This is a genomic window from Streptomyces sp. KMM 9044 (assembly GCF_024701375.2).
In the GTDB taxonomy this organism is placed as follows: domain Bacteria; phylum Actinomycetota; class Actinomycetes; order Streptomycetales; family Streptomycetaceae; genus Streptomyces.
On sequence record NZ_CP113910.1, the window covers coordinates 5,455,652 to 5,685,543 of the forward strand.

General features: G+C 71.7%; 194 protein-coding genes, 7 pseudogenes and 2 riboswitches (1 of these 203 cut by a window edge). Of the genes and pseudogenes, 113 read left to right on the forward strand and 88 right to left on the reverse strand.

Going from position 1 to position 229,892, the window contains the following annotated elements:
• Positions 1 to 326 precede the first annotated feature (326 nt).
• Positions 327 to 983, forward strand: a complete 657-nt coding sequence (locus HUV60_RS24625) for a TetR/AcrR family transcriptional regulator (protein ID WP_257849376.1) — start codon at positions 327 to 329, stop codon at positions 981 to 983.
• Positions 984 to 1,166: 183 nt separating this feature from the next.
• Entirely contained in the window at positions 1,167 to 1,904 is a 738-nt protein-coding gene (locus HUV60_RS24630) for a bifunctional DNA primase/polymerase (RefSeq protein ID WP_257849378.1), read from the forward strand.
• 59 nt (positions 1,905 to 1,963) lie between these two features.
• Here HUV60_RS24630 and HUV60_RS24635 read toward each other — a convergent pair whose 3' ends face one another.
• Positions 1,964 to 2,986, reverse strand: a complete 1,023-nt coding sequence (locus tag HUV60_RS24635; protein WP_257849379.1) for a hypothetical protein — start codon at positions 2,984 to 2,986, stop codon at positions 1,964 to 1,966.
• A 195-nt stretch (positions 2,987 to 3,181) separates the two neighbouring features.
• Positions 3,182 to 4,351: a serine hydrolase domain-containing protein gene (locus HUV60_RS24640; protein WP_257849380.1), complete on the reverse strand. Its 1,170-nt coding sequence runs from the start codon at positions 4,349 to 4,351 to the stop codon at positions 3,182 to 3,184.
• 238 nt (positions 4,352 to 4,589) lie between these two features.
• Here HUV60_RS24640 and HUV60_RS24645 point away from each other — a divergent pair.
• Positions 4,590 to 5,014: pseudogene (locus HUV60_RS24645) on the forward strand (DNA-binding protein); the annotation flags it as partial.
• Positions 5,015 to 5,078: 64 nt separating this feature from the next.
• Here HUV60_RS24645 and HUV60_RS24650 read toward each other — a convergent pair.
• On the reverse strand, positions 5,079 to 5,405 hold the full coding sequence (locus tag HUV60_RS24650) for a hypothetical protein (RefSeq protein ID WP_257849382.1): 327 nt from the start codon (positions 5,403 to 5,405) through the stop codon (positions 5,079 to 5,081).
• A 436-nt stretch (positions 5,406 to 5,841) separates the two neighbouring features.
• Between HUV60_RS24650 and HUV60_RS24655 the strand changes: the two genes are divergently transcribed.
• Both HUV60_RS24655 and HUV60_RS24660 read left to right on the forward strand, forming a co-directional pair.
• Positions 5,842 to 6,486, forward strand: a complete 645-nt coding sequence (locus HUV60_RS24655; RefSeq protein WP_257849383.1) for a PhzF family phenazine biosynthesis protein — start codon at positions 5,842 to 5,844, stop codon at positions 6,484 to 6,486.
• Positions 6,487 to 6,513: 27 nt separating this feature from the next.
• On the forward strand, positions 6,514 to 6,669 hold the full coding sequence (locus tag HUV60_RS24660) for a hypothetical protein (protein WP_257849384.1): 156 nt from the start codon (positions 6,514 to 6,516) through the stop codon (positions 6,667 to 6,669).
• A 15-nt stretch (positions 6,670 to 6,684) separates the two neighbouring features.
• Here the strand turns inward: HUV60_RS24660 and HUV60_RS24665 are convergent, their stop codons facing one another.
• The gene (locus tag HUV60_RS24665; protein ID WP_257849385.1) at positions 6,685 to 7,332 is read right to left on the reverse strand and encodes a biliverdin-producing heme oxygenase; all 648 of its coding nucleotides are present in this window, start codon (positions 7,330 to 7,332) and stop codon (positions 6,685 to 6,687) included.
• Between the two features lie 160 nt (positions 7,333 to 7,492).
• Positions 7,493 to 8,350: a type I methionyl aminopeptidase gene (gene map, locus HUV60_RS24670; protein WP_257849386.1), complete on the reverse strand. Its 858-nt coding sequence runs from the start codon at positions 8,348 to 8,350 to the stop codon at positions 7,493 to 7,495.
• Positions 8,351 to 8,410: 60 nt separating this feature from the next.
• Here map and HUV60_RS24675 point away from each other — a divergent pair, with 60 nt between their 5' ends.
• On the forward strand, positions 8,411 to 8,647 hold the full coding sequence (locus tag HUV60_RS24675; protein ID WP_257849387.1) for a hypothetical protein: 237 nt from the start codon (positions 8,411 to 8,413) through the stop codon (positions 8,645 to 8,647).
• A 30-nt stretch (positions 8,648 to 8,677) separates the two neighbouring features.
• Here HUV60_RS24675 and HUV60_RS24680 read toward each other — a convergent pair whose 3' ends face one another.
• On the reverse strand, positions 8,678 to 9,277 hold the full coding sequence (locus tag HUV60_RS24680) for a hypothetical protein (protein WP_257849388.1): 600 nt from the start codon (positions 9,275 to 9,277) through the stop codon (positions 8,678 to 8,680).
• A 147-nt stretch (positions 9,278 to 9,424) separates the two neighbouring features.
• On the opposite strand from HUV60_RS24680, the gene npdG reads away from it, so the two are divergent.
• Both npdG and HUV60_RS24690 read left to right on the forward strand, forming a co-directional pair.
• On the forward strand, positions 9,425 to 10,159 hold the full coding sequence (gene npdG / locus HUV60_RS24685) for an NADPH-dependent F420 reductase (RefSeq protein WP_257849389.1): 735 nt from the start codon (positions 9,425 to 9,427) through the stop codon (positions 10,157 to 10,159).
• 56 nt (positions 10,160 to 10,215) lie between these two features.
• A complete protein-coding gene (locus tag HUV60_RS24690; protein WP_257849390.1) occupies positions 10,216 to 10,434 on the forward strand; it encodes a hypothetical protein in 219 nt (72 codons plus the stop codon).
• Between the two features lie 24 nt (positions 10,435 to 10,458).
• Here HUV60_RS24690 and HUV60_RS24695 read toward each other — a convergent pair whose 3' ends face one another.
• Positions 10,459 to 11,259 carry a site-2 protease family protein gene (locus tag HUV60_RS24695; RefSeq protein WP_257849391.1) on the reverse strand — a complete coding sequence of 267 codons (801 nt, stop codon included), beginning with the start codon at positions 11,257 to 11,259 and terminating at the stop codon, positions 10,459 to 10,461.
• Positions 11,260 to 11,511: 252 nt separating this feature from the next.
• On the opposite strand from HUV60_RS24695, the pseudogene HUV60_RS24700 reads away from it, so the two are divergent.
• Positions 11,512 to 11,868 (forward strand): annotated as a pseudogene (locus tag HUV60_RS24700) (AfsR/SARP family transcriptional regulator); the annotation flags it as partial.
• Between the two features lie 83 nt (positions 11,869 to 11,951).
• Here the strand turns inward: HUV60_RS24700 and HUV60_RS24705 are convergent.
• The 3 genes from HUV60_RS24705 to panB form a co-directional block, all read right to left on the reverse strand.
• Complete coding sequence (locus HUV60_RS24705) at positions 11,952 to 12,854, reverse strand: ABC transporter permease (protein ID WP_257849392.1); 903 nt, start codon at positions 12,852 to 12,854, stop codon at positions 11,952 to 11,954.
• Positions 12,851 to 13,876: an ATP-binding cassette domain-containing protein gene (locus tag HUV60_RS24710; RefSeq protein WP_257849393.1), complete on the reverse strand. Its 1,026-nt coding sequence runs from the start codon at positions 13,874 to 13,876 to the stop codon at positions 12,851 to 12,853. Before HUV60_RS24710 ends, HUV60_RS24705 begins: the two co-directional genes overlap by 4 nt.
• Before the next feature lie 258 nt (positions 13,877 to 14,134).
• Positions 14,135 to 15,010 (reverse strand): 3-methyl-2-oxobutanoate hydroxymethyltransferase, encoded by an 876-nt coding sequence (gene panB / locus HUV60_RS24715; RefSeq protein WP_257849394.1) that lies wholly within the window; start codon positions 15,008 to 15,010, stop codon positions 14,135 to 14,137.
• 356 nt (positions 15,011 to 15,366) lie between these two features.
• Between panB and HUV60_RS24720 the strand changes: the two genes are divergently transcribed.
• Positions 15,367 to 16,422: an endonuclease/exonuclease/phosphatase family protein gene (locus HUV60_RS24720; RefSeq protein WP_257849395.1), complete on the forward strand. Its 1,056-nt coding sequence runs from the start codon at positions 15,367 to 15,369 to the stop codon at positions 16,420 to 16,422.
• 56 nt (positions 16,423 to 16,478) lie between these two features.
• Here HUV60_RS24720 and HUV60_RS24725 read toward each other — a convergent pair whose 3' ends face one another.
• Positions 16,479 to 18,233, reverse strand: coding sequence for an NAD+ synthase (locus tag HUV60_RS24725; RefSeq protein ID WP_257849396.1), 1,755 nt, complete (start codon positions 18,231 to 18,233; stop codon positions 16,479 to 16,481).
• A gap of 159 nt (positions 18,234 to 18,392) precedes the next feature.
• On the opposite strand from HUV60_RS24725, the gene HUV60_RS24730 reads away from it, so the two are divergent.
• Entirely contained in the window at positions 18,393 to 18,848 is a 456-nt protein-coding gene (locus tag HUV60_RS24730) for an RrF2 family transcriptional regulator (RefSeq protein WP_257849397.1), read from the forward strand.
• 164 nt (positions 18,849 to 19,012) lie between these two features.
• Here HUV60_RS24730 and HUV60_RS24735 read toward each other — a convergent pair whose 3' ends face one another.
• Entirely contained in the window at positions 19,013 to 20,200 is a 1,188-nt protein-coding gene (locus HUV60_RS24735; RefSeq protein WP_257849398.1) for a globin domain-containing protein, read from the reverse strand.
• Between the two features lie 460 nt (positions 20,201 to 20,660).
• On the opposite strand from HUV60_RS24735, the gene HUV60_RS24740 reads away from it, so the two are divergent.
• Entirely contained in the window at positions 20,661 to 22,022 is a 1,362-nt protein-coding gene (locus HUV60_RS24740) for a glutamine synthetase family protein (protein WP_257849399.1), read from the forward strand.
• Between the two features lie 427 nt (positions 22,023 to 22,449).
• Positions 22,450 to 22,674, forward strand: a complete 225-nt coding sequence (locus HUV60_RS24745) for a hypothetical protein (protein WP_443047406.1) — start codon at positions 22,450 to 22,452, stop codon at positions 22,672 to 22,674.
• Between the two features lie 272 nt (positions 22,675 to 22,946).
• Here HUV60_RS24745 and HUV60_RS24750 read toward each other — a convergent pair whose 3' ends face one another.
• Both HUV60_RS24750 and HUV60_RS24755 read right to left on the reverse strand, forming a co-directional pair.
• Positions 22,947 to 23,393: a VOC family protein gene (locus HUV60_RS24750; protein WP_257850240.1), complete on the reverse strand. Its 447-nt coding sequence runs from the start codon at positions 23,391 to 23,393 to the stop codon at positions 22,947 to 22,949.
• Between the two features lie 53 nt (positions 23,394 to 23,446).
• Positions 23,447 to 23,995, reverse strand: a complete 549-nt coding sequence (locus HUV60_RS24755; RefSeq protein WP_257849400.1) for a pyridoxamine 5'-phosphate oxidase family protein — start codon at positions 23,993 to 23,995, stop codon at positions 23,447 to 23,449.
• A 202-nt stretch (positions 23,996 to 24,197) separates the two neighbouring features.
• On the opposite strand from HUV60_RS24755, the gene HUV60_RS24760 reads away from it, so the two are divergent.
• The gene (locus tag HUV60_RS24760) at positions 24,198 to 27,200 is read left to right on the forward strand and encodes a bifunctional [glutamine synthetase] adenylyltransferase/[glutamine synthetase]-adenylyl-L-tyrosine phosphorylase (RefSeq protein ID WP_257849401.1); all 3,003 of its coding nucleotides are present in this window, start codon (positions 24,198 to 24,200) and stop codon (positions 27,198 to 27,200) included.
• An 18-nt stretch (positions 27,201 to 27,218) separates the two neighbouring features.
• Here HUV60_RS24760 and HUV60_RS24765 read toward each other — a convergent pair whose 3' ends face one another.
• Together HUV60_RS24765 and HUV60_RS24770 are read right to left on the reverse strand one after the other, a co-directional pair.
• Positions 27,219 to 28,280 (reverse strand): phosphatase PAP2 family protein, encoded by a 1,062-nt coding sequence (locus HUV60_RS24765; protein WP_443047407.1) that lies wholly within the window; start codon positions 28,278 to 28,280, stop codon positions 27,219 to 27,221.
• Positions 28,281 to 28,515: 235 nt separating this feature from the next.
• Positions 28,516 to 29,286 carry a response regulator gene (locus tag HUV60_RS24770; RefSeq protein WP_257849402.1) on the reverse strand — a complete coding sequence of 257 codons (771 nt, stop codon included), beginning with the start codon at positions 29,284 to 29,286 and terminating at the stop codon, positions 28,516 to 28,518.
• Between the two features lie 107 nt (positions 29,287 to 29,393).
• Between HUV60_RS24770 and HUV60_RS24775 the strand changes: the two genes are divergently transcribed.
• Both HUV60_RS24775 and HUV60_RS24780 read left to right on the forward strand, forming a co-directional pair.
• Positions 29,394 to 31,001: a sensor histidine kinase gene (locus HUV60_RS24775; protein ID WP_257849404.1), complete on the forward strand. Its 1,608-nt coding sequence runs from the start codon at positions 29,394 to 29,396 to the stop codon at positions 30,999 to 31,001.
• Positions 30,998 to 32,203, forward strand: coding sequence for a PP2C family protein-serine/threonine phosphatase (locus tag HUV60_RS24780; protein ID WP_257849405.1), 1,206 nt, complete (start codon positions 30,998 to 31,000; stop codon positions 32,201 to 32,203). The genes HUV60_RS24775 and HUV60_RS24780 overlap by 4 nt, the downstream gene beginning before the upstream one ends.
• Before the next feature lie 506 nt (positions 32,204 to 32,709).
• On the opposite strand, the gene HUV60_RS24785 is transcribed toward HUV60_RS24780, so the two are convergent.
• Complete coding sequence (locus HUV60_RS24785; protein WP_257849406.1) at positions 32,710 to 33,744, reverse strand: LacI family DNA-binding transcriptional regulator; 1,035 nt, start codon at positions 33,742 to 33,744, stop codon at positions 32,710 to 32,712.
• Positions 33,745 to 34,217: 473 nt separating this feature from the next.
• On the opposite strand from HUV60_RS24785, the gene HUV60_RS24790 reads away from it, so the two are divergent.
• From HUV60_RS24790 to HUV60_RS24820, 7 genes are all read left to right on the forward strand, one after another.
• Positions 34,218 to 35,489 carry an extracellular solute-binding protein gene (locus HUV60_RS24790; protein ID WP_257849407.1) on the forward strand — a complete coding sequence of 424 codons (1,272 nt, stop codon included), beginning with the start codon at positions 34,218 to 34,220 and terminating at the stop codon, positions 35,487 to 35,489.
• Between the two features lie 97 nt (positions 35,490 to 35,586).
• Positions 35,587 to 36,591 (forward strand): carbohydrate ABC transporter permease, encoded by a 1,005-nt coding sequence (locus tag HUV60_RS24795; RefSeq protein ID WP_257849408.1) that lies wholly within the window; start codon positions 35,587 to 35,589, stop codon positions 36,589 to 36,591.
• 13 nt (positions 36,592 to 36,604) lie between these two features.
• Positions 36,605 to 37,522 carry a sugar ABC transporter permease gene (locus HUV60_RS24800; protein WP_257849409.1) on the forward strand — a complete coding sequence of 306 codons (918 nt, stop codon included), beginning with the start codon at positions 36,605 to 36,607 and terminating at the stop codon, positions 37,520 to 37,522.
• A gap of 160 nt (positions 37,523 to 37,682) precedes the next feature.
• Complete coding sequence (locus tag HUV60_RS24805; RefSeq protein ID WP_257849410.1) at positions 37,683 to 39,368, forward strand: glycoside hydrolase family 13 protein; 1,686 nt, start codon at positions 37,683 to 37,685, stop codon at positions 39,366 to 39,368.
• Between the two features lie 813 nt (positions 39,369 to 40,181).
• Complete coding sequence (locus HUV60_RS24810) at positions 40,182 to 41,555, forward strand: alpha-amylase (RefSeq protein WP_257849411.1); 1,374 nt, start codon at positions 40,182 to 40,184, stop codon at positions 41,553 to 41,555.
• A 205-nt stretch (positions 41,556 to 41,760) separates the two neighbouring features.
• Complete coding sequence (gene pulA / locus HUV60_RS24815; RefSeq protein WP_257849412.1) at positions 41,761 to 47,199, forward strand: pullulanase-type alpha-1,6-glucosidase; 5,439 nt, start codon at positions 41,761 to 41,763, stop codon at positions 47,197 to 47,199.
• Between the two features lie 65 nt (positions 47,200 to 47,264).
• Complete coding sequence (locus HUV60_RS24820) at positions 47,265 to 47,639, forward strand: 5-carboxymethyl-2-hydroxymuconate Delta-isomerase (protein ID WP_257849413.1); 375 nt, start codon at positions 47,265 to 47,267, stop codon at positions 47,637 to 47,639.
• Positions 47,640 to 47,670: 31 nt separating this feature from the next.
• Here the strand turns inward: HUV60_RS24820 and HUV60_RS24825 are convergent, their stop codons facing one another.
• Positions 47,671 to 48,360 (reverse strand): TetR/AcrR family transcriptional regulator, encoded by a 690-nt coding sequence (locus HUV60_RS24825; protein WP_257849414.1) that lies wholly within the window; start codon positions 48,358 to 48,360, stop codon positions 47,671 to 47,673.
• A gap of 87 nt (positions 48,361 to 48,447) precedes the next feature.
• Positions 48,448 to 50,415, reverse strand: a complete 1,968-nt coding sequence (locus HUV60_RS24830; protein ID WP_257849415.1) for a hypothetical protein — start codon at positions 50,413 to 50,415, stop codon at positions 48,448 to 48,450.
• A 129-nt stretch (positions 50,416 to 50,544) separates the two neighbouring features.
• On the opposite strand from HUV60_RS24830, the gene HUV60_RS24835 reads away from it, so the two are divergent.
• On the forward strand, positions 50,545 to 51,030 hold the full coding sequence (locus HUV60_RS24835; protein ID WP_257849416.1) for a hypothetical protein: 486 nt from the start codon (positions 50,545 to 50,547) through the stop codon (positions 51,028 to 51,030).
• Between the two features lie 94 nt (positions 51,031 to 51,124).
• Here the strand turns inward: HUV60_RS24835 and HUV60_RS24840 are convergent, their stop codons facing one another.
• The 6 genes and pseudogenes from HUV60_RS24840 to HUV60_RS24865 all read right to left on the reverse strand — a co-directional run bounded on the left by HUV60_RS24840 (position 51,125) and on the right by HUV60_RS24865 (position 57,006).
• On the reverse strand, positions 51,125 to 52,663 hold the full coding sequence (locus HUV60_RS24840; RefSeq protein ID WP_257849417.1) for a DUF1996 domain-containing protein: 1,539 nt from the start codon (positions 52,661 to 52,663) through the stop codon (positions 51,125 to 51,127).
• A 337-nt stretch (positions 52,664 to 53,000) separates the two neighbouring features.
• A pseudogene (locus tag HUV60_RS24845) lies at positions 53,001 to 53,336 on the reverse strand (LuxR C-terminal-related transcriptional regulator); the annotation flags it as partial.
• Complete coding sequence (locus tag HUV60_RS24850) at positions 53,306 to 54,316, reverse strand: SDR family oxidoreductase (protein ID WP_257849418.1); 1,011 nt, start codon at positions 54,314 to 54,316, stop codon at positions 53,306 to 53,308. The gene HUV60_RS24850 and the pseudogene HUV60_RS24845, both read right to left, overlap by 31 nt.
• A gap of 142 nt (positions 54,317 to 54,458) precedes the next feature.
• Positions 54,459 to 55,496 (reverse strand): glutamine synthetase, encoded by a 1,038-nt coding sequence (gene glnII / locus HUV60_RS24855; protein WP_257849419.1) that lies wholly within the window; start codon positions 55,494 to 55,496, stop codon positions 54,459 to 54,461.
• A gap of 402 nt (positions 55,497 to 55,898) precedes the next feature.
• Positions 55,899 to 56,534: a septal ring lytic transglycosylase RlpA family protein gene (locus HUV60_RS24860; protein ID WP_257849420.1), complete on the reverse strand. Its 636-nt coding sequence runs from the start codon at positions 56,532 to 56,534 to the stop codon at positions 55,899 to 55,901.
• Between the two features lie 114 nt (positions 56,535 to 56,648).
• Positions 56,649 to 57,006, reverse strand: a pseudogene (locus tag HUV60_RS24865) (ArsC/Spx/MgsR family protein).
• Between the two features lie 231 nt (positions 57,007 to 57,237).
• Here HUV60_RS24865 and HUV60_RS24870 point away from each other — a divergent pair.
• Positions 57,238 to 57,546, forward strand: a complete 309-nt coding sequence (locus HUV60_RS24870) for a hypothetical protein (protein WP_257849422.1) — start codon at positions 57,238 to 57,240, stop codon at positions 57,544 to 57,546.
• A gap of 59 nt (positions 57,547 to 57,605) precedes the next feature.
• On the opposite strand, the gene HUV60_RS24875 is transcribed toward HUV60_RS24870, so the two are convergent.
• Together HUV60_RS24875 and glnA are read right to left on the reverse strand one after the other, a co-directional pair.
• Positions 57,606 to 57,866, reverse strand: a complete 261-nt coding sequence (locus tag HUV60_RS24875; RefSeq protein WP_257849423.1) for an SCO2583/SCO2584 N-terminal domain-containing protein — start codon at positions 57,864 to 57,866, stop codon at positions 57,606 to 57,608.
• Between the two features lie 278 nt (positions 57,867 to 58,144).
• Positions 58,145 to 59,554, reverse strand: a complete 1,410-nt coding sequence (gene glnA / locus HUV60_RS24880) for a type I glutamate--ammonia ligase (RefSeq protein ID WP_257849425.1) — start codon at positions 59,552 to 59,554, stop codon at positions 58,145 to 58,147.
• Positions 59,555 to 59,818: 264 nt separating this feature from the next.
• Between glnA and HUV60_RS24885 the strand changes: the two genes are divergently transcribed.
• Complete coding sequence (locus HUV60_RS24885) at positions 59,819 to 60,289, forward strand: RDD family protein (RefSeq protein ID WP_257849426.1); 471 nt, start codon at positions 59,819 to 59,821, stop codon at positions 60,287 to 60,289.
• A gap of 112 nt (positions 60,290 to 60,401) precedes the next feature.
• On the opposite strand, the gene HUV60_RS24890 is transcribed toward HUV60_RS24885, so the two are convergent.
• The 4 genes from HUV60_RS24890 to lipB all read right to left on the reverse strand — a co-directional run bounded on the left by HUV60_RS24890 (position 60,402) and on the right by lipB (position 63,614).
• Complete coding sequence (locus HUV60_RS24890) at positions 60,402 to 61,103, reverse strand: DUF4191 domain-containing protein (protein WP_257849427.1); 702 nt, start codon at positions 61,101 to 61,103, stop codon at positions 60,402 to 60,404.
• Between the two features lie 118 nt (positions 61,104 to 61,221).
• Positions 61,222 to 61,425: an SCO2195 family GlnR-regulated protein gene (locus HUV60_RS24895; protein WP_257849428.1), complete on the reverse strand. Its 204-nt coding sequence runs from the start codon at positions 61,423 to 61,425 to the stop codon at positions 61,222 to 61,224.
• A gap of 285 nt (positions 61,426 to 61,710) precedes the next feature.
• Positions 61,711 to 62,676, reverse strand: a complete 966-nt coding sequence (lipA, locus tag HUV60_RS24900; protein ID WP_257849430.1) for a lipoyl synthase — start codon at positions 62,674 to 62,676, stop codon at positions 61,711 to 61,713.
• A 140-nt stretch (positions 62,677 to 62,816) separates the two neighbouring features.
• Positions 62,817 to 63,614 (reverse strand): lipoyl(octanoyl) transferase LipB, encoded by a 798-nt coding sequence (lipB, locus tag HUV60_RS24905; RefSeq protein WP_257849431.1) that lies wholly within the window; start codon positions 63,612 to 63,614, stop codon positions 62,817 to 62,819.
• A gap of 370 nt (positions 63,615 to 63,984) precedes the next feature.
• Between lipB and HUV60_RS24910 the strand changes: the two genes are divergently transcribed.
• Positions 63,985 to 65,451 (forward strand): regulator, encoded by a 1,467-nt coding sequence (locus tag HUV60_RS24910; protein ID WP_257850241.1) that lies wholly within the window; start codon positions 63,985 to 63,987, stop codon positions 65,449 to 65,451.
• 41 nt (positions 65,452 to 65,492) lie between these two features.
• On the opposite strand, the gene HUV60_RS24915 is transcribed toward HUV60_RS24910, so the two are convergent.
• The 3 genes from HUV60_RS24915 to HUV60_RS24925 all read right to left on the reverse strand — a co-directional run bounded on the left by HUV60_RS24915 (position 65,493) and on the right by HUV60_RS24925 (position 69,760).
• Positions 65,493 to 66,887 carry an NAD(P)/FAD-dependent oxidoreductase gene (locus HUV60_RS24915; RefSeq protein WP_257849432.1) on the reverse strand — a complete coding sequence of 465 codons (1,395 nt, stop codon included), beginning with the start codon at positions 66,885 to 66,887 and terminating at the stop codon, positions 65,493 to 65,495.
• A 738-nt stretch (positions 66,888 to 67,625) separates the two neighbouring features.
• Positions 67,626 to 68,528, reverse strand: coding sequence for a TIGR01777 family oxidoreductase (locus HUV60_RS24920; RefSeq protein ID WP_257849433.1), 903 nt, complete (start codon positions 68,526 to 68,528; stop codon positions 67,626 to 67,628).
• Between the two features lie 47 nt (positions 68,529 to 68,575).
• Positions 68,576 to 69,760, reverse strand: a complete 1,185-nt coding sequence (locus HUV60_RS24925; RefSeq protein ID WP_257849434.1) for a MarP family serine protease — start codon at positions 69,758 to 69,760, stop codon at positions 68,576 to 68,578.
• A 284-nt stretch (positions 69,761 to 70,044) separates the two neighbouring features.
• Here HUV60_RS24925 and HUV60_RS24930 point away from each other — a divergent pair, with 284 nt between their 5' ends.
• Positions 70,045 to 70,878 carry a peptidoglycan recognition protein family protein gene (locus HUV60_RS24930; RefSeq protein ID WP_257849435.1) on the forward strand — a complete coding sequence of 278 codons (834 nt, stop codon included), beginning with the start codon at positions 70,045 to 70,047 and terminating at the stop codon, positions 70,876 to 70,878.
• Here the strand turns inward: HUV60_RS24930 and HUV60_RS24935 are convergent.
• The 7 genes from HUV60_RS24935 to HUV60_RS24965 all read right to left on the reverse strand — a co-directional run bounded on the left by HUV60_RS24935 (position 70,845) and on the right by HUV60_RS24965 (position 81,682).
• Positions 70,845 to 71,366, reverse strand: coding sequence for a DUF4240 domain-containing protein (locus HUV60_RS24935; RefSeq protein WP_257849437.1), 522 nt, complete (start codon positions 71,364 to 71,366; stop codon positions 70,845 to 70,847). The genes HUV60_RS24930 and HUV60_RS24935 overlap by 34 nt on opposite strands.
• Positions 71,367 to 71,416: 50 nt before the next feature.
• Entirely contained in the window at positions 71,417 to 72,478 is a 1,062-nt protein-coding gene (locus HUV60_RS24940; protein ID WP_257849438.1) for a helix-turn-helix transcriptional regulator, read from the reverse strand.
• A gap of 73 nt (positions 72,479 to 72,551) precedes the next feature.
• Complete coding sequence (gene aceE, locus HUV60_RS24945; RefSeq protein WP_257849439.1) at positions 72,552 to 75,254, reverse strand: pyruvate dehydrogenase (acetyl-transferring), homodimeric type; 2,703 nt, start codon at positions 75,252 to 75,254, stop codon at positions 72,552 to 72,554.
• A gap of 268 nt (positions 75,255 to 75,522) precedes the next feature.
• A complete protein-coding gene (locus HUV60_RS24950; protein ID WP_257849440.1) occupies positions 75,523 to 76,146 on the reverse strand; it encodes a GntR family transcriptional regulator in 624 nt (207 codons plus the stop codon).
• A 359-nt stretch (positions 76,147 to 76,505) separates the two neighbouring features.
• A complete protein-coding gene (gene sucB / locus HUV60_RS24955; RefSeq protein WP_257849441.1) occupies positions 76,506 to 78,335 on the reverse strand; it encodes a 2-oxoglutarate dehydrogenase, E2 component, dihydrolipoamide succinyltransferase in 1,830 nt (609 codons plus the stop codon).
• Between the two features lie 60 nt (positions 78,336 to 78,395).
• Positions 78,396 to 79,784: a dihydrolipoyl dehydrogenase gene (lpdA, locus tag HUV60_RS24960; protein ID WP_257849443.1), complete on the reverse strand. Its 1,389-nt coding sequence runs from the start codon at positions 79,782 to 79,784 to the stop codon at positions 78,396 to 78,398.
• Positions 79,785 to 80,134: 350 nt separating this feature from the next.
• Positions 80,135 to 81,682 (reverse strand): leucyl aminopeptidase, encoded by a 1,548-nt coding sequence (locus HUV60_RS24965; RefSeq protein WP_257849444.1) that lies wholly within the window; start codon positions 81,680 to 81,682, stop codon positions 80,135 to 80,137.
• 249 nt (positions 81,683 to 81,931) lie between these two features.
• Here HUV60_RS24965 and HUV60_RS24970 point away from each other — a divergent pair, with 249 nt between their 5' ends.
• The gene (locus HUV60_RS24970) at positions 81,932 to 82,780 is read left to right on the forward strand and encodes an endo alpha-1,4 polygalactosaminidase (RefSeq protein ID WP_257849445.1); all 849 of its coding nucleotides are present in this window, start codon (positions 81,932 to 81,934) and stop codon (positions 82,778 to 82,780) included.
• A gap of 39 nt (positions 82,781 to 82,819) precedes the next feature.
• On the opposite strand, the gene HUV60_RS24975 is transcribed toward HUV60_RS24970, so the two are convergent.
• Positions 82,820 to 83,611 (reverse strand): adenosylcobinamide-GDP ribazoletransferase, encoded by a 792-nt coding sequence (locus tag HUV60_RS24975; protein WP_257849446.1) that lies wholly within the window; start codon positions 83,609 to 83,611, stop codon positions 82,820 to 82,822.
• A 60-nt stretch (positions 83,612 to 83,671) separates the two neighbouring features.
• Here HUV60_RS24975 and HUV60_RS24980 point away from each other — a divergent pair, with 60 nt between their 5' ends.
• The gene (locus tag HUV60_RS24980) at positions 83,672 to 84,436 is read left to right on the forward strand and encodes a hypothetical protein (RefSeq protein ID WP_257849447.1); all 765 of its coding nucleotides are present in this window, start codon (positions 83,672 to 83,674) and stop codon (positions 84,434 to 84,436) included.
• A 403-nt stretch (positions 84,437 to 84,839) separates the two neighbouring features.
• Here HUV60_RS24980 and cobT read toward each other — a convergent pair whose 3' ends face one another.
• Entirely contained in the window at positions 84,840 to 85,976 is a 1,137-nt protein-coding gene (gene cobT / locus HUV60_RS24985; RefSeq protein ID WP_257849448.1) for a nicotinate-nucleotide--dimethylbenzimidazole phosphoribosyltransferase, read from the reverse strand.
• Positions 85,977 to 86,250: 274 nt separating this feature from the next.
• Between cobT and HUV60_RS24990 the strand changes: the two genes are divergently transcribed.
• Complete coding sequence (locus HUV60_RS24990) at positions 86,251 to 87,387, forward strand: class I SAM-dependent methyltransferase (RefSeq protein WP_257849449.1); 1,137 nt, start codon at positions 86,251 to 86,253, stop codon at positions 87,385 to 87,387.
• A gap of 39 nt (positions 87,388 to 87,426) precedes the next feature.
• On the opposite strand, the gene HUV60_RS24995 is transcribed toward HUV60_RS24990, so the two are convergent.
• Complete coding sequence (locus HUV60_RS24995; protein ID WP_257849450.1) at positions 87,427 to 88,626, reverse strand: bifunctional adenosylcobinamide kinase/adenosylcobinamide-phosphate guanylyltransferase; 1,200 nt, start codon at positions 88,624 to 88,626, stop codon at positions 87,427 to 87,429.
• Between the two features lie 389 nt (positions 88,627 to 89,015).
• Here HUV60_RS24995 and HUV60_RS25000 point away from each other — a divergent pair, with 389 nt between their 5' ends.
• Positions 89,016 to 89,228: a hypothetical protein gene (locus HUV60_RS25000; RefSeq protein ID WP_257849451.1), complete on the forward strand. Its 213-nt coding sequence runs from the start codon at positions 89,016 to 89,018 to the stop codon at positions 89,226 to 89,228.
• Between the two features lie 43 nt (positions 89,229 to 89,271).
• Here HUV60_RS25000 and HUV60_RS25005 read toward each other — a convergent pair whose 3' ends face one another.
• Positions 89,272 to 89,991, reverse strand: coding sequence for a class I SAM-dependent methyltransferase (locus tag HUV60_RS25005; RefSeq protein WP_257850242.1), 720 nt, complete (start codon positions 89,989 to 89,991; stop codon positions 89,272 to 89,274).
• Positions 89,992 to 90,119: 128 nt separating this feature from the next.
• A pseudogene (locus tag HUV60_RS25010) lies at positions 90,120 to 90,801 on the reverse strand (DUF3043 domain-containing protein).
• Positions 90,802 to 91,012: 211 nt separating this feature from the next.
• Between HUV60_RS25010 and HUV60_RS25015 the strand changes: the two are divergent.
• From HUV60_RS25015 to HUV60_RS25035, 5 genes are all read left to right on the forward strand, one after another.
• Positions 91,013 to 91,810, forward strand: coding sequence for a PspA/IM30 family protein (locus tag HUV60_RS25015; RefSeq protein WP_269441234.1), 798 nt, complete (start codon positions 91,013 to 91,015; stop codon positions 91,808 to 91,810).
• A gap of 69 nt (positions 91,811 to 91,879) precedes the next feature.
• The gene (gene pspAA / locus HUV60_RS25020) at positions 91,880 to 92,167 is read left to right on the forward strand and encodes a PspA-associated protein PspAA (protein WP_257849452.1); all 288 of its coding nucleotides are present in this window, start codon (positions 91,880 to 91,882) and stop codon (positions 92,165 to 92,167) included.
• A 73-nt stretch (positions 92,168 to 92,240) separates the two neighbouring features.
• Complete coding sequence (locus HUV60_RS25025) at positions 92,241 to 93,488, forward strand: sensor histidine kinase (protein ID WP_257849453.1); 1,248 nt, start codon at positions 92,241 to 92,243, stop codon at positions 93,486 to 93,488.
• Between the two features lie 52 nt (positions 93,489 to 93,540).
• Positions 93,541 to 94,227, forward strand: coding sequence for a response regulator (locus tag HUV60_RS25030; RefSeq protein WP_257849454.1), 687 nt, complete (start codon positions 93,541 to 93,543; stop codon positions 94,225 to 94,227).
• 207 nt (positions 94,228 to 94,434) lie between these two features.
• Positions 94,435 to 97,551 carry an efflux RND transporter permease subunit gene (locus tag HUV60_RS25035; RefSeq protein ID WP_257849455.1) on the forward strand — a complete coding sequence of 1,039 codons (3,117 nt, stop codon included), beginning with the start codon at positions 94,435 to 94,437 and terminating at the stop codon, positions 97,549 to 97,551.
• A gap of 284 nt (positions 97,552 to 97,835) precedes the next feature.
• On the opposite strand, the gene HUV60_RS33640 is transcribed toward HUV60_RS25035, so the two are convergent.
• The 3 genes from HUV60_RS33640 to nadA all read right to left on the reverse strand — a co-directional run bounded on the left by HUV60_RS33640 (position 97,836) and on the right by nadA (position 100,758).
• Positions 97,836 to 98,624: a group II intron maturase-specific domain-containing protein gene (locus tag HUV60_RS33640; RefSeq protein ID WP_331462054.1), complete on the reverse strand. Its 789-nt coding sequence runs from the start codon at positions 98,622 to 98,624 to the stop codon at positions 97,836 to 97,838.
• Positions 98,524 to 99,279, reverse strand: a complete 756-nt coding sequence (locus tag HUV60_RS33645; protein ID WP_331462019.1) for a reverse transcriptase domain-containing protein — start codon at positions 99,277 to 99,279, stop codon at positions 98,524 to 98,526. The genes HUV60_RS33640 and HUV60_RS33645 overlap by 101 nt, the downstream gene beginning before the upstream one ends.
• A gap of 294 nt (positions 99,280 to 99,573) precedes the next feature.
• The gene (gene nadA / locus HUV60_RS25045) at positions 99,574 to 100,758 is read right to left on the reverse strand and encodes a quinolinate synthase NadA (protein WP_257849456.1); all 1,185 of its coding nucleotides are present in this window, start codon (positions 100,756 to 100,758) and stop codon (positions 99,574 to 99,576) included.
• Between the two features lie 327 nt (positions 100,759 to 101,085).
• Between nadA and HUV60_RS25050 the strand changes: the two genes are divergently transcribed.
• Complete coding sequence (locus HUV60_RS25050) at positions 101,086 to 101,442, forward strand: HesB/IscA family protein (RefSeq protein ID WP_042173429.1); 357 nt, start codon at positions 101,086 to 101,088, stop codon at positions 101,440 to 101,442.
• Positions 101,443 to 101,555: 113 nt separating this feature from the next.
• On the opposite strand, the gene HUV60_RS25055 is transcribed toward HUV60_RS25050, so the two are convergent.
• Both HUV60_RS25055 and HUV60_RS25060 read right to left on the reverse strand, forming a co-directional pair.
• Complete coding sequence (locus HUV60_RS25055) at positions 101,556 to 103,139, reverse strand: hypothetical protein (RefSeq protein ID WP_257850244.1); 1,584 nt, start codon at positions 103,137 to 103,139, stop codon at positions 101,556 to 101,558.
• A gap of 1,182 nt (positions 103,140 to 104,321) precedes the next feature.
• A complete protein-coding gene (locus tag HUV60_RS25060) occupies positions 104,322 to 104,531 on the reverse strand; it encodes a hypothetical protein (protein WP_257849457.1) in 210 nt (69 codons plus the stop codon).
• A gap of 130 nt (positions 104,532 to 104,661) precedes the next feature.
• Here HUV60_RS25060 and HUV60_RS25065 point away from each other — a divergent pair, with 130 nt between their 5' ends.
• Positions 104,662 to 105,651, forward strand: coding sequence for a carbohydrate kinase family protein (locus HUV60_RS25065; protein ID WP_257849458.1), 990 nt, complete (start codon positions 104,662 to 104,664; stop codon positions 105,649 to 105,651).
• Positions 105,652 to 105,676: 25 nt separating this feature from the next.
• Here the strand turns inward: HUV60_RS25065 and HUV60_RS33650 are convergent, their stop codons facing one another.
• Together HUV60_RS33650 and HUV60_RS25075 are read right to left on the reverse strand one after the other, a co-directional pair.
• On the reverse strand, positions 105,677 to 106,354 hold the full coding sequence (locus HUV60_RS33650) for a zinc ribbon domain-containing protein (protein ID WP_331462020.1): 678 nt from the start codon (positions 106,352 to 106,354) through the stop codon (positions 105,677 to 105,679).
• A gap of 30 nt (positions 106,355 to 106,384) precedes the next feature.
• Complete coding sequence (locus HUV60_RS25075; protein WP_257849460.1) at positions 106,385 to 107,830, reverse strand: cysteine desulfurase/sulfurtransferase TusA family protein; 1,446 nt, start codon at positions 107,828 to 107,830, stop codon at positions 106,385 to 106,387.
• 344 nt (positions 107,831 to 108,174) lie between these two features.
• On the opposite strand from HUV60_RS25075, the gene ctaC reads away from it, so the two are divergent.
• From ctaC to HUV60_RS25095, 4 genes are all read left to right on the forward strand, one after another.
• Complete coding sequence (gene ctaC / locus HUV60_RS25080; protein WP_443047410.1) at positions 108,175 to 109,167, forward strand: aa3-type cytochrome oxidase subunit II; 993 nt, start codon at positions 108,175 to 108,177, stop codon at positions 109,165 to 109,167.
• Positions 109,164 to 110,900 carry an aa3-type cytochrome oxidase subunit I gene (ctaD, locus tag HUV60_RS25085; protein ID WP_257849461.1) on the forward strand — a complete coding sequence of 579 codons (1,737 nt, stop codon included), beginning with the start codon at positions 109,164 to 109,166 and terminating at the stop codon, positions 110,898 to 110,900. The genes ctaC and ctaD overlap by 4 nt, the downstream gene beginning before the upstream one ends.
• The gene (locus HUV60_RS25090) at positions 110,897 to 111,295 is read left to right on the forward strand and encodes a cytochrome c oxidase subunit 4 (RefSeq protein WP_257849462.1); all 399 of its coding nucleotides are present in this window, start codon (positions 110,897 to 110,899) and stop codon (positions 111,293 to 111,295) included. Before ctaD ends, HUV60_RS25090 begins: the two co-directional genes overlap by 4 nt.
• A gap of 160 nt (positions 111,296 to 111,455) precedes the next feature.
• Positions 111,456 to 112,715, forward strand: coding sequence for a L,D-transpeptidase (locus HUV60_RS25095; RefSeq protein WP_257849463.1), 1,260 nt, complete (start codon positions 111,456 to 111,458; stop codon positions 112,713 to 112,715).
• 29 nt (positions 112,716 to 112,744) lie between these two features.
• Here the strand turns inward: HUV60_RS25095 and HUV60_RS25100 are convergent, their stop codons facing one another.
• Positions 112,745 to 113,146, reverse strand: a complete 402-nt coding sequence (locus tag HUV60_RS25100) for a hypothetical protein (protein WP_257849464.1) — start codon at positions 113,144 to 113,146, stop codon at positions 112,745 to 112,747.
• Positions 113,147 to 113,347: 201 nt separating this feature from the next.
• Here HUV60_RS25100 and ctaE point away from each other — a divergent pair, with 201 nt between their 5' ends.
• The 6 genes from ctaE (at position 113,348) to HUV60_RS25130 (ending at position 120,737) form a co-directional block, all read left to right on the forward strand.
• The gene (gene ctaE, locus HUV60_RS25105) at positions 113,348 to 113,959 is read left to right on the forward strand and encodes an aa3-type cytochrome oxidase subunit III (RefSeq protein ID WP_257849465.1); all 612 of its coding nucleotides are present in this window, start codon (positions 113,348 to 113,350) and stop codon (positions 113,957 to 113,959) included.
• 79 nt (positions 113,960 to 114,038) lie between these two features.
• On the forward strand, positions 114,039 to 114,851 hold the full coding sequence (gene qcrC / locus HUV60_RS25110; RefSeq protein ID WP_257849466.1) for a cytochrome bc1 complex diheme cytochrome c subunit: 813 nt from the start codon (positions 114,039 to 114,041) through the stop codon (positions 114,849 to 114,851).
• The gene (gene qcrA, locus HUV60_RS25115) at positions 114,848 to 115,909 is read left to right on the forward strand and encodes a cytochrome bc1 complex Rieske iron-sulfur subunit (protein WP_257849467.1); all 1,062 of its coding nucleotides are present in this window, start codon (positions 114,848 to 114,850) and stop codon (positions 115,907 to 115,909) included. The genes qcrC and qcrA overlap by 4 nt, the downstream gene beginning before the upstream one ends.
• Positions 115,906 to 117,567: a cytochrome bc1 complex cytochrome b subunit gene (gene qcrB, locus HUV60_RS25120; RefSeq protein ID WP_257849468.1), complete on the forward strand. Its 1,662-nt coding sequence runs from the start codon at positions 115,906 to 115,908 to the stop codon at positions 117,565 to 117,567. Before qcrA ends, qcrB begins: the two co-directional genes overlap by 4 nt.
• Positions 117,568 to 117,758: 191 nt before the next feature.
• Positions 117,759 to 118,823 (forward strand): anthranilate phosphoribosyltransferase, encoded by a 1,065-nt coding sequence (gene trpD, locus HUV60_RS25125; protein WP_257849470.1) that lies wholly within the window; start codon positions 117,759 to 117,761, stop codon positions 118,821 to 118,823.
• A 106-nt stretch (positions 118,824 to 118,929) separates the two neighbouring features.
• Positions 118,930 to 119,046: riboswitch (SAM riboswitch) on the forward strand.
• Positions 119,047 to 119,324: 278 nt separating this feature from the next.
• On the forward strand, positions 119,325 to 120,737 hold the full coding sequence (locus tag HUV60_RS25130; RefSeq protein ID WP_443047411.1) for an aminotransferase class V-fold PLP-dependent enzyme: 1,413 nt from the start codon (positions 119,325 to 119,327) through the stop codon (positions 120,735 to 120,737).
• Positions 120,738 to 120,816: 79 nt separating this feature from the next.
• Here HUV60_RS25130 and HUV60_RS25135 read toward each other — a convergent pair whose 3' ends face one another.
• Both HUV60_RS25135 and HUV60_RS25140 read right to left on the reverse strand, forming a co-directional pair.
• Positions 120,817 to 121,098: an Lrp/AsnC family transcriptional regulator gene (locus HUV60_RS25135; protein WP_257849471.1), complete on the reverse strand. Its 282-nt coding sequence runs from the start codon at positions 121,096 to 121,098 to the stop codon at positions 120,817 to 120,819.
• Positions 121,095 to 121,829 carry a rhomboid family intramembrane serine protease gene (locus HUV60_RS25140; RefSeq protein WP_257849472.1) on the reverse strand — a complete coding sequence of 245 codons (735 nt, stop codon included), beginning with the start codon at positions 121,827 to 121,829 and terminating at the stop codon, positions 121,095 to 121,097. Before HUV60_RS25140 ends, HUV60_RS25135 begins: the two co-directional genes overlap by 4 nt.
• 156 nt (positions 121,830 to 121,985) lie before the next feature.
• Between HUV60_RS25140 and HUV60_RS25145 the strand changes: the two genes are divergently transcribed.
• From HUV60_RS25145 to HUV60_RS25165, 5 genes are all read left to right on the forward strand, one after another.
• Positions 121,986 to 122,225, forward strand: coding sequence for a hypothetical protein (locus HUV60_RS25145; protein ID WP_257849473.1), 240 nt, complete (start codon positions 121,986 to 121,988; stop codon positions 122,223 to 122,225).
• A gap of 65 nt (positions 122,226 to 122,290) precedes the next feature.
• Positions 122,291 to 123,640 carry an NYN domain-containing protein gene (locus tag HUV60_RS25150; protein ID WP_257849474.1) on the forward strand — a complete coding sequence of 450 codons (1,350 nt, stop codon included), beginning with the start codon at positions 122,291 to 122,293 and terminating at the stop codon, positions 123,638 to 123,640.
• Between the two features lie 306 nt (positions 123,641 to 123,946).
• The gene (locus tag HUV60_RS25155; protein WP_257849475.1) at positions 123,947 to 125,014 is read left to right on the forward strand and encodes a C40 family peptidase; all 1,068 of its coding nucleotides are present in this window, start codon (positions 123,947 to 123,949) and stop codon (positions 125,012 to 125,014) included.
• 186 nt (positions 125,015 to 125,200) lie between these two features.
• Complete coding sequence (locus tag HUV60_RS25160; protein WP_257849476.1) at positions 125,201 to 126,217, forward strand: C40 family peptidase; 1,017 nt, start codon at positions 125,201 to 125,203, stop codon at positions 126,215 to 126,217.
• Between the two features lie 63 nt (positions 126,218 to 126,280).
• Positions 126,281 to 127,483, forward strand: a complete 1,203-nt coding sequence (locus HUV60_RS25165; protein WP_257849477.1) for a hypothetical protein — start codon at positions 126,281 to 126,283, stop codon at positions 127,481 to 127,483.
• 44 nt (positions 127,484 to 127,527) lie between these two features.
• Here the strand turns inward: HUV60_RS25165 and HUV60_RS25170 are convergent, their stop codons facing one another.
• A complete protein-coding gene (locus HUV60_RS25170; protein ID WP_331462021.1) occupies positions 127,528 to 128,709 on the reverse strand; it encodes a glycosyltransferase family 87 protein in 1,182 nt (393 codons plus the stop codon).
• 216 nt (positions 128,710 to 128,925) lie between these two features.
• Here HUV60_RS25170 and HUV60_RS25175 point away from each other — a divergent pair, with 216 nt between their 5' ends.
• Positions 128,926 to 130,095, forward strand: a complete 1,170-nt coding sequence (locus HUV60_RS25175; protein ID WP_257849478.1) for a glycosyltransferase family 4 protein — start codon at positions 128,926 to 128,928, stop codon at positions 130,093 to 130,095.
• Positions 130,096 to 130,183: 88 nt separating this feature from the next.
• Here the strand turns inward: HUV60_RS25175 and HUV60_RS25180 are convergent, their stop codons facing one another.
• Positions 130,184 to 131,995, reverse strand: coding sequence for an AMP-dependent synthetase/ligase (locus tag HUV60_RS25180; RefSeq protein WP_257849479.1), 1,812 nt, complete (start codon positions 131,993 to 131,995; stop codon positions 130,184 to 130,186).
• A gap of 308 nt (positions 131,996 to 132,303) precedes the next feature.
• Between HUV60_RS25180 and HUV60_RS25185 the strand changes: the two genes are divergently transcribed.
• From HUV60_RS25185 to HUV60_RS25205, 5 genes are all read left to right on the forward strand, one after another.
• Positions 132,304 to 133,101, forward strand: coding sequence for a metallophosphoesterase family protein (locus HUV60_RS25185; RefSeq protein WP_257849481.1), 798 nt, complete (start codon positions 132,304 to 132,306; stop codon positions 133,099 to 133,101).
• Between the two features lie 121 nt (positions 133,102 to 133,222).
• A complete protein-coding gene (locus tag HUV60_RS25190) occupies positions 133,223 to 133,678 on the forward strand; it encodes an SRPBCC family protein (protein ID WP_257849482.1) in 456 nt (151 codons plus the stop codon).
• A 64-nt stretch (positions 133,679 to 133,742) separates the two neighbouring features.
• A complete protein-coding gene (locus HUV60_RS25195; protein WP_257849483.1) occupies positions 133,743 to 134,930 on the forward strand; it encodes an ArsA family ATPase in 1,188 nt (395 codons plus the stop codon).
• Between the two features lie 57 nt (positions 134,931 to 134,987).
• Positions 134,988 to 135,644, forward strand: a complete 657-nt coding sequence (locus HUV60_RS25200) for a DUF5304 domain-containing protein (protein WP_257849484.1) — start codon at positions 134,988 to 134,990, stop codon at positions 135,642 to 135,644.
• A gap of 81 nt (positions 135,645 to 135,725) precedes the next feature.
• On the forward strand, positions 135,726 to 136,679 hold the full coding sequence (locus tag HUV60_RS25205; RefSeq protein ID WP_257849485.1) for an ROK family glucokinase: 954 nt from the start codon (positions 135,726 to 135,728) through the stop codon (positions 136,677 to 136,679).
• 144 nt (positions 136,680 to 136,823) lie between these two features.
• Here HUV60_RS25205 and HUV60_RS25210 read toward each other — a convergent pair whose 3' ends face one another.
• Positions 136,824 to 137,357 (reverse strand): VOC family protein, encoded by a 534-nt coding sequence (locus HUV60_RS25210; protein ID WP_257849486.1) that lies wholly within the window; start codon positions 137,355 to 137,357, stop codon positions 136,824 to 136,826.
• A 325-nt stretch (positions 137,358 to 137,682) separates the two neighbouring features.
• Between HUV60_RS25210 and HUV60_RS25215 the strand changes: the two genes are divergently transcribed.
• The gene (locus HUV60_RS25215; RefSeq protein WP_257849487.1) at positions 137,683 to 138,438 is read left to right on the forward strand and encodes an endonuclease/exonuclease/phosphatase family protein; all 756 of its coding nucleotides are present in this window, start codon (positions 137,683 to 137,685) and stop codon (positions 138,436 to 138,438) included.
• 24 nt (positions 138,439 to 138,462) lie between these two features.
• On the opposite strand, the gene HUV60_RS25220 is transcribed toward HUV60_RS25215, so the two are convergent.
• From HUV60_RS25220 to HUV60_RS25230, 3 genes are read right to left on the reverse strand one after another with little or no spacing between them, the layout of a single operon-like run.
• Complete coding sequence (locus HUV60_RS25220) at positions 138,463 to 139,257, reverse strand: hypothetical protein (protein ID WP_257849488.1); 795 nt, start codon at positions 139,255 to 139,257, stop codon at positions 138,463 to 138,465.
• A complete protein-coding gene (locus HUV60_RS25225; protein WP_257849489.1) occupies positions 139,250 to 140,047 on the reverse strand; it encodes an alpha/beta hydrolase in 798 nt (265 codons plus the stop codon). Before HUV60_RS25225 ends, HUV60_RS25220 begins: the two co-directional genes overlap by 8 nt.
• Positions 140,010 to 140,204: a hypothetical protein gene (locus HUV60_RS25230; protein ID WP_257849490.1), complete on the reverse strand. Its 195-nt coding sequence runs from the start codon at positions 140,202 to 140,204 to the stop codon at positions 140,010 to 140,012. The genes HUV60_RS25225 and HUV60_RS25230 overlap by 38 nt, the downstream gene beginning before the upstream one ends.
• A gap of 66 nt (positions 140,205 to 140,270) precedes the next feature.
• Between HUV60_RS25230 and HUV60_RS25235 the strand changes: the two genes are divergently transcribed.
• The 4 genes from HUV60_RS25235 to HUV60_RS25250 all read left to right on the forward strand — a co-directional run bounded on the left by HUV60_RS25235 (position 140,271) and on the right by HUV60_RS25250 (position 144,245).
• Positions 140,271 to 141,056, forward strand: coding sequence for a lysophospholipid acyltransferase family protein (locus HUV60_RS25235; RefSeq protein ID WP_257850249.1), 786 nt, complete (start codon positions 140,271 to 140,273; stop codon positions 141,054 to 141,056).
• A 42-nt stretch (positions 141,057 to 141,098) separates the two neighbouring features.
• Positions 141,099 to 142,349: a MacS family sensor histidine kinase gene (macS, locus tag HUV60_RS25240; protein WP_257849491.1), complete on the forward strand. Its 1,251-nt coding sequence runs from the start codon at positions 141,099 to 141,101 to the stop codon at positions 142,347 to 142,349.
• On the forward strand, positions 142,346 to 143,065 hold the full coding sequence (locus HUV60_RS25245) for a response regulator (RefSeq protein WP_257849492.1): 720 nt from the start codon (positions 142,346 to 142,348) through the stop codon (positions 143,063 to 143,065). The genes macS and HUV60_RS25245 overlap by 4 nt, the downstream gene beginning before the upstream one ends.
• Before the next feature lie 184 nt (positions 143,066 to 143,249).
• Positions 143,250 to 144,245, forward strand: coding sequence for a 2-hydroxyacid dehydrogenase (locus HUV60_RS25250; protein ID WP_257849493.1), 996 nt, complete (start codon positions 143,250 to 143,252; stop codon positions 144,243 to 144,245).
• On the opposite strand, the gene HUV60_RS25255 is transcribed toward HUV60_RS25250, so the two are convergent.
• Positions 144,197 to 146,104: an anthranilate synthase family protein gene (locus HUV60_RS25255; RefSeq protein WP_257849494.1), complete on the reverse strand. Its 1,908-nt coding sequence runs from the start codon at positions 146,102 to 146,104 to the stop codon at positions 144,197 to 144,199. The genes HUV60_RS25250 and HUV60_RS25255 overlap by 49 nt on opposite strands.
• A gap of 113 nt (positions 146,105 to 146,217) precedes the next feature.
• Positions 146,218 to 146,274 carry a trp operon leader peptide gene (locus tag HUV60_RS34060; RefSeq protein ID WP_443047547.1) on the reverse strand — a complete coding sequence of 19 codons (57 nt, stop codon included), beginning with the start codon at positions 146,272 to 146,274 and terminating at the stop codon, positions 146,218 to 146,220.
• Between the two features lie 236 nt (positions 146,275 to 146,510).
• Here HUV60_RS34060 and HUV60_RS25260 point away from each other — a divergent pair, with 236 nt between their 5' ends.
• Entirely contained in the window at positions 146,511 to 147,866 is a 1,356-nt protein-coding gene (locus HUV60_RS25260) for a class II 3-deoxy-7-phosphoheptulonate synthase (RefSeq protein WP_257849495.1), read from the forward strand.
• Between the two features lie 152 nt (positions 147,867 to 148,018).
• Positions 148,019 to 148,255, forward strand: a complete 237-nt coding sequence (locus HUV60_RS25265; protein ID WP_257849496.1) for a (2Fe-2S)-binding protein — start codon at positions 148,019 to 148,021, stop codon at positions 148,253 to 148,255.
• Positions 148,256 to 148,273: 18 nt separating this feature from the next.
• Here the strand turns inward: HUV60_RS25265 and bfr are convergent, their stop codons facing one another.
• Positions 148,274 to 148,792, reverse strand: a complete 519-nt coding sequence (gene bfr / locus HUV60_RS25270; protein WP_257849497.1) for a bacterioferritin — start codon at positions 148,790 to 148,792, stop codon at positions 148,274 to 148,276.
• Between the two features lie 182 nt (positions 148,793 to 148,974).
• On the opposite strand from bfr, the gene HUV60_RS25275 reads away from it, so the two are divergent.
• Positions 148,975 to 149,622, forward strand: a complete 648-nt coding sequence (locus HUV60_RS25275; protein WP_257849498.1) for a sulfite oxidase-like oxidoreductase — start codon at positions 148,975 to 148,977, stop codon at positions 149,620 to 149,622.
• A 16-nt stretch (positions 149,623 to 149,638) separates the two neighbouring features.
• Here the strand turns inward: HUV60_RS25275 and HUV60_RS25280 are convergent, their stop codons facing one another.
• The 5 genes from HUV60_RS25280 to thiO all read right to left on the reverse strand — a co-directional run bounded on the left by HUV60_RS25280 (position 149,639) and on the right by thiO (position 154,975).
• Positions 149,639 to 150,517 carry a deoxyribonuclease IV gene (locus tag HUV60_RS25280; protein WP_257849499.1) on the reverse strand — a complete coding sequence of 293 codons (879 nt, stop codon included), beginning with the start codon at positions 150,515 to 150,517 and terminating at the stop codon, positions 149,639 to 149,641.
• Positions 150,518 to 150,559: 42 nt separating this feature from the next.
• The gene (pknB, locus tag HUV60_RS25285; RefSeq protein WP_257849500.1) at positions 150,560 to 152,488 is read right to left on the reverse strand and encodes a Stk1 family PASTA domain-containing Ser/Thr kinase; all 1,929 of its coding nucleotides are present in this window, start codon (positions 152,486 to 152,488) and stop codon (positions 150,560 to 150,562) included.
• Positions 152,489 to 152,724: 236 nt separating this feature from the next.
• Entirely contained in the window at positions 152,725 to 153,519 is a 795-nt protein-coding gene (locus HUV60_RS25290; protein ID WP_257849501.1) for a thiazole synthase, read from the reverse strand.
• A 2-nt stretch (positions 153,520 to 153,521) separates the two neighbouring features.
• A complete protein-coding gene (thiS, locus tag HUV60_RS25295) occupies positions 153,522 to 153,764 on the reverse strand; it encodes a sulfur carrier protein ThiS (RefSeq protein WP_257849502.1) in 243 nt (80 codons plus the stop codon).
• Entirely contained in the window at positions 153,761 to 154,975 is a 1,215-nt protein-coding gene (gene thiO / locus HUV60_RS25300) for a glycine oxidase ThiO (RefSeq protein WP_257849503.1), read from the reverse strand. Before thiO ends, thiS begins: the two co-directional genes overlap by 4 nt.
• Positions 154,973 to 155,084: riboswitch (TPP riboswitch) on the reverse strand. Its footprint overlaps the gene before it by 3 nt.
• Positions 155,085 to 155,143: 59 nt before the next feature.
• Between thiO and HUV60_RS25305 the strand changes: the two genes are divergently transcribed.
• From HUV60_RS25305 to HUV60_RS25330, 6 genes are all read left to right on the forward strand, one after another.
• On the forward strand, positions 155,144 to 155,530 hold the full coding sequence (locus HUV60_RS25305; protein WP_257849504.1) for a hypothetical protein: 387 nt from the start codon (positions 155,144 to 155,146) through the stop codon (positions 155,528 to 155,530).
• Positions 155,527 to 156,771, forward strand: coding sequence for an NAD(P)/FAD-dependent oxidoreductase (locus HUV60_RS25310; RefSeq protein WP_257849505.1), 1,245 nt, complete (start codon positions 155,527 to 155,529; stop codon positions 156,769 to 156,771). Before HUV60_RS25305 ends, HUV60_RS25310 begins: the two co-directional genes overlap by 4 nt.
• A 118-nt stretch (positions 156,772 to 156,889) precedes the next feature.
• Positions 156,890 to 157,255 carry an Rv2175c family DNA-binding protein gene (locus tag HUV60_RS25315; RefSeq protein ID WP_257849506.1) on the forward strand — a complete coding sequence of 122 codons (366 nt, stop codon included), beginning with the start codon at positions 156,890 to 156,892 and terminating at the stop codon, positions 157,253 to 157,255.
• A gap of 271 nt (positions 157,256 to 157,526) precedes the next feature.
• A complete protein-coding gene (gene thiE / locus HUV60_RS25320; RefSeq protein WP_257849507.1) occupies positions 157,527 to 158,207 on the forward strand; it encodes a thiamine phosphate synthase in 681 nt (226 codons plus the stop codon).
• A gap of 92 nt (positions 158,208 to 158,299) precedes the next feature.
• Positions 158,300 to 159,223 carry a methylenetetrahydrofolate reductase [NAD(P)H] gene (gene metF / locus HUV60_RS25325; protein WP_257849508.1) on the forward strand — a complete coding sequence of 308 codons (924 nt, stop codon included), beginning with the start codon at positions 158,300 to 158,302 and terminating at the stop codon, positions 159,221 to 159,223.
• A gap of 56 nt (positions 159,224 to 159,279) precedes the next feature.
• Positions 159,280 to 160,287, forward strand: coding sequence for an SCO2102 family sporulation regulator (locus HUV60_RS25330; protein WP_257849509.1), 1,008 nt, complete (start codon positions 159,280 to 159,282; stop codon positions 160,285 to 160,287).
• A 24-nt stretch (positions 160,288 to 160,311) separates the two neighbouring features.
• On the opposite strand, the gene HUV60_RS25335 is transcribed toward HUV60_RS25330, so the two are convergent.
• Positions 160,312 to 161,859 carry a phytoene desaturase family protein gene (locus HUV60_RS25335; protein ID WP_257849510.1) on the reverse strand — a complete coding sequence of 516 codons (1,548 nt, stop codon included), beginning with the start codon at positions 161,857 to 161,859 and terminating at the stop codon, positions 160,312 to 160,314.
• A 98-nt stretch (positions 161,860 to 161,957) separates the two neighbouring features.
• On the opposite strand from HUV60_RS25335, the gene HUV60_RS25340 reads away from it, so the two are divergent.
• Positions 161,958 to 162,155 carry a hypothetical protein gene (locus HUV60_RS25340; RefSeq protein ID WP_257849511.1) on the forward strand — a complete coding sequence of 66 codons (198 nt, stop codon included), beginning with the start codon at positions 161,958 to 161,960 and terminating at the stop codon, positions 162,153 to 162,155.
• Between the two features lie 478 nt (positions 162,156 to 162,633).
• Here the strand turns inward: HUV60_RS25340 and HUV60_RS25345 are convergent, their stop codons facing one another.
• A complete protein-coding gene (locus tag HUV60_RS25345; protein WP_257849512.1) occupies positions 162,634 to 163,263 on the reverse strand; it encodes a TetR/AcrR family transcriptional regulator in 630 nt (209 codons plus the stop codon).
• Positions 163,264 to 163,455: 192 nt separating this feature from the next.
• Here HUV60_RS25345 and HUV60_RS25350 point away from each other — a divergent pair, with 192 nt between their 5' ends.
• From HUV60_RS25350 to HUV60_RS25360, 3 genes are all read left to right on the forward strand, one after another.
• Complete coding sequence (locus HUV60_RS25350; RefSeq protein WP_257849513.1) at positions 163,456 to 164,067, forward strand: SAV_6107 family HEPN domain-containing protein; 612 nt, start codon at positions 163,456 to 163,458, stop codon at positions 164,065 to 164,067.
• A gap of 202 nt (positions 164,068 to 164,269) precedes the next feature.
• A complete protein-coding gene (locus HUV60_RS25355) occupies positions 164,270 to 165,040 on the forward strand; it encodes a methyltransferase (RefSeq protein ID WP_257849514.1) in 771 nt (256 codons plus the stop codon).
• Positions 165,041 to 165,329: 289 nt separating this feature from the next.
• Positions 165,330 to 165,755 carry a DUF3040 domain-containing protein gene (locus HUV60_RS25360; RefSeq protein WP_257849515.1) on the forward strand — a complete coding sequence of 142 codons (426 nt, stop codon included), beginning with the start codon at positions 165,330 to 165,332 and terminating at the stop codon, positions 165,753 to 165,755.
• A 292-nt stretch (positions 165,756 to 166,047) separates the two neighbouring features.
• Here HUV60_RS25360 and HUV60_RS25365 read toward each other — a convergent pair whose 3' ends face one another.
• The 4 genes from HUV60_RS25365 to HUV60_RS25380 form a co-directional block, all read right to left on the reverse strand.
• Complete coding sequence (locus HUV60_RS25365; protein ID WP_257849516.1) at positions 166,048 to 168,447, reverse strand: transglutaminase TgpA family protein; 2,400 nt, start codon at positions 168,445 to 168,447, stop codon at positions 166,048 to 166,050.
• Positions 168,444 to 169,808 carry a DUF58 domain-containing protein gene (locus tag HUV60_RS25370; RefSeq protein ID WP_257849517.1) on the reverse strand — a complete coding sequence of 455 codons (1,365 nt, stop codon included), beginning with the start codon at positions 169,806 to 169,808 and terminating at the stop codon, positions 168,444 to 168,446. Before HUV60_RS25370 ends, HUV60_RS25365 begins: the two co-directional genes overlap by 4 nt.
• Positions 169,805 to 170,845, reverse strand: coding sequence for an AAA family ATPase (locus tag HUV60_RS25375; RefSeq protein ID WP_257849518.1), 1,041 nt, complete (start codon positions 170,843 to 170,845; stop codon positions 169,805 to 169,807). The genes HUV60_RS25370 and HUV60_RS25375 overlap by 4 nt, the downstream gene beginning before the upstream one ends.
• A 325-nt stretch (positions 170,846 to 171,170) precedes the next feature.
• Entirely contained in the window at positions 171,171 to 171,719 is a 549-nt protein-coding gene (locus tag HUV60_RS25380; protein WP_257849519.1) for a beta-class carbonic anhydrase, read from the reverse strand.
• Positions 171,720 to 172,157: 438 nt separating this feature from the next.
• On the opposite strand from HUV60_RS25380, the gene rsmH reads away from it, so the two are divergent.
• The 16 genes from rsmH to HUV60_RS25460 all read left to right on the forward strand — a co-directional run bounded on the left by rsmH (position 172,158) and on the right by HUV60_RS25460 (position 190,150).
• Positions 172,158 to 173,141: a 16S rRNA (cytosine(1402)-N(4))-methyltransferase RsmH gene (gene rsmH / locus HUV60_RS25385; RefSeq protein ID WP_257849520.1), complete on the forward strand. Its 984-nt coding sequence runs from the start codon at positions 172,158 to 172,160 to the stop codon at positions 173,139 to 173,141.
• Between the two features lie 56 nt (positions 173,142 to 173,197).
• Positions 173,198 to 173,674 (forward strand): septum formation initiator family protein, encoded by a 477-nt coding sequence (locus tag HUV60_RS25390; protein WP_257849521.1) that lies wholly within the window; start codon positions 173,198 to 173,200, stop codon positions 173,672 to 173,674.
• A gap of 5 nt (positions 173,675 to 173,679) precedes the next feature.
• Positions 173,680 to 175,656: a peptidoglycan D,D-transpeptidase FtsI family protein gene (locus HUV60_RS25395; protein WP_269441235.1), complete on the forward strand. Its 1,977-nt coding sequence runs from the start codon at positions 173,680 to 173,682 to the stop codon at positions 175,654 to 175,656.
• Between the two features lie 253 nt (positions 175,657 to 175,909).
• Entirely contained in the window at positions 175,910 to 177,430 is a 1,521-nt protein-coding gene (locus HUV60_RS25400) for a UDP-N-acetylmuramoyl-L-alanyl-D-glutamate--2,6-diaminopimelate ligase (protein WP_257849523.1), read from the forward strand.
• A 4-nt stretch (positions 177,431 to 177,434) separates the two neighbouring features.
• On the forward strand, positions 177,435 to 178,841 hold the full coding sequence (locus HUV60_RS25405) for a UDP-N-acetylmuramoyl-tripeptide--D-alanyl-D-alanine ligase (protein ID WP_257849524.1): 1,407 nt from the start codon (positions 177,435 to 177,437) through the stop codon (positions 178,839 to 178,841).
• A complete protein-coding gene (mraY, locus tag HUV60_RS25410; protein WP_257850250.1) occupies positions 178,841 to 179,932 on the forward strand; it encodes a phospho-N-acetylmuramoyl-pentapeptide-transferase in 1,092 nt (363 codons plus the stop codon). Before HUV60_RS25405 ends, mraY begins: the two co-directional genes overlap by 1 nt.
• The gene (murD, locus tag HUV60_RS25415; protein ID WP_257849525.1) at positions 179,914 to 181,380 is read left to right on the forward strand and encodes a UDP-N-acetylmuramoyl-L-alanine--D-glutamate ligase; all 1,467 of its coding nucleotides are present in this window, start codon (positions 179,914 to 179,916) and stop codon (positions 181,378 to 181,380) included. The genes mraY and murD overlap by 19 nt, the downstream gene beginning before the upstream one ends.
• Positions 181,381 to 181,469: 89 nt before the next feature.
• On the forward strand, positions 181,470 to 182,822 hold the full coding sequence (gene ftsW / locus HUV60_RS25420) for a putative lipid II flippase FtsW (RefSeq protein WP_257849526.1): 1,353 nt from the start codon (positions 181,470 to 181,472) through the stop codon (positions 182,820 to 182,822).
• A gap of 6 nt (positions 182,823 to 182,828) precedes the next feature.
• Positions 182,829 to 183,923 (forward strand): undecaprenyldiphospho-muramoylpentapeptide beta-N-acetylglucosaminyltransferase, encoded by a 1,095-nt coding sequence (gene murG / locus HUV60_RS25425; RefSeq protein ID WP_257849527.1) that lies wholly within the window; start codon positions 182,829 to 182,831, stop codon positions 183,921 to 183,923.
• Positions 183,924 to 183,978: 55 nt separating this feature from the next.
• Positions 183,979 to 184,788, forward strand: a complete 810-nt coding sequence (locus tag HUV60_RS25430) for a cell division protein FtsQ/DivIB (RefSeq protein WP_257849528.1) — start codon at positions 183,979 to 183,981, stop codon at positions 184,786 to 184,788.
• Positions 184,789 to 185,067: 279 nt separating this feature from the next.
• Positions 185,068 to 186,261 (forward strand): cell division protein FtsZ, encoded by a 1,194-nt coding sequence (gene ftsZ / locus HUV60_RS25435; protein WP_257849529.1) that lies wholly within the window; start codon positions 185,068 to 185,070, stop codon positions 186,259 to 186,261.
• Positions 186,258 to 186,986: a peptidoglycan editing factor PgeF gene (gene pgeF / locus HUV60_RS25440; protein ID WP_257849530.1), complete on the forward strand. Its 729-nt coding sequence runs from the start codon at positions 186,258 to 186,260 to the stop codon at positions 186,984 to 186,986. The genes ftsZ and pgeF overlap by 4 nt, the downstream gene beginning before the upstream one ends.
• 6 nt (positions 186,987 to 186,992) lie before the next feature.
• Entirely contained in the window at positions 186,993 to 187,724 is a 732-nt protein-coding gene (locus HUV60_RS25445; protein ID WP_257849531.1) for a YggS family pyridoxal phosphate-dependent enzyme, read from the forward strand.
• Positions 187,725 to 187,852: 128 nt separating this feature from the next.
• Positions 187,853 to 188,503: a cell division protein SepF gene (locus tag HUV60_RS25450; RefSeq protein WP_257850251.1), complete on the forward strand. Its 651-nt coding sequence runs from the start codon at positions 187,853 to 187,855 to the stop codon at positions 188,501 to 188,503.
• 50 nt (positions 188,504 to 188,553) lie between these two features.
• Positions 188,554 to 188,844 (forward strand): YggT family protein, encoded by a 291-nt coding sequence (locus HUV60_RS25455; RefSeq protein ID WP_257849533.1) that lies wholly within the window; start codon positions 188,554 to 188,556, stop codon positions 188,842 to 188,844.
• Positions 188,845 to 188,896: 52 nt separating this feature from the next.
• A complete protein-coding gene (locus HUV60_RS25460) occupies positions 188,897 to 190,150 on the forward strand; it encodes a DivIVA domain-containing protein (RefSeq protein WP_257849535.1) in 1,254 nt (417 codons plus the stop codon).
• Between the two features lie 259 nt (positions 190,151 to 190,409).
• Here the strand turns inward: HUV60_RS25460 and ileS are convergent, their stop codons facing one another.
• Positions 190,410 to 193,568 carry an isoleucine--tRNA ligase gene (gene ileS / locus HUV60_RS25465; protein WP_257849536.1) on the reverse strand — a complete coding sequence of 1,053 codons (3,159 nt, stop codon included), beginning with the start codon at positions 193,566 to 193,568 and terminating at the stop codon, positions 190,410 to 190,412.
• A 647-nt stretch (positions 193,569 to 194,215) separates the two neighbouring features.
• Between ileS and HUV60_RS25470 the strand changes: the two genes are divergently transcribed.
• The 6 genes and pseudogenes from HUV60_RS25470 to HUV60_RS25495 all read left to right on the forward strand — a co-directional run bounded on the left by HUV60_RS25470 (position 194,216) and on the right by HUV60_RS25495 (position 198,423).
• On the forward strand, positions 194,216 to 195,133 hold the full coding sequence (locus HUV60_RS25470; protein ID WP_257849537.1) for a TraR/DksA family transcriptional regulator: 918 nt from the start codon (positions 194,216 to 194,218) through the stop codon (positions 195,131 to 195,133).
• Between the two features lie 88 nt (positions 195,134 to 195,221).
• Complete coding sequence (gene lspA / locus HUV60_RS25475) at positions 195,222 to 195,854, forward strand: signal peptidase II (RefSeq protein ID WP_257849538.1); 633 nt, start codon at positions 195,222 to 195,224, stop codon at positions 195,852 to 195,854.
• A gap of 55 nt (positions 195,855 to 195,909) precedes the next feature.
• Entirely contained in the window at positions 195,910 to 196,854 is a 945-nt protein-coding gene (locus HUV60_RS25480) for an RluA family pseudouridine synthase (RefSeq protein WP_257849539.1), read from the forward strand.
• Positions 196,851 to 197,318, forward strand: a complete 468-nt coding sequence (locus tag HUV60_RS25485) for a GNAT family N-acetyltransferase (protein ID WP_257849540.1) — start codon at positions 196,851 to 196,853, stop codon at positions 197,316 to 197,318. Before HUV60_RS25480 ends, HUV60_RS25485 begins: the two co-directional genes overlap by 4 nt.
• 30 nt (positions 197,319 to 197,348) lie before the next feature.
• Positions 197,349 to 197,629, forward strand: a pseudogene (locus HUV60_RS25490) (Na+/H+ antiporter); the annotation flags it as partial.
• A 47-nt stretch (positions 197,630 to 197,676) separates the two neighbouring features.
• The gene (locus HUV60_RS25495) at positions 197,677 to 198,423 is read left to right on the forward strand and encodes an SDR family NAD(P)-dependent oxidoreductase (RefSeq protein WP_257849541.1); all 747 of its coding nucleotides are present in this window, start codon (positions 197,677 to 197,679) and stop codon (positions 198,421 to 198,423) included.
• A gap of 7 nt (positions 198,424 to 198,430) precedes the next feature.
• Here HUV60_RS25495 and HUV60_RS25500 read toward each other — a convergent pair whose 3' ends face one another.
• Positions 198,431 to 199,606 (reverse strand): mechanosensitive ion channel family protein, encoded by a 1,176-nt coding sequence (locus HUV60_RS25500; protein WP_257849542.1) that lies wholly within the window; start codon positions 199,604 to 199,606, stop codon positions 198,431 to 198,433.
• 119 nt (positions 199,607 to 199,725) lie between these two features.
• Between HUV60_RS25500 and HUV60_RS25505 the strand changes: the two genes are divergently transcribed.
• From HUV60_RS25505 to HUV60_RS25520, 4 genes are all read left to right on the forward strand, one after another.
• Positions 199,726 to 200,292: a dienelactone hydrolase family protein gene (locus HUV60_RS25505; protein WP_257849543.1), complete on the forward strand. Its 567-nt coding sequence runs from the start codon at positions 199,726 to 199,728 to the stop codon at positions 200,290 to 200,292.
• Positions 200,293 to 200,393: 101 nt separating this feature from the next.
• Positions 200,394 to 201,956, forward strand: coding sequence for a DUF4158 domain-containing protein (locus HUV60_RS25510; protein ID WP_269441236.1), 1,563 nt, complete (start codon positions 200,394 to 200,396; stop codon positions 201,954 to 201,956).
• On the forward strand, positions 201,875 to 203,347 hold the full coding sequence (locus tag HUV60_RS25515; RefSeq protein ID WP_257849545.1) for a transposase: 1,473 nt from the start codon (positions 201,875 to 201,877) through the stop codon (positions 203,345 to 203,347). Before HUV60_RS25510 ends, HUV60_RS25515 begins: the two co-directional genes overlap by 82 nt.
• 301 nt (positions 203,348 to 203,648) lie before the next feature.
• Positions 203,649 to 204,566: an SMI1/KNR4 family protein gene (locus HUV60_RS25520; protein ID WP_257849546.1), complete on the forward strand. Its 918-nt coding sequence runs from the start codon at positions 203,649 to 203,651 to the stop codon at positions 204,564 to 204,566.
• Between the two features lie 67 nt (positions 204,567 to 204,633).
• Here HUV60_RS25520 and HUV60_RS25525 read toward each other — a convergent pair whose 3' ends face one another.
• Positions 204,634 to 206,595: a hypothetical protein gene (locus HUV60_RS25525; RefSeq protein ID WP_257849547.1), complete on the reverse strand. Its 1,962-nt coding sequence runs from the start codon at positions 206,593 to 206,595 to the stop codon at positions 204,634 to 204,636.
• A gap of 760 nt (positions 206,596 to 207,355) precedes the next feature.
• On the opposite strand from HUV60_RS25525, the gene HUV60_RS25530 reads away from it, so the two are divergent.
• Positions 207,356 to 208,363 (forward strand): recombinase family protein, encoded by a 1,008-nt coding sequence (locus HUV60_RS25530; protein ID WP_257849548.1) that lies wholly within the window; start codon positions 207,356 to 207,358, stop codon positions 208,361 to 208,363.
• Positions 208,364 to 208,488: 125 nt separating this feature from the next.
• Here the strand turns inward: HUV60_RS25530 and HUV60_RS25535 are convergent, their stop codons facing one another.
• The 4 genes from HUV60_RS25535 to HUV60_RS25550 all read right to left on the reverse strand — a co-directional run bounded on the left by HUV60_RS25535 (position 208,489) and on the right by HUV60_RS25550 (position 213,402).
• Positions 208,489 to 210,201 carry an alkaline phosphatase D family protein gene (locus HUV60_RS25535; RefSeq protein WP_443047413.1) on the reverse strand — a complete coding sequence of 571 codons (1,713 nt, stop codon included), beginning with the start codon at positions 210,199 to 210,201 and terminating at the stop codon, positions 208,489 to 208,491.
• Between the two features lie 123 nt (positions 210,202 to 210,324).
• Positions 210,325 to 211,137: a DsbA family protein gene (locus tag HUV60_RS25540; protein ID WP_257849550.1), complete on the reverse strand. Its 813-nt coding sequence runs from the start codon at positions 211,135 to 211,137 to the stop codon at positions 210,325 to 210,327.
• Positions 211,138 to 211,234: 97 nt separating this feature from the next.
• Positions 211,235 to 211,939, reverse strand: coding sequence for a hypothetical protein (locus tag HUV60_RS25545; RefSeq protein ID WP_257849551.1), 705 nt, complete (start codon positions 211,937 to 211,939; stop codon positions 211,235 to 211,237).
• A 113-nt stretch (positions 211,940 to 212,052) separates the two neighbouring features.
• Positions 212,053 to 213,402 (reverse strand): DUF2252 domain-containing protein, encoded by a 1,350-nt coding sequence (locus HUV60_RS25550; RefSeq protein ID WP_257849552.1) that lies wholly within the window; start codon positions 213,400 to 213,402, stop codon positions 212,053 to 212,055.
• A 215-nt stretch (positions 213,403 to 213,617) separates the two neighbouring features.
• On the opposite strand from HUV60_RS25550, the gene dnaE reads away from it, so the two are divergent.
• Positions 213,618 to 217,157, forward strand: coding sequence for a DNA polymerase III subunit alpha (gene dnaE / locus HUV60_RS25555; RefSeq protein ID WP_257849553.1), 3,540 nt, complete (start codon positions 213,618 to 213,620; stop codon positions 217,155 to 217,157).
• A gap of 154 nt (positions 217,158 to 217,311) precedes the next feature.
• Here dnaE and HUV60_RS25560 read toward each other — a convergent pair whose 3' ends face one another.
• Positions 217,312 to 217,476 (reverse strand): hypothetical protein, encoded by a 165-nt coding sequence (locus tag HUV60_RS25560; protein ID WP_257849554.1) that lies wholly within the window; start codon positions 217,474 to 217,476, stop codon positions 217,312 to 217,314.
• A gap of 278 nt (positions 217,477 to 217,754) precedes the next feature.
• Between HUV60_RS25560 and HUV60_RS25565 the strand changes: the two genes are divergently transcribed.
• The 4 genes from HUV60_RS25565 (at position 217,755) to HUV60_RS25580 (ending at position 221,851) form a co-directional block, all read left to right on the forward strand.
• Positions 217,755 to 218,969 carry an NYN domain-containing protein gene (locus tag HUV60_RS25565; protein WP_257849556.1) on the forward strand — a complete coding sequence of 405 codons (1,215 nt, stop codon included), beginning with the start codon at positions 217,755 to 217,757 and terminating at the stop codon, positions 218,967 to 218,969.
• A gap of 158 nt (positions 218,970 to 219,127) precedes the next feature.
• A complete protein-coding gene (locus tag HUV60_RS25570; protein WP_257850253.1) occupies positions 219,128 to 220,102 on the forward strand; it encodes an ABC transporter ATP-binding protein in 975 nt (324 codons plus the stop codon).
• 101 nt (positions 220,103 to 220,203) lie between these two features.
• Positions 220,204 to 221,025 carry an ABC transporter permease gene (locus HUV60_RS25575; RefSeq protein WP_257849557.1) on the forward strand — a complete coding sequence of 274 codons (822 nt, stop codon included), beginning with the start codon at positions 220,204 to 220,206 and terminating at the stop codon, positions 221,023 to 221,025.
• Positions 221,026 to 221,104: 79 nt separating this feature from the next.
• Positions 221,105 to 221,851 (forward strand): AAA family ATPase, encoded by a 747-nt coding sequence (locus tag HUV60_RS25580; RefSeq protein WP_257849558.1) that lies wholly within the window; start codon positions 221,105 to 221,107, stop codon positions 221,849 to 221,851.
• A gap of 660 nt (positions 221,852 to 222,511) precedes the next feature.
• Here the strand turns inward: HUV60_RS25580 and ybaK are convergent.
• The 4 genes from ybaK to HUV60_RS25600 all read right to left on the reverse strand — a co-directional run bounded on the left by ybaK (position 222,512) and on the right by HUV60_RS25600 (position 226,834).
• A complete protein-coding gene (gene ybaK, locus HUV60_RS25585) occupies positions 222,512 to 223,015 on the reverse strand; it encodes a Cys-tRNA(Pro) deacylase (protein ID WP_257849560.1) in 504 nt (167 codons plus the stop codon).
• Between the two features lie 81 nt (positions 223,016 to 223,096).
• Positions 223,097 to 223,837, reverse strand: coding sequence for an LON peptidase substrate-binding domain-containing protein (locus HUV60_RS25590; protein WP_257849561.1), 741 nt, complete (start codon positions 223,835 to 223,837; stop codon positions 223,097 to 223,099).
• 11 nt (positions 223,838 to 223,848) lie between these two features.
• Positions 223,849 to 224,763, reverse strand: coding sequence for a hypothetical protein (locus HUV60_RS25595; RefSeq protein ID WP_443047414.1), 915 nt, complete (start codon positions 224,761 to 224,763; stop codon positions 223,849 to 223,851).
• A 493-nt stretch (positions 224,764 to 225,256) separates the two neighbouring features.
• Positions 225,257 to 226,834: an oxidoreductase gene (locus tag HUV60_RS25600; RefSeq protein ID WP_257849562.1), complete on the reverse strand. Its 1,578-nt coding sequence runs from the start codon at positions 226,832 to 226,834 to the stop codon at positions 225,257 to 225,259.
• 208 nt (positions 226,835 to 227,042) lie between these two features.
• Between HUV60_RS25600 and hisD the strand changes: the two are divergent.
• From hisD to hisB, 3 genes and pseudogenes are all read left to right on the forward strand, one after another.
• Positions 227,043 to 228,341, forward strand: a pseudogene (hisD, locus tag HUV60_RS25605) (histidinol dehydrogenase); the annotation flags it as partial.
• Between the two features lie 194 nt (positions 228,342 to 228,535).
• Complete coding sequence (locus HUV60_RS25610) at positions 228,536 to 229,693, forward strand: histidinol-phosphate transaminase (protein ID WP_257850254.1); 1,158 nt, start codon at positions 228,536 to 228,538, stop codon at positions 229,691 to 229,693.
• Positions 229,690 to 229,892, forward strand: the start of a protein-coding gene (hisB, locus tag HUV60_RS25615) for an imidazoleglycerol-phosphate dehydratase HisB (protein ID WP_257849563.1). Its footprint extends 391 nt past the window's final position; 203 of the gene's 594 nt are visible here — the first part of the coding sequence; the start codon lies at positions 229,690 to 229,692; its stop codon lies off the right edge, out of view. The genes HUV60_RS25610 and hisB overlap by 4 nt, the downstream gene beginning before the upstream one ends.

A 229,892-nucleotide genomic window follows, 5' to 3' on the forward strand; every position in this document is an offset into this window, starting at 1 on the left:
CGGTGGACGCGTCGGGCGCCATCGGCCCGGGCGCTGGCCCTGTGCGCGCGGATCGTGCCCGCGTGTGCGGGCCCGCGTGTGCGGGTCCGGAGGCGTCGCCGGTCGTGGCGGTCGCCCGGGATCTGTCGAGCCCGCCGCCGATGCGGCCGCCGCGCAGGGCCTCGCGGCCGAAACGCTGCCGGGTGCCGCCGACGCCCAGCATGTTTCCGGATCCGCCTCGGGACATGGTCATCTCCCTCTTTCGGACGCGTGGCGATACGTGTCGTCTCGCTTACTCTCGCTCTCGGGCGAGACGCATCGTCTTGTCAACCTGGTAAATTCGAGACATGGCCTCGAACAGCTCCTCGTCCCCCGACTCCGCCCGCCGCAGCGAGCGCTCCCGCCGCTCCATCTACGACGCCGCCATCGCCCTGGTGGTCGAGATCGGCTACCCGAAGACCACGATCGAGGGCATCGCCGCCCGGGCCGGCGTCGGCAAGCAGACGATCTACCGGTGGTGGCCGTCGAAGGCGGACGTCCTGATGGAGGCCTTCCTCGACCTCGGCGAGCAGACCGCCCGCACCGCCGCGCAGGAGCGCGGGACCGCCGAGGACGGGCAAGGAGGGCCGCAGGGCCAGGGCATCCCCGACACCGGGGACCTCGCCGCCGACCTCAAGTCCGTCCTGCGCGCCACGGTCGACGAGCTGCACAACCCGGCGTTCGAGGCGCCCTCCCGCGCCCTGGCCGCTGAAGGGGTCGTCAACGAGGAGCTCGGCCGGAGGTTCGTCGCCAAGCTGCTGGAACCCTCGCTCCAGCTCTACGTCGACCGGCTGCGCTCCGCGCAGGAGGCGGGCGACGTCCGCCCCGGGATCGACCCGCGCATCGCCCTGGAACTGTTCGTCTCACCACTCGCCCAGCGCTGGCTGCAGTACACCGGGCCGATCTCCTACGAGTACACCGACACCCTCGTCGACTACGCCCTGGGCGGCATCGCACCCCGCTGACCGGGCCCGGAGCCGAAGGGCGAGTGCACCTGCGGGTATACCTTTCGCCCCGTGGGGCACCCCTCGTCACGTCCGGGCCCCGCTTGTCCCGGCTGCGCCGATGGTGGGCTCCGGCCCCCGGAGGCGCAGGATGGTGAGACCATGGGGCATGCTGTGGAGCACGACGGCGAGGCGAGGAGCTAGATGAGCGCGGAGTTCGGCGGCAGGGCCGGCAGGCGGGGCAAACTCTCCCGGTGGCTGCGCGGGCGCCGCCCGGAACCGGCCGTCGACGAAGGGGGCCGCGAGGCTCTGCTGCTCGCCGCCGCCGGTGCGGGACTCCCGCTCGCGCCCGCCGCCCACCCGGCCGGGTACGGCTGTTCCTGCGACCGCGTCGGCTGTCCCACTCCCGCCCGGCACCCCGTCTCGTTCGCCTGGCAGTCGCAGTCCACCACCGACCGCGCCCAGATCGAACGCTGGGCCCGCCACCAGCCGCAGGCCAACTTCATCACCGCGACCGGCATGGTGCACGACGTACTCGACGTGCCCCTCGACGCCGGTCACGAGGCGTGGGAGCGCCTGCTGGAGGCGGGGGTCGAGGTCGGTCCCGTCGCGCAGAGCGACGACGGCCGCATGCTGTTCTTCACCCTCACCCGGGGCACCCCCGAGGACGAGGACGAGTGGTGGCCGTGCGAGCTGGACTGCCACCCCGAGACGATGGACGAGCATCCGGGCCTGCGCTGGCACTGCCGCGGTTCGTACGTCCTGGTACCGCCCGCGCGGCTGCCCGGCGACGACAGCCGGTCGGTGCACTGGCTCCGCGGCCCCGAGCACCCGCTGCCCGACCCGCTGAGCCTGCTGGAGTACCTCACCGACGCCTGCGCCCGCCACGCCGGCGAGCACCCCGACCAGGCGGCCGCCGCGGCCTGGCCCTCGCGCCGCTGACCCGCCGCGACACCCCGGCCCCCGCGGTCCGGTCACGCCGCAGGGCGGCGGCGGACGCGCTACGCGCCCTTCGCCGACGTCAGTCCCTGGATCCGCCCCAGGATCTCCACCTCGCCGTCGTCACCGTCGCCCGGGGCCAGAGCCACCTCGTTGGACACGGACTCCATCGTCAGGGTCCGCCGTATCTCGCCTGTGGTCAGCGCCAGTACGTCCCTGTTCGGCGTCGGCACGGACGTCCCGGCTGCGGCCGTCTGCTTCTCGAAGTGGCGCGTGGTGAAGAAGACCAGCGCCCCGCCGTCCTCGGTACGCAGCGCCAGCGGCGCGTAGTCGCCGTTCGTCATCGGCTCGTCGATGTACTGCGTGGCCAGACCCGGCCGGGCCGACTGCTTCGTCCGCAGCGCCCGCCACGCGCTGGTGTGCGGCCCCTCGGCGAAGGCGGTGCTGCCGCCGTCCCCGCCGTTCTTCAGATAGGTCGCGTACGCCGCGCTCAACTCGCCGGGCGGTACGGCCACGTCGGTCGCGTTCGCAGGCACCGCCTCGGCCCAGCCGTCCTCGTCCACCGCGAACCCGGGTATCTCCTCCGGGGCGACCAGCGTCAGGTACGCCGCCTGCCAGGTCTCGTCCAGCCCGCTGCGGGTGAACACCAGCAGCCAGCGGGAGTCGCCGCCCTTGTTGCCGGCCGCGTCCGCGAGGAACCAGCGGGGCCAGCCGGCCTTCTTGGGGATGGTGAACGTCGCGTCGGTCAGCTTCAGCGGCGCGTGCCGTGGATTGCCGTCCGGGCTGTTGGCCTTCCCGGCCGTCAGCCGCGCCGTGTCGATGTCGGCCAGCGCGCCGGTGGTGTGGTCGGCGTCCAGGGAACTGTCGTACGCCTTGTCGGCCTTGTTGTAGGCGGCGGTGAACTCCTGGAGCGCCGTGGCCGCTTCGGCGCGGGTGATGGCCGGAAGTACCTCCCGCTCACCGTGCACCACCACGCAGCCGCTCGCCGTCAGCGACAGAGCGGTCGCCGAGGCGGCCGCGATCAGCACACTCCGGTCGAACCCGCGGAACCCGCGAAGCCTTCGAAGGCCGAGACACCTGCTCATCCGGATCCTTCACCTTCCCCTTCCCGGAACCGAACCCTACCGGGGCGGGGTGCGGCGCGAACGCCGGGACCGGGCACAGCGGCCACACCGTGACCCGGCACGGAACCCGCCCGGGCGGGGGGCGTGACGGCGCGGTCGGGAAGAGCACCCCCCGGCAGGGGAGGCGCCCTTCCCGGTCCCCACGTCCTGTACGTCCTACCGGTTGAAGGCAGGCAGGGCGAACCGGGCGACGAGTGGGAAGCCGTCCTCCCGGGCGCTCTTGGCGTTCACCGAGTACACCACCGTCCGGGACAGGTCCCGGGTCGCGGCCAGCACCGTGTGGTAGCCGGGACGGGACCCCGTCTTGCCCCAGATCTCCGTCCCGTCGTGGACGAAGCGCTGCAGCGCCATGCCGTAGGACGCGCCCTCGACGTCGGGGACGACGAACATCTGGTCCAGGAGCGGTTGCGGCACCACCCGGCCCCGGAACAGGGCCACCAGGAACCGCTCCAGGTCGGCGGTGGTGGAGATCATGTCGCCGACCGCCCAGCGGTCGGACATGTTCCACTCCGTGACGTCGGTGGTCCGGCCGCCGATGTCCGTGTAGGCCCGGTGGTGCGGGCCGTGGACACGCGGGTCCGGCCCGGCGGGGAAGCCGGTGTGCCGCATGCCCGATGGACGGAAGATCCGTACGTCGGCCCGGTGTTCGTAGCGGTCGCCCGTCACCTTCTCGACCAGCAGGCCGAGCACGGTGTAGTCGATGTTCTGGTACACCTGCCGCTCCCCGGGCGCGAAGGCCGGCCCCTTCGCGACCGCCGTGGCCGCCACCCGCTCGGCGCTGAGGGTCCGGAACCGGTGGAGGTACATCTCCTCGGTGGTCGAGCCGAGGTTCGCCCCGGGCCGCAGACCGCTGGTGTAGGTGAGCAGGTGCCGCACGGTCGGCGGCTCGGTGAAGGAGGCCGGCAGCAGACCGGGCAGATAGCGGGTGAGGGGCGCGTCGAGCTCGACCCGTCCCCCCGCGACGAGCTGGAGCACCAGCGCCGCGGTGACCACCTTGGTCGTCGACCCGGCCCGGAACCGGGCGTTCTCCAGAGCCGGCGCCCCGGTCCGCAGATCCCGCACCCCGCCGGCCCCCGCCCAGCTCCCCTCGCCCCCGACCCGGACGAGAGCGGCCGAGACGTCCCCGTCGGGGAGTCCGGTCAGGGCCTTCTCCAGAGCGCCGACGTCGGGACCGGCAGGGTCAGGGGCGACTCCGACGGACGAGACGGCCGCCGCGGACGCTGTCCCGGGGGGACGGGCGGCGGCCGGCCCGGCAAGAGGGCCGAGGGCCAGCCCGGCCAACAACACGGAGGAAACGGCGACACGGACAGGGCGACGGGCATTCATGTACGGGTTCTCCCGCTTCTCAGGAGCAGCGCTTCGGACGGACTCCATCCTGGTGATCAGGCGCGCCACCGGGATCCTGCGCGAAGAGGAGCCCGCCCCCGCCTGTCCGGGGCCCGCTTCTCGGGGTGATCCCTAGTGGCACAGGTCGCTTGAACGGATTGCTCAGAGCGGCTCGTTGACATGTGACTGTGTGGCACCTCGCCCTTGACCCACGCCGCCGACTTCCGAATGACGCCCCGACCCCTTCACGCCCCCGCAGCCGGAGCAGGCGCGGGCACAGCGCGTCCACGCGTCCCTCCTCCGCATCGCCGAGCGGCACGCGGCCACGGCCGAGCAGCGCCGCAGGCAGGTCCATCCCTCGGCCCTCGGCCCGCACGAAGCCGTCAGGCTGGTGTCGTTCCCGCTCAGCGGAGCCGCGCAGGGGGACGACGGGGAACCGGAGGTGGACCGGGCCGACGTCACGGCCGCGCTGAGCCTCGTGCCGCTGGTCCGGGGAGAGCTGGACGAACTGGAAACCGGCCTCCTCCAGATGGCCCGAGGCCGCGGGATGACCTGGCAGGAGATCGCCTTCGGCCTCGGCCTCGGTACCCCCAGGCAGCCAGACAGCGTTACGAACGCCTGGCCGGCCGGACGGCGGCCACCGAGGAAGGACCTGAGCAGGAGGGCCCGCCGTACGCCTCCGCGCACCTCGCGCCTCCAGGCATTCGGTCAGGCGGACATCGTGGACTCAGCACCATTCCGGCTCCGCGCGGTCCGCGACGATCTCCACGTGGAGAACGTCTTTCTCCGGGCTCTCCACACCCGGGTACGCGGTCGTCCCGTCCACCGACTTGGTGAAGCAGCCGGGCACGATCTCACCGCCGTCCGTGGTCCGAGGCCGCCAACTGCCGGCCTGGGCGGCCTCCCGGCAGTGCCGCACGGCCGTCTTCGGCGCACCGCCGTACCGGTATCGCGTCCCGACGACCACGAAACGGTCGTCGGCGTCGCACTCCTGGGAGCGGCTCGCCCGGTCCGCCGCGTCCGGTGCTGTGCCCAGGGCCGTCTCGTCGGCCAACGCCTCGGCGAGCCGGTCCTCTCCCTCGCCGCAGCCGCAGCCGCAGGCGGTCAGGAAGGACCCTCTGTTCGTCCACGACCACCGCGCACACGGCCATCACCGAAGAACTGTGCACCTGGATCATGGACCGGCTCCCCGGCTGATCCCCGTCACGCGCCGACCGGGGCTGCCGTCCACTCACCGCAGACGGACGCCAGCCCCTTCATCGATTTGCCCGGGGCCAGGAGGGCGTGACCCGTGCGTCCGGACAGGTCGTGCACCACGGAAACGACGCGGCGCAGCCCCGCCCCGCAGGGCTGAACGGGCTGTGCCCAGAGTCCGCGCAGCCCGTGGTGGCCGTCTCGAGGTCGCCTGCGGCCGGCCGGTCGGGCGGGCGCTGAACGGACCGCAGGTCAGCGCTTTTCCGGAGCGACTCAAGGGCTGCTTGAATGCCCCCGTGACTGACTACGACGTGGTGCGCGTCTTCTGCGGCCCCCGGGGCGGGTACGGCAACGAACTCGGTGTGGTCCGTGAGGGTTCCGTCATGCCCGGGCGGAGCGAGCGGCAGCTGTTCGCGGAGAAGCTCGGCTTCAGCGGGACCGTGTTCGTCGACGACCCCGAGCGCGGGGTGATCGACATCTACACCCCCACCCTGCGCCTGCCCTTCGCCGGCCACCCGTGCGTCGGCGCGGCCTGGCTGCTCGACGTCCCCGAGCTGGTCACGCACGCCGGGGTGGTGGGCGCCCGGCAGGACGGGGAGTTCTGCTGGATCGAGGCGCGCGCGGAGTGGGTGCCGCCGCGCGCCCTGCGCCAGTACGCCACCGCCGCCGAGGTCGACGACCTGGCCGTGCCGCCGAAGGGGGAGTGGGTCTACGCCTGGGCCTGGGAGGACGAGCCCGCCGGCCGGGTCCGCGCCCGCGCCTTCCCCGGCCGTGACGACGGCATCGACGAGGACGAGGCGACCGGCGCCGCCGCCCTCCTCCTCACCGACCGGCTGGGACGTGCCCTCAACATCACCCAGGGCACCGGCTCCCAGATCCTCACGGCACCACAGCCGTACGGATGGACCGAGATCGGGGGACGGGTGTTCCTGGAGCGTTGAACCTGGTCCGCTGGTCTCCCCAAGGCCGTGCTGAGGGCGGCACTCGGCCGGCGGCGCGACGCGGAGCGGGACTTCGGGCGGCTGGGGCGGACGGTCGCGCTCGATGCCCTGCGCGAGGTTCCCGCGTACCGGGCCTGGAGCGACGAGTTGCGCGGGGCGACGGAGCGGCTGCGGTTTCTGTGAGCCGCGGGGCGGGCGTCACGCCGACAGCGGGAACTCCTCGCCCAGGGCGCGGAAGACGTCGGTGTTCAGGGCGAAGGCCCGCTTGCACTCGGTGATGACGCGCTGCTTCTCCAGGTCGTCCGCCCGGACGCCGTCGAGCAGTTCGCGGTACTCGCGCTTGAAGGCGGCCGGGTTGGATATCTCCTCGAAGACGTAGAAGCGGACGCCGTCGCCCTTCTTCGGGAAGCCCCAGGTGCGCTCCGCCCTGTCGCGGATGATCTGGCCGCCGGAGAGGTCGCCGAGGTAGCGGGTGTAGTGGTGAGCGATGTAGCCCGCCGGCCATGCGCTCGCACAGTGCGCGACGCGCTCCGCGTACGCCCGTGTGGCGGGCAGCGCAGTGAGCGTCGTGTGCCACCCGGGGCCCCGCAGGTGGGCGAGGTCCCGCTCCAGGGAGGGCAGGCGCAGCAGCTCCGGGCGGATGAACGGGCCGGCCACCGGGTCCGACGCCAGCCGCTGTCCGCCGGACTCCAGCGCCTCGTAGACGAACCACAGCTGCTCGGTGTAGCGCGCGTACGCGTCCATGCCCAGCCGGCCGCCGAGCAGGTCGCTCATGAACGTCGAGGTCTCCGCCTCCACGTGCTGCTCGTGCGAGGCGGTGCGGATGAGGGTCGAGAAGGAGTCCATGAGTCCAGATCTTTTATGGTTAGGCTTGCCTAAGTCAATACCTTGCCGACGGTTCGTCGGTATCCCGTCGGTGACTTCCTACCCCGTTGCGGAACGGCGAAAGCCCGCCCTCCGAAGAGGGCGGGCTCGCGAGGGAAGGGGTTCGGGTCCGACTGTCCGGTTACGGCAGGGTCAGGATGTCCGCGCCCGTGTCCGTCACCACCAGGGTGTGCTCGAACTGGGCCGTCCGCCTGCGGTCCTTCGTCACGACCGTCCAGCCGTCGTCCCACATGTCGTACTCGTGCGTGCCCAGCGTCAGCATCGGCTCGATCGTGAACGTCATGCCGGACTGGATGACCGTCGTCGCGTGCGGACTGTCGTAGTGCGGGACGATCAGCCCGGAGTGGAACGCGGTGTTGATGCCGTGCCCGGTGAAGTCCCGGACCACGCCGTAGCCGAAGCGCTTGGCGTAGGACTCGATGACCCGGCCGATGATGTTGATCTGCCGGCCCGGCCTGACGGCCTTGATCGCCCGGTTCAGCGACTCCCGGGTGCGTTCCACCAGGAGCCGGCTCTCCTCGTCCACGTCGCCCACCAGGTACGTGGCGTTGTTGTCGCCGTGCACCCCGCCGATGTACGCCGTCACGTCCAGATTGACGATGTCGCCGTCGCGCAGCACCGTCGAGTCCGGGATGCCGTGGCAGATCACCTCGTTGACCGACGTGCACAGCGACTTGGGGAAACCGCGGTAGCCGAGCGTCGACGGGTACGCCCCGTGGTCGCACATGTACGCGTGCGCCACCCGGTCCAGCTCGTCGGTGGTCACGCCGGGCGCGATGAGCTTGGCGGCCTCCGCCATCGCCCGCGCCGCGATCCGCCCGGCGGTCCGCATCGCCTCCACGGTCTCGGGGGTCTGCACCTCCGGCCCGGTGTACGGCGTGGGAGCGGGCTTCCCGACGTACTCGGGTCGGCGGATGTTTCCGGGGACGGAACGGGTGGGAGACAGTTCCCCTGGGACGAGCAGCGACTGGCCAGACATGGCGGCGAGTCTAATTCAGTGCCCACGGGGCACCGTCTTCCGTGGCGAGAGGAGCCGTTCATGCCCCTGTTCAAGAAGCGGACGGTCGGAAAGCCGGGCGAGTGGTACTACTGCCTGGAACACCAGAAGGTCGAGGAGGGGCCGGACTGTCCCAACAAGGACCGCTTCGGGCCCTACACGAGCCGCACCGAGGCCGAGCACGCCATGGCGACGGCCCGCGAGCGCAACCTCCAGTGGGAGAACGACCCCAAGTGGCACGACGCCGCCGAGGGGGACGGCGGACGCGGCGACGCCTGACCGGGCGGCCCGCGGGCGGACCCGCTCCGGCTACCAGCGGGCCGGGGGCGGGGCCGTCAGGAGGTCGGCCAGGCGCGACAGACGGTCCCGGAAGGGGCGGCCCCGCGACGGCGGCAGCGCGTTCTCCCCGGCCGCCGCGCCGACCAGGTGCTGCACGGTGTCCAGGTCCAGCTCGGCTCCGTCCGGGACGGCCAGCGTCTCGTGGGCCAGTGCCGGCAGCTCGCCGGCGCCGGGGCCCAGGGACAGCAGTGTCGCGCCGGCCCGGCGGGCGTCCGACACCCGTTCCAGGAGCGGGGCCGCGGGCTCCCCGGGCGCCACCACCAGCAGCGTCTCGCCCCGCCGTGCCGCCTCCAGCCGTCCGAGCCCCACCGCCAGATGCGCGGGATCCGAAGGGCGCGCGTCGTGCCGTACGAGCGTCGGAGCCAGCTCCGGCGTGCCCGACCAGGTGGCCTCGTCCATCAGATGTGCCGCCAGGTGCCACGGCTCGTACTCCCGCGTGCCCACGAGCAGCAGCCCGCCCCCGTGCGACACCACCGATCCCCGCAGCGCCCCCGCGAACCGCCGGGTGGCCCCCAGCCACTCGGTCCCGGCGAGCACGTCCCGCAGCAGCGCTACCCGTACGGCATCCACGGGCCGCACCCTGCCCCGGCCTGGCCCCGGGGATCCGGTGTTCTCCTCCGATTCACCCGACCGAGGGGGTGACGGGCCGCGCAGTGACGGGGCTCACGTGGATGCGCCGAGCCGGAAACTGCTTCCCCGCGCCCGTAGAGTCGGGCCATGACCTCCAGTACCCCCAGCGACAGCGCACAGCAGCCCGGGAACGCCCCCGCGAAGGCACCCGCCAAGGACCCCTGGGACCTGCCCGACGTCTCCGGGCTCGTCGTCGGCGTGCTCGGCGGCACCGGACCGCAGGGCAAGGGCCTCGCCTTCCGGCTCGCCAGGGCCGGCCAGAAGGTGATCATCGGCTCGCGCGCAGCCGAACGCGCGCAGGCCGCCGCCGAGGAGCTCGGCCACGGCGTCGAGGGCGCCGACAACGCCGAGACCGCCCGCCGCAGCGACATCGTGATCGTCGCCGTGCCCTGGGACGGCCACGGCAAGACGCTCGAAAGCCTGCGCGAGGAACTCGCCGGCAAGCTCGTCGTCGACTGCGTCAACCCGCTCGGCTTCGACAAGCAGGGCGCCTACGCGCTCAGGCCCGAGGAGGGCAGCGCCGCCCAGCAGGCCGCCGCCCTCCTCCCGGACTCCCGGGTCACCGCCGCCTTCCACCACCTGTCCGCGGTCCTGCTCCAGGACCCGGAGACCGACATGATCGACACCGACGTGATGGTACTCGGCGAGGTCCGCGCCGACGTGGAGATCGTGCAGGCCCTCGCCGGACGCATTCCGGGCATGCGCGGCGTCTTCGCCGGGCGGCTGCGCAACGCCCACCAGGTGGAGTCCCTGGTCGCCAACCTGATCTCCGTCAACCGCCGCTACACGGCACACGCCGGGCTCCGCGTCACGGACGTATGACCCCATGGGGGACACTGGTCGGTGAAGCAGCGTCCCCCGACAGGAGCCCAGCCGTCATGCCCCGCCTCGCTCTCTACGCCCTCGCCGTCTGCCTCCTCGCCGTCGCCGCGGCCGTCATGTCCTTCGTCCAGGGCAGCTGGCTGGGCGTCGTCTGGATCCTGCTTGCGGGGCTGTCGTCCAACATGACCTGGTACTACGTGCGGCGCGGGAAGGCCGAACGGGAAGCCGAGAGGGCGGCGCGGGCAGCCCGGGCCGAAGGCCCCGTCACGGGTTGAGCCGCACATCGCCGGCCGGCCCCGTCACGCGGCGACCGCGCAGAACTCACTCTCCCCCTGCCAGAAGCGGAACAGCTCCAGGCCGCAGTACGTCTCCGCCTCGTGAACGCCCAGGGCCGACAGGACCGAGTCGATCACGTCGAAGAACACGCCGTTGACCGTCGGCACCCACAACAGGGCGAACACGAACAGCAGGCCGAACGGCGCGAACGGCTCCACCTGCCGTCGCAGGCCCGGCGACAGCCAGGGCTCGAGCACGCCGTAGCCGTCCAGGCCCGGCACCGGCAGGAAGTTCAGGATCGCCGCCGTCACCTGGAGCAGCGCCAGGAACGCCAGCGCGAACCGGAAGTGGACCGGCACGCCGTCCAGCGCGCCCAGCCAGAACGGTGCCGTGCACACGAGCGCGAACAGGACGTTCGTCAGCGGGCCCGCCGCCGAGATCAGGCTGTGCCGCCAGCGCCCCCGGATCCGGTGCCGCTCGATGAACACCGCGCCGCCCGGCAGACCGATCCCGCCCATGATCACGAACAGCACCGGAAGCACGATACTGAGCAGGGCGTGGGTGTACTTCGCGGGATTCAGCGTGAGATAGCCCTTCGCGCCGATCGAGATGTCGCCGCCGTGCAGTGCCGTGCGGGCGTGCGCGTACTCGTGCAGGCACAGTGAGACGATCCAGGCGGCCGTCACGAACAGGAACACGGCCACGCCCGGCCGGCCGGCGAACCCGGTCCAGGTGGCCCATCCCGTGACCGCCGTGACAGCCAGGATGCCCAGGAACACCGGGCTGATCCGCCGGTCGCCGGCGCGGGTGGTGGCGGTGGTCATGAGGCTCCCTGGACTGGCTGTCGGGCCACGGCCCGTCCGGCACACGGCAGCCGGGCACGAGGCGGGACGCGCGGCGCGCCCGGTACGGACTGCCCGACCGTACCGGGCGCACCCGGAAAACGTCTCGCGCCGGCCACCGGTTCCGGAGAGAGTGGGGGTCCACGGGCACGGGGGAGAGGACGGCGGGCGAACGGGGCAGCCGACCCGCCCGCCCGGCCCCGACCCGTGACCGCCCCCGGACCACCGGAGACAATGGACCCCGTGCGCTATCGCATCCTCGGCATCACCCGGGCACTCCGCCCCGACGGCACCGCCCTCCCCCTCGGCGGGGCGCGGCTGCGTGCGCTGCTCACCGTGCTCGCGCTGCGGGCCGGCCGTACGGTGCCGGCGCGTCATCTTGTCGACGAGGTGTGGGACGGCGAACCGCCGGCCGACGCGACGGGCGCGCTGCAGGCACTGGTGGGGCGGCTGCGCCGGGCGCTCGGCGCGGACGCGGTGGCCTTCGACGACGGCGGCTACCGCCTCACCGCCACGCCCGACGACGTCGACCTGCACCGGTTCGAGCGGCGGATCCGGGAGGCCCTCGGCGACACCGCGTACGCCGCCGCGTACGCGGAGGGTGGCCGCCTCTCCCCGGAGGAGGCCGCCGCCCTGGTGTGACCGCGCGCGGGGCCGGAGAACCGGTTTCCCGGTCAGCTCTTCGTACGGAACTTGTGGATCGCGACCGGTGCCATCACCGCCGTGATCCCCACCGACCAGGTCACCGTCAGCCACAGGTCGTGCGCGACCGGGCCGCCCACCATCAGGCCGCGCGCGGCGTCGGCCAGCGAGGACAGCGGGTTGACGTCGGTGAAGGTCTGCAGCCAGCCCGGCATCGACCGGGTCGGCGCGAAGATCGACGAACCGAACTGCAGCGGCATCAGCACCAGGAAGCCCATCGCCTGCACCGACTGCGCGCTCTTCATCGTCACACCCAGCGTGATGAAGATCCACATGAGGGCCGAGCCGAACAGCACGGACAGCCCCACGGCGGCGAACAGCCCCGGCCAGCGGGTGATGTCGAAGCCGACCAGGACACCGACGACCATGAGGATCGCGGTGGCGATCAGCATGCGCAGTATCTCGACCGTGATCTTGGCGAACAGCACTGAGCCCCGGCCGATGGGCAGCGACCGGAAACGGTCCATGACACCCGTGTTGAAGTCCTGGTTGAAGCCGGTACCCACCCCCATGGCCATGTTCATGCCCATCATGGCCATCAGGCCGGGCACGATGTACTGCACGTACGCCTCCTGCCCGCCGCCCAGAGACTGCCCGATCGAGCCGCCGAAGACGTACACGAACAGCAGGGTGAACACGATCGGGAACAGCACGGCGTCGAACATCGACTCCGGGTCCTGCCGGATCCACAGCAGATTGCGCCGGACCAGCGCGCTGGTGTGACGCAGATGGGAACGCAGCGGGATCCGCCCGTCCCCGGCGGCCCCACGGGCCTCACCAGCCCCACGGGCCGCACCGGCCCCGCCGGCCGGGGTGACGTCGGTCTTCGGAGTGGCCGTGGTCGTCGCGGTCTTCGGTGACGTCGCGGAGCTCATGCGGCGGCCTCCTCGTGGGTCTCGGCGGGCACGGTGTCCTGCGGGGCGCTGGCGCGGTGGCCGGTGAGCGAGAGGAACACCTCGTCCAGGCTGGGCAGTTCGGTGGTGATGGAGGAGAGGGTCAGACCCCGCGCGGTGACGGCGCCGACCACCGCGGTCAGCTGCTCGTCGCTGAGGACCGGTACCAGGACGGCACCCCGCTCGGAGTCCACGGTGGTGGTGGCGAGCCCGGTGATGCCCAGCTCGTCGAGCGCGGCGGCGAGCGGGCGCAGCTGGAGCGGATCGGCCGGGCGGATCCGCAGGGTACGGCCGCCGACCTTGGCCTTCAGCTCCTCGATGCCGCCGTTCGCGATGACCTTGCCGCGGTCCACGACGGTCAGCTCGGAGGCGAGCTGCTCGGCCTCCTCCATGTACTGGGTGGTCAGCAGCACGGTCACCCCGTCCCCGACCAGCCGCCTGACCTCCACCCACACCTCGTTGCGGGTACGCGGGTCCAGTCCCGTGGTCGGCTCGTCGAGGAACAACACCGCGGGCCGGCCGATCATCGACGCGGCCAGGTCCAGCCGGCGCCGCATGCCGCCGGAGTACGTGGCCGCCGGACGCCGGGCCGCCTCGGTGAGTGAGAACCGCTCCAGCAGCTCGTCGGCGCGGCCACGGGCCTCCTTGCGGGACAGGTCGAGCAGCCGGCCGATCAGATACAGGTTCTCCCAGCCGGCGAGTTTCTCGTCCACGGAGGCGTACTGCCCGGTCAGCCCGATCACCCTGCGCAGCTGCCGGGGCTGGCGGAGCACGTCGTACCCGGCGACGGTGGCCCCGCCGGCGGTCGGGGCGAGCAGGGTGGAAAGAACGCGGACGAGGGTGGTCTTGCCGGCGCCGTTCGGCCCGAGAACCCCCATCACGGTGCCCTCGCGCACATCCAGGTCGACACCGTCCAGTGCCCTGGTCTCGCCGTAGTGCTTGACCAGCCCCCGCACGGTGACGGCGTTGCCCGCGCCACCGGAGTCGTTGTCGTTTCGCGTCATGCCCCGACCCTGCCACCCCCCCACCGACAAACCCCCGACAGCCGTCCGGCAGAAGGCTGTCGGGCAACCGACACTCCCCCCACAACCCCGCGACGGCCACCGCAACCGTCGACTGAGCAACCACGACGGTGAGCGCCACTTCCGCGAAAGCGGCGCCGGTACAGGCGCACAAAGGGGACGGGCCCGCCGATTGGGGGAAGACCGGCGGGCCCGTCAGTGTGCGGCGATGGCTCAGCGGCGGCGCCACGGCAGCGTGGTTCAGTGAACGGAGTGCTCCTCCTGCGGGAACGTTCCGCCCACGACGTCCTCGGCGAACGCCTTCGCCGCGCCGCCCATGACCTCACGCAGGTTCGCGTACTGCTTCACGAACTTCGGCACCCGGCCCCCGGTCAGCCCGAGCATGTCGGTCCATACCAGCACCTGCGCGTCCGTCTCGGGCCCCGCGCCGATCCCGACCGTGGGGATGTGCAGCGTCCGGGTCACCTCGGCGGCCAGCTCGGCCGGCACCAGCTCCAGGACGACGGCGAAGGCGCCCGCGTCCTGCACGGCCTTGGCATCCCGCAGCAGCTGCTGCGCGGCCTCCTCGCCGCGCCCCTGGACGCGGTAGCCCATGGCGTTCACGGACTGGGGGGTGAGGCCGATGTGCGCCATGACCGGGATGCCGGACTCGACCAGCAGCTCGATCTGCCGGTGCGAGCGCTCACCGCCCTCCAGCTTCACGGCGCCGACCCCGGCCTCCTTGACCAGCCGGGTCGCCGAGCGCAGCGCCTGCACCGGACCCTCCTGGTACGAGCCGAAGGGCAGGTCGGCGACGATCAGGGCGCGGCTCGTGCCGCGCACCACGGCCGCGGACAGCATGGTCATCTCGTCGAGGGTGACGGGGACGGTCGTCTCGTACCCGAGGTGGCAGTTGCCCGCGGAGTCGCCGACGAGCATGACCGGGATACCGGCCGCGTCGAAGACGGACGCGGTCATCGCGTCGTAGGCGGTGAGCATGGGCCACCTCTCGCCGCGTTCCTTGGCGAGGGCGATGTCACGAACGGTGATACGGCGTGAGCCCTTCCCCCCGTACAGCGCCTTGCTGCCGTCAGAGGGGCGTGACCCTGAAGTCGGGGCAGCCGAAAGCTGCGTCATGGCAACGGCTCCTAACACGTCATCTCGAGGCGCCCTGACGGCGTCCCCGGATCCCCTCCATGGTGGCACTTCGCGAGAGCCGGTGCCAGGGGTGGTCCCCAGCGGAAGGACCGCCGCCGGAGCGCCGACGGGGAACTCCCCGTCGGCGGCCCCGCCCCGTACACCCCGCCCGCCCCGATGCGCGCGTTCCGTCACAGAGCGCGCTTTCCCCGATCCCGCCTGGAACTCCCGGGACGGTTCCGATCGTCCTCGCCTCCGTACGGCCGTCGACAGACGGCGGGAAGGACGCCGATCATCCCCTAGGGTCTACGCACACAGGGGGAGTCGGTGTGCACGGCAAGGTGTGAGGCGACGGTATGGCGCAGCAGGCGTACATGACGGAGACGGACGACGGCGGCTCGGGGCCAGGGCAACGCCGGACAACCGGGCTCCGGCGCCTGTGGGACCGCCTGGCCAGAGGCTGGCGCGGGGACCCGCGTATCTGGCGCCGGGGCGTGATCCTCGCCGTGTGCGCGATGCTGCTCGCCCTCGTCATGGCGGCCCACGCCCGGATCCCCAACGTGGTCGGCAACCTGGGCAGTCTGTTCGAGACGTTCCTGCCGTGGCTGGGGCTGGCCATCCCGGTGCTCCTGGTACTGGCCCTGGTCCGCAGGTCCGCCACCGCGCTGATCGCGGTGCTGCTGCCCGCCGTCGTCTGGCTGAACCTCTTCGGCGGCCTGATCGTCGACCGGACCGGCCCCGGCGGCGACCTCACGGTGGCCACGCACAACGTCAACGCCCAGAACCCCGACCCGTCCGGCACCGCCCACGACGTCGCCGCCTCGGGGGCGGACGTCCTGGCCCTGGAGGAACTGAAGGCGTCGGCGGTCCCGGCGTACGAGACGGCGCTGGCCTCGACGTACGAGTACCACGCGGTGGTCGGCACCGTCGGGCTGTGGAGCAAGTACCCGCTGAGCGACGTGGCGGCCGTCGACATCCGCCTCGGCTGGAAGCGCGCGATGCGGGCCACGGTGACGACGCCCGAGGCGCAGGTCGCCGTGTACGTCGCTCATCTCCCGTCCGTACGCGTGAAGATGGAAGCCGGCTTCACCGCCCGCCAGCGCGACAAGAGCGCCGACGCCCTGGGCGCGGCCATCGCGAGGGAGCCCCTGGAGAACGTCGTCCTGCTCGGCGACCTGAACGGCACGATGAACGACCGCGCCCTGAACGCCGTGACCTCGCAGATGCGTTCCACCCAGGGCGCGGCGGGCAGCGGCTTCGGCTTCAGCTGGCCGGCGGCGTTCCCGATGGCGCGGATCGACCAGATCATGGTCAAGGGGGCCGAACCGGAGAGCTCGTGGTCGCTCCCCGAAACGGCGAGCGACCACCTCCCCATCGCGGCCCGGGTGAAGATCGCGGTGCCGGACGGCTGAGACCGCGGGGCGGCCCCGGAGGCGAGTTCGTGGGGCCGCCCCGCGCAGGGGGCCGCCTACTCCCGCCAGCCGCTCGTGATCGGCAGCCGGCGGTCCTTGCCGAAGCCCTTCGGGGAGATCTTCGTCCCCGGCGGGTACTGCCGCCGCTTGTACTCGGCCCGGTCGACCATCCGCAGTGTCCTCCTCACGAGTTCCACGTCGAACCCGGCCGCGACGATCTCGTCCGCGCCCCGGTCCCGGTCCACGTAGAGGTCGAGGATCGCGTCGAGGACGGGATAGTCCGGCAGCGAGTCCGTGTCGACCTGGCCCGGCCGCAGTTCCGCACTCGGCGGCTTCGCGATCGAGTTCTCCGGGATGGGCGGGGTCTCGCCGCGCGCCGCCGCCGAGCGGTTGCGCCATTGGGCGAGCCGGAACACCGACGTCTTGTAGACGTCCTTGATGGGCCCGTACGCCCCCACCGAGTCCCCGTACAGCGTCGAGTACCCGACCGCCAGCTCCGACTTGTTGCCCGGCGCCAGGACGATGTGGCCCTCCTGGTTGGAGATCGCCATGAGCATCGTGCCGCGAAGCCGGGACTGCAGGTTCTCCTCCGCCAGTCCGGAAAGCCCCAACGCACCCATGTACGCGTCGAACATCGGCTCGATGGAGACGGTCCGGAGGTTCAGCCCGGTCCGACGCGCCAGCTCCGCCGCGTCGCCCCGGGAGTGGTCCGAGGAGTACTTCGACGGCATGGACACGCCGTAGACGTTCTCCGCGCCCACCGCGTCGCAGGCGATCGCGGCGACGAGCGCCGAGTCGATCCCGCCGGACAGACCGACCAGCACCGACTCGAAGCCGTTCTTCACGACGTACGCCCGGAGCCCCACGACCAGCGCCGAGTACACTTCCTCGTCGTCGTCGAGCGGCTGCGCGGACGACCCGTGCCGCTCGGGAGCGTACGCGGGCAGTGGTGCCTCGGACAGCACGACGCGGTCGATCCGCAGCCCGTCGTCGACGACCTCGCCGGCCGGCGGCGCGTCCGCGGCCGCCTGCGGGAGGTCGAGGTCGAGCACCATGCACGCCTCGGTGAACTGCGGCGCGCGCGCCACGACCTCGCCGTCACGGCCGACGACGATCGAGTCCCCGTCGAAGACCAGTTCGTCCTGCCCGCCGGTCATCGCGAGGTAGGCGGTCGTGCAGCCGGCCTCCTTGGCCCGCCTGCGGACCAGTTCGAGCCGGGTGTCGTCCTTCTCCCGCTCGTACGGTGAGGCGTTGACGGAGAGCAGCAGCCCGGCCTTGGCCGACCGTGCGGCCGGAACCCGGCCGCCGTCCTGCCACAGGTCCTCGCAGATGGCGAGGGCGACGTCCACGCCGTGCAGCCGCAGGACGGGCAGGGTCTCGCCCGGCACGAAGTACCGGAACTCGTCGAAGACCCCGTAGTTCGGCAGATGGTGCTTGGCGAAGCTCAGTACGGCCTCGCCGCCGTGCAGCACGGCCGCGGCATTGCGCGGCGCGCCGGCCGGCTGGCCGTACTTCGGCTGGGCCGCGGCGCTGCGGTCGAGGTAGCCGACGAGCACGGGCAGCTCCCCGAAGCCCTCCTCGGCGAGCCGCGCGGCGAGGGACCGCAGGGCCTCGCGGGAGGCCTCCACGAAGGACGATCTCAGCGCGAGGTCCTCGACGGGATACCCGGTCAGCGCCATCTCCGGGAACGCCACGAGGTGGGCTCCCTGCGCGGCACAGTGCCGGGTCCGGCGGACGATCGCGTCGGCGTTGCCGGCGAGGTCGCCGACACGCGAGTCGATCTGATTCAGGGCGAGACGAAGATGAGGCACGCGGCCCAGTGTAATCGTCAACTCGACGCTATGGGGTGGGGTGGGCGGGCGGTGAGCCGTGGATCACCCCGGGCCGGCCGCCGGGCCGTCGCACGTGACGGCTTACGGCTTGCGGCAGATAATTTGAACGCGGGATGCGCATTACCTACGCTCCCCGGTATGAGGCTGCTGCGCTCCACCGACCTGGCCCTGCGGGTCCTGATGCGCCTCGCCGTGGCCACGGAGGGCTCCCACCCGACGACGCGTGACGTCGCCGAAGCCATGGGCGTGCCGTACACCCATGCCGCGAAGGTCGTCGCCGAACTCCGGCACATGGACCTGCTCACCGCCCGGCGCGGCCGGGGCGGTGGCCTCACCCTCACCGAGCGGGGCCGGAAGGCCTCGGTCGGCGCCCTGGTGCGGGCCTTCGAGGGCGAGGGCGACGTCGTCGACTGCGAGGGCGCGGCCGGCATGGGCACACCCTGCCCGCTCCGGTCCGCCTGCCGGCTGCGCGGCGCACTGCGGCGGGCCCAGGAGGCGTTCTTCGCCTCACTGGACCCGCTCACCGTCTCGGACATCGCAGCGGGCCCGACGGGCCCGCTGCTGCTGGAGATCTCCCGCAGCCCCCGGCCTTAGGGCCTGTCCGGCGGATCCCGCCGAAGACGCGGAGGCCGACGCGCTCTCCTCCGCCATACGGCCGCACGCACCGGACCCCGCACATCCCGGCCGCGAGGATGCCGCCGGTCACCTCCGGCCCGATCCGGCGGACAGGACCTGGCCCGCGGCCGTGCGGGGTGTGCTCAGCCCTGCCTGGCCCGCCAGAGGTCCGGGCCGAACACCTCGTAGTGGATGTCGGCCGGCGCGACGCCCTTGCCGATCAGCTGCTCCCGCACCGTCCGCATGAACGGCAGCGGGCCGCACAGGTACGCCCGCGTACCCGCCGCGACCGGTACGCCGGTGAGGTCGACGTAGCCGGTGGAGGTGCCGGTCGGGGCGTCCTGCTCGTACCAGAGGTGCACCGTCGCGTCCGGCAGCTTCGCCGCGTGCGTCGCGTGGTCGGCGCGCAGGGCGTGGTCGGCGGGGGAGCGGTCGCCGTGCACGACGGTGACCGGGGCGTCGTGGCCGTGGTCGGCGAGGTGGGCCAGCATCGCGGTCATCGGGGTCACGCCGATGCCGGCGGAGGCGAGCAGCAAGGGGGTGCCGGATCGGGCGTCCAGGACGAGGTCGCCGTACGCCTCGGAGAGTTCCACGACGTCCCCGGGCCGCACGCGCGCGTGCAGATGGCCGGAGACCTCCCCCTCGGGCGCCGCGCCGTCCTGCACGCGTTTGACGCTGATCTGCCGCTCGCCCGGGCCGGGCGCGCCGGAGAGGCTGTACTGGCGGATCTGCCGGGCGCCGTCGCCGAGGACGACGCGGACGGAGACGTACTGGCCCGGGCGGAAGTCCCGCACCGGCCCCCCGTCGGCCGGACGCAGCCGCAGCGACACGACGTCGGCGGTTTCGGCGACCCGCCCGACGACCTCCCACTCCCGCCAGCCGGGCCCGCCCCGCTCCTCGTGGAGCCGCTTCTCGACGGCGATGAGGGCGTTGGCCATCAGCCAGTAGACCTCCTCCCAGGCGGCCGCGACCTCGGGCGTGACGGCCTCGCCCAGGACCTCCGCGATCGCGGTGAACAGGTGCTCGTGGACGATCGCGTACTGCTCCGGGGCGATGCCGAGCGACGCGTGCCGGTGCGCGATGCGCCCCAGCATCGCGTCGGGCCGGGTGCCGGGGTGCGCCAGCAGGTGCGTGGCGAACGCCGCGATGGACCCGGCGAGGGCCTCGCGCTGGGTGCCGGCGGCCTGGTTGCCGCGGTTGAACAGGTCGCGCAGCAGCTCGGGGCGGGCCTCGAACATCCCGGTGTAGAACCGCTCGGTTATCTCACTGAGGGCCCCGCCCACGGCGGGAAGCGTGGCGCGGACGGTGGCGGCGGACTGCTCGGACAACATGGGGTCCTACCTTTCTTGATGCGGGTCTGAACTGGTCATTCGTAAGATCGGTCTCCTCGTTCTCGGCTGTCTTCTCGACTGCCTGCGCCACCCATTAAAACTTGCATCTGAAATGCCGATTAAGGGGGGTGGGTTCGGCCAGGGCCGCCGGGAGACCGCGTGCGCCGTGTACGGGGCGTGCGCCGCAGGGGTGCCGCGGGAGCGCCGGAACGGGCCGGATCGCATACGGACCCCTCCGTGACGAACCCCGGTTCGAGCGGGCAGGATGGGCCGCAGGGTGATACGTGTGGCGCGGACGGACCCTTCGCGTCACTGTGGAGGCCCGTGGGACGATCAAGGTCGGCAACACGCGCGAAACCCGGATGTGGTGGGATGGCCGAAGTGCCCGACCGCCGCCCGAGGAGGCCACCCGGCGCGGGAGAGACTGGCGGCCTGACCGGCGAGGATGGGGAAGCGGAAGATGGACAAGCAGCAGGAGTTCGTGCTCCGGACGTTGGAGGAGCGCGACATCCGGTTCGTACGGCTGTGGTTCACGGACGTGCTGGGCTTCCTGAAGTCCGTGGCCGTGGCCCCGGCCGAACTGGAGCAGGCGTTCGACGAGGGCATCGGCTTCGACGGCTCCGCCATCGAGGGCTTCGCCCGGGTGTACGAGTCCGACATGATCGCCAGGCCCGACCCGTCGACGTTCCAGGTCCTGCCGTGGCGTGCCGAGGCCCCCGGCACGGCCCGCATGTTCTGCGACATCCTGATGCCGGACGGTTCCCCGTCCTTCGCCGACCCGCGCTATGTGCTCAGGCGCGCGCTGGCCCGCGCCTCCGACCAGGGTTTCACCTTCTACACCCACCCGGAGATCGAGTTCTTCCTGCTGAAGGACAAGCCGGTCGACGGCAGCCGCCCGACCCCGGCGGACAGCTCCGGCTACTTCGACCACACCCCGCAGAACGTGGGCATGGACTTCCGCCGGCAGGCGATCACCATGCTGGAGTCGATGGGCATCTCGGTGGAGTTCTCCCACCACGAGGGCGCCCCCGGCCAGCAGGAGATCGACCTCCGCTACGCGGACGCGCTGTCCACGGCCGACAACATCATGACGTTCCGTCTGGTCATGAAGCAGGTGGCGCTGGAGCAGGGCGTGCAGGCCACGTTCATGCCGAAGCCGTTCTCGGAGTACCCGGGCAGCGGCATGCACACGCACCTGTCCCTCTTCGAGGGCGACCGCAACGCGTTCTACGAGTCGGGCGCCGAGTACCAGCTCTCCAAGGTCGGCCGCTCCTTCATCGCCGGCCTGCTGCGGCACGCGGCGGAGGTCTCCGCCGTCACCAACCAGTGGGTCAACTCCTACAAGCGCATCTGGGGCGGCTCCGAGCGCACCGCCGGTGCCGGCGGCGAGGCCCCCTCGTACATCTGCTGGGGCCACAACAACCGCTCGGCCCTGGTCCGCGTCCCTATGTACAAGCCCGGCAAGACCGGATCGGCCCGCGTCGAGGTCCGCTCGATCGACTCCGGCGCCAACCCGTACCTGACGTACGCGCTCCTCCTGGCCGCCGGCCTGAAGGGCGTGGAGGAGGGCTACGAACTCCCGCCCGGCGCCGAGGACGACGTCTGGGCCCTCTCCGACGCCGAACGCCGAACCCTCGGCATCGAGCCCCTCCCGCAGAACCTCGGCGAGTCCCTCACCCTGATGGAACGCAGCGACCTGGTCGCCGAGACCCTCGGCGAACACGTCTTCGACTTCTTCCTGCGCAACAAGAAGCAGGAGTGGGAGGAGTACCGCTCCGAGGTCACGGCCTTCGAACTGCGGAAGAACCTGCCGGTGCTGTAACACGCGGAGGGAGGCCCTGCTCCCCGGCCCGCACACGGTCCGGGGAGCAGGGCCTCCCTCCGGTGTCCCTGGTTCCGGTGTGTACGGACTCACTCATCGGCGGCTTCTCCTCATCGGATGTCCTGCGTGAGGTCTCGTGTCCCGGACGCCCCGGCGCCTGTCGGAAGTCGTGCACCGGGCATCCCACGTAACCGCCCGTCCCGCATCGAGTGGCCATTCGCGCGTACTGGGCACGCTTTGGCCCCATGGGATGTCGACTGGAGGCCGCCGGGCCCGCCTTGGCCGGTGAGCTCCGAGGACGTCCGCCCGGGCGGACGAAGGCGCGAGACCTCATCGCGGGCCTGCCGCGGCACGCGGCGGAGGTCTCCGTGGTCACCAACCGGGGGAGGGAGACTCGTACCAGCTCATCCGGGGCGGCCCGGCCCGCGTGGAGGAGTACTGTGAGCTCCCGCCCGGCGCTGAGGGCGACGTCCGGGCCCACTCCGGCGCCGACCCCGGCGCCGAACGCCGTGCCCTCGACACCGGACCCCTCCCGCGGAACCTCGGCGAGCGCGTCTTCGGCTCCCTCCCGCGCGACAGGTGCCGGGAGCGGGAGGAGTGCCGCAGCGAGGTCACGGCCCTCGTACCGCCCACGAACCTGCCGGTGCTGTGACGCTCCGCTGCGGCGGGGGGAGGTGCCGGCTCCCCCCCCTGGCCCGTCCCCCTGAGGAGGTCCGCCCGCACGGCCGGGGCGAGTGTGAGCCGGGAGCCCTGGGCGTTCTCGCTGTTCCGGACGCGGGGGACGGCGGGGGACACGGCTCCCCCGCCGCGGTCGTCCGGGACTTCCGGGCCCTGCGCCCGGCAGGTGGGCGGCGCAGCTGTTTCCGGATCCCCCCGACGAGCTCCGGCCGTGTCACCGGAGCTGGTGAACACCCCTGCCGTTCCCTACTCCTGACGTCCCGCCAGCTCTGTCAACAGCTTGTGCAAGGGTTCCGTCGCACGGCGGCGGTACTCCTGGACCGCCCAGCCGTTGCCGTCCGGGTCCTTGAAGTACATGAACGTCGCGCCGTCGTCCGGGGCGTACACGACCGGCTCGGAGATCTCCAGGCCGCGCGCGGTCAGTTCCGCGTGGGCCGCCTTGATGTCGGCGACGCACAGCTGCAGGCCCTGGTACGAGCCCGGGGCCGGGCGGGCGCCGCCCCCCATCTCCCAGATGCCGTCGCCCAGCGCGATCGAACACCCGGAGCCCGGGGGCGTCAGCTGGACGATGCGCATGCCCGGCATGACCTCCTGGTCGATGTCGACGTGGAAGCCGACCTTGTCCCGGTAGAAGTCCCTGGCCCGGTCGATGTCGCCGACGGGCAACGGGAGCACTTCGAGGGTCATGGCCATGTTCATCAGGGTTCCTCCCACTGAGTCGGTGCGGTCGGTCGGGTCTCTCGGCGTCACGCGAACCGCCATCTGGTCTGGCTGAACGGCTCATCCTTACCGAATCCGGAAACCGTGCGCGGCGCCACCGAGAACACGGCAGCGTGCCCCGGCCCGTGGTGGAAGAGGCCGCCGCGCACCTCGAAGTGCCAGAAGCTTCCGTACTTCGCCTCCCAGGCCGCCGCCGGTTCGCGCAGCCGGCCGTCGTCAGGGACCCGTACCGCCTCGCCTTCCACCGTCAGGTCGTAGCCCCGGTTCCGGGTGTTGGTGCCGGTGGTCAGGACGACGTGCGGGTTCGCCTCCAGATTGGGGGCCTTGCGCTCCTGCGGCCCGGTGCAGAAGTGCAGCGCGCCGTCCGACCAGACGGCGGGGAGCGGGGTGACGCGGGGACGGCCGTCGGGGCGGACCGTGGAGATCCAGAAGAGCTCCGCCGCAGCGAGCCGTCCCTCCGCCCCGGGCCAGGGGAGCGCGGTCGCCTCCGGGTCGCTGTAGCGCGGGTCGAGACGGGCCTCGGGGGAGGCGGGAGAGTCGGAAGTCCCGTTCGCCGGGGGTGGTGTGTCGGTCATGATGGCCTCACCGGTCGGGGGCGGGAGTGACGGGGGAGTTCCTCCCCGAGGGGTTTGACCCCGCCCGCCCCCGAAACTCATCGCGCACCGTGGGGCATCGCACCCGTCGTCCCGGGGCAGGGCCGGGCCGTGGCGGATAGGCTCGTCGCCTGTATGGGCTGGTGACGGGCCCGAGGCGGGCCGAGGACCGAGGGAGGCCGGGATGACGTCGGTGCCGGGGCGCAGGAGCAGTACCTTCACACGGCTGCTGCGGCACGGTTTCACCGACCCGTCGGCGGCCGAGCGGCTGCTGGACAGCCCCGAGCTGGCCGCGGTGCGCAACGATCCGGTACTCCTCGAGGCGCTCGGCGCCACCGCCGACCCCGATCTCGCGCTGCTGGGACTGGTCCGGCTGCTGGAGGCGCAGACCGGCGCCACCGGCCGGCAGGAGCTGCTGGACACGCTGATCGCCGCCAAGCCGCTGCGCGACCGGCTGCTCGGTGTGCTCGGCGCCTCCGAGGCCCTGGCCGACCATCTCGCCCGGCACGCCGACGACTGGCAGGCGCTCGTCACGTACGAGGCGCGGGACCTGCACCCCGGTGTGACCGAGTTCGAGCACGGCCTCGCCGCCGTCACCGACGCCGTGTCGCTGCGCGTCGCCTACCGTCGGTGCCTGCTGTCCATCGCCGCCCGCGACGTCTGCGGCACCACCGAGGTGTCCGAGTCCGCCGCCGAACTCGCCGACCTCGCCACCGCCACCCTGCGCGCCGCCCTCGCGCTCGCCGAGGCGGCCGCGCCCGAGGACACTGCCCTGTGCCGGCTCGCGGTGATCGCGATGGGCAAGTGCGGCGGGCACGAACTGAACTACGTGTCGGACGTCGACGTCATCTTCGTCGGCGAGGCGGTGAACGGCGCCGACGAGGACAAGGCACTGCGCGCCGCCACCCGGCTGGCCTCGCACATGATGCGGATCTGCTCCGAGAACAATGTCGAGGGCACCATCTGGCCCGTCGACGCCAACCTGCGGCCCGAGGGCCGCAACGGCCCCCTCGTCCGCACCCTCGCCTCACACCGCGTGTACTACCAGCGCTGGGCCAAGACCTGGGAGTTCCAGGCGTTGCTCAAGGCCCGCCCGGTGGCCGGCGACCTCGGCCTCGGCGAGGAGTACGTCGCGGCGCTCCGGCCCCTGGTGTGGCAGGTCGCCGAACGGGAGAACTTCGTCGCCGACGTGCAGAAGATGCGCCGCCGGGTCATCGACACCATTCCCACCGCCGAGGTCGAGCGTCAGCTCAAGCTCGGCCCCGGCGGGCTGCGCGACGTCGAGTTCGCCGTGCAGCTGCTCCAGCTGGTGCACGGCCGCACCGACAGCTCCCTGCGCAGCGGCACCACCCTCGACGCGCTGGGGGCCCTCGCCGCCGGCGGCTATGTCGGCCGTGCCGACGCCGCCCAGCTCGACGGCGCCTACCGTTTCCTGCGCTCCCTGGAACACCGCATCCAGCTTTTCAGGCTGCGCCGCACCCACCTGGTCCCGGAGGACGACGCGGACCTGCGCCGCATCGGCCGCTCCCTGGGCCTGCGCACCGACCCGGCGACGAGCCTGAACCGCGAGTGGCGGCGGCACGCCTCCGTCGTACGGCGGCTGCACGAGAAGCTGTTCTACCGGCCGCTGCTCGACGCGGTCGCCCAGCTCGCCCCCGGCGAGGCCCGGCTCAGCACCGAGGCCGCCCGCGAACGGCTGGTCGCCCTCGGCTACGCCGATCCGGGCGCCGCCCTGCGCCACCTGGAGGCGCTGGCGTCCGGCGTGACCCGCAAGGCGGCCATCCAGCGGACCCTGCTGCCCGTACTGCTCGGCTGGTTCGCCGACTCCGCCGACCCTGACGCCGGCCTGCTGAATTTCCGCAAGGTCTCCGACGCGCTCGGCAAGACCCCCTGGTACCTGCGGCTGCTGCGCGACGAGGGCGCCGCCGCCGAGAACCTCGCCCGCGTCCTGTCCGCCGGACGGCTGGCCCCCGACCTGCTGATGCGTGCCCCCGAGGCGGTGGCCCTGCTCGGCGACGGTGAGGCCGGAGGCCTCAGCCCTCGCCCCCGTGCCCACCTGGAACAGGAGATCCTCGCCGCCGTCCGCCGCGCCGACGGCGCCGTCCAGGCGGTCACCGCCGCCCGCGGAGTCCGCCGCCGCGAGCTGTTCCGCACCGCCGCCACCGACATCGTCGGCTCCTACGGCACCGAGTCCCAGCCGGCCGAGGCCGACCAGGGCGCCCTGGTCGACCTGGTCGGCGGCGCCGTGTCGGACCTGACCGCCGCCACCCTCGCCGGCACGCTGCGCGCGGTCGTCCGGGAGGGCTGGGGGGACACCCTCCCCACCCGCTTCGCGATCATCGGCATGGGCCGCTTCGGCGGCCACGAGCTGGGCTACGGCTCCGACGCGGACGTCCTGTTCGTCCACGAACCGCGCGACGGCGTGGACGAACGGGAAGCGGCCGACGCCGCCGGCAAGGTCGTCTCCGAGATGCGCCGCCTGCTCCAGATCCCCAGCGCCGACCCGCCCCTGCTCATCGATGCCGACCTGCGTCCCGAAGGCCGGTCCGGGCCGCTGGTCCGCACTCTGAAGTCGTACGAGGCGTACTACCGGCGCTGGTCCCTGGCGTGGGAGCGGCACGCGCTGCTGCGCGCCGAGCCGGTCGCCGGCGACGAGGACCTCGGCCGCCGCTTCGTCGAGCTGATCGACCCGCTGCGCTACCCGCCCGCCGGAATCGGCGAGGACGACGCGCGCGAGATCCGGCGGCTGAAGGCCCGTATGGAGTCCGAGCGGCTGCCGCGGGGCACCGACCCCAAGCTGCACGCCAAGCTCGGTCCCGGCGGCCTGTCCGACGTGGAGTGGACCGTGCAGCTGACCCAGCTGCGGTGCGCCGCGCACGAGCCGGGGCTGCGCACCACCCGCACCCGCGAGGCGCTGGCGGCCGCCCAGGCGGCCGGGCTGATCCCCGCGGAGGCGGCGGCCATCCTCGACGAGGCCTGGGTACTGGCCACCGGCGTGCGCAACGCGGTCATGCTGGTCCGGGGCCGGGCCGGGGACACCTTCCCCACCGACCCGCGGGAACTGGCCGCCGTCGGCCGCTACCTCGGCTACGGTCCCGGCCATGCCGGGGACATGCTCGACGCGTACCGGCGCACGGCCCGCAGGGCACGGGGCGTGATGGAGGAGCTGTTCTACGACGGGTCGTAGCCGGTGGTGCGGGACGCCTCAGTGACGCGGAGTCGCCTCCTCAGGCGCCCGGGTGCGGGCGGACACGCCCGCGGCGGGGGAGCCGTCCGGGTCCTTCGGGGTACGCGGGCTCACCACGCCCGGGCCCCCGATGCCCGGGCCCCGGCTGCTGCCCGTGCCCTTGCCGCCGTCCGCCACCACGCCGGCCCCGCCCGTGCCGCGCCGGCCCGGGAAACTCCTGAACCGGCCGGCCTTGTCCCGGACGCCCCCGCCCCCGTCCTCCGGCACCACTCGGGGCAGCGCGTACGGCCCGCTCCCGTACCAGAGGGTCGCCAGCGCGTAGCCGAAGGCGAGGCAGAGCAGACCGCCCACCGCGTCCAGCCAGAAGTGGTTGGCGGTGGCGACGATGACCACCAGCGTGCCCGCCGGGTACAGCAGGCCCAGGACCCTCGCCCACGGGACCGTCGCCAGCGCGAAGACCGTCAGCCCGCACCACATCGACCAGCCGATGTGCATCGAGGGCATCGCGGCGTACTGGTTGGACATGTTCTTCAGGTCGCCGGAGGCCATCGATCCCCAGGTCTCGTGGACCACCACGGTGTCGACGAAGCCGCCGCCGTTCATCAGGCGCGGCGGGGCGAGCGGGAACAGGTAGTAACCGGCGAGGGCGACGGCGTTGGTTGAGAACAGCACCAGCCTGGTCGCCGCGTAACGGCCGGGATGACTACGGTAGAGCCACACCAGGACACCCAGCGTGACCGCGAAGTGCAGGGTGGCGTAGTAGTAGTTCATGCCGATGACCAGCCAGGTCACCGAGTTCACCGCGTGGTTGACCGACTCCTCGAAGGCGAGGTTGAGCTGCTGCTCCAGGTCCCAGAGCCAGTCCGCGTTGCGCAGCGCCTCGGACTTCTGCTCCGGCACCGCGTTGCGGACGAGTGAGTACGTCCAGTAACTCACCGCGATCAGCAGGATCTCGAACCGCAGCCGCGGCCGGCGGGGGGTGCGCAGACGACGCAGGAACCCCTGCCCCGTCTCGTCCTCGACGGGGTGCGCCGCGGCCTGATGCCGACCTTCCAGCGTGGTCACCCTCGCTTCACCCATGGGCACAGAGTCTGCCAGAAAAGCCCCCCTACAGATCATCCTACGGTTTGGGCGGACCCGCACGTTCTCTCCGGGAGGGAGGCCCGCCGCCTCCTCCTGGAGCAGGGTGCGAGGACTCGCCGCCTGCGGCCCGGGGACGGCATGGCGCCCCGGACGGCCTCCACGGGTGCGCGGTGCCACGGCTCCACGAGCGCAGCCGGAGCCTGCTTCCGGGGCGCCGTGACACCGGGCCGGCTCAGGGACGGGGACGGGTGGCGGTGTCGAGGTAGAAGGCGTCGATGCTCTGGACGGCCTGCTCGAACTCCTCCAGGTTGACGGGCTTGGTCACGTAGGCGTTGGCGTGGCTGCTGTACGCGCCCGTGACGTCGTCCGGAGCGGTGGACGTGGTCAGGACGACCACGGGGATCGTCTGGAGGTCGTCATCGCTCTTCAGGACCTTGAGCAGATCGCGGCCGTTCATCCGGGGCATGTTCAGGTCGAGGACGATGAGGTCGGGTCGCGGACTGTCCGGGGCCCGCAGGTGTTCCAGCGCGGCGACCCCGTCGGTGACCTGGACGAGGTTGCGGGCTCCGCGCTCGGAGAGGGCTTCCTCGATGAGCATGGCGTCGGCAATGTCGTCTTCGACCAGCAGGACGTCGAAGGGGCGGGCGGGGGTGGTCATTGTCGGATGCTCCGTGGGTTTCTCGGGGGAATGGTGGAAAAGCCCCGGCCAGCGGCGCCGGGCACCCTGCCGGGTCATACCGCAGGCGGCACCGATCTGCGGGTAGCCGGCACCGGCGCGGGCGGCGGCCACGGCCGCCTCCTGCTGGAGTCTTTCAGTGGCCTGTTTGAGGTGGTCCAGCACGTGGAGCAGAGCCAGGGCCTGTGCCGGGTCGTCCGGTGCCGGGTGCGAGGGGGCTCCCAGAAACCGGCGGGCGAGGCGCTGCGCAAGATCACCGACTGCCGCGTCCGTGAGGGAAGCGGTCTCCTGCGGGGTGATCCACGGTGCGAAGTCCTTGCCAGGCATGTCCGGCACTCTAGGTCCCGGAGCAGCTCCGCGACAACAAGGGTTGTCACCCTCTAAAGTGTGCTGGCCCAACTTTCACATGTCTGCCACACCGAGGAGCCCACACGATGACCGTCGACGAGAGGCGATCGCGCACGCGAGGCTTTTCCGCGTGGACGACCAAGCGGTGGCTTCGCGTGGGGACGGCCCTTTCCCTCGTGATCCTCACCCTGCTCGGGGCAGCGGGCACATGGGTCCTGGGACGGACCGAGTCGATCAGCGACGAACTCGTGGACGTGCGCTCCTCCGCGCTGACCGTCGCGATCCGCCTGGAAGCGGCCTTGCTCAACCAGGAGACCGGAATCCGCGGCTACGGGCTCACCGGCATACCGGAGTTCATCACCCCCTACGAGGAGGGGCTCACCGAGCAGGAAGCGACCGTCGCGCAACTCACCGGGCTGCTCAAGGGCGACCCCGCGGGTCTGGACGACCTGAAGGCCGTGCAGGACGCCGCGGCGAGGTGGCAGGAGAGGGTCGCCCGGCCCGTCGCCGCCGCGCCCGCCGGCTCACCCTCGTCGACGGTCACCCAGCGGGCGACGGAAGGCAAGGAGGCCTTCGACGACGTACGTGCGGCCCTGAGCGGCCAGCAGGAACAGCTGCGCGCGGACCTCACACGGGTGAGGGACGACCTGGTAAGGACGATGGCCTTGAGGAACGGGGTGTTCAGCGCCATCGCGGTGCTCATCGTCGTCCTCACGGCTCTGGTCTTCGAGGGACTGCGCCGGGGCATCAACACGCCGCTGGAACGGCTCGGCGCGGACGCCCGTGCCGTCACCGGCGGCGACTTCGAGCATCCCATCACCCCGACCGGTCCCGCCGACCTGCGGCGCCTCAGCCGTGAGATCGACTACATGCGACAGCGTCTCGTACGGGAACTGGCACTCAGCGAGGACACACGGCTGCGTCTGGACGCGCAGACCGCGGACCTCCAGCGCTCCAACGCCGAGCTGGAGCAGTTCGCGTACGTGGCCTCCCACGACCTGCAGGAGCCGCTGCGCAAGGTCTCCAGCTTCACCCAGCTCCTCCAGCGGCGCTACGGGGGGCAGCTCGACAGCCGGGCCGACCAGTACATCGACTTCGCGGTCGACGGGGCGAACCGCATGCAGACCCTCATCAACGACCTGCTCGACTTCTCCCGGGTCGGGCGGCTGCACAACGCCCACCAGGACGTCGACCTGGGCGAGGTGCTGGAACGGACCCTGGCCGCGCTGAGCGTCGGCATCGAGGAGGCCGGAGCGGAGATCACCCACGACCCGCTGCCGACCCTGGTCGCCGACCCCACCCAGCTGGGCATGCTCTGGCAGAACCTGATAGGCAACGCCGTCAAGTTCCGCCGCCCGGGCGAAACGCCGAAGATCCACGTCACGGCGGCCCCGGAAGGCGAACTGTGGCGGTTCACCGTCACCGACAACGGCATCGGCATCGCACCGGAGTACGCCGACAAGGTGTTCGTGATCTTCCAGCGGCTGCACACCAAGGACACCTACACCGGGAGCGGAATCGGTCTCGCGATGTGCAAGAAGATCGTCGAGTTCCACGGGGGCACCATCGAGATCGATCCGGGGTACCACGACGGCGCACGCATCGTCTTCACCCTCGCGCCCCGGCCGCCGGAGGTCTCCGGCCCGTCCCCCGTGCCGGAGGCCACCCGCGCCGACGCGGAGCCCGTGCGATGACAGCAGACACGGCGGCCGTGCCGGAAGCTGCCTCCGAGGAGTCGGTGTACCGCATCCTGCTGATCGAGGACGACGCGGGCGACGCCCTGCTCGTGGAGGAACTCCTTCACGACACGGGGATGCGGTTCACGCTGACCACCCGGACCACTCTGGCCGAGGCGCGCGCCGAACTGGCCGGCAGCCCGATCGACTGCGTTCTCCTCGACCTGCACCTGCCCGACGTGGCGGGCGTCGACGCGGTCACGGCCGTGCGAGGGCTGGCCCCCCACACCGCGGTGATCGTCCTGACCGGGCTGTCCGAGGACCGGGCGGGCACCGAGGCCATGGCCGCCGGAGCACAGGACTACCTCGTCAAGGGCAAGGTCGAAGCGGACCTGCTGCGAAGGGCGCTGCGCTACGCCGTCTACCGGAGCCGGACGGAACGCGCGAGCGCCGAAGCCCAGGCCACCCGGCTGAGGGCGGAGGAGAACGCCCGTCTGGAACGCGGCCTGCTGCCCCGGCCGATGCTCGACACCTCCACGGTGAGGGTGACGTCCCGCTACCTGCCCGGCGCCGAGATGGCCCTGCTCGGCGGGGACTTCCTCGACGTGGTGGAGGGAGACGACGGGCTGTTGCACGCCGTCGTGGGCGACGTCAGCGGCCACGGTCCCGACGCCGCGGCCCTGGGTGTCTGTCTGCGGATCGCGTGGCGCTCCCTGGTACTCGGCGGGTACCGCGGGGACGACCTGCTGCACCTGATGGAACGCATCCTGATCGCCGAACGCGACAGCCAGCACCTGTTCGCCACCTGCACTCTGCTCACCCTCGACCAGAGCTCCGGCACCGCCGTCCTCCACCTGGCAGGCCACCACGAACCCCTCCTCACCACGGCCGAGGGGACCCGGGAGGTGAGCGCCGACCACGGCATCGCCCTGGGCATCGTCCCCGGAGACGGCAGCTGGCCCTGCACGGTCGTTCAGCTCCCGGCCGCCGGAGCCCTGACCGTCTACACCGACGGCCTCATCGAAGGGCACAACGGGACGAAGGGCGAGCGGCTCGGCGTCGAGGGGCTGCTCGCGCTGATCGGGAACCTGCCGCCGACGGATCCGGAGGACCACGTCGACCTCCTCATCAAGGAAACCCACACGCTGAACGCCGGCCGCCACTCCGACGACCTGGCCGTGCTCCGCCTCGACTGGGGCGACCTGCCCGCCGGCCGCTGAGGGCCCCGTGCGCCGGCAGCGGCCCGGCAGCCGCGGCAGCCACGACGCCGTCCGCAGGGCTCCTCGCCGGTGTCCGCAGGGCGGGCGGCACGAGCGGCCCGGCGGCTGTCGGCGCCGCGCTCCGACCGGGCCCGCCCGGCGATCGGGGCCGAGGTGACTCGCGGCGGTTTTCCCGCCGGGGCGGGCGGGGCCGTTCGCGCGCATCCACGTTGTGCAGACCTACCTGCCCGCCCCAAGTGGCCGGGCACTGCGCCCGGCCGGGCGGTGGTCGGGCCTCTGACCGGCGTCTCCGACGGCACCCCTCGGGCCCGGTGACACCGCCCCCAGGTCATCCGGTCGACAGGGGGCAACAGCCAGGCCGGGCCCGGAGGCCAGCGGCCCTCTTGCAGGAACGCGAAGAAGATAACTGTGAGAGTTCCTCTGCGGACCGGGAGCCCCATGCCCGAAGAGCCCGGGGGAGTGCGTGCCCGGGGCCCCGCCTCCTTGGCGCGCCCCGCCGGGCAGTCCTAGGAACGGTTCCGGTCCCCGGGGGCCGAGGCCGTCGAGCCGCGGACCACCAGCTCCGGCATGAACACGAACTCGCTGTGCGGGGCGGGCGTCCCGCCGATCTCCTCCAGCAGGGTGCGCACCGCGGCCTGGCCCATCGCCGGGACCGGCTTGCGGACCGTGGTCAGCGGCGGGTCGGTGAAGGCGATCAGCGGGGAGTCGTCGAAGCCGACCACCGAGATGTCCGTCGGCACCTCGAGACCGCGCTGCCGGGCCGCCCGTATCGCGCCCAGCGCCATCATGTCGCTGGCGCACACCACCGCCGTGCACCCGCGGTCCACGAGCGCGCTGGCGGCGGCCTGGCCGCCCTCCAGGGTGTACAGGGAGTGCTGGACCAGCTCCGTCTCCACGGTCCGGGCGTCCAGGCCCAGTTGGTCCTGCATGGCGCGTGCGAAGCCCTCGATCTTGCGCTGCACGGGCACGAACCGCTTCGGCCCGAGCGCCAGCCCGATCCGGATGTGCCCGAGGGAGGCGAGATGGGTGACCGCGAGTGCCATCGCCGCCCGGTCGTCGGGGGAGATGAACGGCGCCTGCACCTGCGGCGAGAAGCCGTCGACCAGCACGAACGGCACGCCCTGGGCGCGCAGTCGCTCGTAGCGCTGCATGTCGGCCGTGGTGTCCGCGTGCAGGCCGGAGACGTAGATGATGCCGGCCACCCCGCGGTCGACGAGCATCTCCGTCAGCTCGTCCTCCGTCGACCCGCCCGGGGTCTGGGTGGCCAGGACCGGTGTGTAGCCCTGGCGGGTCAGCGCCTGCCCGATGACCTGGGCCAGGGCCGGGAAGATCGGATTCTCCAGCTCGGGAGTGATCAGCCCCACCAGGCCCGCGCTGCGCTGCCGCAGCCGCACCGGACGTTCGTAACCCAGGACGTCGAGGGCGGCGAGGACGGACTGGCGGGTGGTGGCGGCGACACCCGGCTTGCCATTGAGCACGCGGCTGACGGTCGCCTCGCTCACCCCGGCCTGAGCAGCGATGTCGGCAAGACGTGTGGTCACAGCACCGGACCCTATCGGCCGCCCCGCTCCTTGCACACCGGTCGGACGCCTGGTGCGCGCCGTCGGACGGCCCGTCGTGGGCTGCTGCGTCATCGCGGTCCCTCATGTCGTGGTCGGCATGTCGTACTCGACACGTCGCGCTCGGTGTCCGTACCGCAACGGATGATTCCCCCGACGGAAACGGATGGCAAGTACTTGCAGAGTCTTGCATAACTGTCCGAACGTCCGTCCTGGCGCCGGAAACCCGGCGGTGGCAAGGCGATCGGGGCATCAGGGGGGAGGCGGTGCGGGGAGGTCACGGCGGGGTAACCGTCGGGCTTTCTTGCAAAATTTTTCAGCAAGGTCTTTCGAATCGGTTGCATCGCTGTTACGTTCACGTCGCCCGGCGGCCCCATCGGCGCGGTCGGCACGTAGGCAGGACGGCAGACGGGGCCGACCTGCGTGACACGGGCTTTCACCCTCAAGGAGAACTCATGCGGCGTGGCATAGCGGCCACCGCGCTGGTGGCGTCCCTCGCCCTCACAGCGACGGCCTGCGGCGGAGACAGCGACAGCGGCGACTCGGCCGACGGCCCGGTCACCATCACCTGGTGGGACACCTCCAACGCGACCAACGAGGCGCCGACGTACCAGGCCCTGGTCAAGGAGTTCGAGGCCGCCCACGAGGACGTCAAGGTCAAATACGTCAACGTCCCCTTCGACCAGGCGCAGAACAAGTTCGACACCGCCGCCGGTTCCAAGGGCGCCCCCGACGTGCTGCGCTCCGAGGTCGGCTGGACCCCCGCCTTCGCCAAGAAGGGCTTCTTCCTGCCGCTGGACGGCACCGAGGCGCTGAAGGACCAGGCGGAGTTCAAGTCCAACCTGATCGAGCAGGCCACCTACGAGGACAAGGTCTACGGTGTCCCGTTCGTCACGGACACGCTCGCGCTGGTCTACAACAAGGAACTCTTCGAGAAGGCCGGCGTCGAGGCCCCCAAGACCTGGGACGACCTGAGGAAGGCCGCCGCCACCATCAAGGACGAGACCGGCGTCGACGGCTACTGGGGCTCCACCCAGGCCTACTACGCCCAGTCCTTCCTCTACGGCGAGGGCGCCGACACGGTCGACGTCGACGCCAAGAAGATCACCGTCAGGTCGCCCGAGGCCGAGAAGGCGTACGGCGCCTGGCTGGACCTCTTCGACGGCAAGGGCCTGCACAAGGCCGACACCACCGCCGACGCCTACGCCCACATCCAGGACGCGTTCGTCAACGGCAAGGTCGCCGCGATCATCCAGGGCCCGTGGGAGATCACCAACTTCTACAAGGGCTCGGCCTTCGAGGACAAGGACAACCTGGGCATCGCCACCGTCCCGGCCGGCTCCGCGGGCACGGCGGGCGCCCCGACCGGCGGCCACAACCTCTCCGTCTACGCCGGCTCCGACGCCGCGAAGCAGGAGGCCGCGCTGAAGTTCGTGAACTTCATGACCTCGGCCAAGTCCCAGGAGACCATCGCCCTGAAGAACTCCACGCTGCCCACGCGTGACGACGCCTACACCGACAAGGTCAAGGCCGACCCGGGCATCGCCGGCTACCAGACGGTCCTCGAGGCCGCCCAGCCGCGCCCGGCCCTGCCCGAGTACAGCTCGCTGTGGGGTCCGCTCGACGACGAACTGCCCCAGATCGCGGGCGGCAAGGAGTCCCTGGACAAGGGTCTGGGCGACGCCGAGACCGCCATCGCCAAGCTGGTGCCGGACTTCAGCAAGTAGAGCCCGCGTGGCCGCCGGGTCCCTTTCCGGGAGGGGAGGACCCGGCGGCCACCGGCCTGTGTGCCGAACCCCTTGAACATCCAGAAGGTGCCGAACCATGACAGTCGCCATCGACCGCGCGACCGGCAAGCGCAGCGGTGACCGCCCGCCCCGCGCCGGCCGGGCCGACCGCCTGAAGCGGGCCTACCAGAAGCACTGGTACGCGTTCGCCATGATCGTGCCCGTGGTCGTCGTGCTCGGCGTCCTCGTGCTGTATCCCCTGGCGTACGGCTTCTACCTCACCCTCACCGACGCCAACAGCCTCAACTCGGCCCGCACCATCGGCGTCAACGAGATCGAGGCCACGTACACGTTCATCGGCCTGGACAACTACGCCGACATCCTCTGGGGCGAGACGGCGTACGACCGCTTCTGGTCCCACTTCGTCTGGACGATCGTCTGGACGGCGGCCTGCGTCGGCCTGCACTACACCATCGGTCTGGGCCTCGCCCTGCTGCTCAACCAGAAGCTGCGCGGCCGTACCTTCTACCGGCTGATCCTGATCCTGCCGTGGGCCGTACCGACCTTCGTCACCGTCTTCGGCTGGCGGTTCATGCTCGCCGACAGCGGCATCATCAACTCGGGCCTGGAGTCCCTGGGCCTGCCGACACCGCTGTGGCTCGAGGACACCTTCTGGCAGCGGTTCGCCGCGATCATGGTCAACACCTGGTGCGGCGTGCCGTTCATGATGGTCTCCCTGCTCGGCGGGCTCCAGTCGATCGACGGGACCCTGTACGAGGCGGCCGAGATGGACGGCGCGAGCGCCTGGCAGCGGTTCCGCCACGTCACCCTGCCCGGCCTGCGCTCGGTCAGCTCCACCGTCGTGCTGCTCGGCATCATCTGGACCTTCAACCAGTTCGCCGTCATCTTCCTGCTGTTCGGCAACACCGCGCCGGACGCACAGATCCTCGTCACCTGGGCCTACCAACTCGGCTTCGGACAGCAGCCGCGCGACTTCGCGCAGTCCGCGACCTACGGCATGCTGCTGCTGGCCATCCTGATCGTCTTCACCTCCTTCTACCGCCGCTGGCTGAACCGCAATGAGCAGCAGCTCGCGATCTGAGGCAGGAGCCCCCATGAGCACCCTCGACACCCCACCGTCAGCAGTGGTGACGGGCACACCGGCCGGGAGGACCACGCCCCGCCGGCCCGGGACGCGGCGGCGCGGCGAGGTCGGCCGCGGCGGCGTCCTCGCCTCGCACGGCATCCTGATCGCGGCGAGCGTCGTCGCACTGTTCCCGGTCGCCTGGCTGGTCTTCCTGTCCCTCGGCCCGGACAAGGACGACTATCTGCGTCCCGGCGGCATCTGGGGCAAGATGACGCTGGACAACTACACGTTCGTGCTGCAGAACACGAACTTCTTCGACTGGCTGAAGAGCTCGCTGATCGTCTCGCTCGGCACCACCGTCATCGGCGTCCTGGTCGCCGCCACCACCGGGTACGCGGTGTCCCGGATGCGGTTCCCCGGGTACAAGAAGTTCATGTGGGTCCTCCTGGTCACCCAGATGTTCCCGGTGGCCGTCCTGATGGTCCCGATGTACCAGATCCTGTCCGACCTCCAGCTGATCGACACCTACTTCGGGCTCATCCTCGTCTACTGCTCGACCGCGGTGCCGTACTGTGCCTGGCTGATGAAGGGCTACTTCGACACCATTCCGTTCGAGATCGACGAGGCGGGCCGGGTCGACGGGCTGTCCCCGTTCGGCACGTTCGTGCGGCTCATCCTGCCGCTCGCCAAGCCGGGTCTCGCCGTCGCCGCCTTCTACAGCTTCATCACGGCGTTCGGCGAGGTCGCCTTCGCCACGACGTTCCTGCTGGACGACGAGAAGTACACGCTCGCCGTCGGTCTGCAGAGCTTCGTCAGCGAGCACGACGCCCAGCGCAACCTCATGGCCGCCACCGCGGTCCTGATCGCGATACCCGTCTCCGCGTTCTTCTACCTCGTGCAGAAGAACCTGGTGGCCGGCCTCACCGCGGGCGGCACGAAGGGCTGACGCCCTCCGTACGAAGACTCCCGCGCGCCGCGGCGCGCGGGAAGGCGGTCGCGGTGCACGGACATCCGACCCCGCCGGCACCGCGGCCGTCTCGTCTCCCGCCTCCTGCCCTCCCGGCCCCCCTCGCCTCCCTGACCGACCCCACGTATTCAAGGACGACATGAGCCAGCAGCACGCCGCCGCCCCGGCCCCGACCTCCACGACCGACGCTGCCGTCGCCAGGCGTCACGACTGGTGGCGGGACGCGGTGATCTACCAGGTGTACCCGCGCAGCTTCGCCGACAGCAACGGCGACGGCATGGGCGACCTCGAGGGCATCCGCTCCCGCCTGCCGTACCTGCGCGACCTCGGGGTGGACGCCGTGTGGCTCAGCCCCTTCTACGCCTCCCCGCAGGCCGACGCCGGCTACGACGTCGCCGACTACCGCGCCGTCGATCCCATGTTCGGCACCCTGCTCGACGCGGACGCGCTGATCCGGGACGCCCACGGACTGGGCCTGCGGATCATCGTCGACATCGTGCCCAACCACTCCTCCGACCAGCACGAGTGGTTCAAGCGGGCCCTCGCCGAGGGCCCCGGCTCGGCCTCGCGCGACCGCTACCACTTCCGGCCCGGCAAGGGCGTGGACGGTGAACTCCCGCCCAACGACTGGGAGTCGATCTTCGGTGGCCCCGCCTGGACCCGGGTCACCGAGCCCGACGGCACCCCCGGCGAGTGGTACCTGCACCTCTTCGCGCCCGAGCAGCCCGACTTCAACTGGGAACACCCGGCCGTCGGCGACGAGTTCCGCTCCATCCTCCGGTTCTGGCTGGACATGGGCGTGGACGGCTTCCGCATCGACGTCGCGCACGGCATGGTGAAGGCCGAGGGCCTGCCCGACCTGGGGGACCACGAGCAGCTGAAGCTGCTGGGCAACGATGTCATGCCGTTCTTCGACCAGGACGGCGTCCACGACATCTACCGCCAGTGGCGGCTCATCCTCGACGAGTACTCCGGCGAGCGGATCTTCGTCGCCGAGGCCTGGACCCCGACCGTCGAGCGCACCGCGAACTACGTCCGCCCCGACGAACTGCACCAGGCCTTCAACTTCCAGTACCTGGGCACCCACTGGGACGCCGAAGAACTGCGCGAGGTCATCGACCGCACCCTGGACGCGATGCGCCCGGTGGGCGCCCCCGCCACCTGGGTGCTGTCCAACCACGACGTCACCCGGCACGCCACCCGCTTCGCCAACCCGCCCGGCCTCGGCACCCAGATCCGGCTGCCCGGCGACCGGGAACTGGGCCTGCGCCGGGCCCGCGCCGCGACCCTGCTGATGCTGGCACTGCCCGGCTCGGCCTACGTCTACCAGGGCGAGGAGCTGGGACTGCCGGACGTCGTGGACCTGCCCGACGAGGTGCGCCAGGACCCGGCGTACTTCCGGGGCGCCGGCCAGGACGGCTTCCGTGACGGATGCCGGGTGCCGATCCCGTGGACCCGTACCGGTTCCTCGTACGGCTTCGGGGGCGGCGGCAGCTGGCTGCCGCAGCCGGAGGGCTGGGGCGAGCTGAGCGTCGAGGCGCAGAGCGGGGCGGCCGGTTCGACCCTGGAGCTGTACCGGAGTGCGCTCGCCGTGCGCCGGGACCAGGCCGGACTGGGCGCGGGCGACGCGGTGGAGTGGCTGACGGCGCCCGAGGGTGTCCTCGCCTTCCGCCGCGGGGAGTTCGTGTGCGTCGCGAACACCACGGGCCAGGCGGTGACCACCGAGGCGTACGGGCGGGTGCTGCTCGCCAGCGGCGACGTGGAGGGGGCGGACGGCGGAGTGAGGGTGCCGGCCGACACGACGGTGTGGTTCACCACGGGCTGAGGCCTCACGGGCCGGGCACAGGGTCCGCCGCTTCCCGGCCGGGGACCAGACTCATCCACTCGCCGCCCACCGCCCGCCGATGCCTCGTTGATGTAGCGGCCGACATGTCGATACTTGTCGCCGTACGTCCCGGCGCCGCGGGAGGGGGTGATCGTGTAGGCGGTATCAGAAGCATTTGCGTCCCGTTCGGTATCTCCATCTCCCACAGCTACCAGAAGCTGCGCCCACGTGGGGTAGTCGCCCCTCTCCGTGACGGGAAGCTGTGAGAACGTTTGGAACGCCTTCACCCAGCCTTCGACATCGGCATCCCACGAGTCGGTGAAGCGGGTGCGTCCGCTGGGCTCGCCGTATCCAGGAACGGGCTCATTGAACACGCGGGCTGCGGAGAACGGTTGGACGAAGAGGCCGGATGGCCCGGGGCCGCCTAGGCGTCACCACGACAAGCCCTCCGCCCTGCGGGCAGGCAACACGGTTGTTCGCACTGGGAGACGATAGACAACGCTCACACCTTCTCGGCATCAGGCCCTGGCGCGAGCCCTCCGCCGTGTCCGGGCCTGCGCCGTGCGGCCAGGCCATGGGCGCCGATGTCCGGCCGACGCGCTCCGGTTCGCCCCGACGGAGGGTTCCTGCCCGCCCGGCCTCGGGCCACCCGCCCGCCTTTCGAAGTTCTTGCCACAACTGCGGACCGACTACTGCCTTTTGTTCGGTGAACGTCTTAACATCTGCGTTGCCGCAAGGTTTCTGAAGGTTTCAGCAAGAAGCTTCAGCCGTCCTGCGCACTCCCCACGCCCTTCGATGGAGAAGGAACCCCACATGGCACGCAGAACCCTCGCCGGGGTGGCCGCGCTCGCGGTCGCTTCGGTTGTCATGACCCCGACCGTCGCGGAGGCCGCGCCGCCCGGCACCAAGGACGTCACCGCCGTCCTCTTCGAGTGGAACTTCCACTCGGTCGCCCGCGAGTGCACCACCACCCTCGGCCCCGCCGGGTACGGCTTCGTCCAGGTCTCCCCGCCCGCCGAGCACATACAGGGCTCGCAGTGGTGGACGTCGTACCAGCCGGTCAGCTACAAGATCGCCGGGCGCCTCGGCGACCGCACCGCCTTCCGGAACATGGTGAACACGTGTCACGCGGCCGGTGTGAAGGTCGTCGTGGACGCCGTCATCAACCACATGTCCGCGGGCAACGGCACCGGAACCGGCGGCTCGGCGTACACCAAGTACACCTACCCCGGCCTGTACTCGTCGCCCGACTTCGACAACTGCACCTCGCAGATCAACAACTACCAGGACCGCTGGAACGTCCAGAACTGCGAACTGGTCGGTCTCGCCGACCTCGACACCGGCGAGAACTACGTCCGCGGAGCCATCGCCGGGTACCTGAACGACCTGCTCTCCCTCGGGGTGGACGGCTTCCGCATCGACGCGGCCAAGCACATGCCGGCCGCCGACCTGGCGAACATCAAGTCCCGGCTCTCCCGTCCCGGCGTCTACTGGAAGCAGGAGGCCATCCACGGCGCCGGCGAGGCCGTCCAGCCCAGCGAGTACACCGGCACCGGCGACGTCCAGGAGTTCCGCTACGCCTTCGACCTCAAGCGGGTCTTCACCAACGAGAACCTCGCCTACCTGAAGAACTACGGCGAGGGCTGGGGCTACATGAACGGCGGTGTCTCCGGCGTCTTCGTCGACAACCACGACACCGAGCGCAACGGCTCCACCCTGAACTACAAGGACGGCGCCACCTACACCCTGGCCAACGTCTTCATGCTGGCCTGGCCCTACGGTTCCCCGGACATCAACTCCGGGTACGAGTTCTCCGACCACGACGCCGGCCCGCCCAACGGCGGTCAGGTGAACGCCTGCTGGCAGAACGGCTGGAAGTGCCAGCACGCCTGGCCGGAGATCAGGTCCATGGTCGCCTTCCGCAACGCCACGCGCGGACAGGCGGTGACCAACTGGTGGGACAACGGCGGTGACGCGATCGCCTTCGGCCGGGGCAGCAAGGGCTTCGTGGCCGTCAACCACGAGTCCGGCTCGCTGACCCGCACCTACCAGACCTCGCTGCCCTCCGGCACGTACTGCAACGTCCAGAACGACACGCAGGTGACGGTGGACGGTTCGGGCCGGCTCACCGCCACCCTGGGCGCCGACAGGGCCCTCGCGGTGTACGCGGGCAAGTCCTCCTGCTGAACGCCCGCCGGTCGCGTCGCCGTTCAGGGAGGCGGCGCGACCGGCGTCCGCATGAAAGTCCTTACCGTTACTTTCACAACCCTTGCTGTAAGGCTTTCAACGGCGATACGGTCACGCCGGCGCCCCGGTGACGTGGCCGGAACAGGCCGTGCCGTGGTGCGGGGTCGGACCCTCAATGAGCCGTATTCGCAAGGAGTTCACGCCTGTGATACCCAGATGGCCCGCGCCCCCGGCGCGCCGCACCGCGCAGGGCGGGCGGGTGGCCGCCGTGACGGCGGCCACGCTCGCCGCCGCCCTTGCCGCCACCCTCGTGCAGCCCCTGGCGGCCCAGGCCGCCGCACCCCCCGAGCCCCCGTCCGACGCCACGCTGGCGAAGGCCCCCGCGCGGCACGATCTCACCCGGGAGCAGTTCTACTTCGTCCTGCCGGACCGGTTCGCCAACGGGGACGCAAGGAACGACCGGGGCGGGCTCACCGGTTCGCGGCTCAGCACCGGGTACGACCCCACCGACAAGGGCTTCTACCAGGGCGGCGACCTCAAGGGCCTCACCGAGAAGCTCGACTACATCAAGGGGCTCGGCACCACCGCCCTCTGGATGGCGCCCCTCTTCGAGAACCAGCCCGTGCAGGGGACGGGGGAGAACGCCTCGGCCGGCTACCACGGTTACTGGATCACCGACTTCACCCGGGTCGACCCGCACTTCGGCACCAACAAGGACCTCGAGACCCTCATCGACAAGGCCCACGACAAGGGCATGAAGGTCTTCTTCGACGTCATCACCAACCACACCGCCGACGTCGTCGACCACGAGGAGAAGTCCTACGACTACCTCTCCAAGGGCGCCTTCCCCTACCTGACCAAGGACGGGAAGCCCTTCGACGACGCCGACTACGCCGACGGCTCCCGGAAGTTCCCGCGCGTCGACGCCGGCTCCTTCCCCCGCACCCCGGCCGTCCCCGCCGCGAAGAAGGACGTCAAGGTCCCGTCGTGGCTCAACGACCCGACGATGTACCACAACCGGGGCGACTCCACCTTCGCCGGCGAGTCCGGCGAGTACGGCGACTTCTCCGGGCTCGACGACCTGTGGACCGAGCGTCCCGAGGTCGTCGACGGCATGGAGAAGATCTACCAGCGGTGGGTGAGGGACTTCGACATCGACGGCTTCCGGATCGACACCGTGAAGCACGTCAACATGGAGTTCTGGACCCAGTGGGCCACCGCCCTGGACGCCTACGCGGCGAAGAAGGGGCGCGACGACTTCTTCATGTTCGGTGAGGTCTACTCCGCCGACACCGACGTCACCGCCCCCTACGTGACCGAGGGCCGCCTCGACGCCACCCTCGACTTCCCCTTCCAGGAGGCGGCCCGCCGGTACGCCTCCCAGGGCGGCAGCGCGCAGCGGCTCGCGTCCGTCTTCGGCGACGACCACAAGTACACGACCGACCGGGCCAACGCCTACGAGCAGGTCACCTTCCTCGGCAACCACGACATGGGCCGCGTCGGGACGTTCCTGAAGCAGGACAACCCCGGGGCGTCCGACGCCGACCTGTTGAAGAAGGACATGCTCGCCAACGAGCTGATGTTCCTCAGCCGCGGCAACCCCGTCGTCTACTACGGCGACGAGCAGGGCTTCACCGGCGCCGGCGGCGACAAGGACGCCCGCCAGACCCTGTTCGCCTCCCGCACCGCCGACTACCTCGACGACGACCTCATCGGCACCGACCGCACCCACGCCGAGGACACCTACGACACGGGTTCACCGCTCTACCGGCGGATCAGCGCCCTCGCGAAGCTCCGCAAGGCCCACCCCGCCCTCACCGACGGCGTGCAGCAGGAGCGGTACGCGGCCGACGGCCCCGGCGTCTACGCCTTCTCCCGCACCGCGACCGGCACCCGCACCGGCCAGGACACCACCGAGTACGTCGTCGCCTTCAACAACGCCGGCGACGCCAAGAAGGCGACCTTCGCCACGAACTCGGCCCGCATGACCTTCCGCGGCATCCACGGCACCGACGCCTCCGTGACCAGCGACGCCGACCGGAGGATCACCGTCACCGTCCCGGCGGGCTCGGCGATCGTCCTCAAGGCGGCGGGCAGGCCCGCCAAGCCCGCCGCGAAGCCCACGGTCACCCTCAAGGTCCCCGAGGCCGGAGCCACCGGCACCGTCGAACTCACCGCCGACGTCGAGGGAGGACAGCTCAACCGCGTCGTCTTCGCCGCCCGGACCGGCAACGGCAAGTGGCGGACCCTCGGCTCCTCCGACCACGCCCCCCACAAGGTCACCCACACCATCGGCGACGACGTGCCCGCCGGCACCGCCCTGCGCTACAAGGCCGTCGCCGTCGACACGGCCGGCCGCACCGCGAGCGCCCTGGCCGCCTCCGCCACCGGCGCCCCGCCCGTCGAGGAACCGCCCACCGCCGCCTCCCGTGACCACGTGGTCGTCCACTACCAGCGCGCCGACGGCGACTACGACGACTGGGGCCTGTACGCCTGGGGTGACCTCGCCGACGGCGAGGCCACCGAGTGGCCGGCCAGCCACCCCTTCACCGGCCGCGACGCCTACGGTGCCTTCGCCCACGTCAAGCTCAAGCCCGGCGCCTCCACCGTCGAGTTCCTCGTCGTCGACAAGAGCGGCGACAAGGACGTCTCCACCGACCGCACGGTCGACGTCACGAAAACCGGCGAGATCTGGATCGAGCAGGGCGAGGAGACCGTCACCACCGAACGCCCCGAGTACCCGGAGCAGGACAAGAGCAAGGCGGTGCTGCACTACCAGCGCGCGGACGGCGACTACGACGGCTGGGGCCTGCACGTGTGGACCGGCGCCGCCGAGCCCACCGACTGGTCGAACCCCCTGGAGCCGGTGAAGACCGATCCCTATGGCGCGGTCTTCGAGGTACCGCTCACCGAGGGTGCCACCAGTCTCAGCTACATCATCCACAAGGGCGACGAGAAGGACCTCCCCTCCGACCGGTCGCTCGACCTCACGGCGAACGGCCACGAGGTGTGGCTGTTGAGCGGCGAGGAGAAGTACCTGCTGCCGCAGTCGCCCGGCTCGGCCGCCGACGTCGACCCGACCACCTCGAAGGCGGTCTGGATCGACCGGGACACCGTCGTCTGGGACGGCTCCGCGGGCGCCGCCTCCACCCAGCTGCTCGCCTCCCGCAGCGGCTCGATCGAGGCGCGGGACGGCACGCTCGTCCTCGGTGACGACACGCGCGTGATCCGGCTGCTCCCGGCCGACCTGACCGACGCGCAGAAGGCGACGTTCCCGCACCTCAAGGACGGCACCGCCCACGCGGTCGACCCGCGCGACCGGGACCGCGTGCGCGAGGCCCTGCGCGGCCAGGTCGTCGCCGCCCAGCGCTCTGCCGGCGGAGCGGTCCTCGCGGCGACCGGCGTGCAGACCGCGGGCGTCCTCGACGACCTGTACGCGGTCGGCGCGACGAAGGCGGAGCTCGGCCCGACGTTCCGGCACGGCCGGCCCACGCTGGCCGTGTGGGCGCCGACCGCGCAGAACGTCTCGCTGGAGATCGGCGGCTCCACCGCCCGCATGAAGCGTGACGACGCCACCGGCGTCTGGTCCGTCACCGGCCCGAAGTCCTGGAAGGGCAAGCCCTACCGGTACGCCGTGAAGGTGTGGGCGCCCAGCACCCGCGAACTCGTCACCAACAAGGTCACCGACCCCTACTCCGTCGCCCTGACCACCGACTCCGCGCGCAGCCTCGTCGTCGACCTCGGCGACCGCGACCTCGCCCCCGAGGGCTGGTCAGGTCTGGACAAGCCGAAGGCCGTCCCCCTCAAGGACGCCCAGATCCAGGAACTGCACATCCGTGATTTCTCCGTCGAGGACCGCACGGCGGAGCAGCCCGGCACCTACCTCGCCTTCACCGACAAGGACAGCGACGGCTCGAAGCACCTGCGGAAGCTGGCGCGGGCCGGCACCTCGTACGTGCACCTGCTGCCCGCCTTCGACCTCGCGACCATCCCCGAGAAGAAGTCCGACCGGGAGACCGGCGACTGCGATCTCGCCTCCTACCCGGCCGACTCCGAGAAGCAGCAGGAGTGCGTGGCGAAGGCCGCCGCGAAGGACGCCTACAACTGGGGCTACGACCCGTACCACTACACGGTCCCCGAGGGCTCCTACGCCAGTGACCCGGACGGCACGGCCCGCACGGTCGAGTTCCGCAGGATGGTCGAGGCGCTGAACGAGGACGGCCTGCGCGTCGTCATGGACGTCGTCTACAACCACACCGCGGCGAGCGGGCAGGCGAAGACCTCCGTCCTGGACCGGATCGTGCCCGGCTACTACCAGCGGCTCCTCGCCGACGGTTCGGTCGCCGACAGCACCTGCTGCGCCAACACCGCGCCCGAGAACGCCATGATGGGCAAGCTCGTTGTCGACTCGGTCGTCACCTGGGCCAGGGAGTACAAGGTCGACGGCTTCCGCTTCGACCTCATGGGCCACCACCCCAAGGCCAACATCCTCGCCGTCCGCAAGGCCCTCGACGCGCTGACCCCCGCGCAGGACGGCGTCGACGGCAAGAAGATCATCCTGTACGGCGAGGGCTGGAACTTCGGCGAGACCGCCGACGACGCCCGCTTCGAGCAGGCCACGCAGGAGAACATGGCCGGAACCGGCATCGCCACCTTCTCCGACCGGGCCCGTGACGCCGTCCGCGGCGGCGGCCCCTTCGACGAGGACCCCGGTGTCCAGGGCTTCGCCTCCGGCCTCTACACCGACCCCAACTCCTCGGACGGCAACGGCACCGAGGCCGAGCAGAAGGCCCGGCTCCTGCACTACCAGGACCTGGTCAAGGTCGGCCTGAGCGGCAACCTCGCCGAGTACCGCTTCACCGACACCGACGGCAAGGAGGTCAAGGGTTCCCAGGTCGACTACAACGGCGCACCGGCCGGATACGCCCTCGCCCCCGGCGACGCCCTCGCCTACGCCGACGCGCACGACAACGAGTCGCTGTTCGACGCGCTCGCCTTCAAGCTGCCGACGACCGTCGGCGCCGACGACCGGGCCCGCATGCAGGTCCTCGCCATGGCGACGGCCGTCCTGTCCCAGGGCCCGGCGCTCTCCCAGGCCGGCACCGACCTGCTGCGCTCCAAGTCCCTGGACCGCAACTCCTACGACAGCGGCGACTGGTTCAACGCCATCCACTGGAACTGCGCCGACGGCAACGGCTTCGGCCGCGGCCTGCCCCCGGCCGCCGACAACGCCGACAAGTGGCCCTACGCGAAGCCTCTGCTGGGCACGGTGCAGGTCGGCTGCCCGCAGATCGACGGCGCCTCGGCCGCGTACCGGGACCTGCTGAAGATCCGTACGACGGAGGAGACCTTCTCCCTCGACACCGCGGGGCAGGTGCAGTCCGCGCTGTCCTTCCCGCTGTCCGGGAAGGACGAGACACCCGGCGCGATCACCATGCGCCTCGGTGACCTGGTCGTCGTCTTCAACGCGACGCCGAACCGGCAGAAACAGCGCGTCACCGCCCTCGCCGGCACGGACCACCGCCTGCACCCGGTGCAGGCGGCGGGCTCGGACGCGGTGGTGAAGACCTCGTCCTACGCGGCGGACACCGGCACCTTCACCGTCCCGGCCCGCTCGGTCGCGGTGTTCACCGCGGCCGGCTGACGCACCGGGCGCGCCGGCGCGGAAGTTAGAGTGAGCCCTCCGACCTGGAACCGGAGGGCTCACCCATGCCGCAGATCACCGTCGACCACTCCGCACAGCTGAAGCACGGCTTCGCGTACGACTGGCCCGCCTTCGTCCGGGACCTGCACCGCACCGTGGTGGAGATCGCGGCGGCGAAGCTCCCGGCGTGCAAGACCCGGTTCCGCCCGACCGACGACGTCTTCATCGGCCACGAGCAGGCAGAGGACCACGCCCTCGTACACGTCCACATCGGCCTGCTCCCCGGACGGACCGAGGAGACCAAGGCGCGGCTCACCGAGGCCGTCCTGGAACTGGTGCGCCGGCATGTGCGGCCGGTCGGCAGCCTGACCCTGCACGCCTCCGCCGAGGTACGCGACCTCGACGCGTCGTACCGCAAGTCCGTGGAGCCGGCACAGTAGACGGAGCCGGCACAGCAGGCGGAGGACCGCTTCAGCGGGCCAGTGCGATGAGCCGGGTGGCCAGGTCGGTGAACGGTCCGTCGCCCGGCTCGTCCCCCAGCAGGTCGCGCAGCAGCGCGCCCAACTCCTCGTCGCGGGCCGCGGCGACGGCACAGAGCGCGGCGAAGTCGTGCACCAGCTGGGCCTCCAGCTCGTCCCGCGGTATGCGGCGGCCGTCCAGCCAGATCAGCGCCGTCGACTCGGCGAGGGAGATCCAGGACCGCACCACCAGCTCCAGCCGCGCGGGCGGGTCCACCGCGCCCATGTGCGACAGAATCTGTTCGTACGCCGCCTGCCGCACGGAGTCGATCAGCGCGTTGGTGGTCGACGCACCCACCGCCGGGCCACCGCGCATCAGGGCGGAGAAACCGGGCCCGTGCTCGTCGACGAAGTCGAAGTACCGGCCCATGACCCGCAGCAGCCGCGCCCCGAGCGGGCCCTCGCGCGGCTCCACGAACCGCGACGCCAGATCGTCCGCCGCTCGTTTCAACGCTGCTTCGTAGAGGCTGAGTTTGCCGGGGAAGTAGTGGTACACCAGCGGGCGCGAGATGCCGGCCGCCGATGCGATCTCGTCGAGGGAGACGTCATCGGGCGAACGACGGCTGAACAGTTCGAGGGCGACGCCGATCAACTGCTGCCGTCGTTCCTCGACTCCCATTCTGCGACGTACCCCGGTAGTCATACACACAGCCTACCGATCGAATCCAGCCGCGAACGGTCCGCACCGGACCGCGGTGACCATCCGGGCCGCATTCCGGCCCGCCTCCGGTCAGCGGAGCCCGGTGACCCGGTCCCCGCTCTCCAGGGTCCCCTGGAGGTCGGCCTGGGCGCCCTGCTCGGCCTCGAGGGCCAGCAGGCTGCCCTGCGCCGTGCCCTCGACACCACCCGTCGCGGTGACCGACGTGGTGCCGCGACTGCCGGCGGCCAGCAGGTACCAGGTGCCCGCACCGGACTTCCACAGCACCCCGGCCAGCACCCGCGGCTCGCGCTCCCCGCACTGCGGTACGTCCTCGGCCTGGGCCGCCACCGCCCCGGACGCCCCGCCCGGCGTGTGGAACTGCGCCTGTGTCCGGGCGCCGCCGCCCCGCCAGGTCTCGGCCCGCGTGCACACCCAGGCCGCGGCCCCGCTCGCGTCCGGCAGCGGCTGCTCGGCGAACGCCCACGCGTTCACGCTCCGTACGCCCGCCGAGCGCATCGAGGCCAGCGAGCAGGCGAACGGCGCCCAGGTGCGCAGCGCCTTCTCCCCGGCCACCTCACCGGTCTCCCCGGGCCGCCCCGCGGTCAGCGCGGCCGGGACCAGCTCGCCGAGGTCGGTCACCAGCCGGGTGCCGGTGCCGTCGGTCAGCTCCAGCACGTTCCACGAGGTGCACGAGCCGGGCTTCGGGGCCGCACTCGCCAGCGGTGAGGTCACGCCGTCGGCGAGCACGAGATCCGCCGTGTCCGCGCCGGGCTCGCGCAGGTCCCGCGCACCGGCCGCACGCACCCAGGGCGCCGTCAGATAGCGGACGTTGTTGTCGGTCCGGCCCAGCACCAGCGCACTCGCCCCGGCCCGGTCCGCGCCGTCGGTCCGGGCGAAGTCGAGGGCGGCGCCCTCGGTGCCGTCCACGGGCTCGGCGTACCTGGCGATGCGCAGGCCGTCGTGGAGGATCACCACGCGCGCGTTGTCGACCGTCCCGGCGTACAGCAGTTGGGGCGGTCCGGCCGGGCCCCCGGACGGGGTGCCCGGCGTCGCCGACACCCGCACCCGTTCGCCGGGCCGGGCCCACACGGCGAGGGTCCGGCGCAGCAGGCCCGCGTCACCGGCCAGGTCGCCGCGGGCCGGCCACACGGAGAAGTCGGTGCGCGCGGAGGTCTTCCAGGCGGCGGGGGAGACCCGGGTCAGCTTCCCCGGGTCCAGGGCGGCCTGCGCGGCCGGGTTCAGCGCGTACGGCGGCGCGGCGGCACCGTCGGGGCCCCAGCCGTCCTCCGGCAGCCCGAACAGCGCGCCGCAGACGACGAGCGCGGCCCCGGCGGCCAGCACGGCCTTCAGACGCCGGCGGCGGCGCACCAGACCGGTGGGCCGGGCCTGGAGCGAGCAGGGGTCGAACGCGGGGGAGCCGAGCAGCCGGTACTCGGCCGGCACCCGGTCGGCCTCGCGCAGCGCCCCCGCCGCGTCGGCCACGCCCGCCTCCGTGAGCAGCGTACGGACGGCGCCGTCCGGGAGCCGCTCCAAAACACGCAGCACATGGGCGGCGCGGGCGGGACCGGAGAGGGCGGACAGCCGCTGCTCCAGGGCGAGCTCGTCGGCGCCACCGGACCGGGGGAACAGACGCAGCCCCCACACCTGGGGCAGCGGTGGCGGCAGGGCGGGCAGCCCGGCCCGCTTGCGCCGGGCCCCGCGCCGCCGTACGGCCGGACGGCGCGACGGGCTCGCCCGCAGTGCCGTACGCACCACCTGGAGCCGGACCAGCGCGTACCCGGGGTCGCCGTCCGGGCCGGCGGTCCGCGCGGGCCGGGTGGCCTGGGCGGGGATCACGGGTGCCGCGGTCCGGCCGCGGGGCAGCGTGCGCTGGACCAGGGCGTGCGCGGTCAGCACCCGCCTGTCCCCGGCGCCCGGCTGCGGCGGCAGTATCAGGTACGCGAGCCGGACGAGCCGCGGGTAGTGCTCGACGAGAGCGGCCTCGGCCTGACGGACGTCGACGAGCGGGCCGTCGGGGGAGGGGAGCGCGGGCCGCCTGGCGGCATGCTGTGACTGCACGTCAGTCTGAACGACCGATGCCTCCGTAGGTCACCGGTTGAGCACCCCGGCTCCCGGAGCCGTATCGAAGGCGGAGAGCCCCTCGCCGGGGCTCCGTGCGGCATGTCGCCGGAAGAACCGGAGGAACTCATGAGGCTGACCCGACCGAGGCTCGCGCTGACCTGCGCGGTGGCGGTACTGGCACTGGCGGGCTGCGGGTCCGGCGGTGGGGGGAACGACGGCGACGGGAAGAGCGAGGGGCCCGTCACGGCCACCGGCAGCCTGGAACACCTGGCCGCCGAGGCGAAGTGCGACCCGGACATGCAGACCGACGCCGACACCATCCGCCAGGCCATCTGCAAGACGGGCAAGGAGAAGTACATCCTCGCCACCTTCGCCACCGACCGAGGCCAGCGCGAGTGGATCGACACGGCCAAGGACTACGGCGGTCTCTACCTCGTCGGCCGCAAGTGGGTCGCCGTCGGCCACGAGAACGTGCTCGAGGACCTGCGCGGCCGGCTCGGCGGTGACGTGGAGGAGGGCATCGACCACAGCGGCGGGGACCACGGCGGTGGTTCGCACGCGTCCGATCCCGCCGGGGAGAAGACGAGCGGTCACGACGGGCGCGGAGACTGAACGGGCACATCGGGCGCACGGGAGGAGGGCCGGTGGCGGGATGCCCGCCACCGGCCCTCCTTTTCACCTCTTTCTCAGGAGGCGACCGAGGGAACTACGTGCAGTCCTCGCCCTGGTTGATGCACGTGACCACCTCGTTCATCAGGTTCTCGTCCATGATGTTGATGAAGTCGTTGTGGTCGGTGATCGGCTTGTGCAGCTGCTCCGGGAAGCCGTCCACGGCGTACGGGTTCTGCACCTGACCGTTCTCGATGGTCGGGGCGGGAACGTCGTACACCAGGCGGATCTGGAGCTGCGGGATGGCCTGGAAGCCGTTCGGGCAGCTGCCGTCCTGCTGGACGAACGCCACGTGGTCACGGTGGTTGGCGCTGTCGATGTTCTGTCCGTCCCAGCAGCTCTGGAAGTTGGACGTGCGCACCACCTGGCTGCCCTCGGGGCACAGGACGTACTTGTCCGTGACCTGCCGGTCCTCGAATCCGGTGCAGCTGAACGACGTGTTGGCATTCGCGAGGCCGTTGGTGAAGGCCTTGGCGTCACCGGTGATGATCCGGATGAACCTCGGCATCGCGACGACATCGCCCTGCTTGTTGCCGACGAACTTGATCTCCGCCTGGCTGGCCTTCAGGATCTTGCCGACGTTGCCCTCGGCACCGCCGCCCAGGTCGCCCGCGTCGAACTCCTGAGTGCCGTCCTGCAGACGCAGCACCGGCCAGTAGTACGTGGACTTGTCGGCCTGGTTCTCGCAGGTGGTGGCGGCGTTGGCCAGGTCGTCGTCGCTGGCGAACGCGGTGTTGCCCTGGTTGCCGACGTAGTCGTGCGTGTGGTGGGCGCCGTTGTCGACACCGGGGGCCACGATGATGTTGTCGCTGTTGAACAGGTCGTTCTCGTTGACACCGCACGCCGTGGTGAAGGAGCCGGTGGAGCCGGTGTCCCCGTTCGCGGCCAGGCCGTTCGGCAGGTCGCGCGAGTTCGGCTGGACATCGTTGATGTCGACGAAGTCGTCGGCGAACGGGCCCGCGGCGCCGTTGCCGTTGTCGTCCGGGGCCTGGCCGTTGTCCTGGTCCTGACCACCGTTGTCCTGGTCGTCCTGGCCGTTGTCCTGGTCCTGACCACCGTTGTCCTGGTCGTCCTGGCCGTTGTCGCCGTCCCCGGCGTTCGGCTGGTCGGCCGCCATCCCCTTGCACTCGGCGAGGAGGCCGAGATCGTTCGGGGCACTGCCTCCCACCCGCTGGATGTTGATTCCGATCCGGTCGAGCGCCGCGGTCCGCTTGGACTTCAGCGGGCCGAGAATCGCGTTCTGGACGAACCCGGAGTCTCCCGCCTGAGCCTGACGGGTCGACGCGAGACGCGCGTACGCCTCGGTGATCTGCTTGTCGAGCTTGGCCAGTTCCTCGTCGACACCGGCACGTGCCTTCTCCGGCACGTCCTGTAGATTCTGCCCGACGTCCGGGCACTGGATGGTGGCGATCTGGGCGCCCGCGGACCTCGTCCGGTTGTCGCCCGAATTCTCTTCGTGCGCCGAGGCGTAGAAGTTGGCCCAGACCAGCCCGCCCCCACCGAGTGCTAGGGCCGCCGATGCGGCCACGGCCTTGGTGGCCAACGGCATACGGCGTTTTCTTGTATTGCGTCCCATCAGTCTCCTAGCAAGGGGTCCTCGGCCTCGGCCAAGGGGGGAATTGCTTCCCTGTGCTCTGGTAATTTTTCCTTTGCCCCGCAAGGGGTCGGTTCGGGCTGGACCGCAAATTTCGGGTTGGAAGCCCGTCGCCCCGGCGGTGGACGGAGTCACGGAACTCCTTTGACCCCGTTGGGGAGTACCTCCTTACGGGTGTGGAATCGCCCAACAGAAGCGGAGTTGCTCCCTTGAGTACGGGAGCTGCCCCGCGGGTGTTCACCCGTCCCGGAAATCGATGAGAAGTTCGTACGGCACGCTGGTTTCAACAGCACCTGAACCACAGTGAGTTGTGGGACAGTCACATCCAGTGAGAGGGTGGCTCGGGGTGTCCGGGCGTGTCCGGCGGGGTCCGCTTTCGCCGGCCACCGTCGAGATGCGCGAGAACCGCCAGCACGCGCCGGTTGTCGTCGTCCGATACCTTCAGGCCCAGTTTGGCGAAGATGTCGGCGGTGTGCTTGGCGATGGCCCGTTCCGTCACCACCGGCTTGCCGGCGATCGCCGCGTTGGACCGGACCTGCGCCATCTGCTCCAGCACTTCCCGCTCCCGGGGGGGGTACCTACACCTCGGCCGTCCCTTCCCCCGGCCCTGCGGCCTTTGTCCCGTCACGCCCCGTCGGCCGCGGCGAGTACCTTCGCCTCCGTCTGCGGGTCGAGCCCCTTGGCCGTCCGGTCCTGGCGCTGGGGCGCGTTCCCGTCGAGACCCCGCAGCCAGCGCCAGGTGTCGGCGACGGTCTCGCCGACGGGACGGCAGTGCAGCCCCGTCGCGAGCGCCCGGGAGACGTCGCCGGCATGCAGGGCGTCGTGCATCTCGCCGTCCGGCGGCACCCAGAACGGCAGCTGCGTCCATGGTTCGATGCCTGCTTCGAGGATCACCTCAGGCTCGGTCCACCGCAGCTCGGCCGCGCCCCCGGTCACCTCCGCGCAGGCCTCCAGCAGCGTGCCCGTCGTGGCGTGCCCCTGCGGGCCGGTCAGGTTGTACGGTCCGCTGATCCCCTGCTCGGCCGCCCCGAGGACCCACTCGGCGAGGTCGCGGACGTCGACGTACTGGAGGGGCAGGTCACGCGGCCCCGGAGCGAGGACCGGGCCGCCGCGTGCCATCCGGTTCAGCCACCAGGGCAGCCGGCCGACGTTCTCGTACGGGCCGAGGATCAGCCCCGCCCGCACCAGCACCGACCGGTCCGCGCCGAAGGTGTCCACGACGGCCAGTTCGCCGCCCCGCTTGTCCCGCGCGTAGTCGGTGCGGCCGGCGTCCGCGTGGGCGTCGGCCACGAGCGGGGCCGCCTCGGTGGCTCCGGCGGGCGCGGGCCACGCGTACACCGAGCGGCTCGACACGTACACGTACCGTCCGGCGCGGCCCCGCAGCAGCCGCGCCGTGTCCCGGACGGCACGCGGGGCGGCCGACCAGGTGTCGACGACGGCGTCCCACGCGTCGTCCGACTCGTCCAGGGCGGCCAGACCGTCGACGGCCGTGCGGTCGCCCAGCAGCGACCGCACGCCCGGCACGGCCGCGTGCCGCCCCCGGTGGAAGACGGTCACCTCCCAGCCCCGCCCCAGCGCCGCCTCGACGACGGCCCGTCCCGCGAACTCCGTACCACCCAGCATCAGCAGTCTCATACGCCGGACTCTGCCGGAGCGGGCGGGGTGAGGGAACAGGGATCTGCCGAGGGCAGAGGGCCGGGGCCCGGCGACGAAGCGAGGGGCACCCGTCGGACGGGTGCCCCTCGCTTCACAGGCGGGTGCCCAGCCGTGGGACGGCTCAGACCTGGCCGGCCTTCTCCAGCGCGGTGCAGCACGTGTCGACCATCAGACGCGTCACCAGGTACGGGTCGACGTTGGCGTTCGGACGGCGGTCCTCGATGTAGCCCTTGCCGTCCCTCTCGACCTGCCACGGGATGCGCACCGAGGCGCCGCGGTCGGAGACACCGTAGGAGTACTCGTTCCACGGCGCGGTCTCGTGCAGGCCGGTGAGACGGTCGTCGATGCCGGCGCCGTAGTTCTTGACGTGGTCGAGCGGCTTGGAGCCCTCACCGAGCGACTCGCACGCGGTGATGATCGCGGCATAGCCCTCACGCATCGCCTTGGTGGAGAAGTTGGTGTGCGCGCCCGCGCCGTTCCAGTCGCCCTTGACCGGCTTGGGGTCCAGGGTGGCGGAGACGCCGAAGTCCTCGGCGGTGCGGTACAGCAGCCAGCGGGCCACCCACAGCTGGTCGGAGACCTCCAGCGGCGCCAGCGGGCCGACCTGGAACTCCCACTGGCCCGGCATGACCTCGGCGTTGATGCCTGAGATGCCCAGGCCCGCCTTCAGGCAGTTCTCCAGGTGCGCCTCGACGACGTCACGGCCGAAGATCTCGTCCGAGCCGACACCGCAGTAGTAGCCGCCCTGCGCGGCCGGGAAGCCGCCCTCGGGGAAGCCGAGCGGGCGGGCACCCTTGAAGAAGGTGTACTCCTGCTCGATGCCGAAGACCGGCTCCTGCGCGGCGAACCGCTCGGCCACCTCGGTCAGCGCGGCCCGGGTGTTGGACTCGTGCGGCGTCATGTCCGTGTTCAGGACCTCGCACAGGACCAGGACGTCGTCACCGCCGCGGATGGGGTCGGGGCAGACGAAGACCGGCTTCAGCACGCGGTCCGAGGCGTGGCCCTCGGCCTGGTTGGTGGACGACCCGTCGAAGCCCCAGACCGGCAGCCCGGCGACCGCGGTCGTCTTCTCGGAGTCCGCCAGGATCTTGGTCTTGGAACGCAGCTTGGCCGTCGGTTCCGTGCCGTCGATCCAGATGTACTCAGCCTTGAAGCTCACGGTCCACTTCCTTCGGGGCGGGTCGGGGCGCATGTGCGGGTACTGCACGCTGCGGCGTTGCGCCACGCCGGCAGCGGGGTGCCGGGGCGCCCCGCTCGCGATGACACGCAGCCTGTCAACAGGCGATTTCCCGGCCGTTGCCCGAATGTGAACCTCGCGTTACCGGCGACCGTTGTGTCCCGGACCACGCTGTGAGCACGGCGTGGCGGGCGCGACCCGTGGGCGACGGGACCACGCGACGGGGCCGTACACGACGGGGGCCCTCCCCCGCTCTCGACGGCGGTCGAGCGGGGGAGGGCCCCCCTCCCGGGCGTGACCGGGGCGGGGTGTGCTGCGGCACGGGCCCCGCCCCCCGAACGTGGTCTGCGCCGCAGGAGGCTCCTGTGGGTGTTTCCGTGGGTGTCAGCCCACCTTCTCGATGAGCGCCCGGCGGATCAGGAACTTGCCGGGCTCCCGGACCTGCTCGAAGGCCGCGTTGTTGAGCAGGGCGCAACTGCCGGACACCCCGGTGACCTCGACGGTCGTGGACTTGCTGTTGTCCAGGTTGGTGACCTTGAGCCGTGTCCCGGCAGGGAACTGGTTGCTGGACGCAGCCGGGGCCCCGTCCTCACCGGAGAGGGTGACCGTGGAGCCGTTGCACACCTGCTCACCGGCGGCGGCGCCGTCACCGCCGGCCTGCTCGTCCGGGGCGGGTTGCTCGGACTGTGCGGGCTGGGAGTCCTGAGCCGACTCCCCAACCGTGCACCCGGACGCTTCCTGCTTGAGCTCGATCTCGGCGATGACCGCTTCGCGGTTGGCGATCCGTGCCTCGGACTGGGCGTCGGGACTGGCCCGCTGGCCCTCGATGAACTTCTGGTTGTTGCCGAGCGCGGTGGCGAGGCCCTGGCAGACGGTCGAATCGGCCGCCGACTTGGTGGTGGGCGTCTGGGAGGCGTTCGAGGTACTCGCCATGACGAAGGCACCGCCACCGGCCACCGTCACCGCGCTCACCAGCAGTGCGAGCTTCTTCTTGGGGCCGAGTGTTCTCCTGCGCGACATGCGAGCCTCCTGAGCGGTGGGGGAACGTACGCCGCCATGTACGAGATCCCGAACGGAGTTGCTCAGAGGTCCGGCCATCTCTCCGAAGTGGCCTGCGTCACAAGGGGCCGGTGTTCAGCGGGACAGGGCGTCCCGTACCGCCTCGCCGGTGCGGGCCACGACCGCCGTGCCGTCCTCGGCGGTGATGATCGGATGCTGGATCAGCCGGGGGTATCCGGAGAGCGCCGTGATCCAGCGCTCGCGCGATCCGTCGTCCCGCGGCCACTGCTTGCCCGAGCTCCTTGGCCGCGGCCTCCTGGGTGCGGGTGAGGTCCCACGGCTCAAGACCGAGCCGCTCCGGCACCTTCCGGATCTCGTCCGGGCCCGGTGCGTCCTCCAGGTAACGGCGGACGGTGTAGTCGGCGCCCTCGGCATCCAGCAGGCTGACGGCGCTCCGGCACTTGGAACAGGCCGGATCGATCCAGATCTCCATGCGCCCACGGTACGCCCGGCCCGGTTCTGTTCGATTCCTCAACGGCCTCACGACCCCCCTCCGAAGCAGCTGTTCCCCGGCCGTGATGTGCCATCTCACCTGGGCGTTCGACGGCTGCTCCAGGTTCCCCGAATGTCGGTGCCGGGCGGTAAACTGGGAGCAGTGTTCGAGGGTGTTGCCGGGGTCGGCGTGGATCCCGGTGGGCACCCTGACCGCGACAGGAGGATGCCTGTGCCCGCTGCCGCACTCAAGCCGATGCCCACCCAGTCCACAGCGAAGCGTGCCGTCCCGCTCGAAACGCCCTGCGCACCCGTGGCGAAGAGGCCGCTGCCGCCGGGCCGCCCGCGGGAGTGGTACGTGACGCACAACCGCCGCCTCAAGGCGATGAGGCTCGCCATCGCCCTGCTCGACTCCGGCGTCTACCTCCCCGACCAGGCCCGCAACGAGACGATCCGCGGCGCGGCCCAGCTGATCGGTGTACACCCTCCGTCGGACACGACCTGCCACATGGTCCGGGCGTTCATGCGCGACAACCGCTGAGCCGGTCCCCGGAAGGTGCCGGGCGCCCCGTTCCCCGGGGGTGCCCGGCCGCTCTGCGATCAGTACGGGCGGAAGTCGATGTAACCGAGGAAAACGATCACTGCGGCGACGCAGCCGAGGACCACGACGGTGGAGACCCAGGACGACGACGAGCGGCGGGACGCCCTGTGCTCGGGTTCGCCGCGGAACGGGACAGGGCCGGGAGGGCTGTCCTTCCAGCGCGCGGCGAGCATGCGGGCACGGGCCGACGGCTCCTTGAGCTCGGCCATGTCCGCCCACTTGATGTCGAACTCCCGCTCCTCGTCGTTCCTCTCGGGCATCCCCGTGACCTTTCTCGAACGACAGTGTCAGCTTCAATCATCCCTCGCAGGGCCCGCAGGGGAAAGTGCCTTCCGGCACATGCGGGCGCCTCGCCGCGGTATGCGGCCGCCACCTGGGGCCATGCCCCGTGGTACGTCGGCTCCTCGCCCATGGTGGCGACCCCGGTGTCCGCGAGGACGGAGCCCGGACAGGACGACGAGGGCCGCCACCCCGGCAGGGGTGGCGGCCCTCACGGCGTTCCTGGCGTGCCGACGGTGGGCGCCCGGCTGCCGCGGGCCTACACGTCGAAGTACAGCTCGAACTCGTGCGGGTGCGGGCGCAGGGCCAGCGGGGCGATCTCGTTCGCGCGCTTGAAGTCGATCCACGTCTCGATCAGGTCCGGCGTGAAGACGTCGCCCTGGAGGAGGAACTCGTGGTCGGCCTCGAGGCGGTCGAGGACGGCGCCGAGCGAGGTCGGGACCTGCGCCACGCCGGCGTGCTCCTCGGGGGCCAGCTCGTAGAGGTCCTTGTCGATCGGCTCGGCCGGCTCGATCTTGTTCTTGATGCCGTCCAGGCCCGCGAGCAGCAGCGCCGAGAACGCCAGGTACGGGTTGCCGGAGGCGTCCGGGGCGCGGAACTCGACGCGCTTGGCCTTCGGGTTCGAGCCGGTGATCGGGATGCGCATCGCGGCGGAACGGTTGCGCTGCGAGTACACCAGGTTCACCGGGGCCTCGAAGCCCGGCACCAGACGGTGGTACGAGTTCACCGTCGGGTTGGTGAAGGCCAGCAGCGACGGGGCGTGCTTGAGGATGCCGCCGATGTAGTAGCGGGCCATGTCCGACAGACCGGCGTAACCCTGCTCGTCGTAGAACAGCGGGGAGCCGCCCGACCACAGCGACTGGTGGACGTGCATGCCCGAGCCGTTGTCACCGAAGATCGGCTTCGGCATGAAGGTCGCGGTCTTGCCGTTGCGCCAGGCGACGTTCTTCACGATGTACTTGAAGAGCTGCAGGTCGTCGGCGGCCGCGAGCAGGGTGTTGAACTTGTAGTTGATCTCGGCCTGGCCGGCCGTGCCCACCTCGTGGTGCTGGCGCTCGACCTTCAGACCGGCCCGGTCCAGCTCCAGGGAGATCTCGGCGCGCAGGTCGGCGAAGTGGTCGACCGGCGGGACCGGGAAGTAGCCGCCCTTGTAGCGGACCTTGTAGCCGCGGTTGTCCTCCAGCGCACCGGTGTTCCAGGCGCCCGCCTCGGAGTCGATGTGGTAGAAGGACTCGTTCGCCGAGGTGCTGAAGCGCACGCTGTCGAACACGTAGAACTCGGCCTCGGGGCCGAAGAAGGCGGTGTCCGCGATGCCGGTGGAGGCGAGGTAGGCCTCGGCCTTCTTGGCGACGTTGCGCGGGTCGCGGGAGTACTGCTCGCCCGTGATCGGGTCGTGGATGAAGAAGTTGACGTTCAGCGTCTTGTCACGGCGGAACGGGTCGACCCTGGCGGTCGTCAGGTCCGCGCGCAGCGCCATGTCGGACTCGTGGATGGCCTGGAAACCGCGGATCGAGGATCCGTCGAAGGCCAGTTCCTCATCGGGGTTGAACGCCTCAACAGGCACCGTGAAGTGCTGCATCACGCCCGGGAGGTCGCAGAAGCGGACGTCGACGAACTTGACGTCCTCGTCCGCGATGAACTTCTTGGCCTCGTCGGCGTTCTGGAACATCCAGCTCCTCCTACTCCCGACCGTCCCGCCGGGGTGGTAGATCGTTCGTGCGGCCAGTGAGGGCGGCCCACGCTGCCCCCGACCCTAGGGACGGGTGGTTTCTCGGGCGTGACCCATTTGTTTCGCACAAGTTAACCGGCCCATCTCTCACGGTAGCCCGGTGACGTTCCGCCGTCGGGTCCTCCTCCTCCCCGCCCAGCCCCGGCCCCTCTCCGGTCCACCCCGCCCTCCCCCGGTCGTGCGGGAGCGCAGTACCGTGGTCGGGTGGACAACAGGCAGGCAATCGGATCGTGGCTCTCCGGGCCGCGCGCGGCCATGGAAGACGCCGGCGCCGACTTCGGGTACCGGGGCGAGCAACTGGGGCTGCCGGAAAACGGACCGGGCTCCATCGCCCGTCCGGGGCGCAGGATCGGCGCCCTGTTCGTCGACTGGGCGCTGTGCGTCCTGATCGCATACGGCCTCATCACCGACGGCTACGACGGACAGACGACCAGCAACTGGGCGCTCCTGGTGTTCCTCGCCCTGAGCGTCCTCACCGTCGGCACGGTCGGGTTCACCCCCGGAAAGCGGCTCTTCGGCCTGCGCGTCGTCGCCGTCGGCAGCGGCCGGGTCCAGCCGGTGCGCGGCCTGGTCCGCTCGGCGCTGCTCTGCCTGGCCCTCCCCGCCCTGATCTGGGACTGCGACGGCCGCGGCCTGCACGACCGGCTCGCCCGCACGGTCGAGGTACGCGTCTGAAGCACCGGCTGTCACGACGCCCGTATGACGAAGGAGGGGCGCCCGGAACCATTCCGGGCGCCCCTCCTTCGTCATACGGGTCCTTCGTCATGCAAGCGCCGTGTGCGGGGCCTCAGCGGGCCTTCGGGCCGCCCTTCGGGAGCTTCATGCCCTTGGGCATCGGGCCCTTCGGCAGGGGCATGTTGCTCATCAGGTCACCAAGGGCGCGCAGCCGGTCGTTGGTCGCGGTGACCTGCGGGCCCGTGAGCACGCGGGGCAGCTTGAGCATGGTCGTGCGCAGCTTCTTCAGCTCGATCTGGCCCTCGCCCGTGCCCACGACCATGTCGTGCACCGGGACGTCCGCGACGATGCGGTTCATCCGCCTCTTCTCGGCGGCGAGCAGGCTCTTCACCCGGTTCGGGTTGCCCTCGGCGATCAGCACGATGCCGGCCTTGCCGACCGCGCGGTGCACCACGTCCTGGTTGCGGTTCATCGCCACGGCGGGGGTCGTGCTCCAGCCCCGGCCGACGTTGTCCAGTACGGCCGCGGCAGCGCCCGGCTGTCCCTCCATCTGCCCGAAGGCCGCTCGCTCGGCCCTGCGCCCGAACACGATCGCCGTCGCGAGGAAGGCGAGCAGGAAGCCCAGGACGCCGAGATAGATGGGGTAACCGATCAAGAAGCCGATCGCGAGGAAGACACCAAAGGTGACGATTCCGACAGCCGCGAGTACAAGACCGATTTTTTTGTCGGCCCTGCGGGTCATCTTGTAGGTCAGAGCGATCTGCTTCAGTCGCCCGGGGTTCGCAGCATCCGCTGCGGTTTCCTTCCTCGCCATGCGACGAAGTCTACGTGCCCCCAGGAGCGAGGACGACGGCAGTGTCCGTGAGGGGCCGGGCGGAGAACGGGAAGGCAGCGGGCGGGTGACGGCCGGTGCCGTGCGGCGGCGGGAGGGATCAGAGACTGATGACGTTCGGGGACTGGTCGAGCACGTGCTGTGCCTCGACCCGGTCCTTGGCGCGACGGCGGTCCTCCAGCACGGAGGTCCAGGCGTTGCGGCGGGCGGTGCGCTGGCCACCGCTCATCAGGAGCGACTCGACGGCGCGCAGGGCGGTACCGAAGGACGGGATGGCGGTGGCACGGACGGGCGCGGCCTGCATCGTGGAGGTCCCCCTCGAAACATCTTCGGGTACGGGAGTACGTGGCGTGATTCCAGGGTCACTCCTTGGTGTTACCAGGACGTGACCCGCCGGTCAAACGGACATGAAGCCGAGATTCGGGCCCGGTGAAAGCCGGCGCGGCCCCGGCGTACGCCCTCATCTGCGAGGACGGCAGGGGCCGCGTTCCCTCGGCCGTTACTTATCGGTAGTATCTTGTGCTCAGATTCACACGCATGCCTCATGCGTGCCCGCCCCCGTCCCGGAGCGGGCGGGGGCGACGCCGTGTCAGACGGCCTGCGCCGCGACGTACGTCCCGCGCTTCTCGACCGCCATCTGGTACAGGCGGCCGGCACGGTACGAGGAGCGGACCAGCGGGCCGGACATCACACCGGAGAAGCCGATCTGCTCGGCCTCCTCCTTCAGTTCCACGAACTCGTGCGGCTTCACCCAGCGGTCGACGGGGTGGTGGCGCACCGACGGGCGCAGGTACTGCGTGATGGTGACGAGCTCGCAGCCGGCGTCGTGCAGCTGCCTCAGCGCCTCGCCGACCTCCTCGCGGGTCTCGCCCATGCCGAGGATCAGGTTCGACTTGGTGACCAGACCGTGGTCCCGGGCGGCGGTGATGACCCTCAGGGAGCGGTCGTAGCGGAAGCCGGGGCGGATCCGCTTGAAGATGCGGGGCACGGTCTCGACGTTGTGCGCGAACACCTCGGGGCGGGAGGAGAAGACCTCCTCCAGCTGCTCCGGGACGGCGTTGAAGTCGGGGGCCAGCAGCTCGACCTTGGTGCGGCCGGTCTCGCGCGCGGCGGTCTGCGCGTGGATCTGGCGCACCGTCTCGGCGTACAGCCAGGCGCCGCCGTCCTCCAGGTCGTCACGGGCGACGCCGGTGATGGTGGCGTAGTTCAGGTCCATGGTGACCACGGACTCGCCCACGCGGCGCGGCTCGTCACGGTCGAGGGCCTCGGGCCTGCCGGTGTCGATCTGGCAGAAGTCGCAGCGCCGTGTGCACTGGTCGCCGCCGATGAGGAAGGTCGCCTCGCGGTCCTCCCAGCACTCGTAGATGTTCGGGCAGCCGGCTTCCTGGCAGACCGTGTGCAGGCCCTCGCTCTTCACGAGGTTCTGCATCTTCGTGTACTCGGGCCCCATTTTCGCCCGCGTCTTGATCCACTCGGGCTTGCGCTCGATGGGGGTCTGGCTGTTGCGGACCTCCAGGCGCAGCATCTTGCGTCCGTCGGGTGCGACTGCGGACACATCGGCTCCCTAGCTTCGATTCTTCGGCGTACACCAGCGTACGCCCGTGTTTGTCGGGCCTACCGGTCAGGCCAACCTCCGAGAGGCGGGGCCCATTCCCGGGCGCGAGGCCAGGGCCTCGCGCCCGGGAACGGGCCGGATCAGGCGCTCGTGCGGACGATCTCCCGGGGCTTCGGATCGGCGTGCTGCAGGATGTCCCGCAGGTGGCGCTCGACGACCGGGAGCACCTCGTCGATCGCGATGTCGCGGCCCAGCTCGGCCGCGAGGGAGGTGACGCCCGCGTCGCGGATGCCGCACGGGATGATCCGGTCGAACCACTTGTTGTCCGGCTGCACGTTGTACGAGAAGCCGTGCATGGTGACGCCCTTGGCCACTCGGATCCCGATGGCCGCGAGCTTGCGGTCCTCGCGGCGCTGGCCGGCGTTGGAGGGCGCGTACTCGGGGCCGTTCAGCCGCGGGTCGAACTCCTCGTCGGTCAGGCGGGGGTCGAAGTCCAGGGAGAGGCCGCCGAGTACCGGGCGCTGTTCCACCGGGTCGCCCAGCACCCACACCCCGCTGCGGCCCTCGATACGGGTGGTCGTCACGCCGAACTCCGCGGAGGTGCGGATCAGCGCCTCCTCCAGGCGCCGTACGTGCGCCACCACGTCCACCGGGCGGGGCAGCTTCTGGATCGGGTAGCCCACCAGCTGGCCGGGACCGTGCCAGGTGATCTTGCCGCCGCGGTCCACGTCGACGACCGGGGTCCCGTCCAGGGGACGCTCGCTGTCCTGGGTGCGCCGGCCGGCCGTGTAGACCGGGGGGTGCTCCAGCAGGATCACGGTGTCGGGCACCTCGTCGGTGAACCGCGCCGCGTGCACCCGGCGCTGTTCGTCCCAGGCCACCTGGTAGTCGACGGCCTCGGCCCCGAAACCCATTCGGACGAACCGCAACTCACTCACGGGCGAGCGCCTCCCGGACGGTAGTAAGGAGTAGGACAAAAGAGGTAAGGCGGCGAGGCGTGAGATGCCGTAAGGCACGAAACGCCCCCAAGCCACTGTACGACCGTACGACCGGTCGCTGTTCCGGCGCCCACGGGGCGCCGGTTCCTCCAGGCTCCGGTCTCCGGCCGCTGTCCGCCATCCGCTGTCGGACGTCAGCAGTGACGCCAATCCTCACACGATCGGATGAATGCCGATCGAAGGCCGCAACCAGATGTTTACCCTCCGCTACATTCGCGCCGTCCAGCAGGCCATAAGAGCTGCTCATGGGCTGCTCATGGGCAATCCGGGCGCCACCACGTCCGCCGGAAGGCAGGAGACCGCACCGCAGATGTCGGAACGACCCGCGCAGCGCACCCCCAACCGCCAGCTCGCCGCGCTCATCGCAGAAGCGGGGTTCTCCAACGCGGGACTCGCCCGTCGCGTGGACCAGCTCGGTCTCGAACACGGGCTCGACCTGAGATACGACAAGACCTCCGTCACCCGCTGGCTGCGTGGGCAGCAGCCCAGAGGCACCACACCCGCGCTCATCGCCGAGGTCTTCACCCGGCGCCTCGGCCGTCGGCTCACCGCCCAGGACCTCGGCCTGGACGCCTGCGCCCCCGTCTACGCGGGGCTGGAGTTCGCCGCCTCCCCCGACGAGGCCGTCGACATCGTCAGCGGCCTGTGGCGCAAGGACTCCGGCAGCCACGCCGAGCTGCGCAAGATCGCCTTCACCTTGGCGGGGCTCGTCGTACCGAGCCGGGACTGGCTCATCGGCCGGGCCGACGAGAAGGTGGCCCGTGCCGAGCCGCCGGTCCGCGTCCCCGCCCAGATCCGCCCGGCGGGCGGACCGGCGGGGCGGCAGTCCGCGTTCGGCGTCCGCCGCCGGAACGCCGCCGAACGCGGCCCCGGCCAGCGGGTCACCGGCGGTGACATCGCCGCCCTGCGCTCGGTCGGCGAGCTGTTCCGTGCCCTCGACGACGCCTACGGCGGCGGCCACGCGCGCCAGGCGCTGGTGCGCTACCTGGAGCACGAGTGCGAGCCGATGCTGCGCGGCAGCTACGGCGAACAGACAGGCCGCCGCCTGTTCGCCGCCGTCGCCGACCTGACCCGGCTGGCCGGCTGGACGTCGTACGACATCGGTGCGCACGGGCTCGCCCAGCGCTACTTCGTCCAGGCGCTCCGCCTCTCCCAGGCGGCCGCCGACCGGACCTACGGCGCATACGTCCTGGTCACCATGAGCCGGCAGGCCGTCTACCTCGGCCACGGCCGGGAGGCGGTCCAGCTGGCGCGAGTGGCCCAGCAGGGCGCGGGCGGCTCCACCCCGCCCCTGGTACAGGCCCTGCTGCACGCCGCCGAGGCACGCGGGCACGGGGTGCTCGGCGAGGTCCGGGCCTGCATCGCCGCCCTGGTACGCGCCGAACGCGCCCTGGAGAGCGCCCGGCCCGACGACGAGATCCCGCACTGGGTGCGCTTCTTCGACGAGGCCCAGCTCGCCGACGATTTCGGCCACTGCCACCGGGACCTCCAGCAGTTCCGGGCCGCCGCCCAGCACGCGGAGCGCTCGCTGCAACTGCGCGCCCCCGGTTACGCCCGCAGCCGTCTGTTCTGCCGGGTCGTCCTCGCCACCGCCCGCCTCGGCCTCGGCGAACTCGACCAGGCCTGCCTCCTCGCCGCCGAGGCGGCCGGCCAGGCCGCCGAGATGCGCTCGGTACGGGCGGTGGAGTACGTCCGTGACTTCGAACGCCGCCTGGAGCCCTACCGCGACGCGGCCCCGGTCCGTGTCTACCGGGACAGGATCGCGGCGTACGGCTGAGCCGGGGGTGCCGGCGGGCGGTGTGCCGGGCGCCGGGACGGTCAGGCCGCTCGCGCCGTGGGGAGGGCATCGGCCGTGTGCAGGGGGCGGTTCACGCCCAGGTCCGCCAGGATCGCGGCCGCGGCGCGGCGGCCCGAGTGCAGGGCGCCCTGCACGGTGCTGGTGTCGCGGTGGTCGCCGCACACGTACAGGCCCGCCAGCAGCCGTACCGGGCGGCGCAGATCGTGCGGTGGAGGCGTCGCCGGCACGGCGTCGGCGGTGTGGTGGACCGCCAGGGTCTGCCAGCGCGCCGTCGACATGCCGTACAGCCTGGACAGGTGTACGCGCACGCCCGTGTCGACCTGCGCTCCGGGCGGGCCCAGGACCGTGGACGACACCAGCGCGCGGCCGGCCGGGGCCCGGGACGGGTCGACCAGGCTGACCACCGCCGTGTGCGCCACCGGGCCGCCCCGGTCGGCTTCCAGGAGCAGCGAGGCCCCGGTCTTTGGCGGCTCGTCGGCCGCGTGGTGCACCACCGTCACCGGGTGGAAGTCCGGCACCCGCAGGCCCGGCAGCAGCTGTGCGGCGGCGCGCGCGTCCGTCGCGATCAGCACCGCGCGGCAGCGGAACTCGCCGTGTTCGGCGGTGGTCACCGAGGTCGTCGAGACGGAGGTGACCCGGACACCGGTGTGCAGCGTGTCCGGTGGCAGGCCCCGGGCCAGCATTTCCGGGAGTGCCTGCGCACCGCCCTCCGGCAGGCACAGTCGTCCGGCCGCGAAGGCGCGCAGCGCGAGATCCGCGCACCGGCTGGACGTGGTGAGGTCCGGGTCGCACAACAGCGCGGTGAGCAGCGGACGGAGGAAGCCGTCGACGGTACGGGTCGGCAGGCCGCGTGCCACCAGGGCCTCGGCGGCGGTCGACTCCGGCCGGGCCAGCAGCCGTTCCACCGGTGTGCCCGCGAGCCGGGTGAACGCGGCACCCAGCCGGGCCTGGTCGACGGCGGTGCCCAGCGGGGCGCCGGTCCGGCTCCGGGGAGCGGACACCTGCCGTCCGGGGACGGCCACCGGCCTCCTGGGCGCCGCCCCCGCCCGGGGGGCGCTTGCGAGGGCGCGTACCGCATGGAGTGCTCCCCTTGCTCCCCTCGCGCCGTTGGGTACGCCCGCGTGGTGGTGCCGTCCGTCGCTGTGCAGCAGGACCCGGGGCGCGAACGGGCGCAGCACGAGCCCGTCCAGGCCCGCGGCCGGCCGCGGTCCGGGATACGCCGTGGACAGCAACTGACCGGTTCTGTCGAGCCGGAAACCGTCGACCTTCTCCGTGGCCATCCGGCCACCCACCCTGTGGGCGGCCTCCAGGACCACGGTGGTGACTCCTGCGCTGGTCAGTCGTCGCGCCGCAGAGAGTCCGGCGGTCCCGGCCCCCACAACGACGACGTCCGCCTGGTACGTGGGCTCAAACACGTGCCCCTCCTCGAGGTTGCGCGGACGCTGGAGACGTCATGCCCCCAACAGGCTCCAGGGATAACCGAGTTCTACTCGAGGTTAGGTCCGGGAAGGCGTGTGGGGAGTCGCGCATCGACAGGGGCACGGGCGCACGGCGGTCGCATGCGGCCTTCTGGACGTGCCCCTCACGGTCACCGAGGGCGCGCCGCGCGCCGGCCGCCCGCGCACTCGGCGCCAGCCCCCGCCCCAACCGTCGGGGTCCGCACCCTGCCTCAACCGTCCGGGCTTGCCCCCCGCCCAACCGTCCGGGCTCGACCCCCCTCACGGTCACCGAGGGCGCGCCGCGCGCCGGCCGCCCGCGCACTCGGCGCCAGCCCCCGCCCCAACCGTCGGGGTCCGCACCCTGCCTCAACCGTCCGGGCTCGACCCCCGCCCAACCGTCCGGGCTCGACCCCCCTCACGGTCACCGAGGGCGCGCCGCGCGCCGGCCGCCCGCGCACTCGGCGCCAGCCCCCGCCCCAACCGTCGGGGTCCGCACCCTGCCTCAACCGTCCGGGCTCGACCCCGACGTCTTCTGCTCGGCGTCCGGCATCCGGTGCCCTCCGCTCGGCATCCGGTTGCCGGCGTCCTGTGGATCGGCTGCCCGTCGCTGTCTCCCTCCGGAGGGCGTCGAAGCCGGAGCCCGTCGAGCCCGGAACCCGTCGCACCGGGCGCCCGCAGGGCTTTCGGGCCGGCGCCCGTCGCGCCCTCGCCCCGTCACAGTGCCGCGCGGATCGATCCCTCGATGTCCGGGAACGCGAACCGGAACCCCGACTCCAGCAGCCGCGTCGGCAGCACCCGGGCACTGCCCAGCACGTCCTGGGCCATCTCGCCGAGCACCGTCCGCAGCACCGGCGCCGGTACCGCGAACACCGCCGGCCGGCGCAGCACGCGCCCCATCGCCTCGGTGATCTCACGGTTGGTCGCCGGGTGCGGCGCGGTCAGGTTGAACGGTCCGGACAGCCCCTCGGTGTCGAGGAGATGGCGCAGGGCGGCCACCTCGTCGTGCAGGGCGATGTACGACCAGTACTGGCGCCCGTCGCCCAGCCGCCCGCCCAGCCCGGCCCGGAACAGCGGGAAGAGCCTGCCCCACGCCCCGCCCCCGCGGGCCACCACGAGCCCGGTCCGGGCGAACACCGTCCGCACCCCCGCCTCCCGGACCGGTGCCGCGGCGTCCTCCCACTCGACGCACAGCTCCGGCAGGAAACCCGAGCCCGCCGGCGCGCTCTCGTCGACCGTCCGGTCACCGGTCTCGCCGTAGTAGCCGATCGCGCTGCCGTTCACGAACACCCGCGGCCGTACGTCCCGCTCCAGCCCGGCGACCGCCTCGGCGAGTGCTGTGGTGCCCCGCACCCGGCCGGTGCGGATCCGCTCCTTGTACTCGGGTGTCCAGCGGCGGTCGCCCACCCCCGCGCCGGCGAGATTGACCACGGCGTCGCACCCTGCGAGCCCGGCCGCGTCCACGGACCCCCGCTCCGGGTCCCACCGCACCTCGTCCTCCGTGCGGGGTGTCCTGCGCACCAGGCGCACCACCGTGTGCCCGTCGGCGGTCAGGGACCGTACGAGTGCGCCGCCGATGAGGCCGGACGCACCGGCCACCGCGATTCGGGAAGATTCCATGGTTCCATCCTGCCCCGCAGCCCGGACATCGCGGCGGACCCGCCGCCCTATGACGTCACGAGTTCCCCGGTGCCGACCGGCGCCGTCGCGCCGGCCGCGCGCTCCGCGTCCTCGGCGACCTCGGCCGCGGTCAGGACGTAGCCGGTCTTCGCGTCCGAGGTGGACCGGGCGAACACCACGCCGAACACCCGCCCGTCGGTGGTCAGCAGTGGTCCGCCGGAGTTGCCGGGGCGCACGGTGGAGCGGACGGAGTAGATTTCGCGGGTGACGGCCCGGTCGCCGTAGATGTTCTGCCCCCTCGCCTGCACCCGGTTCGCGACCGTCGCCGCCTGGAGGTTCAGGTCGCCGTCCTGCGGGTAGCCCGCGACGACCGCCGAGTCGCCGCGGTCGGCGTCCTCGATGAACCGGAGGACGGGGGCCCGCAGTCCGGGCACGTACAGCACGGCCACGTCCTTCTGCGGGTCGAACAACACCACCCGGGCCTCGTACGCCCGCCCGACACCGCCGACCCGCACGGTCGGCTCGTCGATGCCGGCGACCACATGGGCGTTGGTCATCACGTGCTCCGTCGCGTACACGAAGCCGCTGCCCTCGCGGCCCTGGAGACCCGCGACGCCCTCGACCTTCACGGTGCTCCGCTGGGCGGCCCGGGTGGCGGCCGCGGTGACGCTGTCACCGGAGGGCTCGGCGACCTCGGCCGTCGACTCGCTCTCGAACGGGTTGAAGACCTGCGGGAAGCCCGCCTCGGTCAGCGCCGAGGTGGCCCGCGAGAACCACGCGGGGGTGGTGTCCGGCATCACCTCGTGAACCGCGCCGAGCAGCCGCGAGTCCCGGATCGCGGAGGTGATCAGCGGGGACGAGGAGGCGCCCAGGACGGACGCGAGCACCCAGGCCACGACCAGCACGGCCACCGAGTTGGCCACCGCCCCGCCCACCCCGTCCGCCACCCGCAGCGGCCCCCGGTCCAGCTCCCGACGCAGCCTGAGCGCCAGCCGCCCCGCCACTTCATGGGCCACGGCCGCCGGCAGCAGCACCGTGAGCAGGGCCGTCACCGTCGCCCCGGTCGTCCCCGGGGTCACCAGGCCCATCACCCAGGGCAGAATCCACACGCCGACGACCGCACCGCCCACGAAACCGGCCAGCGACACGCAGCCGGCCAGCAGGCCGCGCCGGTAGCCGGACGCCGCGTAGGCCATGACGACCAGCAACAGCAGGATGTCGAGCAGGTCCACGCACGCCGCCTTTCTCTCGGGCCCTCTCATACGTGGGGGAGGGGCCCGGTGATCAGCCACACGCGGGTGACCACCGGGGAGCGGCCGCACACGTGTGTACCCGGAAGAACGCCGGGGACCCGGACGATGGTTCCACCGGTCGCCGCGGCCACGTCGCGCGGCGGCCCGATCCGACCCACAGTGAAGACATGCGTGCCCTCACGAGACCAAGGGGAGCGCGGCTGCGCCGTGCTTCCCGGATACCCGGAGGCCCCGGCCGCACAGGCCTGCCCAGAGCCGTCAGAGTGCTGTTCGGCTGTCTGCCGGGCGTCGCCGCGGCGGCCGCCCTGGCGCTGTGCGCGTACGGCGTCGAACGGGCCGCGGAGTCCTCGTCCGCCGCTTCCGTCACCGTCCGCGAGAGGGCCGCCCACACGGCGCCCAGGCCGCCCATCGTGTCGAGAACGGCCTGGGTGGGTGACGCCGGCCGCGAACAGCCGCCCCCGCGCTACGACGACGAGGTCGTCGCCGTCTTCGTCCACCACACCGACTCGCCCAACGATTACGACTGCGCCGAGGCCCCCACCAACATCCGCAACCTCTACGAGGGCCAGACCAACGCCCGGGAGTGGGACGACATCGGCTACAACTTCGTCGTCGACCGGTGCGGCACCATCTACGAAGGCCGCGCCGGTGGCACCGACCGTCCCGTCACCGGCGCCCACACCCAGGGCTTCAACCACCGCACCACGGGCATCGCCGCGCTCGGCACCTTCACCGCAGGGGTGCCCGTGCCGCCCGCCATGGAGCACGCGATCGCCGAGCTGGCCGCCTGGAAGCTCGGCCTGTCCGGCACCGACCCGCGATCCGACGTCCGGCTGGTCTCCAGCAATGGCGGCAGCAGGTACGCGGCCGGCACCACCGCCATGCTGCCCGCCCTCGCGGGCCACAGCGACGGTTTCATGACCAGCTGCCCGGGCGCCGCCCTGCACGCCCGCCTGCCGAAGATCAGGGAGGCGGCGGCGGAGCTCCAGGGCCGCTGGCCGGACGCCGGACACCGGCAGGAGAAGCAGCGGGAAGAGGCACAGGAGAAGACGCAGGACCGGGCTCAGGACCTGAACCGGTCCCAGAGCCGGGGATAGCGTTCGGCGAGCCGGGAGTCGTCCTCGAAGTCGACGGGGGTGCCCTCGGGTTCGGCCGGGCCCGCGGGGAGATCCAGGTCGGGGGCCACGGTACCGGTGAGCTGCTCGTACGCCTCGTCCGCCGCGTAGCCGAGCTCCGCGCCGTCGCCGTCGATCTCCTCGTCGAAGTCGCCCAGCAGGCCGGCCAGGGAGTCCGGGTCGTGCAGCGCGCCCTCGAAGACCTCGCGGCCCTGGCCGATCAGCCAGCACCGGAAGAAGTCGAAGGCGTCGTCGCTCGCCCCGTCGAGGAGCACCCAGGCGGCGCCCCACAGGTCCCAGCGGTAGGCGCGGTGGTAGCGGGACTCGAAGTGCCGGGCGAAGTCGAGGACCGCCTCCGGGTCCATCCGAGCGAGCCGCTCCTCGAGCAGATCGGCCTGCTCCTCCGGGTCGCCCTCGGCGTCCTCGCGGGCGGCGTCGACCAGCTCCCAGAACTCCGTCTCGTCCATCACGCGTCAAGCATCGGCCCTGGAACCGTCGGACGCACCCCGGATCACGCGGATCACTCCGGTCCGTACAGCAGGGCCAGCCGTACGGTCTGGGCGGCGAACCGCTCCCGCAGCGACGCCGGTGCCAGGACCTCCACCTCGGGGCCCAGCGCCGTCAGCTGAGTGCGCGCGACCTCCTCGGACTCCACCGGCAGGGTCACCGTCACCCATCCGTCGCCGTCGGCTCCTGTCCCGGCCGCCTCGGCCAGCGCCTTTCGCGCGGCCGCAGGGTCCACGGCGTGCGGCAGCGCGCGCATCCCCTCGGGAGACAGCCGTACCACCACCTCCGCCCGCAGGATCGAGCGTGCGAACTGCTCCGCCCGCTCCTCCCAGAAGGCGGGCAGGTCGAACTCCGGGTCGCGCTCGAAGCGTTCCGCCCCCGCTTTGCGCACCGCCCCCGCCTCGTCCGCCTCCCGCACCGGTTCCACCACGGTGAACCGGTCGATCCGGTACACCCGGTACCCCTGGGGGGACCCGGGCCCCGCCGCCCCCTGTCCCGGTCCCTCCTGCGACGGCACCCGCGCGCACAGGTACCAGACACCCGCCTTGAGTACGAGCCCGTACGGCTCCAGCTCCCGCTCCACCTCGGCGTCCCCGCGCCGGTAGCGCGCGACGACCCGGCGGTCGTCCCACACCGCGTCCGCCACGGCAGGCAGCAGCTCGGGCGCAGGCACCTCGCAGAACCAGTTCGGGGCGTCCAGGTGGAAGCGTTGGGCCGCCGTCCGCGGCGCGTCCCGCAGGGACGGCAGCAGTGCGGCCGACACCTTCAGCCGGGCCGCGGAGGCCGTGTCCTCCAGCCCCATCTCGCGCAGCGCGCCCGGCACCCCGGACAGGAACAGTGCCTCCGCCTCACCGCGGGCCAGACCCGTCAACCTGGTCCGATAGCCGCCGACCAGCCTGTACCCGCCGGTTCGCCCGCGGTCCGCGTACACCGGCACCCCGGCCTCGGACAGGGCCTGCGCGTCCCGGGTGACGGTCCGCTCCGACACCTCCAGCTCGCGCGCCAGTTCGGCGGCGGTCATGGAGGGCCGGGACTGGAGCAACAGCACCATCTTGATCAGCCGGGCAGCACGCATGGCGTCCATGATGCGGCAGGAGGTCCCCGCCGCGGCGGGGACCTCCTGCCGTCGAACCCGAAGACCCCAGGTCCTACAGGCCGTACTTCTCGCGCGCTTCCTTCACGGCCGTCGCCCGTACCTCGCCGCGCCGGGCGAGCTGCGCCAGCGCCGTGACGACGACGGACTCGGCGTCGACCCCGAAGTGGCGGCGGGCCGCCTCACGGGTCTCGGAGAGGCCGAAGCCGTCGGCGCCCAGCGAGATGTAGTCCTGCTCGACCCACTGCGCGATCTGGTCGGGGACCTGGCGCATGTAGTCGGACACCGCCAGCACCGGACCCTCGGCACCCCGGAGCGCCTGCCGGACGTACGGCACCCGCTCCTCGCCGCGCAGCAGCGCCTCGTCCGCCTCCATGGCGTCCCGGCGCAGCTCGGTCCACGACGTCGCCGACCACACGTCGGCCGCCACCCCCCACTCCTCGGCGAGCATCCGCTGCGCCTTCAGCACCCAGTGGATCGCCGTACCGGAACCGAGCAGCTGGATCCGCGCCGCGTTGGCCGCGGGGGTGAGCCCGGCCGACCCCGCCGTGTTGAAGCGGTACAGGCCCTTGAGGATGCCCTCGTCGATCCCGGCGGCCGACGGCTTGGCCGGCTGCGGGAGCGGCTCGTTGTAGACCGTCAGGTAGTAGAAGACGTTCTGGTCCTCGCCCGGGGCCGCCTCGCCGTACATCCGGCGCAGACCGTCCTTGACGATGGTGGCGATCTCGTACGCGAAGGCCGGGTCGTAGCTCAGCGCGGCCGGGTTGGTCGCCGCGATGACCGGCGAGTGGCCGTCGGCGTGCTGGAGGCCCTCACCGGTGAGCGTGGTGCGGCCGGCGGTGGCACCGACGAGGAAACCGCGGCCGAGCTGGTCGCCGAGCTGCCACATCTGGTCGGCCGTGCGCTGCCAGCCGAACATCGAGTAGAAGATGTAGAACGGGATCATCGCCTCGCCGTGCGTCGCGTACGACGTGGAGGCGGCGATGAAGTCGGCCATGGAACCGGCCTCGGTGATCCCCTCGTTGAGGATCTGGCCGTTCTCGGCCTCCTTGTAGTACATCAGCTGGTCGCGGTCGACCGGCTCGTACGTCTGGCCCTTGGGCGAGTAGATGCCGAGTGAGGGGAAGAGCGACTCCATGCCGAAGGTGCGCGCCTCGTCGGGGACGATCGGCACCCAGCGCCTGCCGGTCTCCTTGTCGCGGACCAGATCCTTGACCAGGCGGACGAACGCCATGGTGGTGGCCACGTTCTGCGAGCCGGAGCCCTTGTCGAAGGCGGCGAACGCCTTGTCCGCCGGGGCCGGCAGCGGGGCGGCGGGGTGCACACGGCGGGCCGGGGCCGGACCGCCGAGGGCCGCGCGCCGCTCCTGGAGGTAACGGACCTCGGGGGAGCCCGCGCCCGGGTGGCCGTAGGGGACCACGCCGTCGACGAAGTCGCTGTCCTTGACCGGAAGCTCGAGGCGGTCGCGCATCGCCTTGAACTCGTCCACCGACAGTTTCTTCATCTGGTGGTTGGCGTTCTTCGAGGCGAAGCCCTCGCCGAGCGTGTGGCCCTTGACCGTCTGGGCCAGGATCACGGTCGGCGCGCCCGTGTGGGAGAGTGCAGCGCGGTAGGCGGCGTAGACCTTGCGGGCCTCGTGGCCGCCGCGCGAGAGGTGGAAGCACTCGACGATCTTGTCGTCGCTCAGCAGCTTCGCCATCTCGACGAGCGCCGGGTCCTTGCCGAAGAAGTCCTCGCGGATGTAGGCGGCGTCGCGGGTCTGGTACGTCTGGACCTGCGCGTCGGGTACCTCGCGCAGGCGGCGGACCAGCGCGCCGGTGGTGTCCAGCTGGAACAGCTCGTCCCAGGCGGTACCCCACAGGCTCTTGACCACGTTCCAGCCGGCGCCGCGGAACTGGGCCTCCAGCTCCTGCACGATCTTGAAGTTGGCGCGGACCGGGCCGTCGAGCCGCTGCAGGTTGCAGTTGATGACGAAGGTCAGGTTGTCCAGGCCCTCGCGGGAGGCGAGGGTGAGCGCGGTGGTGGACTCCGGCTCGTCCATCTCGCCGTCGCCGAGGAACGCCCACACGTGGGAGTTCGACAGGTTCTTGATGCCGCGGCTGGTCAGATAGCGGTTGAACCGCGCCTGGTAGATCGCGGAGATCGGGCCGAGGCCCATCGACACCGTGGGGAACTCCCACAGCCACGGCAGGCGCCGAGGGTGCGGGTAGGACGGCAGTCCCTCGCCGCCGGCCTCGCGGCGGAAGTTGTCGAGGTGCGCCTCGGTCAGCCTGCCGTCGAGGAAGGCGCGGGCGTAGATGCCGGGGGAGGCATGGCCCTGGATGTAGAGCTGGTCGCCGGAGCCGTCACCCTCCTTGCCGCGGAAGAAGTGGTTGAAGCCGGTCTCGTAGAGCCAGGCCGCGGAGGCGAAGGTGGCGATGTGGCCGCCGACGCCGTGCTTGCTGCCGCGGGTCACCATCGCCGCCGCGTTCCAGCGGTTCCACGCGGTGATGCGGGACTCCATCGCCTCGTCGCCGTCCACGGCGGGCTCGGCGGCGGTGGGGATGGTGTTGACGTAGTCGGTCTCGAGAAGCTGCGGCAGCGCCACGCCGGCGCCCTCGGCGCGCTCCAGCGTACGGCGCATCAGGTACGCGGCCCGGTGCGGTCCGGCGGCCTTGGCGACGGCGTCGAGGGAGGCCTGCCATTCGGCGGTCTCCTCGGGGTCGCGGTCCGGGAGCTGGTCCAGCTCGCTCGGCTGGATGGCCTTGGGGTCGGTCATGTCGCCGCCTTCCTCAGTCGAAGGGGGTTCCCTCATCGGTAAGGGTTCGGGGGTGCCCTTGGTCTTTGGCAGGACAGGGCTGGGGCTCTGGTGGAGACCCCGCAGGTGACCATAACCCGCTGATCGATGATCGATCAAAGGGTTCAGGTGAAAATCTCTTGATTTCAAGAAAGTCGGCACGCGGTGCCCGGTCGAATGGCACCGAGTGACGCGAGAAAGGGGGTGTCTTCGCAGGTGAGCAAGGGTCTTCGCGGACTCCGTGCCGGGCTCACGCCCGGGGTGCGCACCCCAGCACATGAGCCTTCACGATCTCCGCGATCCGGGGGTCACGGCGGCGGAACGCGGCCACCAGGTCCTGGTGCTCCTCCGCGTACGACTGCTGGACCGTGCCCAGCCAGCGGATGGACAGGGCGGTGAAGACCTCGATGCCCAGGCCCTCCCAGGTGTGCAGCAGTACCGAGTTGCCGGCCGCGCGGACCAGTTCGCGGTGGAAGGCGACCGTGTGCCGCACCTGGCCCGTGCCGTCGGCGACGCGGTCGGCCTCGTACAGCGCGGCGACGTGCGGCTCCAGCGCCGAGCAGTCCTCCGCCAGCCGCCCCGCCGCCAGTTCCGCGGCGATCGCCTCGAGACCGGCCCGCACCGGGTAGCTCTCCTCCAGGTCGGTGGCCGAGAGGTTCCGCACCCGGACGCCCTTGTTGGGCGCCGACTCGATCAGCCGCAGCGACTCCAGCTCGCGCAGCGCTTCCCTCACCGGCGTCTGGCTGACCTCGAGCTCCGTCGCGATCCGGCGCTCCACGATCCGCTCGCCCGGCTGCCAGCGTCCGCTGATGATCCCTTCCAGGATGTGCTCGCGGATCTGCTCGCGCAGCGAGTGGACGACGGGCGCGGTCATGAGGGCTCCTTGAACAGGACTCGTGAATCCGAGACAGCCGCCCGACGGGCCCCGTCGAGGGGCGGCGGACGGGCGACGGACAGGACCCTTGAGGACGATTGACCCTTAGACAATACGGCTGTGACGCAGCCCGGGAGGGGCGCACAGGGCGCTTTCGACCAGGTGAGACGAGGCTTACACGGCGCATACGGCCCAGCCCGCGACGGATGCGCCCAGACCCGCCCGGCCCCGTGCCCCGCCCCGCCCGCCTGGCCCGCGCCCCGTAGGCCGAGCCCCGCACACGACGGTGCCCCCGCCCGGAGACTTCCGGACGGGGGCACCGGTGACCGGGGTCGGCGACCCGGTTCAGCGGCCGTGGATCACAGGCCGAGCTCGACCTCGAACTCGCCCGCCTCCAGGATCGCCTTGACCGAGTTCAGGTACCGGGCCGCGTCGGCACCGTCCACCAGACGGTGGTCGTAGGAGAGGGTCAGGTACGTCATGTCGCGGACGCCGATGACCGTGCCCTCCTCCGTCTCGATGACGGCCGGACGCTTTACCGTGGCACCGATGCCGAGGATCGCGACCTGGCCCGGAGGCACGATGATCGTGTCGAACAGCGCGCCGCGCGAACCGGTGTTGCTGATGGTGAAGGTCCCGCCGGACAACTCGTCCGGGGTGATCCTGCCCGCCCGGACCTTGCCCGCCAGGTCGGCCGTGGCCTTGGAGATACCGGCGATGTTGAGGTTACCGGCGTTCTTGATGACCGGGGTCATCAGGCCCTTCTCGGAGTCCACCGCGATACCGATGTGCTCGGTGTCGAAGTAGGTGATGGTCCCCTCGGCCTCGTTGATCCGGGCGTTGACGGCCGGGTGGGCCTTCAGCGCCTGGGCCGCGGCCTTGACGAAGAACGGCATCGGGGAGAGCTTGACGCCCTCACGGGCCGCGAACGCGTCCTTGGCCCGCGTACGCAGCTTCATCAGCCGTGTGACGTCGACCTCGACGACCGAGGACAGCTGCGCCTGCTCCCGCAGGGCCTTGACCATGTTGTCGCCGATGACCTTGCGGATCCGCGGCATCTTCACGGTCTGACCGCGCAGCGGCGACGCCTCGAGGGCCGGGGCCCGCTTGGCGGCCGGGGCGGCCTGCTGCGCGGGAGCCTCCGCCGGGGCGGCCTTCGCGGCCTCGGCCGAGGCGACCACGTCCTGCTTGCGGATCCGGCCGCCGACGCCGGTGCCCTTGACGGTGGACAGGTCGACGCCGTGCTCGGCGGCGAGCTTGCGCACCAGCGGGGTCACATAGGCGCCCTCGTCGGTCGGCTGGGCCGCGGCCGGGGCGGCCTGCTGCGGAGCCGGGGCGGCCTGCGGGGCGGGAGCCGGGGCCGGAGCGGGCGCCGGGGCGGCCTGTGGGGCGGGAGCCGGGGCCGGAGCGGGCGCCGGAGCGGGCGCCGGAGCGGCCTGCTGCGGAGCCGGGGCGGGCGCCGGAGCCGGGGCGGGCTCCGGGGCGGGCTCGGGCTGCGCCGGGGCGGCCGGAGCCTGCTCGGCAGCCGCCGGAGCGGCCCCCGGAGCGCCGATGACGGCGAGCTTGGCGCCCACCTCGGCGGTCTCGTCCTCGCCGACCGTGATCTCCAGCAGCACACCCGAGGTGGGCGCCGGGATCTCGGTGTCGACCTTGTCGGTGGAGACCTCGAGCAGCGGCTCGTCGGCCTCGACGCTGTCACCGACCGACTTCAGCCAGCGGGTGACGGTGCCCTCGGTGACGGACTCGCCGAGTGCGGGCAGGACCACGTCGGTGCCCTCGGCGGTGCCGCCGCCGGAGGCCTCGGCGGTGGGAGCGGGCGCCGGGGCGGCCTGCTCGGTGGACGGTGCGGCCTGGGCCGGCTCGGGAGCCGGTGCGGCGGGCTGTTCGGCCTGCGGGGCGGGCTCGGCGGGCTGTTCGGCCTGCGGAGCCCGCTCGGCCGCCGGGGCGCCGGTGCCGTCGTCGATCAGGGCCAGTTCGGCGCCGACCTCGACGGTCTCGTCCTCGGCGACCTTGATGGAGGACAGCACGCCGGCGGCCGGAGAGGGGATCTCGGTGTCGACCTTGTCGGTGGAGACCTCGAGCAGCGGCTCGTCGGCCTCGACACGCTCGCCCTCGGCCTTCAGCCAGCGGGTGACAGTGCCCTCGGTGACGCTCTCGCCGAGCGCCGGAAGGGTTACGGAAACCGCCATGGTTTCGGTTGCTCCTTAGAAGTGCGGAAGTCTGTGTCGTCGCGCCCGTGACCGAAGAGGTCAGTCGTGGGAGTGGAGGGGCTTGCCCGCGAGGGCAAGGTGAGCCTCGCCGAGCGCCTCGTTCTGCGTCGGGTGGGCGTGGACCAGCTGGGCGACCTCGGCAGGCAGCGCCTCCCAGTTGTAGATCAGCTGTGCTTCGCCGACCTGCTCGCCCATACGGTCGCCGACCATGTGGACGCCGACCACCGCACCCTCCTTGACCTGGACGAGCTTGATCTCGCCCGTGGTCTTGAGGATCTTGCTCTTGCCGTTGCCCGCCAGGTTGTACTTCAGGGCGACGACCTTGTCCGCACCGTAGATCTCCTTGGCCTTGGCCTCGGTGATGCCCACGGAGGCGACCTCGGGGTGGCAGTACGTCACCCGGGGCACGCCGTCGTAGTCGACGGGGACGGTCTTCAGACCGGCCAGCCGCTCCGCCACGAGCATGCCCTCGGCGAAGCCGACGTGCGCGAGCTGGAGCGTCGGGACGAGGTCGCCGACCGCGGAAACGGTCGGGATGTTGGTCCGCATGTACTCGTCGACCAGGACGTAGCCGCGGTCCATGGCGACCCCGGCCTCCTCGTAGCCGAGGCCCTGCGAGACCGGGCCGCGGCCGATGGCGACGAGCAGGACCTCGGCCTCGAACTCCTTGCCGTCGGCGAGGGTGACCTTCACGCCGTCCTGGGTGTACTCGGCCTTCTGGAAGAAGGTGCCCAGGTTGAACTTGATGCCCCGCTTGCGGAACGCCCGCTCCAGCAGCTTCGAGCTGTTCTCGTCCTCGACCGGGACGAGGTGCTTGAGGCCCTCGACGATGGTCACGTCGGTGCCGAAGGACTTCCAGGCGGAGGCGAACTCGACGCCGATGACGCCGCCGCCCAGCACGATCGCGGACTTCGGCACACGGTCCAGGACGAGGGCGTGGTCGGAGGAGATGATCCGGTTGCCGTCGATCTCCAGGCCCGGCAGCGACTTCGGCACGGAGCCGGTCGCCAGCAGGATGTGGCGGCCCTGGACCCGCTGACCGTTCACGTCGACGGAGGTCGGCGACGACAGCCGGCCCTCACCCTCGATGTAGGTCACCTTGCGTGAGGCGATGAGACCCTGCAGGCCCTTGTACAGGCCCGAGATCACATCGTCCTTGTACTTGTTGACGGCCGCCATGTCGATGCCCTCGAAGGTGGCCTTCACGCCGAACTGCTCGCTCTCGCGGGCCTGGTCGGCGATCTCGCCCGCGTGCAGCAGGGCCTTGGTGGGAATGCACCCGTTGTGCAGGCAGGTACCGCCGACCTTGTCCTTCTCGATCAGGGCGACGTCCAGGCCCAGCTGCGCCCCGCGCAGGGCCGCGGCATAACCACCGCTGCCACCGCCGAGGATCACTAGGTCGAAAACGGTGCTGGCGTCGTTCGCCACGTCACGTCCTCCATGCATGTGCGCCACGCCGGTCTCCAGTGACCGGTCGGCGGCTGGTGTCCGGCCGCTCTTTTGCCTTCGGCCCTTCGGTGGGGCCCTGTCCTGCCGAGCCCTATCCTCGCACTTGTCGGCGCGGAACGAGACGCGGGGCAGCGGTGTGAGACGTCCCACGTTCGAACGCCCGCCCGTCGCGGACGAGGTGAGCACGCGCGACGCCCGGCACGACACGCGTCAAAGGCGCCGGGCCGGCCGGACGCGCGCCGGGCGGACCCGCGCGCGCGGCGGCGGGGCCCCGTCCCGCTCGTGCACGGGGCCCCGCCGGCGAACGGACCGGCGACGGACCGGCCGGCTCAGCCCAGTTCGCCGGCCGCCGTCTGCTCCGCGAGGCGGACCAGCGTCCGTACCGCCGAGCCCGTACCGCCCTTGGGCGTGTATCCGAAGGGGCCGCCCTCGTTGAAGGCCGGTCCCGCGATGTCGAGGTGGGCCCAGGTGATGCCCTCGCCGACGAACTCGCGCAGGAAGAGACCGGCGACGAGTCCGCCGCCCATCCGCTCGCCCATGTTCGCGATGTCGGCGACGGCCGAGTCCATCCCCTTGCGCAGGTGCTCCGGCAGCGGCATCGGCCAGGCGGGCTCGCCGGCCTCCTCGGCGGCCTCCAGCACCGCGGCGCGGAAGGCGTCGTCGTTCGCCATGACGCCGAAGGTGCGGTTGCCCAGCGCCAGGACCATCGCGCCGGTCAGCGTCGCGACGTCCACGATCGCGTCGGGCTTGTCCTCCGAGGCGGCCCACAGCGCGTCCGCGAGAACCAGACGGCCCTCGGCGTCGGTGTTGAGCACCTCGACGGTCTTGCCGCTGTACATGCGCAGCACGTCGCCCGGGCGGGTGGCGGAACCCGACGGCATGTTCTCGGCCAGCGCCAGCCAGCCGGTGACGTTGACCGCGAGGCCGAGGCGGGCGGCGGCGACGACCGCCGCGAACACGGCGGCGGCACCGCTCATGTCGCACTTCATCGTCTCGTTGTGCCCGGCCGGCTTCAGCGAGATGCCGCCCGAGTCGTACGTGATGCCCTTGCCGACGAAGGCGAGGTGCTTCTTCGCCTTCGCGGAGGTGTACGACAGCTTCACCAGCCGCGGACCCGACGCCGAGCCGGCGCCCACGCCGAGGATGCCGCCGTGGCCGCCCTTGGCCAGCGCCTTCTCGTCGAGCACCTGCACCTTGACGCCGTGCTCCTTGGCCGCGGCCTGGGCGACGGCGGCGAAGGCCTCGGGGTCGAGGTCGTTGGGCGGGGTGTTGACCAGGTCGCGGGCCCGGTTGAGTTCCTCGGCCACCGCGGTGGCACGCGCGACGGCGGTCTTGAACGCCTTGTCGCGGGACGGCACGCCGGCCAGCACGGCCTCGGCGAGCGGCGCCTTGCGGGTCTTCTTCCTGTCCTTGCCGCCGCTGTCGGCGGCGTTCTTGTAGACGTCGAAGGAGTACGCGCCGAGCAGCGCGCCCTCGGCGACCGCGCCGGCGTCGGCGGCGTCCGTCATCGGGAGGGCGAAGACGGCCTTCTTGGAACCGGACAGGGCGCGGGCGGCCACGCCGGCCGCCCGGCGCAGCGCCTCGGTGTCGGGGGCGGCGTCCTTCTCGGGCTGGGTGCCCAGGCCCACCGCGACCACGAGCGGCGTCTTGAAGCCGGTCGGCGCGGGGAGCTTCGTCACCTCACCCTCGGCGCCGGACGCGCCGAGGGTCTCCAGGACGCCGGCGAGCCTGCCGTCGTAGGCCTTGTCCACGGCTTCGGCGCCCGGTACGACGACCGGGCCCCCGGCCGCGGACGCAGTGCCCTTGGCGACACCGATCACGATCGCGTCGGCCCGCAGGCCGGGCAACGCGGCGGTGCTGAGAGTGAGAGCAGTCACGGTGGTGAATTCTCGCTTCCGATGTGAAGTTGCTGTGGCCGAAAGGTGTGGGTCGACCGGGCCCGGCGCCGACCTCAACGGCACCTGACGGTACGGTCTCGGCGGGGCCTTCCCCGGTACGGCGACACTTCGGACGAGACTACGCGCGTCTGTGTGGCCACCCCCTCACGCGGGTCTTCACCAATCGGTGATGTGGCGGCGGGGCCCAGGAGACGCCCCCCCCGGGACACGACCTCCGAGACGAGACCCATGAGACGACACGCAGGACTGCCTGGCGCGCCCTTCGCTCTCCCCCTCACTCTCGCTCTGGGCGCGCTGCTGCTCGCGGGCTGCACCGTATCCGGATCCCCCTCCGGCTCCGGTGCGGACGAGGGCTCCGGGGGGACCGGGGGCCCCGGTCCCCGCTGGCAGCCGGGTCCCGGTACCGACTGGCAGTGGCAGCTCAGCGGGCGCCTCGACACCTCGGTCGACGTACCGGTCTACGACATCGACGGGTTCGACCATTCCGGGGACACGGTCGCGCGGCTGCACCGCGACGGCCGGAAGGTCATCTGCTACCTGTCCACGGGCGCCCGGGAGGACTTCCGCCCCGACGCCGGGGACTTCCCCGACGAGGTGATCGGCCGCGGCAACGGCTGGGAGGGAGAGCGCTGGCTCGACATCCGGCGTACGGACATCCTGGAACCGATCATGGCCGAGCGGTTCGACATGTGCCGTGACAAGGGCTTCGACGCGGTGGAGCCGGACAACATGGACGGCTACCGCAACCGCACCGGGTTCCCGCTCACCGCCGCCGACCAGCTCCGCTACAACCGCCTGATCGCCCGGCTCGCCCACGAACGCGGCCTGGCCGTCGGCCTGAAGAACGACCTGGACCAGATCCCGCAGCTGGTCGGCGACTACGATTTCGCGGTCAACGAGCAGTGCGCCCAGTACGGCGAGTGCGCGCGGCTCACCCCGTTCGTCGAGGCGGGCAAGGCCGTCTTCCACGCCGAGTACGAACTGCCCACCGACCGCTTCTGCGCCGACTCCCGGCGGCTGAAGCTGAGTTCCCTGCTGAAGAAGTACGAACTGGGGGTCTGGAGACAGGCCTGCTGAGGCCGGCACCGGGCACGCCGGGTGTCCGGCGAGGACCGCTCAGCCCAGCGCCGCGACGACGAGGACGGTCGTCGCCGCGCTCTCCGTCAGCGCGCCGAACACGTCGCCGGTGACCCCGCCGAAGCGGCGGACGCAGTGCCGCAGGAGGAGTTCAGCGGCTGCGGCCGACAGCAGCACCGCGAGGACGGTACGGACGACGCCGTCCGTGCCGAGGAGAGCGCCCCCGGCCGCCGTCGTGCCGGTCACGGCGAGCGCGACGGCCGCCGCCCCCGGCCGCGGCACGACCCCGGCGACCGCGGCGCCCAGCCCTTCCGGACGGGCGGGCGGCACCCCGGCCCGGGCGGCGAGGGTGAGAGCGAGGCGGGCCGCGACCGCCGCGACCGCGGCGGCGAGCGCACCCCGGGTCCAGGAGTCGCCGTACGCCCGGGCCAGCGCGGCCACCTGGGCCAGCAGCACGAGAACGAGGGTGAGCACGCCGAACGGGCCGATGTCCGACTGCTTCATGATTCGCAGCGCGTCCTCGGCCGGCTTGCCGCTGCCGAGCCCGTCCGCGACATCGGCCAGCCCGTCGAGGTGCAGCCCCCGCGTGAGCACGGCGGGTACGGCGACGGTGGCGACGGCGGCGAGGAGCGCGCCCGCGCCGAGAAGCAGCAGCAGGAGTCCGACGGCGGCGGCCGCGGCGCCCACCACCAGCCCGGCGAGCGGGGCGCACAGCATGCCGCCGCGCGCGGCCGGGCGGTCCCAGCGGATCACCCGGACCGGGAGCACGGTCAGGGTGCCGAAGGCGAAGCGGAGGCCGTCGGACAGCGAGGCCGGGAAGGGGGCGGGCACCGGCGCAGGTTACCCGGTGGTCAGCAGGGCACCCCGGGCAGCCGTGGATAAAGTGCGCCCATGGGGCATTGGTTGCAGCGGAACTTCGTCGAGCCGGGTAAGCTGCCGCTGCTCCTCGCCCTCACCGCCTTCGTCCTCACCTTCGTGATCACCCGGGTCGTCACCCGGCTGATCCGGGCCGGCAAGGGTCCCTTCGGCAACGTGAAGGCGGGCGGTCTGCACATCCACCACGTCGTGCCCGGCGTGATCCTCACCGTCGGCGGCGGCTTCGGCGCGGTGGCGGGCGGTCGGCACGGCTTCGGGCCGGCGCTCAGCGCGGTCGTCTTCGGTATCGGCGCCGGTCTCGTCCTGGACGAGTTCGCGCTGATCCTGCACCTCGACGACGTCTACTGGACCGAGGCGGGCCGGCAGAGCGTCGAGGTGGTCGTCCTCACCGCCGCGATGGTCGGGCTGGTGCTGTTCGGGTTCTCGCCGTTCGGCGTCGACGACCTGAGCGAGGACGAACTCCAGAACCGCGCGGGCGTCGCCCTGAACGTCGCGGTCAACTTCCTCTTCTCGCTCATCGCCCTGAGCAAGGGCAAGACGAGGATCGCCGTGCTCGGCGTGATCGTGCCCCTCGTCGCCGTGATCGGCGCGCTGCGCCTGGCCCGCCCCGGCTCGCCCTGGGCGAGACGCTTCTACCGGCACAGGCATCGCGCCCGCGCCCGCGCCGTCCTCCGCGCCTACCACCACGACCTCCGCTGGTCGGGACCCCGCCGCACCCTCCAGGACTGGATCGGCGGCACACCCGACCCGGACCCGCCCCGACCGCTCGAACGCGGCTGACGGGACGGAGACTCGCTCCGGAGTGCGGCGCCCCGGCCGGCAGAGGGGGCGGGCTGTCCGGGACGTGGCCCCGGTGGAAGGTCTTCCGGTCGCCCCGCGGTCGCGGCCGGCCGTGCCCCTTCCGGGCTCGCGCCCCGCTGCGTCGGACGCGGGGAGGCAGCGGGACGTTGCTCCGGGGCGGTCGCTCGGGGGCTTGGGGACGGCTACTCGGGCTTCGAAGCCGGGGCCGGCTCCGGCTGCCCGTCGGCCACCGGCTGCTGTGAGGCCGCCGGCGTTCCCGGGGTCTTTGGCGCCTCGGGCGACTCTGCTGCTCAATTCGGGGGATGGTCACGCACCGCATCCGAGAGGGGCCGGACCGCCTCCTCGCGAGGCCCGTTCCACGCGCCCCGTCGACAGGTCGGCGTCACTCTCCGCAATTGAGCAACAGAGTCTCGGGCCGGTCCGCTTCGGTCGGGCGGTCCGAGGGCGCCGGCGCCTTCGGGATCTCCGACTCCTCGGGGCGTTCCGGAAGCTCCGCGGCCAGGGCGGCCGCGGCCTGGACCAGAGGGAGGGCCAGGAGGCCGCCCGTGGCCTCGCCCACGGTGACGCCGTGGGCGAGGAGCGGTTCCATCGCCATCCGGTCCAGCGCCTTCGCCTGGCCCGGCTCGCCGCTGTCGTGCGAGGCCAGCCACCAGTCCGGCGCCCGGAACGCGATCCGCTGTGCCACCAGCGCGCACGACGCCGTCACGACCCCGTCGAGTACGACCGGCATCTTCCGCACCGCGGCCTGCAGCAGGAAGCCCGTCATCGCGGTGAGGTCGGCTCCGCCCACCGTCGCCAGCAGCCGCAGCTGGTCACCGAGCACCGGCCGGGCCCGCCGCAGCGCGTCACGGATCGTCGCGCACTTGCGCATCCAGGCCAGGTCGTCGATCGCCACGCCGCCGCGCCCGGTGACCACGGACGCGTCCGTCCCGCACAGCGCGCCCACCAGCACGCCCGCCGCCGTGGTCCCGCCCACGCTCACATCACCGAGCACCACCAGATCCGTACCGGAGTCGGCCTCCTCGTCGGCCACGGCGACCCCGGCCCGGAACGCCGCCTCGGCCTCCTCCGGCGTCAGCGCGTCCTCGACGTCGATCCGTCCGCTGCCGCGCCGCACCCGGTGCCGTACGACGTCCTCGGGCAGGGCGTCCGGATCGCAGTCCAGGGCCATGTCGACCACCCGCACCGGCACCCCGAGCCGCCGGGCCAGCACGGACACCGGTCGGCCGCCCTCCAGCACCTCGCGCACCAACTCCCCGGCGCTGCCCGCGGGCCGCGCCGAGACACCCAGCCGGGCGACCCCGTGATCTCCGGCGAAAAGGACGACCCGCGGCCGTTCGACCGGCCGCACCGGCACCGCGGACTGCGCGGCCGCCAGCCACTCACCCAGCGCGTCGAGGCGGCCCAGCGACCCGGGCGGCACGACCTGGCGCTCGCGGCGAGCCTCCGCGTCACGGCGTACCCCGCCGTCCGGACGCTCGATCAGATCCGTGAAGTCGTCGAGATTCAGCGCGCTCATTCGCCGAACAGTACCGGCCCGGATCGAACACGCCGGAGCCCCGGGGCCCGTCGTCGGCATCATCCGGGCCGCGCCGTCGGCATTCCGTCCGCCGGACGGCGCCACCCCGGCGTCATTGCACCCGGGAGAGCCATCCGATCCGTAACGTTTTACGAGGGAATGTCGTCACCGAACTCCACACCTGCCCGCCCGCACCCCTCCCCGCACCCCTCCCCGCACCCCTCCCCGCACCCCTCCCCGCACCCCTCCCCGCCCCACTCACCCGGAGCCGCCCATGTCCGTGCCCGACGCCCCCGACGCCCCCGACGCGCCCGCCGCCCCGTCGCCGGCCGCCCCCGGCGCCCCGGTCGTCCCCGCACAGCAGGCCGCCTCCGTACGGGTGCACGAGCCGCGCCGCGCGGACTGTCCCTGGTGCGGCTCGGCCCGGCTGCGCAACCGGCTGCGCACCGGCGACCTGCGGCGGCACCGGCCGGGCCGGTTCACCGTCGACGCGTGCCGGGACTGCGGACACACCTTCCAGAACCCCCGCCTCACCGCCGAGGGCCTGGCCTTCCACCGGCGGGCGCTGCGCGGGGCCCCCCGGGACGCCGTCACCGACGCGGTTCTCGCGCTGCGCGACGCCCCGCGCCGCCGCCGGGCCACGGCCCGCGCGATGCTGCGCTTCGGTGAACCGGAGAGCTGGCTGGACGTCGGCACCGGACACGCCCGCTTCCCGGACACCGCACGGGAGTTCTTCCCGTACACCGCCTTCGACGGCACCGACCTCACCGCGCGCGTCGAACGTGCCCGCGTCCTCGGCCGCGTGGAGGAGGCCCACATCGGCGCGCTGACGGACCCGAAGGTGCGGGCCCGGGTGGCGGCCCGCTACGACGTCGTCAGCCTGCTGCACCACCTCGAACACACCACCGACCCGCGGGCCGAACTCCACGCCGCCCTGGAAGCCCTGCGCCCCGGCGGCCATCTGCTCGTCGAGACCCTGGACCCCGGCAGCGCGTTCGCCGCCCTGTTCGGCAGCCGGTGGCTGTCCTACGACCAGCCCCGGCGGCTGCATCTGCTGCCGCCGCACAACCTCCGGGCCGAACTGGAGTCGCTCGGCTGCACGATCGTCACCACCCGGTCCCGGCCCACCGGAGCCGGAGCCAGGCACCGCCCCGTGTACGTTCCGTACGACCTGGCCGGTGCCACCGCGCTGGCCCTCTCCCACGCCCTGCCCGCCCCGGACGCCCCCTGGCGTGCGATCCCGCCGACCCCGTTCCAGCAGCGCGTGCGCGCCGTACTGCTGCGTGCGGGCGCCCCGTTGGTCGCCGTCGTGGCACTGACGGACCTGACGCTGGCTCCCGTCCTGCGGCGCACCCCGTTCGCCAACGCGTACCGGATCATCGCGCGCAAGCCGGCGAACCGGCCGGACTGACCCCGCCCCCGGCCCCGTTCGGGCCCCGGCCCTCGTGGCTCACCCACGGAGCACCAGTGCCTGGCCCGCCACCACCAGCAGCACCTGTTCGCATTCCTGCGCGAACATCGCGTTCAGCCGCCCGAGCTCGTCCCGGTACCGGCGGCCGGACGCGGTGGCGGGGACGATGCCCGAGCCCACCTCGTTGGACACGGCGACCACGGTCCGCCGGGTCGCGCGCACCGTGTCCGTCAGCTCACGCACCCGTTCCCTGAGCGCCCGTTCCCCGCCGTCGGCCCACTCCGCGTCGTCCCACGCCCCGACGGAGTCCATGGCGTCCGTCAGCCACAGCGACAGACAGTCCACCAGCAGCGGCGGCCCGTCGCCCCCCAACAGGGGCACCAGGTCGCAGGTCTCCACGGTCCGCCACGACCCCGGCCGCCGCTCCCGATGAGCCGACACCCGGGCCGCCCACTCGGTGTCCCCGTTGCGGGACCCGCCGGTCGCCACGTACAGCACCTGGGGAAGGGACTCCAGCCGGCGCTCGGCCTCCACCGACTTGCCGGACCGCGCCCCGCCCAGGACCAGCGTCCGGCGCGGCAGGTCGGGCACGTCCTCGTAGGCGCCCACCTCCAGCGTGGTCCCGTCCGGCACGGCGCGCGCCCCGGCCGCCGCGAGCCGGCGCCGCTCCTCCGCACCCGGCGGCACGTCGTGGTCGAGGTGCACGGCGATCACGTCCGTCGTCGGCCCGACCGCGCCCACCGCCCGCAGCCGCGCCAGCGCGTCCGGACGCCCCACGACGTCCAGCAGCACCATGGCGTACGTCCCGGCCGGCTCCTCCAGCCCGGCCGGCGCGGTCCCCGGCGGCAGATAGAGCAGCCGCCGCCCGTCCGGACCCGTCACGGCGTAGCCGGTGCCCGGCGCGTCCAGCGCCACCGCCCGCACCCGGTGACCCGTCAGCAGTGCCAGCTCCCGCCCGTCCGGCACCCGGCCCGGCTGCGGCAGCCCGGCGGGAACCTCGACCGCGGGGCCGTCGTGCGGATGGGAGAGCAGTACCTGGCGCACACCGCCCAGTGAACGCCCCGCGCGGGCGGCCGCGAACGCCACGCCCGGCGTCAGGTCGAGCAGCAACGAGCCGTCCACGAGCAGCGAGGTCGCCGCGCGCGCGTACGGACCGGCGGCCGACGCGCAGGCGGCGCAGGGACAGGCGGGGCGGGGCAGGCCCGCGGGGGCACCGGTGCCGAGCAGAGTGAGTTCCACGGATCCGATTTTCTCCCCTCCCCCCGCCTCCTGCGCGCCCGGCCGGGCCTCGGGGCCTCCCGTTCGGGCCGGGCCCGCGGACCCCGGCACCGCACCTCGCCGTGTTGCCGTCGGTCCCCGGGGCTCCTTCCCCGAGCTCTCGGCTTCCCCCCACCTCCGACTTCGCTCGAGCGGGGCCCCCATGAGCAGGGGAGACCCCGGCCGGCTCACTCCTCCGCCCTGCGACGCACGGCACCGGGCCCCACTCCCTGATCCGGCCTGATCCGAACGAAAGGCCCTGTTCCCGATGATCCACCGGATCATCCGCCGGACAGGCTCTAGTCTCTGGTCAGGGCCGGACCGTGATCCGGCTCCTGTTGTGCAGGTGCTCATACCCACGGGAGGCGTACATGGCGGCATGGACGTGGCGGTTCGAGAAGGCGGACGGGACGCAGGTCGGGCCCGTGGTGACGCCGGAGGACTTCACCACGCAGGGGGACGCCGAGTCCTGGATCGGAGAGAACTGGAAGGCGCTGGTGGAGGGCGGCGCCGACCAGGTACGGCTGCTTGAGGACGACACGGAGATCTACGGGCCGATGAGCCTCCACGCGGACGAGACGTGAGCGTTCGGGCGGGGGCTCACGCCCTCGCCCGTCCCGCGTCCGCTCAGTCCCGCACGCCGCACAGGTGGAACAGCGACGCCACCCCGCGGTAGGGGTCCGTCCGGCCGGCCCGCTCCTCGACCGCGAGGAGCGCCGCCAGGTCGTCGGGACAGCCGGGAGTGTGCGCGACCCGCGCTCCGTCCACCGCCGTGTCCGTGAAGACCCGTACGCCGTACCAGGTGTGCAGTGGCGCACCGAGCCCCGCGAGGGTTGCCGTCAGGTCCGTCAGCCGGTCGGCCCGCACCTCGAGCCCTGAGCCGTCCCTGTGGCGCGCCGAGTCGAACGCGGCCAGCGCCCCGGCCCAGTCGCCGCGCAGGCCGGACCGCATCGCCGGTGCGTCGCCGTTGCGCACCAAGAGCGACAGCAGGCCGCCGGGAGCGAGCATCCGGGCCAGCCCCGCCACCAGCGGGTCCGGCTCCGCCACGTACATCAGCACGCCGTGGCAGAGCACCACGTCGAAGCTGCCCGGCAGGAAGTGTACCCCGGTGTCGCGGCCGTCACTCTCGATGACCCGCACCCGCTCGCGGATGCCCTCGGGTTCCCCGGCGAGCACCGCGCGTGCGGCGGCGATCATCTCCGTGTCCCGCTCCAGACCGGTCACCTGGTGGCCGACCCGTGCCAGGCGCAGCGCCTGCGTGCCCCGGCCCATGCCGACATCCAGCACGCGCAGCCGTCGCCCGACCGGGAACCGCCCCGCTATCTGTTCGTCGAGCTGCCGGGCCACCAGCTCCTGCTGCACGACCTCCCGCAGGTTCCCGGGCGGCCCGGCCGTCCCACCCGCCTTCGGCGCGGAGTGCGGGGCCTGCGCGGGCACGGCTACAGGTGCCGTGCCGTCGGCGAACGGCGTGGTGCTCAGGGCCGTTCCCCGCGCTTGACCTGGGGCTTGGGCAGGCGCAGCCGGCGCATCTGCAGCGAGCGCATCAGCGCGTAGGCGACGGCGCCGCGGCGATTGTCGCCGGGGAAGCGCTCGGCCAGCCGCTTCTTCAGCCGGAAACCGGTCACGACGGAGTCGAGCACGATCATCACGATCACGACGAGCCACAGCAGCAGCGCCACGTTCTGCAGCTGGGGCACCTGGATCATGCTCAGCACCAGGATGATCACCGCCATCGGCAGGAAGTACTCCGCGATGTTGAACCGTGAGTCGACGTAGTCGCGCGCGAACCGGCGCACCGGCCCCTTGTCGCGGGCAGGCAGGTAGCGCTCGTCGCCGCTGGCCAGCGCCTGGCGCTGGCGCTCCATCGCGGCCCGGCGCTCGTCACGCTGCCGCTTGGCGGCCTCCTTGCGCGTCATCGACGTATTGGCCACGCTGCGCCGCTGGGTCTGGGCCTGGCTGCGCTTGGGCGTGGGGCGGCCCTTCGGGGCCTCCGGGTGGCGGGTCTGAGTGGAGTCGGTCACCGTCGCCTTGTCGGCGTGGGCCTTCTCTTCCTTGGCACGGCTACGGAACACAAAACCCAAGGGTACGGGGTGTACGGGGTTGGACCCCACTCCCGGGGGGGAACGATCCGGCAACACCACGCGTCTGTAGAAGCACAAGAGGGGCGTTGTGTGCGACTTGGGGTGCGTTGTCCGCAGGCACCCCGGGGAACACCTACTCCCTGCGCTGGACCGGAAGGAGACGCAGTCGTCCTTGGGGAGGAGCGCATCCGCTCCCGGACAGTGCGGTAATGGATGCAGGGCCCGTACTGTGGGTTCTGTCGCAGAGATGTGAGCCGGAGTCCGTCAGAAGGGGGCGCGCGAAGCCCATGAGCGGTGTCATGAAGCGTATGGGGATGATCTTCCGCGCGAAGGCGAACAAGGCCCTGGACCGGGCCGAAGATCCGCGCGAGACCCTCGATTACTCGTACCAGAAACAGCTGGAGCTGCTCCAGAAGGTCCGCCGGGGTGTCGCCGACGTGGCGACCAGCCGCAAGCGCCTGGAGCTCCAGCTCAATCAGCTGCAGTCCCAGTCCTCCAAGCTGGAGGACCAGGGCCGTAAGGCGCTGGCGCTGGGCCGTGAGGACCTCGCCCGCGAGGCCCTCTCCCGCCGCGCCGCCCTCCAACAGCAGGTGACGGACCTGGAGACACAGCACGCGACCCTCCAGGGCGAGGAGGAGAAGCTCACCCTCGCTTCCCAGCGGCTCCAGGCCAAGGTCGACGCCTTCCGTACGAGGAAGGAGACCATCAAGGCCACGTACACGGCGGCGCAGGCGCAGACCCGGATCGGCGAGGCCTTCTCCGGCATCTCCGAGGAGATGGGCGACGTCGGGCTGGCGATCCAGCGGGCCGAGGACAAGACCGCCCAGCTCCAGGCGCGGGCCGGCGCCCTCGACGAGCTGCTCGCCTCCGGCGCCCTCGACGACCAGTCCGGCATGCGCAAGGACGACATCCAGGCCGAGCTGGACCGGCTCTCCGGTGGTACGGATGTGGAGCTGGAACTGCAGCGCATGAAGGCCGAGCTGGCGGGCGGCTCCTCCACCGAGAAGCAGGCCATCGAGGGCGGCAGCGAGCAGCCCCGGTCGCAGCAGCAGCCGCAGGACACCCCGAGGTTCGACAAGCAGTGACCGCCGCACGGGACACCGACCCGTGCCGATGACGAGCGAGGCCCCCGCGCGGGTGCCCAGGAGGCCGACATGATCGTACGGATCATGGGGGAGGGGCAGGTGGCTCTGGCCGAGAGCCACCTCGCCGAGCTGGACACACTGGACGAGGAACTCCTCGCCGAGATGGAGGGCGGCGACGGCCTCGGCTTCCGCCGCACCCTCACCGCCCTGCTGAACAGGGTCCACGAGCTCGGCGAGCCGCTGCCGGACGACGCGCTGGAACCATCCGACCTCATCCTCCCCTCCCCGGACGCGACCATCGAGGAGGTCCGGGAGCTGCTCGGCGACGACGGCGACGGCCTGATCCCGGGCACATGAGCCCCCGGCCCGCAGGGCCGCCCGCCTCCGTACGTTCCCCGCACGCCCCCGCGAGGCCGTACGGTGAACGGCTGTGAGCACCTTCCAGCGGGCCCGGCGGCGGCTGCGCGCGCACCCCTTCGCCCTGGACACGGCCCTGGCCGCGGGCGTCCTGACGTGCATGCTGGCCGGCTCCCTCGTGGACCCGCACGGCCCTGACGGCGTCACCTGGACGCTGCATGCCCCGGATCTGCTCAGTCTGGTCCTCATGGTGCTCGCCGCCGCCGCGCTCCCCTTCCGGCGCCGCGCGCCCCGCGCGGTCCTCGGCTTCACCGGCGGTGCCTCCCTGGTGGAGTCCGTCACCGGGGACCCCCGTGCCCCGGTCGCGATGTGCGTGGTCGTCGCGCTCTACACCGTCGCCTCCACCACCGACCGCCCCACCACCTGGCGGGCCGGCCTGCTCACCATGACCGTCCTCACCGGCGCCGCCATGATCGCAGGCCCGCTGCCCTGGTACGCCCAGGAGAACCTGGGGATCTTCGCCTGGACCGGCATCGGCGCCACCGCAGGGGACGCCGTCCGCAGCCGCCGCGCCTTCGTCCAGGCCATCAGGGAACGTGCCGAGCGGGCCGAACGCACCCGCGAGGAGGAGGCCCGCCGCCGCGTCGCCGAGGAACGCCTGCGCATCGCCCGCGACCTGCACGACGTCGTCGCCCACCACATCGCGCTGGTCAACGTCCAGGCCGGGGTCGCCGCCCACGTCATGGACAAGCGGCCCGACCAGGCCAAGGAGGCCCTCGCCCACGTACGCGAGGCCAGCCGCTCGGCGCTCGGCGAACTGCGCGCCACCGTCGGCCTGCTGCGCCAGTCCGGCGACCCCGAGGCGCCCACCGAGCCCGCCCCCGGCCTGGACCGCCTCGACGAACTCACCGGCACCTTCCGCAGCGCCGGCCTGCGCGTCCTGGTCGCCCGTGAGGACCGGCGCCCGGACCACGCCCCCGCGCTGCCCGCCGCCGTCGACCTGGCCGCCTACCGGGTCGTCCAGGAGGCTCTCACCAACGTCCAGAAACACGCCGGCACCGAGGCGAAGGCGGAGGTCAGCGTCGTCCGGGTGGGCCCGCACCTCGAGGTCACCGTCCTGGACGACGGCACAGGCGCGGTCCGGCACGAGGCTCCCGCCGCCAACGGCGACGGAGGCGGCCACGGCCTGCTCGGGATGCGGGAACGCGTCACCGCCCTGCGCGGCACCCTCACCACCGGCCCCCGCTACGGCGGCGGCTTCCGCGTCCATGCGATCCTGCCCGTCGAGCCCCGCACGTCCGCGGTCCAGGACGGTTCGTGACCCGCCCACAGCCCGGGACGGCGGCCCGTGACCAGCACTCCTGGGGGAACCCGTGACCATCCGCGTCCTGCTCGCCGACGACCAGGCCCTGCTGCGCAGCGCCTTCCGCGTGCTCGTCGACTCCGAGCCGGACATGGAGGTGGTGGGCGAGGCGTCCGACGGTGCCGAGGCGGTCCGCCTGGCCCGCGCACAGCGCGCGGACATCGTCCTGATGGACATCCGGATGCCCGGCACCGACGGTCTCGCGGCCACCCGCCTGATCAGCGCGGACCCCGAACTCGACGGGGTCCGCGTGGTGATCCTGACGACCTTCGAGGTCGACGACTACGTGGTGCAGTCGCTGCGGGCCGGTGCCTCCGGCTTCCTCGGCAAGGGCTCCGAACCCGGCGAACTGCTGAGCGCCATCCGGATCGCCGCCGAGGGCGACGCGCTGCTGTCCCCGGCCGCCACCAAGGGCCTGATCGCCCGTTTCCTCGCCCAGGAGGGCACGGCCGACGGCGCCGGCCGCGACCCGGCCCGCGCGCAGCGGCTCGACTCGCTGACCATGCGGGAGCGCGAAGTGCTGGTCCAGGTGGCCGGCGGCCACTCCAACGACGAGATCGCCCGGCGCCTGGAGGTCAGCCCGCTGACCGTCAAGACACACGTCAACCGGGCCATGGCCAAGCTCGGCGCCCGCGACCGGGCCCAGTTGGTCGTGACCGCCTACGAGTCCGGCCTGGTCCGCCCGAGGACGGACTGAACGCGACCGCGTGTACTGCGGGGGGAGTAGCCGGCGCCCGAAGGAACGGGACCTCGGGCCTACGGATCGACCCTCCCGATGCACCACTGTGTAGAGCGCGCACCCGGCTCGGCCCGGCCGTGCCCCCGCCCGTGACCGTGCGTCAGACGGTGCCGGTGACCGCTTCCGACCGCTCACAGACGCTCACAGAAGAGAGATCCGTAACCCATGTCCTGGCTGGCCAGATTCAGCCTCGCGCAACGCGCGCTGATCGGTCTCATGTCGATCGTCGCGCTCGTGTTCGGGGCGATCGCGATACCTCAGCTCAAGCAACAGCTGCTGCCCACCATCGAACTGCCCATGGTCTCCGTGATCGCCCCCTACCAGGGCGCGTCCCCGGACGTGGTGGAGAAGCAGGTCGTCGAGCCCATCGAGAACAACCTGGAGGCCGTCGACGGCATCTCCGGTGTCACCTCGACGGCCAGCGAGGGCAACGCCGTGATCATGGCGTCCTTCGACTTCGGCAACGAGACCGAACAGCTCGTCGCCGACGTCCAGCAGGCCGTCAACCGGGCCCGCGTCCTGCTTCCCGACGCCGTGGACCCGCAGGTCGTCGCCGGCAGCACCGACGACATCCCGACCCTGGTCCTCGCCGTCACCTCCGACGAGGACCAGCAGGCCCTCGCCGACCGGCTCGACCGGACCGTGGTCACCGAACTCGAGGGCATCGACGGCGTCGGCCAGGTCACCGTGGACGGCGTCCGGGACCTCCAGGTCACCGTCACCCCCGACGACGCCGAGCTCGCCGACGCCGGTCTCACGGCGCAGGCGCTCACCCAGGCCCTCCAGGCGGGCGGCGCGACCGTCCCGGCCGGCTCCTTCGACGAGGACGGCGCCAACCGCACCGTCCAGGTCGGCGGCGGCTACACCTCGCTCGAGCAGATCGAGGACCTGATGGTCACCGGACAGCCCGGTGAGGGCAAGCCGGTCCGCCTCGGCTCCGTGGCCGAGGTCGAGCAGCAGGAGGCCAGGGCCGACTCCCTCACCCGCACCAACGGCGAGCCCAGCCTCGCCGTGGTCGTCACCATGGACCACGACGGCAGCGCCGTCGCGATCTCGGACGCCGTCGCGGAGAAGCTGCCCGACCTGAGCGAATCCCTCGGCTCGGGCGCCGAACTCACGGTCGTCAGCGACCAGGGCCCGGCCGTCGCCAAGGCCATCGAGGGCCTGACCACCGAGGGCACCCTCGGTCTGGTCTTCGCGGTCCTGGTGATCCTGGTCTTCCTCGCCTCGATCCGCTCGACCCTCGTCACCGCGGTGTCCATCCCGCTGTCCGTCGTGCTCGCGCTGATCGTGCTGTGGACGCGCGACCTGTCGCTGAACATGCTGACCCTCGGCGCGCTGACCATCGCGGTCGGCCGGGTCGTGGACGACTCCATCGTCGTCCTGGAGAACATCAAGCGGCACCTCGGCTACGGCGAGGAGCGCCGTGAGGCGATCCTGGGCGCCGTCCGCGAGGTGGCCGGCGCGGTGACGTCCGCGACGTTCACCACCGTCGCCGTCTTCCTGCCGATCGGCCTGGTCGGCGGCATGGTGGGCGAGCTGTTCGGCTCCTTCAGCATCACCGTCACGGCGGCGTTGCTCGCCTCCCTGCTGGTGTCGCTGACGGTCGTCCCCGTCCTGTCGTACTGGTTCCTGCGTCCCCCGAAGGGCACCCCCGAGGACGCCGAGGAAGCCCGCAGGCTGGCCGAGGAGAAGGAGGCGAAGAGCCGCCTCCAGAAGTTCTACGTCTCCGTCCTGCGCTTCGCCACCCGGCGCAGGCCGGCCAGCATCGCCATCGCGGTCGTCGTCCTGATCGGCACGTTCGGCATGACCCCGCTGCTCAAGACCAACTTCTTCGACCAGGGCGAGCAGCAGGTCCTCACGGTCCGTCAGGAGCTGGAGCCCGGCACCAGCCTCGAGGCGACCGACGCGCAGGCCAGGAAGGTCGAGAAGCTGCTCGGCGACACCGAGGGCGTCAGGGACCACCAGGTCACCATCGGCTCGTCCGGCTTCATGGCGGCCTTCGGCGGCGGCACGGACACCAACCAGGCCAGTTACCAGGTGATGCTGGAGGACTCCGCGTCCTCCGAGGACGTGCAGGAGCGCCTCGAGAAGGGCCTCGCCGGACTCGACGGCATCGGCACCACCACCATCGCGGGCGGCGACGGATTCGCCAGCCAGGACCTGAGCGTCGTCGTCAAGGCGGCCGACGCGCAGGTGCTGCGCAAGGCGGCCGACCAGGTACGGGAGGCCGTGGCCTCGCTGGACGACGTCGCGGACGTCACCAGCGATCTGTCGCAGAGCGTCCCGCGGATCTCCGTGGAGGCCGACTCCCGTGCCGCCGCGGCCGGATTCAACAGCCAGACGCTCGGCGCGGCCGTCGCCCAGGCGATCCGGGGCACCCCCGCCGCCAAGGTGGTCCTCGACGACACCGAGCGCGACGTCGTCATCCGCTCGGCCGAACCGGCCACCACCCTGGCCGAACTGAAGAAGCTGCGCCTGGGCCCGGTGGAGCTGGGCGACATCGCCACCGTCGAGCTGAAGGACGGCCCGGTGTCCATGACCCGGATCGACGGCCAGCGCTCCGCCACCGTCACCGCCCGCCCGACCGGTGACAACACCGGCGCGGTCAGCGCCGAGCTCCAGACGAAGATCGACGCGCTCACCCTCCCGGCGGGCGCGACGGCCGAGATCGGCGGCGTGTCCGAGGACCAGGACGAGGCGTTCGCCAACCTGGGCCTGGCGATGCTCGCGGCGATCGCGATCATCTTCATGCTGCTCGTCGGCACCTTCCGGTCGCTCGCCCAGCCGCTGATCCTGCTGGTGTCCATCCCTTTCGCGGCGACGGGCGCGATCGGCCTGCTGATCGTCACGGGCACCCCGATGGGCGTCCCGGCGATGATCGGCATGCTGATGCTGACCGGCATCGTGGTCACCAACGCGATCGTGCTGATCGACCTGATCAACCAGTACCGCGCCCAGGGGCACGGCGTCGTCGAGGCCGTGATCGAGGGCGGCCGGCACCGGCTGCGCCCGATCCTCATGACGGCCCTGGCGACGATCTTCGCCCTGCTCCCGATGGCGCTCGGCGTCACCGGTGAGGGCGGCTTCATCGCCCAGCCGCTGGCCGTGGTGGTGATCGGCGGTCTGATCACGTCGACGCTGCTGACCCTGCTCCTGGTGCCGACGCTCTACGCGATGCTGGAGCTCCGCAAGGAGCGGCGCGCGAAGAAGCGGGCGGAGAAGAAGGGCGCGACTGCGCAGCCGGAGGCTTCGGAGGAACCGGAGCCGGCCCAGGTCTGACGTCCGCCCGTAGGACGAAGGGGCGCCCCGTGGAGTCATCACGGGGCGCCCCTTCGCGCCGTCCCGGCGTTGTCAGGGCTGCTTCCCGTCTTCACCGGCGTTCCCCGGCTCGGACTGCCCTCAGCTCCACCGTCCCGCTGCGACGGCCCGGCGGTGGGGTAGGGGTCGGACCGGGGCGCGGTACTGGCCTTGTGACCAGCCCGTTTCCCCGGCCCGCCCTCCGCACCGGACATGCGACTCTCACCGCATCCGGCGCTCCACGGACTCCCGCTGGGCCGCACGGCTCACGCCGTCGCGGTCTTCGCCCACGGTGTCGGGATGCTGTATCCGCGCCGGCGATAGCGGGTCACCTTCACCCGCTGCGGGACGAACAGCGTGATCCCGTCCTCCTCGGGCCGCCAACCGGGTTCACCGGCCAGACAGCGGCGCCGCAGAGTCCTCCAGTCGATCCCGGGATGTTGTTTCCTCAGCCACAGGGTCACTCGACGCCAAGTGAAGTCGTCGAGAGAGTGGAATGTGGCCGCGGAGGACCCGAACCGGAAGTAGTAACACCATCCCCTCACCGCCGAGTTGAGCTGGCGGAGCAGGTCGGCGAGGGTGCGTTGACCTCTCTTGTCAGTCACCGCCCGAACCTTGCCCGTGATGGAGGCCAGCGCCTTCTTCGACGGGTAGGTGCAGACGTAGTGCTCGCTGGTGCCCTTCTTGCGCCTCCGCTGGATGCGGAAGCCGAGAAAGTCCAGGCCCTCGTCAATGTGACAGACACGGGTCTTGGTCTCGGACAGACGAAGCCCCAGCGGGGCAAGTACGGCCGTGACCTCCTCCCACAGCGCGTCCGCGTGAGCTCGGGCGCCGCACACCATGATCGGAAAATCGTCCGCGTAGCGGACGATCCGGTATGTGGCGCCTCCGCGTCGACGGTGTGCTGTCCGCCTGCCGCCACTGCCGCGAGCGTCCCACTTGGCGCAGAAGTGTTCATCCAGTGCCGAGAGAGCGATGTTCGCCAACAGCGGCGAGGCGATGCCGCCTTGGGGTGTGCCGGTGTTCGTGTCCCTGGTCTCGCCGTCGGCGGACATGATGCCCGCCTTCAGGAACGCCTTGACCAGGGCCAGAACCCGCTTGTCTCCGACTTGTCCGCACATTCCGCTCAAGAAGAGCGGAATGTGCGATGTTGTCGAAGCACGCTTCGATGTCCGCGTCCAGCACCCAGTGGTAGCCCTTGGTGCCGAGGTGATGGACCTCAGCGATCGCGTCGTGGGCCCGTCGTTCGGGGCGAAAGCCGTAGCTGACCGGCTTGAAGGACGCCTCGAAGATCGGTTCCAGGACCAGCACGAGTGAGGCTTGCACGAGCCTGTCCATCGCGGTGGGGATCCCCGGTCTCCTGAGCTTTCCCCCGCTGCCCCGCTTGGGGATCATGCGCTCCCGCACCGGCAGAGGAGTGAACGTGCGGGCCTTCAACTGCTCCCGCGCGTTCTTCAGGAAGGCCACAGTGTCGGCGTCGTCGGCGATGAAGGCCGGGATGGCCCGGTCCACGCCGGCGGTGCGCGCCCCCTTGTTGCCCCTCACCCTCTCCCACGCAACCGTGAGGAAGTCGGGGTGATGGACGAGGTTGTAGAGATCATCGAACCTGCGGCCGGGATCATCGACCGCCCATTGGTGCAGCTTGGTCTGCATCCGTCGTACCCGCAGCCGGGCCCCATCGGGGTCGGGCCACAGCTCACCGGTGTTCACCAGCGTCTCCGTCCCTTGCAGCTCCTCAACTACGTGAATCCGCTGGGCTGCTTCGCCATGCGGACGGCTTTCCCGTCCCCGGACCACTACCAGCCCTCCGCCCCACCCCGGGCCGTCGGCGGACGTCGCGCCTTCCCGCCCACCGCGCTTGGAGAGCGCACTGAGACGAGAGCTTCGGGGTGGTTCCCACAGAAAGGCCCCGAAGGTTCCGGGCAGGGGCCCGGTATGGGGGTCCTGCGGGAAACCTTCGGGGCCTTCGCGTGGGGGAGTCCTCCGCGACGAGGAACGGCCCGGCTACGGCAGCGCGAGCATCCGCTCCAGGGCCAGCCTGGCGAACTGCTCGGTCTCCCGGTCCACCTCGATGCGGTTGACCAGGTTGCCCTCCGCCAGCGACTCCAGGGCCCACACCAGGTGGGGGAGGTCGATGCGGTTCATCGTGGAGCAGAAGCAGACCGTCCTGTCCAGGAAGACGATCTCCTTGCCCTCGGGAGCGAAACGGTTCGCCAGCCGGCGCACCAGGTTCAGCTCCGTGCCGATCGCCCACTTGGAACCGGCCGGGGCGGCCTCCAGCTTCTTGATGATGTACTCGGTCGACCCGACGTGGTCCGCCGCGGCCACGACCTCGTGCCGGCACTCGGGGTGCACCAGGACGTTGACACCCAAAACGCGCTCGCGCACGTCGTTGACCGAGTCCAGGCTGAAGCGGCCGTGCACCGAGCAGTGGCCCCGCCACAGGATCATCTTCGCGGTGCGCAGCTCGTCCGCCGTCAGCCCGCCGTTCGGCTTGTGCGGGTTGTAGACGACGCAGTCCTCCAGGGACATCCCCAGGTCCCGTACGGCGGTGTTGCGGCCGAGGTGCTGGTCGGGGAGGAAGAGGACCTGCTCGCCCTGCTCGAAAGCCCAGTCGAGGGCGCGCTTCGCGTTGGAGGAGGTGCAGATGGTGCCGCCGTGCCTGCCGGTGAAGGCCTTGATGTCGGCGGAGGAGTTCATGTACGAGACGGGCACGACCCGGTCGGATATCCCGGCCTCGGTCAGCACGTCCCAGCACTCCGCGACCTGCTCGGCGGTGGCCATGTCCGCCATGGAGCAGCCGGCCGCAAGGTCCGGCAGGACCACCTTCTGGTCGTCGCCGGTGAGGATGTCGGCGGACTCGGCCATGAAGTGCACACCGCAGAACACGATGTACTCGGCCTGCGGGCGCGCGGCGGCGTCCCTGGCCAGCTTGAACGAGTCGCCCGTGACGTCGGCGAACTGGATGACCTCGTCGCGCTGGTAGTGGTGGCCGAGCACGAAGACCTTGTCCCCGAGCTTCTCCTTGGCGGCGCGGGCGCGTGCCACCAGGTCCGGGTCGGACGGCGAGGGGAGGTCACCCGGACACTCCACGCCGCGCTCGCTCCTCGGGTCGGCCTCCCGGCCGAGGAGCAACAGGGCGAGGGGCGTCGGCTGTACGTCGAGCTCCTGGGTCTGGGCGGTGGTCACGACACGCACCCTTTCTGTTCTGCGGTCGGCCGGGCCGGTGAGGGCCGGACCGGCGGGACAAGCGGGACACCGGTTCGACTTTTCGTCGAATTGACACTATCTATCATAACCGGCTCGCGTCGGTTTGACGACGGCCATAGCGTCCATGTGACATGAATCCCGGCAGTGGCCCGTCCATTCCCCGCCCGGAGCGTTTTCCGCTTGCCGGGCCGTGTGCGAGCATGAAGACGGAGCCGAGAGAACGCGTTCCCGGCCCGGAATGAATCCGCGGCCCCGTCGGTTGCAACCGTCGGCAAGCAGTCTCCGTACAACCCGGGAGAGATGTAGATGTCCGTATCGGACGAGACCACCACCGCCACCGACGGCATCATCGTGACCGAAGCCGCCGCGGCCAAGGTCAAGGCGCTGCTCGACCAGGAAGGCCGTGACGACCTCGCCCTGCGCGTCGCCGTCCAGCCCGGCGGCTGCTCCGGCCTGCGCTACCAGCTCTTCTTCGACGAGCGTTCCCTCGACGGCGACGTGGAGAAGGACTTCGACGGTGTCAAGGTCGTCACCGACCGGATGAGCGCCCCGTACCTGGGCGGTGCCACCATCGACTTCGTCGACACCATCGAGAAGCAGGGCTTCACCATCGACAACCCGAACGCCACGGGCTCCTGCGCCTGCGGCGACTCCTTCAGCTGAGCGGTCCCCGACTCCGCTTCGGGACCCGCACCCGGGCGGCACAGCGCGTCGGCACCACGAAGGCGGCGGTCCCGTCCGGACGGGACCGCCGCCTTCGGGCCTTCAGCCCTTCGTCACCCCTCCGAAGGAGGCGCGGGCAGCCGCGCGCCGTCCTTGCGCAGCGGCACCGGCTCACCGTCGGCGTCCACCACCTCACGGGCCCCCAGCGGCGCGTCGAGCCGCACCGTCTGCTGGTACTGCTTGGCGATCAGGATGCAGACCTTGTCCGGCCAGGGCGTCTCGGTCACGGTGACCGTGACCCGGCCGCCGCTCTCGCCCGCCGCCGCCTCGTAGTCGGCGCACACTCCGCCGGTGAAGGTCACCGTCAGCTCGTCGCCCTCGGCGGTGTAGCCCTTGACGGCCACCTCGCGCGCCGTCGGCGACGAGGTCGGCCGGTCGCCGTCCCCCAGCTTTTCCGGTTCCGTGCTCGGCTCCCCGGACCGCGCCCGCGGGGCGAGGTACTCCGGCTCGACCGCCGGATACGTCACCGTGCCGCCGTCCTGCGTGTCCGTGGGCCGCACCTCGAACAGCCAGGACGGCACGAGCGCCTGCTGCCCGTCCACCGCGTGTGCGGCCAGCCCGAACACCGCCCTCTCGACGACGACCGTGTCCTTGGCGGGCAGGGTCGGTGCCGTGACGCACGGCTCCTGCCGGTCACCGTCCTCCAGCGGTACGGGAGTGGCACAGCCGCCGATCTCCGCGCGCCCGCCGGCGCCGGGTGCCGTGTTCAGCAGTTCCAGCGCCTCCTCGGCGTCCACCACGGGGTACGAGTCCGCCTTCACCGGTGTCGACAGCCGGCCGCTGCCGCCGACCACCTCACCGCCGGCGCCGACGACCACTCCGGTCGTCCAGCCGTACGTCGGCATCCCGCCGACCTCCGGCTCCGCGTTCACCACCCGCTTGACGCCCATGACCTGGCCGGCGTCGAGTTTCGCGTCGTCCTGGCCCAGCGCCTTCAGCACGGGCGCGGCGGCCTTCTTCGCGGCCTCCTCGCTCACCGCGGGCATGTCGCCGGCCGACGGGGCCCGGCAGGCCTCGTCCTTGCCCGTACAGGCGTCGGGGCCCGGCGTGTACCGGCTGAACGTCCAGGTGCCGGGGGCGCCGCGTTCCACCCGCAGCGTGGGCCCGCTGCCGTCCTTGCCGCCGATCCGCCAGGCCTCGCCCTCCGTCACCGGTTTCCCGCCGACCCCGAGCGCCTTCGCGAGACCGGTCACCTGTGCCTCGGTGATCTCCCCCCGGGCGCGGTACACCGGCGCCGCGTCGGGGCCCTCGGGGAGGGGGCCGTCGGCGCGGTAGGCGGCGCCGTACGGGTTGGGCTCACCCGGTGCGATGCCGTGCGTGCCGCCCTCGGTGTAGGCGTCGAGGGTGAGCGGCGGGGGAGTGCCGTCCCCGTTCACCCCCGGACTCGTACCGCCGCCCGGCCCGCCGGAGGCGCTGGCGGCGAGATACGCCCCGCCGCCCCCGACCAGCAGCACCGCCGCGGCCACCGCCGCCACCAGCCCCGGAGACCGCCACCGCCCGGCTCCGTGCCCGTCACCGCCGCCGTGTACGTCGGCGTGGGCCGCGTCGCCGCCGTGGCCCACGGCGGTACGTCCCTCGTCGGCGTCCGGCACCGGACCGTCGCCGGCGGCCCCCCGCGCGGGTGAGGCCCCGGCCATGCCGGTCTCCCGCCCCCCGGCCGCCGCCCCTCCGGCCGCGGACGCATCGGGCCCGGGGCCCCCGGTGGCCGCGGATCCGGTCTCCGGTTCTTCGGCCGCCGTAGCCCTGCCACTCTCCCGAGGGGCATCCTGCACGGACTTGCTCCCGGCGGCCCGGTCCGCGTCGCCGTCCGCCTCCGCGGCGTCGGCCCGTGCGCCTTTGGCGGCCGGAGTCCCGGCCTCCGGGCTCTCGGCTTCGCCGTGGTGCGCCCCCTCGGGCCTGCTCTTCGGTGCCCGGTTCCCGGCTTCGTCGGTCTGTGCGGTATCGCTCGCGGCGGCTGCGGGATCCGGCGTCGGGGCCTCGGGGCCGTCGGCCCACGGTGCCTCGGGCGCGGTCGCGTCCGTGCCTTCCGAGGCCGGCGGCTCGTGGGCGTCGGCACGTACGGAACCGGACTCTCCGGCCCGGGTTCCGGGAACGTCCGCCCGCGGTGCCCCGGATTCCACACCGGATGCGCCCGCGCCCACAGGTTCCGGCGCGGACGCCGCGCCCGCGCCGGCGGACGAGGAGTCGGCCTGCGCGCCCCCGGCGGGCGGGCCTCCGGGCATGGAGTCCTCGGGCGCCGGCTGCTCGTCTCGGGCTCGGAGGACCGGCACGGATCCGCTCCCCGGGCCCCCGCCTTCGGTGTCCCCCGTCACCGTGCCGGCTGTCATGCCGGTCGTCGTGTCCTCGGCCTGCCCGGGGGTGGTGCGGGGTTCCGCCTCATCCGGGGTTCTCTCGTGCTCGCCCCTCGGCGCCCCGACGCTCTCCGCCCCGGTGTCCCCGGTGTCCCCGGTGTCCCCGGTGTCCCCGGTGCCCGTCCCCGGCTCCCCGGCCCCGGGGGCGGGAGCTTCGGGGACGGAGCGGGGCGCGGCGGCGTCGTCCCGGGGCCGCGCGCCCCGCGGGGTGTCCGCGCCGTCGGCCGAAGCGCCCCCGGTGTCGCGCGCGCTGCCGGAGGCCCGCGCCTCGGCGTCGTCGTTGTCGGGTCGCTCGGTGTTCACCGCATCGCTCCTTCGGCTGCACAGCTGTCCCTGAAGACCCTGCCCGGTCGCACCCGGACCGTTGAGGGGTCGTATCCCGTATCCCCTTTACGGGGGACAGCGATGGGACGCAACGGAGGAGCGTACGGTTCCCCGGGCACGGATCCGGCCGCGGCAGACCCCGGCTCAGTCGCCGTACTCGGACATCGCGTCCAGCAGCCGGGCCGAGGACGAGGGCACGGACACGCCGTGGATCAGGGACGGGGAGACCGGACGGGCGGTGTTTCGGTCCGGTGCCGTCCAGCGGGGAGACATCCGGGCGCCGTCGCCGCGCAGCGATGCCAGGTCGCCGTCGAGGTCGGCCTGTGTGGGGACGTGGAACTCGAGGTTCGTCATACGAGCACCGTATGTATGGCACGGGTCACGACGAAAGATCTACTATCGGGTAGTTTTGCCGGTCTTCAACGGGCGGCGTCCACCCGATAGCGTGGACCGTCAATCCCCCTCCCCCAGGAGAGTCCACGCCGTGCGCATCGCAGTCACCGGCTCCATCGCCACCGATCACCTCATGACCTTCCCCGGCCGCTTCGCCGACCAGCTCGTCGCGGACCGGCTGCACACGGTCTCGCTGTCCTTCCTGGTCGACAACCTCGACGTACGCCGGGGCGGCGTGGGCGCGAACATCGCCTTCGGCATGGGGCAGCTCGGCACCCGGCCGATCCTGGCCGGCGCCGCGGGCTTCGACTTCGACGAGTACCGGGCCTGGCTGGAGCGGCACGGCGTCGACACCGGCTCCGTCCGTATCTCCGAGACGCTGCACACCGCCCGCTTCGTGGTCACCACGGACGCCGACCACAACCAGATCGGCTCCTTCTACACGGGTGCGATGAGCGAGGCCCGGCTGATCGAGCTGAAGACCGTCGCCGACCGTGTGGGCGGCCTCGACCTGGTCCTCATCGGTGCCGACGACCCGGAGGGCATGCTCCGGCACACCGAGGAGTGCCGAGCCCGGAGTATTCCGTTCGCCGCCGACTTCTCCCAGCAGATCGCCCGGATGGACGGGGAGGAGATCCGGATACTGCTGGACGGGGCGACCTACCTCTTCTCCAACGAGTACGAGAAGGGGCTCATCGAGAGCAAGACCGGCTGGTCCGACGCCGAGATCCTCGGCAAGGTGGGCCACCGCGTCACCACCCTCGGCTCCCGCGGGGTGCGCATCGAGCGTGCGGGCGAGGACCCCATCGAGGTCGGCTGCGCCCGGGAGGAGCGCAAGGCGGACCCGACCGGGGTGGGCGACGCCTTCCGCGCCGGGTTCCTGTCCGGACTGGCCTGGGGCGTTTCGCTGGAGCGCGCCGCACAGGTCGGCTGCATGCTCGCCACCCTGGTCATCGAGACCGTCGGCACACAGGAGTACCAGCTGAGCCGCGCCCACTTCATGGAGCGCTTCGCCCGGGCCTACGGCGACGAGCCCGCGACCGAGGTGAAGAAGCACCTGATGTCAACGACCCGGGACTGAAAGTCCCGGGCTCGCACAACGGGCGTCACCGGCTGGGGTGCTGCGTTCGCGTCCAGCCCCGTCCCGCCGGCGCGGGGGGCGGGGCAGGGGCCGTCGGCCGGGCCCCGCGTCGCCACAACTCCCACGCTCCGGCCCGGATGTTGCGGGAGCCGTGCCGGTCCGCGTGATCAACGAATCCGCAGGACCGGCACGCGAACCGGGCCTGGGAAACCCGGTTCGCCCTGTCGATGTGCCCGCACCCGGCGCAGGTACGGGAGGTGTACGCCGGATCGACGTAGCCGGACTCGCCCTTCCCCGTGAGCGAGACTCGGGCGCCCCGCGGTCGGACGCAGCGGTACCGAGGATGTGAGTCCCCCCGGGGCCGAAGGACTCCGTTGGGAACAGCCCCGGGGGTTCCTCGCAAGAACAAGCTGAAGTACCGGCGGTTCACGAGCCCCGGTGGCCATCGGGTCCCGGGGCCGGTGACCGGTTCGTGGCGACGCCGTGGGCCGATCCGGTAGGGCGGCCCGAGCCCCGCGAACCCGTACCGGCGGCACCGGGCGCTCAGGCTACGAGCAGGGGGACTGCTCCGGCTGCGAACCGTGGCACGGTCCGGAAAGCGAAAAGGCCCGCCGACTCCGTCGGCCTGCCCCCACGCAAGACCGAGGCCAGTACCCCGGGCCCCCGGACCTGCCGACGGCGGCGTCGTGGACCCCGAGGTCACCGGACGCTCGCGGTCCCGGATCCCCGTCGTTCACGAGATCCGGCGGACTACGTAGGCCGAGCCCCGGTCCGCCGGTTCCTCACCCACGTACCCCTGCCCGCGCATCTCGCACCACGCCGGGATGTCCAGGCGGGCGGCCTCGTCGTCCGCGAGGACGCGTACCGTGCCGCCCACAGGCACGTCGCCGATCACCCGGGCCAGCTCGATCACCGGGACCGGGCACCGCCGGCCCAGCGCGTCCACGACCAGGGCGTCGACGGCCGCGGCACCGTCGGCCGGCGCGTCCACGAGCGGGGCGCCGGCCGCCTCGCCGGTCTGCTCCGCGCCCCGTACGCCCCCGGCGGTCACCGGCGCCCCCAGCTTCTCCCGCACCCCCGCCACCACCCCCGGCAGGACCGCCAGGAACCGCTCGACGTCCCCGGCCGGTGTCCCCGGCGGCAGCGAGACGCGGACGTTGCCCTCACTCAGCACCCCCATCGCCCTCAGCACATGGCTCGGGGTGAGCGTACTGCTCGTGCACGACGAACCCGACGACACGGAGAAGCCGGCGACGTCCAGCTCGTGCAGCACCGTCTCCCCGTCGACATAGAGGCAGGAGAAGGTGACGATCCCCGGCAGCCGCCGCTGCGGATCACCGGTCACCTCCACCTCCGGCACCAGTGCCGGCACCCGTACCCGGATCCGCTCCGTCAGTTCCCGCAGGCGGGCCGCCTCCTCGGCCGCCTCGGCGCGCACCGCCCGCAGCGAGGCCGCCGCGGCCACCACCGCCGGGATGTTCTCGAACCCGGCCGCCCGCCCCGACTCCCGTTCGTCCAGCGGCCCCTGGGGAGCGAACCGTGTCCCCTTGCGCACCACGAGCAGCCCGACACCCGACGGGCCGCCCCACTTGTGGGCGCTCGCCGTGAGCAGCGACCAGTCGCCCGCCACCGGCCCCCAGCCCAGCGACTGGGCCGCGTCCACCAGCAGCGGCACACCCGCCGCCCGGCACGCCCCGGCCACCTCGGCCACCGGCTGCACCGTCCCCACCTCGTGGTTGGCCGACTGGAGACAGGCCAGCGCGGTGTCCGGCCGCAGCGCCCCGGCAAACGCGTCCGGGGGCACGGCACCCGTGCGGTCCACCCCGGCCTCGGTGACCGAACCGCCCCGCGCCTCGTGGACTTCAGCTGCATGGAGCACAGAGGAATGTTCGACCGCTGACACGATCAGGTGGCGCCCCACGCGCCGGCGCCCGGCCAGCGCCCCCTCGATCCCGGCGTGCACCGCCCGCGTGCCGGACGGCGTGAACACCAGCTCGTCCGGGCGGCATTCCACCGCCTCTGCCGCCGCCTCGCGCGCCGCGTCCAGCAGCAGCCGGGCCCGCCTGCCCTCCCGGTACAGCCGGGCCGGATCGGCCCACCCCTCGTCCAGCGCGGCCAACAGAGCCTGACGGGCGACGGGATGGAGCGGAGCGGCGGACGCGGCGTCGAAGTAGGACATACGGCAACGGTAAGCCGCGGACCCGGCAGGGAAGGGGGAGAGGACGGCGAGGGCAGGGAGCGCGGAGGAGAGGGGGGCGTGCGCACCCCGGGCCCTCCGTGCCCGCCGGGCTCGGCCGTTGCCACCGCACAAGCCGCACTCCCGGCCATTGGGCGCGCCTCCCCACCCCTTCGGGGTGACGGGCGGCGCGTATGCCCCCCTCCTCGCGACCCCCCGAAAGGCGTCGGCTAGGGTTTGGTCCGCATAAACATCCAAACCCCTGCCCGACGCAGGGCGGCGACCGACCAGCGAGAAGGCCAGGCCGCAGCCGTACAGCGCGGGCGAGACTCTCGGGAAGGCGCTACGTGAGTCCCAACGGCTCCGACCTCCCCCACTGCCTGAAGGGCGTGGGAGGTACCCCCAAGCTGCGGCGCCCGATGCGGCGGAAGCTGCTGCAGGCACTGACCGCGGGCCTGGTCCTGGCAACCGCCACCGGTTGCACATGGGAGGACTTCCCTCGCCTTGGTATGCCCACCCCCACCACGGAGGAGGCTCCCCGGATCCTCTCCCTCTGGCAGGGGTCCTGGGCCGCCGCGCTCGCCATCGGCGTGCTGGTGTGGGGTCTGATCCTGTGGAGTGCTTTCTTCCACCGGCGCAGCCGCACCAAGGTCGAGGTACCTCCGCAGACCCGGTACAACATGCCCATCGAGGCGCTGTACACCGTGGTTCCGCTCATCATCGTCTCGGTCTTCTTCTTCTTCACGGCCCGTGACGAGTCCGAGCTCCTGAAGCTCGAGGCGAAGCCGGACGTCACCGTGAACGTCGTCGGTTTCCAGTGGAGCTGGTGCTTCAACTACATCGAGAACGTCGAGGGTTCCACCGGCGACGCCAGGACCGCCAAGGAGCTCGACGGGGTCCCGGACCGCTACAAGGAGGCCTTCCCGGCCGACGCCGGCGGTGTCAACGACTGCGGCACCCCCTCCACGCGGAACCCGCAGACCAACAACCCGGGCCCCACCCTGTGGCTGCCCGAGGGCAAGCGGGTCCGCTTCGTCCTGACCTCGCGGGACGTCATCCACTCCTTCTGGGTGGTGCCGTTCCTGATGAAGCAGGACGTCATCCCGGGTCACCCCAACGCCTTCGAGGTGACCCCCAACCGTGAGGGCACCTTCCTCGGCAAGTGCGCCGAGCTCTGCGGCGTGGACCACGCCCGGATGCTGTTCAACGTGAAGGTCGTCTCCCCCGAGCGTTACGAGCAGCACCTCCAGGAACTCGCGGAGAAGGGGCAGACCGGTTACGTGCCCTCCGGCATCGAGCAGACGAGCCACGAGAAGAACCGGGAGGCGAACATCCTGTGAGCATCCTCGATGAACCCCAGGGTGCCGCAGCGTCTGTGGGCTCCTACGAGAGCGAGCAGCCGGTCCGGCGCAAGCAGCCCGGCAACGTGGTCGTCAAGTGGCTCACCACCACCGACCACAAGACGATCGGCACGCTGTATCTGGTGACGTCGTTCGTGTTCTTCTGCATCGGTGGCGTGATGGCGCTCGTCATGCGCGCCGAGCTGGCCCGGCCGGGCCTGCAGGTCATGTCGAACGAGCAGTTCAACCAGGCGTTCACGATGCACGGCACGATCATGCTGCTGATGTTCGCGACGCCGCTGTTCGCCGGCTTCGCGAACTGGATCATGCCGCTCCAGATCGGCGCGCCCGACGTCGCCTTCCCGCGGCTGAACATGTTCGCCTACTGGCTCTACCTGTTCGGCTCGCTCATCGCGGTCGGCGGCTTCCTCACCCCGGACGGGGCCGCCAGCTTCGGCTGGTTCGCCTACTCCCCGCTGTCGGACGCCATCCGCTCGCCGGGTGTCGGCGCCGACATGTGGATCATGGGTCTGGCGTTCTCCGGCTTCGGCACGATCCTCGGTGCGGTCAACTTCATCACCACGATCATCTGCATGCGCGCCCCCGGCATGACGATGTTCCGCATGCCGATCTTCACCTGGAACGTGCTGCTGACCGGTGTGCTGGTCCTGCTCGCCTTCCCGGTGCTCGCGGCGGCGCTGTTCGCGCTGGAGGTGGACCGCAAGTTCGGGGCGCACATCTTCGACGCGGCCAACGGCGGGCCGCTGCTCTGGCAGCACCTGTTCTGGTTCTTCGGCCACCCGGAGGTGTACATCATCGCGCTGCCGTTCTTCGGCATCGTCTCCGAGATCATCCCGGTCTTCTCCCGCAAGCCGATCTTCGGCTACATGGGTCTGATCGGCGCGACCATCGCGATCGCCGGTCTGTCGGTGACGGTGTGGGCGCACCACATGTACGTCACGGGCGGTGTGCTGCTGCCGTTCTTCTCCTTCATGACCTTCCTGATCGCGGTCCCCACAGGTGTGAAGTTCTTCAACTGGCTGGGCACCATGTGGAAGGGGTCACTGAGCTTCGAGACACCGATGCTCTGGTCGGCGGGCTTCCTGGTGACTTTCCTCTTCGGCGGTCTGACGGGTGTCGTCCTGGCCTCGCCGCCGCTGGACTTCCACGTCTCGGACTCGTACTTCGTGGTGGCGCACTTCCACTACGTGGTGTTCGGCACGGTCGTCTTCGCGATGTTCGCCGGCTTCCACTTCTGGTGGCCGAAGTTCACCGGCAAGATGCTCGACGAACGCCTCGGAAAGATCACCTTCTGGACGCTGTTCGCCGGCTTCCACGGCACGTTCCTGGTCCAGCACTGGCTGGGTGCCGAGGGCATGCCGCGCCGTTACTCGGACTACCTGGCCGCCGACGGCTTCACCGCGCTGAACACGGTCTCGACCATCGCGTCGTTCCTGCTCGGCCTGTCGATGCTGCCGTTCCTCTACAACATCTGGAAGACGGCCAAGTACGGCAGGAAGGTCGAGGTCGACGACCCGTGGGGCTACGGCCGTTCGCTCGAATGGGCGACGTCGTGCCCGCCGCCGCGGCACAACTTCACCTCCCTGCCGCGGATCCGCAGCGAATCCCCGGCGTTCGACCTGCACCACCCGGAGATCGCCGCGCTCGACCAGCTCGAGAACACCGGTCACGGTGAGAAGGTCCTCTCCGGTGGCAAGGAGGCCGGCAAGTGAAGATCCAGGGCAAGATGTTCATGTGGCTGAGCGCCTTCCTGCTCGCCGTGGCAGTCGTCTACGGCGTGTGGTCGAAGGAGCCGGTCGGCACCACGGCCCTCTTCCTGGCCTTCGGCCTGAGCATCATGATCGGCTTCTACCTGGGCTTCACCGCCCGGCGGGTCGACGTGGGTCCCCAGGACGACAAGGAGGCGGATGTCGCCGACGACGCCGGCGAGGTCGGGTTCTTCAGCCCGCACAGCTGGCAGCCGCTCGGTCTCGCTCTCGGCGGTGCGATCGCCTTCCTGTCCGTCGCCGTCGGCTGGTGGCTGATGTACTTCGCGGCACCGCTGATCCTGCTCGGCCTCTGGGGCTGGGTCTTCGAGTACTACCGCGGTGAGAACCGCACCCAGTAGTACGGCGCCGGCGGTAAGCACCCGTAGGACAGGCAACACGCGCAGGGCCCGGACGCTCCCTCGGGAGTGTCCGGGCCCTGCGCCGCGTCTGCCGCAATGTGTGTCACTCGTTCGAGTTCTCCAGCGCGCCACGGTTGACGAGTCTTTCTAGCGTGAGGTCATGAGACGTGATCCGCGAAACCGCACTGCCGTCGGCTGCGCGCTGCTGGTGACCGCCCTCGGCGCGGGCGTCACCGGCTGTTCCTCCGGCGGCGACCCGCTGTCCGCCGAGCCCTACGACGCGGCGGACCGGATCAGCTTCAGAGGCCTCTCCGAGGGGAAGAAGGCAGACCCCGACAAGCCCTTGGAGATCGTCGCCGAGGACGCCGGCGGGCGCATCACCGACGTCACGGCCGTGGACGACGCCGGCCGCCACGTGGCAGGCGAACTCGCCGCCGACGGCAGCCGCTGGCACAGCACCTCCCCGCTCGCCGCCGACGCCGACTACACGGTCCGGGTCAGCACCGAGGACAAGGACGGGGCGCGGGGCCGCAAGGCCCTCACCTTCACCACCGGCAAGCCCACCGCCGCCAAGAGCCTCGGTGTCACCTTCGGCCCCGGGACGGGCACCTACGGCGTCGGCCAGCCGCTCACCGCCGAACTGACCGCGCCGGTCCGGGACCCCGTCCAGCGCGCCGTCGTGGAACGCGGCCTGAAGGTGTCCTCCACGCCCGCGGCGGACGGCGCCTGGCACTGGGTGGACGACAAGCTGCTCCACTTCCGGCCGAAGGACTACTGGCCCGAGAACGCCACCGTCAGGATGCGCAGCAACCTGGAGGGCATCCGGATCGGCGACCGGCTGAGGGGCACCAAGGCCGCGTCACTGACCCTCAGCACCGGCGACCGGCTCATAGCCGTCGCCGACGCCGCCGCACACCGGCTGAAGGTCTACAAGAGCGGCGAGGAGATCAGGACGATACCCGTCACCGCCGGCAAGCCCGGCTTCGAGACCCGCAACGGCGTCAAGGTCGTCCTCGCCAAGGAGCGCCTCGTACGCATGCGCAGCACCAGCATCGGCATCGCCGAGGGCTCCTCCGAGTCGTACGACATGCCGGTCCACTTCGCCACCAGGGTGACCTGGAGCGGCGAGTACGTGCACGCCGCCCCCTGGTCCGTCGGCTCCCAGGGTTACGCCAACGTCAGCCACGGCTGCGTCGGCATGAGCACCGGTGACGCCGAGTGGTTCTTCGGCATGTTCGGCCAGGGCGACCTCGTCGAGGTCGTCAACTCGGGCGGCGACACCATGGAGCCGTTCGGCAACGGCTTCGGCGACTGGAACCTCAGCTGGGACCAGTGGCGCGCGGGCAGCGCCCTGACGGGCGGCACCGAGGCCGGTCCCACCGCCGAGAAGAAGGCACGCCTGCGCCCCCAGCCGGCGTGAGCGCCGGCCGACGGGCTCCAGAACAGGACCTAAGCGTTCAGGGCGTGCTTCTCGCGCAGCAGGGAGGCGAGGGCCGAGGCGAACTCCACCGGCTCCACCGGTAGCGTCACAGCGGCCTCCGCGCGGCTCCAGGTGGCCAGCCAGGCGTCCTGGGGCCGGCCGATGAGCAGCAGCACCGGCGGGCACTGGAAGATCTCGTCCTTGATCTGCCGGCACACGCCCATGCCGCCCACGGGAGTCGCCTCACCGTCCAGGACACAGACGTCGATACCACCCCGTTCCAGTTCCGTGAGGACGGCGGGGAGGGTCGCGCACTCCAGGAACTCCACGACGGGCACGTCCGGGGCCGGCCGTCGGCCGGTGGCGAGCCGCACCTGCTCCCGGGTGCCGGAATTGTCACTGTAGACCAGCACCGTGGCGGTCGCCTGCATTGTTCCTCCACGCTTGTGAGGGGGCACGGCATCGTCGGGCACCAGTGGTGCCGATGGCGCGGATGCTACCCCTTCCGGCAGCTCGTCAACACTGGTTCGCACCCCGCTTCGATGGGCCATCCGGGCAGTACAGGAGGGGCGGACACTCCGAACAGCACCCCCCGGGGTGAGGGCGGGATAAGCGACCGACATAATGTCGGCGTGGCGACAGCAACGACAGTAGACACCGGGCACGCGCACCCGTCGGTCAATCGACCGAACCTCACCAGCGTCGGAACCATCATCTGGCTGAGTTCCGAGCTGATGTTCTTCGCGGCCCTCTTCGCGATGTACTTCACCCTGCGATCGGTGACCGGCCCCGACTTCTGGTCGGAGAAGGCCGACACGCTGAACTTCCCGTTCGCGTTGACGAACACCACGATCCTGGTGCTCTCCTCCCTCACCTGCCAGCTCGGCGTCTTCGCCGCCGAGCGCGGTGACGTGAAGAAGCTCCGGACGTGGTTCATCGTCACGTTCATCATGGGCGCGGTCTTCATCGGCGGTCAGGTCATCGAGTACACCGAGCTGGTCAAGCACGAGGGCCTGTCCCTCTCCTCCGACCCCTACGGCTCGGTCTTCTACCTGACCACCGGCTTCCACGGCCTGCACGTGCTGGGCGGTCTCTTCGCCTTCCTGCTCGTCCTGGGCCGGACCTACGCGGCTCGGAGGTTCACCCATGACCAGGCGACGGCGGCCATCGTCGTGTCCTACTACTGGCATTTCGTCGATGTCGTCTGGATCGGTCTCTTCGCCACGATCTACATGATCAAGTAGGCGGACCCGAATCCGCGCGCTCGAAGAAGCGCACCCACCAGAAGCATCGACGCAGAAGATCCTGACACCGGGGTAATCCGTGAAAAAGCTCTCCGCACGACGACGCCACCCGTTGGCTGCGCTCGTCGTCCTGCTCCTCGCGCTGGCATGCACCGGGGGGTTGTACACCGTGTTCGCGCCCGCGAGCAAGGCGCAGGCCGACGAAACCGCCCAATCCCTCACCATCGAGGAGGGCAAGAAGCTCTACGCGGTCGGCTGTGCCAGCTGCCACGGCACCGGTGGGCAGGGCACCAGCGACGGTCCCAGCCTGGTGGGCGTGGGCGCGGCGGCCGTCGACTTCCAGGTGGGCACCGGCCGTATGCCGGCCGCCACCTCGCAGGCCGCGCAGCTTCCGCAGAAGAAGGTCGTCTACACCCAGGCCGAGATCGACCAGCTGGCGGCGTACATCGCCTCCCTGGGCGCCGGCCCGGCCGTCCCCACCGAGGAACAGTACGGCCCCGAGGGCGCCGACATCGCCAAGGGCGGTGAACTGTTCCGCAACAACTGCGCGCAGTGCCACAACTTCACAGGCAAGGGCGGTGCGCTCACGCACGGAAAGTACGCCCCGAACCTCGAGGACGTGGACCCCAAGCACATCTACCAGGCGATGCTGACCGGCCCGCAGAACATGCCTTCCTTCCCCGACGGTTCGCTGTCGGAGCAGAACAAGAAGGACATCATCGCCTACCTCGAGACGGTCAACAGCGATGACAGCGTGAGCCCCGGCGGTCTGTCGCTGGGCGGGCTCGGTCCCGTCTCCGAGGGTCTGTTCGCGTGGGTCTTCGGCCTCGGCGCGCTGATCGCGGTCGCCGTCTGGGTCGCAGCTCGGACCGCAAAGGCCAGGAAGTCATGAGTAGCCAAGAGACTCCCGAAGAGAAGCAGCTGCCCGCAGGGCAGGACACCGTGCACGGCACGGTGCGCGTCGCGGACGAGAAGAACCCGTTCGCCGACCCGGGGCTGCCGCCCCACGAGCCGCGCGTCCAGGACATCGACGATCGGGCAGCCAAGCGGTCCGAGCGTACGGTCGCCCTCCTGTTCACGCTGTCGATGCTGGCCACCGTCGGCTTCATCGTCTCGTTCGTGACGATCCCGGTCGACGAGTCCGTCTACATCTTCCCGCTCGGTCACATCAGCGCGCTGAACTTCGCGCTCGGCATGACCCTCGGCGTCGCCCTGTTCGCCATCGGTGCCGGCGCGGTCCACTGGGCCCGCACGCTGATGTCGGACCACGAGCTCACCGACGAGCGGCACCCGATCTCCGCGCCGCCGGAGCTCCGCGAGCAGGTCATGGACGACTTCCGCCAGGGCGCGAAGGAGTCCGCGCTCGGACGGCGCAAGCTGATCCGCAACACGATGTTCGGCGCTCTGGCCCTGGTCCCGCTCTCCGGGGTGGTCCTGCTGCGCGACCTCGGACCGCTGCCCGGCACCTCGCTCCGCCACACCCTGTGGGCCAAGGGCAAGCTGCTCATCAACATGAACACGAACGAGCCCATGCGGCCGTCCGACATCATCGTGGGCTCGCTGACCTTCGCCCAGCCCGAGGGCCTGGACCCGCACGAGCACGGGTACCTGAACGAGATCGCCAAGGCCGCCCTGATGATCGTCCGTATCCAGCCGGAGGACATCAAGGACAAGCGCGAGCTCGAGTGGTCGCACGAGGGCATCGTCGCGTACTCGAAGATCTGCACCCACGTCGGCTGCCCGATCTCCCTGTACGAGCAGCAGACGCACCACGCGCTGTGCCCCTGTCACCAGTCCACCTTCGACCTCTCCGACGGGGCCCGGGTCATCTTCGGTCCCGCCGGTCACGCCCTGCCGCAGCTGCGCATCGGTGTGAACGACGAGGGCTATCTCGAGGCGCTCGGCGACTTCGAGGAGCCCGTCGGTCCTGCATTCTGGGAGCGCGGATGAGTACTACGACCAGCACCACGAATCCGTCCGGCGCCGACGGGCCGGGCCGCTCCCGCGGTAAGGCCCCGGCCGGCGAACGGGTCGCCGACTGGGCCGACGGCCGGCTGGGGATCTACTCCCTTGCCAAGGCCAACATGCGCAAAATCTTCCCCGACCACTGGTCGTTCATGCTGGGGGAGATCTGCCTCTACAGCTTCCTCATCATCATCCTCACGGGTGTGTACCTGACGCTGTTCTTCCACCCGTCGATGAACGAGGTGGAGTACCACGGCAGCTACATCCCGATGCAGGGCCAGCTGATGAGCGAGGCGTACAAGTCGACGCTGGACATCAGCTTCGACGTCCGCGGTGGTCTGCTGATCCGCCAGCTCCACCACTGGGCCGCGCTGGTGTTCCTGGCCGGCATGTTCGTGCACATGATGCGCGTGTTCTTCACCGGCGCGTTCCGCAAGCCGCGTGAGGTCAACTGGCTGTTCGGCTTCCTGCTCTTCGTCCTCGGCATGTTCACCGGTTTCACCGGCTACTCGCTCCCGGACGACCTGCTCTCCGGCACCGGTATCCGCTTCATGGAGGGCGCGATCCTGTCCGTGCCGATCGTCGGCACGTACCTCGCGTTCTTCCTGTTCGGCGGGGAGTTCCCGGGGGACGACTTCATCGCCCGGTTCTACTCGGTCCACATCCTGCTGTTGCCGGGCATCATGCTCGGCCTCGTGGTGGCGCACCTGATCCTGGTCTTCTACCACAAGCACACGCAGTTCGCGGGCCCCGGCAAGACCAACAAGAACGTCGTGGGCATGCCGCTGCTGCCGGTGTACACGGCGAAGGCCGGAGGCTTCTTCTTCCTGGTCTTCGGCGTGCTGGCCGTCGTCTCGGCGATCGCGACGATCAACCCGATCTGGAACATCGGCCCCTACCGGCCGGACATGGTCTCCACCGGGGCCCAGCCCGACTGGTACATGGGCTTCTCCGAGGGGCTGATCCGGGTGATGCCGGGCTGGGAGATCAACTTCTGGGGTCACACGCTCGTCCTGGGTGTGTTCGTCCCGCTGATGATCTTCCCGCTGGTCCTGGTGGCCATCGCGGTCTACCCGTTCATCGAGTCCTGGGTCACCGGCGACCAGCGCGAGCACCACATCCTGGACCGCCCGCGCAACGCCCCGACGCGCACCGCCTTCGGCGTCGCGTGGATCACCTGGTACTTCGTGCTCCTCGTCGGTGGTGGCAACGACCTGTGGGCCACGCACTTCAACCTGTCGATCAACGCGATCACCTGGTTCGTGCGCGTCGCCTTCTTCGTCGGGCCGGTCGTCGCGTTCATCGTCACCAAACGGATCTGTCTCGGTCTCCAGCGCCGAGACCGGGACAAGGTGCTGCACGGTCGCGAGTCGGGCATCATCAAGCGCCTGCCGCACGGTGAGTTCATCGAGGTCCACGAGCCGCTCAGCCAGGAGCAACTGCACACCCTCACGGCGCACGAGCAGTACAGGCCGTCCGAGATCGGCCCGCTCGTCGACGAAAACGGCGTCGAGCGCAAGGTGAAGCCGCTGGAGAAGCTGCGCGCCAAGCTCAACAAGGGCTACTACGGCGAGGAGTCCCAGATTCCGAAGCCGACCGTCGAGGAGTACAAGGAGATCACGAGCGGCCACGGCCACCACTGACCGCCGCACCGCCTCAACCGCCTTCCCAGGCAGCCAAGTCGCCACACGACGGCGAAGGGCCCCCGTCCGAGGACCGGACGGGGGCCCTTCGCCGTGCCCCGGGGTCGATAGGGTGGTGACGAAACCCCCAGCCATCCGTCTGTCGAAGACCCATCTGTCTGTCGAAGACGTCGAGGACCCAGGAGCGGCCGATGAGCGCTGTGACCCCCGCAGGAGGCAACACCGCGGCGGGCCGCTCCTGGCCCGCCCTGCTGAACGGCCTGCTCGACGGCCGAGACCTGTCCGCCGACGACACCGCCTGGGCGATGGACCTGATCATGCGGGGTGAGGCCACCGACGCGCAGATCGCCGGGTTCGCCGTGTCCCTGCGGGCCAAGGGCGAGACCGTCGAGGAGATCACCGGCTGCGTCCGGGCGATGTACGACCACGCCATCGGCATCGAGGTGCCCGGCGAGACCGTCGACATCGTCGGCACCGGCGGTGACGGCGCCAAGACGGTGAACATCTCCACGATGTCCTCCATCGTCATCGCCGGCACCGGGGCGAAGGTCGTCAAGCACGGCAACCGGGCCGCCTCCTCCTCGTCCGGCGCCTCCGACGTCCTCGAGAAGCTCGGCGTCAACCTGGAACTGACCCCGCAGCGGGTCGCCGAGGTCGCCGAGGAGGCCGGGATCACCTTCTGCTTCGCGGTGAAGTTCCACCCGGCGCTGCGCCACGCGGCGGCCGCGCGAGGGCAGCTGGGCATTCGGACGGTGTTCAACTTCCTCGGCCCGCTGGCCAACCCGGCCCGGGTCCGGGCCCAGGCCGTCGGGGTCGCCGACCCGAGGATGGCTCCGATCATGGCCGGCGTGTTCGCCGGACGCGGCCACTCCTCGCTGGTGTTCCGCGGCGACGACGGTCTCGACGAGCTGACCACCACCGGCCCCTCGACCGTGTGGGTGGTCCGGGACGGCAAGGTGACCGAGGAGCGCTTCGACCCGCGCGACGCCGGCATCGAGCCCGTGCCGCTGGAGGCCCTGCGCGGCGCCGACGCCTCGTACAACGCGGAGGTCGCCCGGCGGGTGCTGGACGGCGAGCGCGGCCCGGTGCGGGACGCGGTGCTGCTGAACTCGGCGGCGGCGCTGGTGGCGCTCGAGCCGGGCACGGGGACGCTGGCGGAGCAGATCCGGGCCGGGATGGCCAGGGCCGCCGAGTCGATCGACTCGGGCACCGCCCGGAGGGTTCTGGAGCGCTGGGTGCTGGTCAGCAACGCGTGAGCCGCGTACGAGCGGTACGGCAGGTGTGAGGGCGCGGTCCGGTCCGTCCAGGATCCGGACCGCGCCTTGCGCGTGGTGCGGGCCCGTGTGGCAGGATGCGGGACCAGGTCATGAGCGACAGCCATCAGGCCCCGGCCGGCTGTCCGGCAACCCTCCGTCCGTGGCGGGGTGCCCCGGGTGAGGACCAGGCCGTGAGCAGCAGGGCTCGCGGCAAGCGCGGACCCCTCGCACTCGATCGAGTGAGACACCAGGGGTCCTGGTCGTTCGAGGGAGCCTTCCGTTGAGCAAGCGAATGCGTTAGGGCGCTTCTGACGGGCCTTTCCAGGCCACAGAGCCCCGCCTCCGCAGATTCCTCTCCCCCATCTCCCACGCTCGAGCCGTGTGCGCTCGCGTGGTGATTCCGCCTGCTGTCACGGGAGTCCGGCCATGTCTCTTTCCACCCTTTCCGCCCTTTCCGTGGTTCCCGCGGTTCCCGTGGTTCCCGCGGTTCCCGTGGTTCCCGTGGTTCCCGCGGTTCCCGTGGTTCCCGCGGTTCCCGCGGTTCCCGCGGTTCCCGCCGCCGATGCCGTCGCCCCGTCCGGCTGTGCCCCGCTGCCCGTGCTCGGCCGGGACGTCACCGTTCCGCTCGTCACCGGCGGGGAGGTCACCTACGCCGCGCTCGACTACGCCGCCAGCGCCCCGGCGCTCCAGCGGGTGTGGGACGACGTGGCCGCGTACGTGCCGTACTACGGCAGCGTCCACCGCGGCGCCGGTTACCTCTCCCAGCTCTCCACCGAGTTGTTCGAGAACGCCCGCAGGACCGTCGCCGGGTTCCTCGACTGCCGCGAGCGGGACCAGGTGGTCTTCACCCGGTCCACCACCGACTCGCTCAACCTGCTCGCCGCCGCGCTCCCGGACGACTGCCAGGTCTTCGTCTTCGAGACCGAGCACCACGCCGCCCTGCTGCCCTGGCGCGGCGCCCGCGTCACCTTCCTCGACGCCCCGGGCAGCCCGGAGCAGGCCGTGCGGGCCCTGGAGCAGGCCCTCGCCGCCCGTGACCCCCACGGCCCCGCCCTGGTCTGCGTCACCGGCGCCTCCAATGTCACCGGCGAGCTGTGGCCCGTACGGGAGCTGGCCGCCGCCGCCCACGCGCACGGCGCCCGGATCGTCCTGGACGCCGCCCAGCTCGCCCCGCACCGCGCGGTGAGCCTGCGCGAGCTGGACGTCGACTGGGTCGCCTTCTCCGGGCACAAGCTGTACGCCCCGTTCGGCACCGGCGTCCTGGCCGGCCGCGTCGACTGGCTGCGCCGGGCCGAGCCCTACCTCGCGGGCGGCGGCGCCAGCCGCAGGGTCGCCCGGCGCGCGGACGGGGGAGTGGACGTCCAGTGGCACGAGGGCGCCGCCCGCCACGAGGCCGGCTCGCCCAACGTCATCGGCGCCCACGCCGTCGCCTCGGCCTGCAAGGCGCTCGGCGCGGCCGGGTTCGGCGCGCTGGCCGCCCACGAGGAGCGGCTGATCCGCACCGTACGGGACGGGCTCGCGGACGTGCCCGAGGTGCGGTTCCTGTCCCTGTTCGGGGACGGCGCGCCGCGCGTCGGCGTGCTCTCCTTCGTCGTCGACGGCTGGAACAGCTCCCACCTCGCCGCGGCCCTCTCCGCCGAGTACGGCATCGGCGTACGGGACGGACTCTTCTGCGCCCACCCGCTGCTGCGCGCCCTGCGCGGCGGCGGGCCACAGGACCGGGGCGAGTGCGGCGCCCCCGGGACGGCGCCCGGGGAGACGTCCCTCGACGCGATCCGCGTCAGCTTCGGCGCGGGCACACCGGACGAACACGTGCAGCGCTTCGTCCGCGCCGCCCGCGAGCTCGTGCGCGACGGCGCCCGCCGGAGCTACCGCACGGTCGACGGCCGCTGCGTGCCGGACACCTCCGCCTGAGCCCGGTCACCCGCCCCGGTACGCGCGTCCCCGGCCCCCTCCGCTGTACCGGGCACCCGGGCGTCTCGGGCCGGCCCGCTCAGCTGTCCAGGCCGATCGCGAACGCGGCCTCCAGGTCGTGCTGCGAGTACGTACGGAACGCCACGTGCGTGTCCGTGCCCTCCACGCCCGGGATCTTGTTGATCCGGCCCGGGATGACCTCCGCCAGGTCCTCGTGCTCCCTGACCCGGACCATGGCGATCAGGTCGTAGGTGCCGGTGACGGAGAAGACCTCGCTGACGCTGTCCAGCGCGGCGATCCGTTCCGCGATCTCGGGGATCCGGTCCACGCTGGTCTTGATGAGGACGATCGCGGTGATCACTGCTGGTTCTCTCCCTCGGGGGCCGGAGCTGGGGCTGTTCTCACTGTAGTCCTCGCTGTGAACCGCACCCACGCCCAGCAGAAGCCCAGCACGAAACCCACCAGGTGGGCCAGGTACGCCACCCCCGGCCCCTCGGAGGCCCGTCCTGCCGCCAGCCACTGCAGTGCCGCCCAGAACGGCAGCACCACCCAGGCCGGGAAGCGCACCGGCAGGAAGAACAGGAACGGCAGCAGACTGGTCACCCGCGCCCGGGGGAACAGGAAGAGGAACGCGCCGAGGACCCCCGAGATCGCCCCCGAGGCACCGACCAGGGACTGCGTCGCGTCCGCGTTGGCGGCGGCGTACCCGAGCAGGGCGAGGTAGCCGCAGCCGACGTAGAACAGGAAGAACCGCAGACGGCCCACCCGTGCCTCGGTCATCGTCCCGAAGACATGGAGGAAGAGCATGTTGCCGAGCAGATGCACCCAGCTGCCGTGGACGAACAGGGCCGTGGCGGGGGTGAGGACGCTCCAGAGAGATCCTTCGAACACGTCTGCGGGGATCACACCCCAGTGGCGGAAATAGCTGCGTTGTGCGGCGAACAGCTCGTCCCCGTTCCCGTATCCCGGATCGAGTCCCGAGGCCGGCCCGGTGAGGAAGACCAGGCAGCATGCGGCGATGAGGGTGTGGGTCACCGGCGCCGACGGGCGTTTCAGCGCCCCGGCGGCCGTCACGCCCCAGTTGCGGATCATGAACACAGAGCATGACGTAACCGGACGCAAGCGCACAGACCGCCTCGCCGCCGTGGACGGGCAGGCGGCGAAGACCTGCCAGGCCGTAGGGTTACGTGCCACACGCGCCGGGTGCCCGGCGCGTCACGGACACTGGAAGGAAGGCGAACAGCCACGATGACGGTTCCCCTGCCGACTGCCTCGACGCGGTGGCGCTGCACCCTCTGCGGCAACCTCACCCGTTTCGACGTGACCCGCTCGTCCAAGGTCGTGGAGTACGTCCACCTCGACCTGGCCGGGGAGCCGGAGGTCGAGGAGCGCGAGGTCCTCGGTGAGACGATCGAGTCGGTGCGCTGCCGCTGGTGCAACGCCGTGGACCAGGTGGAACTCGTCGACAGGCCGGGCGCCGGCTCCTGAGTGGAGCGGGCCCCGCCCAGCGGACCCCGTACACGGGGTCGGACACAGGCATGGGGGTGTGACGGATGGTGGAGACCGCGGGCGGGGGGCCGAAGGACGGCACCGTCGAGATGTTCGACCGTCCGCTGCCCGACGGTGTGCGCCGCCGGGTCGTCCAGATCGTCTCCGACGGCTTCGGCGGGCTGACCGTCTCCGAGCTGCCCGCCCAGCTCAGGCAGTACGCCCGGTTCACCCCGAGCCGCCGCGCCAAGTTCGCGGGCAACGCGATGGCCGCCGCCCTGGAGACCGATCCGCTGTTCCGCCAGCGCATCGCGGAGCGGCTGAGAGAGGCCCAGCCGGAACTGGCCGGCGTCCTCGCATCAGGCTCCCCGCCCCCGGCCGCGGACCCGCTGGATGTGGCGGCCGTGGCCTACGTCATGCGGCCGCCCGGCTGGGTGAAACTGGTGACCGCCGCCGGCGAGGAGGCCCAGCGGGCCGACGCCGAGCGCGCCGACGCCGAGACCCGGGCCGAGCTGGAGCGGCTGCGCGGCGAACTCGCCCGCGCCCGCGAGCAGACCAAGGCCGAGACCGAGCGGCTGCGCGCCGACCTGGAAGCGGCCAGGAGGGAAGCGGACTCCCTGCACCGCAAGCTGCGGTCCGCGCTCAGCGACGTCAAGCGCGGTGCGGCGGCGCTGCGCAAACTGCAGGGCGAGATGGACGCCGTCCGTGCCGACGGGCAGGTCCAGGTGTCCGCCGCCGAGAGCGAGTCCCGGCGGCTCAGGGCACGCCTCGGCGAGTCCGAGGCCGCCCTCGAGGCCGCCCGCCGGGCCGCCCGTGAGGGCCGCAGCGTCGAGGACATGCGGGTGCGCCTGCTCCTGGACACCGTGCTGGACGCAGCCCAGGGGCTCCGTCGCGAGCTCGCACTGCCTCCCGTGTCCGTCCGGCCCGCCGAGACCGTGGACGCCGTCGAGCCCGGCAGCATGACTCCCAAGGACATCGCCGCCCGAGCGCTGTCCGAGGACGACCCGGCCATTCTCGACCAGCTGCTGGCGCTGCCGCAGGCGCATCTCGTCGTCGACGGCTACAACGTCACCAAGACCGGCTATCCCCAGATGCCCCTGGAGAAGCAGCGCCTGCGGCTCCTGGGCCAGCTCGCCCAGCTCGCCGCGCAGACCGGCGCCGAGGTCACCTGCGTCTTCGACGGGGCCGAGCTGGCCGCCCCCGTCCTGCTCGCACCGCCGCGCGGGGTGCGCGTGCTGTTCTCCAAGCCGGGTGTCACCGCCGACGAGCTGATCCGCCGGCTGGCCCGCGCCGAGCCGCCGGGACGGCCCGTCATCGTCGTCTCCACCGACCGTGAGGTCGCCGACGGAGTCGCCCGCGCGGGCGCCCGCCCGGTCGCGTCCGCGGTCCTGCTGAGGCGCTTCTCCCGGGCGTAGGGCACAAAGCGCGGTACGCCCCATCGGAAACGTATACCCCAACCGCAACGTACCTGTCGATTGCCCGAATTGGCGTGATAGTGACGCGGCGTAGTGTCAGCGCGACGTCACTGCAGGTGAGTTGATGGCAAAGAAACCCGATGTGGCCGAGAATTCACGTCCGGGGATTTGAACTGATCACAAGGGAATCACTAGGGTCAGGCCTCGAACCTCCGCTCGGGTGATCGTTCACATGGGGTGGCGACGGCGGAGGCCCCGCCCACCGGCGTGTCGGTAGGCGGCTGGAGGAAGAAGGAGCTCGCCCCCGTGGCGTCCCACCGTCGTCCCAAGCAGCCGAACCGGGCACGTGTCACTGTGCTCACCACCGCTGCCGCAGCTGCCGTAGTCCTGAGCTCGCAGGCCGCCAACGCGGCCCCCGGCGAGAAGCCGAGCAAGGACGAGGTGAAGGCCAAGGTCGACAAACTCTACGAGCAGGCGGAGCAGGCCACCGAGAAGTACAACGGGGCCAAGGAGAAGCAGGAGAAGCTCCAGAAGGAGATCTCCACGATCCAGGACAACGTCGCCAAGGGCCAGCAGGAGCTCAACGAGCTGCGTGACGGCCTCGGTTCGATGGCCAGCGCCCAGTACCGCAGCGGCGGCATGGACCCCTCGATCCAGCTCTTCCTCTCCGCCGACCCGGACGACTACCTCGACAAGGCGTCCGCCCTCGACCAGTTGAGCACCCAGCAGGTCGACGCGCTGAAGGAGATCCAGGACAAGCAGCGCGAGCTCGCCCAGCAGCGCTCCGAGGCCTCCGGAAAGCTCGAGGACCTCGCCTCCACCCGCACCGAACTGGGCAAGAAGAAGACGGAAGTCCAGGGCAAGCTCGGCGCCGCGCAGAAGCTGCTCAACACCCTCACCACCGAGGAGAAGGCGCAGCTCGCCGAGGAGGAGGAGCGCGCCACCCGCGCCAGCGAGCGGGAGGTCCTCAAGGCCACCAGCACCGACACCGGCAGCTCCACTCCGGTCGGCAGCGGCTCCGGCCGTGCCGGCGCCGCCTTCGCCGCCGCACAGAGCAAGCTCGGCTCCCCCTACGTCTACGGCGCCACCGGCCCGTCCTCCTATGACTGCTCGGGCCTCACCTCCTGGGCCTACGCCCAGGCCGGCGTCGCCATCCCGCGTACCTCCGAGGCGCAGACCGGCGCGGGCACCAAGATCTACTCGGCGAGCCAGCTCCAGGTCGGCGACCTGGTCTTCTTCTTCAACGACCTGCACCATGTGGGGCTCTATGCGGGCAACGGCCAGATCATCCACGCTCCGCGCAGCGGCACCGTCGTCCGTTACGAGTCGATGAACACCATCGGCGGCCCGTTCATGTTCGGCGTCCGCGTCTGACGCTGTGCCGCGTGCCCCCGTTCGGGGGAATCGTGGCACCGCCGGCCGACCCCACGCCCCGCCTGTGACCTGCGTCAGGGGCGGGGCGTCACCGTGCGTGGCCGCCGCGGCCGTTGGTCGCCCGCCCGTCCTACGGCTACTGTCTCCCGCGTTTCTTGTCCGCCAGCGGAAGGAGCGCGGTTCCCCGTGGGGTCCCATCGCCGCCTTGAACCGTCCCCCGGCCCCGGCCGGGGCACCACCGTCACCGTCGGCCTCCTGTCCGCGGCGGCAGCCGCCCTCGGAGCCGTACCGGCCACGGCCACCCCGCACGAGGATCTCAGGGCCACGGTGGACCGCCTCTACGAGGAGGCCGAGCGGGCGACCGAGGCGTACAACAAGGCCGACGAGCGCGCGGACACCCTGCGGGGTCAGGTCAACACGGCCCAGGACGAGATCGCCCGGCAGCAGGAGCGTGTCAACACCGTGCGGGAGTCGCTGGGCTCGCTGGCCGGCGCCCAGTACCGCTCCGGCGGGCTCGACCCGTCCCTCGCGCTGCTGTTCTCCGACGACCCCGGGGACTACCTCGAGCGGGCCTCGGTGCTCGACCGACTCACCGCCCGCCAGGACGGTGAGCTGAGGGAACTCCAGGAGGCGGCACGCTCCCTGGACCAGGACCGCGCGGAGGCCTCCCGCAAGCTGGGCGAGCTGGACCGCAGCCGCAAGGCGGTCGCCGCCCACAAGAAGACCGTCGAGCGCAAACTCGCCCAGGCCCGGCGGCTGCTCAACACCCTCCCCGACGACGAGCGCGCCGCGCACGAGCGGAGCGCCCGTTCCGGCCGAGGCGGTCCGCCCGTGCCGGACGGCGCCGCCGCCGTCTCCGGCCGGGCGGCAGCCGCCGTCGCCGCCGCCCGCTCCGCCCTCGGCAAGCCCTACGTCTGGGGTGCCAACGGGCCCTCCGGCTTCGACTGCTCCGGCCTGATGCAGTGGTCGTACGCGCAGGCGGGGATCGCCCTCCCGCGCACCTCGCAGGCCCAGCGCCACGCGGGCACACAGGTCCCGCTCGCCCAGGCCCGGCCCGGCGACCTGGTCGTCTACCGCCCCGACGGCAGCCACGTGGGCATGTACATGGGCAACGGCCAAGTGATCCACGCCCCCTACCCCGGCGCCCCCGTGCGCTACGACCCGGTGGGCATGATGCCCGTCTCGTCGGTCACGAGGGTCTGAAGCGGGGCGGGCAGGGGCCGGGCGGGCTGACCTGAGCGGTCCGGCGGCCGTACCCTCACAAGGGTGGCTGGTCGAAGGCGGGTGCCCGGGGTGCCGGTGGCGGCGCGATGTTTGCTGCTCGTCTCCCTGCTCGTCGCCCTGGTCGCGTGCGGCCAGGGGCCGGCCGTCGACAGCGTCCGCGCCGAGGTGCAGGCGCTGCTCGACCAGCGGGCCGACGCCGTGCTCGGTCATGACGCCGCGGCCTACTCCCGCACCGGCACCCGGGCCGGGTACGACAGCCTGAGTGAGGTACCCCTGGCCGACTGGAGCTACCGGGTCACCGACGTGCACCGCACCGGTGACACCGCCACCGCCGACGTCGACCTCGGATACCGCGTCGAAGGCTACGACCGGGCCCCCGTCACCACCGCCCGCACCCTGCGTCTGAGCCGGGACGAGGCCGGCCGGTGGTCCGTCGACTCCGACCGGCCCGCCGGGACGTCCGGCCGCCAGCTGTGGGACCAGGGCACGGTGCGTGCCGTGCACGGTGAACGGAGCCTGGTGCTCGGCGTCGGCCAGCCCGACGTGAAGCTGCGCGACTACGCCGCACTGGCCGACCACGCGGTGCCCGCCGTGTCGGACGCGTGGGGGCCCGGCTGGGCACGGCGCGTCGTCGTCCTGGTTCCGGGGTCCCTGGAGGACATGGCGGGACTGCTGGGCTCGCCCGCCTCCTCCTACCGGGGGATCGCTGCCGTCACCACCGGCGAGACCGGCGCCGGCGCGCAGGCGCCCGCGGACCGCGTCATCGTCAACCCGGACGCCTTCGGGATGCTCGGCGACCCGGGCCGGCAGGTCGTCGTCACCCACGAGACCACCCATGTCGCCACCCGCGCGCACACCACCGCCGCGACCCCGCTGTGGCTGTCGGAGGGTTTCGCCGACTGGGTCGGCTACCGGGGCGGCGACCGCCTTCCGGCCGAGGCGGCGCCGGAACTCGCCCGCGCGGTGAGCCACGGCGAGGTGCCCGCCGGGCTGCCGGCCGACGAGGACTTCGGCTTCACGGGCGACGCCGACGGCCTCGCCCGCGCCTACGAGAGCGGCTGGATGGCCTGCCGCCTCATCGCCGAGCGCTGGGGCGAGGAACGCCTCGGCGCGTTCTACCGGACGGTGGGCGCGCACGGGCAGCGGGACGGCGCGGTTCAGGACGCGATGCAACGGGTCCTCGGTACCACCCCGGAGGAGTTCACCATGGAATGGCAGGCCTATCTGCGCGAGCAGTTCGACTGAGGAACGGGAACAGGCCCGGGGGCGGGATCGGGGGGAGTCCGGGTTCAAGGGGCCTTCGCGGCGTGGGCCTCCGCAGCCGGAGCGGGGGCCGGGGCGGCCGGGAGGCCGGGGGCGACCGTCGAGCGCCACAGTGTGCGGGCGGCGAGGAACGTGGCCGCCACCAGCAGGCCGTTGCGCACGAACAGCAGGGTGACGCCGAGCGCGTCACTGGCCACGACGTGCGCGAACCACAACGGGAACTCGAGCACCGTCACGAACGACGCGACCAGCACCAGGGCCACCGGCAGCCGCATCCGGCTCTCGCGACGGCACAGACAGACCGCGGCGAGCCCGACCAGCCACACCATGTACTGCGGGCTGATCACCCGGCTGGTGGTGGTGAACATCAGCACTGCCACGAACGCGGCGTCGACGAAGGTGTGCGCCTCGAAACGGCGGGCCGTCAGCCGCCACAGCAGCAGCCAGGCCAGCGCCGCCCCGCTCAGGAACATCGCGCCCGCGCTGACCCACTCCACGTACGGGCCGAGGAACTCCACCGAGCCGTAGTTCAGCAGCACCTCACCGTCCCAGCCGTAGTGCCGGGCGACGTGGAAGACCAGCGCGCCCAGCGACTCCACCTCTGTGCCCCGGTCGCGCTGGGACCCCAGGAACGCGAACGCGCCCGGCATCAGCGCCGCGAACACGGCCGCCACACCGGTCCCGGTCACCACGGCCGAAACCCACGCGGAACGCCGGCGGACACCGAGCAGCAGCATCGCAGGCCACACCTTCAGCAGCGCACCGAACGTCGCCAGCGCCCCCAGCAGCCGGGGACGCCGGGTCCCGGCCAGCAGCGCGGCCACCGCCACCGCGGTCACCATCACGTCGTAGCGGGCGTAAACCGTCGGCCCGAGCAGCGGTACACCCGCCACCCACACCCAGGCACCGAGCCGGGTCCGGTCCGGCCGTCCGCCCGCGTACAGCAGCAGGGCCAGGGTGGCCAGGTCGGCGAGGAACACCAGGACGAAGAACGCGGTCGCGTACTCCAGGAACGGCAGCAGACCGGGAGAGAGGACCGCCAGGGCCGCCGCGGGCGGGTACTGCCAGGTGACGTCGTCCAGCGGGAACGTTCCGGTGCGCAGGACGTCGTACCACTCCTGGTAGATCACGGACACGTCACTGGTGACGTCAGGGCCGGGGAAGACGACCACCTTCAGGACGAACAACAGCAGCAGCGCTCTCGTCACGCCCCACACCAGCAGAGGCCGGAAGAGAGCCTGCCGGCGCACCGGCGGCCGGGCCGGGGACCCGCGCCAGCCTGCCGTGTCCACGTGATCCCTGCCCGTCCCTGTGTGTCCGTGTGAGGTCCTGAGGGGCCATGATGTCCCGCGCCCCTGTGAGAGTGCCACAGCGGGCTGCCGCGCCCGCGGACCGGAGGCACCGGTTCGGTAGGGTCTGCCTCAATGCACAAGACGTTGATCGTGACCAACGACTTCCCGCCCAGACCGGGCGGTATCCAGGCGTTCCTGCACAACATGGCGCTGCGGCTGGATCCCGCACAGCTCGTCGTGTACGCCTCGACCTGGAAACGCTCCCGGGAAGGCGTCCGGGCGACGGCCGTCTTCGACGCCGAGCAGCCCTTCACCGTCGTACGCGCCCGTACTCCGATGCTGCTGCCGACCCCGCAGGCGACCCGGCAGGCCGTCGGGCTGCTGCGCGAACACGGCTGCACCTCGGTCTGGTTCGGGGCGGCCGCGCCGCTCGGACTGATGGCACCGGCGCTGCGCCGGGCGGGCGCCGAGCAGATCGTGGCCACCACCCACGGCCACGAGGCGGGCTGGGCGCAGCTGCCCGCGGCCCGGCAACTGCTGCGCCGGATCGGGGAGTCCACGGACACGATCACCTACCTCGGCGAGTACACACGCTCGCGGATCGCCGGCGTGCTCATGCCCGAGGCTGCCGCGCGGATGGCACAGTTGCCGCCCGGGGTCGACGAGAAGACCTTCCACCCCGGCTCCGGCGGCGACGAGGTCCGGGCCGGGCTCGGCCTGACGGACCGTCCGGTGGTCGTCTGCGTCTCCCGGCTGGTGCCGCGCAAGGGACAGGACACGCTGATCCGCGCGATGCCCGCGATCCTCGCCGCCGAGCCGGACGCCGTGCTGCTGATCGTCGGCGGCGGGCCCTACGAGAAGGACCTGCGCCGGCTCGCGCACGACACCGGGGTGGCCGGCTCCGTACGCTTCACCGGCGCCGTGCCCTGGTCCGAGCTGCCCGCCCACTACGGCGCCGGCGACGTCTTCGCGATGCCGTGCAGGACCCGGCGCGGGGGACTGGACGTCGAAGGGCTCGGGATCGTCTATTTGGAGGCCTCCGCGACCGGCCTGCCCGTCGTCGCCGGCGACTCGGGCGGCGCCCCCGACGCGGTCCTCGACGGAGAGACCGGCTGGGTCGTCCGCGGCGACACCCCCGCCGAGTCCGCCGACCGCATCGTCGCCCTCCTCGCCGACCCCGGACTCCGCCGCCGCATGGGTGAACGGGGCCGGGCCTGGGTCGAGGAGCGATGGCGCTGGGATCTTCTGGCGGAAACACTGAAGACCCTGCTCCAGTCCAGAACCGGACCCTCCGGCGTCTGAGGAGGGGGAGGAGCGGGGAAGAGCGGGGGCCAGGGGGCAGCGCCCCCGGGGTCGGGAAAGGGAAGGGGCGGTGGGGGCGAAAGAATCCCTACTTCGAGTAGATCGCCTCGACCTCATGGGCGAAGTCCTTCGCCACCACGTTCCGCTTCAGCTTCAACGACGGAGTCAGATGCCCCGACTCCTCCGTGAACTGGGAAGGCAGCACCCGGAACTTCCGCACCGACTCCGCCTTGGAAACCGCCGCGTTCCCGTCGTCGACGGCATCCTGGACCGCTGCCAGCAGTTCGGGGTCCTCGCTCAGCGACGCCGCCGTCGACCCCTCCGGCTTCCCGTGCTCCGCCGCCCAGAGCCCCAGGAACTCGTCGTCGAGCGTGATCAGCGCGCCCACGAACGGCCGTCCGTCGCCGACGACCATGCACTCCGCGACCAGCGCGTGCGCGCGGATCCGGTCCTCGATCACCGCCGGGGCGACGTTCTTGCCGCCCGCCGTGACGAGTATCTCCTTCTTGCGGCCGGTGATCCGCAGGTACCCGTCCTCGTCGAGGGTGCCGATGTCACCGGTGTGGAACCAGCCGTCGGCAAGCGCCTCCGCGGTCGCGGCCGGGTTGTTCCAGTACTCCGTGAACAGGTGCTCGCCGTGCAGCAGCACCTCGCCGTCGTCGGCGATGCGGACCACCGAGCCGGGCAGCGGCTGCCCGACCGTGCCGATCTTCTGACGGTCCCAGGGGTTGAACGTGGTGGCCGCGCAGGACTCGGTGAGCCCGTAGCCCTCCAGCACGGTGAAACCGATGCCGCGGAAGAAGTGGCCGAGGCGCTCGCCCAGCGGGGCGCCGCCGGAGATGGCGGCCTCGCCGCGCCCGCCGAGCACCGCGCGCAGCTTGCCGTACACGAGTTTGTCGAACACCCTGTACTTGATCTTCAGGCCGAGGGACGGCCCCGAGGGCGTGTCCAGCGCCTTGCTGTACGCGATCGCGGTGTCCGCCGCCTTGTCGAAGATCTGGCCCTTGCCGTCGGCCTGGGCCTTGGCGCGTGCCGAGTTGTAGACCTTCTCGAAGACCCGCGGCACGCCCAGGATCAGCGTCGGCCGGAACGCGGCCAGTTCGTCGGTGAGCTGTCTGATGTCGGGGACGCAGCCCAGCTTGATCGGCGCGATCATCGGCGCGATCTGCACCAGCCGGCCGAAGACGTGCGCGAGCGGGAGGAAGAGCAGGACCGAACACTCGCCGGTCCGGAACAGGGGACGCAGCCGTTCCACGACGTTGCCGCACTCGGCGAAGAAGGTGCGGTGGGTGAGCACACAGCCCTTGGGGCGGCCGGTGGTGCCGGAGGTGTAGATGATGGTCGCCGGGTCGTCGGCCCCGGCGACGGAGCTGCGTTCCTCGACCGTCTCGTCGGTGACGTCCCGGCCGAGGACGCCCAGTTCCTCGACCGCGCCGCCCTCGCCCGTGCCGCGGTCGATCTGCCACACGTGCTTCAGCGTCGGCAGCCGGTCGCGCACCGCGTCGACCGTGGCCGCGTGAGAGTCCGACTCGACCACACAGGCGGTGGCGCCGGAGTCGCCGAGGATCCAGGCCACCTGCTCCGGTGAACTCGTCTCGTACACCGGCACCGTGACCGCGCCGGCGCTCCAGATCGCGAAGTCGAGCAGCGTCCACTCGTAGCGGGTGCGCGACATCAGGGCGACCCGCTCGCCGGGCCGGACTCCGGAGGCGATGAGCCCCTTGGCGGCGGTTCGTACCTCGGCGAGGAAGGCGGTGGCCGTCACGTCCTGCCACACGCCACCGGCCTTGCGGGCGATGACGGCCACATCGGGGTGCTGCGCGGCGTTTCTGCGGACTATGTCGGTCAGATTGCCGTCCGCAGGGACCTCGTACAAAGCCGGAAGGCTGAACTCGCGCAAGACTGCTGCTCCTCTTAGGGCGCCGGCGCCACGACGGTGTGCGATGCGACGACGGTGCGGTCCAAGGCTGGGCGGGTGCTCGGGAATCACCTGTTGAAATCCTGAGCACGACTGGACCGCCCGGACGTTACCCGCCGGTATGGCCGGAACGACAGGGGGTCCGACGAGATGTTCGCTGCGTCACACAAGGTGGTGAACGGGTTGATTGCTATCGCGCACAGTAGTCCACGCCCCTGAGAGGGAGCCAGTAAGCGCAGGTCCGGCCGCCACTGTTCACAAGGGCCGCCCTCTGGCTACGCTTGATCGCCATGGCATCCACACCGGCCGGAAACCGCCGTACGCGCGTTCACGTGGTCAGCGACGTCCACGGCAACGCCCGCGACCTGGCCACGGCCGGTGAGGGCGCCGACGCCCTGATCTGTCTGGGCGACCTGGTGCTCTTCCTGGACTACGCCGACCACTCGCGCGGCATCTTCCCCGACCTGTTCGGCACCGAGAACGCCGACCGCATCGTGGAACTGCGCACCGCGCGGCGCTTCGAGGAGGCACGCGCCTTCCAGACCCGGCTGTGGGCGGGCATCGGCGCGGACCGTGCGGCGGCGATCCAGAAGGCGGTGCGGGGGCAGTACGCCGAGATGTTCGCCGCCTTCCCCACCCCCACGTACGCCACGTACGGCAATGTCGACATCCCGGCCTTGTGGCCGGAGTACGCCGGGCCGGGCACCACCGTCCTCGACGGCGAGCGGGTGGAGATCGGCGGTCGGGTCTTCGGCTTCGTCGGCGGCGGACTGCGCACGCCCATGCGCACGCCGTACGAAATCGGCGACGAGGAGTACGCGGCGAAGATCGAGGCCGTCGGCGAGGTCGACGTGCTGTGCACGCACATTCCGCCGGAGGTTCCGGAACTGGTGTACGACACCGTCGCGCGCCGTTTCGAGCGCGGCAGCCGCGCCCTGCTGGACGCCATCCACCGCACCCGGCCCCGGTACGCGCTGTTCGGGCATGTGCACCAGCCGCTGGTCCGGCGCATGCGGGTCGGGGCCACCGAATGCGTGAACGTGGGGCACTTCGCGAGCCGCGGCCGGCCCTGGGTGCTCGAGTGGTGAGGATGTCCCAGGTCGGGTGACCTGCCCCGGCGGGGTGCGCGATAGCCTTCCGCTGCACGGGCGTGCGCGTGGGCCACGCACGGCGATCCGACTACGGCCCGCATCCGGAGGAGCCACGGCGATGGCGGAACACACCAGCTCGAGCATCACGATCGAGGCGGAACCGGCCGAGGTCATGGAGGTGATCGCCGACTTCGCCCGCTATCCGGACTGGACCGGCGAGGTGAAGGAGGCGGAAGTCCTCGCGACCGACGGCCGGGGCCGTGCCGAGCAGGTACGCCTCGTCATGGACGCCGGTGCGATCAAGGACGACCAGACCCTCGGGTACACCTGGACCGGTGAGCACGAGGTGTCCTGGACGCTGGTGAAGTCCCAGATGCTGCGCTCCCTGGACGGCTCCTACCTCCTGAAGCCGGCCGGTGCGGGCACCACCGAGGTCACCTACCGGCTCACCGTCGATGTCAAGATCCCGATGCTCGGCATGATCAAGCGCAAGGCCGAGAAGGTCATCATCGACCGGGCCCTGGCGGGCCTGAAGAAGAGGGTCGAGTCCGGCGAGGAGCCGGGCGCCGCGTAGTACCGGCCGCGGGGGCAACGGCACCGGTCGGGCACGGGTGCGTGCACCGGTACCGTTCATCCCCATGCGTACCCTCCTGATCACGGGCCCTGGTGGCAACGGACGTACCACCGTCGCGGCGGCCACCGCGCTCGCCGCCGCCCGCGCGGGCGTCCGTGTCCTGCTGCTCGGCACCGACCGGACGGACACGCTGGGAACGGTGCTGGGCACGCCCGTCACCGCCGCGCCCGCCGAGGTCGTCCCGGGCCTCACCGCACGACGGGTCGACGCCGGGGAGGACTTCCGCGCCGACCTGACCGCACTGCAGGACCGGGCCGCCCCGGCGCTCGACCTGCTCGGCGCGTCCCGGCTCGACCCCGAGGAGTTCGGCCCGCTGCCCGGCGCCGAGGAACTCGCGGTGCTGCGCGCCCTGCGGGACGCCACGCTGTCGGACGGGTACGGCCTGCTCGTCGTCGACCTGCCGCCCGCCGAGCGGGCCCTCGCCCTGTTCGCCCTCCCCGAGGACCTCCGCCGAGGCATGCGCAGGCTGCTCCCGCCCGAACGCCAGGCCGCCCGCGCCCTGCGCCCCGTGCTCGGCCGCCTCGCCGGGGTCCCGATGCCCACGGAACGGCTGTACGCCACGGCCGCCCGGTGGGACACCGAACTGGCCGCCGTCGAGGCCGTCCTCGCCGACCGGGACACCGTCGTACGGCTGGTCGCCGAACCCGGCCCCGCGGGCGCCGACGCCGTACGCATCGCGGGTCTCGGCCTCGCCCTGCGCGGACTGCGCACCGACGTGCTGGTCGCGGGCCGGGTACTGCCCGAGAGCGTCGGGGACAGCTGGCTCGCCGGCCCGGTGGCCCAGCAGCGCAAGACGCTGGAGGAGTGGCGCCAGACGTACGACGTCCACTCCGTCGCCCACCTCGGCCGCGACCCGCGCGGCCCGGACGACCTGACCGCGCTCGCCGTCCCGGGCGCGCCCGCCGCACCCGGCGTCAAGGCGGAGCCCGCCACGGCCGGGTGGCCCGTCACCGACCGGCTCGCCGACGACGGCATCCTGGTCTGGCACATCCCGATGCCCGGCGCCCGGCGCGAGGAACTGGACCTGATCCGGCACGGCGACGCACTCGCCGTCACCGCGGGACCGTTCCGTCGGACGGTCCCGCTGCCCTCCGCGCTGCGCCGCTGCACCGTGGACGGGGCGGCCCTGCGCGATGAGGAACTGCGCATCCGGTTCCGGCCGGATCCGCGCCTGTGGCCGCGCACCCCGTGAAGCCGGTACGCCCGTTCGGGTACCGTCGGAAGGGCCGACCGTAGTCAGGAGTCCGTCATGAGCGAACAGCTCCCCCCGCCCGACGACACCGGGGACGCGCCCGTGGGCGATTCCGCGTCCGACGCGCGCACGGCCGCCACCGACGGCGCACGGGCCGTCGACGCGGACGCCTGGGCGACGGCGTGCGCCGAGGACCTCGAGGCGGAGAAGGCCCGCCGCCGCGCCCGGTACGGACCGCCTCCCGCCTCGGCCGCCGAGGAGCTGCGCAAGCTCGCCGACATGGTCGCCGAGAAGTTCGACCAGCTCACCGGCCTCCGGTCGCCACTGTTCGGCGCGGTCGCCGGACCGGCCGCGCAGCAGGCGGTGCGCCAGGCGGTCCAGCAGGCCAGGGCGGCCGTGGAACCGGTCGTCGAACGTAACCCGGACGTCTTCGACCACCTCGCCGCCGCCGGCGGCGAGCTCCTCGCCGCCTACCGCTCCGCGGTCCAGGACCAGGAACGCCGCTGGACCACCCGCGACCCCCGCCCCTGGGACCCGGACGAGGCCAAGGAGGCCCCCGGCGCCGAGGGCGCCGAGGGCGCCGAGGGCGCCGAGGGCGCCGAAGGCGGGAGCGGGAAGCACGACAGCGGCAGCGACGGCGACGCGGGCGGCGACCGCCGCCACAACCGCGGCGACGAGCCCGGACCCGGCGGGGAACGCATCGACCTGGACTGAGGGTGCCCGATATCGGGAGGCCGGCGCCAGGGCCTCGGGTACCGTGGGCGGTAGCGGGGCTCGACCGGAACTGAGGGATTCATGGGACTCACCATCGGCGTCGACATCGGCGGCACCAAGATCGCGGCCGGCGTGGTCGATGAGGACGGCAACATCCTCTCGGTCCACAAGGTGCCGACCCCGGGCACGCCCGACGGCATCGTGGACGCCATCGCCTCCGCGGTGGACGGAGCACGCGCGGGGAACGAGATCGTCGGCGTGGGAATCGGTGCGGCCGGATACGTCAACCGCCAGCGCTCGACGGTGTACTTCGCCCCCAACATCGACTGGCGCCAGGAACCGCTGAAGGAGAAGGTCGAGGCCCGCGTGGGTCTCCCGGTCGTCGTGGAGAACGACGCGAACGCGGCGGCCTGGGGCGAGTACAAGTTCGGCGCGGGCAAGGGCCACCGCAACGCCATCTGCATCACACTCGGCACCGGCCTCGGCGGCGGCGTCATCATCGGCAACAAGCTGCGCCGGGGCCACTTCGGCGTGGCCGCCGAGTTCGGGCACATCCGGATGGTCCCGGACGGCCTGCTGTGCGGCTGCGGCTCACAGGGCTGCTGGGAGCAGTACGCTTCCGGTCGCGCCCTCGTCCGGTACGCCACCCAGCGCGCCAACGCGACCCCGGAGAACGCGGAGACGCTGCTCGCCCTCGGCGACGGCACCCCCGAGGGCATCGAGGGCAAGCACGTCTCCATGGCCGCCCGCCAGGGCGACCCGGTGGCCGTCGACTCCTACCGGGAGCTTGCCCGGTGGGTCGGCGCCGGCCTCGCCGACCTGGCCTCCCTCTTCGACCCCTCCGCCTTCATCGTCGGCGGCGGTCTCTCCGACGAGGGGGAACTGCTCCTCGACCCGATCCGCAAGTCGTACAAGCGCTGGCTGGTGGGCGGCAACTGGCGTCCGGTCGCCGACGTCCGGGCCGCCGAGCTCGGAAACAAGGCCGGCCTGGTGGGTGCGGCCGACCTGGCCCGGGAACCCGACCCCATCATGTGACACCCCCTGCCTCCGACGCCGCCCGCCTGCTCCCCTCCGGGGGCCACGGCGGGCGTTGTCGTTCCCGGGCCCGGCTCCGGGCCCCTCGGCATGCCGGCACCGCCGGCCGGGTGGCTTCGCCGGGTGACGCCGATCGCTCGTCGGTCAGCCGCCCGCCTTGACGGGGGCGCTGCTGCGTCCATGGCGTCGACCGCTGAGCTCGACGCCGAGAGTCTCCTGAGCCACGCGCATGCCCTCGGCGTGGAGGGGATCCCGCAGCCGCCTCCACGTCTCCCCCTCCGAGACGTACTCCACACAGCCGACCACCCACCAGATGTTGCCGAAGGGGTCCTCGACACACCCTCCGCGCTGCCCGAAGGCGCCGTCCAGCACGGGTGTGACGACCCGGCCGCCGGCGGCGACGGCCCGGGAGAACGCCTCGTCCGCGCCGGCGACGAACACGCGCAGCAGGCTCGGGACGGCCGGCCGGTCGTCGTGTCGGTCGAAGGCCGGCACGACGGTGTCGCCGACCCGGATCCCACCGTGCCCGACCAGACCGTCTTCGGTCGGCACCCGCCCGAGCTCCTCACCGCCGAACGCCTCGGTGACGAAGCCGAGGAAGGCCCCCGTGCCGTCGGTGACGACCCAGGGTGCGACAGCGGTGCAGCCCTCCGGCACGGTGTTGCCCTGCCCCGGCATCGCGGTCCTTTCACCGACGTCGGTGGCCGACGGCGACGACAGGTGCCGATCCGGTCGGCCGCTGTCCTGAACAGCGGCCGACCCCGGGCCGTGACCGGCCCTGCACCTACGTGCCGGAGGTGACCCACCTGCCCGAGGACGTGAACATCCCAGCCGTCGTCGTCCCCGTACCGCTCGTCTGCGCCCATGCCGGTCCTGCGTCCGCCCGCGCGCATGCCCGGGGCGGGACCCGGAGGCGGTGGCCCGGGCCGAACACCCGGACCGGCCCGTACACGTCGGCCCGTATGGCGCTTTCGGGCGCGCGGGTCGGCGTATCTTGATCCGCATGGCGACGACTTCGCTGCTGCCCGACTCCCGGACCGGGGCCGACGGTTCGGCCGTGGTCCGTGTCATGAGCTACAACATCCGGTCGATGTACGACGACACGGACGCCCTCGCCCGGGTGATCACCGCCTGCGCCCCCGACCTGGTCCTGGTCCAGGAGGCGCCGCGCTTCTTCCGCTGGCGCAAGAAACTGGCCCGGCTGGCCTCAGCCTCCGGACTGGTGACCCTCTCCGGAGGTGCCACGGCCGCCGGTCCCGCGATCCTGTGCTCGCTGCGGGCGACCGTCGAGCGCACCGAGGACGTCCTGCTGCCGCTCACCCCGGGGCTGCACCGGCGCGGCTTCGCCACCGCGGTCGTAGGGTTCGGCGGGGCCCGGTTCGGGGTGCTGAGCTGCCATCTGTCGCTGCGGAAGGACGAGCGGTACGCGCAGGGCGGCATGCTCCTCGACCGGCTCGCCGGGATGGGCGCGGAGCACGCGGTCGCGGGTGGTGACCTCAACGAGCGACCGGACGGCCGCACCTTCCGGCGGCTGGGGGACTCCCTCACGGACTGCTGGGCCGCCGGGCCATGGGGCGGCGAGTACACCTCGACGTCCGCCGAGCCGCACCAGCGCATCGACGCCCTGTTCGCCACCAGGGGCGTCGAGGTTCTGGGCTGCGGTGTCCCGCTCGGCCAGCCGGGAGTGACCGAGGCCGACCTGAGGGCGGCCACCGATCACCTGCCGGTCCTGGCCGCGCTCAGAGTGCCGGCCGCGTAGTGCGCGTGGGCGGGTGGGCCGCTCTCAGACCACCGCGCCCCGGCCCGGATCGTCGTCCTCCTCGTCGCCGGTGCGCATCCGCATCACCAGAGTGGCGAAACCGCCCAGGAAACCGCCGATGCAGAGCGTGGTCAGCCACCAGGTCATCTCCCAGCCGAGCAGTATCGCCAGCAGGAGCAGCACCGGACCGCCCAGTACTCCCAGCCACGCGAACTTGGACGTGACGTCCGCATCGGGCAGCGGCGGGGGCTCCGGCGGGACGAAATGGCCCTCGTCGCCGTCGCCGACATCCTCCTCCGACGGCTCGGACACGCTGTAGTCGCGCGGGCCCCCCACGCCCGGAGCGAAGGCGACCGAACCGCCCAGCGGCTTGACCGGCTTGTCCCCGGCCCGCGTCGGCGCCTCGGCCGGTGCCCCGTCGTCGGTGGCCTCGGTACGGGTGTCGGTGTTGGTGTCGGACTCCAGCAGCGCCAGATCCTCGACCGACTTGAACGGCTTGGCACCCGACGGGTCCGGCGGCTCGTCACCGTACCCGGCGACGATCGCCTCCCACGCGGCATCCTCGTCGAAGGGAACGTCCTGGTCCTGATGCGCCGGGCCACCGCCCTCCCGCCCCTGGCCCGTACGTGCCTCGCGCCCCTCCTGGTCCTCCCGCCCCTGGCCCGTACGTGCCTCGCGCCCCTCCTGGTCCTCCCGCCCCTGGCCCGTACGTGCCTCGCGCCCCTCCTGGTCCTCCCGCCCCTGGCCCGTACGTGCCTCGCGCCCCTCCTGGTCCTCCCGCCCCTCGCGGTCCTCGCGGTCCGAGTCGTGCTCAGCCACCTGTGGTCGTCCCTTCCCTGCCGAGACCGGGCTCCTTGACGGCGCCGGGTGCGAGCCGGCCGATGAACGCGGTGCTCTCCCGGAAGATCCGCTCCGCGTCGTGGTCCAACGTCGCCACGTGGTAGCTCTGTTCCAGCAGGACCTCCGTCACGTCGAGCGACGAGACGCGGCCGAGGATCCGGGCCGAGTCGGCGGGCGGCACCACATGGTCCTGCGGACTGCGCAGAAGCAGCAGCGGCTGGGTGACCTGGGGAAGCTCGCCGTCGAGCATGCGCAGGAAGGTACGCAGGGAGTGGGCCGCGTGCAGCGGCACCCGGTCGTAGCCCAGCTCCTCGACCGACGGCTTGGCGATGTCGCTCGCGATGCCCTTCGTCGCCGGGACGAGATGACGGAGCACCGGGAGGGCGTGCGCGGCCACACCGTGCACCCGGTTCGCCGGGTTGACGACCATGACCCCGCTCACCGCGTCGCCGTGCCGCGCGGCCAGGCGCAGGGCCAGCGCGCCGCCCATGGACAGACCGGCCACGAACACGCGTGAGCAGCGGTCCCGCAGCAGGCGCAGTTCGCGGTCCACCTCCGCGTACCAGTCCTGCCAGCCGGTGGCCCGCAGGTCCTCCCAGCGGGTGCCGTGCCCCGGGAGCAGGGGCAGCGAGACGGTCAGGCCGTGCTCGGCGAAATGCTCCGCCCACGGGCGCAGCGACTGAGGCGAACCGGTGAAGCCGTGGCAGAGGAGGACAGCGGCCTCCCCGCCCTCACGGCGATACGGCTCGGCTCCGGTCAGGAGCGGCACTTTCGGCCTCCCGGTCGTAAGAGTCGTCGAAGTCGTCGAAGCCGTCGAAGTCGTGGACGTCGTGGAAAGGGTCGAGGAAGTCGACGGGCTGCAGACGGGTTGCAGGACCTTCACCGTACGCGACCGCACTGACACCGACCAGGGCCGTCGGAGCCATTGACGGTGCTCCGGGTTAGGGTCTGTGCCACACGCACAGGAAGGCACTCGGGTGTTGTACGGCGCGATGAAGGTCACCGTCGGAGGGTCGCTGAAGCTTGCCTTCAGACCCTGGGTGGAGGGCCTGGAGCACGTCCCCGCGGAAGGGCCCGCCATCCTGGCCAGCAACCACCTGTCGTTCTCCGACTCCTTCTTCCTGCCGGCCGTCCTCGACCGCAAGATCACCTTCATAGCCAAGGCCGAGTACTTCACCACACCGGGGGTGAAGGGCCGGCTGACGGCCGCCTTCTTCAGGGGCGCGGGCCAGCTCCCGGTGGACCGCTCCGGCGCGCGCGGTGCCGGTGAGGCGGCGATCAGGAGCGGCATGGAGGTCCTCGGACGAGGCGAGCTGTTCGGCCTCTACCCCGAGGGTACGCGCTCGCCCGACGGCCGTCTCTACCGCGGCAAGCCGGGCGGCCTCGCGCGCGTGGCCCTCGCCACCGGCGCGCCCGTGCTCCCGGTCGCCATGATCGACACGGAGAAGGTCCAGCCGCCGGGAAAGGTCGTCCCGAAGTTGGTCCGGCCCGGCATACGCATCGGCAAGCCGCTGGAGTTCAGCCGCTACGAGGGCGTGGGGCACGACCGTTTCGTACTCCGTGCGGTGACCGACGAGGTCATGTACGAGATCATGAAGCTCTCCGGCCAGGAGTACGTGGACATGTACGCGACCGCCATGAAGCGGCAGCTCATGGAGGCGGCGAAGGCCGAGAAGGAGGCGGAGAAGGCCGCGAAGGCCGGGCTCTCCCGCGCCGGGAAGGCGGAGGAGGAGGCAGAGCGGGAACAGGCTGCCGAGCAGCGGTGGTCCGCCCCCTAAGCGTGTGGACGGGGGCGGGCCCGGGGCGAAGGTGGGGAGGACATGCCCAGGCGCGAGAGAGTCACGAGGATATCGGTCGAGCAGCCGCTGTGGCGCGCGCTCGCCGGGTACCGGGTCCTCGCCACGGGGTACGCGATCGGCCTGTTCGCCACCGCCTACGAGCGGTTCGAGCGTCCCTGGCTGGCCGTGGCCTACTTCGCCCTGCTGGCCGTGTGGACACTGGCCACCCTGCCCCGGGTCGCGAACGCCGACGGCTGCACCAAGCGCTTCCTCGCCGCCGACCTGACCGTCGCGCTCGCCGGCATCCTGCTCACCCCCGTCGCCGACGACCCGGCGCGGGTCGAGGCCGGCGGTCCGACGATGCCGTCGATATGGACCGCGGGCGCGGTGCTCGCCTTCGCGATCAAGGGTGGCTGGCGCTGGGCCGCCCTCGCTTCCACCCTGGTCGCCGTCGCCAACCTGATCGAGCGCGGCGGCCCCGCCCGGGACACCGTGCACAACGTGATCCTCGTCTGGGTCGCGTCCATCGCCATCGGCTACGTCGTCGAGGTCGCCCGCGCCTCCGAGCGCACCCTCGCCCGCGCCCTGGAGATCGAGGCCGCGACCAGGGAGCGCGAGCGGCTCGCGCGGGACATCCACGACAGCGTGCTCCAGGTGCTCGCGATGGTGCAGCGGCGCGGCACGGTGCTCGGCGGCGAGGCGGCCGAGCTGGGCCGGATGGCCGGCGAGCAGGAAGTGGCGCTGCGCACCCTGGTCTCCGGTGGCCTGATACCCGTCCCCAGGGCGCCGCAGGACTCGGCCGAAGCAGCCGCGGCACGGGCCGCGGACGAGACGCGGGACGACCCGGACGGCCCCGGCGACGACCCCGTCGACCTGCGTGCCCTGCTCGCCCCGTACGCCGGCGCCCTCGTCAGCCTCGCCGAACCCGGGGCACCGGTGCCGCTCGCTCCGGCCGCCGCCCGGGAGCTCACCGCCGCCGTCGGGGCCGCCCTGGACAACGTACGCAAACACGCGGGGGCACGCGCGCGCGCCTGGATCCTGGTCGAGGACGAGCCGGACGAGGTGATCGTCACCGTCCGCGACGACGGGCCCGGCATCCCCGAGGGCCGGCTCGCCCAGGCCGAGGGAGAGGGGCGGCTCGGGGTGGTCCTGTCGATCCGGGGGCGGCTGAGCGACCTCGGCGGCAGCGCGGAACTGATCTCGGTACCCGGCCAGGGCACGGAGGTCGAGCTGAAGGTACCGAAGGACAGCGACGGCGAACGGGACGCACGGGGGAAGGCGGAACAGGGATGACGACGGACACTGCGGGGGGAGAGAGGGCAGACGGGGAACCCGGGGACGGGCGGGGCCCGGTGAGGGTGATGGTGGTCGACGACCACCCCATGTGGCGCGACGCCGTCGCCCGGGACCTGTCCGAGTCCGGCTTCGAGGTGGTCGCCACCGCGGGCGACGGCGACCAGGCCGTGCGCCGAGCCAAGGCCGTGGCCCCCGACGTCCTCGTCCTCGACCTGAACCTGCCCGGCAAGCCCGGCGTCCAGGTCTGCAAGGAGGTCGTCGCCGGGAATCCCGCGCTGCGGGTGCTGGTGCTCTCGGCGAGCGGCGAACACACCGACGTCCTGGAGGCGGTGAAGTCCGGGGCCACCGGCTATCTGCTGAAGTCCGCCTCCCCCCAGGACCTGCAGGACGCGGTGCGCCGTACGGCCGTCGGCGACCCGGTGTTCACCCCGGGCCTGGCCGGACTGGTCCTCGGTGAGTACCGCAGGCTGGCCTCCGACCCGGCGCCCGCCCCGGAGGGCGGCGCCTCCAGGGCACCCCGGCTGACCGGCCGGGAGACCGAGGTGCTGCGCCTGGTCGCCAAGGGCCTCAGCTACAAGCAGATCGCCGAACGGCTCGTCATCTCCCACCGCACGGTGCAGAACCACGTCCAGAACACCCTCGGCAAGCTCCAGCTGCACAACCGGGTGGAACTCGTCCGCTACGCCATCGAGCGAGGCCTCGACGACGAGTAGCACCCGGCAAACCCTCTGAACCGTCCGGTGGTTGGGCTTTCCCGCCGGACCCGGCAGCCGGGGCCGAAACGCGCCGCTGCTGCCCCGTTCGGCCCAGGCGCATCCGCTCCCGGCCCCGTATATTCGCGGATGCGGCAGTCGTCGCGTACGGAAGCGTTCCCGGCACGACCCCCGGAGGGACCCTGTGGAGATCCTCGCGTTCGGTGTGCAGGCCGACGAGAAGCCCCTGATCGAGCGGGCCTTCCAAGGGCACCACGAGGTGCGAGGCCTGCATGTCTTCCTCAACGAGGACACCGCGCCCATCGCGGCGGGCCACGAGGTGATCTCCACCAGCGTCAACTGCGACCTCGGCGCAGGTGTCCTGGAGAGCCTGGCGGCCGGCGGCACCCGGATGATCGCCCAGCGGTCCACCGGCTTCAACAACGTCGACCTGAAGACGGCCGAGCGGCTCGGCCTGACGGTCGCCCGGGTGTCTTACTACTCGCCCCACTCGGTCGCCGAGTTCGCCTGGGCCCTCGCCATGGCCGTCAACCGGCGGATCGTCCGTGCCTCCACCCGCACCCGTGACTTCGACTTCCGGCTCGACGGGCTGATGGGCCGTGACATGCACGGCCGCACCGTCGGCGTCATCGGCACCGGCAAGATCGGTGAGGCCTTCACCCGGATCGCGCACGGCTTCGGCATGCGGCTGCTCGGCTGGGACGTCGCCGAGAACCCCGCCTGCCGTGACCTCGGCATGACCTACGTCCCCAAGGAACAGCTGCTCGCCGAATCCGACCTGGTCAGCCTGCACGTTCCGCTGCTGCCGGAGACCCTCCACCTGATCGACGGCGCCGCCCTGCGGACAATGCGGGACGACGCCGTCCTGGTGAACTCCAGCCGCGGCGGACTCGTGGACACCGTCGCCCTCGTCGCCGAACTGCGGGCGGGCCGCTTCACCGGTGTCGGACTGGACGTGTACGAGGCGGAGGCGGGCCTGTTCTTCCTCGACAAGTCCCTGGAGGCCATCGAGGACGACACCCTGGCCCGCCTCGTCACCTTCCCGAACGTGCTGGTCACGTCCCACCAGGCGTACTACACCGTGGACGCCGTCGGCCAGATCATCGACACCACGGTGCGCAACGTCCTCGACTACACCGAGGGCCGCCGCTCGGAGAACGTCCTGGTCCCGCGCAGCTGACCCGTCAGCTCGGCGACGATCGCCGCGCCGTTCAGGGTGAGCACCGACTCGGGGTGGAACTGCAGCGACGCGAACCGGGGTCCGCGCAGCGCGTGCACCTCGCCGTTCGCCGCGCGGCTCACCTCGACGCCGCGCGCCGCCAGCTCCGCCGCCGCTCCGTCGTCGCAGCGCGCGACGAAGCTGTTGTAGAAGCCGACCGTCTCCGGCCGCCCGAACAGGTCGATCTCCGTCTGCGTTCCCTGGTACGGCACCTCCTTGCGGACGGTCTCCAGACCCAGCTCGGCCGCGATCAGCTCGTGGCCGAGGCAGACACCGAGCACGCCGTGCCGGTTCTCCCCGACCACCGCGGCGGTCAGGCCGCGCAGGAACCGCATCCTCGGGTCGGCCGTGTCGGACGGGTCACCGGGGCCGGGACCCAGTACCACAGGCCCCTCGTGCCCGAGTACCGTCTTCCGGAGTCCGGGTTCGTCGTACCGCCGGACGGTGACCGTGAGCCCCGACGAGCGCAGCACATGCGCGAGCATCGCCGTGAAGGTGTCCTCCCCGTCGACGACCAGGGCGTGTCCCTCCAGCGCGGCCGACGGCTCCCGCATCCGCAGCCAGAACGGGGCCAGTGAGGCCCGCCGCCCGTCCAGTGCCGCCCGCACCCGGGGGTCGTCCGCCAGCCGTGGCCGTACGGGCTCCTCGCGCGGTCCCCCGGGACGCACCCCCAGCGCGGCGAGCACCCCGGCCGCCTTCGCGTGGGTCTCGGCGACCTCGCCCGCCGGGTCCGAGCCCCGCACCAGCGTGGCGCCGACCGGCACCCGCAGCCGTCCGGCCGCGTCGATGTCGGCGGTGCGGATGAGGATGGGGGAGTCGAGGGTCTGGGCCCCACCCGCATCCCGGCCGAGCAGCGCCAGCGCCCCCGCGTAGTAACCACGCCCGGCACCGTCCGGCCCGAGGGACTCGTACCGCTCGATCACCCGGCAGGCGTTCTGCACCGGCGACCCCGTGACGGTCGCGGCGAACATGGTCTCCTTCAGTACCTCCCGCACATCCAGCGAGGACCGGCCGCGCAGCTCGTACTCCGTGTGCGCGAGGTGCGCCATCTCCTTCAGCCGGGGCCCGACCACGACACCGCCCATGTCGCCGACGGTGCACATCATCTTGAGTTCCTCGTCGACGACCATCGACAGCTCCTCGATCTCCTTGCCGTCGGCGAGGAACTCCAGCAGATGCCCGGGGGTCGGCCCGTCGGCCGGGTACCGGTAGGTGCCGCTGATCGGGTTCATCACGACCGTCCCGCCGGACGCGCGCACATGCACCTCGGGGCTCGCCCCGACCAGTGTCCGCCCTCCCGCCTCCTGCCCGGTGTGCACCACGAACGTCCAGTACGCGCCCCGTTCGCCCGTCAGCAGCCGCCGGAACAGCGCCAGCGCGTCGGCCCGCCCGAACCCGGGGACCTCCCCCTCGTACGTCCGCCGGATCACGAAGTTGGCACCCTCGCCCCGCCCGATCTCCTCCCGCAGCACCCGCCCGACGATTTCGGCGTACTCCTCGTCGCCGACGTCGAAGCCGCCGCCCTCCACCCGCACGTCGTGCGTGGGCAGCTGCGCCAGGGCCTCGGCGAGCGGGATCTCGTGGCGCTCCTCGGGGGTCAGCACCAGCAGGGGGGTGCCGTCGTCGCGCACGTCGAAACCGCGCTCCCGGATCTGCCGGAAGGGGATGAGCGCCAGCCCTTCGTCGGGCAGGTCCGCCAGGCGGTCACGGGAGGTGACGGGGCCGAGCAGCAGTTCCACCACGGTGTCGTCGTGGCCGGGCGTGCGGCGGCGCAGCAGGGCGAACGGACGGGAATCGTCGAGCAGGTCGAGCAGGTTCATCGGTCGTGGTCCCTCGATAAGGGAGGGCCGGCCCGCGGGCGCCGCGCTGTCCGCGAACGCCGAAGGCCGCCCCTCGGGCGGCCTTCGCGAAGTCTTGTGTACGCGCTACAAGATCAGTGGGCCGCCGGAGAAGCGGGCCACCACCAGTTCCGGATCGAGTGCGCGAACATGTCACGCACGCTACACGACGAGCATGCGCGACGTGGGCCGTTCCGTGTCGTTGCACACGATGTTCCCCGCCGGCGCGGAGGGTCCGCTCAGGACACTGCTCCAGACGAGCACCGTACGGTTGCTCCCCGCCGCCGCGGGGGCGTCGGGGTCTGCCGGCTCGAACCGGCCGGTCAGATCTGTCTCACGGACCGAGCGCGGCGATGGACAACCGAACCGACCGCGTACTCTTGGGCCCGTGACCGTGAACGCTGATCCTCGAAGCGTCGCCGCTCAGGCGACTTGGCGCAACCTGCCCGCGGCGCAGCAGCCCGAGTACCCGGATGCCGAGGCTCTGCGCGATGTGATCGCCGAGCTCGAAACGTATCCCCCGTTGGTGTTCGCCGGCGAGTGCGACCAGCTGCGCGCGCGTATGGCCGCGGTCGCCAAGGGAGAGGCGTTCCTCCTCCAGGGCGGCGACTGCGCCGAATCCTTCGGCGCGGTGTCCGCCGAGCACATCCGGGCCAAACTCCAGACCTTGCTCCAGATGGGCGCCGTCCTCACCTACGCCGCGTCCGTGCCCGTGGTGAAGGTGGGCCGGATCGCCGGCCAGTACTCCAAGCCGCGCTCCAAGTCGACCGAGACCCGCGACGGTGTGACGCTGCCCACCTACCGGGGCGACTCCGTCAACGGCTTCGACTTCACCGAGGCCGCCCGCGTCCCGGACCCCGAGCGGCTGAAGCGGATGTACCACGCCTCGGCCTCCACGCTGAACCTGGTGCGCGCCTTCACCACCGGCGGTTACGCCGACCTGCGTCAGGTGCACGCCTGGAACCAGGACTTCGTGAAGTCGTCCCCGTCGGGCCAGCGCTACGAGCAGCTCGCCCGCGAGATCGACAACGCGCTGAACTTCATGCAGGCCTGCGGGGCCGAGCCGGAGGAATTCAAGACCGTCGAGTTCTTCTCCTCGCACGAGGCGCTGCTGATGGACTACGAGTCGGCGCTGACCCGCGTCGACTCGCGCACCGGGCAGCTGTACGACGTCTCCGCGCACATGGTGTGGGTCGGCGAGCGCACCCGGCAGATGGACCACGCGCACATCGAGTTCGCCTCGCGGATCCGCAACCCCCTCGGCATCAAGCTCGGCCCGACGACGACGGCCGAGGAGGCGCTGCAGTACATCGAGCGTCTCGACCCGGACCGCGAGCCCGGCCGGCTGACCTTCATCGTCCGCATGGGCGCGGACAAGATCCGCGACAAGCTGCCCGAGCTGGTCGAGAAGGTCGCCGCCTCCGGTACCACCGTCGCCTGGGTGACCGACCCGATGCACGGCAACACCTTCGAGGCGGCCTCCGGCCACAAGACCCGCCGCTTCGACGACGTGCTCGACGAGGTGAAGGGCTTCTTCGAGGTCCACAAGGGGCTGGGCACCCACCCCGGCGGCATCCACGTGGAACTCACCGGCGACGACGTCACCGAGTGCGTGGGCGGCGGCGACGAGATCTTCGTCGACGATCTGCACCAGCGCTACGAGACCGCCTGCGACCCGCGGCTCAACCGCAGCCAGTCGCTGGACCTGGCGTTCCTCGTCGCCGAGATGTACCGGGACCAGTAACATCGCTCAGCTGCGGGAACGGCAGGGGTGGGGCGCGGATCACACAGGGTCCGCGCCCCACCCCACTTTTCTGCCCTCCGGACGACAGGTAAGGTTAGGTTAGCCTCACCGATCAGGGGTCGGGATGGCGCGACCCAGTCCTACGTCGGGAGGTGAACCGCGTGTTCGTCTGCAGCTGCTTCGGGGTGACCGAGGAACAGGTGAGGATTCACGCGGACGCCGGGGCCTGCACTCCTCGGCAGATCGCCTCCGCCTGCAAGGCCGGCACCGACTGCGGCGGCTGCGTGCGGCGCATCCAGGCGCTGCTCGGCCGTGGCGCCTGCCCCCGCCGGCAGGTGGCCGACCAGGGCCGGCCGCCCCTCGTGGCGGAGCTGCCCGAAGCCGCGTAAGGCCTGTCGGCTGTCGGCTCAGCGGGTCGAGAAGCCGCTCGTCCCCGGGCCCGAGGGGTCCGGCTGGGACTGCTCGGTCACCGTCGACAGATACAGTGCCTCGCCCAGCTTCTCGATGAGTCCCAGCTGGGTGTCCAGGTAGTCGATGTGGTGTTCCTCGTCGGCGAGGATCGCCTCGAAGATGTTGGCGGACGTGATGTCGTTCTTGCGGCGCATGACCTCCACGCCCCGGCGCAGGCGGTCGATGGCCTCGACCTCGACCTCCCGGTCGGCCTGGAACATCTCCGTCACCGTCTGCCCGACCCGCACGTGGAAGAGCCGCTGGTAGTTGGGCAGGCCGTCGAGCAGCAGGATGCGGTCGGTGAGGACCTCCGCGTGACGCATCTCGTCGAAGGACTCGGCGCGCGTGTACTCGGCGAGTTTGGTCCAGCCCTTGTGGTCCTGCAGCTTCGAGTGCAGGAAGTACTGGTTGATCGCGGTCAGCTCGGCGGTCAGCTGCTCGTTGAGGAATTCGATGACCTCGGGGTCGCCCTGCATCGCAGAAGCTCCTTCCATACGGATGTACGAGTCAGATGCGCCGCATGATTCCACCGGCGGAGAAGATCGTCCAGTAAGCGTTGACTTAGCAAGTAAGAGTACATTTGCAGATGTTTTACATGGATTGCTCGTCTTCGTGGCCCCGGTCCGATGCGTCACGCAGGGTCTGTCAGGATGGAAGCATGGGTCAGCCGGCGGAACGCGAATCGGAGGAGCGCCCAACGGAGGAAGGGGCACGGTTCGAGCTTCCGCCGGGGCAGCGGCTGCAGAAGGGCTGGCCGGTCACGCACTACGGGCCGGTGCCCAGGTTCCGGGCCGAGCGCTGGGACTTCAGGGTGTTCGGCGCCACCGCCGAGGGCGACAAGCACCGCTGGAACCATGAGGAGTTCACGGCCCTGCCGTACCGCAGCGTCGTGGCCGACCTGCACTGCGTCACCAAGTTCAGCATGCTCGGAGCCGAATGGGGCGGCATTCCGGCGCGCACCGTCCTGGAGCTCGCCCCGCCCGCGCCCGACGTCACCCATGTGATGGTGTGGGCCGAGTACGGATTCAGTTCCAACCTGCGTCTGGCGGACTTCTCGTCCGAGCGGACCCTCTTCGCCACCCACAAGGACGGTGAACTGCTGACCGCCGAGCACGGATTTCCGCTCCGTCTGGTCGTTCCCCATCTGTACGCCTGGAAGGGACCCAAATGGGTCCGCGGAGTGGAGTACATGACCGACGACCGCCGCGGTTTCTGGGAGGAGCGCGGCTATCACAACGTCGGCGATCCCTGGAAGGAGCAGCGCTACTCGTACCAGGAGGAGCCCGGGGACGGCCCCGGGCTCTGAGCCGGTCCGGGTGGGACTACGACTCCCGGAGCTTCTTCAGCCGCTCCACGTCCGCCGCGTGCCCCTCCTTGCCGCCGGGCGTCTCGATGATCAGCGGCACGCCCTCGGTCGCGGGGTGTGTCATCAGCGCGCGGAACGGGTCCTCGCCGATACGGCCGTCGCCGATGTTCGCGTGACGGTCCTTGTGCGCGCCGGCCACATCCATCGAGTCATTGGCGTGGATCAGTTTCAGCCGCCCCTCACCGACCGTGTCCACCAACAGATCCAGCGTCCGGTGCATCCCGTCCGGTCCGGTCAGATCGTGACCGGCCGCGAAGACATGACAGGTGTCCAGGCAGACGCCCAGCTTCGGATGGGCGTCCAGCACCTCGAAGTACGGCCCGAAGTCCCAGGTCCGCGAGCAGAGGGAGGAGCCCTGGCCGGCCGTCGACTCCAGCAGCAGGAACGGGTCGTCGTCATGGGTGAGCTCGTCGAGCAGCGGCAGCAGGTACTCCCGTACCTGTGCCAGCGCCACCGACCGCTCGCGTCCACCGGTCGCGCTGCCGGTGTGGACCACCACGCCCAGTGCCCCGATCTCGCGCCCGCGCCGCAGCGAGTGCCGCAGCGACTCGGCGGACCGTTCGGCGGTCGCCCGGGTGTGTGACCCGAAGTTGATCAGGTACGGGGCGTGCACGTACGCCGGGATCGCCTCGGCCGCACACGTCTCGCGGAAGGCCTCGTCCTGCTTCGGGCTGCCGACCGGCGTCGCCCAGCCCCGCGGATTGGCGACGAAGACCTGCACGGTCTCCGCACGCAGCTCACGGGCGTAGGACAGACCGACGGAATGCAGACCGCCGGCCACGGGGACATGGCCGCCGACCGGGTTGCGGGCAGGGCCGGACAGGTGACTCTTCACCCGTCCAGGGTGTCACGCGTGCGTCCGGCGCCCGCCGGCGGATCAGCGGATCCTGAGGGTGATCGTCGAGCCCTTGGGCGCGGTGTCCCCGCCCGCCACGGACTGTTCGTCGACGGTGTCGCCGAACAGTCCGAGCAGTCCGCGGTCCTCCTCGACCCGGAACCCGGCCGCCTCCAGCGTCCTGGTGGCCTTGTCCACGCCGTCCCCGACCACGTCGGGAACCTCGACCATCTCGGGGCCCTTGGACAGCGTCAGCGTCACGGTGTCCCCCTCGACGGCCTCACCGCCCGCATCCGGGCTCTGCCGGGCCACCCGTCCCGCCTCGTGTTCGGAGGTGATCCGCCCGGTGGCGACCTCCACCTCGAGGCCGGCCTCCTCCAGCTCGGCGCGCGCGTCCTGAAGGTCCTCGCCGGTCACCTCGGGGATGTCCACCGGGTTGCCCCTGCTCACGGTGAGCGCCACCGCCGAGCCCGCACGGACCTCGGTGCCCCCGGCCGGCCCGGTGGAGATCACGGAGCCCTTGGCCACGTCCTCGCTGAACTCCTGGGTGACCATGCCGGGCTCCAGGCCCACGTCCTCCAGCGCGGACCGCGCCTTGTCCAGTGCGACGCCGTCCACATCGGGCACCTGCACGGTCCTCGGCCCCTTGGAGAGGGTCAGCGAGACCGAGTCGGTGTTGCGGATGCGCTCGCCCGCCCCCGGATCCGTACTGATCACCGTGCCCCGCCCCACGGAGTCGCTGTACGCCTCCTCGACCTGCCCGACGTCCAGCCCGGCCTGAGCCAGCCGGTCCCGGGCCTGCTTCTCGGTCTTGGCCAGCAGCGGCGGGACCTTGGTGAACTGGCCCGAGTTGATGTACCAGACGCCCGCTCCGGCCCCGAGGAGCAGCAGCACCACGACGACGATCGTCATCGGGCCGCGCCGCAGCGCCGGAGCGCGCAGTACCGGACCGCGCCGGGGCGGCAGCGGCGCCGGGAACGGGAGCCGGCTGGTGCGGTGGTCCGTGTCCTCGTCGACGGGCAGCGGGCGGGGCACCGTCAGCGCGCGCGGGATGACGCTCGTACGGTCCTCGGCGTTGTGGTGCCGCGACGACAGTGCCTGCGGTGGAGTCGCGTCCAGCTGCGCCGCGTCGAGGCCGCCGCGGACCTCGCGGACCTGCGCGAGCAGCGCCACCGCGTCGTACGGGCGGACCTCCGGACTGCGCGCGGTCGCCGACGCGACCAGTTCGTCCAGCGCGTAGGCCATACCGGGCACGGCGGCCGACGGCGGCGGTACGTCGTCGTGCAGATGTTTGTAGAGCACGATCGCGGGGGAGTCCCCCTCGTGCGGACGCTCACCCGTCAGCACCTCGTAGAGCAGGATGCCGCACGCGTAGACGTCCACGCGGGGGTCGGCGGCACCGTTCTTGATCTGCTCCGGTGCCAGGTAGGAGACCGTGCCCAGCACGGTGCCGGTGGTGTTCGTCACCGTGTCCACGCCCCGGACCAGGCCGAAGTCGGCGACCTTGACCCAGCCGTCGTCCCCTATCAGCACGTTCTCCGGCTTCATGTCCCGGTGCACGAAACCGGCGCGGTGGGCGGCGCCGAGCGCGGCCAGCATCGGCTCCAGGATGTCCAGCGCGGCCCGCGGCTGCAGCGCCCCGCGCTCACGCAGCACGTCCCGAAGGGTGCAGCCGGCGACGTACTCCATCGCCAGATACACGTACCCCCGGTCGGTGCCCTGGTCGAAGACCTGAACCACGTTCGGATGGGCCAGACGGGCCACCGACTTCGCCTCGCGGATGAACCGGTCGACGAAGGAGCCGTCGGCGGCGAGCGCCGGGTGCATCACCTTGAGCGCGAGCACGCGGTCGAGACGGGTGTCCACGGCCCGGTAGACCGTGGCCATCCCGCCGACCGCGATGCGCGCCTCGACGCGATACCGGCCGTCGAGCACCTGCCCGACCAGAGGGTCCTGAAGGGTCGTGTCCACGCAGGTGAGTCTACGAGCCGCCGCCGACACCCCCACCGCTTCGTCGCGGACCGCACCGTGACTGCAGCGGACCTGTGACGCAACCCACGCACACGGCGCGGGGCAAACGCGTGCACGGCCCGGCCCACGACGCCGAGGCCGAGGCCGGTGGCGCACTCCCACGGGGAGCGTTCACCGCCGGGGAGCATTCACCTCTCGACCGACTGGAAACGGGTGGTGCGCGGGTGGGAGAACACTCAGAACGCCGGCCGCTCCGGATCCAGCACGGCGAGGCCCTCCGCAGGAGACGACGCCTCGGCAAAGTGCCGCCGCGGAATCCGCCCCGCCCGCCGCGCCAGCCGCCCCGCCTCGACGGCCCCCCGCATGGCGGCAGCCATCAGCACCGGCTCCCGCGCCCGCGTGACCGCCGAGGCGAGCATCACCCCCGCGCACCCCAGCTCCATCGCCAGCGCCGCGTCCGACGCCGTACCGGCGCCCGCGTCCAGGATCACCGGCACGCGCGCGTGCTGCGTGATCAGCTCGAAGTTGTGCGGGTTGCGGATGCCGAGTCCCGACCCGATCGGCGAACCGAGCGGCATGATCGCCGCACAGCCGACGTCCTCCAGTTTCCGCGCCACCACCGGATCGTCATTGGTGTACGGCAGCACTGTGAATCCGTCGTCGACCAGGGTCTCCGCCGCCTCCAGCAGCTCGACCGGGTCCGGCAGGAGGGTGCGCTCGTCGGCGATGACCTCCAGTTTGACCAGATCAGTGCCGAGCGCCTCCCGCGCGAGACGTGCGGTGAGCACCGCCTCGCCGGCGGTGTAGCAGCCCGCCGTGTTCGGCAGCACCCGGATGCCCAGCCTGTCCAGCACCGACAGGACCGAGCCGTGCGCCGAGGCGTTCACCCGGCGCATCGCGACGGTCGTCAGCTCCGTCCCGGACGCGACCAGCGCCCGCTCCAGCACCTCGAGGCCGGCCGCCCCGCCGGTCCCCATGATCAGCCGGGACGTGAAGGTCGTATCGCCGAGAACGAACGGATCGTCGGCCACGGTCAGCCTCCTTGGACAGCGGTCAGGACTTCCACCCGGTCCCCCTCGGAGAGGGACGTGAGCGACCACCGCGCGCGTGGGACGACGGTCTCGTTGAGGGCGGCGGCCACTCCGGAGGGAGCGGAGGTCAGGGTGGCGACCAGCGCGTCGAGCGCCGTGCCCGGGGTCACCTCGCGCGGCTCTCCGTTGACGGAGACGAAGACGGTGTTGGTCCGGCCGGTCGCGGCCTTCGCCGGATCGTTCATGCGGGCTGCTCCCTGAGTGCGGCGGCGGTGAACCGCCGAGGGGTGAACGGGCGGGCTTCCTGCGGGAGTTCACCGGTGGTCAGGACTTCGGCCAGGGCGTCGCCGGTGACCGGCGTGAGCAGCACGCCGTTACGGTGGTGCCCGGTGGCGAGGACCAGTCCCGCCAGCGCGGACGGACCGAGCAGCGGCGCGTTGTCGGGCGAGCCGGGGCGCAGCCCGGCCCGGGTCTCGGTGAGCGGCAGTTCGGTGATCCCGGGGACGAGTTCGTGGGCGTCGCGCAGCAGTTCGTACACCCCGCCCGCGGTCACGGTCGTGTCCCAGCCCTGTTCCTCGCTGGTCGCCCCGATCACCAGCTCGCCGCTCTCGCGCGGCACCAGATACACATGGCTGCCGCGCACCATCGCGCGTACCGTCCGGCTCAGGAACGGCCCGAACCGGTCCGGCATCGCCAGCCGGACCACCTGTCCCTTCACGGGACGCACCGGAGGCAGCACCTCCGGCGGGATCCCCGCGAGCCGCCCGCTCAGGCTGCCCCCGGCGAGCACCACCTGCCCGGCGCTCAGCCCGGTGTCGTCGGCGGTGACCACGCCCGTGGCCCGCTCCCCGGTGACGGTGAGCCGCTCGGCCCACGCACGGTGCAGGACCACGCCCGCCCGCTCGCAGGCCGTCACCAGTGCGGCCGCCAGGCGCCGGGGGTCGATCTGGTGGTCGCCGTCCACCCGCAGCCCGCCGCGCACTCCCGGTGCGAGCATCGGTTCCAGGCGCCGGCAGTCCCGCCCGGACAGCCACTGCGTGTCGAGCCCCGACTGCTGCTGCAGTACGTGCAGTGCGCGCAGATGGGCGCGGTCGTCGGCGTCCAGCGCGACCGCGAGTGTGCCGCAGCGTCGGTAGCCGAGGTCGTGGCCGGTGGCCTCGGCGAGCTCGGCGGCGAAGTCGGGATAGCGGCGCGCGGAGGCGAGATTCAGACCGAGCAGGGTCTGTTCGCCGTAGTGCAGTTCCGTGACGGCGGCCAGCATCCCGGCGGCCACCTGGGCGGCACCGGCGCCCGGTTCGGGGTCCAGCACGGTCGTGGTCAGCCCGCGCTGCGCGGCCCGCCAGGCCGTGACCAGGCCGATGATCCCGCCCCCGACGACGAGGACGTCCGGGGAACGTCCCGGAGCGTGCGAGACGCCTGAGGCGTCCGGGGTACCCGGGGTGTGTGTGGGCGGCATGGGCGTCCAGCCCCTCCCTTCGCCGGCATGACCCGGATCAGGTTCATACGGTCGGAGGCCGCCAGCCTCCCTCTCAGTCCGGTGCGTCCGGACTCCCGCGCGTGCTCTACGGTGGCCAGCCTAGTCCCGGAACAATGCCGGAACAACGAACGTGCAGGGAGCCTTCACATGGCTGGTTCGCTCGACGGCCTGGTCCTTTCCCCGGTCGCCGACCAGGCGTCGGGGCAGGTCGGTACCCGCACCCGGTTCGTCTACCACGAGCAAGGCGGCCGGATCTGGGCCGAGTACGCGGGCGGTGACGTCGTCCGCGGACATTTGGTGGGCACCAGGGAAGGGGACCGGCTGGACTTCCGGTACGTGCAGCTCAAACAGGACGGCACCACCTCGGGCGGACGCTGCGAGTCGACGGTCGTGGAACTGCCCGACGGGCGGCTGCGACTGGAGGAGACCTGGGCGTGGGAGTCGCAGCCGGGCAGCGGCACCAGCGTGGTGGAGCAACTCACGACCCCCGGGGACCGACCGGCCGCCGAACAGGTGTCTATGGTGATCAGGTGAGCGAGCAGACACAGGGACGGGGGCCGTCCGGGCCGGGGCGTGTGGTGGTGACGGGAGCCGGCATGGCCGGCGTGCAGACCGCCGTCTCCCTCCGCGAGCAGGGCTTCACCGGTGTCGTGACCCTCATCGGCGCCGAGCCCCACCAGCCGTACGACAGACCGCCGTTGTCCAAGGCCGTCCTGCTGGGAAAGGCGGAGGGCTCCGCCCTCGACGTCGACTTCGAGGCACTCGGTATCGAACTGCGGCTCGGTTGCGAGGTGTTCGGGCTGCGCCCCGCCGACCACGAGCTGGACACGGAGGCCGGGCCGGTCCCCTACGACGTCCTGGTCGTCGCGACCGGCGCCGAACCGGTCCGGCTGCCGGGTGCCGAAGGTGTTCCGGGCGTCCATCTGCTGCGCACCCTCGACGACGCCGAACGGCTGCGGCCCGTGCTCGCGCGCCGGCGGGACGTCGTGGTCGTCGGCGCCGGCTGGATCGGCGCGGAGTTCGCCACGGCGGCGCGCGAGGCGGGCTGCGCGGTCACCGTCGTGGAGGCCGCGGACCGTCCGCTGGCCGAGGCGCTGCCCGCCGAGGTGGCAGCTTCGATGACCGCCTGGTACGGCGACGCGGGAGTGGAGTTGCGCACGCACGCACGCGTGGAACGCGTCGAGCCGGGCGCGGTGGTGCTGGACGACGGCTCACGGCTGCCCGCGGACGCCGTCGTCGTCGGGATCGGTGCCCGCCCCGCCACCGCCTGGCTGGCCGGCTCCGGCATCGAGCTGGGCCGGTACGGCGAGGTGGCCGCCGACGCGCGCCTGACGACCTCCGTGCCGGACGTGTACGCGGTCGGCGACTGCGCGTCCTTCCCCTCGCAGCGGTACGGCGAACGCCTGCTGGTGCATCACTGGGACAACGCCCTGCAGGGCCCGCGCACGGTCGCGGCGAACATCGTCGGGACGGCCACCGGTGAGCCCCCGGCGGTGTACGACCCGGTGCCGTACTTCTGGTCCGAGCAGTTCGGACGCTTCGTCCAGTACGCCGGGTACCACGCGGACGCCGACCGGACGGTGTGGCGCGGGGAGGCGGACGGGCCGGCGTGGACGGTCTGCTGGCTCCGCGGGTCCCGGCTGGTCGCGCTGCTGGCCGTGGGCCGCCCCCGCGACCTGGCCCAGGGGCGCCGGCTGATCGAGGCGGGCACGGCGATGGACGGGACCCTGCTGGCCGACCAGACGAGACCGTTGAAATCGGCGAAGGCGGCGTGAGTACCGGGTCCCCGCCGTCCTCGTGCCGCGGCGTCAGACGGTCCGCCCGGGCTGAAACATCCGCCCAGGTGGAGGGGCCTGGCTTCCGGCTGCCGGTGGCAGATGGCACGCTTGTCCCGTGACCGAGATTGACGCAAAGACCGATGCTCTCGTCCCCGCCTGGCTCACCCTGCCCGACATCGCCGAGATGCTCGACGTCGAGGTGACGCGCGTCCGGCAGCTGGTCAAGGACGGCCAGCTCATCGCCGTACGCCGAGGTGAGAACCGCGCACTGCACGTCCCCGCGGCCTTCATCGACGGGGACAAGGTCGTCAAGGGCCTTTCCGGGACCCTGACGCTCCTGCGGGACGACGGCTTCACGGACGAGGAGATGCTGGACTGGCTCTTCACCCCCGACGAGAGCCTGCCGGGCACGCCCGCGCAGGCGCTGAGCGAGAACCGTGGCACGGAGGTGAAGCGCCGCGCCCAGGCGCTCGCCGTCTGACCCCGGGGCCCGTGCCCCGGGGCGGAACGCCGGGACCCGCACGCGCGCCGGTACGCACATCCGTGCGCGCACGCGGTTCGTGCCCGCACCCGCACCCGGACGTGAACCGCCACCCGGCGCCGCTCGCACAGGGCGCCGGGGCGGCGGCACGGGGTTCGTCGCAGCGTGTGCTCCGCCGGCCCCGGGCGGGCCGGGGCATCCGCCGACGACCCACCGGGCCCGCCCCACGCCGACCGGGCCCGGCCGCCACCGACACACGGGGGACTCCCGCATGCCCGACACCGCCGCAGGCACCGCTCCGCACGCCCGTCTCGCCGACTCCCTGCTCTACCTCTGCACCGACGCCCGCAAGCGGCAGGGAGACCTCCCGGAGTTCCTGGACGCGGTCCTGGCAGGCGGTGTCGACATCGTCCAGCTCAGGGACAAGGGCATGGAAGCAGCCGAGGAACTGGAGCACCTGGCGGTTCTCGCGGACGCCTGCGCCCGGCACGGCAAGCTGCTCGCGGTGAACGACCGCGCGGACGTCGCCCACGCCGCCGGCGCCGGCGTACTGCACCTCGGACAGGGTGACCTCCCCGTCCCCGCGGCCCGGGCCGTCCTCGGCGAGGACGTCCTGATCGGCCGCTCCACGCACGCCGAGTCCGAGGCCGCCGCGGCCGCCGTGCAGGACGGCGTGGACTACTTCTGCACCGGGCCCTGCTGGCCCACCCCCACAAAGCCCGGCCGCCCCGCCCCCGGCCTCGGCCTGGTCCGGTACGCCGCCGCCCTCGGCACCGACCGCCCCTGGTTCGCCATCGGCGGCATCGGCCTCGGCAACCTCGACGAGGTACTGGACGCCGGCGCCCGCCGGGTCGTGGTCGTACGGGCCATCACCGAGGCGGACGACCCGGGCGCGGCGGCGGCCGAGTTCGCGAGGCGGACGCGGCAGGCGGCAGGCGGCACCCGTCCCTGACAGTGTCCAAGGGGTGGACAACAAGTCGGCAATTCCGGCAAATCCCCCGCATCCGGTTGGGGGGACCGACACCCCCTGGCTAACCTGCCGGTATGGCCCTCGGAACCGCATCCGTCAGGACGGATCACGCGCGCACTGTGCGTGACATGCTCGCTGCCGGAAAGACGACGTACTCGTTCGAGTTCTCGGCGCCCAAGACGCCCAAGGGGCAGCGGAACCTCTGGAGCGCGCTGCGCAGGGTCGAGGCGGTCGCCCCGGACTTCGTCTCCGTCACCTACGGAGCCGGAGGGTCGACCCGCGCGGGCACGGTCCACGAGACCGAGCAGATCGTCGCCGACACCACCCTCACCCCGGTCGCCCACCTCACCGCGGTCGACCACTCCGTCGCCGAACTGCGTAACATCATCGGCCAGTACGCCGACGCCGGGATCCGCAACATGCTCGCCGTGCGGGGCGACCCGCCCGGCGACCCGACGGCCGACTGGATCCCGCATCCGCAGGGCCTGACCTACGCCGCCGAGCTCGTCCGGCTCATCAAGGAGTCGGGTGACTTCTGCGTGGGTGTCGCCGCCTTCCCGGAGATGCACCCGAGGTCGTCCGACTGGGACGCGGACGTCGCGAACTTCGTCGACAAGTGCCGGGCCGGCGCCGACTACGCGATCACCCAGATGTTCTTCCAGCCCGAGTCCTACCTGCGTCTGCGGGACCGCGTCGCCGCGGCGGGTTGCGGGACACCGGTGATCCCCGAGGTCATGCCGGTGACCAGTGTGAAGATGTTGGAGAAGTTGCCGCAGCTCAGTAACGCGTCGTTCCCGGATGCCCTGAAAGAGCGGATCCTCACAGCGGCGGACGATCCGGCGGCGGTACGCTCCATCGGTATCGAGTTCGCCACGGAGTTCTGCGCACGGCTGCTGGCCGAGGGGGTGCCCGGACTGCACTTCATCACGCTCAACAACTCCACGGCGACGCTGGAAATCTACGAGAACCTGGGCCTGCACCACCCGCTGCGGGCCTAGACCGGCCGCACCGGCATACGACACACTGCGTAGCGGCCACTGGGAGAGGGGCGTACATGGGCTGGACGGTCCTCTACATCGCGTTCGGCGTCGTCGCGTTGTGGCTGCTAGGCGAGGTGCTGCTGCAGTACAAGGCGCGCCTGCGCTGGCGGCTGCTCGCCTTCGCGGGCTTCCTGGGCGTCGTGCTCGGCGTGCTGATCCCGTCCGTGCCCGTCATCGGACTGGGCGCCATCGCCTTCGCGATCGGCCAGACCTACGTCACGCTGTCGTTCCGCCGCGGCTTCGCGGAGGGCTGGGCGGTCAACGCCCCGCTGCTGTCCGCCGTCAAGGGGGACCGCGGCGACCGCGGGCACCAGGACCCGGAGGCCACCGGCGACGGGCACGGCGACGGGCACGGCGACGGGCACGGGGACGAGGACGTCGGTCGGCGCCGCGGCCGTGACTCCTCCGCAGCCGACGACGACTACGACCGCGACGACGTGTTCATGCCCGTGCGCGGCGAGCAGCAGGCGGCCGCCGAGACCACCGCCGTCTACGAGCCCCAGCCCATGCCCGACGACACCGGCTCGTACGGCGTCTACAACGACAACGGGTACGGCACCCCGGCTCAGGACGACCAGTACGGGGCCACCGCCCAGGACCAGTACGGGGCCACCGCCCAGGACGCCGGACAGGGCTACGACACCGGCCAGAACTACGCCTACGACTACTCCGGTTACGGCCAGCAGCAGACCTACGACACGGGCCAGCAGCAGTACGCCGCCTACTCCGACCCGTACATCGGCAATCCGACCTACGAGGGGACCTCGTACGACACCGGATACACCGCCCCGCAGCAGCAGTACGGCCAGCAGGGTTACGGCGGCCAGGACCACTACGACGGCTACGGCGGCGAAACCCCGGCGGGTGGCCTGTGGGTCCCGCAGCAGCGCAGCACCGACGACCCGTACGGCGGTGAACTCCCGCAGGAGCAGCCGTACCCGTACCAGGACAACGACCGGCAGGGCCAGACCCCCGGCCACGGGAACGACAGCGGGTACGACGAGCAGCAGTACCGCTACTGACCCGGCCCGGCCCGTCGAGGCCGCTCACCGGGACCCGCGGAACCCCGGTCCCTCCACGATCAGTCCCGCGACCAGCGCGCCCGACATCCCGGCGTGTGGAAGGCCCCCGCCGGGGTGCGACCAGCCGCCCACCGTCAGCAGCCCCGGCATCCCGGTGCTGTTGGACGGGTGCAGCAGTCGCCCGCCCGCCGCGGCCAGCGTCGGGACAGGTACCGCTCCGCCCTCCGCGCCCGTCGCCCGCGCGATGTCGTCCGGGGCGCGGACCTCGCTGTACAGGAGACGGTCGCGCAGGCCGGGTACGGCCCGCCCGGCGGCGATGATCATGTTCCGTGCGTGCTCGTCCAACGCGGGTCCCGCGGATCCCGCGGGCACCGTCGAGGTGAGGGTGACCGCCTCATGGCCCGCGTCGGGGACCAGGGCGGGGTCGTCGGGCCGCAGGACCGTGACCGTGGGGTGCGCGGGCAGACCCACGGGGGAGCCGAACAGGGACGCCAGCTCGGCGTCCCGGTCCCGGGTGTGCACGACCGTCCGGTGAGGCGTCCCCCCGGGACGTCCGCCGCGCAGCGCCAGCAGCACCGTCAGACGGCTCGCCGCTCCAAGGCGGCCCGGAACCTCGCCGTCACCCCGCACCCGCGCCTCCTGCGTCAGCCGGTCCAGCACGCCGGGCGTCACCCCGGCGATCACGTGATCCGCCTCGGCCACCGCCCCTCCCCGGCCGCCACCACCGGCAGCGGCGCCGGGGGCCCGGGAGGCGCCCTCGGTGAACTCCACGCCCGCCGCCCGGCCGTCCTTCTCCAGCACCCCGGTGACCTCGGCGCCGAAACGGAACTCCACCCCGCGGGCCAGGCACCGCTCGTACACCGCGCGGGCCAGCTCCCGCATGCCGCCGCGGACGTACCAGGTACCGAAGGCGTGCTCCATGTACGGCAGCACCGCCGCGCTCGCCGGCGTGGACCGGGGGTCCAGGCCGTGCTCGAGCGTGTGGCTCTCCAGCAGGGAGACCAGCCGGGGATCGCGCAGCTCCCAGGCGGCGACCTCGGCGAGCGTGCCCGCCGTGCGCGTGCGCAGCAGCTTCTTGCGGGGGACGGCCGGGTAGGGCTCGCGGTCGGCCAGCACCCGCCAGTTGGGCCACAGCGGCTCCTCCAGGAGCGGCCTGCGGGTCCTGTCCCAGGCCTCGCGGGCCCGCACCAGGAAGTCGCCCCAGCGTTTGGCGGCGGCAGGCCCGAGGGCCGCCTCCAGGGCGGAGACGACACCCGCGCGGGACGCGTTCGGCAGCGGGACACGCGTACCGTCCGCGAACACGTGGTGCGACGACGGGTCGACCTGGACCAGCTCGACGCAGGACTCCAGTGGCTCCCTGCCTGTCTTCAGGAACAGATCGCGGTAGACCGCGGGCAGCGGAAGCAGCCCGGGGCCGGTGTCGAAGACGAAGCCCTCCCGCTCCAGCCGGCGCAGCGCGCCGCCGTACGTGTCCGTCCGCTCGTACACCGCCACCCGGTGGCCCGCGACGGCCAGCCGGGCAGCGGCCGCCATCGCGCCCAGCCCGGCGCCGATCACCGCAATCCTTGCCATGCCCGGGACCTTATCCGCCGCTCACCGGCAGACGTCCCCGGGCGGCCCGGGCGGGGACGGCGGCCCGGGGACGAGGGCCGGCCTCCCGTCATCCCGCCATGGGTGCGCTGGCGCGGCGGCCCGCGGCCCGCGGCCACGGCCGGGAGAGGGCGGTAGACGGCGAGCTGCCGGGCCCGGTTGGCGGTGAGGGCGCCGACCAGCTCGCCGTCGTGGTGGCAGGAGATCTCCAGATGCCGCCCGGGCAGGTCGTACTCGACGGTCCCCGCTTCGTCGGCGAGGTGCGGGAGCCCCGGTGAGCGGATGCGGCCACCGTGCGGATCGGACCAGCACGAGGGCACCGTGAGGGCGGGGCCGGGAGGGTCGGGAGGCCACCGCCCCCGTCGTGGTGGGCGGCCGGCGGCACGGAGTGGTGGGGGCAGGTGCGCAGAGCTGAGTATCCGTACCCGGTTCCCGGGATGAGTACGCGTACGGATGGGCCACGACCTGCGAAAACGAGAGAGTGGAGAGCACGGGGAGGGGCAGGGCCGCGAAACCGGCGACACGGGGCGCCGGAATGGTCCGGGCCCGCGATCCGCTCCTTCCGCCGGCGTCGTCGGCGGGAGCGAGGCACGGGGGAACCCGGGGGACGACCGCAACGGAGGTCCCCCGGGGGACGTACGGGGGAGCACACAAGGTGCCGGTCCGGCAGTGGCTCGCGGGGGACGCAGCCGCCGCCGGACCGGCGGCTTCCCGTGCCCCGGGCCGGTCAACGACCGTCGGCGTCCGCCCGCCGTCTCAGTGGTGGCCGCTCACGCGTCCCTGCAGCAGCCGGGACAGTGCCGCGTGCACGTCGTCCAGGGAGCGCTCCGGCTGGAAGGCCTGCCAGTCCAGCGCGGCCACCAGCACCATGCCGACCAGCGCCGCCGCTGTCAGCGGAATGTCGATCTCCGCACCGAACTCCTCGTTGTCCACGCCCTCGCGCAGCACGTCCTCGACCACCGCCACGGCCTGCTGCCGGACCACCAGCAGTGTGGACTGCCAGGCCCGGTTGGTGCGCCACAGCTCGGCCACGTACAGCTGGGTGAAGGCCGGGTAGCGGTCGATGAAGACGAGCCCCGCGCGGACCATCGCGTCCAGGGCGTCGACCTTGCTGCCGCCCGCCCCGGCCGTCCGCTCGGCCGCCTCCCGCAGAGAGGCGGTGAGGAGCCCGACCCCGTGCCGCAGCAGTTCCTCGAAGAGGACCGACTTGCTCGCGAAGTTGTAGTAGACCGTGCCCTTCGCGACTCCCGCCCGCTCGGCGATCTCGTCCACGGTGGTGGCGGAGAAGCCCTGCTCCGCGATGAGCGTGACGGCCGCCTCGTAGAGCTTCTGCCGGGTGGCCTCGCGGCGGGTGCTGCCACCCGACGTGGTGCTGCTGCGTTCCATGCCCCTGATTCTCACAGCACCGCCGGCCCGTCCCTCCACAGGCTCGGCCCAGAGGACGGCCCACTCTGCATCGAACAGTCGATCGAGGTGAAAACCCAGGTCGGGACGGATTGTCAGTGGCATACCGCACGATGAGGACATACGGCGCCTCGGAGCAGGGGATGCCGTCACGAAGACGACAGGAGGTTCGTCATGGCCCACTCGTCCGCAGCCGCCGCCCGCCGGCGCCGCGCCACCGGCCCTGCCCCCTCACTGACCGGTCCGCCGAGCGACGTCCACCCCGTGCTGCGCCGCGCCACCGCCCCGCCCGCCGCCCTCGACCTGCTCGCCAAGGCCCGTGCCGGACTCGACGAGGCCGCCGTCCTCGACACCCCCAACGAGCGCTACGCGACGGCCCACCTCGCCGCCCTGCGCACCGCCGCCGCCGTGCTCGCCGCACGGGGGCGGCCCGAGACCTCGCCCCGGGCCCGGACCAAGATCCGGAGCGCCTGGGAGGTGCTCCCCGAGATCGCGCCCGAACTCACCGAATGGAGCGCCCTGTTCGCCTCGGGAGCCCGGCGCCGCGCCCGTGCCGAGGCGGGCATCCGGGACGCGGCCAGCAGCCGGGACGCCGACGACCTGATACGGGACGTCGCGATGTTCCTGCGTCTGGCCGAGCGGATGCTCGTCCTCCAGCCCGTCCTCCCGCAGCCCCGCACGGACGAGCGCCCCGACCATCCGGACGGGCACGACCCGGGCGGCCACCGCCCGGACGGCCGGGCTCCGGGCGGTGGCACGGCCCGCGAGCTGCCCGACACGGGCTGAGAGCTCCTCCCGGGCCCCGGCCCACTCTGTCGCGCCGCTCACGCCCCCGCCGGGCGGGGGCGTGAGCGGCGCGGCGCGGGCGATGCGGCGCAGGCAATAGGGTGGAAGACGCCTGAAGCCTCCGCGTTCCCCGCCCGGGCCGGGGAGGCAGCCCGATCGCTCCGCCGTGAACGAGGCGGTGCCCGCCGAGGAGTCAACTGCCGTGTCGGACACCCTGCGCCCCCGCGCCGCTCTCCGTACCGCCGTGGTCTGGGAGGTCCTCCAGGACGCCCTGGAGCGCCGGGCCAAGGCGACGGGACAGCTGGCGCTGGACGTCCTGGACACGGGCGGCGGCAGCGGCAACTTCGCTGTGCCCGTGGCCCGCCTCGGCCACCGGGTCACCGTCGTCGACCCCAGCCCCAACGCGTTGTTCGCCCTGGAGCGCCGCGCCGCCGAGGCCGACGTCGCCGACCGGGTCCGCGGCGTCCAGGGCGACGCGCACGGCCTCTTCGACGTCGTCGAGCGCGGCGGCTACGACGTGGTGCTGTGCCACGGAGTGCTGGAGTACGTCGACGACCCGGCCGAGGGCGTGCGCAACACGGTGGCCGCCCTGCGCCCCGACGGCGTCCTCAGCCTGCTCGCGGCCGGCCTCGGCGGCGCCGTGCTCTCCCGGGCCCTCGCCGGTCACTTCAAGGAGGCCCGGCAGGCGCTCGACGACCCGAACGGCCGATGGGGCACGGGCGACCCCGTACCGCGCCGCTTCACCGCCGGTCAGCTCACCGGCCTGGTCGAGGGAGCGGGCCTGCGGGTCGGCGCCGTGCACGGCGTGCGGGTCTTCGCCGATCTCGTCCCCGGCGTGCTCGTGGACACCGAGCCCGGAGCCCTGGACGCGCTGCTGGAGCTGGAGGCCGCGGCGGCCGAACTCGCCGCCTTCCACTCCGTGGCCACCCAGCTCCATGTGCTCGGTGAGGCCCCGGGAGCCGAAGGGGCCTGAGAACCGCCTGTGCCGCTCCGCTGATCAGCGAAGCGGCCGTCGCCGCACTCCGCAGGGAGTCCGCCACAGGCCCCCCGAATGGCGGCTGGGCACCGTATGATCGAGGGAGACCGTCCGGCATGACGACCCGGCTGCCGGGGAATGAAAAGCCTCGAGTGGACCGGGACGCCCATGACGGGTGCCGGTTGGCCAATTGGCGCAGAGGGGCAGGTTTCATGGGGGCGAATCCCTGCCTATCCTGAAGGGACCCCCCGGGTCGCCCCGGCGACTGCACGATGAGGAGGACGCCGTGCCGCTCTCGGAGCACGAGCAGCGCATGCTCGAGCAAATGGAGCGAGCGCTGTACGCCGAAGATCCCAAGTTCGCGTCGGCGCTCGAGGGAAGTGGCCTGCGTACGTACACCCGTCGGCGGGTCTACCAGGCGATCGCGGGCTTTCTCGTAGGTATTGCGCTCCTCATGGCCGGAATGGTCGCCCAGCAGGTCTGGCTCAGTGTGGTGGGGTTCCTCGTCATGCTGGGCTGCGCGGTTCTCGCCGTGACCGGCTGGCGTAAAGCGCCCAAGCCCGGTGAACAGGCGGTCGATGCCACCGCCGGTACCGCTGGTTCCACCGGCGCACCGCAGTCCGGCCGTCAGGCCAGGCAGCGGCGCTCCATGATGAACCGCATAGAGGAGCGCTGGCAGCGCCGCCGCGACGAACAGGGCGGCGGGCAGTAGCCACTCCACTCCAGGACCTGCGTGAAGACATGGGTGCAGGGGGTGACCGTCAGCCCGGTGGCCACCCCCTGACGCATCTCCGCACCCGGGCCGACGCATGGCTGTACACCGGTTCGGCGCACGCCCGCGCACCGGCCGGGCGCAGGCAGGAGCAGGCGAAGACAGGAGCAGGCGAAGACAGGGCAGGCAGCATACGAGGGGTGAGGGGCAGGACGATTTTCGTCGTCCTGCCCCTCACCCCTCGTCGTGCACCCGTTCGACCGCGGTCACCTGTCCGGCCGGGCCCGCCCCGTCATCCCTGCTGCCGCGAGGGCCTGCGCCACGTGGGCCTGCGCCATGTCGGCCGCGGGGCGAGGACGCGGTCCCGGACGGCGGCCCACCGGGCCGACACCGCCCACACCACCCGCACTGTGGAACGCGGCAGGAACAGCGCGCGCAGCCGCGTGCCCCGGCCGGCCCCGGACCGCAGTCCGGCCGCCACCCGGCGCGCATCGTCGGTCAGGCCCGCCGTCGGGCGCGACCGCGGTGCGTAGAGGACCTGCTCCACCGCATCCGCCACCCGGTGCACCGAGGCCGCGGCATCCGGGTCGAGCCGGCCGAGCCGGACGATCCGGGCCGCCGCCTTGCGCGGAGTCAGCGACTCGTCAGGGGAGACGCCGACGTCCCACGCCGTGTCCGTCAGCTCGTCCCAGACGGCCAGGACGTGCGAGGCCGTGCCCGCCTCGGACCGGCCGTGTGCGCCCAGGCGCACCGAACGGGTCCGCAGCCGCCACAGCATCGGCGCCAGCGGCAGCACCAGGAGCGCGAGACCGCCCAGCACCCACGCCGGCACCACGTACCACTTCGGCCCGTCGCCGTCCGTGGGCAGCGTCGCCAGGGGTGCCTCGCTCCCGCAGCCGTCCAGCCGCTGCTGCACCGAGCAGCTCTCGCTCTCCGACGGGGCGGCCGAGGACTCCGAGGGCTCCGCCTCGGACGGCCGGGCCGGGTCGGGCAGCGCGCTGTCCGGCGTCTCCTGCACGGTGTACTCCGGTACCGAACCACGGGTGGGGGTCGGTTCGAAGCGCGTCCAGCCCATGCCCTCGAAGTACAGCTCGGGCCAGGCGTGGGCGTCCCGCAGCCCCACCGCCACCGTGCCGTCCGACTGCGGGGTGCCGGGCGCGAAGCCCACCGCGACCCGGGCGGGTATGTCAAGGGACCGGGCCATCGACGCCATGGCGAAGGAGAAGTGGACGCAGAAGCCCTCCTTGTCCCTCAGGAAGCGGGCGATCGCCTCCGAGTCGCTGCCGACGTCGACGTCCGTGTCGTACTCGAAGCCGCCTGTCAGGGTGAAGTACTCCTGGAGCATGACCGCACGGTCGTACGCGTTCGTCGCCCCTTCGGTGACGGCACGGGCGGTCCGGGACACCACCGCGGGCAGCGAGTCGGGCAGCTCCGTGTAGTCCCGCTCCAGGGCGGCCGGCGGCGCCGACGCGTCCGCCAGCTGCTCCGCCGTGGGCCGCACGTCCAGGCTGCGCACCTGATAGGTCAGCCCCCGGGTGTTCTGACCGTGGTCGCCGACCAGCGTCATCCCCACCGGTTCGTAGCGCCAGTTGCCCCTGACGTCCACGCCGCTCGGCGGGTACGGCATGGGCAGCCAGTCCTGCCCGTACCAGTCGGCGGTCGAGATCGTCGTGCCGATCTCCTCGCGCTCGACGTCCGGGCCGAGGCCGGCCGGGATCGGGAAGGCGCCGTCGGGCACCGTGGTGATGGACCGCTTGGACGGCTTCCAGGTGGTGCCGTCGAAGTCGTCCAGGGACACGATCCGCAGATACAGGTCCGAGACGTTCTCCGCCTCGGAGCGCACCGACATGACCTGGCGGTCCTCCTCCATGTTCAGCGAGTCGCGCAGGGACACCAGCGGATTCACCGCGGAGATCGTGCCGCCCCCGCCGGAGCCCGGGCCGACACCCGAACCCGCCGGGTCCAGCAGGCCGCCGTTCATCGTGGGCAGACCGAGCGGCGCCACCAGGGCTATGCCCACCGCGAGCACCCCGATCCGCCGCCCGGTGCGCACCCGCGCGCGGGTCCCGCCCGGCTCACCGGGCGAGCCCTGCGACGTCCCGCCGAAGACCCGCCCCCACTGGGAGAGCCGGTCACGGCCCTCCACCAGCAGCAGCATCAGATAGCCGGCCGCCGCCAGCAGGAACCACAGCCAGTCGGCCCCGCCGTCGGACAGACCCGCGGCGACGGAGTACAGCGCGAGCAGCGGAAGCCCGGCCGGTGCCGCACTGCGGAAGGTCACCGCGAGGGTGTCCACCAGCAGCCCGATCACCAGGACACCGCCGATCAGCATCAGCCGGATGCCCTCGGACAGCGGCGCCGGTATCGTGTAGCGGCCGACGTCCGTGGCGCCCTGGTCGAGCAGCTGGGCGAAGAACCGGAACGCGTCCGGTCCCGGCACCAGGCCGGCGAACGCGTGCTCACGCGCGAAGACCAGCGTCAGCAGCACCAGCGCCGCAAGCGCCTGCACCGCCACCGTCAGCGGGCGCGCCAGCGGCACTCGCCGGGCCACCGCGCCCATGCCCGACTGCACCGCCAGCAGAAAGGCCGCCTGCAGGAGCCAGGAAGGCGGCTCGACCAGCGGCAGCAGCGCGCACGCGGCCAGCAGCGTGGCCGCCCACGAGGCCAGCGTCAGCCGGAGTCGCCCGCTCATCCCGTCCCCTCCCCACCGCTCGCCGCCGCCAGACCGGAACGCTTCCGGTCCGCCAGCCGCCACTGCTCCTCCATGGAGGCGCCCCGCGGCACACCCACCACCGTCCAGCCCGCCTCGCGCAGCATCCGCGACCGCTCCCCGCCACCGTCCAACGGACCGGGCACGTCCGCCGGTTCCCGCATCCAGGTCCCGCTGTCCAGAAGGAAGGCGACCGCGCCCCCGCTGCGCTGCCGCATCCGGGCGAGCACCGCCGCCTGCTCCTCGTCGAGATCGCCGAGGAAGGCCACGAGCAGCCCCTCGCTCCCGCCGCGGACGACGTCGTACGCCCGGGACAGGCCCGCCCCGTCGGAGTGGTCGACCACCGCGAGGGTGTCCATCATCAGCCCGGCCGTGACGGCCGACCCCTGGCTCGCGCCCGCGAACCCGTCGGAGCCCTCGCCCGGCACCGATGCGCCTGTGTCGGTCAGCAGCCGCACCGAGAAACCCCGCTCCTGCATGTGCGTCAGCACGGACGCCGCACCCGACACCGCCCACTCGAACGCCGAGTCCGGCCCCGCGCCCGCGTAGGCGATGGCACGGGTGTCCAGCAGCACCGAACAGCGGGCCCGCCGCGGCTGCTCCTCGCGGCGCACCATCAGCTCGCCGTAGCGCGCGGTGGAACGCCAGTGCACCCGGCGCAGATCGTCGCCGTAGCGGTAGCCGCGCGGGATCAGGTCGTCCTCGCCGGCCAGCGCCAGCGAACGCTGCCGCCCGTCGCCGTGTCCCTTGGCCTCACCGCCCAGCCGCACCGGCGGCAACGGCTCCACGCGCGGGATCACCGTCAGCGTGTCGTACGTGGAGAAGGCCCGGGTCAACTCGCACATCCCGAACGGGTCGGAGAGCCGCAGCTGCAGCGGGCCCAGCGGATAGCGGCCGCGCACATCGGAGCGGACCCGGTAGGACACCTCGCGGCGCCCGCCCGCCTCCACCCGGTCCAGCACGAACCGGGGCCGCGGCCCGAGCACGTAGGGCACCCGGTCCTGGAGCATGAGCAGGCCCGTGGGCACCCGGGAGACGTTGTCCATCCGCAGATGCACCCGCGCCTCGGAGCCGGCCGGTACCCGCGAAGGGGAGAGCCGGCGGCTGCCCGCGACCCGGTAGCGGGTCCGGCAGAGCACGCCCGCGCACACCAGCGGCAGCACCGCCAGCAGCAGCCCGACCCGCAGCAGGTCGCTCTGCCCGAGCACGTAGGCGCAGACCGCGGCCGCCGCACCGGCGGCCAGGAAGGAGCGCCCGCGGGTGGTCAGCCCGGCCAGAGCGGTGCGCAGGCCGCCCCGGTCACCGTGGTCGCCCTCCGCGCGGACCGAACCCGCGGTCGTCATCGCAGCCTCCGCGGCGGCTGCTGACCGTGCCCCGGACCGCCACGGCCCACGCCGACGCCGTTCTGCTGGGGGGCTGCGGCGGGCACCGGAGTGCGCTGCAGGATCTCCCGCACCACCTGCTCCGCCGTGCGGCGGTTGAGCTGGGCCTGGGCGGTGGGCAGCAGCCGGTGCGCCAGGACGGCCACGGCGAGTGCCTGCACGTCGTCCGGCAGCGCGTACTCCCTGCCGTCCAGCGCGGCGGACGCCTTCGCGGCGCGCAGCAGGTGCAGCGTCGCACGCGGGGAGGCGCCGAGTCTGAGGTCGGGGTGCGTGCGCGTGGCGGCGACCAGCTCCACCACGTACCTGCGGACCGGCTCGGCCACATGGACGGCGCGCACCGCCTCGATCAGCTTCAGGATCTCGTGCGCGTGCGCCACCGGCTGGAGGTCCTCCAGCGGGGAGACGCCGCCGTGCACGTCCAGCATCTGCAGTTCGGCCTCGGCGCTCGGGTAGCCGACCGAGACCCGGGCCATGAACCGGTCGCGCTGGGCCTCCGGCAGCGGATAGGTGCCCTCCATCTCGACCGGGTTCTGCGTCGCCACCACCATGAAGGGGCTGGGCAGTTCGTAGGTCGTGCCGTCGATGGTGACCTGGCGCTCCTCCATCGACTCCAGCAGCGCGGACTGCGTCTTCGGCGACGCGCGGTTGATCTCGTCGCCGATCACCACCTGCGCGAAGATGGCACCCGGCTTGAACTCGAAGTCGCGGCGCTGCTGGTCCCAGATGGACACACCGGTGATGTCCGACGGCAGCAGGTCCGGTGTGAACTGGACACGCTGCACCGAGCAGTCGATGGACCGCGCCAGCGCCTTGGCCAGCATCGTCTTGCCGACGCCCGGGACATCCTCGATGAGCAGATGTCCCTCGGCGAGCAGCACGGTCAGCGAGAGCCGTACGACCTCGGGCTTGCCCTCGATCACGCCCTCCACCGAACCCCGCACGCGCTCGACCACGGCGGTCAGATCAGTGAGGCTCGCTCGATCGTCATAGGTCGTCACCCGGCCCTCCTCGGCCTTTCCCCCCGCTCCGAAGGAACGAGGGCCCAAATGTCCGGGCCGACGCCTTGCTGTGTGGACCGGCCCACCCCGAATCACGGACACCGCGCGTGAAAAGTTCCGCACGGCACCACTCCCGCATTCTTGCCGCCGTTACCGATTCGTGTCACTCGCCTGTGGACAACCGTCGGCGATATGTCGGGTCGTACGACTTTCGTGGAGTGTTGTTCTTCCTCGTGACATCCGGAGAACGGGCGCGCGAACCCCGCGAACCCCGCGAACCCCGCGAACCCCGAGAGCACGGACTTCCTCGGAGCGGGCCGGTGGGTCAGGCGGGGTCGATCTCGCGCAGCAGACCGGTCTTCACGTCGAAGACGAACCCGCGCACGTCGTCGGTGTGCAGCAGGAACGGAGAGGTACGCACCCGCTGCATCGACTGCCGTACGTCCTGGTCCACGTCCCGGAAGGACTCCACGGCCCAGGCGGGACGCTGGCCGACCTCCATCTCCAGGTCGTGCCGGAACTCTTCGGTGAGGGATTCCAGACCGCAGTTGGTGTGGTGGATGAGGACCACGCTGCGGGTGCCGAGGGCCCGCTGGCTGATGGTCAGCGACCGGATCACGTCGTCGGTGACGACGCCTCCGGCGTTGCGGACGGTGTGGCAGTCGCCGAGCTCGAGACCGAGCGCGGCGTGCAGGTCGAGCCGGGCGTCCATACAGGCCACCACGGCGACACGCAGAACGGGGCGGGCGTCCATTCCGGGATCGGTGAAGGCGCCGGCGTACTGCTCGTTCGCCTTCACCAGACGGTCGGTGACCGTGCCCTGGCCGGCCGTCGCGCTTCCTGAGCCCGCAGGAACCGATGCAGAAGTCGTCATAGCCATGACGGTACTGGTCACCCGCTCTGCGGGCCCGCTGTGAGACGGGACAAAGAACGTCATCCGCCTTTCGTGTGAGATGACCCACAAGGGGGGTGTGAGCCCCCTCGTACGGGTGGTTTCCCCGGGACGCGGTTGTCCCCGCGCCGAGGGCCGCGCCGCGCAGGCCGGTTGATTGACCGGGCCACACCGTGGACTAAAGTGACGCGAAGCGGGAGGCGCGACTCCCCACTGCACTGAATTTCCCCGGAGAACCGGGCAGCGTCCCGGAGATCTCCCCGCGTGCGCTGCGCGTACGTACGGCTCGGCCTCCTCCCGTTCCCGGCCGGCTGTCGCCTCCGGCGCCGGCAGGCCGCCCCGTTCACACCGGGGGAGGGGCGGGGGTCCCCGGCGGTGCGTCACGGCCGCGCCGGACCGTGAGAAGAGGGCCCAGAACCCATGGGGCGCGAAGCGCATGCGAACACGGGCGGGCAGACCCGGCACGTCCCGGTGATGCTCCGGCGGTGCCTGGACCTGCTGGCGCCCGCCCTGGAGCGGCCGGGAGCCGTGGCCGTCGACTGCACCCTCGGCCTCGGCGGCCACAGCGAGGCCCTGCTGACGCGGTTCCCCGAGGCCCGGCTGATCGCCCTGGACCGGGACAAGGAGGCCTTGCGCCTGTCCGGTGAGCGGCTCGCCCCCTTCGGTGAGCGCGCCACCCCGGTCCACGCCGTCTACGACGAACTTCCCGACGTGCTCGCCCGGCTCGGCGTCCCGCGTGTGCAGGGCGTCCTGTTCGACCTGGGCGTGTCCTCCATGCAACTCGACGAGGCCGACCGCGGCTTCGCCTACGCCCAGGACGCCCCGCTCGACATGCGCATGGACCAGTCGGCCGGCATCAGCGCCGCCGAGGTCCTCAACACCTACCCGCCCGGCGACCTCGTCCGCATCCTGCGCGCCTACGGCGAGGAGAAGCAGGCCAAGCGGATCGTGGCCGCGGTGGTGCGCGAGCGGGAGAAGGAGCCGTTCACCACCAGCGCACGCCTGGTCGAGCTGATCCGTGACGCGCTGCCGCAGGCCGCCAAGCGCACCGGCGGCAACCCCGCCAAGCGCACCTTCCAGGCTTTGCGCATCGAGGTCAACGGCGAACTCTCCGTGCTGGAGCGGGCGATCCCGGCCGCGGTCGAGGCGCTCGACGTCGGCGGACGGATCGCCGTGCTGTCGTACCACTCCCTGGAGGACCGGCTGGTCAAGCAGGTGCTCGCGGCGGGCGCCGCCACCACCGCGCCCCCCGGGCTGCCGGTGGTCCCCGAGCGCTATCAGCCCCGGCTCAAGCTGCTCACACGCGGCGCCGAACTTCCCACCGAGGAGGAGATCGCCGAGAACCGGCGGGCGGCACCCGCGCGGCTGCGGGGCGCCGAGCGCATCAGGGAGCACCTCGAATGACGTGCCGGGCACGCGGGTACGGAAGGCAGGCCTCGGACGGACCCAGGGGAGCGTGAGTGAGCAGGAAACCCGAGCTCAGGGGGAGGGCGGCCCGTCTCGCGCGGCTCCTCCCCACGGGACGGGCCCAGGCGGCCCGCACCCCCTTCGTCCTGCTGGTCGTTCTTCTCCTGGGCGGTGGTCTGATCGGGCTCCTGGTGCTGAACTCGGCGCTCAGCGAGGGCGCGTTCCGGCTCGACGACCTCGAGCGGGAGACGAAGAGCCTCACCGACGAGGAACAGGCCCTCCAGCGGGACATCGACGCCTACTCCGCCCCCGACGCCCTCCAGCGCCGGGCCCGTGAGCTCGGCATGGTGCCCGGCGGCGACCCCGCCTTCCTGAACCCCGACGGCGAGGTCAAGGGCGTCCCCAGCCCCGCCGCCGCCTCCCGCGCCCCCCTCGTGCTCGCCCCCGAGGCGCTGGCCACCGCGACGGTCCCGCTCCCGGGCACGGCGGCCCACCCCACGTCCACCCCCGCATCGACTCCCGGCAGGTGACGGAAGTGTCCGACAGGGAACCGCCCCGCCGCCGCGTGCCCGGCCCCACCCGGCCCGCCCGCCCGGGCGCCGGACAGCGCCCCGGACCCGGCGCCCGGCAGGCCCGTGCCCCCCGCCCGGCAGCACGCCCCCGGCCGTCCCGCCCGGCGCCCCCGAAGGTCATCAGGCTGGGCAGCCCCCGTCCCCGGCTGCGCCTGGTCGGCCTGGCCCTGGCACTGGTCCTGAGCATCTTTGTGGTCCGACTGCTCCAGGTGCAGGCCGTCGAGGCCGACACCTACGCGGCCAAGGCCGGACAGAACCGCTACGTCGGCCAGGTGCTGGACGCCGAGCGCGGCGAGATCACCGACCGCAACGGTATCGCCCTCGCGACCAGCGAGGACGCCTACGACATCACCGCCGACCCCACGCTGTTCGCCCCGGACCAGCTGGAAATCCCCGACGGCCCGGAACAGGCGGCCACCCTCCTCGCCCCGATCCTCGGCCAGGACCAGGACCAGCTGGTCGACAAGCTGCGGCCCGAGAACAAGGCCCTGCGCTACGTCAAGCTCGCGAGCCGTCAGACCCCCCAGGTATGGCAGCAGATCAAAGACCTGAAGTCCGCGCTGGCCAAGAAGGCGGAGACCGACGCGTCCTCCGTCAACGTCCTCGCCGGTGTCCTGTCCGTGCCCACCAGCAAGCGGGTGTACCCCAACAACGAACTCGCCGCCGGGATACTGGGCTGGGTCGACGCCGAGGGCAAGGGCGGCGGCGGCATCGAACTCCAGCTGGACAAGCGGCTCGCCGGCGAGGACGGCAAGATCCGCTACGCCCAGTCCGGCGGCCGTCTGGTGCCGACCGCGGGCTCCACCGAGACGCCGGCCGTCCCCGGCAGCGACGTCGAGCTCACCATCGACCGCGACCTCCAGTGGGCCGCACAGAACGCCATCAGCGAGCAGGTGGACAAGTCGAAGGCCGACCGCGGCTACGTCATCGTCCAGGACACCCGCACCGGTGAGGTCCTTGCCATGGCCAACGCGCCCGGGTTCGATCCGAACGACCTCTCCGAGGCCGATCCGGCGGCCCTCGGCAACGCCGCCGTCCAGGACGCCTTCGAGCCGGGATCCACCGCCAAGGTCTTGTCCATGGCGGCCGTACTGGAGGAGGGGGCGGCCACTCCGCAGACGCACGTCGTCGTACCCAACCGGCTGCACCGGGGCGACCGTCTGTTCAAGGACGACGTCGACCACCCGACCTGGCACCTCACCCTCAACGGGGTGCTCGCCAAGTCCAGCAACATCGGCACCATCCTGGCCACCGGCCAGCTCGGCAAGACCCAGGCCGCCGCCAACAAGGTGCTCTACGACTACCTGCGTGCGTTCGGGCTCGGCAGCCACACCGGACTCGGTTTCCCCGGCGAGACCAAGGGCATCCTCGCCCCGCCCGACGCCTGGTCGACCTCCCAGCAGTACACGATTCCTTTCGGCCAGGGAGTGTCCGTCAACGCCATGCAGGCCGCGTCCGTCTACTCCACCATCGCCAACGGCGGTGTACGCGTCGAACCCTCACTGGTGCGCGGCACCCAGGGGCCCGACGGGAGCTTCACCCCCGCCCCGAAGCCCGAGAAGGCACGGGTCGTCAGCCAGAAGACGGCGAAGACGCTCGCCCGGATGCTGGAGTCGGTGGTCGACGACGAGGAGGGCACCGGCACCAAGGCGCGCATCCCCGGCTACCGGGTGGCGGGGAAGACGGGTACGGCCAACCGCGTGGATCCGGCCACCGGCAAGTACCACGGCTACACCTCCTCCTTCGCCGGATTCGCACCCGCCGACCAGCCCCGCGTCACCGTCTCCTGCGTCATCCAGAACGCCACCGAGGGCAGTTACTTCGGAGGCCAGATCTGCGGACCCGTCTACAAGCAGGTCATGGAGTTCGCCCTCAAGACCCTCCAGGTGCCGCCGACCGGCGCCGAACCCGCCGACCTCCCGGTCACCTTCACACGCTGACCGGCCGCGAACCCCTCGCGTCCGGCCCGCACGGAACCACCCAGGAACAGCCCGTGACAACGACCTCCCCCGATCCCGGGAACCGGGACGCCCCCCGCTCCGCACCGGAACCCGGCGCTCCGCATTTCTCCCCGCCGGCCCCCCGGGCGGCACCGCGCGCGGCCCCCTCTTTCGCTCCGCGACGGGTGAGCCCGGTACGCTCACCGCCGTGCCACACCCTGACCAGTCCCAAACCACTCAGAAGGGTCAAACCGTGACATTTCCCGGGCCGCCCCGGCCGGCGCGGGTCACCGCCACACCCCTCGCGGAACTCGCCGGTCAACTGGGTACCACCGTGCCGCAGCGGACCGCCGACGTCACGGGCATCACCCATGACTCGCGCGCGGTGCGCCCCGGCGACCTGTACGCCGCCCTCCCCGGCGCCCGCGTGCACGGCGCCGAGTTCGTCGAACAGGCCGCGGGCCTCGGCGCGGTCGCCGTGCTCACCGACCCGAGCGGCGCCGAACGCGTAGCCGCGGCCGGGCTCCCCGCCCTGGTGGTCGACGACCCCCGCGCGGGCATGGGCGAACTGGCGGCCACGATCTACGGCCACCCGGGCCGCGACCTGCTCCAGATCGGCATCACCGGCACCTCCGGCAAGACCACCACCGCCTACCTCGTCGAGGGCGGCCTGAAGACCGTCCGCAGTACGGGGCTGATCGGCACCGTCGAGATGCGCATCGGTGACGAGCGCATCAAGTCCGAACGCACCACGCCGGAGGCCACCGACCTCCAGGCCCTGTTCGCCGTCATGCGTGAACGCGGCACCGACGCGGTCGCCATGGAGGTCTCCAGCCACGCCCTCGTCCTGGGCCGGGTGGACGGCTGCGTCTTCGACATCGCCGTCTTCACCAACCTGAGCCCGGAACACATGGAGTTCCACTCCGACATGGAGGACTACTTCGGGGCCAAGGCGCAGCTGTTCACCCCGCTGCGCAGCCGGCTCGCCGTGGTCAACGCCGACGACGAGTACGGCCGCCGCCTCACCAAGGAGGCCGGCGTCCCCGTCATCACCTACTCCGCCGAAGGGCACCCCGACGCCGACTGGCGCGCCGGGGACGTCGAGGTCGGCCCCACCGACTCCACGTTCACCGCGATCGGCCCCCAGGACGAGCGGATCGCCGCCCGGTCGCCGCTGCCGGGTCCCTTCAACGTGGCCAACACCCTCGCCGCGATCGTCGCCCTCGCCGCCGCCGGACTGGACCCGCAGGCCGCCGCCGACGGTGTCGCCGCCGTTCCCGGCGTGCCCGGCCGCCTGGAGCGCGTGGACGCCGGCCAGCCGTACCTCGCGGTGGTCGACTACGCCCACAAGACCGACGCCGTCGAGTCGGTGCTGCGCGCCCTGCGCAGGGTCACCGAGGGCAAGGTCCACGTGGTGCTCGGCTGCGGCGGCGACCGGGACGTCACCAAGCGCCCGGCGATGGGCGCCGCGGCGGCCCGGCTCGCCGACACCGCCGTACTGACCTCCGACAACCCCCGCTCCGAGGACCCCCTCGCGATCCTTGCCACCATGCTCCAGGGCGCGGCCTCCGTGCCCGCTCACGAGCGCGGCGAGGTGCAGGTCTTCGAGGACCGGGCCGCGGCGATCGCCGCCGCCGTCGCCCGCGCGCAGCCCGGCGACGCCGTGCTGGTCGCAGGCAAGGGCCACGAGCAGGGACAGGACATCGCCGGGGTGGTGCGTCCCTTCGACGACCGCCAGGTGCTTCGCGAAGCTATCCAGCAGACCCAGGGATGAACTTGTGATCGCCCTCTCCCTCGCCGAGATCGCAGAAGTCGTCGGCGGACAGACGTACGACATACCGGATCCGTCCGTCCCGGTCACCGGGCCGGTCGTCCGGGACTCACGGGAGGTGGTGCCGGGCAGCCTGTTCGTCGCCTTCGTCGGTGAGCGCGTGGACGGCCACGACTACGCGGCCGCGGTCGTCGAGGCCGGTGCGGTCGCCGTGCTCGCCTCCCGGCCCGTGGGGGTGCCCGCGATCGTCGTCCAGGACGTCCAGGACGCGCTGGGCGCCCTCGCCCGGCACGTCGTACGGCGTCTGGGCGCCATCCTCGTCGCACTGACCGGCTCGGCCGGCAAGACCAGCACCAAGGACCTCATCGCGCAGGTGCTGCGGCGCAGAGCGCCGACCGTCTTCACCCCCGGTTCCCTCAACAACGAGATCGGACTGCCGCTGACCGCGCTCACCGCCACCCGGGAAACCCGTTTCCTCGTGCTGGAGATGGGCGCCCGCGGGATCGGTCACATCCGCTACCTCGCCGGCCTCACCCCGCCGAAGATCGGCCTGGTGCTCAACGTGGGCACCGCGCACATCGGCGAGTTCGGCGGCCGGGAGCAGATCGCCCAGGCCAAGGGGGAACTCGTCGAGGCGCTCCCCGAGGACGGCACCGCGGTCCTCAACGCGGACGACCCGCTCGTACGGGCCATGGCGTCCCGCACGAAGGCGGGGGTGCTCCTCTTCGGAGAGAGTGACGAAGCGGACGTTCGGGCCGAGAACGTGCGACTCACGGACAGTGGACAGCCCTCGTTCAGGCTTCACACACCCTCCGGTGCAAGCGACGTGACCATGCGCCTGTACGGTGAGCACCACGTGTCGAACGCGCTCGCCGCGGCCGCCGTCGCCCACGAGTTGGGCATGTCCGCAGACGAGATCGCACTCGCGCTCTCCGAAGCGGGCTCCCTCTCCCGCTGGCGGATGGAGGTCACCGAGCGCCCGGACGGCGTGACGGTCGTCAACGACGCCTACAACGCGAACCCCGAGTCCATGCGAGCCGCCCTGCGCGCGCTCGCGGCCATGGGCAAGGGACGCCGTACGTGGGCGGTGCTCGGCAAGATGGCCGAGCTCGGGGACGAGGCGCTCGCCGAGCACGACGCGGTCGGACGGCTCGCCGTCCGGCTCAACGTCAGCAAGCTCGTCGCGGTCGGGGGCAGGGAAGCCGCCTGGCTGCAACTGGGCGCACATAACGAGGGTTCGTGGGGTGAGGAGTCGGTGCACGTGTCCGACGCACAGGCGGCTGTCGACCTGTTGCGCAGCGAATTGCGCCAGGGAGACGTCGTTCTCGTGAAGGCGTCCCGTTCGGTCGGTCTCGAGAGCGTGGCGCAGGCGCTGCTCGCGACCGTCACCGAGGGTGGGGTCGTCGCCCGATGATGAAGCAGATCCTGTTCGCAGGAGTCATTGGCCTCTTCCTGACGCTGGTCGGCACCCCGCTGCTGATCAAGCTGCTCGCACGCAAGGGGTACGGGCAGTACATCCGGGACGACGGCCCGCGCGAGCACGCCAGCAAGCGCGGTACGCCGACGATGGGCGGTATCGCCTTCATCCTGGCGACGGTCGCCGCGTACTTCCTGGCCAAGGTGATCACGGTCTCCCTGGACCCGGACGTCGACGCGTCGCCGACCTTCTCGGGTCTGCTGGTGCTGGGCCTGATGGTGGGCATGGGCATCGTCGGCTTCCTGGACGACTACATCAAGATCGTCAAGCGGCGTTCGCTGGGCCTGCGGGCCAAGGCGAAGATGTCCGGCCAGCTGATCGTCGGCATCACCTTCGCCGTACTCGCCCTGCAGTTCGCGGACAACCAGGGCAACACACCGGCGTCCACCAAGCTGTCGTTCATCACCGACTTCGGCTGGACCATCGGCCCGGTGCTGTTCGTCGTCTGGGCGCTGTTCATGATTCTCGCCATGTCGAACGGCGTGAACCTGACGGACGGCCTGGACGGCCTGGCCACCGGTGCCTCCGTCCTGGTCTTCGGCGCCTACACGTTCATCGGCGTCTGGCAGTTCCAGGAGTCCTGCGTCAACGCGCAGACCCTGACCAATCCGGGTGCCTGTTACGTGGTGAGGGACCCCCTCGACCTCGCCGTGATCGCCTCCGCGCTGATGGGCTCCTGCCTCGGCTTCCTGTGGTGGAACACCTCGCCGGCCAAGATCTTCATGGGAGACACCGGCTCGCTCGCGCTCGGCGGTGTCCTCGCCGGCCTCGCGATCTGCTCCCGCACCGAGCTGCTGCTCGCCATCCTGGGTGGCCTGTTCGTCCTCATCACCATGTCGGTGGTCATCCAGGTCGGCTCCTTCCGGCTCACCGGGAAACGCGTCTTCCGCATGGCACCGCTCCAGCACCACTTCGAACTCAAGGGGTGGTCCGAAGTCCTTGTCGTGGTCCGCTTCTGGATCATCCAGGGCATCTGCGTGATCGTCGGGCTCGGCCTCTTCTACGCGGGATGGGCTGCGGACAAGTGACCGCACCAGAGACATCGCAGCCCCCGGAGCCCTACCGGTTCCGGGGCAGGCACATCACCGTCGCCGGGCTCGGCGTCTCCGGCCTCCCGGCGGCCAGGGCGCTGCACGGCCTCGGCGCGCACGTCACGGTCGTCAACGACGGTGACGACGACCGTGCCCGCACCCAGGCGGCCGGACTGGAAGAGCTCGGCATCACCGTCCGCCTCGGCGAACAGGCCGCGAGCATCCTGCCCGAGGGCACCGAACTCGTCGTCACCGCACCGGGCTGGAAGCCCGGCAAGCCACTGTTCGCCGCCGCCGAACAGGCCGGTGTCCCGATCTGGGGCGACGTCGAACTGGCCTGGCGGCTGCGCGGCCAGGGCGCCCCGCCCTGGCTCGCGGTCACCGGCACCAACGGCAAGACCACCACCGTCCGGATGCTCGCCTCGATCCTCGGTGCGGCGGGCCTGCGCACCGCGGCCGTCGGCAACATCGGCGTCTCGCTCCTCGACGCGGTGCTCGGCGACGAGCCCTACGACGTGCTCGCCGTGGAACTGTCCAGCTACCAGCTCCACTGGTCCTCCTCCGTGCGCGCGCACTCGGCGGCGGTGCTCAACCTCGCCCCCGACCACCTCGACTGGCACGGTTCCATGGAGGCGTACGCCGCCGACAAGGGCCGCGTCTACGAGGGCAACCGGATCGCCTGCGTCTACAACGCCGACGCCACCGACAAGCCGTCCACCGAGGACCTGGTCCGCGAGGCCGACGTCCAGGAGGGCTGCCGCGCCGTCGGCTTCACCCTCGGCACCCCCGGCCCCTCCCAACTCGGCGTGGTCGACGGCATCCTGGTCGACCGCGCCTTCGTCGAGGACCGGCAGGGCAGCGCCCGGGAACTCGCCGAGGTCGCCGACGTCGACCCGCCCGCCCCGCACAACATCGCCAACGCTCTTGCCGCCGCCGCCCTCGCGCGCGCCTACGGGGTACCGGCCGCGGCCGTACGGGACGGGCTGCGCGCCTTCACCCCGGACGCCCACCGCATCGCGCATGTCGCCGACGTGGACGAGGTCGCCTGGGTCGACGACTCCAAGGCGACCAACACCCATGCCGCGCAGGCCTCGTTGGCGGCCTACGAGTCGATCGTGTGGATCGCCGGCGGACTCGCCAAGGGCGCCGTCTTCGACGAACTGGTCGCCGGCTCGGCGAAGCGCCTGCGCGGCGTCGTCCTGATCGGCGCGGACCGCGCGCTGATCCGCGAAGCCCTGGCGCGACACGCACCGGAGGTACCCGTGGTGGACCTCGCACGGACCGACACTGGGGCGATGCTCCAGGCTGTCCAGGAGGCGAAGCGGCTCGCCCGGCCCGGCGACACGGTGCTGCTGGCCCCGGCCTGCGCCTCGATGGACATGTTCGCCAACTACAACAGGCGCGGTGAGGCGTTCGCACAGGCGGTGCGCGAACTCGGTGCCTGACCCGGCCGCCTGCGCCGGGCGACCTTGGGAGGGACGCGTGGGACCGTCGAGGCGCTCGAGACGCCATGGGGCGCACAGCGGAGGCCGTCATGCCCACTAGCCGCACCGGACGGCCTCCCGTGCAGCGGGCGCCCCGTCGCCCCGCCGCGCCCCGGCCCGCCCGCGAGAACCCCCTCCGCGCCCTCCGCACACGGGCGTACAAGGCCTGGGACCGGCCGCTGACCGCCTACTACCTGATCCTCGGCGGCAGCGCGCTGATCACCGTGCTCGGCCTGGTGATGGTCTACTCGGCCTCCCAGATCACCGCGCTGCAGATGTCGCTGCCGGGCTCGTACTTCTTCCGCAAACAGCTTCTGGCCGCCGGTATCGGGGCCGTGCTGCTGCTCGCGGCCTCCCGGATGCCGGTGAGACTGCACCGGGCGCTGTCCTACCCCATCCTCGCGGGCGCCGTCTTCCTGATGATCCTGGTGCAGGTGCCGGGGGTAGGGATGGCGGTCAACGGAAACCAGAACTGGATCGCCCTCGGCGGCTCCTTCCAGCTCCAGCCCAGCGAGTTCGGCAAGCTCGCCCTGGTGCTGTGGGGGGCCGATCTGCTCGCCCGCAAACAGGAGAAGCGGCTGCTGTCCCAGTGGAGGCACATGCTGGTGCCGCTCGTGCCGGCCGCCTTCATGCTGCTCGGACTGATCATGCTCGGCGGCGACATGGGCACGGCGATCATCCTCACCGCGATCCTCTTCGGCCTGCTCTGGCTGGCCGGGGCGCCCACCCGGCTGTTCGTCGGTGTGCTGGCCGTCGCCGCGCTGATCGGCGCGCTCCTCATCAGGACCAGCCCGAACCGCATGGCCCGGCTCGCCTGCATCGGTGCCACCGAACCCCGGGCCGGCCCCGTCGACTGCTGGCAGGCCGTGCACGGGATCTACGCCCTCGCCTCCGGCGGGATCTTCGGTTCCGGGCTCGGTGCGAGTGTGGAGAAATGGGGGCAACTTCCGGAAGCCCACACCGACTTCATCTTCGCCATCACCGGTGAGGAACTGGGCCTGGCAGGGACGCTGTCGGTACTCGCCCTGTTCGCGGCTCTAGGCTATGCGGGTATCCGCGTGGCCGGACGCACGGAGGACCCCTTCGTGAGGTATGCCGCGGGAGGCGTGAGCACCTGGATCATGGCCCAGGCCGTGATCAACATGGGTGCGGTCCTCGGGCTGCTCCCGATCGCCGGTGTCCCCCTCCCGCTGTTCTCCTACGGGGGCTCCGCCCTGTTGCCGACCATGTTCGCCATCGGGCTGCTGATCGCCTTCGCGCGTGACGATCCCGCTGCGCGGGCGGCGCTTGCGATGCGGCAACCCCGCTTTGGTAGAAAGCGGGGCGGGGGTCCCCAGCGACCCCGCAGATGGAACACGATGCGACGGCGCGCCATGGCGGCACGCTCGTCCGGAGAGCGGTGAATTTCGGTGCATGTCGTACTCGCCGGCGGAGGAACCGCGGGCCACATCGAGCCCGCGCTCGCCCTCGCGGACGCCCTGCGCAGGCAGGATCCGTCCGTGGGCATCACGGCCCTGGGCACGGAACGCGGTCTCGAGACACGTCTGGTACCCGAGCGCGGGTACGAACTGGCGTTGATCCCCGCCGTGCCGCTGCCGCGCAAGCCCACCCCCGAGCTGATCACGGTGCCGGGCCGGCTGCGCGGCACCATCAAGGCGACCGAGCAGATCCTGGAGCGGACCAAGGCGGACGCCGTGGTCGGTTTCGGCGGCTATGTCGCCCTGCCCGGCTACCTCGCCGCCAAGCGGCTCGGTGTGCCGATCGTCATCCACGAGGCCAACGCCCGCCCCGGCCTGGCCAACAAGATCGGTTCCCGGTACGCGGCCCGGGTCGCGGTCTCCACCCCGGACAGCAAGCTGCGCGACGCCCGCTACATCGGGATCCCGCTGCGCCGCTCCGTCGCCACCCTGGACCGGGCCGCCGTGCGGCCCGAGGCCCGCGCCGCGTTCGGGCTCGACCCCAACCTGCCCACGCTGCTGGTCTCCGGCGGCTCGCAGGGCGCGCGCCGGCTGAACGAGGTCGTCCAGCAGGTCGCGCCGCGGCTGCAGCAGTCGGGCATCCAGATCCTGCACGCGGTCGGCCCGAAGAACGAACTGCCCCAGGTGCAGCAGATGCCGGGAATGCCCCCTTATATTCCGGTAGGTTACGTGGACCGGATGGACCTCGCGTACGCCGCGGCCGACATGATGCTCTGCCGCGCGGGCGCGATGACCGTCGCCGAACTCTCCGCCGTCGGGCTCCCGGCCGCCTACGTCCCGCTGCCCATCGGCAACGGTGAACAGCGGCTGAACGCCCAGCCGGTGGTCAAGGCAGGCGGCGGACTCCTGGTCGACGACGCGGAGCTGACGCCGGAGTGGGTGCAGCGGAACGTGCTGCCCGTACTGGCCGACCCGCACCGGCTGTACGAGATGTCCCGCGCCGCCGCCGAGTTCGGCCGCCGGGACGCCGACGACCTCCTCGTCGGCATGGTGTACGAGGCGATCGCCGCCCGCGGACGGCGGTAGCGGGGTGCGATCCGCCGGGCAGGCCTGTAGGGGCGTATGACGGAAGGCAGGATTCGTGGCCGGATCGACGACCGCCGAACGCGGTGAACGTCAGCGGAAGTCGTCCGGCCCGCCGCCCGTGCGGTGCCGACGGTGGCGGCGGTGGTGGCGGCGACATCTTCGTCTGATCGTCATCTTGTCGGTCGCCCTGGTATTCCTCGGCAGTGGCACGTTCTGGCTGCTGTACGGGTCCGATCTGGCCCGGGTGGAGCGGGTGACGGTGTCCGGCACCCGGGTTCTGAGCCCCGGGGAGGTGCGCGAGGCCGCCGATGTCCCCGTCGGGGACCCGCTGGCCGCGGTGGACACGGACGCGATCACCTCGCGGCTCCGCGAGGAATTGCCCCGGATCGACACGGTTGACGTGGTCCGTTCCTGGCCGCACGGAATCGGGCTGAACATCACCGAGCGGGTACCGGTTCTTCTGGTCGAAAAAGGCGGCGAGTTCACCGAGATCGACGACGGAGGTGTCCGGTACGCCACGGTTTCCAAGGCGCCCGAAGGTGTTCCCCGGCTGGAATTGGACGTGCGCCGGAGCGGCACCACGGCTGCGAGTCTGCGCCGCTTCGGCGAGAACCGCCTGGTGCGCGAGGCGGTGCGGGTCGCGCGTGAGGTGCCGGACGCCGTCGCCCGTACCGCGCGGAGCGTCGAGGTCCGTTCCTACGACGACATCTCGCTGGAACTGACGGGTGGCAGGACGGTCGACTGGGGAAGCGGCGAGAATGGTGCCGCGAAGGGCCGTGCGCTCACCGCTCTGCTGAAAGCGGCGCCCGACGCACGGCACTTCGATGTGAGTGTTCCCACCGCGCCCGCCTCATCAGGGAGTTGACGTACATCAGTGCAGGTCGGCCCCCTGGTTGGGTGGAGCCACGGCTGATCACATAGGGTGAAAAGAAAAACGGGAGGTTCGGCGTGTTCGTTGAACGTGCGCCACTTGTCGACTTAGTGTCCTGTTCAGAGGACTCCAGGGAACAGACACACTGGTAACCCTAAACTTCAACGTTAGGGTTCGGGTCGGCGATACGGACCGTCCCCATCGGCATCAGTCGTCGGACCGCGGCACGGCCGTGAGGCGGCGACACGTAACTCGAGGCGAGAGGCCTTCGACGTGGCAGCACCGCAGAACTACCTCGCAGTCATCAAAGTCATCGGTGTCGGCGGCGGTGGTGTCAATGCCATCAACCGGATGATCGAGGTCGGTCTCAAGGGCGTCGAGTTCATCGCCATCAACACCGACGCGCAAGCCCTGTTGATGAGCGATGCCGACGTCAAGCTCGACGTCGGCCGTGAACTCACCCGCGGACTCGGCGCCGGAGCCAATCCGGCCGTCGGCCGCAAGGCGGCCGAGGACCACCGAGAGGAGATCGAGGAGGTCCTCAAGGGGGCCGACATGGTCTTCGTGACGGCCGGCGAGGGCGGCGGCACCGGCACCGGCGGGGCCCCCGTGGTGGCCAACATCGCCCGCTCGCTCGGCGCTCTCACCATCGGCGTGGTCACCCGCCCGTTCACCTTCGAAGGGCGGCGCCGCGCCAACCAGGCGGAGGACGGTATCGCCGAGCTCCGCGAAGAGGTCGACACCCTCATCGTCATCCCCAACGACCGGCTGCTGTCCATCTCGGACCGCCAGGTCTCGGTCCTGGACGCCTTCAAGTCGGCGGACCAGGTCCTGCTCTCCGGTGTCCAGGGCATCACCGACCTCATCACCACCCCCGGCCTGATCAACCTCGACTTCGCTGACGTCAAGTCGGTCATGTCCGAGGCAGGGTCGGCCCTCATGGGCATCGGCTCGGCCCGCGGCGACGACCGCGCGGTGGCCGCCGCCGAGATGGCGATCTCCTCACCGCTGCTGGAAGCCTCCATCGACGGTGCCAGGGGCGTCCTGCTCTCCATCTCCGGCGGCAGCGACCTCGGCCTGTTCGAGATCAACGAGGCCGCCCAGTTGGTGAGCGAGGCGGCCCACCCCGAGGCCAACATCATCTTCGGCGCGGTGATCGACGATGCTCTCGGTGACGAGGTCCGGGTCACGGTGATCGCAGCCGGCTTCGACGGGGGTCAGCCGCCCTCGAAGCGGGACAACGTCCTCGGCTCCTCCTCGGCCAAGCGCGAGGAGCCCGCCCCCGCGCGCCAGCCCGAGAGCCGCCCGTCCTTCGGTTCCCTGGGCAGCGTCACGCCCAAGGAGGAGCCGGAGCAGGCCCCCGAGCCGGTCAGCGACGTCCCGGCCGCCCAGCCGCCCGTCCCGCCGTCCCGTACCTATGCGGACAGCACGGCCGAGGAACTGGACGTACCGGACTTCCTCAAGTGATAGGACAGCGTGACAGCGTGCGCGGCGCGCACTTCGCCCTCACCGACCGGTGGGGCGGGGTGAGCGCCGCTCCGTATGCGGAGCTCAATCTCGGGGGGGCGGTCGGCGACGACTCCGGCGCCGTGCGCGCCAACCGTGAACTGACCGCGAAGTCCCTTGGCCTGGACCCGGCCCGGGTGGTCTGGATGAACCAGGTGCACGGGGCCGACACGGTCGTGGTGGACGAGCCGTGGAGCGGAAGTCCCGTCCCCGGGGCCGACGCGGTGGTCACCGCGCGGCAGGGTCTCGCCCTCGCGGTGCTCACCGCCGACTGCGTCCCGGTGCTGCTCGCCGACCCCGTCGCCGGTGTCGTCGCGGCGGCCCACGCGGGCCGGCCCGGACTGGTCGCGGGCGTGGTCCCCGCCGCCGTACGGGCCATGACGGAACTCGGCGCAGATCCGGCCCGGATCGTCGCCCGCACCGGCCCCGCCGTCTGCGGCCGTTGTTACGAGGTGCCGGAGCGGATGCGTGCCGAGGTGGCCGCCGTCGAGCCGGCGGCGTACGGGGAGACGGGCTGGGGCACACCGGCGGTCGATGTGGCCGGGGGCGTGCACGCCCAGCTCGAACGGCTCGGCGTGGGCGACCGGGAGCAGTCGCCGGTGTGCACGCTGGAGTCGGAAGACCATTTCTCGTACCGGCGGGACCGCACCACCGGGCGGCTCGCGGGCTATGTGTGGCTGGACTGATGGGGCATGACGGACCGTAAGGGCGAACTCGCCGCGAATCTCGCGGATGTGGAGGAACGGATCGCCGCCGCATGCGCGGCCGCCGGGCGCGGGCGCGAGGAGGTGACACTGATCGTGGTCACCAAGACCTTCCCCGCGAGCGATGTGCGGATCCTGTCGGAGCTCGGTGTGCGGCACGTCGCCGAGAACCGTGATCAGGACGCCGCCCCGAAAGCCGCCGCATGTGCGGGCCTGCCCCTTGAATGGCACTTTGTCGGGCAACTTCAAACCAACAAGGTGCGTTCTGTGGTCGGTTACGCCGATTTCGTGCAGTCCGTCGACCGTTCCCGACTGGTCACGGCGCTCTCGAAGGAGGCCGTGCGCACCGGGCGCGAACTCGGCTGCCTCATCCAGGTCGCGCTCGACGCCGATGGGCCCGCGGCGGGAGGGGGGCGGGGTGAGCGCGGCGGCGTGGCGCCGGGCGGCATCGCGGAGCTGGCCGATCTCGTCGCCGGGGCCGAAGGGCTGCGGCTGGACGGGCTGATGACCGTCGCCCCGCTCACCGGGGAGTACGCGGGGCGGCAACGGGCCGCGTTCGAGCGCTTGATGGATTTGTCGACCGACCTGCGCGTGGCCCGTCCTGCTGCGAACATGGTCTCCGCGGGGATGAGTGCGGATCTCGAACAGGCTGTTGCGGCCGGAGCGACACATGTGCGCGTCGGCAGTGCGGTACTCGGAGTCCGCTCCAGGCTCGGGTAACGTCGCCAGGAAGTCGGACCACAGTAGAAAATATGGTCATTGCCGCTGATCGGCGGATTGAGGACCTTGTGGATCGCGGGCACTTGGCGGTCGTCAGCGGATCCACCACAGAGCGGAGGGCACGGAGAATGGCCGGCGCGATGCGCAAGATGGCGGTCTACCTCGGCCTCGTGGAGGACGATGGGTACGACGGCCGCGGATTTGACCCAGACGACGACTTCGAACCCGAACTCGACCCGGAGTCCGAGCGGGACCACCGACGGCACGAGCCGTCGCACCAGTCGCACAGCGCACACGGGGCACATCAGCCCCAAAGGGACGAAGGGGTGCGAATCGCCCAGTCGTCCCCGTCTCGTGAACCGGTCGCCCGGTCTGCTTCGCTTCCCGCTGAATCGGCACGCCCAGCGCGCATCGCGCCCGTGGCATCCATCACACAAGAACGCGCCAGCCTGGAGAAGAACGCACCGGTGATCATGCCCAAGGTCGTGTCGGAACGAGAGCCTTACCGGATCACCACACTTCACCCGCGGACCTACAACGAGGCCCGTACCATCGGGGAACACTTCCGCGAAGGCACTCCGGTGATCATGAATTTGACCGAGATGGACGACACGGACGCCAAGCGACTTGTCGACTTTGCGGCCGGTTTGGTGTTTGGTCTTCACGGCAGTATCGAGCGGGTGACGCAGAAGGTCTTCCTCCTGTCTCCTGCTAACGTCGATGTCACGGCGGAGGACAAGGCCCGTATCGCAGAGGGCGGGTTCTTCAACCAGAGCTGAGACGCAGGACCGGACAGAAGCAGGACACAGGGGAGAGGGACAAACAGACCATGAGCGTGTTCGCGCAGGTGATCTACATCGCGCTGATGGTGTTCCTCATCGTGCTCATCTTCCGTCTGGTCATGGACTACGTCTTCCAGTTCGCCCGCTCGTGGCAACCCGGCAAGGTGATGGTGGTCGTCCTGGAGGCCACCTACACTGTCACCGATCCACCGCTGAAGCTTCTGCGGCGGTTTATCCCGCCGCTGCGTCTCGGGGGCGTGGCGCTCGATCTGTCCTTCTTCGTACTGATGATCATTGTCTACATCCTGATCTCCCTCGTGGGCAGTGCGCTGAGGTGACTGTGGACGACATGGGCCTGCCGACTGCCGATGACTACGTTGAGGTGAAGAGATGCCGTTGACCCCCGAGGACGTGCGGAACAAGCAGTTCACAACCGTCCGCCTCCGAGAAGGCTATGACGAGGACGAGGTCGATGCCTTCCTTGATGAGGTCGAAGCCGAACTGACGCGCCTGCTCCGCGAGAACGAGGACCTGCGCGCCAAACTGGCCGCGGCCACGCGCGCTGCTGCCCAGAACCAGCAGAACATGCGCAAGCCTCCGGACCAGCAGGACCAGCAGCAACAGCAGCAACAGCAACAGGGGCCGCCCCAGGGCATGCCCCAGCAGGGCATGCGAGGCCCCGGCGGTCCGGTGCCCGCCGGCATATCGGGCCCGCCGCAGCAGCAGATGGGTGGCCCCATGGGTGGTCCGCCCCAGCTGCCGAGCGGTGCGCCGCAGCTGCCCGCCGGCCCCGGCGGTCAGGGGGGTCCGCAGGGCCCCGGCCCGATGGGCCAGGGCCCCGGCTCCATGGGTCAGGGCGGCTCCATGGGTCAGGGCGGCTCCATGGGGCAGGGCGGCCCGATGGGTCAGGGTGGCCCGATGGGCCAGGGCGGCCCGATGCAGGGCCAGATGCAGGGGCAGATGGGCCACGGTGGCCCGATGGGTGGCCCCGGCGGCCCCATGGGTGGCCCTCCCGGCCTTCCCGGACAGCAGGGCGGCCCCGGCGGAGACAGCGCGGCCCGCGTGCTCTCGCTGGCCCAGCAGACCGCCGACCAGGCGATCGCCGAGGCCCGTTCCGAAGCCAACAAGATCGTCGGCGAGGCACGTTCGCGTGCCGAGGGTCTCGAGCGGGACGCCCGCTCCAAGGCGGACGCCCTGGAGCGGGACGCGCAGGAGAAGCACCGCGTCGCGATGGGCTCCCTGGAGTCCGCCCGCGCCACGCTGGAGCGCAAGGTCGAGGACCTGCGCGGCTTCGAGCGCGAGTACCGTACGCGGCTGAAGTCCTACCTGGAGTCGCAGCTGCGTCAGCTGGAGACCCAGGCGGACGACTCGCTCGCCCCACCTCGTCAGCCCGCCGCCCCGTCGCTGCCGCCGTCCCCGGCGCCTTCCATGGCTCCGGCCGGTGCCGGTGCGCCGTCCTACGGCGGCAACCAGCAGCTGGGCGGCGGCCCCGGCCAGTCCGGCCCGTCGTACGGGGGTGGCCAGCAGCAGATGCAGCCGGCGATGACCCAGCCCATGGCGCCGGTGCGCCCGCAGGGGCCGTCGCCGATGGGTCAGGCGCCCTCGCCCATGCGCGGGTTCCTGATCGACGAGGACGACAACTGACGGCCTGATGGCCATGAGTACGGCGTAGCGGCCGACAGCGTTCAGGCGGGGCCCCGGGTTCTGGAACCCGGGGCCTCGCCCTTGTGCTACGCGCGTTCGGCCCCTTTGCGGTGGTTGTTCGAGGTGCGGGGCGGCTGTCCGTAGGACGCAACACCGAAGGGCCCGGGCCGCCGCATCGTTCTCGGCGGACCCGGGCCCTCCGGCGTACCGGGTGGTGCGGGACGCGCTGGGCGCGCCGGTGTGAACCACCCGCCGGGCCTCACGCCTTGCGGAGGCGGAAGGTCAGGGACAGGCCCTCGTCGGTGAACGGCTGCCCGTAGGCGCCGTCCGCCTCGTCCTGGGCGCCGTGCTCATTCACGAAGGCCGTGGCCAGGACCTCGTCCGAGATCAGGCCGGAGTGTTCGGCCAGGGCCGCGACCGTGGCGTCGTCCGTCGCCGTCCAGCGCAGGGCGATCCGGTCGGCCACGTCGAGGCCGCTGTTCTTGCGGGCTTCCTGGATCAGCCGGATCGCGTCCCGGGCCAGGCCGGCACGGCGCAGCTCCTCGGTGATCTCCAGGTCCAGGGCGACCGTGGCACCGGCGTCGGACGCCACCGACCAGCCCTCGCGCGGGGTCTCCGTGATGATCACCTCGTCCGGGGCGAGAGTGATCGTCTCACCGTCGACCTCCACCGAGGCGGTGCCCTCGCGCAGCGCCAGGGACAGCGCGGCGGCGTCCGCGTCCGCGACGGCCTTGGCGACGTCCTGGACGCGCTTGCCGAACCGCTTTCCCAGGGCACGGAAGTTGGCCTTGGCCGTCGTGTCCACCAGCGAGCCGCCCACCTCGGACAGGGACGCCAGGGACTCGACGTTCAGCTCCTCGGTGATCTGTGTGTGCAGTTCGGGGTGGAGGGCGCCGAAGCCGCTCGCCGCGATCAGGGCGCGCTTGAGGGGCTGGCGGGTCTTGACGCCCGACTCCGCGCGGGTGGCCCGCCCCAGCTCCACCAGGCGGCGCACCAGCACCATCTGCTTCGACAGCTCCGGGTCGATCAGCGTCAGGTCGGCCTCGGGCCAGGAGGACAGGTGGACCGACTCCGGAGCGTCTGGGGTGACCGGCACGACCAGGTCCTGCCAGACCCGCTCGGTGATGAACGGGGTCAGCGGGGCCATCAGCCCGGTGACCGTCTCGACGACCTCGTGCAGGGTGCGCAGCGCGGCCTTGTCGCCCTGCCAGAAGCGGCGCCGGGACCGGCGCACGTACCAGTTGGACAGGTCGTCGACGAAGGCGGACAGCAGCTTGCCGGCGCGCTGGGTGTCGTAGCTGTCCAGCGCCCGGGTCACCTGGTCGGTGAGCGCGTGCAGTTCGGAGAGCAGCCAGCGGTCCAGCAGCGGGCGGTCGGCGGGTGCCGGATCGGCCTCGGACGGTGCCCAGCCGGACGTACGCGCGTACAGAGCCTGGAAGGCTACGGTGTTCCAGTAGGTCAGGAGCGTCTTGCGGACGACCTCCTGGATGGTGCCGTGACCCACCCTGCGGGCCGCCCACGGGGAACCGCCGGCCGCCATGAACCAGCGGACCGCGTCCGCGCCGTGCTGGTCCATCAGCGGGACCGGGTCCAGGGTGTTGCCCAGGTGCTTGGACATTTTGCGGCCGTCCTCGGCGAGGATGTGGCCGAGGCAGACGACGTTCTCGTACGAGGACTTGTCGAAGACCAGGGTGCCGACCGCCATCAGCGTGTAGAACCAGCCGCGGGTCTGGTCGATGGCCTCGCAGATGAACTGCGCCGGGTAACGGCTCTCGAACAGTTCCTTGTTCTTGTGCGGGTAGCCCCACTGCGCGAACGGCATCGAACCCGAGTCGTACCAGGCGTCGATGACCTCCGGCGCGCGCGTGGCCGTCCTCCCGCAGCCGTCCTGCGGGCAGGCGAAGGTGACCTCGTCGATGAACGGGCGGTGCGGGTCGAGGTCCGACTGGTCGGTGCCGGTGAGTCCGGTCAGCTCGGCGAGCGAGCCGACACAGGTGAGGTGGTCGTCCTCGCAGCGCCAGATCGGCAGCGGGGTGCCCCAGTAGCGGTTGCGGGACAGCGCCCAGTCGATGTTGTTGTTCAGCCAGTCGCCGTACCGGCCGTGCTTGACCGAGTCCGGGAACCAGTTGGTGCCCTCGTTCTCCTCGAGCAGGCGGTCCTTGACGGCCGTGGTGCGGATGTACCAGGAGGGCTGCGCGTAGTAGAGCAGCGCGGTGTGGCAGCGCCAGCAGTGCGGGTAGCTGTGCTCGTAGGGGGTGTGCTTGAACAGCAGGCCGCGGGCCGCCAGGTCCTCGGTCAGCCTCTCGTCCGCCTTCTTGAAGAAGACGCCGCCGACCATCGGGACGCCCTCCTCGAAGGTGCCGTCCGGGCGGACCGGGTTCACCACCGGCAGGCCGTAGGAGCGGCAGACCCTGAGGTCGTCCTCACCGAAGGCGGGGGACTGGTGGACCAGGCCCGTACCGTCCTCGGTGGTGACGTAGTCGGCGTTGACCACGTAGTGCGCCGGCTCCGGGAACTCCACGAACCCGAAGGGCCGCTGGTAGGTCCAGCGCTCCATCTCGGCGCCGGTGAAGGACGCGCCGGTGGTCTTCCAGCCCTCGCCGAGGGACCTGGCGACCAGTGGCTCGGCGACGACGAGCCGCTCCTCGCCGTTCGTCGCGACGACGTAGGTGACCTCGGGGTGCGTGGCGACGGCGGTGTTGGACACCAGCGTCCACGGCGTGGTCGTCCACACCAGGAGCGCGGCCTCGCCGGCCAGGGGGCCGGAGGTGAGCGGGAAGCGGACGTAGACGGACGGGTCGACGACCGTCTCGTAGCCCTGTGCCAGCTCGTGGTCGGACAGGCCGGTGCCGCAACGGGGGCACCAGGGGGCGACGCGGTGGTCCTGGACCAGCAGGTCCTTGTCGAAGATCTCCTTCAGGGACCACCAGACGGACTCGATGTACTCCGGGTCCATCGTGCGGTACGGGTCCTGGAGGTCGGCCCAGTACCCCATGCGGGTCGTGAGCTCCTCGAAGGCGTCGGTGTGGCGGGTCACCGACTCGCGGCACCTGGCGTTGAACTCGGCGATGCCGTACGCCTCGATGTCCTGCTTGCCGGAGAAACCGAGTTCCTTCTCCACCGCCAGCTCCACCGGGAGGCCGTGGCAGTCCCAGCCGGCCTTGCGGCCCACGTGGTAGCCGCGCATGGTGCGGAAGCGGGGGAAGACGTCCTTGAAGACGCGCGCCTCGATGTGGTGGGCGCCCGGCATGCCGTTGGCGGTGGGCGGGCCCTCGTAGAACACCCATTCGGGTCGACCCTCGGACTGCTCCAGGCTCTTGGCGAAGATCTTCTGTTCCTGCCAGAAGCCGAGCACCGCGTGCTCGAGAGCGGGCAGGTCGACCTGGGCGGGCACCTGTCGGTATGTCGGTGTTGTCATCAGCGGGCTTCCTCCGGCGGACTTGCTGCCTTCCGTCCGGAGGGACGAGAGCCGTGTCGATCCCTGCGCCGCTGTCGGCGCGCTCCCGCGGTACCACCCTCCTTGGCCCCCGGTGCGTCGTGTGCGCCGGTCGGCCCCCTCATTGGGGTCGCGATGCCGGTTCTACTCGACGCTGCTGTGGGCTGCGGCTTTCCTCCGGCGGCTCCGGGGTGATCTTCGCGTCGCGCTCGCCCCCGGGCTCACACCGTCCCCGGGTCGCTCTGGGCTGCGTACGCCGCTACTCGTCCCCATCCACGCTTTTCGCTCCGCCCAGTGTACGGCGCGCGGCGGACAGCGGCCGACCGGTTGTTCCGGGGGCGGCGGGTGGAGGGCCCGGGCGGGGCACGGCGGGGTCCGCGCGCATGCCGTACGAGTCGTGCATGGCCTGACATGCCACCGAATGGCACAGTACGGGTGTTCGGATTCTGCGACGTCCGACTTGGTGGCATACCCGGCGGGGAGCTGGGCACAACGCATGAAGGTCCGCCGCGCGGCGTCCGCGCGGCGGGCGATCGGGCGGTGCGCCCCGTTGCCGCGGGACCCGAGTCGATTTATCGTCCCAGCACGGTTGCGTGCAAGATCACAGCATGTGAAAAGGGGCCCCGGCCATGGTGGCGAAGAAGACCGCCGTACAGCAGTCGGCGTCCGGCACGGCCGCGTCCGCCGAGGAGTCCCGAAAGGGCACGAGGGCGACGGCGAAGGCGCGGACCGGGAAGAACACGGCGGGGAAGACGGGGAAGGCGGCCACGAAGCAGTCGGCCGGGAAGGCCGGATCGGCGAAGGCCGCGGCGGGGAAGGCCGGGGCCGGGAAAGCGAAGGCAGGGAAGGCCGCGGCGGCGAAGCCGGCCGGCGGGGCGTCCGCGGCCCGGAAGGGCGCCTCCGAAGCCTCCGCGGGCAGGAACCCCCGGCGGACGGCGGACGCCGCGCGCAAGGGCGGCACGGACACAGGCACCACCAGGACCAGCGGGGGCACACAGGACACGGCCGTGCATGGCACGGCCACTGACGCGGGTGCGGCCGAGGCCGTGACGCAGACGGGAGCGACGACGGTGGGTGCTAAGAAGACTCCTGGAACGGCGACGGCGGCGAAGACCGCCGTGCCCAAGGCGCGGATCGCGGCAGTGGAGCCCGGCGACCTCGCGGTGCGGCCGGGCGAGGAGCCCTGGACACCGGAAGAGGTCGAGGGCGCGCGGGCCGAACTGACGGCCGAGGTGCTGCGGCTGCGCGAGGAGATCACCTCGTCCGAACGGTCGCTGGCCGGCCTGATGCGGGACTCCGGTGACGGGGCGGGCGACGACCAGGCCGACACCGGCACGAAGAACATCACGCGTGAGCACGAACTGGCGCTCGCCGCCAACGCGCGCGAGATGCTCACCCAGTACGAGCGCGCCCTGCAGCGGCTGGACGCCGGTACCTACGGCCTGTGCGAGAACTGCGGCAATCCGATCGGCAAGGCCAGGATGCAGGCCTTCCCCCGGGCCACGCTGTGCGTCGAGTGCAAGCAGAAGCAGGAGCGCCGGTACTGAGCGCCGCCGTACGTGGCCTGAGCACGAGGGACGCACGGGGGGTGTCGTACCCTCGTCCTCAGTCAGGTACCTAGGTTGAGGGACTCACGTGGCAGAGGCGGAGCGCATCATCGGTACGCCGGAAACTCCGGACGCGGACCGGGACGAGCAGGACCGGGACGGGCGGGACCGGACCGGGCTCGAGGGGGCCGATGCCCAGGGCGCGGAGACGGAGCCGGCGGCCGGGGCACCCCGCGGCAAGCGGCGCGTGGCCGTGCTGTTCGCCGTCGCCGTCGTCGCCTACGCCCTCGACCTGGTCAGCAAGATGATCGTGGTCGCCAAGCTGGAGCACCACGAGCCCATCGAGATCGTCGGGGACTGGCTGAGGTTCGAGGCGATCCGCAACGCGGGCGCGGCGTTCGGCTTCGGGGAAGCCTTCACCGTGATCTTCACGCTGATCGCGACGGTGGTGATCGTGGTGATCATCCGGCTGGCCCGCAAGCTGTACAGCCTGCCCTGGGCGATCGCGTTGGGCCTGCTGCTCGGCGGTGCCCTCGGCAACCTCACGGACAGGATCTTCCGCTCCCCGGGGGTCTTCCAGGGCGCGGTCGTCGACTTCATCGCGCCCAAGCACTTCGCCGTCTTCAACCTGGCGGATTCGGCGATCGTCTGCGGCGGCATCCTGATCGTCCTGCTGTCCTTCCGGGGCCTCGACCCGGACGGGACCGTCCACAAGGACTGAGCAGGCCCGGGAGCGCGCGTACGGAGTTGCCGGACCGGTCCGGCATACTCGACGGGTGAGCACGATTCCCGAGATCCGGACCCTGCCCGTACCCGACGGACTGGAGGGCGAGCGCGTCGACGCCGCCATCTCCCGCATGTTCGGCTTCTCCCGGACCAAGGCGGCCGAACTCGCCACCGCGGGGAAGGTCATGGTCGACGGGTCGGTGGTCGGCAAGTCGGAGCGGGTGAGCGGGGGCGCCTGGCTCGAGGTGGAGATGCCGCAGGCGCCCGCCCCGGTACGGGTGGTCGCCGAGCTCGTCGAGGGCATGGAGATCGTGTACGACGACGACGACGTGGTCGTGATCGCCAAGCCGGTCGGCGTCGCCGCCCACCCCTCGCCGGGCTGGACCGGACCGACCGTGATCGGCGGTCTCGCCGCCGCCGGGTACCGCATCTCGACCTCCGGCGCCGCCGAGCGTCAGGGCATCGTGCACCGCCTCGACGTCGGCACCTCCGGTCTCATGGTGGTCGCCAAGTCGGAGTACGCGTACACGTCGCTGAAGCGCCAGTTCAAGGAGCGCACGGTCGACAAGCGTTACCACACCCTGGTCCAGGGCCACCCCGACCCGACCAGCGGCACCATCGACGCCCCCATCGGGCGGCATCCGAACCACGACTACAAGTGGGCGGTCACCGCCGAGGGCAAGCCTTCCGTCACGCACTACGACCTCGTCGAGGCCTTCCGCGCCGCCTCGCTCCTCGACGTCAAACTGGAGACCGGCCGCACCCACCAGATCCGCGTCCACATGGCCGCCCACCGGCACCCCTGCGTCGGCGACCTGACCTACGGTGCAGACCCCACGCTCGCCAAGCGGCTCGGTCTCACCCGCCAGTGGCTGCACGCCGTACGGCTCGGCTTCGAGCACCCCGGCGACGGCCTGTGGGCGGAGTTCACCAGCGACTACCCCGAGGACCTGCGCCAGGCGCTCGACCTGGTCCGGGAGGAGACCTACGCGTGAGCACCCCGTACGTGGTCCGCGAGGCGGTGGGAACCGACGACCTTCGGGCGTGCTTCGCGGTGCGCAAGGAGGTCTTCGTCGCCGAGCAGAAAGTGCCCGAGGACCTGGAGCACGACGCGTACGACGCCGGCGCCGTGCATGTGCTCGCGGCCGGTCAGGACGGCTCGGCGCTCGGCACCGGACGGCTGCTGCACGGAGGGGCCGCCGCGGCGAAGACCGGCGATGACGCGTCGGTCGGGTCCCTCGGGCGGCTCGCGGTGATGCGTCGGGCGCGAGGGCTCGGCGTCGGGGCCGCCCTGGTGCGGGGCATCGAGGAGGCGGCCCGCACCCGCGGTCTCACCGCCGTCGACCTGCACGCGCAGACCCACGCCCTGGGGTTCTACGAGCGGCTGGGGTATGGGGCGTACGGACCGGAGTTCCCGGACGCGGGGATGCCGCACCGGGCCATGCGGCGCGCTCTGTGACCGGCGGGTCTCCGTAGCCGGACGCGTTCCGTGGCCGGGCACACCTTCTGGGACATCGTCGGCACACTCCTCACCGGCGTCGGGTTCGGACGCGGCGGTCTCGAACTGCACAACGCGGTCACGGCCGCGTCCGGCCACTGGGGCGGACTGCCCGGCTGGTCGGCGGCGGCCGTGGGCGTGGTCGTCCTGGTCCGGCTGCTGCCCGCGACCTGGCTCACCCGGCGGCTCACGCCCCGCGGGACACCGGCGAGGACATCCCGCTGAGCCGGCTCGAGAGCGTGGTGCTGCGCCGGCTCGATGTGCGCGGTCTGCGGTGAGTTCGCGTGGCGATGCGGCGTTCTGTTCGTAAGGTCGGGGCATGACGCGGAACGTGGTGATCAGCGGAGGTGGTACGGGCATCGGGCTGGAGGCGGCACGGGTGTTCGCCGCCGCCGGGGACCGGGTGCTGTTGCTAGGGCGCCGCGGGGAGGTCCTGGAGCGGGCCGGGGCCGAGGTGCGCGGGGCCGAGGTGTACGCCGCGGACCTTGCCGATCCGGTCGCCGTGCGGGGCGTCGCCGACTACGTCGGCCGGGAGTTGGGGGCCGTCGACGTGCTGATCCACAGCGCCGGGGGTAACGGTCTCCTCGAACGCCAGGCCGGGGCGGACGACCCGCTCGAGGCCCTCGCCCGCCACTGGACGGTCAACTTCCGGCTCAACCTGCTCACCGCCGTCCTGCTCACGGAGGCACTGAGGGACCGGCTCGCCGAGCCCGGCGGGCGGGTGCTGTTTCTCAGTTCCATCGCCGCCTACCGGGGCTCCGGGCAGGTCGCTTACGCGGCGGCCAAGGCCGGACTGCATCCGTACGGCCATGACCTCGCCCGGAAGCTGGGGCCGCACGGCATCACGGTGAACGTGGTCGCGCCCGGCTACATCGAGGACACCGCGTTCTTCGGCGACGGCATCGACGGGGAGCGGCGGGCGGAGCTCGTCGCCGAGACCGCCGACGGGCGGGCCGGGACGCCCGGGGACGTGGCCGCCACTCTGCACTGGCTGGCCTCCCCGGGCGCCGCACACATCACCTCGCAGATCATCCAGGTCAACGGCGGCGCCGAACGCGGCCACTGAGACGCCGTCAGTACTCCTGTGTCGCGTCCTGAGTGCTGTGGGCGGCCGATTCGCCGTCCGGAGGGCCGGAGGGACCGGGCAGGCCGGGGGGACGGATGATGCCGGCGGCACCGCCGGGGGAGCGGTGGCTCTTGTCGGGGACCGGCGCCGCATCGGCCGGGGCGGTGCTGACCCGGGGCAGGGCGTAGGGGTGCTGCTCGGCCAGCCAGCGGATCATCTGCTCGCGGACCTCCACCTGTACCGTCCAGATGTCGCTCGCGTCCTTGGCCGTCACGAGGGCCCGCACGTGCATGCTGCTGGGCGTGGTGTCCGTGACGGTCAGGTTGTAGGCGCGGCCGTCCCAGGCCGGGCACTCGCGCAGGATGTCGCGCAGCCGCTCGCGCATCGCGTCCAGCGGGGCCCGGTGGTCGAGGTGCCAGTGGACCGTGCCGGTCATCTGAGGGCTGTCCCGGGACCAGTTCTCGAACGGCTTGGACGTGAAGTACGACACCGGCATGGTGATCCGGCGCTCGTCCCACGTGTTCACGGTGAGGAAGGTCAGGGTGATCTCCTCGACCGTGCCCCACTCGCCGTCCACCACGACCGTGTCACCGATGCGCACCATGTCACCGAAGGCGATCTGCAGCCCGGCGAAGAGGTTGCTGAGCGTGGACTGGGCGGCGACACCGGCGACGATGCCGAGAATACCCGCCGAGGCCAGCAGCGAGGCACCGGCCGCGCGCATGGCGGGGAAGGTCAGCAGCATCGCGGCCATCGCCACCACTCCGACGATCGCCGAGACGACCCGCCGGATCAACGTCACCTGGGTGCGCACCCGGCGGACCCTGGCCGGGTCGCGCTCCCGGTGCACGTTGGCGTACCGGGTGTACGAGGTCTCGACGACGGCCGCCGCGATCCGGATCACCAGCCAGGCGACCGACCCGATCAGCACCAGTGTCAGCACCCGCTCGACGGTGGCCCGGCTGCCTTCGAACAGCTTCGCCTCGCTGAACGAACCTCTCAGCAGGGCCGCGCAGACGAGCAGCTGGTAGGGGATGCGGCCGCGCCGGAGCAGCCCCCACATGGGGGTCTCGGGGTGCCGGACGTCGGCCTTGCGCAGCAGTCGGTCGGTGGCGTAGCCGAGCACCAGGGTGAGCACGACCGAGCCGCCGAACACGATCAAGGGGCGGAGCACGTCTTCCATGTCCCCGAACCTAACCGGCCTCGGGCGGAGTGAACATGTGACATCCGCTGCGTCGTGGGTACGGACCGTGCCGCGGTCCGGCACACCGGCTGGCGTACCCGGCTGGCACCATGGGCGTCATGAACATCATGCTGTTTCACTCGACCTACGGCCCGCGGCCCGCGGTGTCCGCGGCCGCGGACCGGCTGCGCGGCGCCGGGCACGAGGTGGGGACGCCCGACCTCTTCGGGGGCCGTACGTTCGACACGGTCGAGGAGGGCATGGCTCACCAGGAGTCCATCGGCAGGGACGAGTTGCTGAGGCGGGCCGTGCTCGCCGCCGCACCCTGCTCGGAGCGGGGGCTGGTGTACGCCGGGTTCTCCTTCGGTGCCTCCGTCGCCCAGACACTGGCGCTCGGAGACGGCAGGGCGCGCGGGCTGCTGCTCCTGCACGGCACCTCGGACATCGCGGCGAACGCGACGGTGGACGGCCTGCCGGTGCAGCTCCACGTCGCCGAGCCGGACCCGTTCGAGACCGACGACTGGCTGAGCGCCTGGTATCTGCAGATGGGCCGCGCCGGAGCCGACGTCGAGGTGTACCGGTACGCGGGGGCAGGCCACCTCTACACCGACCCCGACCTGCCGGACCACGACGAGGAGGCCCTGTTCTCCCGAAGCTGCCACGAAGTGACAAGTAGCTCTCTGTAGCGGGTCTGGGGTCTGCTTGTCAGAGTTTTGGATCTTCTGGGCTCATCGAGCGCCGTGCTGAGCGAGGTTGGTCCGGTCATGACGACCGGAAGGAGCCCGGGGTGCGGCAGGAGTGGGAGCCGGAGGACCTGATCGAGGTCTGGACGCTGCTGGAGGAGGACCAGGAAAGGCTGCGGAACAAGTCGGGGGCGAACAGGTTGGGGTTCGCGCTGTTGCTGAAGTTCTTCGAGGTGGAGGCCCGGTTCCCGGAGGACGCCGGGGAGATCCCGGTGCCGGCGGTGTCGTACGTCGCCCAGCAGGTGAAGGTGGCGGCGGATGAGTGGGTCGCGTACGACTGGTCGGGGCGGGCGATCAAACGGCACCGGACGGAGATCCGGGCCGCGTTCGGCTTCCGTGAGTGCACCAAGGAGGACCAGGCCCAGCTCGCGGAGTGGCTGGCGGTCGAGCTGTGCGGGGTGGAGCTGAACCGGGACCGGCTCGCGGAGGCGGTGGTGGCCCGGTGCCGCAACGACCGGCTGGAGCCGCCGACGACCGGGCGTATCGCCCGGTTGGTGGGCTCGGCGGTCAGCACCTTCGAGGAGCGGTTCTGCGCGGCCACGGTGGGCCGGCTGTCGGCGGCGACCCGCTCGCGGCTGGACGACCTGATCGCCGAGGACGCCGGCACGGACGAGAGCGCGGGCAGTGGGGGCACGTTCTTCACCGAGCTGAAGGCGGACCCGGGTGCGTTGGGGCTGGACAGCCTGCTGGCGGAGGTGAACAAGCTCCAGCGGGTGCGCGGGCTTCAGCTGCCACCGGAGCTGTTCGGGGACGTGTCGGAGAAGCTGGTGGCGGCCTGGAGGGCGCGGGCGGCGAAGGAGTACCCCTCGGACCTGCGGGCGGCGGCCGGGCCGGTGCGGTACGCGCTGCTGTCGACGCTGTGCCATGTGCGGGAGACGGAGATCACCGACTCGCTGGTGGAACTGTTCATCCAGCTCGTGCAGAAGATCAACACGCGGGCGGAGAAGAAGGTAGAGGGCGAGTTCAACAAGGAGTTGAAGCGGGTCCGCGGCAAGGAGGGCATCCTGCTGCGGCTGGCGGAGGCGGCGGTCGCGGAGCCGGGCGGCACGGTCCGCAAGGTGATCTATCCGGTGGCCGGTGAGTCCACCTCGAAGGCCCTGGCGGCGGAGGCCGCGGCGAACGAGGCTCGTTACCGGGCCCGGGTGCGGACGGTGCTGCGCTCGTCGTACTCGGGCCACTGGCGGCGGATGCTCTCGCCTCTGCTGAACGCGCTGGAGCTGAAGTGCAACAACACCGCCTACCGGCCGGTGATGGACGCGATCGACCTGCTCAAGCGGTACCTGGATCAGCCCATCGCCAAGGAGGGCGCGTTCTTCGACGAGGAGGAGAAGATCCCACTCGCGGGGGGTGGTGCGCGAGGAGTGGCGCAAGGCGGTCGTGGACGAGCGCGGCCGGGTCGAGCGCATCCCGTACGAGCTGTGCGTGCTCGTGGCGCTGCGGGACGCCCTGCGGCGCCGGGAGATCTGGGTGCCGGTGGCGGAACCCGGAGGACGATCTGCCGCCGGACTTCGAGGACCACCGCGATGTGCACTACGACGCGATCCGCCAGCCGCAGGACCCGCAGAAGTTCATCGATGCCCTTCAGAAGCGGCTGCGCGAGGCCCTGACCCGCTTCGACACGGCGCTGGAGCTGGGCACCACGGGTGGGGTGGACATCGTCAAGCGGCACGGCGAGCCGTGGATCAAGGTCTCGCCGCTGGGCAAGCAGGAGGAGCCGGAGAACCTCGTCGCCCTGAAGGCGGAGATCGAGCGCCGCTGGGGCACCATCGACCTGACCGACATCCTCAAGGAAGCCGAGTTCGCCACCGGCTTCACGTCCGAGTTCACCTCGGTCGCCACGCGGGAGGCGGTCCCGAAGGCGGTGTTGCGGCGCCGGCTGCTGCTGGTGCTGTTCGCGCTGGGGACGAACATGGGCATCAAGCGGGTCGCGGTCACCGGCAAGCACGGCGAGAGCGAGGCCGTCCTGCGCCGGGTACGGCACCTGTTCGTCAACCGGACCAACATGCGCGCGGCGCTGGTGCGGCTGGTCAACGCCACCTTCGCCGCCCGCGATGCCGCGTGGTGGGGCGAGGGCACCGCCTGCGCGAGCGACTCCAAGAAGTTCGGCTCCCGGTCCTCGAACTTCATGACCGAGTGGCACCAGCGGTACCGCGGGCCCGGCGTGATGATCTACTGGCACGTCGAGAAGAAGTCGCTGTGCGTCTACAGCCAGCTCAAGTCCTGCTCGGCCTCTGAGGTCGCCGCGATGATCGAGGGTGTGCTGCGGCACTGCACGGACGTGGAGATCGACCGGCATTACACCGACACGCACGGCGCCTCCATCGTCGGGTTCGCCTTCGCCCACATGCTCGGCTTCAACCTGCTGCCCAGGCTGAAGAACGTCGGCTCGGCGCGGCTGTACCGGCTGGCGGCCGGGGAGGACGAGAAGTGGCCGCACCTGGCGCCGGTGTTGTCGACCAAGACGATCGACTGGGACCTGATCCGCCAGCAGTACGACCAGATCGTGAAGTACACCACCGCCCTGCGCCTGGGCACCGCGGAGGCTGAGCAGGTCCTGCGGCGTTTCACCCGCGGCGGCCCGAAGCACCCGACGTACCGGGCGATCGAGGAACTTGGGCGTGCGGTGCGTACGGCGTTCATCTGCGACTACCTCGCCGACGCGGACCTGCGGCGCGAGATCAACGACGGGCTCCAGGTCGTGGAGAACTGGAACTCCGCCAACCACGACCTGTTCTACGGCAAGGACGGCGACCTGACCGGCTCCGACAAGGAGAGCCAGGAGGTCTCCATGCTCGCCCTGCACCTGCTCCAGTCGGCGTTGGTGCACGTCAACACCCTGCTCCTCCAGGACATCCTGAGTGAGGAGAAGTGGCAGAAGCGGCTTACCGACGCCGACCGGCGGGCTCTGTCCCCGCTGTTCTGGACCCACGTGAACCCTTACGGCCGGTTCGAGCTGGACATGAACTCCCACCTCGCCCTTGCCGCCATCGTCATCTAGGGGGTGGCACCTCTTTCCGCTGCTCAGGTGGCTGATCAAGGGTGCAGGCAAGTTCGGCAAGTACGACTTGTCATGCCCGAGCAACGTGGTTCGGCCGAACCACGTCAGGGCCCCTGTTCGAACGTTCGGTCACCTGCAAAATCCTCCACGTCGACCGCACCCCCGTCCTCAACTGACCGCAATGAGGCACCCCAGAACCAGCCGTAGGGCCGCCCCCGCAGATCACTGCGGGGGCGGCCCTACGGCTGGCATCCTGGCAGACAGCATCCAACGACCCAGAGGGGGAAACGGAACCTTGACCGTGACCGTGGACATACCCGACCACATACGCGACCTCTGTGCCCACCTCGGAGACGGTGTCCCATACGCGGTCAAGGTCCTCGCTCGGCAACTGGCCGACGACCCCCGTCTGGGCAAGCGCACCGGCAGGCTCGGCCTGTACGCTGCGACGATCGACGGCGACACCTTCGATGACTGCCCGCCCCTGACCGTGCGCTACGCCTACGGCCCGCCCCTGATGGCGGAGGGGCAGCTCCAGATCCGTGACGTCGAAGCCACCGGACCGCTCCCCGCCACCAGCGATACCGACGACGGCCAGGCCCCCGATCCGCGCCTGGAGCAGATCGCCGTACGGCAGGTGACCGGGGCGTGGCAGCGAATTACCTCATGGCTTGAGCAGAACGCGCCGGCCTCGCACGAGGCGCTGCTGCCCGCCGCGGCCGAGCAGGACATCGACGCCCTGGTGCAGCAGCTGGGCGTGCGTGTGCCGGTGGAACTGCGGGCGCTGTGGCTGCTGTGCGCCGGCAACCAGGACATCCCGGATGCCGGCTTCTTCCCCGATCACGGGTGGGCGTTGATGCCGTTGGACTCGGTTTGTGCGGTCTACCGGCGGCAGTCGCGCTGGCAGCAGGACCACGACAATGAGGAGTCGTGGATGTGGAAGCCGTCCTGGATCCCGTTCTGCTCGTGGTCGGTGACCGACACCAGCTATGGCCTGTTCGTCGACGCGGAGACGGGCGAGGTTGGGCACTGGGACGACACGGCCGTGCGCACCGTCGAGGACAATTCGCTGACGATGCTGCTGGAGGAGATCGCCGACAAGCTGGAGAATCCGCAGCTGGCCACCGGATACCGCCCCGGTCTGGTCGGGGAAAGGCTGGTGTGGGGTCCGCCGGTCGCGGCGGACGAGGCCGCCCTGTGGCGGCCGTTCACTGGCTGACGCGAGAGAAGGGGCGGACAGGCAGTTGCCTGTCCGCCCCTTCGTGCTTCCTGGGGTCAGGTGGTGCTTACACCTTGCGCCAGGTGCAGGTCACCGCCACGCCCGAGCAGTGGTTGAACCCCGGGGTGTCGATGAAGAATCCGTCCCCGTCGGTCAGCCGCCAGACCGACGGTTGGAGCTTGTGGAATGCGCCCTGGTTCTGCGCCGAGTCGATCGCCGCCCGGCCGCAGCGCTCCGTACCTGTCGGGCCGTTGGTCGCGACGCGGGTGTCCGCGAGAAGACCGAACGACGTCGACCCGTCACCGACCCCGTTGAACACCCAGTCGGTGTACAACTGGGCGCACTGGTTGCCGCTGGTGACCTGGTTGACCCCGCCAGGGAACCCGCCGGACTCGTGCGTGGACGCGGGCGCGTACTCGTCGCAGCCGGTGGTGCCGACGATGCTGTCCGCAGGGTGCTTGGTCCACGTGCTGGGGCACACCACCTTGCGGCTGTCGTCCGAGGACCAGGGCGCCCCCGTGGACGGGTTCTTCACCGTGGTGTCCGGACCCAGGTAGTGCACCAGACTGTCCCATTTCTTGGAGCCGGCATGGTCGGGCATCCGCTCCTGCATCAGCCAGTAGTAGCCACCCGCCGCCGGGTAGAGGTTGGTGTCCAGGGTGAACGTCGGCTTGAAGAACGGCAGCACGCAGCCTGGGGTGACCGCGCCGCGGGTGATGTCGTCGCACCGCGGGGCGAGTTCCCGCACGGAGGCGACACCGCTGGTGCCGAAGTCTGCCGTCGCGTCGACGGAGTTGCTGGCGTCGACGGTCGCGGTGATCGACCAGTCCAGATCGATCTGCTCCTTGCCGGTGCCGAGCCAGCGGGTCACCACGGTGCCCCACATGCTGCGGTAGTCCTGGAGCGGGTCGTAGTCCCAGTGCGCGCCGTTGACGGGGTTGGCGCCGTCGTCGGTCCACTGGATCGGCGCCACGTCGCACGCCGAGCACGACGAGTCGATGTCCCACCGCATCGTGACGCCTTCCAGTGCGGGGTCGATGTAGGTGGGGGCGATCACGAGCTGCTGGTCGAACTCGGCGAAGTCGCTGCCGGATTCGGTCTTGTTGCGGTAGGTCTTCATCCGCTGCTCGAACAGGAACGTGCCCCTACCGATGGCCGGCTTCTGCGGGTCGGAGTCGAAGAACCACAGCTCGCCCTCACCCAGAGTTTTCAGGCAGGCTTCGGTGCGGTTCATGTAGTCCAGGCCCTCGGCGGCGTTGGTGCACCAGTCGACCAGGTCGACCGCATCGTTACCGCCCGGCGTCGACATGATCCCCGCCGACTCGGCCGACTTGGCGGTGAACGTCTGCTTGGTCTCCCGGGTCTTTCCGGACTTCGGCGGAGCCTGCACGGACTTGGCCTTGTCCCGTTTGACCATGCGGAAGCACACCGTGCGGTCAGCCTTGTCCTGCTTGGAGCAGTCGTCCTTGTCGAAGTCCGCCAGCGTCGGCGACGGCTGTTCCGTGGCCGTGGCCGTGGCCGTGGCCGTGGACGTCGCGGTGGCGGAGCCGTCCGGGTCGGTGCGGGTGAACTCCACCGTGGTCTGTGCGGTCGAGTCGATTCCCGAGGTGGACTGTGCGACGGGGAACGTCACGTAGGGCTCGATGCGGAACTTCGCCCATGGGGACCAGGTGTTTTCGTACAGGCTGCCGTCGTAGGCGTTGGTGTGCACCAGGTAGGTGGTGCGCGGCTTCAGCCGGCCGTAGTCGACCTTGACCGACGCCGTGCTGCCGGACGCCACATACGGGGACACCAGCACCCCGTACGAGTTGGCGTCGGTCAGCTTGACCTTGGTGCCCGGCGTGCCGTCGGCGTTGGCCGTCCACACTTCGAATGTCAGGGTCGACTTTTCCCCGTCGGCGTCGGTGACGGTGTTGCGCAGCACGACCTCGGGGGCGACGACCCGCCATGTGTCGCCGGACTTGGTGAACTTCGGGCCGGCGGACGGGTTACTTCCCGACACCGGACGCGACCCTGCCGTGATGGACATCTCCGCTTCCGGTCCGTGGACCTTCGGCGGCGCGGCCAGCGGACCAGGCCCCTTCGGTGAACCGGCGGCGGAAGCCGTTCCCGCCCCGGCCAGAACAGCAAGAACGGCGCCAGCTGCCATGCAGCGCAGCGCCGCCGTTATACGTGTGCGTCTCAACGATCCTCCGCTAAGGGCGCGAATGTTCGACGCAACCCCATCACGCGCAACTCCCGTAGGACAGAGGGAAGATCGCCATTCTGAGCGCGCGACGCTCGTACGGTCGGCCCCGCCGCCATCCTCGGATGGACTGTCGCGGCGGCACCCCGGAAGCAGCCGTAGGGCCCCGCAGCAATCTGACCTTGTTGGCTAATTCCTTCGGGCCTCGGCGACCCGGCGGCGGACAGTAGCTGGCCCGCGTCTGGCGGGAGGGCGCGATGGCGTGGGACGCGGTTTGGCGCGGGCTGTGGTCGGTCAAGCGCGGCGCTACCCCAACCAGCGCTCGGCGGCCCGCATGACGCCGACGTCGACGCGCGGCTCCTCGTTGCGGAGCTGGAACAGATGACGGCGACACCGTCGTCCGCCCCGTGGTGATCCACCCCGCCCGCGAGCAAGGGCCAGAGCTCCACACGCCGTCACGCTCACAAGCGGTCCTTTGTGAAAGCAAGATCATTTACAGACCGGGAAGACCCTCCGGAACCCGGATCGGTTCTCAGAACCCGTTCTCACTCAAAAGAAGGCCCGACCCCCTTCTGAGACTTGCATTGTGCGAAAATCCGGTCCCATGACGGCCCCTCAGCAGCCTTCGCCAACCGGCCGGTCGGACGCGGACGACGTTGACCAGCACGCATGTCCGAAGTGTGACGCGCAGCCCGGCTCGCCGTGCCGCTCGCGCGGCGGCGCGGTCGCCTCCGCCTACCACACACGCCGCTTCACCCTGGTGCCCCGGCTGAAGAAGGCGCTGCGGGTGCCCACCCCGGCCGACCGCGGACCTGGCCGGCCGTGGCGGCCGGGCACCCCGCCGCCGTCGCCGATCGACCCGGACCTGCCGAGCGCGGACATCCGCATCGGCTACGCCCGCTGCTCGACCCTCGGGCAGGAACTCGACTCCCAGCTCGACGCCCTCAGCAAGCACGGCATCCCGAGGGGCAAGATCTTCAGCGAGAAGATCAGCACCCGCATCCATGTACGGCCCAAGTTCGAGGAGGCGCTGCGGACCGCGCGGGAGGTCAAGGCGCACGCCCCGCACTGCCGGGTCATCTTCACCGTGTACGAGATGAAGCGCCTCGGCCGCGACGCCGCCGAGCTCACCGCGCTCGCCGACCACCTCACCGCCCACGGCCTCATCCTGGAGATGCTCGCCGGACCCCTGCCTGGCATCTACGACCCCACCGGCCCGGGCAAGCTGCTGTTCGCGTTTTTCGCCGCGATGGCGGAGACCGAGCGGGAGAACATCCGGGAGTCCACACTCGAAGGGCTCGATACCGCGGCCCGCAAGGGCAAGCACGGCGGCCGGCCCCCGGTCATCACCGACGACATGCTCCACACCGTGCTCCGGCGCCGGGCGAACGGTGAGTCCGTCGAGCAGATCCAGCCCGACCTGATCATTCCCACCGGCAAGCGCAAGGGCCAGAGCCCGTCCGTCGCCAGCATCTACCGGGCGCTCGCCGAACACGCCAAACGCGGGTCGTATCCCGAAGCCGTCGAGGAGGCTCACGCCGACTTCACCGCCCTCACCGGCAACGAAGTCCCTGAACCCCGCGCAGAAACCAAGGCCCTAACGACACGCTGAGTTACTTTTCACTTCGTGGCAGCTTCGGGAGAACAGGGCCGAGGAGGCCGCCGAGGCCACCTGGCGGGTGGCGCTCGGCTTCCTCGAGACGCTGGAGAACGACTGACGACGACAACCGCGCGGGGTCAGACCGGGCTGTCGGCGCGCTCGATCTGCTGGGTGCCGTCGAGCGTCCGGTAGGAGCGGGCCCACCTGGACGTGGCGGCCGGGTCGGTGCGGCTGGAGACCACGTAGTAGTCCATCTGCGCCCGCGTGGACGTGATGTCCAGCACGCCGTAGCCGTGGCGGTCGGTGTCGACCCACCGGACGTGCCGGTTGGTGGCCTTGATCAGGGGGGAGGCGAGCGTGGTGACGGTGCCCTCGGGGACCTCGACGGCGTCGTCCAGGTTGTCCGAGGTGACCGAGGTCACGACGAACTCGGCGGCCGCCGAGCCGGAAACCGGGTACGTGCCCGCGTTCACCGGCACGTCGTTGGCCCACGCCATGTGGATGTCGCCGGTGAGGAAGACCGTGTTGCGGATCGCGTTCGTCCGCAGATGGGCGAGGAGCTCCCGGCGGTCGTCGGTGTAGCCGTCCCACTGGTCGGTGTTGAGGGCGAGGCCCTCCTGCGGCAGACCGAGCAGCTTGGCGACCGGTTTCAGCAGACTGGCGGGGAGTGCGCCGAGCGCGAGCGGCGAGATCATCACCGAGGTGCCGACCAGCCGCCAGGTGGTGTCGGACGCCGACAGCCCCGACTTCAGCCAGTCGAGCTGGGCGCGGCCGGTGAGCGTACGGTCCGGGTCGTCGACGCCGCCGTCGCCCACGGAGACCTGTCGGGAGCGGAAGGAACGCAGGTCCAGCAGCGAGAGGTCGGCGAGCCTGCCGAAGCGCAGTCGCCGGTAGGTGGTGCCGGCGACCGCGGGACGTACCGGCATCCACTCGAAGTAGGCGCGCTTGGCGGCGGCCTGACGCGCGGCCCAGGCGCCCTCCTCGCCCTCGGTGTGGTTCTCGGCGCCGCCGGACCAGGTGTCGTTGGCGATCTCGTGGTCGTCCCAGATCGCGATGACCGGCGCCTTGGCGTGCAGCGCCTGGAGATCGGGGTCGGTCTTGTACGTCGCGTGCCGGAGGCGGTAGTCGGTGAGGGAGACGATCTCGTGGGCGGGCGCGTGCGTGCGGACGGCCCTGCCGCGCGTGCCGTACTCGCCGGAGGCGTACTCGTAGATGTAGTCGCCGAGGTGCAGCCAGGCGTCGAGGTCGCCGCGGGCCGCGAGGTGGCGGTACGCCGAGAAGTGCCCGGCCTCGTAGTTGGAGCAGGAGACCACACCGAAGCGCAGACCGCCCACGGCGGCGTCGGCGGCCGGGGCGGTGCGGGTGCGGCCGACGGGGGAGCCGGCGGTGCCTGCGGAGAAGCGGAACCAGTAGTCGGTGGCCGGCGCGAGGCCGCGGACGTCCGCCTTGACGGTGTGGTCGGTGGCCGCGGTGGCGCGGACCGAGCCCTTCGCGACGACGGTGGTGAACGCCCTGTCCAGGGCGACGGTCCAGGTGACCTCGGTGTCGGGGCCGAGTCCCGAGCCGGGTATCGCCTCCGCTGTCGGCGTCACGCGGGTCCACAGCAGGACGCCGTCCGGCAGCGGGTCGCCGGAGGCCACACCGTGCAGGAAGACGGGGGCCGCGGCGGTGACGGCGCGGGCGGGCAGCGCGGCGGTGAGCGGTGCGGCGAGGACCGCGCTCGCGGCGGCCGCCCTGACGAGCGACCGGCGGCGGGGGGACAGGACGCCGGGGTCCGTGGTGGCGGGGGCAGGGGTGGCGCCGGCCGGGGCGGGCGCGGTGCTCTCGGATGATCTGCGTCGAGTGGTCACAGCCGATCAGGTTACTGACCGGTACATGCCAGAGCGGGCGAACTCGCCAAAGTTCGCCCGCTCTTCAGCGTGCGGTCGGCCGACCGCGATCGAAATCCGGCCGCACGCCCCCGGATCCGGGGGTCAGGCCTCGAGCGCCTTGTCGATCGCGGCGGTGAACTCGGCGACCGTCATCGGCGCGTTCTGCCCGTCGGACCCGGTGAGCTTCTCGCCGTCCATCCTGAGCGTGGGGGTGCCCTGGACGCCGCTGCTGTCGAACTTGTCGGACATCTCCAGCGCCCACCTGTCGTAGGTGCCCTCCTCCACGGCCGTCTGGAACTCCTTGTTTCCCTTCAGCTCCTCGACGGAGTTCGCCACCTCGATCAGGTAGGAGTCGTCCTTGAACTTGTCCTCGCTCTCCTCGGGGTGGTACTCGGCCGAGTACAGCGCGGACTTGTAGTGGAGGAACGCCTCGGGACTGACGTCCAGCGCGGCGCCCAGGGCGCTCAGGGCGTTCCTGGAGCCCTCACCGGTCAGGTTGCGGTCGAGGAACGAGGCACCGATGAACTGGACCTTGTACTTGCCGTCCGCGACGTCCTTGTCGATCGTCCCGCCGACGGTCTGCTCGAACGAGGCGCAGATCGGGCAGCGCGGGTCCTCGTACAGCTCCAGGGTCTTCTTCGCGGTGTCCTCGCCGATGACGACGGTGGTGCCGTTCTCACCGCTGGTGTTGGCCGGCTTGACGAGCTTCGCGTCGGCGGCGGCCTCCCATGCGCCGGGCTGGTTGGCCTGGACGACGGCGTAGCCGATGCCGGCGGCTATCGCGAGGACGCCGACGACCGAACCGGCGACGATCAGCTGACGCCTGACCTTGGCCTTCTTGGCCTCGCGCTCGCGCTCGACGCGCAGACGCTCACGGGCCGCCGTCTTCGCCGCCTGGGTGTTCCGCTTGCTCATGGTGATGCTCTCCACTGGGGACGCGCACAGTGTGTGCGGGATAGGTAGGGGACTACGGGTGCTCGGCACGGAGCCGACGCCGGAGGGCCGAGCCGTCTCAGGCGAGGGCGGTGGAGCACGGCGGTCCACGCCGTCCCAGGAAGTACACGAGGATCCGGTCCACGGCCGTGGTGGTCCGGTGGTCCGGGCGGGCCGGCCGGCGAACCTTCGGTGCGCGGCGCACGGTGACCGCGGCGACCACCAGCCGCAGGGGCCGGACCACTGTCGAGGCTGTCGCCGTCACCGCGCCCAGCAGTTGGGCCAGCGCCCGCTCGCCGCGGTGCAGCCAGGCGGCGGCAGACAGCCCGACGCCGATGTGCGCGCCGAGCAGCAGCCACGCGGTGGCCGGGTCGGCCTGGGCGAGCACCCCGGCGAACCGGTCGCCCCCGTGGGCCGCGGTACCGGCCACCTGCGTCAGCGGGGTGCCCACGCCGTCACCGCACAGCACGTCGAAGCCGACCGAACGCAGCGGGCCCGCGACGGGGCCGCCCATCCGGCCGTAACAGACGTGCTGGCCGGTGGTGAAGACGGTGTCGGCGGCCAGCTCCAGGGGGATCAGCAGGGCGGCGATCCGCCCGAAGGAACGCTGCCGGCCCGCGAGCGCGTACGCCAGGCCGAACACGGCGACGCCGATCACCGTCACCGTGCTCAACGGCAGGGGAGCCCCGGACAGCAGCACGTGCGACGCGGTGCTGAGGGCCACGACCACGGTCGTGAACAGCGCCGCGCGTACCGCTCTGAGCGGGGCTCCGGATATGTCCATGGTGGGACCGAGTCTGTCATGCGCTCCGGTAAGGGATCCCTAAAGGGCTCCGGTTGGCGGAAACTGCCCGGCCGGGGCAGCCCCGGCCGGGAGGAGGGAGGGCAGCCCCGGGATCACAGGCCCGGGATCCTGCCGTTGCGGAACAGGTCCAGGAAGATCTGGTGGTCCTCGCGCGCACGGGCGCCGTAGCTGTGGGCGAAGTCGGCGAGCAGCGGCTCGAGCCCGTCCTCGTCGGCCGCGATCGCCGCGTCGATGGCCCGCTCGGTGGAGAACGGCACCAGGGACTCGCCGGAGGTGTCGTCCGCCGCCGCGTGCATCGTGGCCGTGGCCCGGCCGAGGTCGGCGACGACCTGGGCGATCTCGTCGGACTCGTCGATGTCGCCCCAGTCGAGGTCCACCGCGTACGGCGAGACCTCCGCGACCAGCTGCCCCGCGCCGTCCAGCTCGGTCCAGCCCAGCCACGGGTCGGCGTGCGCCTGCAGGGCGCGCTGGGAGATCACCGTGCGGTGGCCCTCGTGCTGGAAGTAGTCCCGGATCGCCGGGTCGGTGAGGTGCCGCGAGACGGCCGGGTGCTGCGCCTGCTTGATGTAGATCACCACATCGTTCTCCAGGGCGTCACTGTGCCCCTCCAGCAGGATGTTGTACGACGGCAGTCCGGCCGATCCGATGCCGATGCCCCGGCGGCCCACGACGTCCTTCACCCGGTAGGAGTCCGGGCGGGCCAGCGAGGCGTCCGGCAGCGTCTCCAGGTAGCCGTCGAAGGCGGCGAGGACCTTGTAGCGGGTGGCGGCGTCGAGCTCGACCGCACCGCCGCCGGAGGCGAAGCGGCGCTCGAAGTCACGGATGACGGTCATCGAGTCCAGCAGCCCGAACCGGGTCAGCGAGCGGGCGTCGCGCAGCGCGTCGAGCAGCGGGCCCTGCGCGGTGTCCAGCGTGAAGGGCGGCACCTCGTCGCTCTTCACGCCGGTCGCCAGCGCGTGGATCCGCTCCCGGTACGCGGCCGTGTAGATCCGCACCAGCTCGGTGATCTGCCCGTCGCTGAGCGCCTTCGCGTAGCCGATCAGCGCCATGGAGGCGGCGAAGCGCTTGAGGTCCCAGGTGAAGGGGCCGACGTAGGCCTCGTCGAAGTCGTTGACGTTGAAGACCAGACGGCCGTTGGAGTCCATGTACGTGCCGAAGTTCTCCGCGTGCAGATCGCCGTGGATCCACACCCGGGACGTCCGTTCGTCCAGGTAGGGGCCGCTGTACGTCCTCCCACCGCCCCGCCCGGCGTTCTCGGCGTCCAGATCGTGGTAGAAGAGGCACGCCGTGCCCCGGTAGAACGCGAACGCCGAGGCCGCCATCTTCCGGAACTTCACGCGGAAGGCGGCAGGATCGGCGGCCAGGAGCTCGCCGAAGGCGGTGTCGAGGACGGCGAGGATCTCCTCGCCGCGGTGCTCGTCGTCGAGCTGCGGGACCGACATCGCTGGGTGCCTCCTGGTACGGGATGTTCCGGGGACGGCTGATCCGTCCCCCGTCCAACGCGCGACGCGTCACGGGAGTGCCCGCGCCACAGGCCCGAAGGTACGTCCGGGAGCCCTCGGGTGTCAGTGCCGGGGCATAGACTTCGACGCTGTCCCCGGACTGTCGGCAGGCGGTCCGAAACCCGTCGCCGAGAGTTCTCCCTGGAGGCCGAACCGTGTCGAAGACGCCGTTCACGCACCTGCACGTCCACACCCAGTACTCGCTGCTGGACGGTGCCGCGCGGCTCAAGGACATGTTCAACGCCTGCAACGAGATGGGCATGAGCCACATCGCCATGTCCGACCACGGGAACCTGCACGGCGCGTACGACTTCTTCCACAGCGCGCAGAAGGCGGGCGTCACCCCGATCATCGGGATCGAGGCCTATGTCGCGCCCGAGTCGCGGCGGACCAAGCGCAAGATCCAGTGGGGTCAGCCGCACCAGAAGCGGGACGACGTCTCCGGTTCCGGCGGTTACACCCACAAGACGATCTGGGCGGTCGACCGCACGGGCCTGCACAACCTCTTCCGGCTCTCCTCCGACGCGTACGCCGAGGGCTGGCTGCAGAAGTGGCCGCGGATGGACAAGGAGACCATCGCCAAGTGGTCCACCGGACTGGTCGCCTCCACCGGCTGCCCCTCCGGCGAGGTCCAGACCCGGCTGCGCCTCGGCCACTTCGACGAGGCGCTCAAGGCGGCCTCCGACTACCGGGACATCTTCGGCAAGGACCGGTACTTCCTCGAGCTGATGGACCACGGCATCGAGATCGAGCACCGGGTCCGCGACGGCCTGCTGGAGATCGGCAAGAAGCTCGGCATCCCGCCCCTGGTCACCAACGACTCGCACTACACGTACGCGAACGAGGCGACCGCGCACGACGCGCTGCTGTGCATCCAGACCGGCAAGAACCTCTCCGACCCCGACCGTTTCCGGTTCGACGGCACCGGCTACTACCTCAAGTCAACCGACGAGATGTACGCCATCGACTCCTCCGACGCCTGGCAGCAGGGCTGCGCCAACACCAGGCTGATCGCCGAGATGGTCGACACCACGGGCATGTTCGAGAAGCGCGACCTGATGCCCAAGTTCGACATCCCGGAGGGCTACACCGAGGTCACCTGGTTCCGCGCGGAGACGATGCGCGGCATGGAGCGCCGTTTCCCCGGCGGCATCCCCGAGGACCGCATGAAGCAGGTCGAGTACGAGATGGACACCATCATCTCGATGGGCTTCCCCGGGTACTTCCTCGTCGTCGCCGACTTCATCATGTGGGCCAAGAAGCAGGGCATCGCCGTCGGCCCCGGCCGCGGCTCCGCGGCCGGCTCGATCGTCGCGTACGCGATGGGCATCACCGACCTGGACCCGATCCCGCACGGTCTGATCTTCGAGCGGTTCCTCAACCCCGAGCGCGTCTCCATGCCCGACGTCGACATCGACTTCGACGAGCGCAGGCGCGTCGAGGTGATCCGGTACGTGACGGAGAAGTACGGCGCCGACAAGGTCGCCATGATCGGCACCTACGGCAAGATCAAGGCCAAGAACGCCATCAAGGACTCCGCACGCGTGCTGGGCTACCCGTACGCCATGGGCGACCGGCTCACCAAGGCCATGCCCGCCGACGTCCTCGGCAAGGGCATCGACCTCGACGGCATCACCAACCCCTCGCACCCGCGCTACAACGAGGCCGGCGAGATCCGCGCGATGTACGAGAACGAGCCGGACGTGAAGAAGGTCATCGACACCGCCAAGGGCGTCGAGGGCCTCGTGAGGCAGATGGGCGTGCACGCGGCCGGCGTGATCATGTCCAGCGAACCCATCGTCGACCACGCCCCGATCTGGGTGCGGCACACCGACGGCGTGACCATCACGCAGTGGGACTATCCCCAGTGCGAGTCGCTCGGCCTCCTGAAGATGGACTTCCTGGGCCTGCGCAACCTCACGATCATGGACGACGCCATCAAGATGGTGAAGGCCAACAAGGGCATCGACCTGGAGATGCTCGCCCTCCCGCTGGACGACCCCAAGACCTTCGAACTGCTCTGCCGGGGCGACACCCTCGGTGTCTTCCAGTTCGACGGCGGCCCGATGCGCTCTCTGCTCCGCCAGATGCAGCCCGACAACTTCGAGGACATCTCCGCCGTCTCGGCCCTCTACCGGCCGGGCCCGATGGGCATGAACTCGCACATCAACTACGCGGAGCGCAAGAACGGCCGCCAGGAGATCACCCCGATCCACAAGGAACTGGAGGAGCCGCTCCAGGAGGTGCTGTCGGTCACCTACGGCCTGATCGTCTACCAGGAGCAGGTGCAGAAGGCCGCGCAGATCATCGCCGGCTACTCGCTCGGCGAGGCCGACATCCTGCGCCGCGTGATGGGCAAGAAGAAGCCCGAGGAACTGGCGAAGAACTTCGTCCTCTTCAAGGAGGGCGCCCGCAAGAACGGCTACAGCGACGAGGCGATCCAGGCCCTGTGGGACGTGCTGGTCCCCTTCGCCGGCTACGCGTTCAACAAGGCCCACTCCGCCGCGTACGGACTCGTGTCGTACTGGACCGGGTACCTGAAGGCGAACTACCCGGCCGAGTACATGGCCGCGCTGCTCACCTCGGTCAAGGACGACAAGGACAAGTCGGCCGTCTACCTCAACGAGTGCCGCCGCATGGGCATCAAGGTGCTCCCGCCGAACGTCAACGAGTCCGAGTCGAACTTCGCCGCACAGGGCGACGACGTGATCCTCTTCGGCCTGTCCGCGGTCCGCAACGTCGGCACCAACGTCGTCGAGTCGATCATCAGGTCCCGCAAGGCCAAGGGGAAGTACGCCTCCTTCCCGGACTACCTCGACAAGGTCGAGGCCGTCGTCTGCAACAAGCGCACCACGGAGTCGCTGATCAAGGCGGGCGCCTTCGACTCCATGGGGCACACCCGCAAGGGCCTCACCGCCCAGTACGAGCCGATGATCGACAACGTGGTCGCGGTCAAGCGCAAGGAGGCCGAGGGACAGTTCGACCTCTTCGGCGGCATGGGGGAGCAGGAGACCACCGAGCCCGGCTTCGGCCTCGACGTCACCTTCGCCGACGACGAGTGGGACAAGACCTACCTGCTCGCACAGGAACGGGAGATGCTCGGGCTCTATGTCTCCGACCACCCGCTGTTCGGGCTGGAGCACGTCCTGTCCGACAAGGCCGACGCGGGCATCTCCCAGCTCACCGGCGGCGACTTCGGCGACGGCGCGGTCGTCACCATCGGCGGCATCATTTCCGGCCTCCAGCGCAAGATGACCAAGCAGGGCAACGCCTGGGCGATCGCGACCGTGGAGGACCTCGCCGGTTCCCTCGAGTGCATGTTCTTCCCCGCGACCTATCAGCTCGTCTCGACCCAACTCGTCGAGGACGCCGTGGTGTTCGTCAAGGGACGGCTCGACAAGCGCGAGGACGTGCCGCGCCTGGTCGCCATGGAACTCCAGGTGCCCGACCTGTCCAACGCGGGCACCAACGCGCCCGTCGTGCTCACCATCCCGGCGACCAGGGTCACCCCGCCGATGGTCAGCCGCCTCGGCGAGATCCTCGGCCACCACAAGGGCGACAGCGAGGTCCGTATCAAGCTCCAGGGGCCCACGAGGACGACGGTGCTGCGTCTGGACCGCCACCGGGTGAAGCCGGACCCCGCCCTGTTCGGCGACCTGAAGGTCCTCCTCGGCCCGTCCTGCCTGGCGGGCTAGTGAACCTGTCCTGCCCGGCGGGCCGGGGCGGGCCGGGGCGGGCGGCCGATGCGGACAGGGCCGACGGGACCGACGGCCAAGAGGGGTGTGCCCGGTGACGGGCGCACCCCTCTGCGTGTGCCGTGCGGTGACTCAAGAGCCCGCCGCGCGGGCGTCAGTTGTGGCCGAAACGCTTTTCCCTGCCCTTGCGGGCAACGTCTCCGGGAGTGATCTGCGGGCCGTACTGCTCGGTCTGCGGCTCGGCGGAGGGATGCTGCACCGTCTGCTGGGCGCGTCCGGGCTGCGGCTGCTTCCGTTCACGGTTCTTGTTCTTGGCCATGGTGATGCCTCCTGTGGGGATGTAGGGCCCCTGGTCCGGATCCTGCCGGGCTCGCAGGACCTGATCCGGGCCAGGGATCCCGGGGCCAGGACCGGGATCAGACTCGCATGGCGGAACATTTGCCGCATGTCAGACAATTACCGTGTGTGACAGGGTGGGTCGGCGGAGAAAGTGTGGAAACGCCACGCCGAAGATCGAGTTCGGGCCGTCAACCCCGGCGCGGTCGGGCAGACTCGAAGCAAGCCCGAAGCAAACCTCCCGGAAAGAGGGTGGAACGCGTGGACCGCTGCATCGTCCTGGTGGACGCCGGGTATCTGCTGGGGGCCGCCGCCAGTCTCCTCGCCGGGGAGCCCTCGCGGTCCCGGATCACCGTCGATCACGCCGCTCTCATCCAAGGGCTGCGCGAGCGCGCCGAGTCCGACACGGGCCGGCCTCTGCTGCGCATCTACTGGTTCGACGGGGCCCCCGACCGGGTGCCGCAGCCCGAACACCGCCGGCTGCGGGTGATGCCCAGGGTCACCGTCCGGCTGGGCGCTCTCACCCGCAGTGACGGGCGCTGGGCGCAGAAGGGCGTCGACGCCGCCATGCACGCCGAGTTGACCGAGCTGGCCCGCAACCGCGCCTGCTCCGACATCGTCCTGGTCACCGGCGACGGCGATCTGCTGCCCGGCATGATGGCCGCGAAGGAGCACGGCGTCGCCGTCCACCTGTGGGCCGTCCAGGCCGCCGACGGCGACTACAACCAGTCCGAGGACCTGGTCGCCGAGGCCGACGAACGCCGGGTGCTGGACCGTGCCTGGATCACCAAGGCGGTGCGGGCCAAGGACTACTCCGGTGGGTGTGCCCCGCCTCCCCCGGCCCGTCCCGAGATCGCCGCCATCCTCTCCGCCCCCCTGCCGGAGTCCGCGCACGCCCCGGAGGAGGAGCCGGACACGCACGAGCCGCCGCACCCGGCCGGTACCGGGCACAACGGCACCGGCGACCGTGCCCCCGCCGCCAGGGGTGTACCCACCCCCAAGGATCTGGCGGCCCTGCGCGGCCCCGGTGCCCCCCACCCCCACCCCCACCAGGCGCAGTCCGCCACCCTGCGCTGGTCCTCCGACAAGGGCTGGGTCGACCGGCCCGTCGTCGAGCCCCCCGAAGCCGCCTCGATGCCGACGCTCGCCCAGCTGACCACGGCGGAGCAGCGGTGGGCCGACCGGGAGGAGGACATCACCACGGTCGGCGGGGACCCCTTCGAGGTGGGGCAGGTCTTCGCCCGCCGCTGGGTGGAGCGGCTGGGGGAGCCGAGCGGCGTCCAGGAGCTGTCCGGCATGTACCCCCGCATCCCGCACCGCGTCGACGGCGAACTGCTGCGCTACGCCGCCCGCTTCGGCCTGCTCGCCCACAAGGACGACCAGATCGACGAACGCGACCGGTACGCCATCCGTGCGGGCTTCTGGCGCGAGGTGGACGTACGTACGGGGACGGAGCGCACCCCGGCCGGGGAGTGACCCGGTACCCGGGCCGGTGCCTTGCGGCGGGTTCGTCGTCCTACCGGGGGATTTGGGGCGGCCGGTCGACCCGGGAGCGAAGCGGGGGCGCGGACCCCGTAGTCTCGTCCCTTGTGAGCACGCGCGCGGTACAGACATTCCGGCACGATGGTGACATCGTGTGCGCGGTGCGCGGGCTGACCAAGACCTATCCGGCGGCCCGCGGGCGCCGCGGCGCGCCGGCGATCCCCGAGGTCCGGGCCACCGACGACGTCGCCCTCGACGTCCGGCGCGGAGAGATCTTCGGACTGCTCGGGCCGAACGGTGCCGGCAAGTCCACCCTCGTCCGCCAGATCACCGGGCTGATGCGGCCCGACCGCGGCAGCGTCCGGATCCTCGGCCACGACATCGTGCGCCACCCCGAGCGGGCCGCGCGGATCCTCGCCTACCTCGGGCAGGAGTCCACCGCCCTCGACGAGCTGACCGTGTCCCTCGCCGTCGAGACCACCGCGCGGCTGCGCGGTCTCGACGGGAAACGGGCGTGCGCGGAGCGCGACGACGTCCTCGACGAACTCGGGCTCACCCCGATCGCCGCGCGCCCGCTCAAGAAGCTGTCCGGCGGCCAGCGCCGGCTGGCCTGCTTCGCCGCCTCGCTGGTCGGCGAGCGGCCCCTGCTGGTGCTGGACGAACCCACCGCAGGCATGGACCCGGTGGCGCGGCGTGCGGTATGGGCCGCCGTCGACCGGCGCCGGGCCGAGCAGGGCGCCACCGTGCTGCTGGTCACCCACAACGTCATCGAGGCCGAAACCGTCCTCGACCGGGTCGCCGTGCTCGACCGGGGCCGGGTGATCGCCTGCGACAGCCCGTCCGGACTGAAGGAGCAGGTCGCGGGCGAGGTCCGGGTCGACCTGGTGTGGCGCGAGGCGGCCCCGCTGCACGTGCCGGAGGTCGCCGCACTCCAGGACCGCGCCGTCGAGGCCGGCCGCCGCTGGACGCTGCGGCTCGGACCGGAGGAGGCCCGTACCGTCGTCGCCACCGTCACCGGCGGCGCCGCCTTCGCCGCCCTGGACGACTTCACGCTCACCACGCCCACTCTGGAGGACGTGTACCTGGCACTGGGCGGTGCCGTGCTGCAGGGGCTGGTGAAGGCGTGAGCGGCGGGTCCCTGAGTACACAGGGCGCCGTGTCCGTACGGAACAGGACGACTGCCGGAGTGGATCCGGGCGAACCTCCGAGCGAAGGGGAGCAGCGCGACGTGAGTGGCGTACCCGCCGATGTCCTGCCGGGCGCCATCCTGGCCGGGAAGGAGACCGTGCCCACACCGGCCGTGCTCGGGCCCCGGGCGCGGCTGTGGCCGTCGCTGGCGGCCGTGTACCGGGCCCAGCTCTCCCGGGCGCGGGTGGCGCGGATCCCGCTGCTGTTCGTGGCGACCTTCCAGTCCGTCGGGATCATGGTCCTGATGCGCGGGGTCGTGGACGGCGGCTCCGAGGCGCGGGCGGTGGTGGCCGGGTCGGCCGTCCTGGTCGTCGCCTTCGTGGCGCTCAACCTCCTCGCGCAGTACTTCGGACAGCTGCGCGCCAGCGGCGGACTCGACCACTACGCGACGCTGCCGGTGCCGCCGGCCGCGGTGGTGCTGGGCGCGGCCGGCGCCTACGCCTCGTTCACCGTGCCGGGGACCGTGGTGACGGCGGCCTTCGGGTGCGTGCTGTTCGGACTGCCGATGGCGCATCTGTGGGTGCTGGTCGCGGTGATCCCGCTCTCGGGCGCCGCACTCGCCGGGCTGGGGGCCACCCTGGGACTGCTCGCGCCACGGCCCGAGTTCGCCACGCTGCTCGGCCAGCTGGGCATGTCGGCGGCGCTGCTGCTGGGTGTGCTGCCGGCGGAGCGGCTGCCGGAGGCGGTGCGGGTGGTCCGGGACCTGCTGCCGTCGACGTACGGTGTCGAGGCCCTCGCGCGGACCTTCGCGCCGCATCCCGACTGGACGCTGGTCCTCGGCGACCTCGCCGTGTGCGGGGCGGTCGGCGTGCTCTCACTGGCCGTGGCGACCTGGGCGTACCGCAGGGCCGCCGTCCGCTGACCTGCCGCTGACCTGTCGGTGACCTGTCGGTGACCTGTCCGGTGCCACACCGCACAGCCGGGCCTGGCACGATGTCAGGGTGAGCGCACCCCTGACCCCACCACCGCCTCCGCACGAACACTCCCCGCACGGCGGGTGGCAGTCGCCGTCCGCCGAGCAGAGGGCCGCATCCGCAGACGGAGCCGCCCCGGACGACGCGGCCACCGGGCACGGCGACCGGGCGGAGTGGTACGGCTGGTACGAACAGGACGGCCCCGGCATGAGGACGGAACTGCGTGAGGCCGCCGTCGTCACCGTGGCGACGGCGCTCGGCGGGGTGCTGCTCGGGGTGCTGTGGTGGTGGCTGGCGCCGCGCGTCCCGCTGGTGGGCGACGTCGAGGGCGACAACTGGGTCGTCTACCTCAAGGACACCGAGGGCGAGCAGGCCATCGGCGTGGACGGGACGTTCGCACTGCTCGCGCTGGCCTTCGGCGCGGTGAGCGCGCTCGCCGTGTTCCTCGTACGCCGGAGCGGGGGAGTGCCGCTGGTGGTGGCGCTCGGGGCCGGCGGGCTGCTCGGTTCGCTGCTCGCGTGGCGGCTCGGGGTGTGGCTCGGGCCCGCGCAGGACGTCGTCGCCCACGCGAGGGACGTGGGCAAGGGCGTGACGTTCGACGCGCCGCTGAAGCTGAGCGCCAAGGGAGCACTGCTGGCCTGGCCGTTCGCCGGGCTGGTCGTCCACCTGGGCCTGACCGCGCTGTTCGGTCCCCGCGACCCCGACCCCGACCCCTATCCGCCGGCCGACCCGTACGTCCCACAGCCGCCGCACGACGAATTCCCGAAGGCGTAGGGCCTGCCCGGCGGACAGGCCCTGCGACCCGGTCGGTCCGGTGGCGGTGTCAGGCCGGGCGCCCGCGGTGGTTGGCCCGGCTCTTCCTGGTACGCCACTTGCGTTTGCGGGTTCTCTTCGACATGCCTCTTCTGATCAACCGAAGAAGCGGGGCCCGTCTAGGTTCTGTCTGGAGTTTCCCGTCGTCGCCCGAAGGGCGGCCCTGCGGTGTCTGGTGCGGTGCCTCGGTGTGCGGCCGGATCGCCCTCGTACGGAACGTACCCGGGTGATGCGGCCGTGCGGCGAGGTGCCGTACCGGACACCGCACGGCAGACGGGAAACTCCCGACAGGGCCTGGGGGGCGTCAGCCGCTGCCGGGGAGTGTGCACGAGGGTGGTTTGACTCGATCGTGTGGTGGTCGGCTTGCGGCGTTGTGGGCCGTCCGGGCCGGCGTGATCGCGCGATCCGGGACGCCAGGTGTGGCGCCGGTGGAGCAGGGCCTCCCCGTCGCCTCCGGCCACACGAATACGGACCACGCACGGGAGGCACCTCGCCGCCCCGGGGCCGAGTACGCAGAGGGCCCGGGGCACCTCCCACGCCCTTGAGGCCGTGCGGGAGCGTCCGAGGCCGTTCGGGGCGTGCGGCTGAGCAGACTCACTCCTGCTCGGTCCGGAGGAACGCTCAGGTACGCCCGATCGGGGCGAGTACCGCTGAGGTCAGCCCGGCCAGGTCGGTGGGGGAGAGCTCGACCTCCAGGCCGCGGCGGCCCGCCGACACGCAGATCGTCTCGTGCAGACCGGCCGAGTCGTCCAGCACCGTACGCAGCTTCCTGCGCTGGCCGAGAGGTGAGATGCCGCCTCGAACGTAGCCCGTGGTGCGTTCCGCGAGGGAGGGGTCGGCCATCGCGGCCCGTTTGCCGCCGACCGCCGCCGCCAGGCCTTTCAGGTCCAGCAGGCCCGCCACCGGGACCACCGCCACCGTCAGCGCGCCGTCGACGTCCGCCACCAGCGTCTTGAAGACCCGGTCGGGGGAGACGCCCATCGCCTCGGCCGCCTCCTCTCCGTAGGACGGGTGGGAGGGGTCGTGGTCGTAGGAGTGGACCGTGAACCGCACCCCGGCCGCGGTGAGGGCCACCGTCGCGGGCGTGCCGCCCGACTGCTGCTGTTTCTTCGGCTTTCTCGCCATCCCGGCCCTGTTCCCGCCTCTGCGCTCGGTCCTGTTTCTGTCCGGTTCCCGTCCCGCTTCGGAGAGCCGTACGGCCGTACGTCAGTTGAGGTGCGTCGGCCCTCGGGTCAGCTCCGCCGCCGGCAGTGACGGCAGGTTACGGATGATGGCCGTCTCCGTGCGAAGGAGTTTCAGCTCGTCGCGGAGCCGGGACGCCGTGTCCGGTGCCTGGAGCAGACGCTGCTTCGTCGGCGTGTCGAGCATCATCGCGGCGGCGACCAGGTAGGACACGACCCCCGGCTCGTCCGGCAGTTCCGCGCCGGTCGCCAGCGACCGCTCCCGCGCTCCCGCCAGCCGCTTCTGGTACTGGCGGAAGGCCCGCAGCACCCCTTCGGCGAGCGCCCCCGCCTCTTCGCCGGGCGCCTCGGGCACCGGCTCCAGCTCTGCCGTCAGGAACGGCCCGGAGGCGTCGACCGACAGCAGCCGTGCCCGCGTCGTCCCGGTCGCCAGCACCTCGAAGGTGCCGTCGGTCCGCTCCCGGATCGTCGCCGCGTCGGCCACGCAGCCCACCTTGTGGAAGGACCGGAGCGGGTCGGTGCCGAAGCCCGCCGCGGGACCCCGCTCGGGCACGGCCGTCGGGTCCGGCAGGCCGGGGACGCTCGGGGCGACCTCGTGGCCGTCGCGGATCGTCACGACGGCGAACCGGCGCGGCCCGTCCTCCGGTTTCCTCAGGAGCTCGCGCATCATGGCGCGATAACGCTCCTCGAAGACGTTCAGCGGAAGTACGAGCCCGGGGAACAGCACCGAGTTCAGGGGGAAGAGCGGGAGCCGGGCGGTGGTCACGACGCAAAAGCCTAATGGTCGCCGAACCGGGCCCGACCGCCCCGTTCACTCCGTGGATGCCGGGGCCCCGCGGGAGGGGCCCCCGCGGGGCCGGCGGCCACCGCCTCGGACAGGCCCCGGCGCACCTCCAGGAACCGGCCGAGGGGATCCTCCGCTTCCCGGTCCCAGGGCGTGGAGGTGGCGTACGGGCCGGTGAGCCGCAACTGCTCCAGGGCGTCCGGCCCGCGCTCCAGGCGCAGCAGGACGTATGCCAGCAGGTTGCGCAGGCCGGCCGGGGGTGGGCTGCCGGAAGCCGGGCGGACAGGGCCAGAGCGGGGTCGGCCGCCGCCGTCGGTGAGATACCCGAAGGCCGCCTGCAGCGGCAGGGCCTGCGTGAGCGAGCCGTCCGGCGCGTCCTGCGCGGCCTGGTCGGCGAAGTCGAAGCGCACGAGGTGCGCACCCTGCCAGGAGGACGACAGACAGCGCAGCGCCGCCCCGTGGCAGCCGTAGTGGTGCGGGGCCCGGCGAACCGCGGCCTCCCACAGCTCCTGGAAGTACCGGTGCCCGGCACGGGTGCCGCGGGCGTGGTCCAGGGCGAGCCGCCACGGCACCGGGTCGCGGTGGTCGGCCCGCGCGGCGGCCGTGATCAACGGGCTCACCTCGCGCAGCAGTTCGGCACGCACCGGTGAGTCCCAGGCGCGGTGCACCGACCGCTGGGCGTCCACGAGCAGTCCGTCGGGGTTGTACGGGTCGCGGGCGCGCCAGGTGTCCAGCCATTCGGGGCGCGAGCGGGCGAAGACGGCCAGCTTGCGCACGTACCGGTCGCGGTGCTCCCACGCCCCGCGGTGCCGGGTGGCGGAGAGCAGGCCGACGGCGGGCGCGGGGTCGCCGCCCGCGGCTCCGACCAGGACCGGACCCAGCACCTCGTCGGGGGCGTCGAGCAGCACCTCGGCGTCCGCGGCAGCACGCGGGGGCGACGGGTCGGGTGGTGCCCGTCTTTCCTCGCGTTTCCTCGCGCCCGGGACGCGCGGGTGGACGCGTGCAGCAGAGCCATGGTGTCAACCCTTGAAAGACCGCAGGTCACAGCGACGCCAGACCCTTCATGGAAGTTACCGGAGGTCGTACGTCATCCGGTCACGTCCGGGTAAAAGGAAGCGGGCCTTCCGGAGTGGTCAGGGGCCGGCCACAGCCGGTCGAACGGCTGGGCGGAGACCCGGCAGAGGTCGGCAGAGGCCGGCCGGGACGCGGGCGAGGGTGCGGCCGGAGGCCGGGGATCCGGCCGAGGGCCGGGTTCGGTGGTGTGTCGGGCGCGGGGATCGGCCGGGGGCCGGTTGCGGGCCGGCCGAGGTGGCTGTGAGGCGGGTGGGGGCCGGGATGTGGCCGGGGCCGGCCGTGTCGCCTGTCGGGGCCGTGGAACCGGGCAGGGGTCCGGCGGGTCCGTCAGCCGCGGCGCAGGGCCCGGGTCGCCCCCGCCGCCACGGTCGTGGCGAGGATCCAGCCGAGCAGGATGAAGGCGGTCGCCAGCCACTGCCAGCCGCCGCGCAGCTGCCAGAACCCCGCCTGGCCCAGGTCGATCACCGGCAGCAGCAGGTCCAGGGCGAAGAGGGAGGGGTTCCACGCAGGATGCTCGCCGCTCTTGATCGGTGGGTGGCGCGTGTGCGCGAACGCCAGCGAACCGCCCGCCCACAGCACCGCCATCCACACCGCGGCCCGCCCCGGCCGGTAGCCGTAGGCGACCGTCCAGTCCTGCGCGTAGCCCCACAGCTTGGCCGCCAGGGGCAGGCTCTCGCGGCGGTGGCGCTGCTTGGCCAGCAGCACCTCGCGGGCCGCCTCCTCCTCGCCGCCTGCCCGCAGTACGGCGGCCAGCCGCTCATACGGCTCCGGGGTGTACTCGGCGCTCGCCGCGGCCACCCACCCCAGCCGCCGGGCCAGCGGGAACGGCCCGCGCGGCACGAGGTTCTCGTAGGCGAAGCCGCCCATGTGCAGCCGGCCGGGGCCCGGCCAGCTGTCCGCCCGGTCCATCAGGTTGACCACCCGCGCCCCCGACAGCGTCACTCTCCCACGGGCCGGCCGCTCTCCGAGGAACCGCAGTTCCGGCGTCTGTATTCGGCGCAGCGACAACTCCTGATCGTCGGTCAGGGTGAACCGGGCCCGCTCGAAGTCGACCGCGTCCCCGAACCGCCCGTCGTCCAGCCGAACCCCGCCCTGGCACTCGAACCGCTGGATCCGTGTCCCGCGCGCCGGTGTCATTCCGCTGCGCGCCTGCGCGCCGACCCCGGCCGGCGTCAGGTACAGCGACCGCTCGACTGTCAGCTGCGGTGCGTTCAGCGCGAACCGGGCGGACGGGTTCACCAGCCGGGCCCCGCGCAGATTCACCGAGACGCCTATCGTCGCGCCGCGCAAGCTCAGCTCGCCGTGCGACTCCAGCAGTTCGGCCTGGAGGTCCTGGCCGACGGTCATGCCGTCCGCGGCGATCGACCGGCCGCTGCGGTCGCGGTGCACGACCGCCTGGTTGAGCAGCAGATCCGTACCGATCCGGGCGTCGGTCAGCCGTATGCCCCCCAGGAAACGGCAGCGCGGCAGATGCAGGTCGCCCTCGGTCTGCAGCCGGGCCGCCTCCAGCCGCAGCACCGAGCAGTCCACCATCCGCACCGTCGTGAAGCGGGTCTCCGGCACCAGCACGTCCCGCTCGAAGCGGCAGTCGCGCATCTCCACGTACGGCGCCACCGTGCCACCCGCGAGGTCCAGCGCACCGCTGATCAGTACCCCGACCAGCTTCAGCGAGGACACCCGGCCGGCCAGGGCCGGCGGGCCGTCCAGCAGGAGCCAGCACACGATGCGGGCCCGGACCGTCCGCTCGGGCCCCCACGGATGCCCCCCGTGCGGATCGTCGACGACGGCGTTCCCGCTGCTCAGGTCGTACACGCTGCCGTTACGGAAGGCTTGCCACATACCGGCCTCCGTCGCCGTCAGGTTGTCCGGGACCTCGCCGGCGCGTCGTCCTTCCTCCTCGGTCACGGCTCTCCCCTCCCTCCCCAGCTACGCGTGGGTTCGTCATTTCGTACAACTCGTATGCGTACAACGGTTCATGCCCGCTGGGTGAACCATCGAACACAGAAAGTAAGAAAGCTCTTCCTCGTGTGCACAGTGGGTCACCGAGGGGGCCGCGTATCAGCCATTGGAACGCCCGCACGGAGCCCGACGCGAGTCTGAGAGAATTGAGCACGTGATCTCCCGAATCGATCTGCGCGGCGACGCCCTCCCCGAGGGTCCCGCCCTGCGCGACCTGCTGCCCCGAGCCGACTTCGACGTCGCGGCCGCCCTCGAGAAGGTGCGGCCCCTCTGCGAGGACGTGCACCATCGGGGCGACGCGGCGCTGATCGACCTCGCCGAGCGGTTCGACGGCGTGCGTCTGGAATCCGTCCGGGTCCCGGCCCGGGCACTCACCGACGCGCTGGAGCGACTGGACCCGGCCGTCCGCGCGGCTCTGGAGGAGTCCATCCGCCGCGCCCGGCTCGTGCACCGCGCGCAGCGCCGTGAGTCCCACACCACCCAGGTCGTGCCCGGAGGCACCGTCACCGAGAAGTGGGTGCCGGTCGACCGGGTGGGCCTGTACGCGCCCGGCGGGCGCTCCGTCTACCCGTCCTCCGTGATCATGAACGCGGTCCCGGCCCAGGAGGCCGGCGTCGAGTCGGTCGCGCTCGCCTCGCCGCCCCAGAAGGAGTTCGGCGGGCTGCCGCACCCGACGATCCTCGCCGCGTGCGCCCTGCTCGGCGTCGACGAGGTGTACGCCGCGGGCGGCGCCACCGCCGTCGCCATGTTCGCGTACGGCACCGAGTCCTGCCCGCCCGCCACCATGGTCACCGGCCCCGGCAACATCTGGGTCGCCGCCGCGAAGCGCTACTTCACTGGCCGCATCGGCATCGACGCCGAGGCGGGACCGACCGAGATCGCGATCCTCGCCGACGACACGGCCGACCCGGTGCACGTCGCCTCCGACCTGATCAGCCAGGCCGAACACGACCCGTTGGCCGCTGCCGTCCTCGTCACCGACTCCGCCACTCTCGCGGACGCCGTGGAGAAGGAACTGGTCCCCCAGGTCGCCGCCGCCCGGCACGTCGAGGACCGGATCGCCCCCGCCCTCGCCGGCCGCCAGTCCGCGATCGTCCTGGTCGACGGCCTCGACGAGGGCCTGCGTGTGGTCGACGCCTACGGTGCCGAGCACCTGGAGATCCAGACCGCCGACGCCGCCGCGCTCGCCGACCGGGTCCGCAACGCCGGCGCGGTCTTCGTCGGCCCCTGGTCCCCGGTCTCCCTGGGCGACTACGCGGCCGGCTCCAACCACGTCCTGCCCACCGGCGGCTGCGCCTGCCACTCCTCGGGTCTGTCCGTCCAGTCCTTCCTGCGCGGCATCCACATCGTCGACTACACCGAGGACGCGCTGGCCGACGTCGCGCACCACGTGGTCACGCTCGCCGAGGCGGAAGACCTGCCCGCGCACGGCGCGGCGATCAAGGTCCGTTTCGCCGGAGGCGAACAGGGCGAGTACCGCGCCGGAGGCGAACAGGGCGAGTACCGCGCCGGAGGTGAACAGGGCGAGTACCGCGCCGGAGGTGAACAGGGCGAGTACCGCGCCGGAGGTGAACAGGGCGAGTACCGCGCCGGAGGTGAACAGGGCGAGCACAGTGGCGGGAAGGTACCCGAGAGCAAGTGAACGCCATCAACGCCACCGACCCCACGGGCGTCACCGTCGACGACCTCCCCGTACGCGACGAGCTGCGCGGCAAGTCCCCCTACGGCGCGCCCCAGCTCGACGTCCCCGTCCGGCTGAACACCAACGAGAACCCCTACCCGCTGCCCGAACCGCTGGTCGAGCGGATCACCGAGCGGGTCCGGGAGGCCGCCCGCCACCTCAACCGCTACCCCGACCGGGACGCGGTCGAGCTGCGCACCGGACTGGCCGCCTACCTGACGAAGACCGGCGGACACCCCGTCGGCGTGGAGAACGTCTGGGCCGCCAACGGTTCCAACGAGGTCATCCAGCAGCTGCTGCAGGCCTTCGGCGGCCCCGGCCGCACCGCGATCGGTTTCGAGCCCTCGTACTCGATGCACGGACTCATCGCGCGCGGCACCGGCACCGGCTGGGTCTCCGGTCCCCGGGGCGAGGACTTCACCATCGACCTGCCCGCCGCCGGGAAGGCGATCGCCGAGCACCGACCGGACGTCGTCTTCGTCACCACCCCCAACAACCCCACCGGCACCGCGGTCCCCGCCGAGACCGTCCGCGCCCTGTACGAGGCCGCGCAGGCGGCGAGGCCGTCGATGGTGGTCGTGGACGAGGCGTACGTCGAGTTCAGCCACGGCGACTCGCTGCTGCCGCTGATCGAGGGCCGCCCGAACCTCGTCGTCTCCCGTACCATGTCGAAGGCGTTCGGCGCGGCGGGCCTGCGCCTCGGCTACCTCGCCGCGCACCCCGCCGTCGTGGACGCCGTGCAACTCGTCCGTCTGCCCTACCACCTGTCCGCCGTCACCCAGGCGACCGCGCTGGCCGCCCTGGAACACGCGGACACGCTGCTGAAGTACGTCGAACAGCTGAAGCGGGAGCGGGACCGCCTGGTCACCGAACTGCGCGCCCTCGGCTTCGAGGTGACCGAGTCCGACGCGAACTTCGTCCAGTTCGGCACGTTCGCGGACGCCCACGTGGTCTGGCGGAAGATCCTCGACCGGGGCGTCCTGGTCCGGGACAACGGCGTACCGGGATGGCTGCGGGTCTCCGCGGGTACCCCGGCCGAGAACGACGCGTTCCTCGACGCGGTCGGTGAACTGGTCAGCTACGTGGGGGCCGCCCCCACACCCCCGAAGGAGCAGAGCGCATGAGCCGCGTAGGACGCGTCCAGCGGACCACGAAGGAGACGTCGGTCCTCGTCGAGATCGACCTCGACGGCACGGGCAAGACGGAGATCTCCACCGGGGTCGGCTTCTACGACCACATGCTCGACCAGCTCGGCCGGCACGGTCTGTTCGACCTGACCGTGAAGACCGAGGGCGACCTGCACATCGACTCGCACCACACCAT

Excerpts from the sequence above, each read along its gene's own strand:
- HUV60_RS24635 (WP_257849379.1), bottom strand. The coding sequence starts at position 2,986 with ATGAGCAGGTGTCTCGGCCTTCGAAGGCTTCGCGGGTTCCGCGGGTTC.
- trpD (WP_257849470.1), top strand. The coding sequence starts at position 117,759 with ATGAGCGCTGTGACCCCCGCAGGAGGCAACACCGCGGCGGGCCGCTCC.
- HUV60_RS24710 (WP_257849393.1), bottom strand. The coding sequence starts at position 13,876 with ATGACGCGAAACGACAACGACTCCGGTGGCGCGGGCAACGCCGTCACC.
- HUV60_RS25275 (WP_257849498.1), top strand. The coding sequence starts at position 148,975 with ATGGGTCAGCCGGCGGAACGCGAATCGGAGGAGCGCCCAACGGAGGAA.
- HUV60_RS25455 (WP_257849533.1), top strand. The coding sequence starts at position 188,554 with ATGAGCGTGTTCGCGCAGGTGATCTACATCGCGCTGATGGTGTTCCTC.
- ftsW (WP_257849526.1), top strand. The coding sequence starts at position 181,470 with ATGCCCACTAGCCGCACCGGACGGCCTCCCGTGCAGCGGGCGCCCCGT.
- HUV60_RS24750 (WP_257850240.1), bottom strand. The coding sequence starts at position 23,393 with ATGGCCATGACCCTCGAAGTGCTCCCGTTGCCCGTCGGCGACATCGAC.
- HUV60_RS25505 (WP_257849543.1), top strand. The coding sequence starts at position 199,726 with ATGAACATCATGCTGTTTCACTCGACCTACGGCCCGCGGCCCGCGGTG.
- HUV60_RS25500 (WP_257849542.1), bottom strand. The coding sequence starts at position 199,606 with ATGGAAGACGTGCTCCGCCCCTTGATCGTGTTCGGCGGCTCGGTCGTG.
- HUV60_RS24980 (WP_257849447.1), top strand. The coding sequence starts at position 83,672 with ATGGGGCATTGGTTGCAGCGGAACTTCGTCGAGCCGGGTAAGCTGCCG.
- HUV60_RS25345 (WP_257849512.1), bottom strand. The coding sequence starts at position 163,263 with ATGGAACGCAGCAGCACCACGTCGGGTGGCAGCACCCGCCGCGAGGCC.
- HUV60_RS25015 (WP_269441234.1), top strand. The coding sequence starts at position 91,013 with ATGAGCGGTGTCATGAAGCGTATGGGGATGATCTTCCGCGCGAAGGCG.
- thiS (WP_257849502.1), bottom strand. The coding sequence starts at position 153,764 with ATGAACGATCCGGCGAAGGCCGCGACCGGCCGGACCAACACCGTCTTC.
- HUV60_RS25050 (WP_042173429.1), top strand. The coding sequence starts at position 101,086 with ATGTCCGTATCGGACGAGACCACCACCGCCACCGACGGCATCATCGTG.
- HUV60_RS24775 (WP_257849404.1), top strand. The coding sequence starts at position 29,394 with ATGACCGTCGACGAGAGGCGATCGCGCACGCGAGGCTTTTCCGCGTGG.
- HUV60_RS24805 (WP_257849410.1), top strand. The coding sequence starts at position 37,683 with ATGAGCCAGCAGCACGCCGCCGCCCCGGCCCCGACCTCCACGACCGAC.
- HUV60_RS24720 (WP_257849395.1), top strand. The coding sequence starts at position 15,367 with ATGGCGCAGCAGGCGTACATGACGGAGACGGACGACGGCGGCTCGGGG.
- rsmH (WP_257849520.1), top strand. The coding sequence starts at position 172,158 with ATGGGGCGCGAAGCGCATGCGAACACGGGCGGGCAGACCCGGCACGTC.
- HUV60_RS25100 (WP_257849464.1), bottom strand. The coding sequence starts at position 113,146 with ATGCAGGCGACCGCCACGGTGCTGGTCTACAGTGACAATTCCGGCACC.
- HUV60_RS24630 (WP_257849378.1), top strand. The coding sequence starts at position 1,167 with ATGAGCGCGGAGTTCGGCGGCAGGGCCGGCAGGCGGGGCAAACTCTCC.
- HUV60_RS24820 (WP_257849413.1), top strand. The coding sequence starts at position 47,265 with ATGCCGCAGATCACCGTCGACCACTCCGCACAGCTGAAGCACGGCTTC.
- HUV60_RS25035 (WP_257849455.1), top strand. The coding sequence starts at position 94,435 with ATGTCCTGGCTGGCCAGATTCAGCCTCGCGCAACGCGCGCTGATCGGT.
- HUV60_RS25305 (WP_257849504.1), top strand. The coding sequence starts at position 155,144 with ATGGCTGGTTCGCTCGACGGCCTGGTCCTTTCCCCGGTCGCCGACCAG.
- mraY (WP_257850250.1), top strand. The coding sequence starts at position 178,841 with ATGAAGCAGATCCTGTTCGCAGGAGTCATTGGCCTCTTCCTGACGCTG.
- HUV60_RS25235 (WP_257850249.1), top strand. The coding sequence starts at position 140,271 with ATGAAGGTCACCGTCGGAGGGTCGCTGAAGCTTGCCTTCAGACCCTGG.
- sucB (WP_257849441.1), bottom strand. The coding sequence starts at position 78,335 with ATGGCGGTTTCCGTAACCCTTCCGGCGCTCGGCGAGAGCGTCACCGAG.
- HUV60_RS25215 (WP_257849487.1), top strand. The coding sequence starts at position 137,683 with ATGGCGACGACTTCGCTGCTGCCCGACTCCCGGACCGGGGCCGACGGT.
- thiE (WP_257849507.1), top strand. The coding sequence starts at position 157,527 with ATGCCCGACACCGCCGCAGGCACCGCTCCGCACGCCCGTCTCGCCGAC.
- HUV60_RS25175 (WP_257849478.1), top strand. The coding sequence starts at position 128,926 with ATGCACAAGACGTTGATCGTGACCAACGACTTCCCGCCCAGACCGGGC.
- HUV60_RS25150 (WP_257849474.1), top strand. The coding sequence starts at position 122,291 with ATGGTGGAGACCGCGGGCGGGGGGCCGAAGGACGGCACCGTCGAGATG.
- HUV60_RS24990 (WP_257849449.1), top strand. The coding sequence starts at position 86,251 with ATGTCCGTGCCCGACGCCCCCGACGCCCCCGACGCGCCCGCCGCCCCG.
- HUV60_RS25330 (WP_257849509.1), top strand. The coding sequence starts at position 159,280 with ATGGGCTGGACGGTCCTCTACATCGCGTTCGGCGTCGTCGCGTTGTGG.
- cobT (WP_257849448.1), bottom strand. The coding sequence starts at position 85,976 with ATGAGCGCGCTGAATCTCGACGACTTCACGGATCTGATCGAGCGTCCG.
- HUV60_RS24950 (WP_257849440.1), bottom strand. The coding sequence starts at position 76,146 with ATGACCGCGCCCGTCGTCCACTCGCTGCGCGAGCAGATCCGCGAGCAC.
- panB (WP_257849394.1), bottom strand. The coding sequence starts at position 15,010 with ATGACGCAGCTTTCGGCTGCCCCGACTTCAGGGTCACGCCCCTCTGAC.
- HUV60_RS25495 (WP_257849541.1), top strand. The coding sequence starts at position 197,677 with ATGACGCGGAACGTGGTGATCAGCGGAGGTGGTACGGGCATCGGGCTG.
- HUV60_RS24780 (WP_257849405.1), top strand. The coding sequence starts at position 30,998 with ATGACAGCAGACACGGCGGCCGTGCCGGAAGCTGCCTCCGAGGAGTCG.
- HUV60_RS25560 (WP_257849554.1), bottom strand. The coding sequence starts at position 217,476 with ATGGCCAAGAACAAGAACCGTGAACGGAAGCAGCCGCAGCCCGGACGC.
- HUV60_RS25530 (WP_257849548.1), top strand. The coding sequence starts at position 207,356 with ATGACGGCCCCTCAGCAGCCTTCGCCAACCGGCCGGTCGGACGCGGAC.
- murD (WP_257849525.1), top strand. The coding sequence starts at position 179,914 with ATGGGCTGCGGACAAGTGACCGCACCAGAGACATCGCAGCCCCCGGAG.
- HUV60_RS24890 (WP_257849427.1), bottom strand. The coding sequence starts at position 61,103 with ATGGCGAGGAAGGAAACCGCAGCGGATGCTGCGAACCCCGGGCGACTG.
- HUV60_RS25460 (WP_257849535.1), top strand. The coding sequence starts at position 188,897 with ATGCCGTTGACCCCCGAGGACGTGCGGAACAAGCAGTTCACAACCGTC.
- HUV60_RS25525 (WP_257849547.1), bottom strand. The coding sequence starts at position 206,595 with ATGTCCATCACGGCAGGGTCGCGTCCGGTGTCGGGAAGTAACCCGTCC.
- HUV60_RS25350 (WP_257849513.1), top strand. The coding sequence starts at position 163,456 with ATGGCCCACTCGTCCGCAGCCGCCGCCCGCCGGCGCCGCGCCACCGGC.
- HUV60_RS25340 (WP_257849511.1), top strand. The coding sequence starts at position 161,958 with ATGGGTGCGCTGGCGCGGCGGCCCGCGGCCCGCGGCCACGGCCGGGAG.
- HUV60_RS25185 (WP_257849481.1), top strand. The coding sequence starts at position 132,304 with ATGGCATCCACACCGGCCGGAAACCGCCGTACGCGCGTTCACGTGGTC.
- HUV60_RS24675 (WP_257849387.1), top strand. The coding sequence starts at position 8,411 with ATGCCCCTGTTCAAGAAGCGGACGGTCGGAAAGCCGGGCGAGTGGTAC.
- HUV60_RS24920 (WP_257849433.1), bottom strand. The coding sequence starts at position 68,528 with ATGGAATCTTCCCGAATCGCGGTGGCCGGTGCGTCCGGCCTCATCGGC.
- HUV60_RS25210 (WP_257849486.1), bottom strand. The coding sequence starts at position 137,357 with ATGCCGGGGCAGGGCAACACCGTGCCGGAGGGCTGCACCGCTGTCGCA.
- HUV60_RS25205 (WP_257849485.1), top strand. The coding sequence starts at position 135,726 with ATGGGACTCACCATCGGCGTCGACATCGGCGGCACCAAGATCGCGGCC.
- map (WP_257849386.1), bottom strand. The coding sequence starts at position 8,350 with ATGTCTGGCCAGTCGCTGCTCGTCCCAGGGGAACTGTCTCCCACCCGT.
- HUV60_RS24940 (WP_257849438.1), bottom strand. The coding sequence starts at position 72,478 with ATGCGTGCTGCCCGGCTGATCAAGATGGTGCTGTTGCTCCAGTCCCGG.
- HUV60_RS25365 (WP_257849516.1), bottom strand. The coding sequence starts at position 168,447 with ATGAGCGGGCGACTCCGGCTGACGCTGGCCTCGTGGGCGGCCACGCTG.
- HUV60_RS25195 (WP_257849483.1), top strand. The coding sequence starts at position 133,743 with ATGCGTACCCTCCTGATCACGGGCCCTGGTGGCAACGGACGTACCACC.
- HUV60_RS24910 (WP_257850241.1), top strand. The coding sequence starts at position 63,985 with ATGTCGGAACGACCCGCGCAGCGCACCCCCAACCGCCAGCTCGCCGCG.
- ileS (WP_257849536.1), bottom strand. The coding sequence starts at position 193,568 with ATGACAACACCGACATACCGACAGGTGCCCGCCCAGGTCGACCTGCCC.
- HUV60_RS25200 (WP_257849484.1), top strand. The coding sequence starts at position 134,988 with ATGAGCGAACAGCTCCCCCCGCCCGACGACACCGGGGACGCGCCCGTG.
- HUV60_RS25060 (WP_257849457.1), bottom strand. The coding sequence starts at position 104,531 with ATGACGAACCTCGAGTTCCACGTCCCCACACAGGCCGACCTCGACGGC.
- HUV60_RS24735 (WP_257849398.1), bottom strand. The coding sequence starts at position 20,200 with ATGTTGTCCGAGCAGTCCGCCGCCACCGTCCGCGCCACGCTTCCCGCC.
- HUV60_RS24840 (WP_257849417.1), bottom strand. The coding sequence starts at position 52,663 with ATGGGACGCAATACAAGAAAACGCCGTATGCCGTTGGCCACCAAGGCC.
- HUV60_RS24790 (WP_257849407.1), top strand. The coding sequence starts at position 34,218 with ATGCGGCGTGGCATAGCGGCCACCGCGCTGGTGGCGTCCCTCGCCCTC.
- HUV60_RS25470 (WP_257849537.1), top strand. The coding sequence starts at position 194,216 with ATGGTGGCGAAGAAGACCGCCGTACAGCAGTCGGCGTCCGGCACGGCC.
- HUV60_RS24970 (WP_257849445.1), top strand. The coding sequence starts at position 81,932 with ATGAGACGACACGCAGGACTGCCTGGCGCGCCCTTCGCTCTCCCCCTC.
- thiO (WP_257849503.1), bottom strand. The coding sequence starts at position 154,975 with ATGCCGCCCACACACACCCCGGGTACCCCGGACGCCTCAGGCGTCTCG.
- HUV60_RS25055 (WP_257850244.1), bottom strand. The coding sequence starts at position 103,139 with ATGGCCGGGGCCTCACCCGCGCGGGGGGCCGCCGGCGACGGTCCGGTG.
- qcrB (WP_257849468.1), top strand. The coding sequence starts at position 115,906 with ATGAGTACTACGACCAGCACCACGAATCCGTCCGGCGCCGACGGGCCG.
- ybaK (WP_257849560.1), bottom strand. The coding sequence starts at position 223,015 with ATGGCGAGAAAGCCGAAGAAACAGCAGCAGTCGGGCGGCACGCCCGCG.
- HUV60_RS25145 (WP_257849473.1), top strand. The coding sequence starts at position 121,986 with ATGACGGTTCCCCTGCCGACTGCCTCGACGCGGTGGCGCTGCACCCTC.
- HUV60_RS24625 (WP_257849376.1), top strand. The coding sequence starts at position 327 with ATGGCCTCGAACAGCTCCTCGTCCCCCGACTCCGCCCGCCGCAGCGAG.
- HUV60_RS24770 (WP_257849402.1), bottom strand. The coding sequence starts at position 29,286 with ATGCCTGGCAAGGACTTCGCACCGTGGATCACCCCGCAGGAGACCGCT.
- HUV60_RS24760 (WP_257849401.1), top strand. The coding sequence starts at position 24,198 with ATGACGTCGGTGCCGGGGCGCAGGAGCAGTACCTTCACACGGCTGCTG.
- HUV60_RS24730 (WP_257849397.1), top strand. The coding sequence starts at position 18,393 with ATGAGGCTGCTGCGCTCCACCGACCTGGCCCTGCGGGTCCTGATGCGC.
- HUV60_RS25540 (WP_257849550.1), bottom strand. The coding sequence starts at position 211,137 with ATGAGCAAGCGGAACACCCAGGCGGCGAAGACGGCGGCCCGTGAGCGT.
- HUV60_RS25095 (WP_257849463.1), top strand. The coding sequence starts at position 111,456 with ATGAGACGTGATCCGCGAAACCGCACTGCCGTCGGCTGCGCGCTGCTG.
- HUV60_RS24755 (WP_257849400.1), bottom strand. The coding sequence starts at position 23,995 with ATGACCGACACACCACCCCCGGCGAACGGGACTTCCGACTCTCCCGCC.
- HUV60_RS24825 (WP_257849414.1), bottom strand. The coding sequence starts at position 48,360 with ATGACTACCGGGGTACGTCGCAGAATGGGAGTCGAGGAACGACGGCAG.
- HUV60_RS25255 (WP_257849494.1), bottom strand. The coding sequence starts at position 146,104 with ATGAACCTGCTCGACCTGCTCGACGATTCCCGTCCGTTCGCCCTGCTG.
- HUV60_RS25230 (WP_257849490.1), bottom strand. The coding sequence starts at position 140,204 with ATGGCTCCGACGGCCCTGGTCGGTGTCAGTGCGGTCGCGTACGGTGAA.
- HUV60_RS24835 (WP_257849416.1), top strand. The coding sequence starts at position 50,545 with ATGAGGCTGACCCGACCGAGGCTCGCGCTGACCTGCGCGGTGGCGGTA.
- HUV60_RS24895 (WP_257849428.1), bottom strand. The coding sequence starts at position 61,425 with ATGCAGGCCGCGCCCGTCCGTGCCACCGCCATCCCGTCCTTCGGTACC.
- HUV60_RS25380 (WP_257849519.1), bottom strand. The coding sequence starts at position 171,719 with ATGACGACTTCTGCATCGGTTCCTGCGGGCTCAGGAAGCGCGACGGCC.
- HUV60_RS25335 (WP_257849510.1), bottom strand. The coding sequence starts at position 161,859 with ATGGCAAGGATTGCGGTGATCGGCGCCGGGCTGGGCGCGATGGCGGCC.
- HUV60_RS24765 (WP_443047407.1), bottom strand. The coding sequence starts at position 28,280 with ATGGGTGAAGCGAGGGTGACCACGCTGGAAGGTCGGCATCAGGCCGCG.
- HUV60_RS25450 (WP_257850251.1), top strand. The coding sequence starts at position 187,853 with ATGGCCGGCGCGATGCGCAAGATGGCGGTCTACCTCGGCCTCGTGGAG.
- HUV60_RS24810 (WP_257849411.1), top strand. The coding sequence starts at position 40,182 with ATGGCACGCAGAACCCTCGCCGGGGTGGCCGCGCTCGCGGTCGCTTCG.
- metF (WP_257849508.1), top strand. The coding sequence starts at position 158,300 with ATGGCCCTCGGAACCGCATCCGTCAGGACGGATCACGCGCGCACTGTG.
- HUV60_RS24860 (WP_257849420.1), bottom strand. The coding sequence starts at position 56,534 with ATGTCGCGCAGGAGAACACTCGGCCCCAAGAAGAAGCTCGCACTGCTG.
- HUV60_RS25370 (WP_257849517.1), bottom strand. The coding sequence starts at position 169,808 with ATGACGACCGCGGGTTCGGTCCGCGCGGAGGGCGACCACGGTGACCGG.
- glnA (WP_257849425.1), bottom strand. The coding sequence starts at position 59,554 with ATGTTCCAGAACGCCGACGAGGCCAAGAAGTTCATCGCGGACGAGGAC.
- pspAA (WP_257849452.1), top strand. The coding sequence starts at position 91,880 with ATGATCGTACGGATCATGGGGGAGGGGCAGGTGGCTCTGGCCGAGAGC.
- HUV60_RS24695 (WP_257849391.1), bottom strand. The coding sequence starts at position 11,259 with ATGACCACCGCCACCACCCGCGCCGGCGACCGGCGGATCAGCCCGGTG.
- HUV60_RS24705 (WP_257849392.1), bottom strand. The coding sequence starts at position 12,854 with ATGAGCTCCGCGACGTCACCGAAGACCGCGACGACCACGGCCACTCCG.
- HUV60_RS25245 (WP_257849492.1), top strand. The coding sequence starts at position 142,346 with ATGACGACGGACACTGCGGGGGGAGAGAGGGCAGACGGGGAACCCGGG.
- HUV60_RS25190 (WP_257849482.1), top strand. The coding sequence starts at position 133,223 with ATGGCGGAACACACCAGCTCGAGCATCACGATCGAGGCGGAACCGGCC.
- HUV60_RS24665 (WP_257849385.1), bottom strand. The coding sequence starts at position 7,332 with ATGGACTCCTTCTCGACCCTCATCCGCACCGCCTCGCACGAGCAGCAC.
- HUV60_RS24795 (WP_257849408.1), top strand. The coding sequence starts at position 35,587 with ATGACAGTCGCCATCGACCGCGCGACCGGCAAGCGCAGCGGTGACCGC.
- HUV60_RS25445 (WP_257849531.1), top strand. The coding sequence starts at position 186,993 with ATGACGGACCGTAAGGGCGAACTCGCCGCGAATCTCGCGGATGTGGAG.
- HUV60_RS25545 (WP_257849551.1), bottom strand. The coding sequence starts at position 211,939 with ATGGACATATCCGGAGCCCCGCTCAGAGCGGTACGCGCGGCGCTGTTC.
- HUV60_RS24740 (WP_257849399.1), top strand. The coding sequence starts at position 20,661 with ATGGACAAGCAGCAGGAGTTCGTGCTCCGGACGTTGGAGGAGCGCGAC.
- HUV60_RS24875 (WP_257849423.1), bottom strand. The coding sequence starts at position 57,866 with ATGCCCGAGAGGAACGACGAGGAGCGGGAGTTCGACATCAAGTGGGCG.
- aceE (WP_257849439.1), bottom strand. The coding sequence starts at position 75,254 with ATGACCGACCCCAAGGCCATCCAGCCGAGCGAGCTGGACCAGCTCCCG.
- HUV60_RS24690 (WP_257849390.1), top strand. The coding sequence starts at position 10,216 with ATGCCCCGCCTCGCTCTCTACGCCCTCGCCGTCTGCCTCCTCGCCGTC.
- bfr (WP_257849497.1), bottom strand. The coding sequence starts at position 148,792 with ATGCAGGGCGACCCCGAGGTCATCGAATTCCTCAACGAGCAGCTGACC.
- HUV60_RS24800 (WP_257849409.1), top strand. The coding sequence starts at position 36,605 with ATGAGCACCCTCGACACCCCACCGTCAGCAGTGGTGACGGGCACACCG.
- HUV60_RS25075 (WP_257849460.1), bottom strand. The coding sequence starts at position 107,830 with ATGTCCTACTTCGACGCCGCGTCCGCCGCTCCGCTCCATCCCGTCGCC.
- npdG (WP_257849389.1), top strand. The coding sequence starts at position 9,425 with ATGACCTCCAGTACCCCCAGCGACAGCGCACAGCAGCCCGGGAACGCC.
- HUV60_RS24640 (WP_257849380.1), bottom strand. The coding sequence starts at position 4,351 with ATGAATGCCCGTCGCCCTGTCCGTGTCGCCGTTTCCTCCGTGTTGTTG.
- HUV60_RS25140 (WP_257849472.1), bottom strand. The coding sequence starts at position 121,829 with ATGATCCGCAACTGGGGCGTGACGGCCGCCGGGGCGCTGAAACGCCCG.
- HUV60_RS25550 (WP_257849552.1), bottom strand. The coding sequence starts at position 213,402 with ATGTCGGTCCCGCAGCTCGACGACGAGCACCGCGGCGAGGAGATCCTC.
- HUV60_RS25000 (WP_257849451.1), top strand. The coding sequence starts at position 89,016 with ATGGCGGCATGGACGTGGCGGTTCGAGAAGGCGGACGGGACGCAGGTC.
- HUV60_RS24850 (WP_257849418.1), bottom strand. The coding sequence starts at position 54,316 with ATGAGACTGCTGATGCTGGGTGGTACGGAGTTCGCGGGACGGGCCGTC.
- HUV60_RS33640 (WP_331462054.1), bottom strand. The coding sequence starts at position 98,624 with ATGTCCGCCGACGGCGAGACCAGGGACACGAACACCGGCACACCCCAA.
- macS (WP_257849491.1), top strand. The coding sequence starts at position 141,099 with ATGCCCAGGCGCGAGAGAGTCACGAGGATATCGGTCGAGCAGCCGCTG.
- qcrA (WP_257849467.1), top strand. The coding sequence starts at position 114,848 with ATGAGTAGCCAAGAGACTCCCGAAGAGAAGCAGCTGCCCGCAGGGCAG.